Annotated in this window: 245 protein-coding genes, 1 tRNA gene and 4 pseudogenes (1 of these 250 cut by a window edge); 211 read left to right on the top strand and 39 right to left on the bottom strand. The window is 57.8% G+C overall.

All coding sequences use genetic code 11. The annotated features are described in order from the left end of the window. The 12 genes from BLV47_RS34785 to BLV47_RS34725 all read left to right on the top strand — a co-directional run. The coding region (locus BLV47_RS34785; RefSeq protein WP_279626615.1) for a VirB4 family type IV secretion system protein at positions 1–1,823 on the top strand (1,823 nt) is incomplete at its 5' end. After that, positions 1,813–2,190, top strand: coding sequence for a hypothetical protein (locus BLV47_RS34780; RefSeq protein ID WP_092320985.1), 378 nt, complete (start codon positions 1,813–1,815; stop codon positions 2,188–2,190). The genes BLV47_RS34785 and BLV47_RS34780, both read left to right, overlap by 11 nt. Then, positions 2,187–3,500: a hypothetical protein gene (locus BLV47_RS36030; RefSeq protein ID WP_143038401.1), complete on the top strand. Its 1,314-nt coding sequence runs from the start codon at positions 2,187–2,189 to the stop codon at positions 3,498–3,500. Before BLV47_RS34780 ends, BLV47_RS36030 begins: the two co-directional genes overlap by 4 nt. Before the next feature lie 13 nt (positions 3,501–3,513). Next, the gene (locus tag BLV47_RS34760; RefSeq protein ID WP_143038400.1) at positions 3,514–4,143 is read left to right on the top strand and encodes a hypothetical protein; all 630 of its coding nucleotides are present in this window, start codon (positions 3,514–3,516) and stop codon (positions 4,141–4,143) included. Beyond that, entirely contained in the window at positions 4,140–4,850 is a 711-nt protein-coding gene (locus tag BLV47_RS34755) for a lysozyme family protein (RefSeq protein WP_244169007.1), read from the top strand. The genes BLV47_RS34760 and BLV47_RS34755 overlap by 4 nt, the downstream gene beginning before the upstream one ends. Next, positions 4,825–5,616 (top strand): SEL1-like repeat protein, encoded by a 792-nt coding sequence (locus BLV47_RS34750; RefSeq protein ID WP_092320980.1) that lies wholly within the window; start codon positions 4,825–4,827, stop codon positions 5,614–5,616. The genes BLV47_RS34755 and BLV47_RS34750 overlap by 26 nt, the downstream gene beginning before the upstream one ends. Continuing rightward, the gene (locus tag BLV47_RS34745; protein WP_244169006.1) at positions 5,613–6,545 is read left to right on the top strand and encodes a hypothetical protein; all 933 of its coding nucleotides are present in this window, start codon (positions 5,613–5,615) and stop codon (positions 6,543–6,545) included. The genes BLV47_RS34750 and BLV47_RS34745 overlap by 4 nt, the downstream gene beginning before the upstream one ends. A gap of 2 nt (positions 6,546–6,547) precedes the next feature. Then, positions 6,548–7,999, top strand: a complete 1,452-nt coding sequence (locus BLV47_RS34740; RefSeq protein ID WP_092320979.1) for a hypothetical protein — start codon at positions 6,548–6,550, stop codon at positions 7,997–7,999. A gap of 2 nt (positions 8,000–8,001) precedes the next feature. After that, positions 8,002–10,086 carry a TrbL/VirB6 family protein gene (locus BLV47_RS36025; RefSeq protein ID WP_143038398.1) on the top strand — a complete coding sequence of 695 codons (2,085 nt, stop codon included), beginning with the start codon at positions 8,002–8,004 and terminating at the stop codon, positions 10,084–10,086. Between the two features lie 104 nt (positions 10,087–10,190). Beyond that, positions 10,191–11,096, top strand: a complete 906-nt coding sequence (locus BLV47_RS34735) for a hypothetical protein (protein WP_092320978.1) — start codon at positions 10,191–10,193, stop codon at positions 11,094–11,096. After that, entirely contained in the window at positions 11,089–11,643 is a 555-nt protein-coding gene (locus tag BLV47_RS34730) for a hypothetical protein (RefSeq protein ID WP_143038397.1), read from the top strand. The genes BLV47_RS34735 and BLV47_RS34730 overlap by 8 nt, the downstream gene beginning before the upstream one ends. Next, positions 11,643–12,152 carry a hypothetical protein gene (locus BLV47_RS34725; RefSeq protein ID WP_143038396.1) on the top strand — a complete coding sequence of 170 codons (510 nt, stop codon included), beginning with the start codon at positions 11,643–11,645 and terminating at the stop codon, positions 12,150–12,152. Before BLV47_RS34730 ends, BLV47_RS34725 begins: the two co-directional genes overlap by 1 nt. A gap of 283 nt (positions 12,153–12,435) precedes the next feature. On the opposite strand, the gene BLV47_RS34720 is transcribed toward BLV47_RS34725, so the two are convergent. From BLV47_RS34720 to BLV47_RS34710, 3 genes are read right to left on the bottom strand one after another with little or no spacing between them, the layout of a single operon-like run. Continuing rightward, positions 12,436–13,038, bottom strand: a complete 603-nt coding sequence (locus BLV47_RS34720; protein ID WP_143038395.1) for a hypothetical protein — start codon at positions 13,036–13,038, stop codon at positions 12,436–12,438. Between the two features lie 11 nt (positions 13,039–13,049). Then, entirely contained in the window at positions 13,050–14,108 is a 1,059-nt protein-coding gene (locus BLV47_RS34715; protein WP_092320974.1) for a ParM/StbA family protein, read from the bottom strand. A 14-nt stretch (positions 14,109–14,122) separates the two neighbouring features. Further along, the gene (locus tag BLV47_RS34710) at positions 14,123–15,220 is read right to left on the bottom strand and encodes a hypothetical protein (protein WP_092320973.1); all 1,098 of its coding nucleotides are present in this window, start codon (positions 15,218–15,220) and stop codon (positions 14,123–14,125) included. 378 nt (positions 15,221–15,598) lie between these two features. Between BLV47_RS34710 and BLV47_RS34705 the strand changes: the two genes are divergently transcribed. Both BLV47_RS34705 and BLV47_RS34695 read left to right on the top strand, forming a co-directional pair. Next, a complete protein-coding gene (locus tag BLV47_RS34705) occupies positions 15,599–16,042 on the top strand; it encodes a helix-turn-helix domain-containing protein (RefSeq protein ID WP_092320972.1) in 444 nt (147 codons plus the stop codon). An 802-nt stretch (positions 16,043–16,844) separates the two neighbouring features. After that, a complete protein-coding gene (locus BLV47_RS34695; RefSeq protein ID WP_143038274.1) occupies positions 16,845–18,116 on the top strand; it encodes an IS4-like element ISPa1635 family transposase in 1,272 nt (423 codons plus the stop codon). A gap of 224 nt (positions 18,117–18,340) precedes the next feature. Here the strand turns inward: BLV47_RS34695 and BLV47_RS36370 are convergent, their stop codons facing one another. Continuing rightward, positions 18,341–18,658 carry a hypothetical protein gene (locus BLV47_RS36370; RefSeq protein WP_167365758.1) on the bottom strand — a complete coding sequence of 106 codons (318 nt, stop codon included), beginning with the start codon at positions 18,656–18,658 and terminating at the stop codon, positions 18,341–18,343. Between the two features lie 301 nt (positions 18,659–18,959). Here BLV47_RS36370 and BLV47_RS34690 point away from each other — a divergent pair, with 301 nt between their 5' ends. The 8 genes from BLV47_RS34690 (at position 18,960) to BLV47_RS34655 (ending at position 26,067) form a co-directional block, all read left to right on the top strand. Further along, a complete protein-coding gene (locus BLV47_RS34690; protein WP_143038394.1) occupies positions 18,960–19,682 on the top strand; it encodes a helix-turn-helix domain-containing protein in 723 nt (240 codons plus the stop codon). Then, positions 19,679–20,320, top strand: coding sequence for a hypothetical protein (locus BLV47_RS34685; RefSeq protein WP_092320970.1), 642 nt, complete (start codon positions 19,679–19,681; stop codon positions 20,318–20,320). Before BLV47_RS34690 ends, BLV47_RS34685 begins: the two co-directional genes overlap by 4 nt. A gap of 203 nt (positions 20,321–20,523) precedes the next feature. Further along, entirely contained in the window at positions 20,524–22,209 is a 1,686-nt protein-coding gene (gene istA, locus BLV47_RS34680) for an IS21 family transposase (protein ID WP_062838241.1), read from the top strand. Next, complete coding sequence (istB, locus tag BLV47_RS34675) at positions 22,097–22,846, top strand: IS21-like element IS1474 family helper ATPase IstB (RefSeq protein WP_062838242.1); 750 nt, start codon at positions 22,097–22,099, stop codon at positions 22,844–22,846. Before istA (BLV47_RS34680) ends, istB (BLV47_RS34675) begins: the two co-directional genes overlap by 113 nt. A 250-nt stretch (positions 22,847–23,096) precedes the next feature. Beyond that, positions 23,097–23,705 (top strand): toprim domain-containing protein, encoded by a 609-nt coding sequence (locus BLV47_RS34670; RefSeq protein ID WP_092320969.1) that lies wholly within the window; start codon positions 23,097–23,099, stop codon positions 23,703–23,705. A 4-nt stretch (positions 23,706–23,709) separates the two neighbouring features. Further along, positions 23,710–24,021, top strand: coding sequence for a hypothetical protein (locus BLV47_RS34665; RefSeq protein ID WP_092320968.1), 312 nt, complete (start codon positions 23,710–23,712; stop codon positions 24,019–24,021). A 92-nt stretch (positions 24,022–24,113) separates the two neighbouring features. Next, complete coding sequence (locus tag BLV47_RS34660) at positions 24,114–24,818, top strand: hypothetical protein (protein ID WP_092320967.1); 705 nt, start codon at positions 24,114–24,116, stop codon at positions 24,816–24,818. Between the two features lie 16 nt (positions 24,819–24,834). Further along, positions 24,835–26,067 (top strand): hypothetical protein, encoded by a 1,233-nt coding sequence (locus BLV47_RS34655; RefSeq protein ID WP_092320966.1) that lies wholly within the window; start codon positions 24,835–24,837, stop codon positions 26,065–26,067. Between the two features lie 61 nt (positions 26,068–26,128). On the opposite strand, the gene BLV47_RS34650 is transcribed toward BLV47_RS34655, so the two are convergent. Then, complete coding sequence (locus BLV47_RS34650) at positions 26,129–27,583, bottom strand: sensor domain-containing diguanylate cyclase (protein ID WP_143038393.1); 1,455 nt, start codon at positions 27,581–27,583, stop codon at positions 26,129–26,131. Between the two features lie 422 nt (positions 27,584–28,005). Here BLV47_RS34650 and BLV47_RS34645 point away from each other — a divergent pair, with 422 nt between their 5' ends. From BLV47_RS34645 to BLV47_RS36020, 33 genes are all read left to right on the top strand, one after another. Further along, on the top strand, positions 28,006–29,184 hold the full coding sequence (locus BLV47_RS34645) for a hypothetical protein (protein WP_143038392.1): 1,179 nt from the start codon (positions 28,006–28,008) through the stop codon (positions 29,182–29,184). Positions 29,185–29,262: 78 nt separating this feature from the next. Next, on the top strand, positions 29,263–29,634 hold the full coding sequence (locus BLV47_RS34640; RefSeq protein WP_092320963.1) for a hypothetical protein: 372 nt from the start codon (positions 29,263–29,265) through the stop codon (positions 29,632–29,634). A gap of 58 nt (positions 29,635–29,692) precedes the next feature. After that, a complete protein-coding gene (locus tag BLV47_RS34635; protein ID WP_092320962.1) occupies positions 29,693–30,562 on the top strand; it encodes a hypothetical protein in 870 nt (289 codons plus the stop codon). A 225-nt stretch (positions 30,563–30,787) separates the two neighbouring features. Continuing rightward, the gene (locus BLV47_RS34630) at positions 30,788–31,069 is read left to right on the top strand and encodes a hypothetical protein (protein WP_092320961.1); all 282 of its coding nucleotides are present in this window, start codon (positions 30,788–30,790) and stop codon (positions 31,067–31,069) included. Positions 31,070–31,435: 366 nt separating this feature from the next. Then, the gene (locus BLV47_RS34625) at positions 31,436–31,681 is read left to right on the top strand and encodes a DUF1289 domain-containing protein (RefSeq protein ID WP_092320960.1); all 246 of its coding nucleotides are present in this window, start codon (positions 31,436–31,438) and stop codon (positions 31,679–31,681) included. An 18-nt stretch (positions 31,682–31,699) separates the two neighbouring features. Further along, positions 31,700–32,026, top strand: coding sequence for a hypothetical protein (locus BLV47_RS34620; protein ID WP_092320959.1), 327 nt, complete (start codon positions 31,700–31,702; stop codon positions 32,024–32,026). Between the two features lie 73 nt (positions 32,027–32,099). After that, positions 32,100–32,273: a hypothetical protein gene (locus BLV47_RS36365; protein WP_167365757.1), complete on the top strand. Its 174-nt coding sequence runs from the start codon at positions 32,100–32,102 to the stop codon at positions 32,271–32,273. A gap of 100 nt (positions 32,274–32,373) precedes the next feature. Further along, a complete protein-coding gene (locus tag BLV47_RS36445) occupies positions 32,374–32,925 on the top strand; it encodes a hypothetical protein (RefSeq protein ID WP_208605348.1) in 552 nt (183 codons plus the stop codon). Positions 32,926–32,950: 25 nt separating this feature from the next. Further along, entirely contained in the window at positions 32,951–33,712 is a 762-nt protein-coding gene (locus BLV47_RS34610) for a hypothetical protein (RefSeq protein WP_092320958.1), read from the top strand. Positions 33,713–33,826: 114 nt separating this feature from the next. Further along, positions 33,827–34,084, top strand: a complete 258-nt coding sequence (locus BLV47_RS34605) for a hypothetical protein (RefSeq protein WP_092320957.1) — start codon at positions 33,827–33,829, stop codon at positions 34,082–34,084. A 14-nt stretch (positions 34,085–34,098) separates the two neighbouring features. Then, complete coding sequence (locus BLV47_RS34600) at positions 34,099–34,341, top strand: hypothetical protein (protein WP_092320956.1); 243 nt, start codon at positions 34,099–34,101, stop codon at positions 34,339–34,341. A gap of 155 nt (positions 34,342–34,496) precedes the next feature. Next, the gene (locus BLV47_RS34595; protein WP_092320955.1) at positions 34,497–34,724 is read left to right on the top strand and encodes a hypothetical protein; all 228 of its coding nucleotides are present in this window, start codon (positions 34,497–34,499) and stop codon (positions 34,722–34,724) included. A gap of 41 nt (positions 34,725–34,765) precedes the next feature. After that, positions 34,766–34,999 carry a hypothetical protein gene (locus BLV47_RS34590; RefSeq protein WP_092320954.1) on the top strand — a complete coding sequence of 78 codons (234 nt, stop codon included), beginning with the start codon at positions 34,766–34,768 and terminating at the stop codon, positions 34,997–34,999. A 21-nt stretch (positions 35,000–35,020) separates the two neighbouring features. After that, positions 35,021–35,212, top strand: coding sequence for a hypothetical protein (locus BLV47_RS34585; protein WP_092320953.1), 192 nt, complete (start codon positions 35,021–35,023; stop codon positions 35,210–35,212). 10 nt (positions 35,213–35,222) lie between these two features. Continuing rightward, a complete protein-coding gene (locus tag BLV47_RS34580; protein ID WP_208605347.1) occupies positions 35,223–35,474 on the top strand; it encodes a hypothetical protein in 252 nt (83 codons plus the stop codon). Continuing rightward, entirely contained in the window at positions 35,471–36,346 is an 876-nt protein-coding gene (locus BLV47_RS34575) for a hypothetical protein (RefSeq protein WP_092320951.1), read from the top strand. Before BLV47_RS34580 ends, BLV47_RS34575 begins: the two co-directional genes overlap by 4 nt. A 69-nt stretch (positions 36,347–36,415) precedes the next feature. Further along, positions 36,416–36,757 carry a hypothetical protein gene (locus tag BLV47_RS34570; RefSeq protein ID WP_092320950.1) on the top strand — a complete coding sequence of 114 codons (342 nt, stop codon included), beginning with the start codon at positions 36,416–36,418 and terminating at the stop codon, positions 36,755–36,757. Positions 36,758–36,919: 162 nt separating this feature from the next. Further along, positions 36,920–37,336 (top strand): hypothetical protein, encoded by a 417-nt coding sequence (locus tag BLV47_RS34565; RefSeq protein WP_092320949.1) that lies wholly within the window; start codon positions 36,920–36,922, stop codon positions 37,334–37,336. Positions 37,337–37,346: 10 nt separating this feature from the next. Continuing rightward, entirely contained in the window at positions 37,347–37,664 is a 318-nt protein-coding gene (locus BLV47_RS34560; RefSeq protein WP_092320948.1) for a hypothetical protein, read from the top strand. 106 nt (positions 37,665–37,770) lie between these two features. Beyond that, on the top strand, positions 37,771–38,550 hold the full coding sequence (locus BLV47_RS34555) for a hypothetical protein (protein ID WP_143038391.1): 780 nt from the start codon (positions 37,771–37,773) through the stop codon (positions 38,548–38,550). A gap of 38 nt (positions 38,551–38,588) precedes the next feature. After that, positions 38,589–38,771 (top strand): hypothetical protein, encoded by a 183-nt coding sequence (locus tag BLV47_RS34550; protein WP_092320946.1) that lies wholly within the window; start codon positions 38,589–38,591, stop codon positions 38,769–38,771. Between the two features lie 8 nt (positions 38,772–38,779). Further along, complete coding sequence (locus BLV47_RS34545; RefSeq protein ID WP_092320945.1) at positions 38,780–39,019, top strand: sulfurtransferase TusA family protein; 240 nt, start codon at positions 38,780–38,782, stop codon at positions 39,017–39,019. A gap of 86 nt (positions 39,020–39,105) precedes the next feature. Further along, positions 39,106–40,125, top strand: a complete 1,020-nt coding sequence (gene yejK / locus BLV47_RS34540) for a nucleoid-associated protein YejK (protein ID WP_092320944.1) — start codon at positions 39,106–39,108, stop codon at positions 40,123–40,125. A 168-nt stretch (positions 40,126–40,293) separates the two neighbouring features. Beyond that, positions 40,294–40,938, top strand: coding sequence for a hypothetical protein (locus tag BLV47_RS34535; RefSeq protein ID WP_092320943.1), 645 nt, complete (start codon positions 40,294–40,296; stop codon positions 40,936–40,938). Between the two features lie 136 nt (positions 40,939–41,074). After that, entirely contained in the window at positions 41,075–41,341 is a 267-nt protein-coding gene (locus tag BLV47_RS34530) for a hypothetical protein (RefSeq protein ID WP_092320942.1), read from the top strand. Positions 41,342–41,428: 87 nt separating this feature from the next. Continuing rightward, entirely contained in the window at positions 41,429–41,929 is a 501-nt protein-coding gene (locus BLV47_RS34525; RefSeq protein WP_092320941.1) for a hypothetical protein, read from the top strand. A 121-nt stretch (positions 41,930–42,050) separates the two neighbouring features. Beyond that, a complete protein-coding gene (locus BLV47_RS34520) occupies positions 42,051–42,434 on the top strand; it encodes a hypothetical protein (RefSeq protein WP_143038390.1) in 384 nt (127 codons plus the stop codon). 61 nt (positions 42,435–42,495) lie between these two features. Beyond that, positions 42,496–42,741 carry a hypothetical protein gene (locus BLV47_RS34515; RefSeq protein ID WP_092320939.1) on the top strand — a complete coding sequence of 82 codons (246 nt, stop codon included), beginning with the start codon at positions 42,496–42,498 and terminating at the stop codon, positions 42,739–42,741. A gap of 10 nt (positions 42,742–42,751) precedes the next feature. Next, positions 42,752–43,258, top strand: coding sequence for a hypothetical protein (locus tag BLV47_RS34510; RefSeq protein WP_092320938.1), 507 nt, complete (start codon positions 42,752–42,754; stop codon positions 43,256–43,258). A 315-nt stretch (positions 43,259–43,573) separates the two neighbouring features. Continuing rightward, entirely contained in the window at positions 43,574–44,077 is a 504-nt protein-coding gene (locus BLV47_RS34500; RefSeq protein ID WP_092320937.1) for a hypothetical protein, read from the top strand. Between the two features lie 81 nt (positions 44,078–44,158). After that, positions 44,159–44,395, top strand: coding sequence for a hypothetical protein (locus BLV47_RS34495; protein ID WP_092320936.1), 237 nt, complete (start codon positions 44,159–44,161; stop codon positions 44,393–44,395). A 279-nt stretch (positions 44,396–44,674) separates the two neighbouring features. Further along, positions 44,675–45,022, top strand: a complete 348-nt coding sequence (locus BLV47_RS34490; RefSeq protein WP_092320935.1) for a hypothetical protein — start codon at positions 44,675–44,677, stop codon at positions 45,020–45,022. Next, positions 45,009–45,233 (top strand): hypothetical protein, encoded by a 225-nt coding sequence (locus tag BLV47_RS36020; protein WP_143038388.1) that lies wholly within the window; start codon positions 45,009–45,011, stop codon positions 45,231–45,233. Before BLV47_RS34490 ends, BLV47_RS36020 begins: the two co-directional genes overlap by 14 nt. Here the strand turns inward: BLV47_RS36020 and BLV47_RS34485 are convergent. Further along, positions 45,226–45,417, bottom strand: coding sequence for a hypothetical protein (locus BLV47_RS34485; RefSeq protein ID WP_092320934.1), 192 nt, complete (start codon positions 45,415–45,417; stop codon positions 45,226–45,228). The two genes, BLV47_RS36020 and BLV47_RS34485, sit on opposite strands and share 8 nt — an antisense overlap. Before the next feature lie 96 nt (positions 45,418–45,513). Here BLV47_RS34485 and BLV47_RS34480 point away from each other — a divergent pair, with 96 nt between their 5' ends. The 19 genes from BLV47_RS34480 to BLV47_RS34395 all read left to right on the top strand — a co-directional run bounded on the left by BLV47_RS34480 (position 45,514) and on the right by BLV47_RS34395 (position 56,889). Next, complete coding sequence (locus tag BLV47_RS34480; protein WP_092320933.1) at positions 45,514–45,789, top strand: hypothetical protein; 276 nt, start codon at positions 45,514–45,516, stop codon at positions 45,787–45,789. Positions 45,790–46,182: 393 nt separating this feature from the next. Beyond that, a complete protein-coding gene (locus BLV47_RS34475) occupies positions 46,183–46,632 on the top strand; it encodes a hypothetical protein (RefSeq protein ID WP_092320932.1) in 450 nt (149 codons plus the stop codon). A gap of 63 nt (positions 46,633–46,695) precedes the next feature. Further along, positions 46,696–46,971, top strand: coding sequence for a hypothetical protein (locus BLV47_RS34470; protein ID WP_092320931.1), 276 nt, complete (start codon positions 46,696–46,698; stop codon positions 46,969–46,971). 149 nt (positions 46,972–47,120) lie between these two features. Continuing rightward, positions 47,121–47,411: a hypothetical protein gene (locus BLV47_RS34465; protein ID WP_092320930.1), complete on the top strand. Its 291-nt coding sequence runs from the start codon at positions 47,121–47,123 to the stop codon at positions 47,409–47,411. Between the two features lie 30 nt (positions 47,412–47,441). Then, positions 47,442–47,518, top strand: a tRNA-Arg gene (locus tag BLV47_RS34460). A gap of 35 nt (positions 47,519–47,553) precedes the next feature. After that, a complete protein-coding gene (locus BLV47_RS34455; protein WP_092320929.1) occupies positions 47,554–48,141 on the top strand; it encodes a hypothetical protein in 588 nt (195 codons plus the stop codon). A 24-nt stretch (positions 48,142–48,165) separates the two neighbouring features. After that, entirely contained in the window at positions 48,166–48,513 is a 348-nt protein-coding gene (locus BLV47_RS34450; RefSeq protein ID WP_092320928.1) for a hypothetical protein, read from the top strand. A gap of 15 nt (positions 48,514–48,528) precedes the next feature. Continuing rightward, the gene (locus BLV47_RS34445) at positions 48,529–48,864 is read left to right on the top strand and encodes a hypothetical protein (RefSeq protein WP_167365756.1); all 336 of its coding nucleotides are present in this window, start codon (positions 48,529–48,531) and stop codon (positions 48,862–48,864) included. 26 nt (positions 48,865–48,890) lie between these two features. Continuing rightward, entirely contained in the window at positions 48,891–49,097 is a 207-nt protein-coding gene (locus BLV47_RS34440; protein ID WP_092320926.1) for a hypothetical protein, read from the top strand. Between the two features lie 16 nt (positions 49,098–49,113). Next, on the top strand, positions 49,114–49,365 hold the full coding sequence (locus BLV47_RS34435; protein ID WP_092320925.1) for a hypothetical protein: 252 nt from the start codon (positions 49,114–49,116) through the stop codon (positions 49,363–49,365). 296 nt (positions 49,366–49,661) lie between these two features. Beyond that, positions 49,662–51,347 carry an IS21 family transposase gene (gene istA / locus BLV47_RS34430; protein WP_062838241.1) on the top strand — a complete coding sequence of 562 codons (1,686 nt, stop codon included), beginning with the start codon at positions 49,662–49,664 and terminating at the stop codon, positions 51,345–51,347. Further along, the gene (gene istB, locus BLV47_RS34425; protein WP_062838242.1) at positions 51,235–51,984 is read left to right on the top strand and encodes an IS21-like element IS1474 family helper ATPase IstB; all 750 of its coding nucleotides are present in this window, start codon (positions 51,235–51,237) and stop codon (positions 51,982–51,984) included. Before istA (BLV47_RS34430) ends, istB (BLV47_RS34425) begins: the two co-directional genes overlap by 113 nt. A gap of 223 nt (positions 51,985–52,207) precedes the next feature. Continuing rightward, positions 52,208–53,329 carry a WGR domain-containing protein gene (locus BLV47_RS34420; RefSeq protein ID WP_092320924.1) on the top strand — a complete coding sequence of 374 codons (1,122 nt, stop codon included), beginning with the start codon at positions 52,208–52,210 and terminating at the stop codon, positions 53,327–53,329. Positions 53,330–53,906: 577 nt separating this feature from the next. Next, a complete protein-coding gene (locus BLV47_RS34415) occupies positions 53,907–54,188 on the top strand; it encodes a hypothetical protein (protein WP_143038387.1) in 282 nt (93 codons plus the stop codon). 11 nt (positions 54,189–54,199) lie between these two features. Continuing rightward, positions 54,200–54,355 carry a hypothetical protein gene (locus BLV47_RS36360; protein WP_167365755.1) on the top strand — a complete coding sequence of 52 codons (156 nt, stop codon included), beginning with the start codon at positions 54,200–54,202 and terminating at the stop codon, positions 54,353–54,355. A 47-nt stretch (positions 54,356–54,402) separates the two neighbouring features. After that, entirely contained in the window at positions 54,403–55,125 is a 723-nt protein-coding gene (locus tag BLV47_RS34410; protein ID WP_092320922.1) for a hypothetical protein, read from the top strand. A gap of 19 nt (positions 55,126–55,144) precedes the next feature. Beyond that, complete coding sequence (locus BLV47_RS34405; RefSeq protein WP_092320921.1) at positions 55,145–55,510, top strand: hypothetical protein; 366 nt, start codon at positions 55,145–55,147, stop codon at positions 55,508–55,510. 46 nt (positions 55,511–55,556) lie between these two features. Next, positions 55,557–56,180, top strand: coding sequence for a hypothetical protein (locus tag BLV47_RS34400; RefSeq protein WP_092320920.1), 624 nt, complete (start codon positions 55,557–55,559; stop codon positions 56,178–56,180). Further along, positions 56,125–56,889, top strand: coding sequence for a hypothetical protein (locus BLV47_RS34395; protein WP_092320919.1), 765 nt, complete (start codon positions 56,125–56,127; stop codon positions 56,887–56,889). The genes BLV47_RS34400 and BLV47_RS34395 overlap by 56 nt, the downstream gene beginning before the upstream one ends. A gap of 4 nt (positions 56,890–56,893) precedes the next feature. Here BLV47_RS34395 and BLV47_RS36355 read toward each other — a convergent pair whose 3' ends face one another. Next, positions 56,894–57,058 (bottom strand): hypothetical protein, encoded by a 165-nt coding sequence (locus BLV47_RS36355; protein ID WP_167365754.1) that lies wholly within the window; start codon positions 57,056–57,058, stop codon positions 56,894–56,896. Between the two features lie 108 nt (positions 57,059–57,166). Between BLV47_RS36355 and BLV47_RS34390 the strand changes: the two genes are divergently transcribed. The 28 genes from BLV47_RS34390 (at position 57,167) to BLV47_RS34255 (ending at position 70,416) form a co-directional block, all read left to right on the top strand. Then, positions 57,167–57,805, top strand: coding sequence for a hypothetical protein (locus BLV47_RS34390; RefSeq protein ID WP_092320918.1), 639 nt, complete (start codon positions 57,167–57,169; stop codon positions 57,803–57,805). A gap of 99 nt (positions 57,806–57,904) precedes the next feature. Next, positions 57,905–58,129, top strand: a complete 225-nt coding sequence (locus tag BLV47_RS34385) for a hypothetical protein (RefSeq protein ID WP_092320917.1) — start codon at positions 57,905–57,907, stop codon at positions 58,127–58,129. 14 nt (positions 58,130–58,143) lie between these two features. Further along, positions 58,144–58,383, top strand: coding sequence for a hypothetical protein (locus tag BLV47_RS34380; RefSeq protein WP_244169005.1), 240 nt, complete (start codon positions 58,144–58,146; stop codon positions 58,381–58,383). Positions 58,384–58,392: 9 nt separating this feature from the next. Further along, positions 58,393–58,590, top strand: coding sequence for a hypothetical protein (locus BLV47_RS36015; protein ID WP_143038386.1), 198 nt, complete (start codon positions 58,393–58,395; stop codon positions 58,588–58,590). Positions 58,591–58,603: 13 nt separating this feature from the next. After that, positions 58,604–59,050 carry a hypothetical protein gene (locus tag BLV47_RS36010; protein ID WP_167365753.1) on the top strand — a complete coding sequence of 149 codons (447 nt, stop codon included), beginning with the start codon at positions 58,604–58,606 and terminating at the stop codon, positions 59,048–59,050. Between the two features lie 42 nt (positions 59,051–59,092). Continuing rightward, positions 59,093–59,290: a hypothetical protein gene (locus BLV47_RS34370; protein WP_092320914.1), complete on the top strand. Its 198-nt coding sequence runs from the start codon at positions 59,093–59,095 to the stop codon at positions 59,288–59,290. A gap of 301 nt (positions 59,291–59,591) precedes the next feature. Further along, a complete protein-coding gene (locus BLV47_RS34365; RefSeq protein WP_092320913.1) occupies positions 59,592–59,927 on the top strand; it encodes a hypothetical protein in 336 nt (111 codons plus the stop codon). 182 nt (positions 59,928–60,109) lie between these two features. Then, a complete protein-coding gene (locus tag BLV47_RS34360; RefSeq protein ID WP_092320912.1) occupies positions 60,110–60,298 on the top strand; it encodes a hypothetical protein in 189 nt (62 codons plus the stop codon). Positions 60,299–60,304: 6 nt separating this feature from the next. Beyond that, a complete protein-coding gene (locus BLV47_RS34355; RefSeq protein WP_092320911.1) occupies positions 60,305–60,688 on the top strand; it encodes a hypothetical protein in 384 nt (127 codons plus the stop codon). A 19-nt stretch (positions 60,689–60,707) separates the two neighbouring features. Then, complete coding sequence (locus tag BLV47_RS34350; RefSeq protein WP_092320910.1) at positions 60,708–61,070, top strand: hypothetical protein; 363 nt, start codon at positions 60,708–60,710, stop codon at positions 61,068–61,070. 588 nt (positions 61,071–61,658) lie between these two features. Continuing rightward, positions 61,659–62,003 (top strand): hypothetical protein, encoded by a 345-nt coding sequence (locus tag BLV47_RS34340; protein WP_092320908.1) that lies wholly within the window; start codon positions 61,659–61,661, stop codon positions 62,001–62,003. A 23-nt stretch (positions 62,004–62,026) separates the two neighbouring features. After that, entirely contained in the window at positions 62,027–62,329 is a 303-nt protein-coding gene (locus BLV47_RS34335; RefSeq protein ID WP_092320907.1) for a hypothetical protein, read from the top strand. A gap of 65 nt (positions 62,330–62,394) precedes the next feature. Beyond that, positions 62,395–63,024: a hypothetical protein gene (locus BLV47_RS34330; RefSeq protein ID WP_092320906.1), complete on the top strand. Its 630-nt coding sequence runs from the start codon at positions 62,395–62,397 to the stop codon at positions 63,022–63,024. Positions 63,025–63,105: 81 nt separating this feature from the next. Beyond that, complete coding sequence (locus tag BLV47_RS34325; protein ID WP_092320905.1) at positions 63,106–63,600, top strand: hypothetical protein; 495 nt, start codon at positions 63,106–63,108, stop codon at positions 63,598–63,600. Between the two features lie 48 nt (positions 63,601–63,648). After that, positions 63,649–64,053 carry a hypothetical protein gene (locus BLV47_RS34320; RefSeq protein WP_143038384.1) on the top strand — a complete coding sequence of 135 codons (405 nt, stop codon included), beginning with the start codon at positions 63,649–63,651 and terminating at the stop codon, positions 64,051–64,053. A gap of 75 nt (positions 64,054–64,128) precedes the next feature. Then, complete coding sequence (locus tag BLV47_RS34315) at positions 64,129–64,509, top strand: hypothetical protein (RefSeq protein WP_092320903.1); 381 nt, start codon at positions 64,129–64,131, stop codon at positions 64,507–64,509. Further along, positions 64,509–65,123 carry a hypothetical protein gene (locus tag BLV47_RS34310; RefSeq protein ID WP_092320902.1) on the top strand — a complete coding sequence of 205 codons (615 nt, stop codon included), beginning with the start codon at positions 64,509–64,511 and terminating at the stop codon, positions 65,121–65,123. Before BLV47_RS34315 ends, BLV47_RS34310 begins: the two co-directional genes overlap by 1 nt. 43 nt (positions 65,124–65,166) lie before the next feature. Beyond that, positions 65,167–65,961 (top strand): hypothetical protein, encoded by a 795-nt coding sequence (locus tag BLV47_RS36665; protein ID WP_244169004.1) that lies wholly within the window; start codon positions 65,167–65,169, stop codon positions 65,959–65,961. A gap of 102 nt (positions 65,962–66,063) precedes the next feature. Then, complete coding sequence (locus BLV47_RS34300) at positions 66,064–66,264, top strand: hypothetical protein (protein ID WP_092320901.1); 201 nt, start codon at positions 66,064–66,066, stop codon at positions 66,262–66,264. Positions 66,265–66,426: 162 nt separating this feature from the next. Beyond that, positions 66,427–66,615, top strand: coding sequence for a hypothetical protein (locus BLV47_RS34295; RefSeq protein WP_092320900.1), 189 nt, complete (start codon positions 66,427–66,429; stop codon positions 66,613–66,615). A 245-nt stretch (positions 66,616–66,860) separates the two neighbouring features. Continuing rightward, complete coding sequence (locus BLV47_RS34285; RefSeq protein WP_092320898.1) at positions 66,861–67,283, top strand: hypothetical protein; 423 nt, start codon at positions 66,861–66,863, stop codon at positions 67,281–67,283. 15 nt (positions 67,284–67,298) lie between these two features. Continuing rightward, positions 67,299–67,637 (top strand): hypothetical protein, encoded by a 339-nt coding sequence (locus BLV47_RS34280; protein WP_092320897.1) that lies wholly within the window; start codon positions 67,299–67,301, stop codon positions 67,635–67,637. Positions 67,638–68,097: 460 nt separating this feature from the next. Then, positions 68,098–68,394 (top strand): hypothetical protein, encoded by a 297-nt coding sequence (locus BLV47_RS34275; RefSeq protein WP_092320896.1) that lies wholly within the window; start codon positions 68,098–68,100, stop codon positions 68,392–68,394. Between the two features lie 19 nt (positions 68,395–68,413). Further along, on the top strand, positions 68,414–68,740 hold the full coding sequence (locus BLV47_RS34270) for a hypothetical protein (RefSeq protein ID WP_092320895.1): 327 nt from the start codon (positions 68,414–68,416) through the stop codon (positions 68,738–68,740). A 14-nt stretch (positions 68,741–68,754) separates the two neighbouring features. Continuing rightward, positions 68,755–68,943 (top strand): hypothetical protein, encoded by a 189-nt coding sequence (locus tag BLV47_RS34265; RefSeq protein WP_092320894.1) that lies wholly within the window; start codon positions 68,755–68,757, stop codon positions 68,941–68,943. Between the two features lie 14 nt (positions 68,944–68,957). Then, the gene (locus tag BLV47_RS36350; protein WP_167365752.1) at positions 68,958–69,167 is read left to right on the top strand and encodes a hypothetical protein; all 210 of its coding nucleotides are present in this window, start codon (positions 68,958–68,960) and stop codon (positions 69,165–69,167) included. A 9-nt stretch (positions 69,168–69,176) separates the two neighbouring features. Continuing rightward, positions 69,177–69,374, top strand: a complete 198-nt coding sequence (locus tag BLV47_RS34260; RefSeq protein ID WP_092320893.1) for a hypothetical protein — start codon at positions 69,177–69,179, stop codon at positions 69,372–69,374. A gap of 460 nt (positions 69,375–69,834) precedes the next feature. Beyond that, positions 69,835–70,416, top strand: coding sequence for a hypothetical protein (locus BLV47_RS34255; RefSeq protein ID WP_092320892.1), 582 nt, complete (start codon positions 69,835–69,837; stop codon positions 70,414–70,416). Between the two features lie 37 nt (positions 70,417–70,453). Here the strand turns inward: BLV47_RS34255 and BLV47_RS34250 are convergent. After that, positions 70,454–70,948 (bottom strand): annotated as a pseudogene (locus BLV47_RS34250) (VWA domain-containing protein); the annotation flags it as partial. Between the two features lie 201 nt (positions 70,949–71,149). Between BLV47_RS34250 and istA (BLV47_RS34245) the strand changes: the two are divergent. Together istA (BLV47_RS34245) and istB (BLV47_RS34240) are read left to right on the top strand one after the other, a co-directional pair. Next, positions 71,150–72,835, top strand: coding sequence for an IS21 family transposase (gene istA / locus BLV47_RS34245; RefSeq protein ID WP_062838241.1), 1,686 nt, complete (start codon positions 71,150–71,152; stop codon positions 72,833–72,835). Then, entirely contained in the window at positions 72,723–73,472 is a 750-nt protein-coding gene (gene istB, locus BLV47_RS34240; protein WP_062838242.1) for an IS21-like element IS1474 family helper ATPase IstB, read from the top strand. The genes istA (BLV47_RS34245) and istB (BLV47_RS34240) overlap by 113 nt, the downstream gene beginning before the upstream one ends. Before the next feature lie 92 nt (positions 73,473–73,564). On the opposite strand, the pseudogene BLV47_RS34235 reads toward istB (BLV47_RS34240), so the two are convergent. Then, a pseudogene (locus BLV47_RS34235) lies at positions 73,565–74,332 on the bottom strand (TerD family protein); the annotation flags it as partial. 345 nt (positions 74,333–74,677) lie between these two features. On the opposite strand from BLV47_RS34235, the gene BLV47_RS34230 reads away from it, so the two are divergent. The 9 genes from BLV47_RS34230 (at position 74,678) to BLV47_RS34190 (ending at position 78,257) form a co-directional block, all read left to right on the top strand. Then, positions 74,678–75,232 (top strand): hypothetical protein, encoded by a 555-nt coding sequence (locus tag BLV47_RS34230; protein WP_092320889.1) that lies wholly within the window; start codon positions 74,678–74,680, stop codon positions 75,230–75,232. Next, entirely contained in the window at positions 75,229–75,747 is a 519-nt protein-coding gene (locus BLV47_RS34225; protein ID WP_092320888.1) for a hypothetical protein, read from the top strand. The genes BLV47_RS34230 and BLV47_RS34225 overlap by 4 nt, the downstream gene beginning before the upstream one ends. A 70-nt stretch (positions 75,748–75,817) precedes the next feature. Beyond that, positions 75,818–76,138, top strand: a complete 321-nt coding sequence (locus BLV47_RS34220; protein ID WP_143038383.1) for a hypothetical protein — start codon at positions 75,818–75,820, stop codon at positions 76,136–76,138. After that, positions 76,135–76,323, top strand: a complete 189-nt coding sequence (locus BLV47_RS34215) for a hypothetical protein (protein ID WP_092320886.1) — start codon at positions 76,135–76,137, stop codon at positions 76,321–76,323. Before BLV47_RS34220 ends, BLV47_RS34215 begins: the two co-directional genes overlap by 4 nt. Positions 76,324–76,430: 107 nt before the next feature. After that, the gene (locus BLV47_RS34210) at positions 76,431–76,814 is read left to right on the top strand and encodes a hypothetical protein (RefSeq protein WP_143038382.1); all 384 of its coding nucleotides are present in this window, start codon (positions 76,431–76,433) and stop codon (positions 76,812–76,814) included. Positions 76,815–76,909: 95 nt separating this feature from the next. Next, entirely contained in the window at positions 76,910–77,209 is a 300-nt protein-coding gene (locus BLV47_RS34205; RefSeq protein ID WP_092320884.1) for a hypothetical protein, read from the top strand. 3 nt (positions 77,210–77,212) lie between these two features. After that, entirely contained in the window at positions 77,213–77,536 is a 324-nt protein-coding gene (locus tag BLV47_RS34200) for a hypothetical protein (RefSeq protein ID WP_092320883.1), read from the top strand. A 33-nt stretch (positions 77,537–77,569) separates the two neighbouring features. Then, positions 77,570–78,022 carry an ADP-ribosyltransferase-containing protein gene (locus BLV47_RS34195; RefSeq protein WP_092320882.1) on the top strand — a complete coding sequence of 151 codons (453 nt, stop codon included), beginning with the start codon at positions 77,570–77,572 and terminating at the stop codon, positions 78,020–78,022. A 10-nt stretch (positions 78,023–78,032) separates the two neighbouring features. Continuing rightward, positions 78,033–78,257, top strand: coding sequence for a hypothetical protein (locus tag BLV47_RS34190; protein WP_092320881.1), 225 nt, complete (start codon positions 78,033–78,035; stop codon positions 78,255–78,257). 34 nt (positions 78,258–78,291) lie between these two features. Here the strand turns inward: BLV47_RS34190 and umuC are convergent, their stop codons facing one another. The 6 genes from umuC to BLV47_RS36005 all read right to left on the bottom strand — a co-directional run bounded on the left by umuC (position 78,292) and on the right by BLV47_RS36005 (position 81,530). Then, on the bottom strand, positions 78,292–79,569 hold the full coding sequence (umuC, locus tag BLV47_RS34185; protein WP_092320880.1) for a translesion error-prone DNA polymerase V subunit UmuC: 1,278 nt from the start codon (positions 79,567–79,569) through the stop codon (positions 78,292–78,294). Next, positions 79,569–80,000, bottom strand: coding sequence for a LexA family protein (locus BLV47_RS34180; protein ID WP_092320879.1), 432 nt, complete (start codon positions 79,998–80,000; stop codon positions 79,569–79,571). Before BLV47_RS34180 ends, umuC begins: the two co-directional genes overlap by 1 nt. A 159-nt stretch (positions 80,001–80,159) precedes the next feature. Next, complete coding sequence (locus BLV47_RS34175; RefSeq protein WP_092320878.1) at positions 80,160–80,360, bottom strand: hypothetical protein; 201 nt, start codon at positions 80,358–80,360, stop codon at positions 80,160–80,162. Positions 80,361–80,369: 9 nt separating this feature from the next. Next, positions 80,370–80,729, bottom strand: a complete 360-nt coding sequence (locus tag BLV47_RS34170; protein ID WP_143038381.1) for a hypothetical protein — start codon at positions 80,727–80,729, stop codon at positions 80,370–80,372. A gap of 14 nt (positions 80,730–80,743) precedes the next feature. Further along, complete coding sequence (locus BLV47_RS34165; RefSeq protein WP_167365751.1) at positions 80,744–81,046, bottom strand: hypothetical protein; 303 nt, start codon at positions 81,044–81,046, stop codon at positions 80,744–80,746. Positions 81,047–81,110: 64 nt separating this feature from the next. After that, positions 81,111–81,530, bottom strand: a complete 420-nt coding sequence (locus BLV47_RS36005; RefSeq protein WP_143038380.1) for a hypothetical protein — start codon at positions 81,528–81,530, stop codon at positions 81,111–81,113. Between the two features lie 219 nt (positions 81,531–81,749). On the opposite strand from BLV47_RS36005, the gene BLV47_RS34150 reads away from it, so the two are divergent. The 17 genes from BLV47_RS34150 to BLV47_RS34085 all read left to right on the top strand — a co-directional run bounded on the left by BLV47_RS34150 (position 81,750) and on the right by BLV47_RS34085 (position 90,233). Beyond that, positions 81,750–81,989: a hypothetical protein gene (locus BLV47_RS34150; RefSeq protein ID WP_092320874.1), complete on the top strand. Its 240-nt coding sequence runs from the start codon at positions 81,750–81,752 to the stop codon at positions 81,987–81,989. A gap of 26 nt (positions 81,990–82,015) precedes the next feature. Then, positions 82,016–82,963 carry a hypothetical protein gene (locus BLV47_RS34145; RefSeq protein ID WP_092320873.1) on the top strand — a complete coding sequence of 316 codons (948 nt, stop codon included), beginning with the start codon at positions 82,016–82,018 and terminating at the stop codon, positions 82,961–82,963. Between the two features lie 64 nt (positions 82,964–83,027). After that, complete coding sequence (locus tag BLV47_RS34140; RefSeq protein WP_092320872.1) at positions 83,028–83,423, top strand: hypothetical protein; 396 nt, start codon at positions 83,028–83,030, stop codon at positions 83,421–83,423. A 31-nt stretch (positions 83,424–83,454) separates the two neighbouring features. Further along, a complete protein-coding gene (locus BLV47_RS34135) occupies positions 83,455–84,183 on the top strand; it encodes a hypothetical protein (protein ID WP_092320871.1) in 729 nt (242 codons plus the stop codon). Next, complete coding sequence (locus tag BLV47_RS34130) at positions 84,180–85,073, top strand: hypothetical protein (RefSeq protein ID WP_244169003.1); 894 nt, start codon at positions 84,180–84,182, stop codon at positions 85,071–85,073. Before BLV47_RS34135 ends, BLV47_RS34130 begins: the two co-directional genes overlap by 4 nt. 72 nt (positions 85,074–85,145) lie before the next feature. Next, a complete protein-coding gene (locus tag BLV47_RS34125) occupies positions 85,146–85,349 on the top strand; it encodes a hypothetical protein (protein ID WP_092320870.1) in 204 nt (67 codons plus the stop codon). A gap of 8 nt (positions 85,350–85,357) precedes the next feature. Next, positions 85,358–85,921 (top strand): DUF262 domain-containing protein, encoded by a 564-nt coding sequence (locus BLV47_RS34120; RefSeq protein ID WP_092320869.1) that lies wholly within the window; start codon positions 85,358–85,360, stop codon positions 85,919–85,921. Continuing rightward, the gene (locus BLV47_RS34115) at positions 85,921–86,385 is read left to right on the top strand and encodes a hypothetical protein (RefSeq protein ID WP_143038379.1); all 465 of its coding nucleotides are present in this window, start codon (positions 85,921–85,923) and stop codon (positions 86,383–86,385) included. The genes BLV47_RS34120 and BLV47_RS34115 overlap by 1 nt, the downstream gene beginning before the upstream one ends. A gap of 251 nt (positions 86,386–86,636) precedes the next feature. Beyond that, positions 86,637–87,050, top strand: a complete 414-nt coding sequence (locus BLV47_RS34110) for a hypothetical protein (protein WP_092320867.1) — start codon at positions 86,637–86,639, stop codon at positions 87,048–87,050. Between the two features lie 12 nt (positions 87,051–87,062). Beyond that, on the top strand, positions 87,063–87,500 hold the full coding sequence (locus BLV47_RS34105; RefSeq protein WP_092320866.1) for a hypothetical protein: 438 nt from the start codon (positions 87,063–87,065) through the stop codon (positions 87,498–87,500). 152 nt (positions 87,501–87,652) lie between these two features. After that, positions 87,653–87,934, top strand: a complete 282-nt coding sequence (locus tag BLV47_RS36000) for a hypothetical protein (RefSeq protein ID WP_143038378.1) — start codon at positions 87,653–87,655, stop codon at positions 87,932–87,934. Between the two features lie 62 nt (positions 87,935–87,996). Continuing rightward, positions 87,997–88,617: a hypothetical protein gene (locus tag BLV47_RS34100; protein ID WP_092320865.1), complete on the top strand. Its 621-nt coding sequence runs from the start codon at positions 87,997–87,999 to the stop codon at positions 88,615–88,617. A 62-nt stretch (positions 88,618–88,679) separates the two neighbouring features. Next, positions 88,680–88,916 carry a hypothetical protein gene (locus BLV47_RS34095; protein WP_092320864.1) on the top strand — a complete coding sequence of 79 codons (237 nt, stop codon included), beginning with the start codon at positions 88,680–88,682 and terminating at the stop codon, positions 88,914–88,916. A gap of 71 nt (positions 88,917–88,987) precedes the next feature. Continuing rightward, positions 88,988–89,278: a hypothetical protein gene (locus BLV47_RS34090; RefSeq protein WP_092320863.1), complete on the top strand. Its 291-nt coding sequence runs from the start codon at positions 88,988–88,990 to the stop codon at positions 89,276–89,278. A 108-nt stretch (positions 89,279–89,386) separates the two neighbouring features. Beyond that, positions 89,387–89,617: a hypothetical protein gene (locus tag BLV47_RS35995; RefSeq protein WP_143038377.1), complete on the top strand. Its 231-nt coding sequence runs from the start codon at positions 89,387–89,389 to the stop codon at positions 89,615–89,617. A 14-nt stretch (positions 89,618–89,631) separates the two neighbouring features. After that, complete coding sequence (locus BLV47_RS35990) at positions 89,632–89,838, top strand: hypothetical protein (protein WP_143038376.1); 207 nt, start codon at positions 89,632–89,634, stop codon at positions 89,836–89,838. A 158-nt stretch (positions 89,839–89,996) separates the two neighbouring features. Then, entirely contained in the window at positions 89,997–90,233 is a 237-nt protein-coding gene (locus BLV47_RS34085; RefSeq protein ID WP_092320862.1) for a hypothetical protein, read from the top strand. 77 nt (positions 90,234–90,310) lie between these two features. Here the strand turns inward: BLV47_RS34085 and BLV47_RS34080 are convergent, their stop codons facing one another. The 6 genes from BLV47_RS34080 to BLV47_RS34055 form a co-directional block, all read right to left on the bottom strand. Continuing rightward, positions 90,311–90,847 carry a hypothetical protein gene (locus BLV47_RS34080; protein WP_092320861.1) on the bottom strand — a complete coding sequence of 179 codons (537 nt, stop codon included), beginning with the start codon at positions 90,845–90,847 and terminating at the stop codon, positions 90,311–90,313. A gap of 2 nt (positions 90,848–90,849) precedes the next feature. Next, entirely contained in the window at positions 90,850–91,683 is an 834-nt protein-coding gene (locus BLV47_RS34075) for an extracellular solute-binding protein (protein WP_341865643.1), read from the bottom strand. 102 nt (positions 91,684–91,785) lie between these two features. Then, the gene (locus BLV47_RS34070) at positions 91,786–92,001 is read right to left on the bottom strand and encodes a hypothetical protein (RefSeq protein ID WP_092320859.1); all 216 of its coding nucleotides are present in this window, start codon (positions 91,999–92,001) and stop codon (positions 91,786–91,788) included. 4 nt (positions 92,002–92,005) lie between these two features. Next, a complete protein-coding gene (locus BLV47_RS34065) occupies positions 92,006–92,242 on the bottom strand; it encodes a hypothetical protein (protein WP_143038375.1) in 237 nt (78 codons plus the stop codon). Positions 92,243–92,439: 197 nt separating this feature from the next. Then, complete coding sequence (locus BLV47_RS34060; RefSeq protein ID WP_092320999.1) at positions 92,440–92,658, bottom strand: hypothetical protein; 219 nt, start codon at positions 92,656–92,658, stop codon at positions 92,440–92,442. A 29-nt stretch (positions 92,659–92,687) separates the two neighbouring features. Then, a complete protein-coding gene (locus tag BLV47_RS34055) occupies positions 92,688–93,794 on the bottom strand; it encodes a methyltransferase domain-containing protein (RefSeq protein ID WP_143038374.1) in 1,107 nt (368 codons plus the stop codon). A 429-nt stretch (positions 93,795–94,223) separates the two neighbouring features. Between BLV47_RS34055 and BLV47_RS36440 the strand changes: the two are divergent. From BLV47_RS36440 to BLV47_RS34035, 4 genes and pseudogenes are all read left to right on the top strand, one after another. Continuing rightward, positions 94,224–94,490 (top strand): annotated as a pseudogene (locus BLV47_RS36440) (spermidine/putrescine ABC transporter substrate-binding protein PotF); the annotation flags it as partial. 100 nt (positions 94,491–94,590) lie between these two features. Beyond that, positions 94,591–94,803: a hypothetical protein gene (locus BLV47_RS34045; protein ID WP_092320856.1), complete on the top strand. Its 213-nt coding sequence runs from the start codon at positions 94,591–94,593 to the stop codon at positions 94,801–94,803. Between the two features lie 3 nt (positions 94,804–94,806). Next, positions 94,807–95,208 carry a hypothetical protein gene (locus BLV47_RS34040; protein ID WP_092320855.1) on the top strand — a complete coding sequence of 134 codons (402 nt, stop codon included), beginning with the start codon at positions 94,807–94,809 and terminating at the stop codon, positions 95,206–95,208. Positions 95,209–95,243: 35 nt separating this feature from the next. Continuing rightward, the gene (locus BLV47_RS34035) at positions 95,244–95,468 is read left to right on the top strand and encodes a hypothetical protein (RefSeq protein WP_092320854.1); all 225 of its coding nucleotides are present in this window, start codon (positions 95,244–95,246) and stop codon (positions 95,466–95,468) included. A gap of 54 nt (positions 95,469–95,522) precedes the next feature. Here BLV47_RS34035 and BLV47_RS34030 read toward each other — a convergent pair whose 3' ends face one another. Next, positions 95,523–95,762, bottom strand: coding sequence for a hypothetical protein (locus BLV47_RS34030; RefSeq protein ID WP_092320853.1), 240 nt, complete (start codon positions 95,760–95,762; stop codon positions 95,523–95,525). Between the two features lie 154 nt (positions 95,763–95,916). Between BLV47_RS34030 and BLV47_RS34025 the strand changes: the two genes are divergently transcribed. From BLV47_RS34025 to BLV47_RS33990, 7 genes are all read left to right on the top strand, one after another. Next, a complete protein-coding gene (locus BLV47_RS34025) occupies positions 95,917–96,618 on the top strand; it encodes a hypothetical protein (RefSeq protein ID WP_092320852.1) in 702 nt (233 codons plus the stop codon). A gap of 30 nt (positions 96,619–96,648) precedes the next feature. Then, positions 96,649–97,185, top strand: a complete 537-nt coding sequence (locus tag BLV47_RS34020; RefSeq protein WP_143038373.1) for a hypothetical protein — start codon at positions 96,649–96,651, stop codon at positions 97,183–97,185. Beyond that, positions 97,182–97,913, top strand: coding sequence for an HD domain-containing protein (locus BLV47_RS34015; RefSeq protein ID WP_092320850.1), 732 nt, complete (start codon positions 97,182–97,184; stop codon positions 97,911–97,913). Before BLV47_RS34020 ends, BLV47_RS34015 begins: the two co-directional genes overlap by 4 nt. 798 nt (positions 97,914–98,711) lie before the next feature. Next, positions 98,712–99,302, top strand: a complete 591-nt coding sequence (locus tag BLV47_RS34005) for a glutathione binding-like protein (RefSeq protein WP_092320848.1) — start codon at positions 98,712–98,714, stop codon at positions 99,300–99,302. Positions 99,303–99,357: 55 nt separating this feature from the next. Beyond that, complete coding sequence (locus BLV47_RS34000) at positions 99,358–99,918, top strand: hypothetical protein (RefSeq protein ID WP_092320847.1); 561 nt, start codon at positions 99,358–99,360, stop codon at positions 99,916–99,918. 24 nt (positions 99,919–99,942) lie between these two features. Then, positions 99,943–100,275 carry an OmpA family protein gene (locus BLV47_RS33995; protein WP_092320846.1) on the top strand — a complete coding sequence of 111 codons (333 nt, stop codon included), beginning with the start codon at positions 99,943–99,945 and terminating at the stop codon, positions 100,273–100,275. Position 100,276: 1 nt separating this feature from the next. Next, positions 100,277–100,627, top strand: coding sequence for a hypothetical protein (locus BLV47_RS33990; protein WP_092320845.1), 351 nt, complete (start codon positions 100,277–100,279; stop codon positions 100,625–100,627). Here the strand turns inward: BLV47_RS33990 and BLV47_RS33985 are convergent, their stop codons facing one another. Together BLV47_RS33985 and BLV47_RS33980 are read right to left on the bottom strand one after the other, a co-directional pair. Next, on the bottom strand, positions 100,628–101,299 hold the full coding sequence (locus BLV47_RS33985) for a YcbK family protein (RefSeq protein WP_092320844.1): 672 nt from the start codon (positions 101,297–101,299) through the stop codon (positions 100,628–100,630). Positions 101,300–101,387: 88 nt separating this feature from the next. Then, positions 101,388–101,759 carry a hypothetical protein gene (locus tag BLV47_RS33980; protein ID WP_092320843.1) on the bottom strand — a complete coding sequence of 124 codons (372 nt, stop codon included), beginning with the start codon at positions 101,757–101,759 and terminating at the stop codon, positions 101,388–101,390. A 145-nt stretch (positions 101,760–101,904) separates the two neighbouring features. On the opposite strand from BLV47_RS33980, the gene BLV47_RS33975 reads away from it, so the two are divergent. The 21 genes from BLV47_RS33975 (at position 101,905) to BLV47_RS33875 (ending at position 115,573) form a co-directional block, all read left to right on the top strand. Continuing rightward, a complete protein-coding gene (locus BLV47_RS33975; protein ID WP_092320842.1) occupies positions 101,905–102,288 on the top strand; it encodes a hypothetical protein in 384 nt (127 codons plus the stop codon). Positions 102,289–102,303: 15 nt separating this feature from the next. Then, positions 102,304–102,477: a hypothetical protein gene (locus BLV47_RS36345; protein WP_167365750.1), complete on the top strand. Its 174-nt coding sequence runs from the start codon at positions 102,304–102,306 to the stop codon at positions 102,475–102,477. Positions 102,478–102,785: 308 nt separating this feature from the next. Then, complete coding sequence (locus tag BLV47_RS33970; protein WP_092320841.1) at positions 102,786–102,986, top strand: hypothetical protein; 201 nt, start codon at positions 102,786–102,788, stop codon at positions 102,984–102,986. Positions 102,987–103,054: 68 nt separating this feature from the next. Beyond that, a complete protein-coding gene (locus tag BLV47_RS33965) occupies positions 103,055–103,564 on the top strand; it encodes a hypothetical protein (RefSeq protein ID WP_092320840.1) in 510 nt (169 codons plus the stop codon). Between the two features lie 158 nt (positions 103,565–103,722). Next, positions 103,723–104,049 carry a hypothetical protein gene (locus BLV47_RS33960; RefSeq protein ID WP_092320839.1) on the top strand — a complete coding sequence of 109 codons (327 nt, stop codon included), beginning with the start codon at positions 103,723–103,725 and terminating at the stop codon, positions 104,047–104,049. After that, entirely contained in the window at positions 104,049–104,255 is a 207-nt protein-coding gene (locus BLV47_RS33955; protein ID WP_092320838.1) for a hypothetical protein, read from the top strand. Before BLV47_RS33960 ends, BLV47_RS33955 begins: the two co-directional genes overlap by 1 nt. 92 nt (positions 104,256–104,347) lie before the next feature. After that, entirely contained in the window at positions 104,348–105,184 is an 837-nt protein-coding gene (locus BLV47_RS33950) for a hypothetical protein (RefSeq protein ID WP_092320837.1), read from the top strand. A 205-nt stretch (positions 105,185–105,389) separates the two neighbouring features. Further along, on the top strand, positions 105,390–106,820 hold the full coding sequence (locus BLV47_RS33945) for a class I SAM-dependent methyltransferase (RefSeq protein WP_092320836.1): 1,431 nt from the start codon (positions 105,390–105,392) through the stop codon (positions 106,818–106,820). Positions 106,821–106,888: 68 nt separating this feature from the next. Continuing rightward, positions 106,889–107,686 carry a class I SAM-dependent methyltransferase gene (locus BLV47_RS33940; protein WP_092320835.1) on the top strand — a complete coding sequence of 266 codons (798 nt, stop codon included), beginning with the start codon at positions 106,889–106,891 and terminating at the stop codon, positions 107,684–107,686. Positions 107,687–107,828: 142 nt separating this feature from the next. Beyond that, positions 107,829–108,251 (top strand): hypothetical protein, encoded by a 423-nt coding sequence (locus BLV47_RS33935; protein WP_143038372.1) that lies wholly within the window; start codon positions 107,829–107,831, stop codon positions 108,249–108,251. A 104-nt stretch (positions 108,252–108,355) separates the two neighbouring features. Beyond that, positions 108,356–108,793 (top strand): hypothetical protein, encoded by a 438-nt coding sequence (locus tag BLV47_RS33930; RefSeq protein WP_167365749.1) that lies wholly within the window; start codon positions 108,356–108,358, stop codon positions 108,791–108,793. A gap of 530 nt (positions 108,794–109,323) precedes the next feature. Then, a complete protein-coding gene (locus tag BLV47_RS33920; protein WP_092320831.1) occupies positions 109,324–109,842 on the top strand; it encodes a single-stranded DNA-binding protein in 519 nt (172 codons plus the stop codon). Positions 109,843–109,911: 69 nt separating this feature from the next. Then, positions 109,912–110,256, top strand: coding sequence for a hypothetical protein (locus BLV47_RS33915; protein ID WP_092320830.1), 345 nt, complete (start codon positions 109,912–109,914; stop codon positions 110,254–110,256). 66 nt (positions 110,257–110,322) lie between these two features. Further along, entirely contained in the window at positions 110,323–111,348 is a 1,026-nt protein-coding gene (locus BLV47_RS33910) for a COG3904 family protein (protein WP_143038371.1), read from the top strand. 148 nt (positions 111,349–111,496) lie between these two features. After that, complete coding sequence (locus tag BLV47_RS35985) at positions 111,497–112,060, top strand: hypothetical protein (protein WP_143038370.1); 564 nt, start codon at positions 111,497–111,499, stop codon at positions 112,058–112,060. Positions 112,061–112,389: 329 nt separating this feature from the next. Continuing rightward, positions 112,390–112,641 (top strand): YheU family protein, encoded by a 252-nt coding sequence (locus tag BLV47_RS33900; RefSeq protein WP_092320827.1) that lies wholly within the window; start codon positions 112,390–112,392, stop codon positions 112,639–112,641. Between the two features lie 3 nt (positions 112,642–112,644). Further along, the gene (locus BLV47_RS33895) at positions 112,645–113,040 is read left to right on the top strand and encodes a hypothetical protein (protein ID WP_092320826.1); all 396 of its coding nucleotides are present in this window, start codon (positions 112,645–112,647) and stop codon (positions 113,038–113,040) included. A gap of 69 nt (positions 113,041–113,109) precedes the next feature. Beyond that, positions 113,110–113,526: a hypothetical protein gene (locus BLV47_RS33890; protein WP_244169002.1), complete on the top strand. Its 417-nt coding sequence runs from the start codon at positions 113,110–113,112 to the stop codon at positions 113,524–113,526. Positions 113,527–113,612: 86 nt separating this feature from the next. Next, positions 113,613–114,797: a tetratricopeptide repeat protein gene (locus BLV47_RS33885; protein ID WP_167365748.1), complete on the top strand. Its 1,185-nt coding sequence runs from the start codon at positions 113,613–113,615 to the stop codon at positions 114,795–114,797. Positions 114,798–114,871: 74 nt separating this feature from the next. Continuing rightward, a complete protein-coding gene (locus BLV47_RS33880; protein WP_092320824.1) occupies positions 114,872–115,264 on the top strand; it encodes a hypothetical protein in 393 nt (130 codons plus the stop codon). Positions 115,265–115,273: 9 nt separating this feature from the next. After that, a complete protein-coding gene (locus tag BLV47_RS33875; RefSeq protein WP_092320823.1) occupies positions 115,274–115,573 on the top strand; it encodes a hypothetical protein in 300 nt (99 codons plus the stop codon). 594 nt (positions 115,574–116,167) lie between these two features. On the opposite strand, the gene BLV47_RS33860 is transcribed toward BLV47_RS33875, so the two are convergent. Continuing rightward, positions 116,168–116,563: a hypothetical protein gene (locus tag BLV47_RS33860; RefSeq protein WP_092320820.1), complete on the bottom strand. Its 396-nt coding sequence runs from the start codon at positions 116,561–116,563 to the stop codon at positions 116,168–116,170. Positions 116,564–116,756: 193 nt separating this feature from the next. Between BLV47_RS33860 and BLV47_RS33855 the strand changes: the two genes are divergently transcribed. The 10 genes and pseudogenes from BLV47_RS33855 (at position 116,757) to BLV47_RS33805 (ending at position 123,342) form a co-directional block, all read left to right on the top strand. After that, on the top strand, positions 116,757–117,137 hold the full coding sequence (locus BLV47_RS33855; protein ID WP_143038369.1) for a hypothetical protein: 381 nt from the start codon (positions 116,757–116,759) through the stop codon (positions 117,135–117,137). 62 nt (positions 117,138–117,199) lie between these two features. Next, entirely contained in the window at positions 117,200–117,580 is a 381-nt protein-coding gene (locus tag BLV47_RS33850) for a hypothetical protein (RefSeq protein WP_092320818.1), read from the top strand. Continuing rightward, a complete protein-coding gene (locus BLV47_RS33845) occupies positions 117,570–118,028 on the top strand; it encodes a hypothetical protein (protein ID WP_092320817.1) in 459 nt (152 codons plus the stop codon). Before BLV47_RS33850 ends, BLV47_RS33845 begins: the two co-directional genes overlap by 11 nt. A 308-nt stretch (positions 118,029–118,336) precedes the next feature. Continuing rightward, positions 118,337–119,191, top strand: a complete 855-nt coding sequence (locus BLV47_RS33835; RefSeq protein ID WP_092320815.1) for a recombination-associated protein RdgC — start codon at positions 118,337–118,339, stop codon at positions 119,189–119,191. Positions 119,192–119,348: 157 nt separating this feature from the next. After that, a complete protein-coding gene (istA, locus tag BLV47_RS33830) occupies positions 119,349–121,034 on the top strand; it encodes an IS21 family transposase (RefSeq protein ID WP_062838241.1) in 1,686 nt (561 codons plus the stop codon). Beyond that, positions 120,922–121,671, top strand: coding sequence for an IS21-like element IS1474 family helper ATPase IstB (istB, locus tag BLV47_RS33825; RefSeq protein WP_062838242.1), 750 nt, complete (start codon positions 120,922–120,924; stop codon positions 121,669–121,671). The genes istA (BLV47_RS33830) and istB (BLV47_RS33825) overlap by 113 nt, the downstream gene beginning before the upstream one ends. Positions 121,672–121,766: 95 nt before the next feature. Further along, positions 121,767–121,904: pseudogene (locus tag BLV47_RS37220) on the top strand (recombination-associated protein RdgC); the annotation flags it as partial. A 78-nt stretch (positions 121,905–121,982) separates the two neighbouring features. Beyond that, positions 121,983–122,231 carry a hypothetical protein gene (locus tag BLV47_RS33815; RefSeq protein WP_092320813.1) on the top strand — a complete coding sequence of 83 codons (249 nt, stop codon included), beginning with the start codon at positions 121,983–121,985 and terminating at the stop codon, positions 122,229–122,231. Next, positions 122,228–122,890, top strand: a complete 663-nt coding sequence (locus BLV47_RS33810) for a hypothetical protein (RefSeq protein ID WP_092320812.1) — start codon at positions 122,228–122,230, stop codon at positions 122,888–122,890. The genes BLV47_RS33815 and BLV47_RS33810 overlap by 4 nt, the downstream gene beginning before the upstream one ends. Then, on the top strand, positions 122,890–123,342 hold the full coding sequence (locus tag BLV47_RS33805) for a hypothetical protein (protein ID WP_092320811.1): 453 nt from the start codon (positions 122,890–122,892) through the stop codon (positions 123,340–123,342). The genes BLV47_RS33810 and BLV47_RS33805 overlap by 1 nt, the downstream gene beginning before the upstream one ends. 367 nt (positions 123,343–123,709) lie before the next feature. Here BLV47_RS33805 and csrA read toward each other — a convergent pair whose 3' ends face one another. Next, positions 123,710–123,889 (bottom strand): carbon storage regulator CsrA, encoded by a 180-nt coding sequence (gene csrA / locus BLV47_RS33800; RefSeq protein WP_092320810.1) that lies wholly within the window; start codon positions 123,887–123,889, stop codon positions 123,710–123,712. A 163-nt stretch (positions 123,890–124,052) separates the two neighbouring features. On the opposite strand from csrA, the gene BLV47_RS33795 reads away from it, so the two are divergent. Beyond that, on the top strand, positions 124,053–124,481 hold the full coding sequence (locus tag BLV47_RS33795; protein WP_143038368.1) for a hypothetical protein: 429 nt from the start codon (positions 124,053–124,055) through the stop codon (positions 124,479–124,481). Here BLV47_RS33795 and BLV47_RS33790 read toward each other — a convergent pair. Next, positions 124,462–124,800 carry a histone-like nucleoid-structuring protein, MvaT/MvaU family gene (locus tag BLV47_RS33790; protein WP_092320808.1) on the bottom strand — a complete coding sequence of 113 codons (339 nt, stop codon included), beginning with the start codon at positions 124,798–124,800 and terminating at the stop codon, positions 124,462–124,464. The genes BLV47_RS33795 and BLV47_RS33790 overlap by 20 nt on opposite strands. Positions 124,801–124,820: 20 nt before the next feature. Here BLV47_RS33790 and BLV47_RS33785 point away from each other — a divergent pair, with 20 nt between their 5' ends. The 3 genes from BLV47_RS33785 to BLV47_RS35980 all read left to right on the top strand — a co-directional run bounded on the left by BLV47_RS33785 (position 124,821) and on the right by BLV47_RS35980 (position 127,681). Continuing rightward, positions 124,821–126,059: a replication protein gene (locus tag BLV47_RS33785; protein WP_143038367.1), complete on the top strand. Its 1,239-nt coding sequence runs from the start codon at positions 124,821–124,823 to the stop codon at positions 126,057–126,059. 1,006 nt (positions 126,060–127,065) lie between these two features. Next, a complete protein-coding gene (locus tag BLV47_RS33780) occupies positions 127,066–127,443 on the top strand; it encodes a hypothetical protein (RefSeq protein WP_143038366.1) in 378 nt (125 codons plus the stop codon). After that, positions 127,421–127,681 carry a hypothetical protein gene (locus tag BLV47_RS35980; protein ID WP_143038365.1) on the top strand — a complete coding sequence of 87 codons (261 nt, stop codon included), beginning with the start codon at positions 127,421–127,423 and terminating at the stop codon, positions 127,679–127,681. Before BLV47_RS33780 ends, BLV47_RS35980 begins: the two co-directional genes overlap by 23 nt. A gap of 78 nt (positions 127,682–127,759) precedes the next feature. Here the strand turns inward: BLV47_RS35980 and istB (BLV47_RS33775) are convergent, their stop codons facing one another. From istB (BLV47_RS33775) to BLV47_RS33765, 3 genes are all read right to left on the bottom strand, one after another. Next, positions 127,760–128,509, bottom strand: a complete 750-nt coding sequence (gene istB / locus BLV47_RS33775) for an IS21-like element IS1474 family helper ATPase IstB (protein ID WP_062838242.1) — start codon at positions 128,507–128,509, stop codon at positions 127,760–127,762. Further along, a complete protein-coding gene (istA, locus tag BLV47_RS33770) occupies positions 128,397–130,082 on the bottom strand; it encodes an IS21 family transposase (protein WP_062838241.1) in 1,686 nt (561 codons plus the stop codon). The genes istB (BLV47_RS33775) and istA (BLV47_RS33770) overlap by 113 nt, the downstream gene beginning before the upstream one ends. Before the next feature lie 318 nt (positions 130,083–130,400). Next, positions 130,401–130,673 carry a hypothetical protein gene (locus BLV47_RS33765; RefSeq protein WP_244169001.1) on the bottom strand — a complete coding sequence of 91 codons (273 nt, stop codon included), beginning with the start codon at positions 130,671–130,673 and terminating at the stop codon, positions 130,401–130,403. Between the two features lie 554 nt (positions 130,674–131,227). Here BLV47_RS33765 and BLV47_RS33760 point away from each other — a divergent pair. From BLV47_RS33760 to BLV47_RS33710, 10 genes are all read left to right on the top strand, one after another. After that, positions 131,228–131,851 carry a hypothetical protein gene (locus BLV47_RS33760; protein ID WP_092320804.1) on the top strand — a complete coding sequence of 208 codons (624 nt, stop codon included), beginning with the start codon at positions 131,228–131,230 and terminating at the stop codon, positions 131,849–131,851. Next, positions 131,848–132,186, top strand: coding sequence for a hypothetical protein (locus tag BLV47_RS33755; RefSeq protein ID WP_092320803.1), 339 nt, complete (start codon positions 131,848–131,850; stop codon positions 132,184–132,186). The genes BLV47_RS33760 and BLV47_RS33755 overlap by 4 nt, the downstream gene beginning before the upstream one ends. A 7-nt stretch (positions 132,187–132,193) precedes the next feature. Further along, positions 132,194–132,658, top strand: a complete 465-nt coding sequence (locus BLV47_RS33750) for a hypothetical protein (protein ID WP_143038364.1) — start codon at positions 132,194–132,196, stop codon at positions 132,656–132,658. Between the two features lie 31 nt (positions 132,659–132,689). After that, on the top strand, positions 132,690–133,445 hold the full coding sequence (locus BLV47_RS33745; RefSeq protein ID WP_092320801.1) for a hypothetical protein: 756 nt from the start codon (positions 132,690–132,692) through the stop codon (positions 133,443–133,445). Positions 133,446–133,522: 77 nt separating this feature from the next. Then, positions 133,523–135,337: a PRTRC system ParB family protein gene (locus BLV47_RS33740; RefSeq protein WP_092320800.1), complete on the top strand. Its 1,815-nt coding sequence runs from the start codon at positions 133,523–133,525 to the stop codon at positions 135,335–135,337. A 32-nt stretch (positions 135,338–135,369) separates the two neighbouring features. Beyond that, positions 135,370–135,855, top strand: a complete 486-nt coding sequence (locus BLV47_RS33735) for a PRTRC system protein E (protein ID WP_092320799.1) — start codon at positions 135,370–135,372, stop codon at positions 135,853–135,855. Positions 135,856–135,864: 9 nt separating this feature from the next. Then, the gene (locus tag BLV47_RS33730) at positions 135,865–136,077 is read left to right on the top strand and encodes a PRTRC system protein C (protein ID WP_092320798.1); all 213 of its coding nucleotides are present in this window, start codon (positions 135,865–135,867) and stop codon (positions 136,075–136,077) included. Positions 136,078–136,188: 111 nt separating this feature from the next. After that, positions 136,189–137,571 (top strand): hypothetical protein, encoded by a 1,383-nt coding sequence (locus BLV47_RS33720; RefSeq protein ID WP_143038363.1) that lies wholly within the window; start codon positions 136,189–136,191, stop codon positions 137,569–137,571. After that, positions 137,568–138,287 carry a hypothetical protein gene (locus tag BLV47_RS33715; protein WP_092320795.1) on the top strand — a complete coding sequence of 240 codons (720 nt, stop codon included), beginning with the start codon at positions 137,568–137,570 and terminating at the stop codon, positions 138,285–138,287. The genes BLV47_RS33720 and BLV47_RS33715 overlap by 4 nt, the downstream gene beginning before the upstream one ends. Beyond that, positions 138,284–139,045 (top strand): PRTRC system ThiF family protein, encoded by a 762-nt coding sequence (locus BLV47_RS33710; RefSeq protein WP_092320794.1) that lies wholly within the window; start codon positions 138,284–138,286, stop codon positions 139,043–139,045. Before BLV47_RS33715 ends, BLV47_RS33710 begins: the two co-directional genes overlap by 4 nt. Here BLV47_RS33710 and BLV47_RS33705 read toward each other — a convergent pair. Further along, positions 139,042–139,371 (bottom strand): hypothetical protein, encoded by a 330-nt coding sequence (locus BLV47_RS33705; RefSeq protein ID WP_092320793.1) that lies wholly within the window; start codon positions 139,369–139,371, stop codon positions 139,042–139,044. The genes BLV47_RS33710 and BLV47_RS33705 overlap by 4 nt on opposite strands. Before the next feature lie 107 nt (positions 139,372–139,478). Between BLV47_RS33705 and BLV47_RS33700 the strand changes: the two genes are divergently transcribed. The 5 genes from BLV47_RS33700 (at position 139,479) to BLV47_RS33680 (ending at position 145,408) form a co-directional block, all read left to right on the top strand. After that, positions 139,479–140,864: a hypothetical protein gene (locus tag BLV47_RS33700; protein WP_092320792.1), complete on the top strand. Its 1,386-nt coding sequence runs from the start codon at positions 139,479–139,481 to the stop codon at positions 140,862–140,864. 9 nt (positions 140,865–140,873) lie between these two features. Then, positions 140,874–141,623, top strand: a complete 750-nt coding sequence (locus BLV47_RS33695; protein ID WP_092320791.1) for an SLOG family protein — start codon at positions 140,874–140,876, stop codon at positions 141,621–141,623. Continuing rightward, on the top strand, positions 141,614–142,579 hold the full coding sequence (locus BLV47_RS33690) for a hypothetical protein (RefSeq protein WP_092320790.1): 966 nt from the start codon (positions 141,614–141,616) through the stop codon (positions 142,577–142,579). Before BLV47_RS33695 ends, BLV47_RS33690 begins: the two co-directional genes overlap by 10 nt. 182 nt (positions 142,580–142,761) lie before the next feature. After that, positions 142,762–143,862, top strand: coding sequence for a DNA polymerase III subunit beta (dnaN, locus tag BLV47_RS33685; RefSeq protein ID WP_092320789.1), 1,101 nt, complete (start codon positions 142,762–142,764; stop codon positions 143,860–143,862). Between the two features lie 13 nt (positions 143,863–143,875). Further along, on the top strand, positions 143,876–145,408 hold the full coding sequence (locus tag BLV47_RS33680; RefSeq protein WP_092320788.1) for a sigma-70 family RNA polymerase sigma factor: 1,533 nt from the start codon (positions 143,876–143,878) through the stop codon (positions 145,406–145,408). A gap of 290 nt (positions 145,409–145,698) precedes the next feature. Here the strand turns inward: BLV47_RS33680 and BLV47_RS33675 are convergent, their stop codons facing one another. After that, positions 145,699–146,145 (bottom strand): hypothetical protein, encoded by a 447-nt coding sequence (locus BLV47_RS33675; RefSeq protein WP_092320787.1) that lies wholly within the window; start codon positions 146,143–146,145, stop codon positions 145,699–145,701. Positions 146,146–146,235: 90 nt separating this feature from the next. Here BLV47_RS33675 and BLV47_RS33670 point away from each other — a divergent pair, with 90 nt between their 5' ends. From BLV47_RS33670 to BLV47_RS33630, 9 genes are all read left to right on the top strand, one after another. Continuing rightward, a complete protein-coding gene (locus tag BLV47_RS33670) occupies positions 146,236–146,775 on the top strand; it encodes a hypothetical protein (RefSeq protein WP_092320786.1) in 540 nt (179 codons plus the stop codon). A 79-nt stretch (positions 146,776–146,854) separates the two neighbouring features. Then, positions 146,855–147,103 (top strand): twin-arginine translocation signal domain-containing protein, encoded by a 249-nt coding sequence (locus BLV47_RS33665; protein ID WP_092320785.1) that lies wholly within the window; start codon positions 146,855–146,857, stop codon positions 147,101–147,103. Positions 147,104–147,260: 157 nt separating this feature from the next. Beyond that, entirely contained in the window at positions 147,261–148,946 is a 1,686-nt protein-coding gene (gene istA / locus BLV47_RS33660) for an IS21 family transposase (protein WP_062838241.1), read from the top strand. Then, a complete protein-coding gene (gene istB, locus BLV47_RS33655) occupies positions 148,834–149,583 on the top strand; it encodes an IS21-like element IS1474 family helper ATPase IstB (protein ID WP_062838242.1) in 750 nt (249 codons plus the stop codon). The genes istA (BLV47_RS33660) and istB (BLV47_RS33655) overlap by 113 nt, the downstream gene beginning before the upstream one ends. After that, complete coding sequence (locus BLV47_RS33650; RefSeq protein ID WP_092320784.1) at positions 149,580–150,503, top strand: hypothetical protein; 924 nt, start codon at positions 149,580–149,582, stop codon at positions 150,501–150,503. The genes istB (BLV47_RS33655) and BLV47_RS33650 overlap by 4 nt, the downstream gene beginning before the upstream one ends. Positions 150,504–150,575: 72 nt before the next feature. Continuing rightward, on the top strand, positions 150,576–150,890 hold the full coding sequence (locus tag BLV47_RS33645; protein WP_092320783.1) for a hypothetical protein: 315 nt from the start codon (positions 150,576–150,578) through the stop codon (positions 150,888–150,890). Then, positions 150,887–151,987, top strand: a complete 1,101-nt coding sequence (gene recA / locus BLV47_RS33640) for a recombinase RecA (protein ID WP_092320782.1) — start codon at positions 150,887–150,889, stop codon at positions 151,985–151,987. Before BLV47_RS33645 ends, recA begins: the two co-directional genes overlap by 4 nt. Before the next feature lie 94 nt (positions 151,988–152,081). Continuing rightward, positions 152,082–152,345, top strand: a complete 264-nt coding sequence (locus BLV47_RS33635; protein WP_092320781.1) for a hypothetical protein — start codon at positions 152,082–152,084, stop codon at positions 152,343–152,345. A gap of 18 nt (positions 152,346–152,363) precedes the next feature. Then, positions 152,364–152,870, top strand: a complete 507-nt coding sequence (locus tag BLV47_RS33630; protein ID WP_167365747.1) for a hypothetical protein — start codon at positions 152,364–152,366, stop codon at positions 152,868–152,870. Between the two features lie 235 nt (positions 152,871–153,105). On the opposite strand, the gene BLV47_RS33620 is transcribed toward BLV47_RS33630, so the two are convergent. From BLV47_RS33620 to BLV47_RS33595, 6 genes are read right to left on the bottom strand one after another with little or no spacing between them, the layout of a single operon-like run. Further along, on the bottom strand, positions 153,106–154,050 hold the full coding sequence (locus BLV47_RS33620) for a chemotaxis protein CheB (RefSeq protein WP_092320778.1): 945 nt from the start codon (positions 154,048–154,050) through the stop codon (positions 153,106–153,108). Beyond that, positions 154,047–159,863 (bottom strand): response regulator, encoded by a 5,817-nt coding sequence (locus BLV47_RS33615; protein WP_167365746.1) that lies wholly within the window; start codon positions 159,861–159,863, stop codon positions 154,047–154,049. The genes BLV47_RS33620 and BLV47_RS33615 overlap by 4 nt, the downstream gene beginning before the upstream one ends. A 2-nt stretch (positions 159,864–159,865) precedes the next feature. Beyond that, positions 159,866–160,651, bottom strand: coding sequence for a CheR family methyltransferase (locus BLV47_RS33610; RefSeq protein ID WP_092320776.1), 786 nt, complete (start codon positions 160,649–160,651; stop codon positions 159,866–159,868). Next, a complete protein-coding gene (locus BLV47_RS33605; protein WP_092320775.1) occupies positions 160,651–162,645 on the bottom strand; it encodes a methyl-accepting chemotaxis protein in 1,995 nt (664 codons plus the stop codon). Before BLV47_RS33605 ends, BLV47_RS33610 begins: the two co-directional genes overlap by 1 nt. Positions 162,646–162,655: 10 nt before the next feature. Continuing rightward, a complete protein-coding gene (locus tag BLV47_RS33600; protein WP_092320774.1) occupies positions 162,656–163,135 on the bottom strand; it encodes a chemotaxis protein CheW in 480 nt (159 codons plus the stop codon). Next, entirely contained in the window at positions 163,128–163,520 is a 393-nt protein-coding gene (locus BLV47_RS33595) for a response regulator (protein ID WP_092320773.1), read from the bottom strand. The genes BLV47_RS33600 and BLV47_RS33595 overlap by 8 nt, the downstream gene beginning before the upstream one ends. 121 nt (positions 163,521–163,641) lie before the next feature. Here BLV47_RS33595 and BLV47_RS33590 point away from each other — a divergent pair, with 121 nt between their 5' ends. The 5 genes from BLV47_RS33590 to BLV47_RS33570 all read left to right on the top strand — a co-directional run bounded on the left by BLV47_RS33590 (position 163,642) and on the right by BLV47_RS33570 (position 169,301). Further along, the gene (locus BLV47_RS33590) at positions 163,642–164,304 is read left to right on the top strand and encodes a hypothetical protein (protein WP_092320772.1); all 663 of its coding nucleotides are present in this window, start codon (positions 163,642–163,644) and stop codon (positions 164,302–164,304) included. A gap of 79 nt (positions 164,305–164,383) precedes the next feature. Further along, complete coding sequence (locus tag BLV47_RS33585; protein WP_208605345.1) at positions 164,384–165,241, top strand: ParB/RepB/Spo0J family partition protein; 858 nt, start codon at positions 164,384–164,386, stop codon at positions 165,239–165,241. Between the two features lie 86 nt (positions 165,242–165,327). Continuing rightward, positions 165,328–166,914, top strand: a complete 1,587-nt coding sequence (locus BLV47_RS33580; RefSeq protein WP_143038362.1) for a hypothetical protein — start codon at positions 165,328–165,330, stop codon at positions 166,912–166,914. Positions 166,915–167,157: 243 nt separating this feature from the next. Further along, on the top strand, positions 167,158–168,081 hold the full coding sequence (locus tag BLV47_RS33575) for a ParA family protein (protein WP_092320770.1): 924 nt from the start codon (positions 167,158–167,160) through the stop codon (positions 168,079–168,081). Beyond that, the gene (locus BLV47_RS33570; protein WP_092320769.1) at positions 168,078–169,301 is read left to right on the top strand and encodes a ParB/RepB/Spo0J family partition protein; all 1,224 of its coding nucleotides are present in this window, start codon (positions 168,078–168,080) and stop codon (positions 169,299–169,301) included. Before BLV47_RS33575 ends, BLV47_RS33570 begins: the two co-directional genes overlap by 4 nt. 407 nt (positions 169,302–169,708) lie before the next feature. Here the strand turns inward: BLV47_RS33570 and BLV47_RS35975 are convergent, their stop codons facing one another. Continuing rightward, entirely contained in the window at positions 169,709–170,005 is a 297-nt protein-coding gene (locus tag BLV47_RS35975) for a hypothetical protein (protein ID WP_143038361.1), read from the bottom strand. Between the two features lie 112 nt (positions 170,006–170,117). On the opposite strand from BLV47_RS35975, the gene BLV47_RS36340 reads away from it, so the two are divergent. The 6 genes from BLV47_RS36340 to BLV47_RS33550 all read left to right on the top strand — a co-directional run. Continuing rightward, positions 170,118–170,270: a hypothetical protein gene (locus BLV47_RS36340; RefSeq protein WP_167365745.1), complete on the top strand. Its 153-nt coding sequence runs from the start codon at positions 170,118–170,120 to the stop codon at positions 170,268–170,270. 341 nt (positions 170,271–170,611) lie between these two features. Then, on the top strand, positions 170,612–171,811 hold the full coding sequence (locus BLV47_RS33565) for a DUF7146 domain-containing protein (RefSeq protein WP_092320768.1): 1,200 nt from the start codon (positions 170,612–170,614) through the stop codon (positions 171,809–171,811). A 463-nt stretch (positions 171,812–172,274) separates the two neighbouring features. Then, positions 172,275–172,421 (top strand): hypothetical protein, encoded by a 147-nt coding sequence (locus BLV47_RS36335; RefSeq protein ID WP_167365744.1) that lies wholly within the window; start codon positions 172,275–172,277, stop codon positions 172,419–172,421. A gap of 65 nt (positions 172,422–172,486) precedes the next feature. Next, positions 172,487–173,449, top strand: coding sequence for a PD-(D/E)XK nuclease family protein (locus BLV47_RS33560; RefSeq protein ID WP_092320767.1), 963 nt, complete (start codon positions 172,487–172,489; stop codon positions 173,447–173,449). 7 nt (positions 173,450–173,456) lie between these two features. Further along, complete coding sequence (locus tag BLV47_RS33555; RefSeq protein ID WP_092320766.1) at positions 173,457–173,762, top strand: hypothetical protein; 306 nt, start codon at positions 173,457–173,459, stop codon at positions 173,760–173,762. 11 nt (positions 173,763–173,773) lie between these two features. Beyond that, positions 173,774–173,816, top strand: partial view of a hypothetical protein gene (locus BLV47_RS33550; RefSeq protein WP_092320765.1) — the 5' end (the start) only. It continues 377 nt past the right edge of the window; only the first 43 of its 420 coding nucleotides appear in the window; it begins with the start codon at positions 173,774–173,776; the stop codon falls past the right edge of the window.

The raw sequence follows: 173,816 nt of genomic DNA, 5'->3' as shown, positions 1-173,816 counted from the left end.
TCCAGGCCGCGATGACTGGCATCGAGTGCGAATGCATTGTGACGGTGAACTGGAGCGTGCCAACGCGGGTTGCAGTAACTGGCAGGATTTGGACCCGCGGGAGACTGCTCGCCGCCAAAGAGTCATTACGTGTTGGCGATGCTGAAACCCGCGCAAAACAAACAGGCGACCTCGACAAGGTTAAGGGCAAGGTTTCCTCCGAAAACGTCAACAACCGCGAGCAGTTCTTCGACGTATCCCTTCATGTAAACCTCATGGGCTTCGAAAAGAAGATCATTGAGGATCAGGCCGCTCAACTTGCAAAGCTAATGTGGCGTATCGGACATGCCGAAACCACACGCGGCGATGCAGCGGTCAGAAACAGCCTGCCGCTGAATTACCGACCACAGAGCATGAAGCTCTTCCGTCGCGACACGCCACACCTGACAGAGAGCCTTGCGCACCTATGCCCGCTCTACCTTGAATACCAGGGCGTTGCCGATCCGGCGATCCTGATGAACAACAGAGCCGGTCAACCGATCTTCATTGACCTGTGGGGGCAGCAGGTAAACACCGCACACGGCCTAATCTGCGGTACGACTGGTTCCGGTAAGTCCTTTACCTTCAACAACCTGCTTATGGCCCTTCGGGTCAAATACAAGCCGAAAGTCTGGATCATCGACAAGGGCGATTCTTATGAATCGCTCTGCCTGGTACTGGATGGGAACTATGTCCGCCTGGCTACCGAGCCCTTCATTGAGCCGGTGACAGGACGACAGATCGATCCGATCTGCATCAACCCATTCTGGCTTCGACAGGAGGACGGCAAAAACGTAATGCCGTCTCTTGAAGACATGTTTTTCATCACGCGGATGCTCTGCATGATGATGAACTCTGGTGATGGCAGTTCGAAGACAGACAAGACTGTCCGCCAAGTCACTGTCTCTCTGGTGTACAACGCACTCCAAGCTTTCTTCACGGACTGGGTAGAGCGTCGCCCGAATGAAGAGCCTCGCTTCCGGGACTTCATCCCGTATCTGGCTCAAACCAACTTCCAAGAGCAGAAGGGTCAATCAATTGTCGATGCCCTGACCCTCTACTACGGGAATGGCCCCTTCGCGGCGATCTTCGACGGGTTCCTGCAAGTCGATTGGGAGAACGACTTCACCGTTCTCGAAACGCAACGAATGGCCAAATCGCCGGCCCTTGGTGTGGTTACCCTCGCCCTGTTCCGGCAGATCGACCTTTACTGCAAATTCCGCCTGAAGCGTGGCCGCAAGAAAATCGTAGCCGTCGACGAGGCATGGGCAACACTTTCCGACCCGACTGCCGCGGCGGCCCTTGCATCCTTCTATCGCGAACTGCGCCGTTACAACGCTGGTTGCTTGCTAATCAGTCAAACGGTCAAGGACTTCGTGAATCTGGTAAAGGCCGAGAGCGGCAACGGTGGGGACGCCCAAGAGGGCATCCTGGAAAACACCTCCCACTTCTTCCTGTTGGCATGCTCAGCATCTGACTATCGGATCGCGCGGGAGGAACTCTCGTTCACCGATGAAGAAGTGGCGCTGTGGCGCTCTCTGGCATCGCTGCCACCGATCTTCTCAGAAGTCTTCTACCGACTCCGCACGAGCCAGAACATCTTCTATTCAGGGGTATTCCGCCTCTTCTCTTCCCCGATGACGCTCTGGATCGCGAGCTCTCATCCAGACGACTACGCCATGCGCGAGAAGAAGACCGAAGAGCTGGTTGCCGAGCTTGGAATCCCATCCTCTATAGCCCGCCAGAGGGCGATCTCTGCGCTGGCCAAAACTCATCCCTTTGGAGCCCGATACCATGCCGAATAAAAAATGGATCGCCTTTACTGCGCTGGCCACTCTCGCGCTCGGCGGCTGCTCAAGCTATGAGCCTCGCGAAACCATTGTCGACGAAGAACCCAAGCCAGTCGTTGAGATGTACACCCCCAAGACAGAGCTTGAGCGACGCGCCTACGAAGAAGGCGTTACGCAAGTGCTGACCGACCTGAAAGGAAAGATGCGCGCTCGCGATCGCTTTACATGGGATGCCCCCATCGTGGAGTGCGGCGTGCAGATCCCCGCCCGCGTCCAAAACGGGATGTTGGTCCCCTCACATCAAGAATGCGTTCAGATAGCTCCAGGCCGCTGGACTGAAGAAGCACCCACTTACCTACCAGTGCTCGGAGAACAAAAGTGAGCGAAGAAAAAAACTCCCCCCTCGGCTCTCTGCTACAGAACGTACGCCAAGGGGTAAGCAATATGGTTGGCAACAATGGACGGCAAGAGCCTGTCATTAACGACAGGCCTGACGATCAGATCGATCCTGTTGTGGACGACGCAAATACCAGCGCCAACCAGAACCACCCCGTCGATGCAGACATCGATTCGCTTATCCAAGAGGACAATGATCAGCCTCAAGGCCAGACAACTACTCTGCGCGATCGCCTGGCTGCTCTATCTGGTAAGCAAAAGGCTCTGCTCGGTGCAGTGATCGTCGTCGGCGTGTTGGCGGCGAAGAACCAATTGGAAGCGCCCTCGGTAGCCCCTCAAGAACCTGCCTCCGCTCAAACTCAAGAAGAAGGTGACACTGGTTCGCAAGAGCAGACTGCTCTGCTTGAAGGCGAATTCAAATCGAATTCTGGTCTCGATTCGCCTGATGGCGGGTTCTCTGGCGGCGGTGATGCCGTAAACCAGGAGCCTCTGCAACTCGACCTCAATGAAGTCGCTGGCGAGACAGGCAACGCTGCAATCTCGACAGAGGTAGATCTGAATCCTCTCGACACGTTCACGCCGGGCGAGCCTAGCGCTCAATCTGTGCCTCCTGTCGCTGATCTACCTGCGGTTCTCCCAGAGCCAGGGCTCACACCGCCGCCAACTGATGCCCAGCCTGTCGATGCGTCGACGAAACCAGCAACAACAGCGGCTGAACCTGTCGCAGAGAACAAACCGACCCCACCCGCCGAGGCCCCGGTTGCCGGCAGCCCGTTTGAGGCCAATCAGGGTGACGCATTTGGCGAGGCCATTTTGGCTGGCGAAGAAAAACAGGGAGTGGATAGTAGTAACCCTGCGCCCCTGGGTCAGACGGAAATCAGTGCAGACGCCAAAAAGCTCGCTGAGCTTGAAGCGCTTGTGAAGGAACAAGCTGCTTCGATTGAGCAGTTGAAGTCGGATCTCGCTAAGGCACAAAAACCGGTTGCTACACAGCAGCAGGTATCTAAGCCGAAGCCCCATGTCCAACAAAAGCCACTGGTTGTCCAAAGCAGCAAGCCCAAGCAGGCACCTCGACCGAGAGTCTGCGTTAAGGCAGTTGCCCAGGCCGCACGAAATTGCTCGACCTGTGTTGCCCACGCCTTCGTTGTGAGCAACGGGACGGAAACGATGGTTGGCCATGGTGACAAGCTTGATGGATACAGGGTCTCAATTGTTGGCGACAGACTTGACCTCCAGGGACCTGAAGGTACAGAGCCGCACAAGTTCTGGTCCTCGCCGAAAGGCTGTAGCTACTAGCATCCTTGAGGCTGTGTCGCTGAAGGACGTTGAGTACCTTCAGCGCTTAGCCGACGAGATCAATAAGAAATACTTCAAGGGTCACGTCACTACGCCAGTGCGCTGGGGAATCCCCAGCGCCACTGAGCAGAATCCCCCCTCTCTCGATATTGCCTCACTCACTGATGAAGAGCGCGACTCACTCGTGAGGGCAATCACCTTCTACAACACAAACAAGTTTGAATCCGCGAAGTCGGAGCTTGCTCCACTTGTAGAGCGTGGCCAGAAAGAGGCAACCAAGCTCTACATGAAAGTGCTGAAACGGCTTCGTGACGATGCTTGGATTGACCTCGCCAGGCAGATCAATCGCGTCTGTACCGACACATTGTTTGTTGCCCCTGGCAGCACCGAAATTCAAGACGAGAATGGCGCAAGCATCCTGGTACACCCTTCCCTCTCGCGTTCAGCTGGTCTGGCTGCGCCACGGTACGTTCTGGGATACGTGTTGTTTCATGAACAACTGCATAGCTGGCTAGGAACCACCGCTGACCAGCCGCACCCTCCCACATTCAGGAAGATCGAAGCCACATTCCCGGATAGGGCAAAGGCCATTCGCTGGCTTGCGCTAAACAACTTCACGACGATCGAGGACTCATCTCAGTGAGGTTGATTACTGGTCTTCTGCTGGGTGCCTTCTGTCAGGCCGCAATTGCGTCTGTCTACGATCCGATCATCGATCGGCAAGCCCGTAATCATGGCGTCGACCCGTACGTTCTTCGCGCTATTGCCCAGCAAGAGTCGAACAAGAAGCCATGGACCTTCAATGCCGACGGCGAAGGCTTCCACTTCGAGAGCAAAGCAAAAGCAGTAAACGCCCTATGGAGTCTCACCAAGGCCCCGTGGCTGGTGAAGATCAGCCCTCCTGAAGGTGGCCGTGTTATTCGGCGATTCTTCCCGAGCAGGGCCAGCGCCACCGCGTTCCTTAATTCGTACCAGCGCGGCAGAAAGGTGATGAGCAAATCGATGCTCGCAGTCCGCCAGGACACAGGGAAGGAGGTTCGCCGCGGGGAAGCGCGCATCCGTCGGATCTGGCTACTGAATACAGACATTGGAATTGCGCAGATCAACTACCGCTATCACGGCCAAGGTAAGGCCTCGATCCAGAAATGGTTCGATCCGTCATTCAACCTTGGCTATGCGGCTAGGCACATCGCGAACCTGAAAAGGCAGTATCACGTTGGCGACGTAGAGGCTGCCGGCTATTACCACAGCAAAACTCCATCAGTCAGAAACAAATACCTCTCCAGCTTCAAGAGAAAGTATGAAAAGGAACGAAATTCAGCACTTGGCGATCGCGTTGCTGCTAACTAGCAGCATGCATGCCCTGGCAGCGGAAGAAGAACTGACATCCCAAGAAAAGGTTGGGATTGGCCTCATGCACGCCTTGAAGAATGAAAAGAAAGAGGCATGGGCCTATTTGCTCCCAGAGGCAAAAGACGGGAATGTCGATGCGATGTTTCATCTGGGGCAGTTGCTGATTAAGTCGCCTGAATATGAAGGCCACTTGAAGAAGGCAGCACAGTTCTTTGAGGCCGCCGCAAAACGTGGCCACAAGGGCGCTGCGGCGATGCTTGAAAATGTTCGACGACAACTGGCTGTTCAGGAAGGCGGTTCAGTGCCAACTATCGGGGGCAAATCAGCCCTGCCTACACCGGAAGATCGGGCGGCAGCTGAACGCTTCTACCGGGAATATCAGCAGAGAAATGCGCGGTTCAACAGCTTGGATGGGGACACGGAACCCAAAGTCGTTGTGAACGTGTTCGTAAGTGGCGAACTCGATTTCGCTGACCAGGTTGCCAGCATGGAGCCAGTCATCAAAGGCCGATACCCAGAAGCAGTCGGCTTCAAGTATTTCATGGTGCTTGACCAGCGGACGTGGAAGCCCGGCAAGAACAGTCCACCAGATAAAGAACCTAAGAATCTCATCGGATTCGAGCCCGACTGGAATGGCGAAAGTGCGGTGAAGATGGGCGTCAGAAGGACGCCATCCATCGTACTCACGACGACCGACGGAAAGAAAATTGCGGTAACTGGACCCAATCTGCTGAACACAGAGCTTGCGAGGATTATGGAATGAGCAGTGAAGCACCTAAGAAAATGAACCTTACATTCCTCGGCTCTAAAGCGGGATTGGCCGTTGCATTTGTTGCCGGCGGTCTTGTTATGAATGCCACAAGCGCTGTATCGAACGCAAAGTCGACACAAGACATGCTGAGCGATGCACTGGCCGATGCATTGCTTACCGTGAAAGAGCGGGAGGTGGAGAAGGAAGAACAGGAGCTGGCGAAGCTCCCGAACATCCTCGACTGCCAGAACATGAAATGGCTTGAGAACTGTTCAACCATCAACAAGCAGGCCAAGAAAAATCCGAATGCCCCAATGCGGATCACCAATGCTAAGGGGCTCGAATTCAATTTCCAGCCGGGCACGCCATCGGCAATGATCCGTCTCCAGTTGGAGCAAAGCCCTGAAGCCGCCGCTGCTGCTGTGAAGTATATGGATCAGACATGGGGGGAGTACAAGCAGTCTGCTTCGTTGTACCAGGTTGCCATGTGGGAGAACCAAGACCTTCAGAACATCAATGGTCTTGAAGCTGCCCAAGACGCGCAAAAGGCACTGAAGAATCTCGACACCAAGAACCTTAGCGTATCGATCTTCATTGAATCTACCTGCCCGGTGTGTGACAGATATCTAGGCGCTGTTGAGAAGCTTCAGAAGCGCTATCCGACATTGAGTATCAGGGTCTTTCAGCTCGACAACAATCAAGAGGCTTTCATCGCCAAGGTTGGTTCGCGTGGTTTGAGGGGCAGAATTCTTTCGCCATCAGAAGTAGCCAAAGTTCAGCAGCAAGGTATCCGCTCCTGGCCGGTGACATGGGTTGACCATTTGCCAACCAAGAAGCGCGAAACAATCCTCGGCAACAGAACACTAAACCAGGTTGAGACTCGCCTCCTGGCGATGACATACGCAGCTCGGGCAACCCAGATCGCAAAGGCGGAGAAGTAAGCATGAAACTGTCGAAGATTTCCTATGCGGTTATGGCCGCCCTTTCGATTACTTTTTCGGCTCACAGTTTCGCAGTTGAAATCGTCGATAAAGGGACGAGTTTGCCGAGTGAACGTGACACCGTAGATAGCAACGACGCTGACAGCCCTTGGTCCCGCCGGATGGAGGATGTCACAGGTCTGTTTGGTGTGAAGCTGAAAGGTAGCGCCACAAGCACTGGCGGCGGTCTCAATGCTAGCGATGGTTTCAATACCTTCCAGCCCTGGCAGCAAAGCTCCTTCGAAGCAGTGGGAGCATACGGGTCTACGCAAGTTGGTTTTGGCTGCGACGGCATGAACTTGGGGAGCATCATTGACGGCCAACTTGGCCAATACGCTGGGATGGTTGAAGAGTTCATAGCCCAGGCCCCTACTCTGGCAATCATGTACCTCGCCTACAGCCAGCCGGCAGTTAAATCGGTGATCGACGAATTGAACATGGTCGGTCAATTCGGGCTCGACCTCTCGAACATGACTTGTTCTGGCGTTCGTAACCTTGCGGACAGGTCGCACGAAGAGAAGATGCAAGCCGTAGCAGAAGCTGACTGTACGGCAAATGCTGGTTTCAAAGACCCTAAATGTATGGCTGGCGATGGTATTCAGGAATCACTGATTAGCGTCATGTCCAATGCAAAAAATACTGTCACTGCGCGGGCAAGTTCATTGATGGGAACTGTAAGTAGCGCAACAGGCGGGTTCATCAAGCCCCGAAGCGCCACAAGCGGCACAGGTGCCGGGGGAACAGGCACAGGAACTGGTGGGACGGGTACAGGAACTGGTGCGCCAGGCACGCCGACTGCCCTGCCTGGTAAAAGCTGTGTCGATGTTGACCCCGCAGATGGGACAACACCTTTGATACTCGGCGCATCTGAGATGAACTGTAAGGACATCAAAAAGTACGCCAAGCTTCTGCCAACCTTCATTATTCAGGATGACGGCTCTGAAGAAGTTAAACCGCGAGCTGTAAGCATCGAAAAGATGTCGAAGCAGATTACAGAAGAACACATGGGTTTGATGAAGGCAGTATATGAGTCCGACCCCAACACGTTCACTACAACTCCTGAATACAAAAATCTAGTCAATCGCGCTGACATTGTGATCAGCCGGGAAGAGCTACTTTTTATGAAGGAGCTAGCCCTGAAAAGCCCAGGGCAAGCACAACTCGCAATTCAACAGCTTTCAACTCTATCAATGCTGAAAGAATTGGAGATCATCGCAGCAAAGGTTGAAGCTGGTGTTTACTCTGGACTTGCGAACCAAGCAGACCAGCAATACCTCAGTGATAGAAAGGTGAACCAATACGGGAACTCCATTTCTTTGATGCGGAAAGAAATAGACCTGGTTCGAGCCAAAATTCAGGCAGACCGCGAGCGTTCAATGGCTCTGCAATCTATTGCCAACTCGATGGGTAAATAAGGATGGATGATCCAATTGCCAATCTAGGCCTCATTAAGGCCCTAGCCTCGCATTTCTTGGAGTTGACAGCCTTTTATATTGCTCAGTGGCTTCCATACCACACAGCACTGACGAACGCTGCGGCCAAGTTCGTATTTCCGGCTGGACTGGTCTGGTTCGCCTTCAATGCGGCAAAGCTTCCTACGGATAAAGGCAGGACCTTCCTTGGCGGGGCAGCTCTACTCGCCTTTATCGCAGTGCTGCTATCAGCCTCCAGCAGAGCAACCGCAGTGCTGCCCGGAGTAACCTTGCCAGCAAACGTGAAAATGGCGAACGGTTCTGTGTGGTCCTACGGAATCGGTGCCAGCGTTTATAAACTGTTTAAGTCGGCAATTGATTCGGCCGCCGGAAGTGATCAGGAATCACGTCAGGTTGGTCTTCTTGTGGCTTACGAAATGAATACGGCAAAGGTAGGTTCAATGTGGGCGGATACGCCACTTGAAGAACTATATATAACCTATGTTAATAATTGCACGCGAGCCGTAATGAACACCGCAACAACTGACTCCGATGTTAAGTTAATGGGTCACGTTGGTTTGCTTGGAGGGTCAGGCATAGGTTGGAAACAAAGCGATCTGGAGTTGCTAGAGGCATTTCAGGCAGGACGATCTCAGGCCTCCGACGAATTCTACGGAAAAGGGTCGACGGTTGGCGATAACTTCGTAGCAGACAAAATCCTGTTTGGATGGGTCGGCAGAAATGTTATTGCCGCTGGCTCTGGCGTAGGTGCCGCCTGGGAGGCATGGAATGTTTCAGACACTGTAAGTGAGGCAAAAGCAAAGTTGAAGGCAATTCCGCCCGAACTAGATCCATTTGATGATGTATCAAGGAAATATCCTCAAGGGTTTATGGTTCCGACAGAGCAATTCTGGCGAGCAAAGTTTAACGCGACTGCAACTGGCGATAAATATTTCAACGGCGCAACACATGACGGCGGCAAGTATCTTCAGCCAGAATTAGCTCAAGCCCCGAGTTCCGGCAATGCATCCAAAAATCATGCTTTCTACCCCAACACCTGCGAAGAAGCATTTGAGATAACCAACTTGGCAGTTGCTGAGTACCGCAAAGGCTGGGCGGCAAATCCCGAGCTTGCCAACCGCCCTGCTGAATATGCTGAAACTCGCGCACTGGAAGATCTCGCACTCCAGAACGATGCCATGCTGAAGCGTGCAGAAGCTTTGCGAACAAATGACGAGGCACAGGCTTTAAACTCGCAATCACAGCAAAGCGTACAAACTGGCTATCAAGAGACAATTGATGAAACGATGGATGCCATCATCACAATGGGCGAGAAGATATTCGAATTCTTGCTTCAGTATAAGATGCCATTCTTTCTAAGCTCTATGTCGATGCTATTGGCAGGCCTAATTACTACTTTGCCAATCTTCATTACAATGTCAGTTTTTTTGGGAACGAAAATACTCATTAGCTACGTGAAGCTCGTCGCTTTTGCATTTACCGTAGTCCTCATTAACGATGCTTTCCTCTCGATGGGCGCGGACCTGATTGCCAACACAAACCGTATGCAACTGGTCTACACGATCGGTAATATTCGTGATAATGGCGCGTTAGAAATTGCATCGGCAACAGTAAAGGTTGTAGTGCTTATCTCGATCACTGTGATTGAGGTGATCATCGCCAAAATGCTTATCTGGGATGACGTTAAGGGTATGAGCGGCTTCTCACCATCTGGTGGAGCAGGCGCTTCCTTTCTTGCGGCAGCTGGTGCAATTGGAGCTGTGATGAAATTTGCGGCACCGGCAGGACGGGCTGTTGGTGCCGCTAGCAAAATAGCATCTGGCTCAAAAGCAGCTTCTGGCGCAATGAGATACTCAGGAAATGCGGCTGGGGCGTCGTCAACAAGCGTGATCGGCACTATTCGTACCGCAGCAGCCCAGGCACCTCAACCCCAAAGGGGAGGTCGACCAGGTGCAGGCGGAAGCGCGAACCTTGTGCCGCCGAGACCAACCTCACCTGGTCCTTCAGCCAGCGGCCCTTCAGGGGGCGGTGGCGGAAGTCCAAGTGGGCCGGCAGGCGGGACTTCTTGACACATCTATACCCATCAGTAATAACAACGGGCCGTTCGCGGCCCGTTTGATTTTCTGGATTACCCCGTTACGTTGTACTTGGGTAACAAAATTAGGAACCGAAAATGAAGCGCTCAATTTTTGTGATCATGTCTCTGCTGACTCTTTCGGCCTGCGGATCTGCGGAAGACGAGAAGAGTTCTTACACCCATATTGACAAGCCTTACCCTGGCATCGAGTTCGTTCTACCTCACGAAGAATCCATTTCGATTTCATACAAAGGGGATGGTCTTTACGAAGAAACGACAGAGATGCACGTAGTAAACTTTGAAGCATCAGATGCGGACGGCTGGCAGGTGTATGTCACGGGCAACGTATGGTCTGATAAAGGCCGAAGCGGTTCGGTTGACCGTCAAGGTCGTTTCGCAGCCTTTTTCAAAGGCCTATCCGATGCTCGCAAGGTTGCAGGCATGGACTTCGAGATCAACTTTGTCCAAGTTGACTCGTTCCCGCGTCAGTTGAAGGAGCGCCATGCTGAAACTTCTGGTCTTGGCCTTAAACCGGACAGCAAGCTCGGTTGCATGGCCTTCTGGCAGAATTGCACTGACCGCTACATCGTGTCTCCTTACACTCGGTTCCCTTCGGATGGATTCCTGTCGCAGCAAGAATGGCTTAAACCATATCTGAAGCGTGTTGAAGACGACATCCATAACGGAGGGGACTCGGTTTACCTGGAGAGAATGGGTTTCAACGATGAGAATTCCGATTACTGGAACTCTGTTCCAATGAACGTATTCATCGTGAACCCTGATGGTGAGGTAGTAGATGCCATTGTTCCGCTTGCTTCCGGGCGACACATTTCACCTCGTGTGGTTATGACGATGATGGCATCGGCCCAAGGTGTTGAGATTGATCAGGAAGTTATCGCGCAGGTTCCTCAGATTGGTACCGTAATCTTGCCGACCGAATTCGGTGGCAGTTATGGCGAGATTTTTGCCGATGAACTAGCTGATCTGCTGCTTGGTGAATGACATGGTAGGTGAGCTTTACTTTGCTTCAAACGGCTCTATCTACCCGTCATACGTGCTCGATGCGACAGGGAATCTGATCCGCTGTACGAGTGAGGCGCTTCAGCCAGGGGCTCTAATCGGCGGCGCGTCTGAGGTGGTTGCTACAGCCGGCGAGATCGCCAACCCTTTTCCATGGTCACTGACCGTTGTTGCTGTGGAGAAGCGGTTGGCCTCACTGACCGACTTGAACCCCATGTTGGCGAAAGCGTATCCGGGGCTGAAAGTGCCGGTCTCGCCCTTTCCTTTCACCCCATGGGTGGAGTGTTCCGAATCTGAAGTTATGGTTTTGGAAGCCATTGATGTCATTGCCTCGTATGACGAGGCCAAAACGGCATCAGTGGGCGAGTACCTCAACACGCTCGGTATTTTCAGGATTCCCAGGATTGCCAAGTACAACCCTGCAATCCATGAGCCGGCCGAGGGAGCCATTCTCGGTGACGCGGTTGAAATACTTGCTGATGGTTGGTTCTCACACATGAAGATTTTCCGCAGGTCCGTAGTGAGGTGATGGAACGAGTTTCCACCCTCGGAATGCGTGCCAGCAGATACAAGGCGAAAAAAATGATCTACTCGTTTACCAAGAAGCCAGAATCCAAATCGATGGAAGATATTGATACCGACACCAGCTATCTCAACGAGCCCGATGCTTTTGAGGTCAACACCCATGTCCACAGCTGGCCTGCCGATCACAACCCCTTCCTCGATCGGATGGCCAAACAGCTGAAGCCAGGCTTTAGTGGTGCGCTCTGCGTTCAAGATTTTCTCTCCCTCGTATCCGCCGCAACGAAATCTGATGACAAGTCTGTCTTCACATTTCGCGTGACAGTAGATGCCAGCGACAAAGAAAAGCTCTCGATCAAGTTCGTGGTGGTGAGCGTAGCTAACACCACTATGGTGCCGCTTACCGCAGACAACGCGGGGTTCTTCACCTATGCAATGAACTGGATGGCCAAGCACCGGCCGAGCTTTGACCTCAGCGTTTGTGGTGCTGAGTTCTTCTGGGTCCACGTTGAGTGACAGGTGCAAGCGACCTGAATGTAGAGGCGTTCACCCGCCTCTGCTCCAAGCACCCAGGTAGACCTGTTGTTGGCCGTCTTGATCTCACGGAATTTGACCTCCGAGATTATGGGGCGGTTATTCCGCCATTGGTCACCGGCGTTGGTTCTTCAGCATTACCGGCGACTCTGAAGGCCTTTGAGGGATGGGGCAGCCAGGCTTGTATCGTCGGGCTGTGGGCGGAAGGCGACCTCTATTTCTGGATTGCCAAGCCGATCCAGTGAAGTCGCCGTTCCGGCAGAGCTCAAAAGTTAAAGTTCAAGCCAAGGCCGTTCAGCGGATCATCATCAGCCGTCAGCAAATCCCCAGCCGATGTCTCTGATGGTTCAGCAGGAACCGCCGTGATGAAGATTTCCTCGCTGAAGTTATCAACGGTCAATTGATCCGACCGCGCAGCAAGTTGTTCATTCTGTATTGCGCTGGCGGAAACGGAACCAACCTCAAGGGCCCCCATCGCATTGTTTGCTGCCTGAGCCGATGAGCCTTTTATCCGCTCGTGAATAATCGCTTCAACCTGGCCAGGGTCGTTCTCGCCGATCACGTAGAGCCGATTCAGTAAGTTGATCATCGCAACCCCCCTGAGCCCACGCCCAATCGAGTTGTAGGCATGGGCAAGCCGAGGGTATTGATGAGCATTTATCCGAATCTTGATCGGGACGATCTTTCCAAGGCCAGGATCAGGGGTCGTGTGCATGTCACTGAGCATGAGGGGATACCTCTCTACGAGGGCATCACCAACATGCAGCAGCAACTGATTCGCATGCCTTCCGCCATAGGTGTTACGGAGCTCAATGAGGGCATCATGCGTGCCCTCAATCAGAGCACCATTCACTTCCAATGGCTTCATATCCTGGGCCTTCAACTCTTAACGGCCTCTTGGGATTGCTTAGCAGCGACGATCTGCGTTTTCGCGTAGCGGTAGAAGCCCCGCACGATCGATAGAGACGGGTCGTCCGCCATGTAGATTTTCGTGTGGATGTGCTGCTTGAGGATATCTTTGCCAATGATCTTCATGCCGCCTCCCGCGACGATCATTCCTTCCAACAAGTCCGTAGTACCCCAGACGTTGTTGATTACCATCGGCAGGATCTGCTCAGCGAACTTCACACGCAGCGGCTTTGAAATCTCATAGATATCCAGGCGCTCGCCGCGGAATGGGATGTAACCCTGGCGCATCCAGGCATCCATGGTGTGCTCATTTGTCTGACGATCCAGCTTGAACTCAGCCGGGAGCTTGTTCGCTTTCTTGCCAATCTGACTGTTGAGCTGCTCTGGATTAGCCAACTGGGCCAGCAGCTCTTTGTGGAAATCAGATACGCCCTTAGAAAAGCCATACCGGTGGGTACTGCCTTTACCATCGACAATCTGACCGGCGTCCGTCGTGCCGTGACCGATATCGATGACCCCGAACTTACCCTTGGCGATAAGAGCTGGTGGGATCTGTTTGCCCTCTTCATCCAGCAGCTCTGGATCGAATAGCGGACCGGCGTACTGGAAAAGCACAACAACAGCGGCTGGCTGGAACCCCTCTTCTGTTGCCCAGGCGCGCAGACTTTTTTCGAACTCTGCCTTATGGCTCGCATAGAACTCAGTGGGGAGGCCGGTAACGATCAGCGGGTTCTTGATCCCAACATCGCGGAGCGCCTTTATGAATAGAACCCGAATCTCGTTCGACTTGTAGAAGGACGAGTCGGTGCTTCTGGAGCCAGCCCCTTCCTCTCTACAGTCCTCGCCGACCAGATACTGCTGACCATTCTTCAGCTTGAAGATGTCTCGGTTGAAGCCTTCCGCCCCCTTCGCTCCGTTAAACGTGGCCACCAGGGATGAATAACTCCCGTGACGACCATTACCTGCGATGTAGCTGGTGGTTCCGTTTCCGAGATCGATGGCTACGATTTGTTCCTGCTTGTATGACACGGTGTACCCCCTCTCTATGAACTCAGCCTGGTAAGCCTTTCTCTTAACTCACTCCATTCGGGGTGAATGTCCTGGAGACGCTTCTGTAGGCGATTGATCTTGGTTGTGTGCTTGCCCAGCTTGCAGTGGGCAAGCAGTTCCTCGGTGATCCACATTGAGCAAGCTCTCTTCCTAGCCTTGGCACGCTCTGCAAGAACCTCAGCCCTTTCTGGGGCACGCCCCAGGGCGGCCTTTAACTCCCTGGCAACCGCCTTCAGGATGAGATCCCGCTTGTAGTCCTCGATAGCCTTCGTTTGTCTCTTCCCAGTTTTCCTGTCGATATTCGTGACCACCCGGAAGTGGGGAAAGCTGGGACCCATTGGGTCTGAGACCTTGACCTCCGGCCTCAAAACGATGGTTCGCCATCGGATCGGCTGGCGATCGAAGTTGAATTCGAATGCGATTTCATTCGCCTGATCATCCAACTCCAGGTAGCGATCGATATTTTGCTTTGTGCTGGAAACCAATGCTTCCCAAAACGGGCCTACAGAGTTCGCCCACTGCTCAACTGGGTGCTTTGTTCGATCGACCTTGAACTTAAAGTCATGCGATGAAGACTTAATCTCCCTGACGACTCTGGCCTTTATCCGGTCGTACTCATCAAGAAGCGCCAAATACTGGACGGCCCTGTTCCGGCCAATTACAGCTCTCAGTCGCGCTCTGGCTTGTTCGTTGTTGAAGAGATTCCCCATGGAAACCTCCTTCGCACCCGTTTCACCTTCAGGCTCCATGAGGTAGACGGCGCTATGCGGGTTGCCTAGCCAGCCTTGCCATCTGAGACGCGCGCCGGACTTCCCAACACCTTGCTCGATAGCCTTTAGCTGCGCAGCCAAACCATCGACTCGCTGGGGCAGTTCAGAGACATAGGTGATCAACCCAAACAGGTACTCATCTCTTGTGCCCTTCGCCTCACCTAAGGCGCTGACATACTCGGCTTCAATATCCCAGCCGCTGCGGTACTTCCAAGGCCTAACATCACCAAAAAGTGCTTTATGGGCGTCTACGGTTTCATTTGGGGTGTCTGGACCCTCGCCGACCCTTACATCGCCTCTTATTCCCGGAATACCCGCCATATTCTTGCTTTTTCCCCTTAAATACCCTGTGCGACCCTCTACATCATCCAGTCAAACCAGAACTCGGGTATTCGGAAACTTCACACTTTGGGTATTTATACCCATCAATCCCCGCCCCCACCCTCTGCCACCCTTTGCACCCCACACGCACCCTCTGCCCCCCTATTCAATCGGCGAAATTCATCAGCGCCTAAACCATAGGTGTCATTAGGGTTTCACTTTCTCACTATGCCAGGCAGGAGGTATCATTTTGGCGTGCGGCGAGCGGTCTTTTTGTCCGCCACGAAAACAGAGTTCCAGAGATAAAACCCCGTCTAATGTAATTATACGCAGGTCATCCGTTTCTGGATTTACATGGCTTTATAGGCAGGGAATTGCATGGACAAGATCTATGGTACTGAGGCTGCGAGGATTCTCGGTGTCTCTCGCTCCACCATGCTTCGCATGGCAGATCAGAAGCGGCTACCGCCGGATGGCGTAGAAGATGACGGCACGCGTTATTGGCATAGGCAAACAATCCTAGACCACCTCGCCGGAAGACCGAAGCGATCTACCTACATCTTTCCGCGCACATCCCACTTGCATGGGCTGTGCCCCAATGAAAAGCGCTTCAGGTTGCTTGTGACAGGCACCGTTATCCCCTTGGACCTCGAAGCAAATACCGATGGCGCAGCACTCATTGAGGTTTGCCACGCAATCAGTGACAGGTCAGCAGCCGGCATAGGCTTGGACTTCGCCTTTATGGCCAGCCCATTTTTCCCAACGGTTGCACATTACGCTGCTGAGAACGGGACAAGCATCATCCTCGTTCCGTCGACGTGATGACATGCCCGCACGCTAAGGGCCAACACCTGCGTGAGCCGTAGTCATCTGAGCTTGCCAACCGTACTCATAACTCCGAGCCCTCATCCCCCACGTCCGCAACACCTTGCCTCTATCTGGCCGTAGGGCGCACCTGGTCACGCGACAATGTGGCCAGGCATAAGGACCCGGCACCAGGCCTCCACTACCGGTTCATTACCGCGGGCGAATATCGGCGCAACCCTATTGCGGCTCAATCACTCTGATCATTAGGTCGAGACGACACAGACCAATGGCAAGTGACTGCCGGCACATTCGCGCTGACCTAAGTGCGAATCAGATTCGGCAACCGATCGTCAGGAGGACTGGCAGCCTACTGCTGGTCATTCGGTAGTTTCTACGCGGGTAGATATGGCCGCCTGTTGGCAACGCAACTGCCCCATTCGGGATGGTTGCGCCACCTGGCACCGGACTCACGTTCCGGCCTGAGTGATGATCCTCAGACTTGAGGCCACAAAGACGGCGCTGGCTTGGATGGCGACCTTGGATATCCAAAGCCCTGCCGCGGCACTGTTGTACGCCGCCATCATGGACGCGACTGTACGAGTTGGATAACGATACAGCTCACGTGTTCGCCGCCGGCATCTCGCCAGCGAACAGGTAGTTGCTAAGGGTAAAGATGCGTAGCAAGGCCAGAGTCCAATGTCATCAACTTTGGAAGTTATCCATAAATATCATATAATTAGCGCTCAAATCAGTGCATGGGAGAAGCCCTTTTGACTACCTATACCGCATCGCTTGACACCGCCAGCCAAGCCCTGGTTTGAAAATTGTACAAAAAGTAACCAGTCCGCTCGATTGTCCCGCCTTCATCGCCGCCCACCGCCAGAATCCTCAAGACTTTACCCGCCGACGCCAGCTCACCTTCAAGAACCTCGTCCTGTTCCTGCTCAATCAGCCGCGCACGGCCCTGCAAACCGAACTCGATCAGTTCTATCGCGTACTCAATCAGGCGTCGACTGAGACGCAAATGGTCACTGCGCAGGCCTTCTGCAAAGCGCGCAAAAAGCTCAACCCCGAGGTATTTGAAAGTCTCAATCGCCTCCTGCAGCAACAAATTGACTGCTTCGGGCTGCGCCAGAAGTGGCGTGGGCTGAGGGTGCTCGCGGTGGATGGCTCGACCGTGCATTTACCCCTGGAGTCGACCATGGCGACCTTCTTTGGCAGTCACTCTGGCTTTCCCATGGCTCGCTTGTCCACACTCTACGAAGTCGCTGACGGTCAAACCCTGCATAGCCTGATCGTGCCCCTGACCGTCGGCGAGCGCGACTGTGCCCATCTGCACCTTGAGCACCTGCCGGCTGACAGCCTGACGCTGTTTGACCGTGGTTACCCTGGGCACTGGTTATTCGCGCTGTTCGAGCAGCACCGGCGACATTTCCTGATGCGCCTGCCCTGTGGCTATAACGCCCAGGTCAAAGCGTTTCTACACTCTGGCCAAGTTGAAGACACACAGCTTTTCGTGGCCAACCATCCTGAAGCACGTCTGTTCTGCTCCGAGGCTGGCGTTGATCCTGCCAACCAGATCGAGCTGAGACTGATCCGGGTCGAGTTGGCCAACGGCGAAAGCGAGGTATTGCTGACCTCGTTGCTGGATCGAGAAGCCTTTCCCGCTGAGGTGTTTGCCGAGCTTTACCACCGCCGCTGGGGCATCGAAACCGACTTCCGTCGCCTCAAACAAACCCTGACGCTGGACAACTTCAGCGGCCGCAGCGTGACCGCTGTAAAGCAGGACTTTCATGCCGCTCAACTGTTGAAGAACCTGGCGCTGTTGATGCAGCACCTGCTACAGCCAGTCATCGAACAGCGCCACAAAGGCCGCAAGCTGCGATGGAAAGTCAACTTCACCCAAGGCGTGTCACGGCTCAAAAATACCCTGGTCGAGCTGCTGGTGCGGCACTGTGCTCAGGGGCTGAGCAATGTGCTGGCCTTGATGGCTAAAAGCCTCAGTGCCGTACGCTCAGGCCGTAGCTTTGCGCGCCAACGCAAACGCGCAGCCAGCCGAGGTTGTGAGGGCTACAAACCGACGCGCTGAAGAAACACCACCGCCCAACCTCCGTGCAAAAAAAGCTGGCCACAAGCGGTCGGCATAGGCTCGTCCGGAGAACGAGAAATCTCGCCTAGACAGCTGGAACAGACGATGATCACATCACCGCCAGCCCAGTTAGACCGCCTGATTGAGCGGCAGAGGCCTGGTCATCGCCCGACGGCCATGGCGGCTGGCTGCTTCGGGGGGCTTGCCTTGGGCAGGGCTGCAGCTTAGGTTGATGACATTGGGCCAGAGTCAGCGCCGCGACTTTTGGCTGCATCTATGAATAGAGAGGCGAACAGCTTAACGCCTTCCTGTCCTAGCCCCCTGGCAGTGTTTAGGTGATCCGCCATCATGGCGGCGTTGTCGACGTGGTTACCCGCGCCAAAGTTATGGATCAGAACGAGATCCACCCTCTTGCCTTCCTTATATAGATAGAGGGCTAGATGAATCTTCCCCTCATACAGCATCACGGCGAACGCATGCATAGATGCGCTGTGCGCCCTGCTCATAGCTCTAGCCTTATCCAGAACCTGCTCGTTAAGCATCAAACCTCACCAGACCTAAAAATCGTTGGAATGATCCAATTCTAACGGTCGCTCACCTGGAACAAGCCTGATTTCACCGTTCACGCGCCCCTTTGTTTGCCGATTGACAAGGAATTGCTTCAAAGCGTGATCGACAGTGGTGTTTTGCGACCCCGTTTTGAGTTGAACGACAAAGATTGCCCGCCTAACATCCGCCCTGAAGTTGATGCGAGCCCGCAGGGCCGCAGAAATAACGGGGGGTGATGAGCTTCGGCCACGCCCCCTCTTACGAGAGCCAGCAGTGCTGGTAGAGGTGGTGAGGATGCGCAACCAACGCGACAGTTGGTTGGCAGGTCTCTCCAAGGACGAGTTTGCTTCGCTGCCCGCGTGGGAGTTCATAACCCACGAGGAATCGCGTCAGCAGTGGATAGCTGTAGTACGAACTAAGCTGACCACGCGGCACACCGACTCGGAGATCCTGTCATCCCTATATCTGGGACTGCACAACACAGTTACCAGAGCCATACAGCGCCACAAAGACTGCGCGCCTGATCGCCGTGGCAGCATTGTCATTGGCTCTGCTCTTGCGTACATCCGCAAGGAAGGCATTGCTGCGCTCTACAACGAGATCAAGGGGAGCACAGGTGTTACCACCATCTCCCTCGAAGCTCTGTGCGAAGAAGTACCTCGCTTTCATACCCTTGAAGGCAGCTACCTCTCAGCCAACAGCGACTACAACGAGTCCGTGCCGGTCACTCCGCAGTTCCTTGCCGAGGAACAGGCCGTGGCTGACCTCCTTTTCCAGGAGCGCCATCACCTCTGCGAGAACATCAAGCACCACCTCACACCACGTGAGGTTCAGGTCATGCGCCTTACTGTCATTGATCATCTGGACGCTGAAGATATCAGCGAGATTTTGCAGGTATCGAGAAGACAGGTTTGGAAGCTTCAGCGTGAATTGCGCCTGAAACTCTTAGACATCGCCAAGGCTACAGGCGTGCCTGAAAAGTCCTACCGTTCGTTCTCGGAACTGATGCGCGCATGAGTCAGTCAATCACCGACTACCTGAAGGACACTGCTTACCCTCGACTGGATGCAGTCGAGACTGGCCTGCTGGACCACCTCTCCCCTTCCAACCTTTCTGCTGGCGGGAACTATGTTCTTCTCTGCCCCCAGTGCGGTAAGCGAGAGGCCTACTACTACCCGACTCACAGCCATGTGAACTGCAACCGCAAGAACAAGTGCGGCGCGTCCACGTCTTTGTGGGACATCCTTGCAGCCTCTGGTCTGACTCCTGGGGAAATCGTCGCGCGGATCTGTGAGAAAGCTGGCGTGCCCGTGCCCGAGCGCCCCAACCGCCGTGCTCAAGGTAACCCTGCGGGGCAGGAAGGCTCTGAAGCCGCATACGTCCCCCAGATTTCGCCCGGCAAAGCCATCTTCACCGTCACGCAAGCGCTTGCGAAGAAGAACCCGCAAATGCTGCAAACCCTGAAGGAGTCTCGCGGCTTCTCTGATGAAGAAATGGCCCTGATGAAGCTTGGCGTCTACACAACGCCTCAGGAGGTTCTCGACGGACTTATGTCCCTCGGGATAACTCGTGAAACGGCCATCGCCAAAGGTTACATCGAGGTCGACAAGGAGAACCCGGACAAGCTCCTGAATGCGGATTTCGGAGCACCGTGACCGGCCGTTTCGGTTGATCGTGACCGGTCATTTCGCTAACGCGTGACCGCTCATTTCGGTAGCAACGTGACCGATTTTCCGCCTGTTCCGAAACAGGTGGTCACGGCTTACCGAAATCGCCGGTCACGACTTAGCGAAAGCCTTCCCCTTCGTTGCGCATGACCTGATGCGCCGCCATCCTCGACCGATTTCGGGAGAGGAAGATGGCGGCGCCGCGAGTAGCCATGCGAAACATCAAAGAATGTCTGCGCCTCAAGTTTGAGGCCGGCTTGTCCCACGAGAAGATTGCCCGTGCCTTGCAGCTGTCCAAGGGCGTGGTTAGCAAGTACATCGCGGCGGCGCGGGTGGCCGGGCTGGACTGGCCGGCGCTGGTGGCCATGGACGAGGCCGCGCTGGCGGCCGCCTTGTTTGCACCGACGTCGACGAACAAGCCGCGCGGTGAGCGAGTGCTGCCCGATGTGCTGAGCATCCACCGCGAGTTGCGACGCAAGGGCGTGACCTTGCAGCTGCTGTGGGAGGAATATCTCGCCGCGCATGCGGGCCAGCCGACCTACCGCTACACCCAGTTCGTCGAGCACTACCGGCGCTACGCCCAGACGCTCAAACGTTCGATGCGTCAGCTGCACCGTGCGGGCGAGAAGCTATTCATCGACTATGCCGGGCCGACGCTGCCGGTGGTCGACCCGGCCACCGGCGAAGTGCGCCGGGCGCACATCTTCGTCGCCGCCCTGGGCGCCTCGAATTACACCTATGCCTGCGCGACGCCAGGCGAAACCCAGGTGGACTGGCTGACCTCGCTGGGCCAGGCTCTGACCTACTTTGGCGGCGTGCCGGAAATGGTTGTGCCGGACAATCCGCGCGCCCTGGTCGCCCAGCCGGATCGCTACGAGCCGGGCCTGAACCGGGCCACGCTGGAGTGCGCGCGTCATTACCAGACGGTGATCCTGCCGGCACGGCCACGCAAGCCTCAGGACAAGGCCAAGGCCGAGGTGGCGGTGCAGGTGGTCGAGCGCTGGATCATGGCGCGGCTGCGCCATCGGCAGTTCTTCAGCCTGCATGCGCTTAACCAGGCCATCGCCGAGCTGCTGGAGGATCTGAATCGGCGCCCGTTCAAGCGGCTCGATGGCTGCCGGCGCGACTGGTTCGAGCGCCTGGATCGCCCGGCCTTGCGAGCGCTGCCGGTGCATCCCTACGAGGTCGCCACCTTCAAGCGCTGCAAGGTCAGCATCGACTACCACATCGAGGTCAATGGCAGCTTCTACAGCGTGCCCTCCGCCCTGGCCCGGCAGAACGTGGACGTGCGACTGACGGCACACACCCTGGAAGTGCTGCATGGCAACCGGCGGGTGGCCAGCCACCTGCTGCTGGGGCGACGCGGCGCTTACAGTACCCAGCGCGAGCACATGCCCGCGGCGCACCAGGCGCATCGCGAATGGACGCCACAACGCCTGCTCGACTGGGGCGCGCGGATCGGCCCCTACACGCGCCAACTGATCGATCACCAACTGACCCACAAGCCGCACCCGGAGATGGGCTACCGCGCCTGCCTCGGCCTGCTCTCGCTGGCCCGGCGCTATGGCAATGCACGCCTGGAAGCCGCTGCCGAACGTGCCGTACACCTGCGCGCCTTCACCGGGCGCAGCGTGCGCAACCTGCTCCAGCAAGGCCTGGATCAACAGCCGCTGCCCCAGCGTGCCGCCGAAACGACCTTACCCGGCGACCACGAGAACGTCCGTGGCGCCGACTACTACCAACCCCCGCAACAGGAGCTGTTCGATGATGCCGCAACACACCCTGAATCAACTGCACCAGCTACGCCTGGACGGCATGGCCCGCGCCCTGGAAGAGCAATGGACGCTGCCGGCCAGCCACAGCCTGAGCTTCGATGAACGCCTCGGCCTACTGCTCGACCGCGAACTGGCCTGGCGTGACAACCAGCGCCTGGTACGGCTGCGCAAGAAGGCCAAGCTCAAGTACGCCAACGCCTGCCTGGAAGATCTCGACCGCCGCACCGGACGCGCCCTGGACGAGCGTCTGATCGCCACCCTGGCCAGTGGCGACTGGATCCGCCAGCAGCACAACCTGCTGCTGACCGGCCCGACCGGTGCCGGCAAAACCTGGCTGGCCTGCGCCCTGGGCAACCAGGCCTGCCGCCAGGGCTATAGCACCCTGTACCTGCGCACCCCGCGCCTGCTGGAACAACTGCGCATCGCTCATGGCGACGGCAGCTTCGGCCGTACCCTGCAACAGCTGGCAAAGGTCGACGTCCTGGTGCTGGACGACTGGGCGCTAGCCCCGCTGGAGGAAGGAGCCCGGCATGACCTGCTGGAGGTGATCGACGACCGCGCTGGCAGCCGCTCCACCATCCTGACGAGCCAACTGCCCATCGAGCACTGGCACGGCTGGATCAACGACCCGACCCTGGCCGATGCCATCCTCGACCGCCTGGTGCACAACGCCTACCGACTGACGATGAAAGGCGAGTCGCTGCGCCGAAAAAAAGCCGAGGAACAAGCCGCATCGTGACCGATGCGATTACAATCCAGAACCCGCGCAACCGGGGTGGAAGCACCGGTCACGTATTAGCGAAACGCTCGGTCACGTTCACCGAAATCCGCACCTGAAAGGCACCTCAGGCCGGGTTGTTGGCTACTGGCCTCACCCCGACAAGGATGTACGAATCTGGGGGCGACTGCCCTCCGGGAGCGGCGACAGGTACAACCCAAAGTACCGCTTTGCCCCGACCATCTCAAAAGAGATCCCCTATCTCTTCCAGATGCGCAAGCCGACGATTCTCTGCGCTATCGAAGGGATGTTTGACGCATGGTCCCTGTCACTCATGGGTTTTTGGGTCGCCTGCGTCGGCGGCGATCGCATCATCGATGCCCAAGCTGCTTACTTTGCTGGCCAGAACGTCACCGAGCTGGCGTTCATCACTGACGGTGACACCGCCGGGTACGACGCAGCCGTTGCCACGATCCGCAACTGCGAGTCGCTAGGCATCGTCGTGAACATTGTGCCCCTTGGGGCCGGAATGGACGACCCGGATGCGCTGCGCCGCGCGGGCCGCGGCGAAGAAATGGTTCAGATGATCGAGCGCCGCATGAATAGCGGCGAATACCTCGCAAGGCTGGCAACCAGTTACGCCTCCGAAGACCCTCCAAACATCAGAGGCCTCCGCCGAATCAGTGCAGCAGCAAGTCAGTTGACGCCGGTTTCAATGCGCAAGTGGGTTGACTACAGGGGCTCTCTGTCAGTCCCGGTGCACAACGAGACCACCGCCCTGCGCATGCTCGCCAGCTTGTCCGAGGCTGGATTCGACTTCGAATCCGCCGCGAAGCGAGTAATGGAGCAGACCGGCTACGAATTCACCATGCAGGGATAAGGCAATGGCAGGCACCCAACACCAAGCTCCAGGCAAAAGCACCTTCTTCTGGATCGTGATCATCGTGATTTTTCTGTACGTGCTGAAGATCCACCTTCGGGAACCCCAGTACCGCCATGTGGAGGTCTGTTACCTGCCGCACAAGGTTGCGTCGTTGTTTTGGGTCGACCTGTGGGGCGCAATCATCCCAGATGACAACCGCTCCCTGCTGAAGCACGCACGCGATCTGGAGCATTTCTTCTTCAGCTGCACCAGCACAACCCGTAACTGGGACTTCCTTCGTTACGGTGAACAAACCAAAGGTGCCCAGCAGTAAGCGGGCACTCACCCCGAATCATGGATGAACCATAGGCTCGGGCATGCCCGGCTCTCGTTTTTCCGTTACACCACCCCAGAGAGGAACATGAGATGGCTGATAACACCACCGCCCAACCGGGGCGCACGAAAGAAATCCGTATTACCGGTGCCATGGTTGCATCGCTCGTTGGCATCGTCCCCCAGGTTTCGCGCCTTGAGGACAAGATGATCAACATGTCGATGTCGGCAGCGCCAGCAATGCGTGCGCGGGTGAATAACCTCACCGATCGCTTCCAGCGTGCGGTTCGCGCATTCGAGGATGAACTCAAATCGTTGAGCAAAGACGCCGAAGTGGACGGCCGGCGCAAAGATAGCCAGCGCCCGAATCAGCAAAAGCAGTCTGGCCAACGTAACGACTCTGCGCAGCAGGCCCAGCAGAAGGCCCAGCCTAAAGCCCAACCCAAAGCCGGTGATAACTCCCAGGCTAAAGGCCAGAGCCCCAAGGCCGAGCAAGGCAAGCAAAATGAACAGGGCAAACCGGCACAGGGCAAAGGCACCCAGCAAGGCTCTCAAGCCGCGCCTGTAGCCAAAGCACCGGCCCAGGCCCCCAAGAAAGCTGATAGCGGCAAGCCACAGAAGAAAGAAGCGGCCACGAAGCCGGCTGCCAGCGAAGTCCAGAAACCTCAGGTTGAGGTTGCTGAAACCACAACCGTGCAGCCGATCACTGCAATCGAGACTCCCACCCAGCCGGAAGTGGTGAAGCAGGAAGCCTCCAATACTTCCGCCAAACCAGCAGCGGCAGTCCCGCAACTCTGATAACAGTGAGCCAGTGATGAACTCCATTCGAAATCTGAAGGCCGCGGCGGCGCTTATGCCCGCATGGTCGCTTCCGCTTACTTTGGCGCTTGGGATTCTCGGGGCGTTTTTCTTCGCTCAAGACTCCCTCGCAGACAAGCCTCACCCTCTTGTGACTGCCGGGACTCTGTATGCCGTCATTGGCTCACTGATCCTTGCCGCGATAACCGTCTTCCAGTCGATCATCAGCGCCAAGCCTGGACTGCTGAAGTCATCGATGGAGGATGGTTTTATCCGCGGCTTGAACTTCGTGTGGTCGACCTCTTCCGTCGCTCTGGTTGTCTTTGTTTGCGCTGTGCCGGTTTACAGCGCACTCACGGCGGACATCAGCTACACCCTCACAGGTGTTGTTGCTGCCATGGTTCTCGGTGTCGCGTACTACTTCAGCAAGCCGCGCGCCGAACAAGAAACTGTGGTCGATCCCATTAGCGGCCTCCCGGCAACCCGCGCAGTAGCTCTGGCACCGGCCGGACTGGTCGAATCCCAACAGCAAAGGCCGGCCTTTCAGGTGTCGATGGCTGATCTGACAAGACTCATGATCCACCAAGCTGGCCGGCTGATCGCATACAAAGGCTCGAACTGTGTCTTCGAAGACTCGTTCAGTGCAGATTTGGATGTGAATGCTCGGACGGCAAAGATTTTCACTGAGATGAACCTGATCGCCACTCCCGAATTTCTGTACTGGCGTTTGCACATGCTGATGATGGGTTCCGCGGCCGAACATGCTCTGCGAAACACCACCAGCGAGGCCGCCCTGGACGATCTGGCGAACTTCGACGAACTCGCCTCCAGATTTATGCTGCTGAGCGATGGCAAGAACAGCTTCTACCGCCCGGCGAATGAAACTGAAGCTGCCATCAAGGCAACCAGGCTCGGCATGCTGCGCAAACAGATCTGGTCCCGCTGTGTCAGCGCATGCATTGCCAACAAAGCCGTCCTCCTGGACATGATCCGCCTGTTGCGAGGCCAGCACTGCTTGGCGTATGGCGACATAAAGCATCTGTTGGATCGCGTTGTAATGCCGCCTGACTTCCCGGTGGCTAGCTTTGACAGCGACGAGATGATGGAACGCGCCCTGCTGAAACTTAGCCACGACATCGAGCCTGAAGCCCCGGTGGCGCACGCTGGCGAAGTGGCATCTGACCTCCCGCAGGCGCAGCCGGCCAAACCTCAGGAGACTGCTGAGGTCCTGAACTTCGCCACCCGCTGAGTAGCAGCCAAAAAAGACCCGGCAATTGCCGGGTTTTTTATTGCCCAGATCAGGGTCCGGATTAAACCGATGGCTCTGCAATGATGACCTGGTTCCGGCCCGAATGCTTAGCCAAGTAGAGCGCCTCATCCGCCTGGCGGAACGCTTCATTGAGTCCGGAACTCAGGTCTGCAATCCCGCAACTGAAGGTGCACGAAAAGCCGCTGCCTTCAACCTCATGCTTGATCACCATGAAGCATTTGCGGATACGCTCCAGGACAACCCGCGCAGCCTCGGTCGTTGTGTCCGGGAGCAGCACCGCAAACTCTTCGCCGCCCATCCGGCCCACCGTATCGGTGTCTCGAAGGGATGCTGTAAGTACATCCGCCATCTTGATGAGCACCCGGTCCCCTACAGGATGGCCATAGGTGTCGTTCACGCTCTTAAAGTGATCGATGTCGATGATCGCGAGCGCCCCGCCCCGCTTCTCGGCGATGACTCGTTTGACTGATTCGACGGTTTGCCCGTGGTTCAAGAGCTGGGTCAACGGATCTCTGCGCATGCGCCTGTCGATCGCCTTGGCGCGGTTGATCATTGATGTGATGGCCTTGATGAATGCGCCCTCTTGCAAAGGCTTGAGGACAAAGCCATCTGCCCCGTGCGACAGGGCCAGCAACTGCTTCTCGCTGTCGGTCTCGCTGCTGAGGAAGATGATCGGCATCGTCATCTCCGGGTCTTGCCGGATGAGCGCTGCCAGGGTGTCCCCATTTACCACGGGCATGTGGTAATCCATCACGATCAAATCAGGTCCGAAGTTGCGGATTGCATCGAGGGTGTCTTCAGGAGCGTACACATGCTCGACCAGCAGGCCAGCTGCTCGCATGTAAGTGGTGGCCCGGTAAGCATCGGTCGGCGAATCGTCGATAAGCAGAACCTTGGAGCCAGCCAGCTTTGCTTCAGCGGTGATGGTCGTCAGCATGTCGCGAATCATCCGAGGGTCGTCGTCAGACCGGAATATGCGAACGCTGCCCAGCTGGGTTGCGCAAAGCCTCTGCTCGAAGGAAAGCGAGGCCTCTGTTGCCAGCACCACTGGTGGCCTTATCCCGCGCATCTCACGGATCTTCGAGAGGTAGGAATTGATCGCCCGGATAGCCACTTGGCTTTGAAGTACATCCGAACCGACAACCACCAAACTTGCGTCCAGATGTTCGGGCTTCTCGCTAGATGACAGCTCATCCAGGTCGCTCACCATGCAGATGTCGATCGACATTTGCGCGAGTGCAAGGCAGAGGTTCTTAGCCAGCTGACCATAGCCATCGGCAAAGAGCACCAGCGCTTTTCTATCTCCGTCGCCGTCTGAAGATCGGCGGCGAAGACTCGGCAAATCGTTGACCATCTTTGTTACCACCTCGATTTCGAGAGGCGTCAATGAATCGGACGCCGCGATGGATCTGTTCAGGGTCTGGATGATCCTGGTGTATGGGCATTCGCCGTCTACGCCGGCTATGTCTCTTGCTTCAAGAACGATGTGTCGCATTCCCTCAAGGGAAGAGAGGTTCGGCCTTGGCAAGACTTCCAGGAACCATGTGGTCCTGATTGCCTCCGCATATGCAGTTATCAATTTGCACTCCCTCCAATCCCCTAATAACTGCTCTCTAGTGGCCAAAAACTGCACATATTTGGAGCGACGCCCTCTTCCGAGCCGCGAATTCGTGACCTGAGTTCGGTATTGAACCGTTGGGGGCGTATCTGAGGGTTCGACTGCCGGCTTTCGGGGTTCGCGCGAATCCGCGGCCAATCTTCGGGTCTGAAGCGTTCAGGTCTTGGATTGGGCTGCGAATGCTCGCGGCTGAACATCGGCGGGGAATTGCGCCGGTACCGTATGTGCATCTCGGGCCGACCTGGTGGCACGTAGCAGGGCGGGCAAAATGTAGGCATGTTCAGTAAGTGGGCTCTCCCATGATCGAATTGATGCAGCACCTTCGCCGCCGCGACCTGTTTGGTCTGGTCAGCAAGGCGGTTCAAGGGGATGCGGTGGCTTCAGCAGGCCTTTGCGAGGCAGGGAGCTTTATCGCGTCGGCGGTGGAGGCCGGCTGGTTTGCACTGCCTGCCGGCCGGAACGGGGCATACAGCCGTTCCCAGCACTTCTGGATGGGGAGGCTGTTCGAGGCTGCTCCTTGGGTGGCTAGTGCGCGGGCCTTCGCCGAGACCCAAAGTGGCGTGCTCCGGGATCGCATCGGCGACATCGCCTTCCAGGCCCTCTGGAGTCACCCACAAGGGCTATCGAGCTTTAACCACCAGGCTAAGGCCTTGGCCGGCAAAACAGCCCGCATGCCTCTCGAATGGGCTTCAGGCGCGATCACTGTCGACCTTTTGGTTCAGTGCCTTGAGGACAACTATCGGTGTGCCGAAGCTCTCACACTCCAGATCACCCATCTCATGGATCACCGGACGCTTGAGCCCGGTACCGAACTGGGAGAGCGATTTGACGCCATGATCTCGGGCGGCATGCGTTACGACATCCCGAGGATGCTGACCAGCACACTCCGCCTGTATTTGGAAAATGAGGTTCGCCGGAAGATTTTCGAGGGCATCGACGGTGCTGGGTTCGTGGCTCTACTGGAAAGCCGTAAACGCGCCGCCCAACAGGTATCGGAAAGCGCCTGGCGCAACGTCTTCCGTGAGATCCAGTGGCTTGCCGGAATCTTGGAGGATCACGCCAATACGGAGCACCTGGGCACGATTAACCGCCGCCTGAAGCAGCATGCAGGCCCGGCGTACCGGCTTACCCGGCAAAGTCGCCCGCTTACCGACAAGGAATCACTCACACTCTCCCTGTCTGGCCACTATGTTGCGGGTCGGTACGTGGATATCGAGACGGTCTGGGCGTTCAAAAACTGGGTTTTGGCGCTGGCAGACATCCTGGAAGATTCGGAGCCGAACTTTGAGGCCTATATCAGCGCCGAGAAGGAAGCACTTGAGCGGCTCGATCTTGTGGGAGATAAGCCCTTGCCTACTCCGGAGGTTCGCCGGCGTCCCCTGGATGACTTTGACGAGGAAGAACTGATGCGCGGTCAGTCCGTGATAGCGCCTCTACCAATGGCCCCCGAGATTCATGGGGCACCCATGTCGGTTTGATACAGGCCTGCATCTGTTGGCACGCATTGCTCTAACTGAAGATGGCCTCACTTTCAGACATCAGCAGGAACCAACGCCATGACCAACGCACTGCCCCTCGACCTGATCGACCCGTCCACCTTCGAAGTGGATGTCACCCTTGAGATCTCCTGTGACGACGAGGACCAGATTCTCAGCCGTCCGGTCGGTGATGGCTTCACCTATCAGGAACTGGAGCAGTCTCATGTCCGCTTCAGTGGTGATGATGAATCGGCAGGCGCAGTCCCGGAGCACGCTGCAAGCGACATCCACAGTGCCAGCGGATACTGCCAGTCCGTTGAGTTGACCTTGAGTGCCAAGACCTTTGGCGGGGTTACTGTCCAGCTCGGATGCTTTGGCTCGGAGGATCAGGTAGAGAAGGCCAAGGCCGCTATCGCCCTGCCCGTAAACCTCCTGCTCGGGCAGAATTGAGGGTAAGCCCCACCACACTCCCGCAGAGCCGGTGTTAAATCGCGAAAGGATGCAACCAATGAACCGCCATGCTTCCCTGACAATCCCTCTGGTACTGGCATTCCTGCTCAGTGGCTGCGGTACCAATAGCCCCCTGAGTAGCATCGGAGACGGTGCAGCTGAGATGGCCGGTAAGGTCCTGTTGGGATTGCCGTCTGATGGTGAGGCATCCGGCCAGCGCAGCACCAGCACCAGCGCCCGCACCAATACCCGGAGTGCCGATCGCCCGATGGTCCGCACCCGGAGAGTGAGCCCCGGCAATCCCGGTGACCTGTACGCCGGCCAAGTTCGGACGGCGAATGGCGGCTATACCGTCATGCTCACACTCCTGGATGGCCGCTTCTCCCATGCCAGCTACCCGGACGTTGCGTGCGCTTCCAACCTGAAGGCAGTACGCAGCTACTACGGTGACTCCATGACGTTCGTCGAGCACGTCTACGAGGATGCGGAAGGCCAGTGCGTACCGTCTGAGCAGTTGGCCGTGAAGCCACAGCGCGATGGGAGTGTGCTGCTGCGCACGATCAGCGATGGCCAGGTCACCGGGGAGGGTTCATTGCGCCCTAGCGTAGTACCGGTACCCGATAACTTGGTTGGCGATTGGGAAGCAGAGTTGGGCGGCAAATATGGCGGCCCGCGCTCCACGATCTACGTTCGACTGGCCCAGGACGGCGAAAGCTTCACCGAGTTCGAGGACAACTACTGCTCCGGCCGCAGCCGGTTCGCCTTCATGACCAGTGGCAGCATGAGCCTTGCCGGGTTTCAGGAGCCCACAGAGTGTGACGATGGCGGCATGGTCAGCTATCAGCAGATCAACCGGAACATGCTGGAACGCCGGACCTACACCCCGGATGGGCGCGTAGCCAGCTCTGTACGCATGGCTCGCCGGTAAGCGTGTTTCACGAAGCCATATTGGGATGACACCCCTGACCTGATTGTTATCCTGATCATCCACTCAAGTGGTTCTGTGTAGAGCTGTACCTTTTCCCGCCTTCCCCCTTGGCGGGATTTTTTTGCCCGCAGGTTTTAGGCACGCGATATCGGAGCCTATCTCTGGGGGCAAATCATCAGACGCCAAGACGCCAATTGGCCGCAGGCCTGGACAGGAGGTTGATGGATGGAAAAGCAGACAGTGTTCTTCACCATGGTGCAGCACCCGATCAAAGGCTGGATGCGTGTCGGTAAGCCCTATCCCTCCCGTGCGGCAGCGAAAGAGTGGCTGCCCGTTGTGCGTGGGTCATGGCGAGGGTTTCGCGCCAAGGTAGCGCAGTGCACAGTGCGTTTTGAGGGCGGCAAGGTGAGCGAGAAGTCCAGGCAGATCCTCGACACCAAGTTCAACATGGATGTCGAGATCACCAAGAGCGGTACCGACTCCCTCGCTGCAACCCCTGCCCCGTAACCCCTATCGATGCCGAAGTTGGTTTGCGGACTGGCCTACGAAGCGCCCGCCCGCCTATCACTCACTCGTCACCGGTACCGCCTCAACGAACTCGTTCTCCGCGCGGCACCAGCCCAACAGCACGAAGCACAGCAAGAGCGGCCTTTCAGGGGAGTGTGGTGGTTTGCCGAGCGGCAGGCCTGGGCGATTGCGGGCTTTTCCTACGCCGCGAATTGGGGGCCGAACCTCGGGCTGGAAGCATGCCGGTTTCAGGGCATCACATGGGCCGTGAACGGGTGGTTTTCATGATGGGCATTTGACCTGCTGGCACGCATTCAGTGGACGCACAATGAACCCAAGTCGAAACGAACACCCACGGAGTCAACCATGAGCATCCTCGGTAACCGCAACCAGCCTGAAGCAAACCCCTGCGCTGGCCGCTGCACCCAGAGCGTGGGCGATTACGTGTGTGCCACCTGCGGCCGTACCGTCGAGGAAACCCGCGACTGGAATGCCCTCTCGGTTGAGGAACGTATCCGCATCAAGGCCCAAGCGAAGGCACGCCTGGCAGCCATCCGCAACGGTGCCCACCCGAGCGACAAAGCCCTGTTCACCAATGCCGCCATCGCCTAAGCGCAAGGAAGCCGCCGCATGAACCTCTACAGCCAAACCAGCGCCAGCACCCCTGCAATGCCCCTGGCTGCGCCTTCACTCGAAGCACTGGCCTTCTTCCGGGTTTCACCCGATCGCCCGTTCCAGGCCGGCTGGAAGGCGTATGGCGGCCATCGCATGTATGTCGGTGCCTTCGAGTCCGCGCTTGGGGACTGGATTCTGCTGGCGACGGACAAGGCCCACGAGGCGGCAGGCTTCGAAACCGTGGAAGAGTGTGAGCGAGCGATGGTTGAGGCCGGATTCTTGGGGCCGAACTCGCACCACATCGAGATTGGCCCGTTCAAAGGCCAGATGACCCTGTTCTGATCGGCCCGGTACCGAACACCTCGACAGCCGGCACAAGTCGGCACCGAACATAGACCCGCAAAGGACGACAGCCATGGCCATGAACACCGAGATCATCAGCAAGGGCCGCATCGCCAAGGTCACCGATGAGCAGCTCGACGAGCTCCGGGCACTTAAAGTGAGCTGGCTTGCCTACTGCCAAGCCCGCCTGACCCGCAGCCATGAAAGCTCGGTTGAACACCTGACGCGATTCCGCCGCGTGGCGTGATGGCTTCGCCCTTGATTGCCTGGCGTGCCGATCAGATCTGCTGGCACGCAAAGGCTCAGGGGAACATAAGCCCATCAACTCAACAGCTGGAGCTAACCCGATGAGCACTGCACAAAAGACTGACGCAACCCTGCTGGCCGCCCGCATCCAGGAAGCCGACAAACGCTTCAAGGCAGGCCATTTCGGCTACGGCTACCTCTCCGACGAGCCGTGGTTCGAGGAAGATGGCCTCCTGATCAAAGTGCTGCACGGCACGGCCTACGACAAGCCGGTCCTGCTGGAGGCCCGCGTAGGTTTCGTCAACGGCAGCGCCGAATTCGCCCACAGCCGGGTCATGAACGTCACCGAGGCGATCTCTGAAGACCCGAATTGGGAGCCCATGTTCACCCGCTGGCGTCATGGTGGCTGGTATGTCCACGGCATTTCCCACATCAGCGGTGGCTGCGGCTGCGTCAGCAACAACTACGAGGACGGCAAGTGGAGGGTCGTCTGCGACCCGCGTCGATCTGCCCTGCACGAAGAGGGTGACTTCACCTTCAAGACCCGCAATGAGGCCGCACACGCAGAGCGCGCCCTGATTCGTGATCAGGTACTGGAAATGCTCAAGCGCCGCACCAGCACCAGCACCGGCGCACTGGCAGCAGCCAGCTAACAGCGGCCATTCAGCGAGGGATGCCATGAGCACGAAGATTTACAACGGCCTGCGTCTGCGTAACTGCACGCTGGAGCAGGCACTGGCAAAGCTTCGGAGCATCCGCCCGGCATGCGTGGAGGCAGGCGCGAAAGCCATCGCCTCCGGCATTGCCACGCGCATGGCATTCGCCGCCGATCTGGCCGAGAATTACTGCCCTCTCAAGCCGGCGTCAGGTTCAAGCCCCTACATGCGAGCCCAAACGGACTTCTTCGCCGCCAAGGCAGAGGTGCTGGGCAAGAGCATCCGTAGCGTCGACTGGGACTGCACACTCTCCATCACCCTTATCCCTCACCAGGGCGACCTGCTCGCCCTGTACTTCATCGAGCGCGATTGCGGCTACATCGATTCGCTGCTCGATCTCGGGTTTGAACGCTACGGGTACCAGAATTCGACCGATCGCCCCGCCGAGGTTTCCCAAGAGGAATGGGACGCCAGGGAGTGTGATTGGGAGGCAGCCCTAGGCCGGTGCGCCCCATGCGAAGTTGGTTTCACCTACGACGTGGTGACATGGCATGACCTCGGGGCCGGCTTCTACTGCATAGACCGCATCAAGCAAGCACTCCCCTCCGCGAGGGCACGGGCGCTGGCGGTAGCCGTCGAACTCAGCGAACTGGAACTCGATTACAGCACCGAAGCCAAAGCCATGCGCCTCAGTGCCCTGGTAAGACATGTCGATGCCGAGGCGGCTAAGCGCGCAGACGGCATCCGGCTGGCCGAAGGCGTGTGCGAAGTACGGGACTGTTGAGCAACCAAGTTCGGCACCCAACCGAGCGGATGAAATAAACCCGCACCCTCTGCTGGCACGCATCCACCAGGGCGATGATGGCCTCACTTCGAAACAGCCAAGAGGCACACCGAAATGAGCGCAGACAAAACCACCAAGGCCAAGCCGAAAGCGTCCGTCACCCCGACCGGGAGTGACCTTGCCCTGCTGGACAAGCTCAAGCACTTACTCGGCTGCGATACCCGCGAGCTGGCCATGATGGCTGGCATGGTTGTGCGCAGCGATGAGCCGACCGTCGAGGCGCTGATCATGATGATGAACAACACCATCCTCGAATTGCGCCACGAGATTCTCCGGCTGAAGCCGATGCCCAACATGCGCCGCATGAAATAACAGGGGGAACACCGATGACCACTCAGAGCACCAGCACCAGCAACGCTAAAGCCATGGCCGATGCCCAGCGCCGCGCCGACAAAGCCCACCATGAGAAGCGCGTGAACTGGCTGATGGGCACGAACCCGGTCTATGCCTGCGGTACCAGGGTCGCGCCTTCCGACGTTGCCCAGATGCTGCGTCAAAGCCGTGAGTACCTGCGCAACCCTGCCGGCTCCACCATGAACCACTGCCAGTGCGAGCCGCGCTGCGCGTAGTCATCCAAGCAACCTGATTGGGGGCCGATGTTGGAGGGTGAAGCGAGTTGCTTCTGACCGGCCCCCTCGCGAGATTTTCTTTCACCCCATCTGCTGGCACGCATCCTCCAAGGCGATGATGGCCTCACTTCGAAACAACACACAGGAACACCGAGATGAGCGCAATCCAAGCCCAAGCACTGGTAACTGGCAATCAGAAGATGACTGATGCCCAGTGGAAGAAGGAAGCCACCCGCTTAAAGGGCGCTATCACCCGCGCCAAGTCGCGTGTGAGCACGCTGGTCACCCTCGCTGAGAAGATCGAGGCACGGGCCGCGCAGAAGGCGGCTGAGGAAGCCCTGCGCGAGCACAAGCTGAACTACCACGAGCTGGTGGCCGGCTAAGCCGTCATCCCCAACCATTACTCCGAAAGAAGGAAATAGAGATGTTCACGACTAATAAATGGATTGCCTTTTGGTTTTCCCTGCTGGTTCTGGATTTTTTCACTGCTGTTGCCACAGAGCCTTCGTCCATTTCTTCCGCGCTAAAGCTGGTCACGGTTTGGCTGACGGCTTGGTGCTTCATGTACGGGTTTCTTGAAGCTTTTCGTCCCCCTCAACAGCTGGGGAGCCAGGAGATCACTCCTGCTGGGCAAACGGTTCAACAGAAAGAATGCTGATCGGCTAAAGGACTCCACCCCATGATCAAGCGCCACTACTTCATCGCTGTGAAGCTCAAGGGCTCTGATGTCCACGCTTCGGGCGTTATCACCGTGCGCAGCTTTTTCAGGCCGTCTGCCGAGAGTGTGTTTGAAAACTCGAAGCGCAAGATCGCGGAGCAATGCGGTCTTCAGGTCGATGACTTTGTGTCCGTCGCATTCAATCGCATTTAGAGGAATCCCCGTGAGCGCCTACTTTGCCGCCTTCGTGAACCTGCCCGTCGTAGTCGACGAGCCCGGCGATTACGTCACCCGCTGCGGCGAGACCGTCACCGTCAGCAAGGCCTCCAGCCGTCATGACTTCGGCTGCGTTGGCACCTATGCCAATTGCGGTACCGAAGACCGCTGGCACAAGAGCGGTCGCCTGCAAGCCGGCCGCGAGAGCAATAACGACATCGTGAGCAAGGCTGAATCTACTCAGGAGCAAGCGCAATGAACTGGAAATGCCCGGAGTGTGGGTCGCTGGAGTTGACCGTAAGCGGCGTCTGCGAAGCCTACGTCAACCAACGCCCTGATGGTTCGCGCCCGAATCTCGTGCCTGTAGGTGGTATCGACTTCGACCTGACCTCGCTCATGACCTGCTGCAAGTGCTCCTACTGCGATGCAAGCGCCAGCTTCGTGTGCGAGGACAAGTTGCAACGCCCTATCCCACCGGGACTGGTTGACCTGAGCTTGCTGCCAATCAGCGTGGCCGGCATCAACGCGGGCCTGTTCTTCGACTCGACCGGAAACGTGCGGACTATCCAGCACGCACACTCGGAGGCCGAGATTCTGATCTCATTCTCCGGGGTGTCTGGCCAACGCTATCTGCGCGTTGCAGAGCGCAAGCCAGATGGTGCCGGCCCCAGCTACCTGACCGAGTATTACCCTTCGGCGAAGGACATCGAACCCCTTATCGGCTCTTCAGGGCAGGTAGAGGGTCTGATCGACCTGCCGGGCAAGCTGGCCATGCCGGACGCCATGAGAATCGCCATGGTTTACCACCGCGACGAAACCGATCTGCCCACCCGCCGCGAAGCCATTGCCTATGAAGCGATTGGCCTTTGCGCCGGCGTTGATCGTCGGACGTTCCCCACCTGCTCCCTGGACGCCACAGCAGACGAAGACGGTGCACTGCGCATCAAGCTCAAGGCCTATGTTGATCGCCCAACTCTGGTGAAGTGTTTCTACGAAAACTGGGTTTGGGTCGGCAACACCTACTACGACGACGAGGCACCGGATGGCGTGAACGACATCCGCGAGCTGGAGAGCTTCAAGCGCGCCCGCCAGTACGCTGAAAGCCTTGGCTACTTGGTTGAGTTCATCTAACCCGCCACCACCCCGGCAGCATGGCCCAGTCGCTTCAGGCTGGGCCATCCACACTCAGGAGATAGCTCGATGGTCAAATCATCCGTAAGCCGGGCCTACGCCAAGGCCGGCCTTCCGCTCTGGGTCACCCCGTGCGAGGCGCATCACCTGCTTCGCATCCGCAATTTCGCCGTCAATGTCGCAGACGAGTTGGCCGACTGGATTGCCCGGCGACTGAGCATGAACTTTGCCGCAGGGTTTCTGGGCCTGAAAGCAGTACCCGTCCGGGAAACGGATGTCGTGCGCCAGCTCCTGAAGATGGGGTACTGCCAGGCAAACGCCCAAGAGATCGGTGGCTTGATCTGCGAGCTTCAGCCAGGCCTCTACCAAAAGGGCTGCCAACGCCGGTCCATGGTCGACTTCCCCGCCTAGCCTGATTGCCTTCGCCGCCGGAGAGTGGGAGTGAAATCCCTTCTCCGGGGGGCGGCGCGTTCGAATCGGGGCTTTTCCTGCTCTCCCTCTGCTGGCACGCACCCGGTTGCTCGATGATGACCCCCATCAACGCAATTCAACCGGACCTCAGAGGACACCGACATGAGCCAGACAGCCACCACCGCCCGCAACGCCTTCCGCAATCATGAGATTCCCGGCTTGTGCCAGCGCTCCATCAATTCGACCACCAAGGCGATTGATGGCAGCTATGTCAGCTACAACCCCAGCTCCAGGGATTACGGCTGCCATACCACGGCGCTGGTGCTGGGTGGCCGCGTGTTCCTTATCCTCAATGGCGACCATCGCGAGGGTCTGTTTGGCGCTGTTGTTGAGGGTGGCATCGCCGCAGGGGCGGCCTACTTCATTGAGCGCATAGCTCAAGCGAATTCCCGCAGCGAGCATCACGAGATTACTGGTCAGTGCGCAGATATATTCGAACTCACTCCCACAGCCGTGCGGTGCATCGGTCAGGAGTTGGTTGATCGCATGACGCAAGCCGCCAACGCTATCCGTGATTGAGGGCCGAATCATGGTGATCATCAATCCGACCCCCAACGACACCCCTGAGAGCCTTGGCGTCCAGCCGGGCTGGTTCGTTCGCCACGGCAGCTGCTCGATCTGGTTCGAGGTCATCGATGTCGTTGCCGGCCGCTGGGTGACGTGTGTGGCGCGAGACCCGAAGAAAGGGACTGAAATGGTCTCCATCGGCAACTTCTTCTCCAGCATCACCGCATTCGCCACGGCATGCCCTGGTGGTAGCTGGATAGCCAAGGACCGGAAAAAGAGCTTCTACGACAAGTTCTACCCCGAGCTTGATCGCATCGTTCCCTACTCCCCGGCCGCCTAAGCGCGGCATCGCAACAAGACGATTTCACACCCCCTACTTGGCGGGCCTTAACCGGCCTGCCTCTGTACCCTATCAATCCATTTTTCAGGGACTCTGCACCGTGTTCATGCAGTTCATCCTCGGCGCTCAAGATGCAGAAATGCAGAAGATCGAGAACATTCTCCGGGCGTCTGGTCACGTAGTCAGGCACGCCATCCGTCACGGTAGACGGGTGCCGTCGAAATTCGCCTATGAGGCCCAGCGTCCGTCTGGCGCGGTCAAATGGGAGAGCCAGATCGTCTGGGTGGAGTGTGCCATTCCAGGCAAGCGCAAGAGCCATCACGTTAGCGTTGACCATCACCGTCATGGCGACTTCGGCTACGGCAAGGGGCCAGAAGAGTTCTACGAGGCATCGAGCATTGGCCAGGTGTGCAACCTCATTGGCTATGAGCCAACTGAGGACATCCTCTACACCGCTGCCGCCGATCATTGCCTTGGCGCGGCCTATGCCGGTTTGTGCCCGAACATTGACCCCGAACGTATGCGGGACTGGCGGGCCAACACGCATGCGGCCGTCCGCCAGCTGACGGTCGAGCAGTTTCACCAGGGCTTGGATAACACCATCGAAAGCCTGAAGAAGTGTTCGATGCTCAACATCGGCGGCCATGAGTTCATTGACGCCATGGACACCCAGCATGAGTGGGTTTCGGACGCGAGCGCCATCCTGGGCCGCAGCGTCATGTATGCCTACTTCGACAGGCGAGTGCGCCGCAACAAGGTCGGCGTACTCAACGGCAGCCCGGAAGCCCTTGCAGCGTGGATGGAGTGGGCCAAGACCCGCCCGTACCTCGAAGACATCTATGGCGACCCCGTGCGGGGCTTCGCCGGCGGCTATCTGGTCGGCTGAGAAAGGAATCAGAACTTTCAGCAATTTTGGAGCAAGAGATGCAGCAACAAGAGCAACACCAGCAACAGGCAAAGCAAATCGAGATCGGTGCCTTCACCGTGCGCCAGCACAACAAGGACTGCTACGCCGAGAAGGCCGGCACTATCGTCGGGCACTTCAGGCTGAACGAGTTCGACGAGGCCAACGTCCGTGCCTCGCTCATCATGCTCGGCATGATCTGAACCCGAACATGGCAGACCAATTTGACCATGACGTTGAACTCGATGCGCGGGGCATGGCCTGCCCTATCCCGCTGATTCAAACCAAGCTGATGCTGAACAGCATGCAGTCTGGCGAGGTCATCAAGGTCATCGCCACCGATGCCGGCACTGTCCGTGACTTCCAAACCCATTGCCGCCTGGCCGGGCATGAAGTCATCAAGCAGACCGAAGAAGGGCCGCTGATCCTGCACTGGATTCGCCGGGGATAAGCCCGCAAGGCGGCCAATTCCCCCCGTTACGATCACGATAGGCCAAGCGTGTTGGCCGACCTACTTACCAGCTCAAGGGAGTGTCTATGCCAGTCCGCAACGCCATCGTGCATCACATCGACAAGAAACCGGATGGCAGCCCAGCCGTCCTCCATACCCGATCTTCGCCCCTGGACGTATCTCAGGCAGTTGAGAACCTAGTTTCGGACCTCAACGAGAGCTACAACTCGCGGCAGAACAAGGGCTGGGGATTCTTCTTCCCCGAATCCGGCGCATACCCCTTCAGCGGTTGGCTCGGCAAATTCCTCGACGGCCAGGCAACCTTCGTTGACTTCACCACTCAGGCCGCTGAGCAGCTCACGAAGCTGATGGAAGAGTCGAACCTCACCGTGGGTGGCCATGTCCTGTTCGCCCACTACCAGCAGGGCATGACCGACTACCTCAGCATTGCCGTGCTGCAACAGAGCGAGGGCGTGACCGTTGGTGCCGATCTGGAAGTGAGCACCGCGCACCATCTCGACCTGTCCCATCTCAGCCTGGCCGCTCGCATCAACCTCAGCGAATGGCGCACCAACGAGAAGTCCAAGCAGTACATCTCCTACACGAAGTCCAAGGCCGGTGGAAAGCGCGGCTATGACTACTTCCGCGACTTCCTCGGTTGCCAGGAAGGTATCGATGGCCCGAGCGAGACGCGCACGTTGCTCAAGGCATTCTCTGACTTCATGGAGAAGGAAGACCTTCCCGAGCCCAGTGCACGCGAGAAAACCGGGGCCCTGCTCGATTACGCCACTGCACAGTCCAAGATCGGCCAGCCCATCAGCCTCGAAGCCCTCTCCGAGTTGATCGACGAAGATCGCCCGCGAGCCTTCTTCGAGCACATCCGCAACCTGGACTACGGTCTGTCGCCGGAGATCCCTGCCGATAAGCGAACCCTCAACCAGTTCCGCCGCTTTACCGGCCGGGCCGAGGGGCTGTCGATCAGCTTCGAATCCCATCTTCTGGGGTCGAAGATCGAGTACGACGAGGGCCGCGACGCCCTGATTATCAGGAGCGTTCCTCAGCAGCTCAAAGACCAGATCAAGCGGCAAAAGGAAAAGGCGAACTAAGCGCCGGAGGCCCGCCACAGAGCGGGCCTTTCACTTTCTGGGGTTGCGCGAATTGGAGGCTAAAGCTCGGGCTTGAAGTGTGAATGACCCATCGCTGCGACCTGCTGGCACGGGCTCAGCGAAGGGACACTGGCATCACCTTCACAACTGACCTGCATAGGTGCCGCAATGACTGTTCGACTTTTCTCCCTGCTCAATAGCGCCGACATCATCTACGTCGATAGCAAAGAGTCCGATGGTGTCCTGTTCGATGACAATTGCCTGCCCGGCCGTAAGGTACCGACTGCCCGCTTGCTGTTCGAAAACATGGATTACTACTTCCTCGACCAAGACGTTGAGCTGGTTGATGGCGAGTGTGTGGCCAATGCCGAAGACTGGGGGGGTGGCGATATTCTTGAGATCTGCCGCTTGCGCTTCGACATTACCAAGCCTTTGACCCTGGAGGACATCCTCCCGGCGTTCCAGAGCGGTACTCCCGAAGCAGGCACCGTCGCTGTTGAGCCGGCCGCTGAAGCCAAAGCCGCTTCTGCCGAGAACTGCGAACCGGTGGCAGCCCATGGCGATGCCCATCAGCCGATCCCACGTCACCACTTCATCGGAGAGGGTCGCCTCCCGTTCCTCATCATCGGTCGCGTACCGGAGGACGACGACGACACCGGTTACCTCGTGATGGCCGACGACGAAAGCCAGGCGCAGGCGATCTTCGTCGAGCAGCTGCATGCCGACTCGGGCATCGATACCGAGGCGCGCGTACGACTGATGGACAGCCGCCGACGGGATCACATCATCACCACCAGTCAGGGCCTGTTCTAAGCGCGGCCCAATCCGTTCCCGGCCCGTGTTCGGCACCGAAAGGACTTCATGCAGAAAGGCGCATGAGACCTGCTGGCACGGTCGGGATGGTCTGAAGCTATGGCTCGTAACAGCAAACAACCCCAAGGAGATCCACATGAACTCATTCGCTGCACGCCTGCTCGCCCCTCTGCTTCTGATGGTCGCCGCCCTGCTCGGTGGCATCTCGATTGGCCGCTTCGGTGAGGTGAGCCCGATGGTGGCGAACATCGCTATCACCCTGACGATCTGCCTCGCGCTGATCTCTGGTCTGCTGGCACCCAGCTCGTTCCGCCGTGCTGCCAAGGCGGTAAAGCCGGCTATTCAGGGCAATAACGGGCTCGCTCCGCTGGAAGGCATGCAAAGCCACCGGGCCAACGCATAGGCACGGGAAAAGGCGCGTGACCGATCTACTGGCACGCGCCGGGCGACACCAAACTGGCTCCAACATTCACAGCAAGGAAGACCCGAAATGCTCCGTACCATTCTCTTCACCCTTGGCTTGATCGCTGTTGGCTCGGCTTCTGTCATGGCTTGCCTGTTCAGCATGACCTTCAGCGGCTCCATCGAGCGCGGCATCACTGATGGGATGGCCTTCATATCCCTGACGCTGGCCATGCTCACCGGCTTTATGAGTGTGCTGGGCGAAGGCGAAAGCGCCCCTAGCCCGGCTTGGAAGCGTGCCCTCTCGGTCATGTCTGGCCTGCTGATGGCGGCCGTGTCGATTGGCCTGATCCAGTTCGCCACCAGCTACAGCGGCTCTATCGAGGACTTGATCGTCAATATCGCTGCCGGCCTTGCGCTGATGTTTGGTCTGGGTGCTGGCATTTCGGTTGGTGCTGGCCTGCTGGGTAGCCCGGTATCCCTTCCGGCCACGGATGAAGCTCGCTTCTACCCGACCCCGGCCCCGGTTGCTGAGCGCCTTGCCAAAGAACCTCAGGCGCTGGCGCTGAGCCCGGCTGACGCAGCCTGACCATCCCGGCCCCGTAGGAACGTCTTGCGGGGCTTTGTCACCAAATCACGGGGTTCAGCCCCGCTTTCTGCTTTCGAGGGTGAGCCGCATGTCGAGTCAGTCCAGAACCAAAGCCTCCCACTTGCCTGCCGAGCTTCGGGCATCGATCAACATGGTGTTGCAGGCACTGGATCGTGACGCCGCAGAGGGTCGCCCGGTGCGCGGGGAAATGGCTGCCGAACTTCGCAAAGCCCTGGACGGCGCAGCGACCACCCCGAGCGAGCTGAAAGAACTGCGCGAACACATCCTGCACATGCGGCGCGAGCTGACACGGGCTGATCGCAGTCCCCTGCCCCAGCGCCAGCGCCTCGCCGAGCGCGTTACCTCGCTGCTCGATGCTCTGAACCTTCTGGCCGCGCCAGCACCCGAAGACGGCGAGCTGCTCCAGGAATTCATCAGCAGCGGCGGCACCTGCTACATGCAGTGGCTTGAGGCGCAATTGAAGCTGGCGCGGGCCAACGCTTAGGATGGTGGCTCGCATGACCCTTACCCCCACACTCTCCACGCGCTAAGGAAGGCTGAAGGCTATGGCTATCCGTTTCTCCACCCTGCTGATCCTGGGCATGCTTTCGACGCCGATATTTGCCGCTGATGATGAGCGTCCGATCATTCAGACGGTTAATGCCCTGGAGCCTGACCAGTGCTCGGCGGACAATTACATCTACCAGGCCGGGGAGCAGTTCACCTTCGAGGATGGCATTACCCGCGTCTGCGTAGCGTCCATCCGTCACGGAGAGTGGGTCGCCGTGCCGAATACAGCACCAGCAAAGTAGGTTTCCCAGGATGAAGGCTCAGACGCTCACCAAGGCCATGCTCAAGGCAAACGCCTGCTTCTGGAAGGCAACCGTCGATACTGACCCGGATACGGGCAAGTCAACGGTCAAGATCGAAGAGTGGCGAGTCCGAAGCGTACTCAATCGACGCCCATCTGAGGGGCTGGAGCCGTTACCCACGGCCTTCTTCGTCAAGAAGGTGGATGGCAGTACCTGGGTGAAGCTCAGCCCCCGCACTGGCGACTACGGTTGGGCCTCCAATATCAGGGGAATCGACAAGGCCACCTGCCACCTTGGCTGCCCGTTACCCGATGGTATGGCCACCACAAAGTATCGAGCCTGTGAGCGGGCCAAGATCCTGCACCGCGAGAGCCGTGAGAGTCTGGCAAAATCCCTGATTAGGTTTGGGCATTCATCACCGGACGACGACCCCGAGTACATGGCCGAAGTGGCAAATGAGGTGGCAGCCCTTGATCGAGCAGCCGCGTACTGGAAGACCCGCGAAAAGGCGGTCTGATTCAATCCCGAAGTTGAGGCATCACCTGTGGCGCGATCCCTGTTTCCGAAACTGGCTGATGGCCGGTACATGGCCAAGTGCAAAGAGGCGACCCCTCTCGCTGCCGCACTCAATGGGCACGCTCAGGTCTGGCCGGAGGCGCTTGTCGTAGTGAAAGCAGGGGTGGCCGTCTTCTACAAGAACGGCACCAAGGTTTGGGAATGTAACCCCACCTATGCCCGTGGCAACTTCGAAATAAATCCCGCGACGTGACCTTCTGGCACGCGGTTGCTAGACGCAAAGTAGCGTCATCAACAACCACGCAGGATTTACGACATGACCACCCAGCGCCCCACCGTCGCCGTCACCCCCATCGAAAACGCCAATGGTGATCTGACCCACTGTGTCATCACCATCAATGGCATCAGCTACGACGCCCCCTTCACCGAAGGCCATGTATCGCTGCGCAATCGCATCGAAGAGGCCAGCGGCATTGAGCTGACCACCCCCGAAATCATGGCCGTCACTAATGCATCTCGCGCCCAGGTAGAGCGTGAGTCCGTGCGCCTGATGCAGTACCTCCAGGCTGCCCCCAGCGGCACCGTTGCTGAAACGGAGAAGAATTTGTTCTGGTGGCTGGATCGTAAGGGCGAGCTGGTATGGGCCGAGCAGGTGACTATTGGGGGCTCTATTGACGGTGTTTACTCTGGCCCGGTGACCGAGTTCGGCGAAATCGACACCGAAGAGCTGTATGCCGTTGCCGAGGGCATTCGTAACTGGCTGAAAGACCCGAAGCCGATCACCGCTGATACCGAATGGCTTTTCTCCATCGGCGAATAAGGTCGTTCCAGCCAACGCCGCGGCCTGGTTTAGGCCGTGGCATTACCCGCCCAACCCGTTCGCAGGTATCCCAGCGTGTTTATGACTACTGCCGTTCCCACTCACGACCGCCCTCTCGCTGCCCCCGGCCTCATCAGCTACCGCTACAAGGGTCGCTATGGCTGGGTGATGATCGGTGCCATTTCGGCTGACGACGCCCTCCAGCAGGCTCGCCGCAGCATCAGCGAGCCCCCGCGCTTGGAGAACCTTCAGGTGTGGAATGGGCAGAGCTATGAGCCTGTCATCGTGGAAGCGGGCGAAACCGAGCCCGCTCTCTGAGTTCACAGGCCGGCACCGAGGGAGCTCACCGTGCGCGAATGCGGGATTCTGTTCAGTAACGACCTTGGTGGTGGCCCAACTGACGATACGGGCTGCCAACTGCCATCGGGTCACGACGGCCCGCATGAGTTCAGCGACTTGGGCGGCAAAGTTTGGCAGTGGGAAACCGACTGGTCCTGCTGCTGTGAACACTGCCGTGACGACGAGAGTGACCAGTGCTCGTTCTATTGGCCCAAGAAGCCGGGCAATGCAGTTAAACCAAGTTGAGCGGGGATAAGGATGAAGCTCTATCACGGCACGTCAAAGGAGTTCCTTCAGGGCATCGAGGATGATGGGCTCGATGCTCCGTCTTACTGGGGAACGCGCGATCAGGCTCTCGAATATGCGGCCAGCTATGGCGAAAACGGTATTCTCCTGGTCGCCGATATCGATGAAGACGACCTCAAGGCCAGCATTTACGTCGCTCAGGCGATGTATGACGACAGCCAAATTGAGGTGATGCCGGACGAGGATGATCTCGCCTACTCCCTGGAATACTTGGGCGGCGTGACTTGCCACGTTACGGTGCATAACTTCGATGTCGAATTTCCGACCACAACGAGCGGTACCGACGATGAGCACACTTGAAGCGAAAACCGAGAAAGGCGTTGTTCTTCGCATAGTCCCCTATGCGGATGGCTCCTACCGCCTGGACTGTGACTGGAGTGAACGCGGCAAGCCCATCATCGAACTGCCCCGCTTCTATCGTTCCGAGCGCGGGGCCAAACAGGGCGCGGCCTTGATTACAGGTGAGCGCCTGACATGGGCACCGAAAGATGCTGCCCAGCAAGCTAATTGAACAAGGGGATCAGGATATGCCCAAGGTACTGCAAGTCCCAGAGCGCCGGATCGCGAAGGATGCCGGCAGCGAGAACATAGGTGCCGCCGGCGAGGCCGTGCGCTGCCCAGAGTGCCGCACCAAAGGCTGCGACTTTTGCGGCGGTACCGGATATCGACGGATCTGCCACAAGTTTGATTGCCATGAGCACGGCTGCTCGTTCGGCACATGCTCGGCAACCAAAGAGGAATTCCAGCGCGATGAAGCGCGCCGGAACGCCGGAAGCTGACGGGGACCCACTATGAGCATCGATCAAGCAGCACAGCCGACCTATGACTCCTATGGGCGGATGAATTACCACCCAGATTTCCACCCGAATCAAGGCGCTCCGTGGACGACCAAAGACCAGCAGTACCTGATCCAGTATTACGAGAAGCTCGGGCCAGAACAGGTGAGCCTCGAACTGGGCCGGACGATTCACACGGTGATGACCCGCGCCTATGAACTGCGCAAGCGCGGCGAAATGCCCAAGCCAGCGGTGAAAACCTACCACCGCCGCATGCGGATGACCGCCTGAAGCCCCACGGCTTGACTGATGTGAGGCCGGCGATCCGGGGGTGTGATTTGGGACGCCCCTTTTGACCAGGTAGAGCATTGATGCGGGGGTAGAATGCGGCCCGGTTGGTGGCATACCTCTCGGTGGCCATCTAGCTCTGGATGATTTCCGCGCCTGAGTTGGGCGGTAAATCATCCGGCTCTGAGCCCTGGGGTGCCCGATCCGTGTCGGCAAACCACCCGGTCACCCCAGGCTCTACCTTTCCACCTGCTTCAACCCTGTTGCCGCTATCGCGAACTGCAATTCGATTTCTCAAAGATCAATCGGGATCTGCTGGCACGCATTCACTGACCAGATCATAAGCCACATCGAGAGGCGACAACTCGCCACTGAGCGCATGAATCTGGAGCAAGCATGAACGTCGAGCGAATCAAAGCAGCAGTATCTGCCGGCCTGCCGGTGTGCTGGATGAACCACGCCTACAGCGTACTGCCCGACACTGGCGCGGCCAGCGGGTTTTCTGTGGTCTACGACGCTGGTGGCCGCAAAGAGAACCGCATCGGCCTCACTTGGTCCGATGGTGAAACCCTCAATGGCAATCCGGCTGACTTCTTCGTCGACTACCGGGTGCCGGCTCACGTTGTCGATGACGCCCTCGCTGAGCACACCGCCGAAAGCATCCTCAACCAAGAATGCCGCTTCGTGGCATTTCAGGTGGGTGATGATCGCTTCTGGGTGGCCGTGTTCAGCTACCTCGGCGGCCTGATCGGCAAAGAGGAAGCGGTCGAGCTGGCGGCAGACCTGCTCCGCGAAAAGGGTGTGCTTGCCGATGATGGCAAGGCAGTCCACTTCACTGTGGTTTAAGCCATAGATTCCGAACTCAATACCCTACGGCACCGCCGTGGGGCCACCAGCTGGAGGTGCAGGATGTTTTTGCTCAACACGAATGGCCACTACTTCGAAATCGACACAGCCAAAGTCCCTGTGACTCAGGAGAGCTTTCAAGGCTGCCGCTTCTTCGATGACGAGAAAACGCTGCTCGAAACCGTGTGCGCTGAATCCGATCTCGACCTCGAAGACATTGAAGGCACGACCTTCTATGTCACCGAGCGCAATGGCCAGCCGGTGGTCATTGATGATCGCGGCTTTGCCACGGCCATTGACGAGCCGGTCGAGGCTTACCTGTCCGAGTTCGCTCTCTAACTTCTGGCGTGATTGGCGGCTGATAGCCTGCCCCGTGCGCGCGTGCCCATTAGGACAGACTCACCTACTGGCACGCGCTGGGTGGGGCGAAGATGAGGCCATCAACAAGTAGCGCGGGCACTCGGCCCGGACGCAAGGAGAACCGCCCAATGATCGCCAATCACGAAGAACGCTATGCAGCAGTGGTCGCGGAAATGATCGCTGCCGGCCTGGTGGACCGTTCGGAGCTGCCCACCCTGGAAGCCCTTACCCAGACCATCAAGGACACCATGGAGGATGAGGCGCTCTCCTTCCCGGACTTCGAAAGCTTCTTTGCCTGGTGGGATGTCGTCACCGCCTATGACCAGATGGACGAGGAATCCTCCGCAGAGCGGCACAAGCCGGCTCTCGAAGTGGCTTTCGATCTGCTGGTTTCGCAGGGGTACTTTGAGTCGACCTGACGCGAGCCGTCGTTACAATCTGCGCATCAAGCACCCGTAGCTCAGTTGGATAGAGCATCCGCCTTCTAAGCGGATGGTCGCTGGTTCGAGTCCAGCCGGGTGCACCACTTTCCTACCCCAGAACCACCTCCCGAGACGCTGCATGAGCATTGAGCAAAGCGAAGCCCAGACGTTGGACATGAAGTTGCGTGCCGCTGGCATGCTCACGGTTGCCGAAATGCTGAATGGCGGCCCCTTGGATGCCTTCATCAAGCACGCCGGCGTCACGGACATTTCCAGTCTGCTCAAGTGGGCCGAAATGCGCCGGGCTGAACTGCTTCGCCAGATTGCCCTCTATGAGATCGGGGAGCGCGACAAGGGCGATGATCTCTATGAGTGGGTGCTCGCCCACTGTTCGGCCTTCACAGAGCTGCATATCAACCTGAAGGCAGGCCTCGCCAGCGCCAGCAATCTTGCCGCTGATGTCAGTTCGGCCTTGGACCACTTGAATCGAGTCGAGTCCAATCTTCGGGATCTGATCTCTCGGCATGAGGTGATCGTGCAGAGCACCAATCGCCTGATCGATAAGCTCACGACCGCCCGTGACAGCATGGCTCGACTGGCCAATCATGCCGGTGTCTCTGAGTATTCAGCCGTTCAGGTTGAGATCAAGGACATCGACGAAGCCCTTGCCCAGGCACGCCAAAGCTTGGCTTCACTTGATAGCGTCCCGACTGAAAGTGCCGCTTAACCGGCCAAAAAGGAAACCCCTGAAATGGTAAACGTACTGTCCCAGGTCATCACGGGGCTTCGCTCCGGGGTTAAAGAGCGCCATAAAGGCTTCCTGACTCTGCTCGCGATCTGTCTGGCCATGGTTCCCGCAATGCTGCTGGGAACAAGTCTGGTAGTTCACGAACCGCTCAACTGGGCCTTTATCGTTGGGGTGGGGCCAACCCTCTGGATTTCGATTGCTTTCAGCGCGTATTTGGCTGTTATCGCGTGCCTTCAGCAGTACCATCGCAGCCGTGGAGACCGCGTGAAGTTTGCGGCCCTGGCCATTCAGGTTGATGTAGTGGTTTCAGCAGGACTTTTCGCCCTAATTCTTGTCAACGTAGGCGGCTAGGGAATCATGGCCTCTATGACGCCCGATCAATTTACGGCTGTGCTGGAACGTGCGACCGGACGCGAGCTTGAAGCGCTTGATGAAGCGCATTGGCGTTACATCAGCATGATCGGTCTTGTCTCCAATGTGCTGCCCCCTGAAGTAGTAGCAACAGATCAAAGGTCGCACCCACACCTGATCAAGCAGGAAGATGGCCGACCAGTTTTCAACGACGAAGATTGCAAGGCATTCATGGCGGAGGTCACCGGGCTTTCTGCCGAATTTTGTGCGGCTTGGCGTGATCGAGATTTCTACGAGCTGCATGGTGAAACTGCCGAAGAAATGGCTGCACGGCAGCGCGCCGCAAGCTAAGCCTGGGAAATTCGAGGATATCCGTCATGAAAAAGAGACGCATGGTAGAGATTGAAGAAACCTTCTGCGATGTCTGCGGGGAACAGTGTGGCAACCACGTAATCCGGACTGACGCCGAGGGCAATGAGCAGCACGCCTGCCTGGACTACAACGAACAGCACTGCAAGCAGTGTGCTGCTGTGCTCGATGAGCGTCTGCTGGCTGCTGCAATTGCCAAGCGGCAGTCGGCATAGGTTCGAGGGAATCCCTGTGAGATACCACGCGCCCAGCAAGCAGTTCACTGTCTCACCGGATCAGCTCCAGAGTTGCGCCGCAAACCTGCTTTTTGCCATCAAGAAAATTCGCCAAGCCTCCGGCCTTCCGCTGGAAGTTAGCGAACGCCACGCCGCGATGACTGAGGCCTGCCACGCAGAGCAGGCTGTTCTCGACGCAGCACAAGCCATCGGTATCGACCTTGGGGCGACCCGCGCCGGGGCGCTTGATGTCCGAAGCGCCGGCTGACGCGGTGCCTTTACAGCCAGCCCTTCGGCCCCGCGAATTGGGGTCTGATATTTGGGGTTGATCTTCCTGGTTGCGGATTTCGGAGCACCGTGACCGGCCGTTTCGGTTGATCGTGACCGGTCATTTCGCTAACGCGTGACCGCTCATTTCGGTAGCAACGTGACCGATTTTCCGCCTGTTCCGAAACAGGTGGTCACGGCTTACCGAAATCGCCGGTCACGACTTAGCGAAAGCCTTCCCCTTCGTTGCGCATGACCTGATGCGCCGCCATCCTCGACCGATTTCGGGAGAGGAAGATGGCGGCGCCGCGAGTAGCCATGCGAAACATCAAAGAATGTCTGCGCCTCAAGTTTGAGGCCGGCTTGTCCCACGAGAAGATTGCCCGTGCCTTGCAGCTGTCCAAGGGCGTGGTTAGCAAGTACATCGCGGCGGCGCGGGTGGCCGGGCTGGACTGGCCGGCGCTGGTGGCCATGGACGAGGCCGCGCTGGCGGCCGCCTTGTTTGCACCGACGTCGACGAACAAGCCGCGCGGTGAGCGAGTGCTGCCCGATGTGCTGAGCATCCACCGCGAGTTGCGACGCAAGGGCGTGACCTTGCAGCTGCTGTGGGAGGAATATCTCGCCGCGCATGCGGGCCAGCCGACCTACCGCTACACCCAGTTCGTCGAGCACTACCGGCGCTACGCCCAGACGCTCAAACGTTCGATGCGTCAGCTGCACCGTGCGGGCGAGAAGCTATTCATCGACTATGCCGGGCCGACGCTGCCGGTGGTCGACCCGGCCACCGGCGAAGTGCGCCGGGCGCACATCTTCGTCGCCGCCCTGGGCGCCTCGAATTACACCTATGCCTGCGCGACGCCAGGCGAAACCCAGGTGGACTGGCTGACCTCGCTGGGCCAGGCTCTGACCTACTTTGGCGGCGTGCCGGAAATGGTTGTGCCGGACAATCCGCGCGCCCTGGTCGCCCAGCCGGATCGCTACGAGCCGGGCCTGAACCGGGCCACGCTGGAGTGCGCGCGTCATTACCAGACGGTGATCCTGCCGGCACGGCCACGCAAGCCTCAGGACAAGGCCAAGGCCGAGGTGGCGGTGCAGGTGGTCGAGCGCTGGATCATGGCGCGGCTGCGCCATCGGCAGTTCTTCAGCCTGCATGCGCTTAACCAGGCCATCGCCGAGCTGCTGGAGGATCTGAATCGGCGCCCGTTCAAGCGGCTCGATGGCTGCCGGCGCGACTGGTTCGAGCGCCTGGATCGCCCGGCCTTGCGAGCGCTGCCGGTGCATCCCTACGAGGTCGCCACCTTCAAGCGCTGCAAGGTCAGCATCGACTACCACATCGAGGTCAATGGCAGCTTCTACAGCGTGCCCTCCGCCCTGGCCCGGCAGAACGTGGACGTGCGACTGACGGCACACACCCTGGAAGTGCTGCATGGCAACCGGCGGGTGGCCAGCCACCTGCTGCTGGGGCGACGCGGCGCTTACAGTACCCAGCGCGAGCACATGCCCGCGGCGCACCAGGCGCATCGCGAATGGACGCCACAACGCCTGCTCGACTGGGGCGCGCGGATCGGCCCCTACACGCGCCAACTGATCGATCACCAACTGACCCACAAGCCGCACCCGGAGATGGGCTACCGCGCCTGCCTCGGCCTGCTCTCGCTGGCCCGGCGCTATGGCAATGCACGCCTGGAAGCCGCTGCCGAACGTGCCGTACACCTGCGCGCCTTCACCGGGCGCAGCGTGCGCAACCTGCTCCAGCAAGGCCTGGATCAACAGCCGCTGCCCCAGCGTGCCGCCGAAACGACCTTACCCGGCGACCACGAGAACGTCCGTGGCGCCGACTACTACCAACCCCCGCAACAGGAGCTGTTCGATGATGCCGCAACACACCCTGAATCAACTGCACCAGCTACGCCTGGACGGCATGGCCCGCGCCCTGGAAGAGCAATGGACGCTGCCGGCCAGCCACAGCCTGAGCTTCGATGAACGCCTCGGCCTACTGCTCGACCGCGAACTGGCCTGGCGTGACAACCAGCGCCTGGTACGGCTGCGCAAGAAGGCCAAGCTCAAGTACGCCAACGCCTGCCTGGAAGATCTCGACCGCCGCACCGGACGCGCCCTGGACGAGCGTCTGATCGCCACCCTGGCCAGTGGCGACTGGATCCGCCAGCAGCACAACCTGCTGCTGACCGGCCCGACCGGTGCCGGCAAAACCTGGCTGGCCTGCGCCCTGGGCAACCAGGCCTGCCGCCAGGGCTATAGCACCCTGTACCTGCGCACCCCGCGCCTGCTGGAACAACTGCGCATCGCTCATGGCGACGGCAGCTTCGGCCGTACCCTGCAACAGCTGGCAAAGGTCGACGTCCTGGTGCTGGACGACTGGGCGCTAGCCCCGCTGGAGGAAGGAGCCCGGCATGACCTGCTGGAGGTGATCGACGACCGCGCTGGCAGCCGCTCCACCATCCTGACGAGCCAACTGCCCATCGAGCACTGGCACGGCTGGATCAACGACCCGACCCTGGCCGATGCCATCCTCGACCGCCTGGTGCACAACGCCTACCGACTGACGATGAAAGGCGAGTCGCTGCGCCGAAAAAAAGCCGAGGAACAAGCCGCATCGTGACCGATGCGATTACAATCCAGAACCCGCGCAACCGGGGTGGAAGCACCGGTCACGTATTAGCGAAACGCTCGGTCACGTTCACCGAAATCCGCACCTGGTCACCCTGTCATTCGTCTCTGGAATTGCGGCCTGAACATCCCTCTGGCCCGGCATCTCCTGATCTACCGGCACGCACCTGCCACCTTGAAGATTGCCTCATCACCAACCAGCAAGAGGCATCACCATGTCGCAAGAACTGCGCACCCGCTTCACCTTCACCGAAGGCTCCAGTGACAAGGAGTACATCATTCAGCTTAAGGCCCGCGACGGCGGCTTCGTCCTCATCACCTATCACGGTCGCCGTGGCTCGACCCTGACCGAGACCCTGAAGACCAAAGCCCCCGTCGAGTACGATGTTGCCAAGAAGGCCTTCGATAAGGCCGTCAATGAACGTCTCGGCAAGCGCTATGTGCCTGATGGCGACCAAGGCGCGGCGATGGTGTCTGCCGGTCAGGAGCTGGTTCCCACCGGCCTGATCCCCCACCTGCTCAACGTGATGACTGAAGCCGAGCTTGAGCAAGCCATCGAGGATGATGGCTGGGTGTTGCAGGAAAAGCACAATGGCCACCGCCGCGGCTTTGCCCTGAACGAGTCGGCCATCATCAGCGCGAACCGCAAGGGCTTCTCGGTGGCCTACCCGAGCGAGGTGTCTGGCGATCTGGAGCGCTGCTGCGTCGATTTCCTCCCCCTGACCGTTGACGGCGAGCTGATCGGCACCCGCTATGTGGTGTTCGATGTCCGTGAAGTGCGTGGGCAGCGTGTTGAAGCGATGTCGCTCGAAACGCGCCTCGAACACATGGAGCAGCTGCGCGCTGCCCTGTCGGCAGGCGGGTCTAAGCATGTTGAGGTGGTTGTCAGCGCCTATACCCCTGAAGCCAAGCGCCAGCTCTTCGAGCGCGTCAAAGCCGAGAAAGGTGAAGGCGTCGTGGCCAAGAAGCGTGGAACCCCGTACACGCCCGGCAAACCGGCGTCTGGCGGTACTCACCTGAAGTTCCCGTTCCTCCAGTTCACCACTGCGATCGTTACCTCTCAGCACCCCACCAAGTCGAGCTTCGGTGTCAGCATGCTGGATGAACTGGGCAACCTCGTTTCTGTTGGCAACTGCACTGTGCCGGCCAACAAGAGCACCCCGGCCATCGGCAGCCTCGTGGAGATTCGCTACCTCTACGCGCACAAGGGCGGTTCTCTCTTCCAGCCGGTCTTTCAGGGTCAGCGTGACGACGTGAGCCGCGATGAATGCACGCTCGCGTCACTGCACTACAAGCCCGAAGCTGCCGAGGACAGCGACATGGACGTAGCCGCCTGACCAGTAAAGCCCGCGCCTCAGTGGCGCGGGCGCATCATGGGAGGTTTTGCCCGCAATTGCAGTCGGTTTGACCCCGAGATTGAGGGGTGATCCGGCCCCGCCGCATACTCCCTCCACCGGCCCGCCTTGTGCGGGCTTTGTCAGTACCAGGACACTGTTATCGTCCATGACTGAGGACTTTATGAAGGACACCGCTTTGCTTGTGATCGGCATCGGGGGTTTGGTAGCCGTAATGCTGGTTTGTGTTTGGGTAATCCGCCGAGAGCAGCGGAGAATCAAGCAGGAAGCCCGTGACGGCTGGGACGAGGCCGGCAAGAAACACTAGGCCGCTCGATGATCTCTGCTGGCACGCCCCGCCCGGCCTGATGATGAGTTTCCTCGCCGGGATTCGCCGGCGATCTCCCTCACCACCCAATCGAGGTAACCATTGTGGCGAAGATCGATGATTTCCACTGCAAGGGCTGTGACAAGTGGTACGACGTGTTCAAGAAAGGGGCGAAGAAGGGCTACTGCATGACGTGCAAGCCTCGCCCGCAGGTTGAGCCGAAACGTAAATAGTTTGAGGAACACCATTGTGGTGAATCAGATTGCGCTGAATCCCGGCGTCGAGCTGGCCGAGATTGACGGTATCACCAGCATTACCGTTGAGGGCGAGAAGATCAGAATCGTCTTTGCCGATGGCGTTGAAGCCAGCGTAGGGCGATCCGATTTGAACCCAAACAAGTTCGATATCTTTTTCCCCAATCCGAACCATGTACCCGGCGAAAACATGGCTGGGTCTTTCATGCTGCTGCTCACTGGTGACGCAGTAGTGAAACAAGTCAACGAACTGGCAGCAAAGGCAGCCAAGACGAACTAAGGGAATCCATCATGGATGTAATCGAGATGACCGCTGAGCAGATTCAAGATCGCCTGGATAAGTTGGAAATGTCACTGAAGGGCGACGAGACGGATGATGACACCCGCGCCGATATCCTGGACGAGATCGCCGAGCTTGAAGCCAAGCTCGAAGATCAGGCCGCCTAACTGGGAAACGTGAGGGAATCCACCGATGGCAATAAGGAGCTAGTTCTATGCCTGACTTCATCCCCGAACAAGCCCGAGTTATAGGCGGCGCATGGAATACATTCATCGCTAACCCGATGGTTTCCACAACTGGAGCTTATATCAAGGCCGGGGCGCTGATCGAACGAGAAGAGCTGGCGGCACAAAATACTTGCGGCTTGTACTACGAGATTTACGATGTTCGGGTTCTCGGGGCGCTGCGCGGTTTGCTGACTAAATTCTCACCTGAAGATCGAAAAGTGTTCGAGCAGGCAGCATCAGAACGAGGTCACCTCTTGGATGATGCGTCATACGCGGATGCGCAGAAAGCCTACGCAGAGTGCATGGCCGAAATCCAACAAGAGCAAGGCGCTAGCGATGACTGCCAAGATGACGAGCCTTTCTTCAACGATGACGATGCACTGCCTAACACCGACGAAGGTGCGTACTGGAGCAGCGAACTCGACGCGGCAGCAGCAAAGGAAGGATGGGGCCTGAGGGAGACTTTCGGAAGTCCCCACGGGGACTGGCAAGTCCTGATGATTGACGATGCGGCAGCCAGCTCTAAGAGGTTCGGTTTCGACGTGCCTCAACTGAATAGTGATGAGCAGGCATGGCTACTTGTTATGAGTGAGGCTGAACCGGTCCATCATGCTGTGATTGAGTTCATGGGCTTTAACAACCCAGAAATGCTTGAGCGTATGCGGGCTTTCCACGAGGCCAGCGGCAAGACCCTGCTGGCGCAGAATTGAGAACAGAGGACATCACGAAATGAACCAATTCATCTACGTGCTGCTTGCAGCAGCGGCCATGTACTTCGTGCTGGTCGTTATCCCTAAGACGACCATAGCGCTGATGTCCGCGAGCGTCAGCATTGGCGGGCTGAATGTGCCTGCCCTTCCCGGCATTCTATTTACCGGGCTGCTTGGCCTGATCGGCTGGGTGCTCTTCGATGCTTTCGGCATCCGGCTGGCTTCTGCTTTCGCCGTAATAGCAATCCAATCTTTGGCCTTCTACTCGATGGAAAGCGGGGAAGCATCGAGCGGTGGCGCTTTCATGTGGCTTATCAAGGCGTTCGTTCTCGGCGGCCTGTTCATGGCATCGCTCACCCTGCTGGCTACGCCCCCCACCATCTGACCAGGCAGCACCAGCACCTGCTGGCACGACCACCGATGAGTGATAGTTGTTCAATCAACTTTCGGAGGTCGTCATGCAGCAGGCTCAGCTAAACCTAGTTATCGGATCGGTCGCTTCCTTCCAGGCATCGTCCTTTATCCCTGCTGGCTTGGAGCGTGACGCGGTAGTTTCCCCTGCGGAATGCTCTCTCCTGGTCAGCGACATGGAGATCAGTGCATACCTCCGTCGCCTAATGACCTTCGAGCAGATGACGGCTGAGATCACCCGTATCTGTGACTTGGCCAAGGCGCGAGAAGAGTTCGGCGAGTGGGGACTCTTTGACTTCGATTCGCTCCAAACGGCCTACGCATGCATCGATAGCGGTTCGAGCAGCCTCGGCTGGCTCTACGGGCATGAGCGCCAGCGCCTCAATCAGCTGAAGATTGCCCTACCGACTTCGGGCGAGTCTGCTGCGGAGGCCCGAGAGCGGATTCAGGCCCGTATCGCAGCTCGCCGGCAGGCTCGCCTGGAGGCCGCGCACGAAGCGGTGTTTCACGCACCTGACTTGACGCGACAAACGAGCGGATGCGCCGCAGAATTGGCGGTTTATTCACTACCAGTCTGCGGGAGTCAACATGCCGCCGTCCCTGCCATCCACCATCCGCGTGCAATTCCAAGCGCGATCGGCTGACCTCGGGTTTGAGGTCACTGAGCGGGGTTGCGGCGACCTGCACACTCTGGCCGACCTTTGCCCCCACGGCCACCATGACGCGCATGACTCGGAGATCGTTCAGGTCACAGTATCCCGGCCTCAGCTGGCCTCCTGGCATGAATACCTGACCGAGAAGTACCCGGCAGGAGCCAGACACCAGCCGGCCGAAGTCCTCTGGCACATCGGCGACATCAGCCGGCTGCTGGTGCATCGCTGTGTGCCCGTCCGGCACCGGCACCTCTTCCTGAGACCTGGGAACGAGTTCGACAATTTCCTGAACCCGGATCAGTGCTCTGCCGGCGTAACGCCATTGGTCGTCTATCGCCCGACCAGCCAAACGAGCTCCGAATACGGGGCGCTGAAATGGCTTGGCGTAACCCCGAAGGTTGGCGTTGAGATTGGTGCTGGCGCACCGGTTGAGAAAGTGCTGCTGGCAGTGCGCTCGCCCTATCTCAGCGTCCCTGTGACTGGCCTGCGCGACCTGCACGCACTGAAGATTCCGGCGACTGTGGCTGGCATTACCGCGTGCGGCATCGTTGACGGTATGCCGCTGGCCATCGCCACCCAGGATGACTCGGCTGCTATGGTGATCGACGCCGCCAACGATGAACTGGCCGCCTGGCTGGAGTCGTGGCGGTTCTATGCCCCACGGGTTTCTCGGCAAGCGGACTCAGCTGCCGTCGCATGACCTATTACGCCAGCTTCTTCTGCCCCTTGAGGGTACGAAGCTGGCGTTCGGTTGCGCCCTGAAGTACGGCGCTGTAAACCCGCTTCTTCTCCCCCGCACTCGCATGGCGAATGAAGTCGGCAAAGCGGCTCGATGACCGCTCTGGTGCTGGCGCTGTTGTATCGGTCATGGTCATGCTGATCCAGAGCTGAAGCCCGGACTTTAGCCATTTTCGGATCTACTGGCACGCACTCCTGGGATTGAGACTGCACACAGCAGCTAACCCATAGGAGCGATCATGCAGGAAACCCAAATCGTCACCCGCGACCAGTACCTCAATGGCGAGTGCCTTCTCCAGTCCTTCCAGCCCCACGACATCAAGCGCAAGCGCATCAAGACCGCGCAGATCGAGTTCGCATCTGTGCTGTTCTTCGTTGGACTGTGGATGTGGCCGTTCGGGTATGAACATCTTTGCGCCTTTGCCAAATCAATTAGCACCCTCTCCTTGCCGGCAACCCAAGATGCTGCGTGCTTTGTGTTCTTCGCCGTCGCTCTTCGCTTTGCCTGGGAAAAGCTGACTCGCATTGCGAAAGAAGTGCGAAGCCATAGCAAGGCCCAGCTGGTACTGGCTGACATGCGCGGCTGGTTGACGATGCTCGCGCGCTCCGGTGCTGGTCTGCGCGTCAATCTGATCACTCATTCTGATTCCGGCCAGAACATGAGGCTTGAACTGTATGGGGTGAACAAAGACGGTCAGGCCGTGCTCTTGACCATGAACTCTCAAGGCTACAGCCGCAGCTACGACACCCTGTCTCATACCAAGCGCCCGGCCATCCTCAAGCGAATCCTGGACAACCACCCGCGTCTGCCGAAGGCAGTTGCCGAGCAGCTACTGGCCCTGCCGCCGGCGTCCACTGAGGTTTACCAAGAGTTGTGATGCACCTGCTGGCACGCGCAGCCTTGCCCGATCATAGCTGTGTGTTCGGGCAAGTCGCCCCATAGATACCCGGCCCAAAGCTGACCGAGGATGCCAAGAATGACCAATGCAAGCGCAAGCGTGTGCCAGAACTGCTGCTACTGGGTTTTAGAGCCCGAGAGCAAAACGCATCGTCACTGCGACTTCATCAACACCATCCAGGGCGAGCGCGTAGCTGGGACTTCCGGTTGCGCCATTGTCGTCGAGGTGAATGACGATTCCGGCTTGAGCGTCTTCATGCGTACCGGGCCTGACTTCAGCTGCCCCAACTTCAGCGCCAAATGACAGGGAGTACCAACGTGGCCGTTCGAGCGATCAGAACTCCTAAGACCCACCCCGATCACGAAACGATCGGGCGCACCTTCAAAGCGTGGGATGGGCACAAGTACGTCTGCGACTCCTGGGAAGAAAATCTCGGTTTCTGGATGACGCGAGTAGACGCCCCTGCCGAGCATCGAGCAGACCAGCATTCCGAGTTTCGTCGGAACGTCTCCGAAGCCGCCATCGGCCGTACCTTTCACCTGATCCACCAGCCCTAAGGTCTCCACATGGCAACGCAAGTGAAGATTCAAGACCGCGATCAATTGCTGGTGTGCGGCGTTCGTTACGAATGGAACCCGGTTTTCCACGGGTACTGGTCGGTTAATGGCCAGCCTCGTGAGTTGCAGCAGGCTGACCTCTCCGGCCTGGCAGAAGTGGCTGCCGGTGAATACGCACCAACTTCAACTCCGCAGATCGGACACTGAATACAGGGAGTCCATGATGACCATCGTTAATGCCGGGCACACCCACCCTCACGCCCATGACCAGTCCTGCCATTGCGTAGCCTGTCGACCACTGGAGCGCCCTTGCGGCTGCTTTGGGTGCCAACAACTGGTGCAGGCTCCGAACATGATGCCCACTGACATCGAGCGTCAGGGCTTGCAGCAGTTTCTCCAGTCGCTCACTCAGCAGGGCTGGCTCCCGCACGAGGTCATGCTCGATGGGGCGTGGCAGCACACCCCCAGCATTGAGCAGACCCTGGAGCACAGCAACCAATGCTCCAAACCGATTATCCGTGTGCTCAAGGACGGCGATAAGACGGGCGTCATTCGCTTTGCATGGGGTCGTGGTAACGCCGGTCTGATTGACGACCACTCGGCAAGCTACGGGCTCGGCCTCGCGATTGAGCAAGCCCGCAGCGCTTTGGCAGCACCAGCACCCTAAAGGTTGTCCCTGTCGCAACTCTCCAATAACCGAGGAACCCCGATGATCATCACTCTGCAAGCTGAGAACCCCGAGACTGGCGACAAGGCGAGCTATCAGATGGGAGCACGCAATTCCGCCGCTGCCCGCGATGCGTTCCGCCATTACCTTCGCGGGCGTGGCTGGACTGAAGCCCAAATCAGCGCCGCGAAAATTGAACAAGCACCTGTCGCGCTCGGGGCAGCCGCTGTTTGCGCGTAGCTGAAGCCAAATAACAAGAGAAGACCCAAGAGCGCGAAATCTGCTGCCTTGCAGGGCCATAGCAGACGTAGGAACCTCGGCGGTGCTGCGACATCGCTGCAAGGTGAGACCTCTTCGTCCCATCCTGAGGATGCCAATATCAGGACTCCAATTTAGGGCGGCCACATGGCTGCCCTTTTTCTTGCCTGAAAGCAGGTACTGCACAGAAATTCCCTGACCTCACCTACTGGCACGCACCCCGCGCGCAGAAACTGACTCCATCGAAAGCGGGCCTGACGCCCGCCGCTACTGGAGAGAGAATATGGATACTGCGGAAATGGAAGCGGCTCGACTGATCCAGGCTGGAGTTCGCCAAGTGTCGGCCAAGGAAATGCGCAGCGAGATTGAGGCCCTGGGCTATCGGATTGATCTGCGTAACCGTGCCGACTCTGTGGCTCGCTACGTTGATGGGCCGTTTACTGGTGTGTCCTACCCAGCCCGCCATTTTGATTCCCCCCGCGAGGCGGATACCGGGCTGAGCTTCTGCCATTTCCAGGCTCGCCGTGATGAGTGCTTCCAAAAGCTTCAGGCTCTTCGCGACGAAATCTTTTGCATCGTCAAAGACCGTAAAGGGGTGGCCCGGATTGGAACTTTCTAAGGTGGTAATTCGCATGTCACGCCGGACTCTGCGCTGTATCTTTGCCGCACGAGGCCAGCGGCAGGGTTGCAAAGGGAGGCGCAAAGCGCTTCCCTCTCGCCGGCTCCTGCGGGCTATCCGCGCCGCGCAAATCAATTCCCGGCTGGCAAATGCTCTCCGGGCTGGAGATTACGAGGTGAGACGTGAAGAACAGCCTTGATGCGTTCGTTGCAGAGGTTCAAGCCGACATCGAAGGGTTCGCGGCTGAATATCGGCGGCAGCATGCTCTCAATCCCGAGCAGTACCCGCTTGAACTAAGCGATGACAACTCTGGCCTGTGGATTGAGTTTTTTGTCGACTACATGACCCGAGATACCGGGGCTCAGGGATAGGTTGCTATGGCACTGATTACCAGTTTGGCGATAGAGGAAGCGGCCAGTATGGAGCTGGCAGACGGCGGGTGCTTTGGAGACAGCTTTTTCGGCTCCCAGGTGCTGGAAGCTGCCCGTGAGCTCCTGAGCCAGTCGGAGCAGCCCAAAGACCCCCTACCGCTCGGAGAGTTCTTCGAGCGCCGTGAGGATATGGGGAAAGGCCGTCTACGCCTGATTCTCGATGGTGACTCTGATGTCTCGATTGCCGTGATCAGCGATGAGGGCGAGATGGCCGATGTAGAGTTTTGCGTCCCGTTCTCAGGGGGCGGACGCTCCCCGAAGGTTCGTCAGGCGCTGCTTGATCTATGCCGGGCCATCCGCGACGAAAACCTTACCAACCCGATTCTGTAACCATTCGAGGGCGCTTCAAGTGGCGACAAAAACTACAGGCGCTGAGCTGAAGGCGTTCTACAACGACGACCAATACTGGCGTAAAACCCCGGACAGCGGCAGCGATGATGTCTGGCACGAAGACCTGGTACTGGTCGTCAACGGCGCAGAAGTAGACGACCACTTCTCGATCGAGGATGACCTGAAAAACGATGATCAAGTCACCATCGTTGACGGGTTCGTCACCTCCAATATCGCCGGCTTCAAGGAAGTCAGTTTCGAGTCGTTCTTCAAGGCCTGGCGCAAGAAGCAGAACACCGCCTACCTCTCGGTATCTGTGCCCAAGGAAAAACTGGAGGCCGTTCGAGCTGCAATCATCGCCGCTGGCGGCTCTGTCGCTTAGCTCTCAGGAAGGGTTTGCTATGGGAACTGGTCATAACGGTCACGCTGTGTGTCGGATCTGCGGAGCAGAGCTGCGCATGCTGACATTCGCCAAGCGGAACATGATGGGGCTTTGCCGCGCTTGGCGTAACCGGCACGAACCGGCGTGCTCCAAGAGGACTCCCGCTCAGCGCCGAAGCTGGGCCAAGAAGTACGCCGGAGCTGATTCCGTCGACAGCAGCATCACTGTTGACCTCGGGCATCCTGCCTTCCAGGACAGCGCCAGCGCCGACACCCAGTCTGGCGGGTAAATCTCGGCCCCAAAGTTGGTTCCCGTACGGGGACTACTCGCCGCCTTCTGGCACGCCGTCCCCTGGGCGAAGATGGCCTTGTGTAACCGGGACTCAACGGGAGTCCTGGAACGGACAGGCCTCAAGGGGGCGCGAATGCCGATCATCACCAAGAGCTTTTACGCCAAGGCAGCGCTTCTAACCCTGCGCCTCGGGCTTTTGCGGCTGTCTTACCTGTGCGCCCGCAAGGCCGGCTTCTTCGAGATGTAACGCCCAGCAGCATTGCTGCCGGCTACCACGGTCAGATACCTGGAGACCCCATGAACGCATTCGAGACATCCCTTTGGGCAGCGCGCAAAACTGCCCGCCAAGCCGCACTCAGCTTCGACGGCATCCTGTCTGACGCCTTCGTGATGCGCGCAGCAGTTGGCCATGCCTACGACGTTGAAGGGTATGCACCCGGCGAGTGGATTCGCACTGCCGAAGTGACCAAAACGGGCTCGCTGATCAACTATGACTTCATCGAGACGGCTGACGGCAAGCGGTACCTGATCCATAGGCATGAGTGCCCGGACGCAAAGCGCTCATTCGAGCACATTGGGAGAGTGATTGCGGTCAATTCCACTCTTTCGGGACAATCGCCGAGCCTGGCAGCCCAGGCATAACCACTCTCTCAAGGAGCCTCAGATTGGCCGTCATCATTTCCGACCTCGACGCCGAAATTAAGCAGCGAACCGGGGAGTTCCTTGCCTTCAGGCGGTTCCCTGATGGCCGGGCCGCCGCTGTGGTCCAGTTCGCCTTCACCTTCGCCATCATCGCGGATGTGACGGATGTTGGTTATACGCGCCGCTGGTGCTACTCGGATCGCATGCAGACCCTCTGCGCGTTCGAAGACTGGGACGACTACGAAGGCCGCCCCGAAGGCTGGCACCGTGAGGTTCACACCGGCCAGCGCCGGGATGATCAAGGCAACGATATAGGCGTGTGGTGATCTACTGGCACGCGCCTGCCACCGTGAAACTGTGCTCATCGGCAATAACTCAACAGGAGCACGCCATGAGCACCGAAACCTACTTTGAAGATTTGAACACCCTCTTCGCCCGCTGTGTTCAAGCAGGCATCGCCAGCGACATGCAGGTGCGTGTCGTTGTGACCGAGCAGGCGAGCCCCAAGATTGGCTTCCGTGTTGTCGTCCTGGTCGACTATCGCCCCAACAGCAAAGCGCGTTCTGAGGCTACCTACTACGCCGTCGCGGCGGTAGTCCTGTTCGAAGGCCTGCCCCGCCGATCGTATGCTGCCCACTGTGACGCCGCACGCCTGGCCAAGCCGCAATCGTTTGATCACCGTAAGCGTGATGCTGAAGCGCTCGCTGCCAAGTTTCTGATCGCAGACAGCCGGGCAGTCTGCGTGTTTCGTGATGAGCTGGTGCTGGAGCACCTTCGCCAGGCGGAGAACAACCGCTACGAGCCGTTCGATTCCGACGCAATCGACCAGCTGGCTTCAATGCCTGTCTTTGGTGGTCATCGTGATCTCCAAGCGGTGCATGGCCCGATCACCCCCGAAATGCTTCAGCGCCATATCGATGACTCGATCGCCAAGAACATGACCTGCGTTCGCCATTCGGCATTTGAGTCATGGGTGCAGGCGGGGCCGCACCCGTCCCGTCTCAACACAAGCGCGGCATAACCCGCGCCTCTGGCTCATGGCGGTAACCAGTGGATGCCGCCGTTACATTCCCAATTCAAGCATTCAGACCAAGGATTCACCGTGGAAGCATTCAAAGAGATCCCGAACGAGCAGATCATTGACTACCTGGTACAGCGCATCGGCCACATGGCCGCAGAGTACGACAACAACCTGTTCAATCTGATGCGCAAGTTTGCTCCTGAGCATTACGACGGCGGGCTGTGGGAGGTGCGTGAGTATCCGAATGGGGCATTCGCCTACGTCCTCCCGGAGGACACCATTGTTCCGCGTGTTCACTCCCTGAATCAGACACCCGTTTCGTGCTCGCTTGAAGCCCTGTCTGTGGCGGCGAACCTGTTCCAGCTCAGCTTCCTGGTAGAAGCCGCCGCTGAGCACAATGACTTCGAAATGGCCGAGCGATTCCGGCTCTACTACGACGCGCTTTACGATGTTGTCTTTGGTCGCCGCAACTTCATGGTCGAGAACAATGCTCCACGCAAACCGACTGAAGAAGAGCTCAACGCACCGCGCCTCTCCTTCCCAGAGTCGGACGCCATCAGTGCGCTGATCGACTAGGCCCAGGCAACGCAAATACACAGAACAATGCCCATTTGGCTTTCCTGAATGGGCATGCTGTGCAAGGATGAAATGGCAACCGCGCTGGATTTAAGTCTGCGCGGGCACCCTCGAAGCAAGATCACCACTCAGAGCCCTATGAGCAAACCGATAGACAAGAACGCCCTGCGCGACATGCTGGCCGGCGCAGTTGAAGAAAAACTTAAGCAAGACCCTGACGCCATCACCCTCTACGCTCCCGTAGCGCCCATTACACGCCGCCCCTGGCAAAGCAAAGCCACCCAATCCGAGCAGGCCTACCGAGAAGAGCTTGAACGCATCAAGCAGCAGGCCGTTCAAGGGGAAACATCGCCGGCAAAACCCCAGAGCATTGAGGACGAGTTCGCCGCTTTTGCTGAGCAGGCCAAGGAATACGCCAGTCGTCACAAGCGGCACGACCGGCCCAGCCGATAACCCACCAGGCACCTGCTGGCACGCGCCGGCGGCACGTCTAATAGACCCCATCGACTCAACCGATGGGGCTAACCAATGAACTCTCACGCCGATGTCCGCTGCCACTTCACCAAAGCGGCTGAAGGGATCGTCTACCTGAATCCCGAGCAGGAACTGCCATCATTCGATGACGTTCGGGCCGTGATTATCGAAATGCTCGACATCAACAAGGACAGCCCTGCCGGCTGCGCTGGCGTGCGTCAGCTTTTGGCCTACCCCGACTTCCCCGCCTTCTTCGCGCATGTGCGTAGCTACTTCCACTATGACGCGGAGGACACGGGGCACCAGGTCGAGTGCGACGAGCCCTTGTTCGAGGTCATGTTCAACGCTATGCGTGCGGAGCTTGGCCCTGCTGCCCGCACTGCGGCTGATTTGACGGCCGAAGTGCGCAGCTCAAACGATCTGGGGGCTCACTGATGAATATGTCACTTGAGCACGCCAAGGGCTGCGCGGCGACTACTGTTCTGGAAGCGCTGCTGTGCAAGGATAGCTATCGCGCCGCTGGCGTTTCCTTCACACATGCTGCGGGGATTACCTCCCTGCATCATCGCGGAGTGTGCATTCTCAGCTACAGCGGCGACTTCACGAGGGATCAGGTTGTTCAAGACCTGAGATTGCTCGCGAAAGCTCACCGGGACAGCATCCTGGAGATGGTGCTCACCTCCTTCAGGCAAATGGGGTTGCCGGACGAATATCTGATCAGCTTTAACTCTGATTCTGACCGCATCAACCATCGGCTGAACTGCGCGACACTCACGATTAGCAGCACCATGAATTACCTCCACATGGAGGCTGTTCAGACGATATTGACGGGCCATATTCGGGTTTTCTTCGACGCCCCGCAGATTCGCTATGCCTTCCATAGCGGCCAGCAATTCAGCCGAGGTCAGATCGACCTGCTGGGCAATCGCGGGATGCTTGCCGGCCGCAAGCATGATGACTACGCGCCGGCCATTGCTGACGCGCACAGCGCGATGATGCAGGCATTTGAGGCTCTGAACTCAAAGCAGCATCTGCTGGCACGGGCCTAATCCCCTGAAGATGAAGACCACTTCAACAAGGGAGATCCACAAGATGGCCAGCCAAGAATCCGCACGCATTAGCGCCCAGTTCGTTTCGGTTTGGGACGGCGGGCTCGAACTTGTTTCAGCCTGCTCCATAGACCCGCTGACCGGTGAGGTTGCGCAGGAGCCCGCCAGTTATCCCGATAATCTCGAACTGAATGTGTGCGAAGGTGAGGTGATTCGCCTCGGCGACGGAACTGAGTTTCCGGTGGTTGATGTCTCGGGCAGGCTCATCGTCGCGGACCTTGCAGCCCTTCAAAACCACACCCTGATCGCCAATGCTGCCGCCTATGACGATCTGGATGATTCGGCCCGCGCAATCCAGAACGCAATTGGGCAAGACGATGGCGGCCTTGCCGGCATGTTCTTCGCCGATTTCGAGGACATCGAAAGCCGCTGGCCAACTATGTCCCCCTCTGAGCGCCACCCCATCCTGAAGGACTACCTGGCCTTCGAGCTTCGGATCGCGCGGAACCTGTCCCAAGCTGCGGCACCGGTGAAAGCCAGTGTTCCTGCTGGTGCTGGCGCGACCCCGGTATCGCTTCAGGCTGCAAGACAGGTCGCCAATATCTACCGCCTGACGTTCTCAGCGCTTTGCCCCTCAGATGGCGAAGAGATCGAATACAAGCTGGAGATCAAGCGCCCGACCATTTTGATGGTGGAGCATCTGAAGGCCGAGATTGATTGCATCAAGACGGGCTACCAGGAGGACATTGCTGACTTTCTTATTGAGCGTTTCGGCGGCGAGCAGCGGATGGTGGCCACGCATCAGGGTGTCGAAATCGAGACCTACCGCAAGGCATAAGCAGCTTGCCTGGCGGGTAAAACCGCCAGCTTTTGCACCTACTGGCACGCGACCCGTGGCCTGAAGATGAACCCATCAAACACACAAAGGGAGCACATCTAAATGGCCAAGTCCGTTGAATACCGTGGTTTCGTTATCGCCAACCCCCGAGGCGGCCTGTCCAACTGGCAGTGCACTTTCACTGATAATGGCCAGCCCCGGACTCGCTTCGGCACTCTGGATGAGCTAAAAGCCGATTGTGACCTGGTGGCTGATGGGATCGGCCTGCCGCCCCGCGAGCATGGCCCGCACGGCACCTTCTAAAACAACACAGGCCGGCACATGGCAGCACCCAGCACAGCGTCAGGTGCGAGTTGGATTTTCATGAGTGGCCTGCTGGCCGCTGATTTAAGCACCATCATGGCCTTGCGTTTCCGGCGACCCGTGAGACGCTGAGCCCATAACGAACACCGAGGAAAACACGCCATGCAGACCATGTACGAAGACGGGTACTACTGGACGCATTCGACCTTCGGGCCTTCGGTGCGGGCTGCATGGCGAAAAGTCGAAATAAGGAATGGGGCTGTTGGCGTCATTGAGGCTGACCAGCCTGAACACTGGTTCGATCAGCCCTTCTTCTTCGCTGTGAACACCATGGTCGGCAAGGCCGACTGAACGGATAGGAAAACAGCGCAATGCACGCAAAGGGTGTGATCAGCGGATTCTCGCCGAAGGAACTGGCCCTGGAGATTCACCCTGGTGCGTACTGCAAGGTGAAGCACTCCGAGCATGTCTCTGGCTATGTGATCTATGACGCGGAAGGTCGCGCTCTGGCGTCTGCCGGGAGCGCTAAGCAGGCATGGCGAGACGCTATTTCAGTCGCTCCGTTCGCCACCAAACAGAGTTAAAGGAAATCACCTATGGCTACCCGCAGCGCAGCCTTGAAGTCTGCAATCAGCGAGCACTGGAAGGGTTTACCGGCAGGCGCAGCTGCCATTCAGATCATAAGCAGCATTGAGGCTCTGGAGGCACCTGCGGAGAAGTGGACCTTAACCGACATACTGGCATTGCTTGGCCCTACGGCCGAATTCAAAGATGCCTGTCAAGGACTAGCAATCCTGGTCCAAGCCGAGTACGCAATCTTCCGCTCGGCCGCCTTGTTTGTTGACGAGAAGATGCAGAGCCACCGCCTTTCAGTCGAAGACGTGCAGCGCGTGCTCGATCAAGACATGCTGGCGCACCCGGTGACTGGCGTTATGGTTACCAATGCCTCCGAGCACTTAGTAACGCTATTTGAGCTGATCCCCGGCGTTCTGGGGTTTGCGCAACCCCGCTCGCACTGATCAAGGAATCCCCGAATGAAACTGAAGACCTACACCCGCGCCGCGACTGTTTCCCTGTTCCTTGCCGTCGCCATTCTTGGTTATCAATTCGTAACCACGATGAAGGCGGTGGACAGCGCACGCGAGGACGCCATCCAGGCTTGGGCCTCAGCAAATCCTGATAGCGCGGAAACGGTGACTCGCTACAGAGAAATTTGCCAGGGTGGCCCCGTTGAACAACCCACCAACCAGGCCCCAGTTCGGCCTATCACGTTCGCTGAATGTGCAGCGCAGCTGGGCAACGACTCGCTGGCAGAGGTGATCGAGCACGCTGCTGATTCAGTCGTAGCTCCGGCCCCACTGCGCTGGCTTTGAGATCAAGGGAAACTCCAATGCAAGCATGTCAGCCTGAACCTGCATGGACTGAACAGCGTGACGGCTATACCCACACGCCTTCCGGCAACCGTGTTATCCCTTGCGGCCCATGCTCCTTCGCTGTGATGAAGGGCGGCAAGCAGGTTCGGTCGGAAAGTGGAAGGCTTCGTCGCTGGCATGATCTTGATAAGGCTCGCGCCTTTGTCGAGCAATCCCACTAATCAAGGAAGCTTACATGGCCACCTTAGACACGATTTTCTGCGGCGGAAGTTCTGATAGTCAGTGGCCACGAAAAGTCCACTTGCTCGATCCGCTTACCAATGGGGCTCGCTGTGGTCAGCACTTTCCACCCAGCGCCAATACCGACCATGGCGAGATCGAGCAGAGCAATTTTGTCGGTAACGACGCATGCAAGAAGTGCAGAAATCTTCTCGCCTCGGACAGTTAAGGGAAATCGCTAATGATCGACAACGCAGGCAAGACCCGAGTTATTCCAGAGCTGATCCGAGACGCGATGCGTGATGGACGTAAATTTTCCTCCGAACAGCGGCTTGAGGATGCCCTCTATCAAACCGTGCTGGAGGCTGAATTGCAGGTGCGTTCCCGTCGCTTCCTTCCCAAGCAGGCGATCAAGGCAGCACTGCGTAAAGCCATTGAGGAATCGAAGCGCCAGGGCTCTTGCGTTCTGGCGAATGGCGATAAGGTGCTTGTCACTCACATGACGGACGCCTTTGCCAATGCCCGTGGCTTCGTTTAACTGATCGAGGAAAACGACCATGAGCCTCCAAATCACCGCACGGATTGAGCGTCGTACCTGGTACGTGAACGGCCAGTACCGGGGCGATAAGTCGCAATTCATCCTCGATGCCGGCGAGACGGCGCGGGAACTGACCGGAGACTTTTACGGCGAATGGCAGGGAACCCGCCATTTCGACGGGGCGGCAATCGTTCAGGCAGATATGGATCGTGCCATTGAGGATCGACGCATGCTGCTGGAGAACCACCCTGACAGCCTGCTTGGCGATGCCTCTGGCTATCCCATCAAGCTCGGCGACTGGGGCGAATACCGCATCGTCACCACCGCCGTAGCCAACGCAAACTGATCGAGGAAACCACGATGAAGCCCGAATTGCACGACCTGGAGCAGCGCGCTTTGCGCAGCGCGGCCAAGGCCACATCGCTTGTCCGCAAGCTCGTAGCAAACTCGCCGCATGCGTCCCTGGAGGCGCTGGAGCAAGAAATTGCAGAGCTTCGGGTTGTTCGCACCGAGCTGGCCGACCGCACTGGTCGAAGCGCATTGGAATAGACAGGAAAACAGCCGTGAGAAAAATACTGGCTTTGCTGCTCGCCACTTTGGCAGGGGTTCTGGTGGTAGTGGTCGGCCTTGCGATATGGGATAGCTCAACCGCGTTCTGGCTGAAGCTTCCAAGCTGGGCTCCGATCCTGCCCATGGCTTGCTATGTAGGGGCTGTGATGTGGGTAACTTCCCGAGTGATTTTTGGTGTTCACCGCCGCGTTGCCGGCACTTAGGAAACCATCGTGAAACTGAAAATCCTGATCTTTCTAATCTCAATTATGCCAATTGTTCTTGGGGTTGCACTGCTCTACGGGCTTGAGCTGGCTCTGGGTTGGGAGGTAGTGAATAAGGGTATTGGTTTGCTTTTTAGTGCCTCCCTAATTGGCCTCGGCGTTACCATTTGCCTAATCGTGTATCGCCGCTATAAACCAGCTAAATAGTTAAGGGAAAACAACCATGGTGGCCACGGCAGCAAAATTATTTCAGGTGAGTATCGCCATTTTACTCGTAAGCATGATCGGACTGACTCTCCTTACGCTCATCGCAACAGATAAGTCCCACTCACGTACTGCATGCCTAAATTCTGCTTCGAGCTTGGAGGAATGCCCCGTACCAAGCGGTTGGGAGAAAATACTGCGGCGGATAGTTGGCTGATTGTTGAAGGAACACGGCCCATGACGCCCCCGAGACGCATCGTGATTACCCGGCACTGGAATGCCTGAAGTACCAGCACCTGCGCAAGCCGCAGCGACTGAACCAAGATGGCACGCTGATCGACTGATCAAGGAAAACTCAGCTCGCATTTATCGCTGTGTTCGCAAACCGTATTCGCAGATAGCGATAGGCCCTACACACATGATGTCGGCCTGTCTCTTTCAGACCCAAAGAAAAGGAATCCGCATGAAAGGATCACTCCGTAGCACCGCCCTCAGCCTGCTGTTTTGCATGCCGGTTATGGGCGTTGCGCAGAACCTCCCGCTCGCCATGATTGCTGAAGGCACCTACGAGGGCCAGGCTGCCATGTTCACGAGCATGCCCACCATGTTCAAGGCCACCGGCACCTTCAAGATAAAGCAGCAGACCGCGCTTTGCCCGGAGGCTTTGCAGTACCCCAAGCTTCGGGAAGAAGAATTCCTGACGCCATCCGATGCCATCGACTCCTATCTTCGCTCCCCAAACAAGGATGCTCAGGCGGCCGGCCGTGAAACGCTGAAAGGGCATTTGGAAATGGAGATCTGCCAAGCGCTCCAGCCCGGTGACACGATCGAGGTTGTTGCGGCCTTTTTGCCCATCACAGGTTGCCAGAAGGCCTGGATGCCCCCGGAGTATGTCCGCGAGGTACCGAATACGCCCTCCTACTCGTGCTTCTACATTCCGGCCGTAATGTCGGGCGGCAAGATGCACATGGTGCCTGGGATACATGTTGAGGGCTTTGATGAGTGGGCTGCCAAAGAGTGGCAGAAGCACAAAGTAACCCCCTGATGAACAAAGGCCCCAATGGGGCCTTTGTTTTAGCTGGTTAGGCGATGATGCCTTTTGCCTTGGCTTCCTTCAGCCACTGAGGGAATTCTTCCATCATCTTCCCGTACATGGCGTCTTCTGAGATCTCGTGCAGGTGCTGGAGCTCGAAGAAATTGCAGTTGTCGACTGCGCGCCCTGGTAGATCATCCAGCTTCTTGAAGATCCCGTAGTCCCGACCACCGATACCCACTATCTGCCAGAAGATCGGAAGCGAAGATGCACGCTTCATGGCTTCGGTAATCGCACGGTTCTCGTGTACGCCTCCATCGGAGATGAACAGGACATAGACCGGCGTCCGGTCACCGCTGCGCTCATAGTGGTCGATGACCATTTCCATGGCCCGCGGTTCATGGTTGATCCGAGAACCCAGCTCCCAATTTCGCCAACCACCATTATCGGCATCGATAAAATTCGCGTAGTTGTCAGCTGTAATGGTGCTGAGCTGTTGCGGATAGTTGCCAAACGCCCAGCAGTCGATCGCACCGTCATCGTTGCGGATTTCGGAGCACCGTGACCGGCCGTTTCGGTTGATCGTGACCGCTCATTTCGGTAGCAACGTGACCGATTCTCCGCCTGTTCCGAAACAGGTGGTCACGGCTTACCGAAATCGCCGGTCACGACTTAGCGAAAGCCTTCCCCTTCGTTGCGCATGACCTGATGCGCCGCCATCCTCGACCGATTTCGGGAGAGGAAGATGGCGGCGCCGCGAGTAGCCATGCGAAACATCAAAGAATGTCTGCGCCTCAAGTTTGAGGCCGGCTTGTCCCACGAGAAGATTGCCCGTGCCTTGCAGCTGTCCAAGGGCGTGGTTAGCAAGTACATCGCGGCGGCGCGGGTGGCCGGGCTGGACTGGCCGGCGCTGGTGGCCATGGACGAGGCCGCGCTGGCGGCCGCCTTGTTTGCACCGACGTCGACGAACAAGCCGCGCGGTGAGCGAGTGCTGCCCGATGTGCTGAGCATCCACCGCGAGTTGCGACGCAAGGGCGTGACCTTGCAGCTGCTGTGGGAGGAATATCTCGCCGCGCATGCGGGCCAGCCGACCTACCGCTACACCCAGTTCGTCGAGCACTACCGGCGCTACGCCCAGACGCTCAAACGTTCGATGCGTCAGCTGCACCGTGCGGGCGAGAAGCTATTCATCGACTATGCCGGGCCGACGCTGCCGGTGGTCGACCCGGCCACCGGCGAAGTGCGCCGGGCGCACATCTTCGTCGCCGCCCTGGGCGCCTCGAATTACACCTATGCCTGCGCGACGCCAGGCGAAACCCAGGTGGACTGGCTGACCTCGCTGGGCCAGGCTCTGACCTACTTTGGCGGCGTGCCGGAAATGGTTGTGCCGGACAATCCGCGCGCCCTGGTCGCCCAGCCGGATCGCTACGAGCCGGGCCTGAACCGGGCCACGCTGGAGTGCGCGCGTCATTACCAGACGGTGATCCTGCCGGCACGGCCACGCAAGCCTCAGGACAAGGCCAAGGCCGAGGTGGCGGTGCAGGTGGTCGAGCGCTGGATCATGGCGCGGCTGCGCCATCGGCAGTTCTTCAGCCTGCATGCGCTTAACCAGGCCATCGCCGAGCTGCTGGAGGATCTGAATCGGCGCCCGTTCAAGCGGCTCGATGGCTGCCGGCGCGACTGGTTCGAGCGCCTGGATCGCCCGGCCTTGCGAGCGCTGCCGGTGCATCCCTACGAGGTCGCCACCTTCAAGCGCTGCAAGGTCAGCATCGACTACCACATCGAGGTCAATGGCAGCTTCTACAGCGTGCCCTCCGCCCTGGCCCGGCAGAACGTGGACGTGCGACTGACGGCACACACCCTGGAAGTGCTGCATGGCAACCGGCGGGTGGCCAGCCACCTGCTGCTGGGGCGACGCGGCGCTTACAGTACCCAGCGCGAGCACATGCCCGCGGCGCACCAGGCGCATCGCGAATGGACGCCACAACGCCTGCTCGACTGGGGCGCGCGGATCGGCCCCTACACGCGCCAACTGATCGATCACCAACTGACCCACAAGCCGCACCCGGAGATGGGCTACCGCGCCTGCCTCGGCCTGCTCTCGCTGGCCCGGCGCTATGGCAATGCACGCCTGGAAGCCGCTGCCGAACGTGCCGTACACCTGCGCGCCTTCACCGGGCGCAGCGTGCGCAACCTGCTCCAGCAAGGCCTGGATCAACAGCCGCTGCCCCAGCGTGCCGCCGAAACGACCTTACCCGGCGACCACGAGAACGTCCGTGGCGCCGACTACTACCAACCCCCGCAACAGGAGCTGTTCGATGATGCCGCAACACACCCTGAATCAACTGCACCAGCTACGCCTGGACGGCATGGCCCGCGCCCTGGAAGAGCAATGGACGCTGCCGGCCAGCCACAGCCTGAGCTTCGATGAACGCCTCGGCCTACTGCTCGACCGCGAACTGGCCTGGCGTGACAACCAGCGCCTGGTACGGCTGCGCAAGAAGGCCAAGCTCAAGTACGCCAACGCCTGCCTGGAAGATCTCGACCGCCGCACCGGACGCGCCCTGGACGAGCGTCTGATCGCCACCCTGGCCAGTGGCGACTGGATCCGCCAGCAGCACAACCTGCTGCTGACCGGCCCGACCGGTGCCGGCAAAACCTGGCTGGCCTGCGCCCTGGGCAACCAGGCCTGCCGCCAGGGCTATAGCACCCTGTACCTGCGCACCCCGCGCCTGCTGGAACAACTGCGCATCGCTCATGGCGACGGCAGCTTCGGCCGTACCCTGCAACAGCTGGCAAAGGTCGACGTCCTGGTGCTGGACGACTGGGCGCTAGCCCCGCTGGAGGAAGGAGCCCGGCATGACCTGCTGGAGGTGATCGACGACCGCGCTGGCAGCCGCTCCACCATCCTGACGAGCCAACTGCCCATCGAGCACTGGCACGGCTGGATCAACGACCCGACCCTGGCCGATGCCATCCTCGACCGCCTGGTGCACAACGCCTACCGGCTGACGATGAAAGGCGAGTCGCTGCGCCGAAAAAAAGCCGAGGAACAAGCCGCATCGTGACCGATGCGATTACAATCCAGAACCCGCGCAACCGGGGTGGAAGCACCGGTCACGTATTAGCGAAACGCTCGGTCACGTTCACCGAAATCCGCATCATCGTCGAAGTGGAGAGCCAGGGGGAGCATTCGATTGACTACCTCCTGGACATGGCCGGCCCGGTACTGGCCGCTCATGCTTCCAGAGGCATCGAGCACAAGGGCGACTCTTGCCACGACATCGGTCAGCTTGGCCTTCTCCAGGCTGATTTGGGCTGTTTTAGCCAGACTGATTAGCGCTGGAGCCTTTTCAGCAACCTTCTTCTCAAGCGAGATTTTGCCGGATGCAGGCTGCGGCGCTGGCGCTGGGTTTTCCTCGGCTACCTCGCCGCCAAAGTGCCGAACGAGCGCATCGAGACCATCGTTGAAGCCTTGGAGGACGATATTCAGCCTCCATTCGCCGTTCTTTCGGTAGACCTCAGCCAACATGATTGCCTTTTCGGCAGCGAAGGTTTCACCGCCGAAGTTGCAGGTCGCCTTGACCGAGCCGCCCTCTTGCACAGTGAAGAAGCTCGGTTTGATGTCTCGCATAGCGCCAGCACCATCGATCGAGGCCGTAAGAACCAGCTTATCGATGCTGGCTGGTACTGCGCTCAAGTCCATGGAGAACTCAGCGTGGCCTACTTGGCGAATTGCACCGCAGGGGGACACCGGCTGATTGAAGAAAACCATATAGCGGTCATCCGACATCTTGCCTTGGGCGTCGATCCCGAAGCACGCCAGGTCAATCGTGTGCGGAGATGAGAGAGTGATCGCGACACTGATTTTGTTGGACGGAGCCAGAGAGGCAATAGAGACGCGCTGGCCTTGTTGGAGATTGGACATGGACGATCCTTGTATGAGCTTCGATGAATTATCACTGAGACGAACCGATTTTAACGCGACCGATCACAAGGCAAGGTATTTTGAATTCATGCCCCCTACTTGGCTTGCCGCTTAATTGCGATGCGGGATACTGACGGCCTTCCGACAGATCCAGCCAAAGGGGCTCAGTGTGACCCATCATGTTTTTACTGATCGCCAGAAGAAACTCATCCTGGACCGTTCTCTGCCGGATAGCACGATCGCGACTCGCCTCGGCATCTCCCCGCGTGAAGTGAAGCGCCAGCGTTCCCGTTTGCTCAGCGAACTACCAAGCGCCCAGGACATGGCAGCCCGAGCGTCAGCTTGATGATGCTTCTGCCTGACGGGACATCCCCGGCTGTTCTCCATGAACTGAGGGCACTGTTCCGCGCCTCCCCAGCCTTCTCGACGATTCAGGAAATGCAGGCCTTTGCCTCGGCAATTGGCAGCACCTGCCAGCTTGAAACATCCAACTGCCGCTCCGTCTCAGGTGTCATAGCCGGGAATTGTGTGGTGCTGGAGCGCACTCGGCAGTTTCTTGGGCCTATGTTTGGCGTTTATTGCCTTGGCCCAGATGGTTACCTCATGCCATTGCCTGGGGCCTTTTTCGCGACGAAGCAAGCCGCCCTGGAGTTCGCTGAGTCGGACTATTTCCCGCAGAGAAAGCTGGACCTGATCTCCAGCGGCGAGATCAACCTTCACGAGATGGGGGAAGAGAGGGTTCTCCAGCTGGCCGGCGGAGATACCAACTCCGATCTGTACAAGCAGCACCTGATATTCCAAGCCACCTTCATGCAGTGGCTTCATGCGCGCATCGAATCACCTGGTACCAGCACCAAAACAGACATCGCCCCTTCAAGAATCGAGCTTCTGACATCGTGAGCAATCAGCACAGACCTGCCTTTTCCCCGGATAAGGTCCAACCCTTCTTCCTGCTCGCGCTCGCCATTGCAGCCGTTGCCGTCGTCTACAGGCCGATGTCTCCGGGCATGTTCTTTGATGAAGCCTTGACCGCTACGCTCAACTCCCACGGCAAACCGCCTGCTGTTCCACCGGGAAAAACCTACTTCGTCCAGATTGAGCCGCTCACATCGGAGGGCAAAGAGTGCTCTGTGACCATGGGTACCGGAACGCTGGACGAGATCGTTGATGGTAAGGCCCTGGTCACGAAGAACTTCACCGGGCATGGCAGCTACTGCATTGACACCAAGGCTCACTGGAGCTTCACCGTATTGCTGAGCGGCGATAACCAGCGCTACACGGCTTATGCCCACCGCACCGACACGTACATTGGATCTGGCTGGAAATATGGCTACGGTGCGGATACTGCTGCCCCTCCCGTGGTCGACGCCTACCTAGCTCAAATCCCCAATATCGCCGGCGAAGGCAGGATGTAAGCTGCCTCTGCTGGCACGAACTGCATCGACCTACATTGCCTCCACTGATTACTCATCAACGGAGAGCAACATGAGCACGAATGTTCGACCGGCAATCACTGAGCGCGTAATGCTCAATGGCAAATTCCTGATCGGCGGCACCGAAGGCACCGGCCGCATCATCTTCAAGAACCTCAGCGGCGAGAATTTCCAACCTGGCCGTCCTGCTTTCTTCCAGACACACGGCCAGTACCTGGCCCAGATGCAACATGAGCTCGGCTGTGAGTTCGCTGAAGGCGATGTGATCACGCTTCACATTGCTGGTCAGGATCAGCAGGAGACCACGCTCACTGCCGAGCAGATTTCCGGCATCAATTCCGGGGCCCAGGCTGTTTGCGGAGGTGCCCAATGAAGGGGGGCTTGCAGTTTGAGTGGTGGCGCGGCGATGGTGCCGATGTTCCAGAAGAGCACAAGCCTGAACTCATCGCTGAGGCCCTGCGCCGGGCTTCGAGCATGATCAACGACGGGTATATCAGCGGCGAGCTGCACTGTGAAATTGAAGACGTGAACTATCGCGGGCACTGGGAATTCAAGTAAGTGCTACCCATGGAAATCCCCCAGCTCTGGGGGCTTTTTTGTTTGTGGCGGATCTGCTGGCACGGGGCATGGCGCTGATCATGACCCCATCTACACAGGAGATCGTCATGTCCCATCTCAGCGCAGAAGAACAGCAACTGGTTGCCACTCTCGAAGAAAACTTCCGCATTGCGAAAGAACCGACCAACCTGCTCAACACTGAATACCCGATGGTCGTTGAGTTCGGTGGCCGCAAGCGCTGCATGACGGCCTGGCGCAAGGTCACGCTGGGCAACCTCTACATCAAAGTCCTGTTCACGTCTCAGCTCGGGCCGTACTTCCAGGTGTACTCGGTTTCGCGCAAAACCGGCATCAAGCTTCATGGGGAAATCAACCTGTTTGCCCGCACGCCTGAAGTCCTGGATGAGTTGCTGCGCGAGTTCACTGACAAGTTTCCTGGGCACTTCAATGGTGATGCGGTTAGCGGTGCTGCTGAAGGTCAGGCGGCCTAAAGAGGCTACCTCCTGGCACGCGCCAAGGGCGTCAACAATGACGCCATCTGATCAAGTACAGCTGCATGGGCAGCTCCCCAGACAAGGAACATCAAATGTCCAACTCAATCCAGAAGCTCAAAGCAACAACCGTGAAGGGGTCTGTCGACCTGGTGAAGACCTGTTTCTCGCGCGGCGATCGATTCACTCGTTTCAACGATGGGTTCGTGCGTGTGTATCCGAAGCGCCCGGAGATCACGCCGGCGACCCTCGGCGACGTGCTCAGCGACTTCTTCCGCGAGGGCGGCCCGGATTACGGCTCGCCGTTCCTGGTGAACGTCGAATTCTACGAGCAGGCCATGCGAGACCTGGGCCACTCGCCTTCCGCCATCCTCGAACTGAACAAGGCTGCCTGACCCATGAACAATGCATCGATCATGATTCACCCGCGAACTTCTGCCCTGACCGGGCTCATCTCGGCATATGCCCAGGCCTGCGCCAGCGCTGACCTGTCGCATGCACCGTCCCGCGTCAATGTTCAGCGTTTCCTGCTGCCCAAGCTGAAGGCTCACCGTGCGGAGCTGCTCCAGGGCATCAATGCCGATCGTCGCTCGGCCAATCGTGCCTACGTGCCGAGTGTGATGGCGATCGTTTCCGAGGTGCGCGCGGTGATCAGTGATGTCAGCCGTCGACTGCGCGAAATTCACATCGCGGAGTCTGCTGGCACGCAGCTGACGGCCTGAGAATAAACACGTCGCCAAACAGGAGCATTCGCCATGTTCAATCTTCAAGCAACGCAAGAGTTCAAGGAATGGTTTCGCGAGAGCGCCGCTGTCACTGAAGCTGGTGCCCCGCTTGATCTGTTCCATGGCACCTATGCGCAGTATTCCGAGATCGCACCTTCCAAGCGTGGCCTGTTCGGTTCGGGGATCTATCTGACCCCTTATAGCGGCAACGCTCAGGAATATGGCGATATCGTCCTGAAGGTTCACGCATCGCTTCAAGCACCAGTCCGCGGCACCGCTGCGGAGATCCGTTCCATGCGCCTGGCCGGCGAGACTGATGCCGACTTCACTGCGCGCCTTCAGTTGTTCGGCTATGACGGAATCATCGTAGTGGACGCCTGCGGCTTCCCATACACCGTCGTGGCGTTCGCCAGCTCCCAGGTCAAGATCGCCAGCCAGAACATCTGGGCGGCTGACTTTGCCCGTGAACCCGTAATCCACTGAGGGCTGAACCATGAGCAGCAACAACGTACCCGGCATGGTTGCATTTGCACGCGTAGGCACGAGCCTGCTGAAGGTTTATGACCGTGGCGATGATATTGAGGCGGTCGTTGGTGACCGATCCCGCTGGTTTTCCAAGTGGTCAGCTGACCCTAAAGGGTCGATCACCAAAGCTGCGCACGCCATTGCTCGTGACTGCGGCATTCCGCTCCAGAACTCCGACCTGGTGCTGGTTTGACGCTGAGCCATGCCGTACTTAAGGGGCGTCACCGTTAGCGTGCCCTGGGCAAATCCTTCCAAGCGGTGGTGTACGCGGGGCTCAGCATCTCGCGTCGCATCGACCACTTCCCTGCTGAGGTATCTCGGGCCAGGCGGAGCGCACCCCGACCCTGCTTGGCATTGATGGCATCCATCACTCTCATCAGATCATCGCTGCCCTGACGCGGCTTCGGGGCGAATAGATCGCCCGTGACTGTCCCGCGTTCAACGAACTGAGTTAGGACCACCCCGGCCTTGGCGTAGGCCGGCCCGGCCCGGTAGAGGCTACGCAGGCCGGTCAGCGCCGCGTGCACTATGTCTCTGGTGTCGGATGTCGGGTAAGGCATAGCCATGATCCGGCTTGCGCCGTACTGCTCGCCGCCGGCGAAATGGCTGGTCCTGGCAAACACCTGGACGCAGTTGGCGAGGCTGTCCTGAGCCCGGAGCTTCCCAGCCGCCGTGCTGGCGAATGCGGTCACCGCCGATTCCATCTCTTCGAGAGCGAATACTTTCGACCCAAAAGATCGGGAACAAATTATCTGCTGCTTGCGTTCGGGGCTGCCATCGACGAAAGGAAAGCAGGGAAGGCCCTTTAGCTCGCGGGCCGTGCGCTCGACGTTCACGCTGAACTGCCGGCGAATGTGCTTGGGATCAGCCGTCGCGAGTTGCCAGGCAGTGTGAATGTTGAGGTCCGCCTTGAGCCTGGCGCTGAGCTGGCGGCCTATTCCCCAGACCTCTTCGACCGGCGCATAGCGCAATAGCTTCTCCTGCTTCACCGGGTCTCTCAGGTCGACGACGCAGCCGGTCTTGGCTTTCCATTTCTTCGCCGCCCAGTTGGCCAGTTTGGCGAGAGTCTTGGTTGGGCCTATACCGACCCCCACCGGCATGCCCAGCCGCCGCTGGATCTCATCTCGGGCATTTCTACCCCAGGCCTCCGGGTCAGGCACGCCAGTGAGATCCGACCAACATTCATCAATACTGTAGGGGACTATTTCTGCCGAAAGCTCTTCGAGAACTGCCATGATTCGGTTACTGATCGACTGGTACAGCGCGTAATTCGAGGAATAAATTTTGACCTCGTTTCTCGCGATCATGTCCTTCAGTTCGAACACCGGCTGCCCCATTTTCAGGCCAAGCGCCTTCGCCGCATCGTTGCGGCTCACGATGCTGCCATCGTTGTTGCTCGCGACGGCTACCGGCTTATCGCGGTACCAGGGTTCGAACAGGGTCTGGGCACTGCAATAGAACGAGTTGCAGTCGATGAGGGCTATAACCGGACGGTGGAGGCCCATCAGTCAAGCCCGTGCAGGACCCAGCGACACACCCCCCAGACTTCCAGTATCTCATCCTCGACCAGCACGATAGGTGCGTACCCCTCGTGCTCCGCTACCAGCATCGCCCTGCCCTGCCCGTCTACCTGAAGACGCTTAACGAGAAACTCAGCACCAACCACGGCAAGAACCACATTCCCCGGCTGCGCCTGCTTTGCCTTGTCCACGACCAGAACGTCACCGTCATGGATGCCCGCGCCCATCATGGAGTTGCCCCAGGCGCGAAAGAGGAAGATCGAGGACGTGGGAGTGATGCCGACCAGCTGATCGAGAGACAGGTCCGGCTCCTGGTAGTCGGCGGCCGGCGACGGAAACCCGCAGCTTGCCTGCCCGCCGAAAGGGAGGGGAATCGATTGGTCGGAGGCGAATTGGCCTATGAGATCTGCACGCATTGCTGACACTGTATACCTGTACAGTGTCAGTGTATCCCGCAGCCGGATTGGGATGCAAAGTTCAGCGGTTAATTTCTTCTGGGCGCAGTACCAGGCCGAGGCTAAACCCCGAAAGGTCAGCTCAATCGGCCTTGCCTGCCCGGCATGAGAGAGCCTGGGTTAGTCTTCATCGACCCGCAGTTCGAAGGGAGTCCCGTCATTCTCAAAGTGCCAAGACTCGCTGACAGGATAGCTTCCGTCGATATGGCTATCCGCAACCATCCGGCCCGCTGCGATCTGTAGGGCTTGCGCCTCGGTTTCAGCCTCAACCTTCGTCCAGCAAGAGACGGTCATGCGGCCCGCCACCATAAATTCAGGCATCTTGTTCTCCTAGTAGGTCCAGTATTCAACACTGCCTTTGCTGCCGCAGCGCTTCAAGCGCATGCCGGCGGCGCGGGATTCGGAGCAGCGTACCAAGTAGCTGATCCGCGAGTGAGTTGAGCGTTTGCGGCCGAACGTGTGCCGCGGAACGCGACGAATCTCGGCCTTGAGAGCAGCGCCAGCACGGGCTAGGTCACCCTCCATCATTTCCAGAGCCTCGAAGGCATCGCAGGCGTCGAAGATCAGGTCGAACTTCGCCAGCCAGCGCCAGCGGGTACCAATGCGAAACCCACTGCCCTCGATGTGCACCAGAAAGATTCTGGTGCCATCCAGGCTGAACGAGCTGCGCAAAACGGTCTCTGCTTTCACGTATAACTCCCGGCTTATGCAGCCAGATCAGGCAAAACATCAGAGCGATGATTGCGCAGGGCTTGGTTCGCCTTGAAGTATTCAAGGCAAGCATCAAAGCCTTGCCCCATCAGCTGCGCATACTGCTGCCGATGATCGCCATTGAGGATGTAGAACCGCTCCATCTGGCCGAGGACCAAGGCGGTCGTTTCATCCCCGTAAATGGCCAGATCGTGATCGTTGTGGCTCACGTAGAAGCCATTGCCATCGATCACCGAGTTGTAGATGTTCACTGGCACCAAGCCACCGTTACTCAAAGGCATCATTTCAATTCGCATCTCTGTGCTCCCTCGCTAGTTGATGGTTCGAATGGTGACGGCTTGTACTGCGTGCCAGTAGTCCTTAACCGACCGGATGCTGGTAGCAATCCTTGGCCCAGGCCTCAGCAATGCTCGATACCTGCTGGACGAAATCCGGCAGATCGCCGAAATGCTTGGCGAGCTTGTCGTAAACGCTGTTCAGGCCTTCTTCGACAACAATCGTTTCGAGGGCCACTTTGTTTTGTCGCTCAACTTCGGCAGCGACCTCTGCGGCAAGCTCGGCGGGCACCTCCAGGGAGCCCATGTCGGCGTTTGTGGTCGGTTCGTTGGAGCCGGCTCGGGTGAACATGGCCCACTCCGGAATCGCTTGCTTAGCGAGGGCCCAGAGCATGATTTCAGCTTCTCGCTCGGTCGCTACGCTCATCGAGCTGCAACTGTCTTCCGCTTCTGGTGCTTCCGAGATGTACACCGTGACTGCTACGGGCTTCTTCGTGGACTGCATGCTGCTCTCCTGGTGGTTGCTGGCTGATTCAGTGTGGGCATGATCGATGTACGCCTTGCGTGCCAACAGGTGGACTCACACGAATTCGGTTTGTGCCGGCGGCTCAAGCCGTTATCTTGACGAGGTACCGGGATTGATCCCAAACATCGGGGTTAGCCCATTCATCCGCATGCCCAGACTCAGCGGACGAGCTCACATCACATCCATCAAGGAAGTCCCATGTCGAAAAAACGACTGCACATCACCCAGGTCTACGCGCTGCCGGCTGACGAGGCCGCCAGAACCAAGTTCTTGGATGGGGTTAAATCCCTGGCCAGCGAATGCAAGGCCGAGTGGGTTGCCGGTTCAAGGCATGACGAGATGTCGTATCTGGAGATTATCGAGAAGGAGCTGGAAACTCATATCGGTGAGTCCGGCGTCGAAGGCCTGCGCCAGAAATTCGAGCGCAAAGACAAATAATCACATCTGCCTGCCGAGATTCAGCCATGAAGCGTATTGCTATTGCCCTTGCCGCCCTCTCCCTGGCCGGCTGTGATGCCATTTTCAACCCGGTCAACGACTACAAGCAGACCTGCTTTGGCAACTTCACCAACGAGTGTGAAGACATGCTGGTCGATGCGAACCTCTTCCTGATTGAGAAATTCATTGAGGACGTTGAGTCCAAGGAAGATGATCTGACCGCGCTATACGGTGCGGAGGGCTATGCATCGATCTTCAAGCTCACCGATTACCTCGTGGCCAAGCAGGAGGAACTGAGGCCGGGCTTCTTCGCCCGTAACTTCTTTGGTGAAGCCCAACCATTCCGCGGCCCTCGCAACGCGCTGATGAGTGGAGCGGAATTCCGAGCCATCGAGGAAGCTGTTGAAGAGCGCTTCGGCAAGAAGAACTCTGCACCGGTGGCGGAAGAAAGCGCACCAGATCCGGAGATCGCGCCTGAAGCGGAATATCAGGCCGAGCCGGAACCGGAACCGCAGCCTGTTGAAGAACCGGCAGATCCTTCGACTGCTGACGCTGGCGCGAGCACTCTGGAAGAGGCGATCGCCCAATACGTTGAACAGGACCCAGACCGAAATGGCGGGGCCGAATACCTCGATGCCCGCTCAACGATCGAGGCGGACTTCACCGGCGAGGGTATGCCTGACGTGGCGGTGCTCTACACCATTGAGGGGGCTGGCGGCTCCAATTCGTCCTTCCAGAAACTGGCCCTGTTCGAAGGCATGCCCGATGGTCGCTATCGGCCGCTGACTTCTACGATCCTACCCGGCTCGATTAGCGGGCTTCAGGTGGTCGTCGAAGATGGTCGTTCGTTCATGGGGGTTGCGACGCTCACCCATAGTCCTGATGACCCTGATTGCTGCCCATCGGTTGAGTCCCTGGTCAAATACCGTTTTGACGTTACCGGCGTGCTTGTATCGGTCACCCCTGAGCAATAGACGGTGCCTGTTGGCACGAGGCCTGTGCGGTTAGCATGGGCCTATCTACTGCTGGACTAAACAGATGAACCCCGATCCTTACAGCCTCAAAAAGCCTTGCGCAAACTGCCCCTTCAACAAAGTCGGGGCAATTGAGCTTATGCCTGGCCGAGTGGAAGGCATCATCAAGGATCTGGTGAACGGCACGGCCACCGGCTTCTCCTGCCATAAAACGGTCTACAAGAACCGTAGCTGCTCAAAGCGCGAGAAGGAAAACCACAAGCAATGCGCCGGCAGCCTGATCCTCCTTGAGAAGATGGGCCGTCAAACCCAGTTGATGCAGGTGATGGAGCGCCTCGGCCTTTACCACCCAGATGACCTCAAGCCCTACCATGATCAGGTTATCGATGTTCCAGAGCTGGTACTTGAGGGGCATTACCGAGTTAAGTCTGTCACGATAAAGCCAGCTACCCAGGACTGAACCTGGCCTGTCGGCACATCGGACTTCCAGGATGGATCGTTACCAGACTTTCAGACTCACTATCTCTTCAGGCGGGGTTGTCCCGCTTGAGGTCGCAAGACACGCGCCGAGAACCGTGCGCGTAAAGGTCGCTGACCCTGCCGCACTACAGCATGTGGCTACAGTCACGAGTACCGAAAAGGCTTCTCTGCCGGTCTATGAGGTCTACTTCGCGGATGGCGGATTTTATTCATCCGGCCTCATCAACGCACAAGCGAAGACCCCGATCTCGATTGACCCTTCCTGCGCCACTCCAACGATCAATATCGACATCTCTGGTGCTCCCGGCACTGAGGGGGTGAATCAGGCTCCTAATCCATCGATGGGCCCTATCCTGGCCGACTATCTGGCTTCAGGTGCTCTCATCATCAATGGCCTCCCTCACTATCGATCGTCCAACGCCCCATTTCTGCTGGTGTCGGAGAGGACCATTGAAAAGATACGCCTCAAGGTCATCACGCTGTCTGTGACGACTCGCTATCCCAGAGACGATGAAGAAGTCCCAATGGGCGGTTTCCCGTTGTTTGACATGGAGCAGGCCAAAGCCTTTCTCGGGCGGGAGGTTCAGCGCCGGCGGGAGGAATGTAAGGGCTCCTGGTTCGTCGATCACTGGGTCATCCCGAGCACCATCTCGATTCACTTCGATGGTCAGCACCATCACCAAGCCATGATGGATGCCTACCGAATCTCGGCAGCCGAATCCATGGTGCGCGCCGAGTGAATGCCATCGGCCATTCCCTGACAGAACCTCATCGGGTCTGCTGGCACGCTCTTTCCGCCGCCAAGCTGTGCTCCATCGTTTTTGGAGCACAACTCATGGAACAAGCCTCCCTTTTCCAAGCGGCTGCATTTGAGGGCTGGGATATTGCCTTTCACTCCGGCATGTCTGCCGAGCAAGACCTCTCGGCAGCTCTGACTGCCGGGCTCCCGGTAGGTGTGGTCGCTACACGAATTCCGCTGGGTAAACGGTTGTTCGGGCTTCCCCGTGCCTTGGACCAAGGATGCAAGGTTTTCGTCGACAGCGGCGCTTTCACCGCATTCACCAAGGGCGATTCAGTGGATTGGGGCCGGGTCTTCTCCGTGTACGAAGGACTGATCGACCGCACCGAGCGCCCAGAGAATCTAACCATCGTGGCTCCTGATGTCATCGGCAACCAAGAGGCCACCCTCGCCTGCTGGGATCGACACAAAGGCGTGATCACGGCCTGGATTGAGTGCGGGGCGAGGGTCGTGCTTCCGCTGCAATGCGGTGAACTGAGCGCGGGAGAACTGCTCAATCGCGGGATCGCAATTTTGGGCACCAACCGCTTCTGCGCGGGTATCCCCTCGAACCTGGCCGCGATGTCTGCGGAGGATTGCGCCACCCTCTCGCATCACGACTTTCACATTCTCGGGCGGGTCGAAATCAACCCGCAGCTCGCTGAGAAAATGCATCACCTGACATCGAACAACCCCACGGCGCATTTTTCATCAGACGCCACCTGGCTGCGCTCAAGGCTGGCCAAGATCGCCAGGACCAGGGGGGTAAAAGCTCACATGCTCGAATCAACTCGCACTGCGTCCATCCGTGAACTGCTCATGCAGGAAGGCTATCAGCAGCGTAGCGCATAAATTGCCGGAAGGGTCTCCTGGCACGCCCAGGAGGCCTGGAATATGGAGCCTCACTCAACAAGGAGTTCCACCATGTGCAGTCGTAAAGAAGTCAAGCGTGTTCTCGATGAAGCCATCAAATTAGGTTTCACCGTTGGCCGGGCAAGCAATGGCCACTACCGCTTTGATAAACCAGGCGTCCAGGCCGTTTTCTTCAGCAGCACCCCTGGCGACAATCGCGCCATCTTGAATGGCACCGCCAAGCTGCGTCGCGCAGCGAAGCTGGCTGCGGCGTGAGGCCCGGTATGATCGAGGCCAGCCTTCCCCAGCCGTTAATTCGTGGCCAGGCGCGTTCCACGCCCATCTGCTCGCTGTTTATGGGTACACCACTGGTCTGCACCGTCCCTGCTGAGCGACAACTGCTGAGGCTTGTATTGCCGCCATGGCAGCGCCCTGCCGTGTGGAGCGAACAGCAGCAGATCAGCTTCATCGAAGGCATATTCCTGGGCCTTGGTGCCGGGGTCTATGTTGTCAATGGGAGCGACTTCCACCAGGACGGCGGCGAGAAGTACATGTCCGGTTGGCTTATTGATGGTCAGCAGCGGATCACTGCTATTGCGCGCTTCATTCAGGGCGAAATTGCGGTATTCAACGGTATTCGCTACCAAGACCTCAGCCAGGCTCAGCGCTTCATTCGATTCGATAACGTGGTGTTCAACCGCTACGAGCTGGACTACCAGGGTGACGAGCAAGTCCTGAAGGATATCTATCGACGCCTGAATTTCGGTGGGACACCCCACACGAATGATGATCTGCTCAGGCTTGATGAGTCCGCCAGCGAACCTCTGATTGCCGGTCTGGCCCGCTGATGCCCTATTTCCATGGCAGCCCGGTGCGCGATTCCGCACCGGTATTTGGATCTGAGGGGAATACCACCCCAAGGATTACCCCTGGGCGACCCTTCTTCATCTGCGAGGACATGGAGTTCGCGGAGTTCTTTGCGCGCGGCGGGCTCGTTTCCGAAGTTCGACCTGATCTCACCCGGCTTGCCGATCTGCAAGATCCCGACCTTCTGGATCGCCTTCTGGGCGTTTTCAATGAGGATGCGGCCATAGTCGCAGGTCGGGGAGTTTGGGATGAAGACCTGGATGTGGATATCGCCGACAGCAGCTACTTCCTTCTCGAATCAGTGGATGTTTGCCAGGCGCTACTGGCCGAGGGTTTTACTTCAGCTCGGTGCATCGAGTGTGTCGAGCGCAAGGTCTACTCAATAGCGCTCTTGTGCCCAACGGCTGTGCTTGACGTAAAGCTGGTCAACTCCCCAATGCGGTGAGTTATTTCGATCCCCAAATGAGGTTGTGAGCGATGCCTGCTGATCAAGATTCTATAGCGCGTATCCGAAAGTTATCAGGCGCGTGATGGGCCTGAAGGTCGCCACGGCTGCGGGCCTAATTCGGTTCTGTGGGTCTATGTACTTGGCCGTGTGCCGTTGGCTTCTGCGGTCTTTACCATCCTCTACTGAGGTGTGTTGGCACGCACTGAGGGATGAGACGCTATCTCCAACCTAAACAGGAGATCCGCAACATGCAGCAGGCCTTAGCAGCGATCAAATCCCGAGTGACCGACAAACTTCCGTTTGATGTTGATCCGAGCTGGGTGGTGATGAATGCCCCTCGCCCGCTGGCCGGGCATCTGACCACTGACTCCGGGGAGTTTCTGACTGGCCGCTTCTACGCAGCCATTGACCCCGCTGACTCGATGGCCGCGGCGTATCTCGAAACCAACACCAAGCTCGATGCTTGCGTGGTGGTGATCGCCAGCAAGGCTGTTCAAGTGGAAATGGCCCTGGTCGGTTCCCGTTACGCTGACCGGTACCGGAATGAATTTACCGGCGACGACCTGTATAAGGCCGTAAGCCCAGACCGTCATCTACGCGACCTGCCTTTTTCGGAAATGCAGTCGCGGCTGATTCAGGCTAAAAGCCTGGCAACCAACTAAGCAGGAGAAACCATGTACAAGACCTACACAGGCTTTGCCATCGCCGTCATCGCGGCCGCCGTCCTAACCTTGGGGCTCATCATTACTCAGAAGGTTGGGTTCGCCAGTTCCTTCACTGACGGCATCGACGCCATGCGCGGGGCTGTTGGCGGGGTCCTCTTGCTCGCCGCCGCGTGGTACTACCAGTCGATGAATACCTACAAACCGGTCTTCCGCATTGGGGTGGTCTGGCCCTTTGCCCTAGCCATGGTGTGGGACAGTTTCTTCTCGGTACTGGAAGCGTGGGGCCGCAATACCCCTCACTCCATGGACGTACTGTTCGAGCGGCTGCCGGAGCTGGAATCGGCCTCCGACATGGCCTGGTACGCCAGTGACTGGATGTACGCGATCGTTCTGGTCGGGATCATCGTCGGCGGGTTCGCTTACAACCTCACCCGCGACGAATTCTAAGCGGCGTGAGATCCGCCACAGGGCCGGCACTGCCGGCCCTTTTTGTTTGCCTGGAATGACTGCCGCCATAGAAGGAAAACACCGCAATTCCCCCTACTGGCACTCAGTGGCTGGAGTGATCATTGTTCCATCAGCCACACAGAGAAGCAGCAATGAAAAACTCGCATCCAGCAGCACAGCCACTGACCTCCGATTCAACGCCGCTCCCCTTTTTCTACTTCAAAGATGGTGTTCTTCAGCTCTGCGAGCACCATGGCATGAGCATGCTGCCCGCGGACTGGGAAGGCCTGATCAGCGGCCCGAATGGGGTTAAAGACCTTTGGTACCTGGGAATGGAACTCGGCGAGCGTACCTTCAACAAGCTGCGCGCCACGACCAAAGAGGCCGCGATTGCCGAAATTCAGGCGCTGCTGGCAGTACCGGCCGCCGCATAAGCATTTTCACGCCACGGCATTACATGGTGCCGTGGCCCTCAATTCGTAATGGGAGATCCTGCATGTCCAGCACCGTAACTTTGCTTGAAGATTTCAACCCCGAGCTTGAGCTGCCAAGCCTTGAAGCGGCTGAGCAAATCATTGCCGATCGCCTCAAAGGCCTGGCTGTGCCCCGCACCTATGTCGTCATCCAGGGCGGCGAGACCATCAAGTTCCAGAGCACACGCCGCATCCTTGGCGACTTTGTGAAGCAGGTTAATGCCGGCCTGAAGTTCGACATGGCCACCGAGATCGACCGCGAGAGCTTTGACGCGACTGATGCCGTTTTGATGCTGACTCGGGCTGAGATCATCGAGCTGGGCGAGTGTGATGAGGCGGTAGATGCATTCGCCCGCGCATTCGTGTCCTGGGATGGTCCGTTCGCAGTTGAGTCGCTCGTGGACTCGATTGCAGAGTTCTTTGCCATCGACGACATCTCCGACCTGACGCAGGACCGCCTCGATGCTGCCGTAAAGGCACAAGGGGGCGGTGTCGAAGACTTCACCGTGACCCTGACGATTCAGGTGAGCGGTAAGCGCTTTAGCAACGTAGACCTCAATGAGTTCATCGGGGATCTGGACTACAGCGTGCGGAGCAACACTGCTGGGGTCATGGTCACCGCAACCGAGATGACTGACGCCTGATGTCGCGGCGCGTGGCGGTGTGCTCGTGCATCGCCACGCCTTCATAGGAGGAAAAGCCCGCAATGCCTAAGTTAAAGCTGTCTGCGGCGCAGCAGCGAGTGATGAACTGGCTCAGTCAGGGCTGGGGCGCTCGCGTTTCTCATGGCGCTGCCGTTGAGATCAATGGCGAGCGCGTCTGCAACGTCGACACCATGACGACGTTGACCCGCCTCGGTCTGGTTGAGCGGGAAAGTCGCGCCCCATATTGTGTGGCCACTGAGGAAGGCAAGAAGCTGAAGCCTGGCCACCAGCCAGATTGATTACGTCAGGCACCTTCCGGCACGCATTGCCTGGCCTGAAGATGGTCTCACTTTCAACGGAGACCACCACCATGAAGATCATCAATCTCGACTGCATTACCCTCGCTAACGAGTCGGCGCTGGCGGCGTGTTCTTCGCGCGACCTGCCGGAGTGGGTGAATTCCCGATCCGTCAAAGTGGGCGCAATGCTGGTTTCCCCGGTCAACGGCGACACCTATGTCGTCGACTTCAACAAGCAGGTAGCGGCCGTTTTCATTGCTGAAAAAGGCAGTGGCACCGATAAACGCCGGCAGTTCATCAAAGCGACGATCTACTTTGAGTCGCTGCCCGAGCAAGCGGATCTCCTTCGCGCTGCCGCTTAAGCGGAACCACCTTCGTGCCAGGGGCTGGATCATTCCTCCCCTGGTCTACGCCTGTTTAGAAGCCAAACATTGGCATTGGCATGTGAAAGCAAAGTTCAAGGGAATCCAATGAGTTACGCAAAGGCCATGAGACACTCCGTCCGCAAATCGCGGAAGCAGGCGAACAACCATTTTGGTTTTTCGACCCTTGGCACCAATGAGCGGCGTCGCAATCCAGTGCTAGGTTCCGCGTGGTTCGAGCCTGGTCAGGAGGAAGAGCGCGCTGCTTTTATTCGTGAGTGGCATGCGAAGACGGAAGAAATGCTGCGCCTGAACCCCAGTCTTCGGATCGTAGATTAAGCAAGGAATACACCATGGAATCGCAAGAGGCTTACGACCCAGATAATCCTTTTAAGGTCGGCAACTCCCTGTGCTGGCTTCATGGTGACAACTACCGTGTTGCCGAGGTGCTGGAAGTCGAGGCTGACAGGGTACGACTCTCGGGCATGACGGCTACTTACTGGCGAAGTAAGAAGTCTCTCCTGCCTCGCCTGGATAAAAGGCGATTGCCACGCAGATGAAGCGGGCTAACGACTTGAAGGAGGCCGAACTGCGCTCTCAAGGCGTGATTATTGAATCCCGCAGAGCTGACGAAGCTGAGGCATAGGAAAACACGCCATTCCCCTGCTTGAGCCTGGAGATATTAAGATCCACCGGACAGCCTAGCCGGGAGTCAGCTATGGGAGACAAGCGCAAATCAGATGCCCTGGACAGATGGGATGAATTGGCTAAGGCCGCTGTTGCTCGGGCCGTTCAAGAGAACAAAGACCTTGGCCTTGTGCCCAAGGAAAGGCGCACTGAATGGGTAGATGGCGTCCTTTGCAACATCGAGGGCGACAAGGTAACGCCAGTGCAGCCCTTAAAACCGCGCAAAAAAGGGGGCGATGAACCTGCAACGGTAGTTTTCAAATTCTAAGGACTATCAGGCTTACCGGACCCGAAATAAAGGCCCCAATTGGGGCCTTTATTTTGAGCAGCGGACTTAAGCGCGGATCAGTCGGCGACCTTGCGCAAGACCATCGTGGTACCGCAAATGCGGCCAGTCATTGTCCCATCAGGATTTGGGGCACCACTTACCTTCGGAGCAACGAGGTTTTTGGCGTAATCCCCGCCGAACCAGTCAAAGAAGCGCTCTTGGGTAATGTGGAACGCACCGCTGGGGTCCGTAAAACCGTCGAACTGGGTTGTGCCGCCATAAGTCTTGTTGTCATAGGTAGTCAGGGTGTAATGCCCTGTTCCCGTGAACTTCTGCGCTTCGAACGGTTTCACGTCGAAATCCCCTTGAGAGGCGTTTCGAAGTGTGCCGATGAGAGGGGCAATCGAGCTAACGTCCGGTCCAACTGGCTCGAACGTCATCCGCGCCACTGATGGAATCGACTTGAAGCCCGAATTTTGGGCGCAGATGTATTTGCCTTCCCAGGTACCGGCAACCGACGATCTGCCGACTTGAATGCCTTCCAAAGGTGAACCGGCGCAACCAGTGAGTAGCGCCGCAACGACGGTCAGTGAAAGCGCTTTACGAATAGTCATCATCACTTCCCGGTCTTGATCTTGGTCCAGGTGCGGGTGATCGTGCGCTGGATCTTGGCCGGCAGAATGTCGGAGACCCACAGACGATCGATGGTTTCCTGCGGCGGGTAAATGCCGGTGTTCGAGGTGATGCCCTTATCCACCAGCGGAGTCGCATCCCGGTTGGGGTTGGCGTAAGAAACGTAGTTGGAAATGGGCGCGATCACTTCAGGCTGAAGGATGTAGTTGATGAACAGGTAGGCGTTCTCGCGGTTTTTCGCGTCCGCCGGAATCGCCATCATGTCGAACCACAGCGTGGAGCCCTCTTTCGGGATGCTGTAGGCGATGGTGTATGGCTTCTTCGCTTCCTTCGCAGCCGCAGCGGCTTGCAGGATGTCACCGGAGTAGCCAACAGCTACGCAGATGTTCCCGTTGGCCAGATCGGTGATGTAGTTGCTGCCGTTAAAAGAACGGATGTGTTGGCGGACTTCACCGAGCTTGGCAGCGGCTTTCGAGTAATCGCCAGGCTTAGTGCTCTGCGATGGCAAACCGATGTAGTTCAGAACCAGAGGCAGAATCTCGGAGCCGGAATCCAGAAGGTTGATGCCGCACTTTGCCAGCTTCTCGGCATTCTCGGGCTTCAGGATCAGATCCAGCGAGTCGACCGGCGCATTTTCGCCAAGCACCTCTTTCACCTTCTCGGCGTTGTAGCCGATGCCGATCGTGCCCCAGAGATAAGGCACACCATGCTTGTTGCCCGGATCGAGCTTCTCCAGGGGCTTGAGCAGGCTTTGGTCCAGGTGCTTCAGGTTGGGCAGCTTGCTCTTGTCCAGCTCCGCGAACACGCCTGCTTGAATACATAGAGTGTTCGAGTGCCCATGACTATCTCCTTTGGATGTGATGGAGACAGTCTCACCGGGTGCCAGCCGTGCCAGTAGGTAGGTCCTGCCGGATGCTACTCAGTTGAACTTGGCGGGCTTGGCCTTACCGGCAGCCCGTTGCTGTTCGTAGAGTGCTTTGCGCTGCTGACTGCACTTGGTGTGATTGCGCTTCGTGCGCGCCCAGCCGCAGATGTCGCACAGCGGGGATAGGGTGGGGCGTTTTACCGAGGGAGCGGCCTGTGCCGGCGCTTCCGAGGTAAAGATCTGGTCCAAATCAAACTGCTGGTCAGTCACGGCTTCACTCCCGAATTTTCTTGGCGAATTGCTCGATGTCATCGCCAGTCAAGCGCTCAAAACTGTCGCCAATTTGCGAGCCGTCACCGGACACCCAATAGAACCTTGCATCATCCCCAAGCCCTGTCAGGCGAAGATCAAAGCGCTCCCCTCGAATGAGCACGGTGTGAACCGTGTACGAGCTCTCGGGTGTGCTGTTGACGATGCCTGCGAGCGAGTAGTTCTTGATTTCACGCTCCATTGGGCGATACCCAAGGTTCGCGAGGACGGGGAAAACCTCTATGACGGGTCGGTCAGCAACTGCGCGCATACTGGTCAATCCAAGTGCATATTTCGGAGCGAATACTCAGTCCAACAATCACTCTCTGCAATCCAAAGTGAGGTCGCGAAATACCTGTCAGCGGTTGAAGTGATGGGCCGATCCCAAAGGATCTGCCGTCACTGGTGATGTATATAGGGGGTTGTCTGAGATGGCAGGCTCAAACCCTTCTTCACCAGTGATGCACGGACAGACTGGGCCTTCTTCTTTGCTTTCTCGAAGCTCTCAGCCTGGATCAGATATACCTCGCACTGCGCGTAGTCCGGATCTGATGGGCGTCCGCCGCCGCTCCAATCGCCGGCCGGGAAGCGAACCACCGTCAAAGTCTTGATGTCCATTGCTGCAAACCTCTCGTCGTTAGTCTCTGTCATTGCTCATCATCGGCCTTGAAGATCGTCACGATCCGGGCGCTGACACCTGTTCGAACCGGCAGGGATGGGTCCATGAAGGTTCCGTCTGGGAGTCGCTCAGAAACGCCTCCAACCTCATCAAGCCAGTGGCGGAAGCTGGTGGCTTCGGCATCAGTGCCAAAGAACAGCCCCTCAGACGCAATGCCAACCAGCACGCCGCCCGGTTTGACCAGGGAATAAGCCTTCCGGATGTGCCGGGCATCGCTTCGCTTTCCAAACGGCGGATTCATCAGAACCGCGTCAGCGTAAGGGGCCGAGACCTCGAAGTCATCGAAATCGAATCCGACCAGAGAGTGCCCTTTCAGGGACAGGATATCCCGCAGCTCGCCACTGATCTCGATGACATCAACCTCAGCGCCAGCATCTCGGGCCGCGTCCGCGATGTTTCCGCACCCGGCAGACGGCTCCACCACCTTCATGCCTTGGCGGATCGCCGCGATCTCGACCATCCGGGCGCACACGGCAGCCGGAGTCGGGAAGAAGTCGATGCCTACTGATCGGCCCACCAGCTTGCGCATGGCGGCCTTCAGGGGGCACTCAGATTGGCGCTCTTCCCGGTGAATTATCAGCTCCTGGAGAGCCGCTTTAAGTTGGTCATCAGTCTCAATGCCGGCGCGCTTGAGTCGGTTCAAATGAGCGATTCGAGACACGTTATACCAGCCCAGCTCGTACTCAGCTTTCTCCTTTCCGAGCAGCTCGAACATCAGTTCAAGAGCCTGTCCGGTAATAGCCTCAGCTCCCGTAATTAGGGCGCGAAACCGCTCAGCCCCCTCCAGACCCTCGGTTACCGCGACGGCACGCTCCCATGAAGAGCCGCTCAAGCCCCAGCGAGGGCCGTGAATTCTGGCGAAGGAATTGATCGCTTCGGAGTTCAGCGTTCTGCCGGCCTGTCGGGCGTACGTCTCAACGCACCGCAATTCACTGATGAGCGACTCGATTGCTGCCTTAGACGAAAAGCCCATGAGGGCGTTAGCTTCTCCCGCCTCAATCGCCGCGGCGATGTTGATCATCGTTCTGCCGAGGGCGCGCTCTTCAAGGGCAGACTGCTCGGCGCTGCTGGCCATGGCTGCTCGCCGGCGAGTATTCGCAAGGCGGGGACGGGAAGCACTCACCTCTGCGCGGCCTACCAGGTCCTCTCCAATGCCGCGCAGCTTGACTGCCAGCTTCTGGCGATTCCTCAGGGTCGCAGCGCTTCGTGCTGGGCTCTGGGGAAGGTTGACCACTGAGCTAACCGCAACTGATAACGCGATAGGAGCCAGCACGGCTGGGCTGAGGTCAAAGCAAAATTGGTTTGGGCTAACAGCCTGGGCGCGGGACATAGGGTTTCCATCCAATATCTGAGATGGCCCATTCTCACCAGCGCCAGCGCGTGCCAGCAGACATAGGTTTGAAGCGCAAATGTTGGCTTGGGATGAGGCTCAGTCGCCGTTAAAGTAGACACCGAGCCACTGCACCATTGCAGCCCAGATATAGGCCCCCATCAGGAGAAATCGATGATCAACCGTCAGCCGCTGTCTGTCCTCGCGCTTGCATGCGCGCTTTTTTCGGGAGCCACTCAGGCTGCCGGCCAGTTGCACATCTACAACTGGAACGACTACATCGCCGAAGACACCATCGCGAATTTCGAGAAGAAATTCGATGTCAAGGTGACCTACGACCTGTTCGACAGCAACGAAGTTCTCGAAGGCAAGCTGCTCTCCGGTGCCAGTGGCTACGACATCGTGGTACCGACCGCTAACTTCCTGGGCAAGCAGGTTCGGCAACATCCGCCGGCCAGCCTGCATCCTCTTCAGCAATTCTTCCCATGAGTCATGGGAGCCGGAGAAGGTCTTTAAACACGAGGCCGGCAAGCACAACACCATGACGCGCCTGGTTGCCGCCATGTGCGGCCATCGCTATCCGACCAACTCGGCCAATGGTCACCACAAGGCCGGTGATCAAGTGTTCGTGATTGATACAGATCCGGGCGACTTCGAGCGGTTCTTCCATATCTCTCACACCGATGCCGGCTACATCTGCGCCGAGCTATCCCGCGATGAAGTTGATCAGCTGAACCTCGGATGGCTGGAGTAATCGATGAACACTCCTTCCAACTACAAAACCCTTGCCGGCCTGCTGCGCGCTACTGAGCGCGTGCTTCAGCTGCGCAAGAAAGGTATTACCCGCTTTTCTGGCCAGTCTGACGGGATGTGGTTGCATAACGCCCGGCATGTTGCAGAGCAGGCTTTTCAGGCTGGCAATGCGATTGTCGAGCTGATTCAAAAGTACAGCGTGTCTCGCCCTCAAGACCTTCAGTCACTCTGCGGTGATGGGCATGCTGTCTTTGGGGCTCCCCTCCCCCGGCGAGACTACATCGTCGGTGATACGGTTCCGGGGTTCGGGCATGTCGATGATGCGACGGAAACTCAGCTTTTCATCTCGGGCACCTGGTACCACCGAAGTGTGTTTGAATCGTCACAGCCCGCCGCTATTGGCTAGTTAAGTCCTCTCATCCTGGCAGACCCGGAAAAATCATGGCCAAAGATAAACTCTCGATCTGGACGGTGTATGAACGTCCCTTGGATCACCCGGAAAACTTCGTGGCTCGCCGCTGGGAGGTCACGCCGGAAATCACCCCGACTGGCGATGTGCTGCTGGCAGATGACCTGAACGCCCTACGGGAAATGCTTCCAGCAGGGCTTGTCCGACTGGAGCGCCAGCCTGCCGATGATCCGGTGATAGTTGAGACTTGGCTTTAGGTCGAAACACCTGCCCATGAAAAAGCCCGCATAAGCGGGCTTTTTGTTGATCGATCAGATCGACGCTGGTGCTGGGTGGGGCTCCTGTGCAGCAGCTTCCTCAATAGGTAGCCGCTGCGGCGGTTCGATCCACTGACAGACCACCTGCCCGGCCAACTCCTGGCAATTAGGCAAAACCACGATCACCTCCTTTTCAGGCGAAACGGGGCGAGTGTCTTCGCTCTTTGCCGGTTTGCCCGCGCATCCGGCGAGCCCGGTCAGCGCGAAAAACAGTACGGTTACGATCTTGTTCATGGTGATGCTCCTTGCGTTGATTTAGCGTCATGGTCACGCACTCCTGTGCGTGCCAGCAGACCCATGCAAAGCCACCATGCAATGATTCAAGCGACCTGTTGGCACGCGAGAACGCACACGATGATGACGGCTCAACATTCAGCCGGAGATTGTCATGGAAATCCGTATTTCGTTCGACTACAGAGAGGTTACCCCCGCTTCGAATGGTAAGCGCCACTCTGTAACAACCTACACGGATGGGCTGCTCATCAGCTCGATCCCCGAAGTGTCGTCCCAGGAAGCCCCGGTGGCACTCATCAAGACTGTGCAGGGCGAGCGCATTGAGTACCGGCACTTTGGAGGCCGCCTTTGGACGCCCGATGACTCGATAACTGCGCAGGCCGAGATTTCGACTAGCGCCCCGAAATCAAGCCTCGAAATCCTGTTCTCCCGGCAATTGCGCAGTGGTGGTCGCAATGAATGCATCAGTCAACTGAACGAGCTGATCTCGAATCTGATAGCCATCGACGGTCGGATGCACATCAAAGCTGATGAACCGTTCTACCACGTAATGACTTTCGGGCTTGGCGGTAACCATGGCTCAACGGCGCTGGTGGTGGGCAGCACCCCGCATGACGGCCAGAAGCCTACTTCGAGGCGGGCTCGCAGACGGCGACCGCTCGCCTTCAAAAGGACGAAGCACGGGCCCGCTTCCATCGTGACTGGTTCAGCCGTGCTCGCGGGCTGGAGAAGGCTGAAGATCGAACAACGGCACAGCGCCACTTCGATGAAGGCTATGCCGCCGTCCAGCCGGTACGGCGCACCCTGTATCTGTGCAATCGAGCAGCGCAGCAGGCGCTGCCTTACCCAAGACTGAGCAGAGGCATCTATGACTGACCTTCGGCGCTTGAAGCTGACCCGTATCGAGGGCACCGCCACCCTCTCGTGCGAGATTTCGCCCTGTTGTTTTATGTACCCGAACTACGGGCTTCAAATTGGCGTTTCGCTCAACGGCAGCCGCGAGGCCATCAAACACGGCAAGGTCTCCATGACATCTGCCACTGGTGCCGACGTACAGGCGCTCTTCGATTCGGTGAAACTCATCGAGTGCGGTGAATGCAAAGGCCCGGCATTTGACCCGGCAACGATCTCGACCAATGCCCGCGGCCTATGCCCTGCCTGCATGGAGAAGGTTTCATCCGCCGAGTTCGAAGAGGAAATGAAGCTGATCGAGGAACGCGAGAGAGTTGCTACCTCGCGCCGGCACGCTCATGCTCGGGCGCGCGGCTTCACCCACGAAGTCATCGCATGGCTTCATCCGGAATCTGGCGATGATGAAGCCGTCATCTTTCACACCAAGACAGACGCTAAGGATGAGATCGAGAAGATCCTTCGCAAGTATGGTTCTGTGGTCACGAGCGACTTTACGGTGACAAAGCTTTGAGCACTCGAAGTCTGGACGGCAGCGGGCTGGGGACGGTCAACGTCCCCATTGCTACAGCCATGCTGTCGCTATATCTGGGGAAAATCGTAGAGGCTCAATGCGTCGAGGATGTCAGCCTCATCATCCCCCACCTGAATCTCGCGCTGGATGGCATCGCGGGAGGGTTTGCCAACGCCCCCGCAGACGATGCAGACCCTTCTGTGCTGCGGGCTAGGGAGCGGTCAATCCTCGCCCATGGCGATGCTGGTCAATTCCGGGCAGGCTCTTGGTTGGCCTATGCCTCACACTGCGCAGAAGTCTGCGCCGTGCTCTCAACGGTTACTGACGATCCGGACGCCCTGAGCGCAGCCTGGCTGCATGACTCGAAGGAGGATACTGGGTTGAGCCGCGAGCGGCTGGCGCTTGGGCACGGAGATCAGGTTGCGAATCTCATCATGGCGGTGAGTGCGCCGGAGCCCCAAGGGTTCCTCTCCAGGGCGGATCGTAAGGCGCGGTTCAGGGAGCAGCTGGCCGCCGCATCGGCTCAAGCTCAATCGCTCAAGCTTGCCGATGTGATCAGCAATGCGCGAAACGTGCGGATCAATAACCCCAAGTTTGCGCAGACCTACCTGCTTGAGAAGCAACGCGATGTCCTCGCCCTAAGCAGGGGCAACCGCAGCCTGCGCAACGCAGCAGCGAAGCTGGTTTTAGCCGAGCTTAAAGCACTGCAATCTGCTGGCACGGCATAGCCTGTTCGAGCATTGGCGCACTCATTCGAGGTCACCATGCTCAAAAGCCTGTCATTGCCGAACATCTTCAGCTCTGCGCTCCCGTCGCTTGATGGAGGGATGGTCGCAGCAATGCTGCGCAGAGAACTGGCTCCGGCCCCAGCTGATGTGTTCCCTGGCGATGACTGGCTTGAGGCCTTCGCCGGTGCTGTCTCGCGGCGCGATGTCTTCTCCCTGAGGTTGTGCGCTCTCGCTCCCGAACTTGGGGTCCGATCTGTTCTATGGGGCACCCTGCGCCTTGACCGTCCTGAGGGCTCTGGCGATTGGGCATCCTGGACGGCACTTCTGCGCTGGGCAGGGATCGAGTCGGAGGCCGAGATTCAGGCGGGATTTGCTCGGGCCATCACTCAATTTGCAGATGCCCAAGATGTCTTCAACGACAACGGCAATGCGCTGTGTGGCTCAATAGCGGCGTTCCTCCTGGAAGGCCCGGCGAGCCTGAAGCGGACGGGTGGACGATGGGAGCTACATCGGCATGGAAGCCCCGAGTGCTCTCTGCGGGTTTCGTACGGGTGGTCTCCGGCCGTGCAGCTCGCAGACGCAATGCTGGCCGTTCAGGATAAGCGGGGCTACTTCCCAAGCTCCCGGCAGCCAACGCCAGGCGTCCGGGCCGAGCCTGGAGACTGGCATTTCCTGTAGGGCTGCTCACCTCCTAACTCTGGCGGCGAAGTTTTTTGGTTTTTCTTCTGTTGGGTCTGCTGGCACGCAAGGGCTCAGGTTGAAATACACCCATCACAACGCACCACTTGGAGAGCCAGCATGTCTATCGTCAACCAGATGTCGATCTTCGTTGAGCCGGGAAGCTACCAGTCCGAAATCATCCGCGCCGTTGTTGCACTGAAAGGCGCAGAGTGCCGCGTCGTTGAGGTGAGCACCCCGTCCGTACAGGCTCAGATTGCGAGCCTCACCCACTACTCGGAGCTTCCTCTGCTGGTGGATCGTGAGGTCACTCTGAACGGTCTGGACATGATTCTGGAGTTTCTGGACGACCGTTACCCGGCCCCGAGCCTCCTGCCGCATACCCCGGTCAGCCGCGCCAATGCGCGGATGACTCTGCGCCGCATCGAAACCGAAATGTTCGTGTCGCTGGCTCGTGCCACTGATGGCGATCAAGCGGCCAAGCGCGACCTTGAGGACACCCTTGAGGCGCTGGGCAATCTGTTCTTCAAGGCCAGCTTCCTGTGCTCTGAGTCCATGTCCATTGCTGATGTAGCGTTCACGGTATTTCTCAAGCGCTGCGCCGAGCAGAGCGTCAACACTCAGCGCAATCCGCTTCTCACCAAGTATTTCAACGCCATGTACCAGCAGCCCATGTTTGCCGAGCTGCGCGGCACTGCAAAGGCAGCCTAACAACCCAAGTCAGCAACCGCCGCTCCAGACGGGGCGGCCACGCTAGGAGTGATCTATGCAGTTCCAGATGGTGATTCGTGGTGAGATTTCTATGGGTGCAGCCAGTTCGGCTGGCTTGAGCCCCGAAGCTCTGACGGCAAATCTTCAGGCGATACTTGAGCTTGCCAAGCAAGAGGGGCTGTTCACGGGTGATACCGAGGCAGAGCTTGCCGCCTTGACCCACTCAATTGAAGTTGTCGAGAAGAACGATGGCCGCATTGATCTTGGCATCCCCGATGTCTACCAGGGCACTTATGGGTGGGGCTTCGTTGGGTGTGAGAGCGACGACTTCAAGACCGAGCTTGCGGCCCGAATTGCCGCATTGCAGCAAGTGAGCGCCGAGCTTGAGCCGCATATTGCCGTTGAGTACGACCAGCAGTATTCGGGTGGCGACTACGCAGGGGCCGGCGACGTGGTATTCCTGCCAACCAAGTTGCTTGACGCCCTGCCCGCGTCTGAAGGCGTAGATACGGTGCATGCTTGCTTTGCGCTGATCACTGGGCTGCCCGCCAGCTGCATCGTCACATACAGCCCGGACACCCTCTACACGCGCTCAGGCCGCTTCTATCGCCTGTGATCGGACTCTCCTGAAAGCGTGCCTATGGGCCTCAGCCGGATGTCCGAGGCGCTTCGCAACGCTCCAGGGCAGTCCGTTGAAGTGGTTGGCCACACCGACAATAGCGGCTCCGAAACCCTCAATCAGCTGCTCTCGCAAGCCCGTGCGGAAAGCGTTGCGGCCTTTTTGAGAGCCTCGGGCGTTCCTGCGAATGCAATCACTGCGACTGGGCGCAGCTACTTCTCACCGGTGGCTGGAAATGACACGCCCGAAGGCCGGGCAATGAATCGCCGGGTCGAAATTCGCATCGCAACCTCGGCGCTGACCCAGCACTCTGCAAACACTTACCCGATGGCTTCGGCCAATGGAGGCTTCTGACATGGCGGCTACTGCGACCAAGGCATACCGTGATCACACACTCGGCAATACCGCTGAGGCGGTTCTGAAAGCCTTCTACAGCCAGATCGGCAGTGGTGGATTGAAGCCCTTTGGCAGAGATGTGCATCAGGGGTTCGAGTTTTTTTTGCACCACGACGGCAAGCTATACAAGAAGGAGCCTGGCGTGATGATTCCGCTTACGGGTTCAGAGGAAAAGGAGTTGGTTGAAAACGTCTCGATGGGTGCCGTAGAGCTTTACCTGCGCCGCCCTACAGCCGGCCTGCCACCCTACCCTGTATCTGACAAGGTGCTGCTTCACGCCGCAACCGGCCAGCCAATTCCGCTGAACTGATCAGGCCGCAACATCCCAGGGGAGCGATTCTCCAGCGAATAGCTCCCCGTACCCCTCCAGATAGAACTTCGGCTCGGGCGAAAACAGATCCCCAACCCAAGACCTGAAGTTGCCCACGTCCACATGGACAAACTTCCGCCTCGGGTAGATGCCTACCCCGCCGACTCCAATGGCTTTGACCAAGCGCGAGAGTGCAGACACTTCGATGCCAGGGACAAAGATGTCCGCGGCCTTGCCCTGCATGTGGAGTGAGTTTGAAGCCGCGCCTTTCAGTGCTGCGTTGTGCTCCGGTGTTCGGTACCCAGAAGTGATGTGGATCACGTAGGGCTTTTTCTTGGCTATGAGGTAGCTCTGAATTATGTATAGCAAATCCAGCAGCTTCGGATCAATCCGCTTGGCCTTCTTGTACTCAACATCGCGAAGGATGTGGCACAGCGCGAGGTACTGCCGCTTCTGCCACCCTTTCCCCTTGCGGTAATAGCAAACCTTCACCGTCTCTTTGGTGGCTGGGCGATACAAGTGAAGCCACCGGTCCCGATCCAGGACAACGGCTCTCCAGTCACGACGGCGCTGCGTTTTTTGCGGGGCAGCAGAGGCATTCAGCGGGAGCGCCAGGGCTCCGGCTGTGCTGATCGCGCTTTTGATGAAGTTTCGACGCTGAAGATTGGCCATGGGCCGCCGGCCCCCGGCTTGAGATAGCCGTACTCTAGGGATGGCATTTTTCCGTGCAAGCCAAGTCGGCCATCTGAAAACCGAGTTTTCACGCCAGCTCGATGAGCGGGAACTCGCCGGCAAATTCCGCCCAGCTCTCATCCATCACCGAGATAATCCGGGTCGGCTCGATGACTTCCGCTACCGCCAGCTCAAAGGGCGCGTCGCTCTCAATCCGAAGCCCGGCTAGGTCTACTTCCAGGATGACAAGGCCATCTTCTTCAACGACATCCTCGAAGGCATCGCCAAGCCAGGTACTCAATGCTGTGTCGCAGGCCTCACGAGACGGAAAGAAGTAGACCCGCGGGCGGGATTCACCTGTTGCCCTCGATCTCTCCCCAATCTCGGGTTTGATCCCGCAGGACAGAATGGAATTGAGGTTTTCAGCACTGGTTACGTGAAGCCCTGTTTTCGGCTGCATGCCTGTTCCTGATGGTTCGCAGTAGATAGGGCAATTGTGTGGCCGCATCCTGCATGCCGGTAGATGCGCGGCTTTCGCGCCACTCATTGTCTACTGGCACGCATCAACTGCCTTGAGCATGGGTTACCCGATCAAGGAGAAGCCAATGTTCTCACCATCCCCAGCAAGACCAATTACCCCGCAAAACATCCAACTCGCCGACCCCAAAACCCGTGCCGAGGTGGCGCGCGAGTGGTGGTCGCATTGCACGCCGGAGTCGCAAGCTCAGCTGCTGAGCGATGAAAATTCCCAGGTGCGCGTTGAGGCGTGCTACAGCAAGCGTCAGGCTGATGTTTCTGCGCTTGTGGCTCGCGGCGTCATCACTGTCCAGGACATTCAGCAGCTGGATCGGCTTGGCCGGTTCACGGTCAGCGCCTATCACTGGGAACTGTGTGACGAGGTTGCGCAGGGAGCGTTGCTCGCTGACGCACATCACCAAGTGCGCAGCACAGCGCTGCTGTCCTCGATGAAAACCCCAAATCCGGCCTGAGCGAGGTAGAACGGTATGCGCTGCCCTGTTGCCCCAGAGCTTGTTCTGTATGTCGTCCAGCTGATTGAAGAAGGTGCTGACGACCCCATCCTTTTCGAGGCTTGGGCGGAAGATCGAGAGCACGCGGTTGAGCAGGCAGAAGACGCCTATCCCGGCTGCGAGGTGGTCAGTTCCGGGCTGGCGGCATAACCAGAATTCATTCTGGCTTCTTGCCTTGCCGCAGCGGGGAGCAACTGCTAGTTTTTGGTTGTTCCCTGCAAATCATCCCCGATGATTAGCACCGGCTTTACGTCTAAGGTCTTCTTAGGTGTACCGCCGGACCACCTTCAGCATGAACTCATGCTGTTAGTGGTCGACAAATCCCCCTTCATGTCTCTCATCCCTGAGATGACCTTCAACTTAAGCCCTTCAGGCCAAACTACGGCCTGTGGCTGTGTTTGGTCCCCATTTCACAGTCAGTCCTGCCAGGTATCCTGTCAGTCACTAAGGAGTTTCAGATGAAAAAGGTCAGCTTCATCGCCAAATTCATGATCGCAACAGCCATTGGTCTTCTCCTGATGGCCGAGCAGCGTGAAGTGGCAAACAAGCAAGCGAGCATTGCAAACTTTTGCGCCGAACCGTCTTCAGACGGCAAGTTGAAATTAGCTTGCATCTCGTATGGAGCCACGGACGCCAAACCGATGCCACCGCGCGGTTAGTCGTTTGAAATCAACCCGTTGGGTATTCCACCCAACGGGCAGGAATACCCTTTCCCGAGGATATTCCGATGTCAATTTCCCGTGACTTCTATGCTGAACAGGTATCGGTGATCAATGAGTTCTTCGTTGATCCTGAAACCGGCCTGACAACTGCTGACGGTCAAGAGTTCGCTGCCGAAGCTCAGGCTTTGCACGAACAGCTCCAGACCGTTTTTGCGGAGTTCGATTCTCAGGGGCTTGGGCTTACGCTCAAGAGCATACATGGCGATTCGTGGGTCATTATCCTGCCGGATGCTTCCAATCAAGGATGCTTCAGGCACCAGTCTTTCTCTAAGAGTGGCTGGACAGGACACATGACGACATTGACCGCTGAGGCCGCTGTACTCGATGCGTTCGAGTCCGGTTACCGCCTATTGGCTGATAGAAATACCCTAGACCGGCTTGCGGCAACGCAAGAGTGGGCGAAGGGTATCGAGCAGCTGGATCTGATCACCCGTCACAACAACGGGCTTATCAGTTGGCAGCAGTTCCATGAGGCAATGAACCAGGTTGCGGTTAAGTACGCTGAAGCTGCTTGATCTGGTCATTGACTGTTCGACGGTATCCGTCGACCAGTGGTGCACTACACAGAACCCCACTGCCTTATGGCGTGGGGTTTTGCTTTTTCAGCCCCCCAAACTACTGGCACGCGGGTCTGGCGCTGATGATGAGGCCATCTCACTTCGGAGCAGCCAGCATGATCACGCTTTACGCACGCCTAGAGCCGACTACGGACTCGTTCATCATCGCAGCAGGGGAAGGCCCGGTATATCGGCCAATACCGGCAGGGGCTTCGATCGAGTCGCTGATCAAGAAGGGGTTTTTCGGCAAGCTCGACACGGTGATCTACCGAGATGCCGAGTGTACTGAGCAGTTGTTCCGCCACAACTGCTTCAGCAGTTCCCGCCCGACTCGCAGAAGCAAGACCATCATGTACAACTGCTTCCGATACGCACTGGCCTGGCTTCCGCCGAAATTGGATATTCCTGTGGCCCCGCCAGCGCCGGTAAGGATTGCGGCGTGATGAGCATCCCCAATCCATCTCTCTACCAAATCTTCAGCTACGAGCGCGGCCCGGATAAGCAGCCCGAAATTCATGGCCGTACAGGCAGCTGGAAGGTGGCCAGTGATACTGCTGCTGATCTGGCTAAGGCAGGTATTCATGCCGCGGTAAAGAACACCGAGACGGGTAATGTGGTGCCATTCAGGCCGGCTGAAACGGAAACCTGAGCGCCATCGGCATTCGATGGTTCACGGGGGTCACTTCAAGCGTGCTTTGCAGTCACCCCCGTTATTCTGACCTGAACTACCCGGAGTCCCCCATGACCGAATTAGAGTGTGCTCCTGCCGACGATCTGCTCGCGAAGCGCTACCAGGCAATCGTAGCGTCGAGCGGTGGCTTGCCGAATCACCTTCAGGACAAATCTGCCCTGTTTCGCCGGTTGAAGGCCGGTTTGAAGGCTCTTGTTATCCCCCCACCCTGCTCTTTCAGTTACCCGTGGTACGAAGTGGTGGAGAGTGATACTCGGATCGAGCTTACTGACGAGCCTAGCGCTTGGCCGGAAGCTAAGGGCGATGGCCTGCCACCGATGCTCATAAACCAAACCTTGTGGGTTCAGCTTCCCCCTGCCGGCGATGGCTCTCTCCGGGTGACCAGCGGCGGGTGGGACAAACTCGGTTTTGCGTGGAAGGTATGGCGTGAGCGAGTACCGGCAAAGCAATCAGGGGCCGCGCTGTGCTGCCGGCATGATCCCCAAATAAAGAAAATCGAGACAGAACTTCAGCTTCGAAATGAGGCTGCTTGGCGAGTTGACCGCGACATTGATGAGATTCGCGCGATCTGCACGATCAGTTCCGAGGACGAGCGACACGAGTTTTTCTGTCGCGCTGTTGGCGGGGAGCGCAAGGATGATCGGATCATCCAGTTCATGGCAAAGAATCAGCAGGAGCGCGCTGAGACCAGGCTCAAGAAGCGTCGCGAGTCACACCTACCTGACTTGCCCACGGCAGAAGAACGGCAGCTTGAGATTGAGCGCGAGATGACCCTTCTCCTGGGCGACACATGGGAGCTTTCGGAAGGCCTGCTGGTGGCCGATTCTTGGTGGATTCAGCGCATCACCCCGGCCAAGCTCACCGCTGAGCACTACCTCGATATCTGACAGCTTCCCCATCTACCGGCACGCCTCTACCAGGCTGAATCTACGTGCATTCACTGGTAGAGGTTTGTATGAGTGCCGTAGAGCTAATCCCCGAGTCTGATGATTTCCTGGCTGAGATATCTGCGCCCGTTTCCTTCGATTTGATTTCGTCTCTGGTTGGTCAATACCAGCACCAGAAGAAGGAGATTGAGACGGTTGCGAGTTCATGGCTGCGCCAAAAAATGCCGGCACCCTCCGGTACTTCCTTGATGGGAATGAAGTTACCGGCAGCTTGGGCAGCACGTTCTCACTGAGTGGCGCGATCAACTCCCTGAACAGTGACTTCTGGGGGCGAGCCCTGGCCCTGACCGATATTCTGGAGTCCATGCCTGCCGAGCAGCGGCACGCCTGGTATGACCAGATAAAGGGCAATTCATGCCCTGACTTTGAAGAAGGAACCGTCCGCAGCACCCTGGCAACTCTTGCGGCCCAGCGAACTCAGTTCGTGGCGGATCGTGTTGATGCCATATTCCGGGCGCTGAGCCCTGACCACAAAACGAACCTGCCCTTCGGATTTTCCAAGCGTTTTATCATCGCCGGCATGCTGGACTCCTATGGCTATGTTGATAACCGTAAGGCTGACTACATCTCGGACCTGCGGCAGATCATTGCCAAGCTGACCAAGCGCGAAGTCAAACCTCACTCGCGCACCAACGGCGTGCTTAGCATCATTGCTGCTCGCTACCCTGGCCGGTGGGTGGACATTGATGGCTGGGCCCTGCGGGTCAAGCTGTACAAGCACGCGGGCACTGCGCACCTGGAAGTTCATCCTGATATCGCCTGGCGGCTGAACGAACTGCTGAGCACGAAGTATCCGCAGCACATCCCGTCCGAGATTAGGAAGCCAAGTGTCCGCAAGGTTGGTTCGAAGCCCATCCAGATGCTTCAACGGCCGCTGCCCTTCGAGGTACTGAATGCCCTGAGCGAAGCAAGACCGTCGAGAAAAGGTGGTGAAAATCTATACTGGCTGCCAAGCGCGGTAGACAAATTCACCGCGCAAGAAGCAGGCCGGGTACTGGCAGCCATCGGTGGCGTCTTCCAGAAAGGCGGCTTCTACCAGTTCGGTTACGACCCCAGCAGCGCGCTCGATCACATCATGCTCACCGGCTGCATCCCTGAGCACCGGTCGCACCAGTATTACCCAACCCCGCCCTCGATTGCCGTTCAGGCGGTTGAGTTCGCAGAGATCGAACCTTGGCACTCGGTACTGGAGCCCAGCGCTGGGCAAGGCGGCCTCGCCGATCACATTCCTGCTGAGATGACCACCTGCGTCGAGATCAGCGAGCTGCACGCCAAAGTCCTCCAGGCGAAGGGTTTTGCCAACGTCATCAATGCGGACTTCATCGAGTGGGCTGTTTCGGCTCCGAAGTTTGATCGCGTAGTGATGAACCCGCCTTTCTCCGATGGGCGCGCGGAGCACCACCTGGCTGTCGCGGCTTCACTGCTGAAGCCGGGCGGTGTGTTGGTGGCCATCCTGCCGGCTTCGTTCAAGACCCGAGATGTCCTTCCGGGCATGCAACTGGAGTGGGGGCCGATCATATGCAATGAGTTTGCAGGCACCAGTGTCTCGATCGTGATCCTCAAAGTAACTCGGTGATCACGAAGCCTTCTGGCACGCGAAGCATGCGCTGAGAATTTGCCCATCTTCAGAACGGAGCACTGCACATGAGCAACGTCGTCGCACTCTCACAGTATTTCACCCCTGCATGGGTTGCAGAGGCGCTGGTGCGCAAGCACTTTGCAGACCTTGGGTCGAATGACTTCGTGATTGAGCCCACCTGTGGGCCTGGCCGTTTCCTTGAGGCCATTCCGCAGCATGTGCCGGCAGTTGGGATCGAGATCGATCCGGAGCTCGCCGAGATGGCGCGTCAGCGCACCGGCCGGACCATCATCACCGGCGATATTCGTGATGTGTCGTTTCCAGAGCGCCCCACGGTTTTCATTGGCAATCCGCCGTTCAAAACCTCGCTCTTCGATGCGTTCCTGGACCGGGCAGCAAAGGCGATGGAGATGGGGGGACGGATTGGCATGATCTTGCCCACCTATTTCCTTCAAACCGCAAGCCGAGTCGCCCGCTACAACCAGACTTGGGCTCTCCAGCAGGAAATGATCCCCCGGAACATTTACCAAGGCCTGGAGAAACCCCTCTGCTTCTGCCTCTTCCGCAAGGACGAGCAGCGCCTGATGGTCGGCTTTAGCCTCTACCACGAGCAGGAATTCGTCAGTCAGCTCCCTGCTGAAGCTCAGGAGGCCTTGATTGCGGGCCGGGCCTCTTGGGCGACTCTGGTGCGCGAGGCCGTAGAGCAGCTCGGCGGTGTGGCTCATTTGTCTGAAATCTACGACTACGTTGCCGATCGACGCCCCACTCAGAACCCGAACTGGAAAGAGCAGATTCGCAAAGTCTGCCAGCTCAACGCTAAGCGTGTGGATCGAGGCCAGTACAGCTTCGACTTCGCGGCCTAATCGGCTCAAAGGGTAAGCCTGCTGGTAGCTGGGCTCGGATCAACAGCACAGCAATTGCGGGCTTTTCCTCGCATGAATCCGACTGCGCAGAATGGTTCTGCCAGACGACTTACAGACCAGCGCCCAGCGCAGGAGAAAAACAGTGACCAATAACCACGATCAAGCCCCAGGCCCGGCCATCCACGGCTGGCTCACAACCAATGACCACCATGAGCTTGCAGGCCACATAGCGTGTCTGCGCCAGTACGACGCAACCAGCTTCCCCCCGGAATTCGCAGAGCAGTTCCTCGGCCTCATTGAGAAGGTTGAGTCCGTCATTACGCGCGAAGCGGCCCTGAATGTCGTGCATGTCGACACCCTTGGGGGATCAAGAATCTTTGCCTTCGTTGGCCCCAAAGATTCTGCGCTCGAATATCCCGTGGCACGGGAGCATCTGAACACTCTCGGTGACCCGGACTTTGGCGAGGATCAGGAGGCCGATGCGGAAGAAAATGGCTTCATCGTCAAACTGGCTCCTAATGCAATCGGTGTGTTCGATGGCGTGAACCTGAGAGGTGGATCGTGATCCAGGAGGTCATTCAGCGGCTGGGAGCAGATATCGCGGCCGGCCTTCAGCCAGCGGAAACTGACTGTTTAGCTGTTCGGGAGCAGATCGCGGCATCTAAACCTATGTCGATCGCCGAGATTTACGAAGCGCTTTCGAAGGCTGGGTGCATGGACTTGGAGATCGCCAGAATCTGCGGCAGGACGCTGCGCAATGTGCGGACCCTTTCTGCTGTGTACCGGCAGGAAGGTATCCGTAATCTCGTTGCCGAAGGTCGGGTTTCAGTTTCGATGGCTTACCAGGCCATCGAGGACAGCGACCTGACCGGGCTATCGGCGCTCGCGACCTTGCAGGCTGGAATCGTTATGTCCCTCAAGAAGCGAGCGCAGCGCACAGGCCGGGCACCTTCAGGCGGGCAAGGCGCAGCATCAATCCTGCTGGGTGAAGAGCTGGCAACCCTCGGGATACCCAGCATTGGCAAGCAGGATGCTGGGGAACCACGCGCCGGACTGCATGGTGCCCTCTCACGGCTCGCCCAGGTACTGGTCAGGGCGGCGAGTTGAACTTCACGGCCCCACTTTGGCTTCGTGAATATGCCTGTCGCTGTGACAATGACAGGCACGACTTACGCGCTTTTGTGAACGTATGTAATGCCTGCCCAGGAACTCAAACTTCTGTTTCCCAGCAATATCCGGATTCGGATTGCGTCCGTTGATGATCATCAACGAGTGCACCGAGCCCTGTATCGCCTTGGCTGCGGATATTACAAAGGCCGGCCCAGGCTGGCCCCGATTACACCCCTCGATATCCCATGCGGCTTCGGCGTTTCAGTGAGCAGCAAGGGCGTCATGGCTGTTCAGATGCAGTCGGAAGAGTTCGAGGCTTTGGACAGCCATCGCGAACTCCCGGCCGAGTTCATCTTGCTCGCGGGCAGTTGCGAAGAGCTTGTGAAGCTAGTGTGGGGATCAACCGCCTGGTCGTTCATCGAAAGCAAAAACACGAGGCTGAGTATGGTGGCACGCACCGCCCCCGCGCAGCATAGGAAACATCACCCACGCACAGTTCGTGCATCACGGAAATAGAGGAAGGGTTCATGGCTCGGGGAGTAAACAAGGTCATTCTTATCGGCAACGTCGGCGGCGATCCGGAAACCCGCTATCTGCCCAATGGCAATGCGGTGACCAACATCACGCTGGCCACCACCGACAGCTGGAAGGACAAACAGACTGGTCAACAGCAGGACCGTACCGAGTGGCACCGCGTGGTGTTCTTCGGGAAGCTGGCCGAAATCGCTGGCGAGTACCTGAAGAAAGGCGGCCAGTGCTACATCGAAGGTCGCCTGCAAACCCGTGAGTGGGAGAAGGATGGCGTCAAGCGCTACACCACCGAAATCGTGGTGGACATGAATGGCACCCTGCAACTGCTCGGTGGTCGTGGTGGCAACTCCGGCGATGACGCACCCCGTGCCCAGCGCCCGCAGCGCGAACCGCAGCAAGCAGCTCCACGACAGCCAGCCCCTGCATCAGCGCAACCGGCACCGGATTACGACAGCTTCGATGACGACATCCCGTTTGCGGACCCCTACCGCGGCGCACGCTGCCTGATCCAGTAAGCACCATCACTTCTGCCTGGCGGCCTCTACTGTTCAAGGGGCCGCCGGCCAATTCAGCAGGGACTCATCATGTTCAAAAGTAAAATTTCTGCGCTGATCCTCATGGCTGCGCTCGTGTCGGGCTGCTCTGAGCCAACTACCGGTGCCTACGAGGCGACGATGGTTTCGCCGAACGGCCAGGCCCGCCTGATGGGGATCGCGATCTTCAAAGAGGATCAGATCGTCGCTGATGGACAGTCGGTGAAGGTTGATCGCTGGGTCGAGGAAGGCGAGGTTTTGACCGCTTTCGCTGCCGACGATTCGCAGATTTTCCAGATAGAGCGGACGGCTGAGGGTGAGTTCAAGCAGGCAATCCCAACGGGGACCCTCGTGTTCAAGAAGTACGAGCTGTCAACGTCCCCTACCACCTGGTAGCGCAACAGAACTGCGGCCTTTTCCTTCCATGAAATCCGCCTCTTGCGCCGGTAAAGAGTAGTCCCATTGATGCCCAAACTGTGTTCTCGACTTGCCCTTGCGATCATCGCCAACCTCGCCTGTCTGCCGGCGTTTGGTGATGTATCTGTTCGCGAGGCCAATAGCCGTACCGAGATTTTTGTCACCGGCGAGATCACGTCGGATACCAGGGACGAAATCGCGCAGATAACGCGATCGGTCAGAGGCCCTGCGGTAGTCTATTTCGACACCATCGGCGGTGACCTGCTCTCGGGGCTAGAGCTAGGCCGGATCATTCGCCGAAGTGGATTCGCAACTGATGTAGGCAGGGCAACAGGCTCCAGCGGGGTTGCTCCGGGCAAATGCCATAGCGTCTGCACGATGAGTTATGCCGGCGGCTACTTCCGCTACTTGCAACCCGGCTCCCAGCTGGGAGTTCACCGTTTTTACCGGAATGGCAGAACAGGCGCGAGCGACCTCGATGTCGGTCAAGTGATGTCGGCGGCAATTACTGGCTACCTGACGGAGATGGGCATTGATCTCGGCCTGTTCGAGGTCATGGTCAAAGCCGGCCGCGGCCAGATGATCATGCTCTCATCAGACCAGATTGCCCGATTTCGGATGGCAAACTTTGGGTTTCAACCGCCGTCTTGGGGCATTGAGGGAGCCAAAGGCATCGTCTACCTGAAGGGTGAGCAAGAAAGCTTCAATGGGCTCGGCAAGGTGCTGATGACGTGCGCGAAGGGCGGCCAAGTGAAGTTCTCAGCGCTCTTCAATGCCGGCGCTCGCAATTCAGCAATCATCGCCAGCAACAAGGGCAACTCACTTCGGACCAATGACCGTTTTCTTCCGGTCAACCAGCTCAGCCAGGCCCCCGTAATCAGTGGTGACTTTATTTTGGCGAGTTTCATCCCTGATCAGAATCTAATCTTCGAAATCCGCTCAGCAACGCATGTCGGTTTTGCCTTCCACGGTGATCAATCAAGCACCTTCCACGGGTTCCTGGTCGACAAGCGGGGTAACGAGGATATGGTGAGTAGCTTCATTCAGCATTGCCAAGGGGTCGGGCGATAGCAGGCTGTCGGAATCTTGGTATTGGCGTCCCAACTTGGCGGGTGGACGTGTATGATCCGCCGCTGTTCAAGCACTCACGGCAGAGTAGGCCGCTTGATCAGGATGCTTTCGATCATTTTTAGCTGGTGATTTTGAGTGCAGGCTTGTTATGGATAGTCGAATTGTTTCTGGCTTGATCGTCGGCGGAACCGCCCCTCAAGACTCCCAGGATTCCCCAATCGGTCCGGGCTACGAGATCCAAAATCCCGAGGTCGATCCGAGCTTTGAAGGTGTAGCCAGCAATCTACTGACCCTGAGGTCACTACCGGCTTTAGAGCGCTATGTCGCTAACTTCAGGGTTCAATTTGGAAGCGACGTTTTTCTCGACTACGAGCTGCTGATCGACAGTGATGTTTTGCGGCGGTTTGTTGATGGCGCTGAGCATGGCCATGGCGTGACATTGAATCCGCCTATCTACGGTCAATCCTTGCCAGCACAAGCGGAACTGTTTGCTCAGTCCCTTTCCTGCCCCTCTCCAGACTGCTCAACGATGGATTCATCGACCTTGACCTCTACACAAGCAGGTCCTACCTCTTCAAGGTCATGCTTGCAGCTGGAGAGCTTCTCCATGGCCACGGCGAGTACCTTGATGATTACATCGAGGTCAGTGATGAGACTGTCACAGCGTTCATTAACGCCTACTACCGGGACATCTTCTCCCCGCAACCCATGAGCTGGCCTAACCGTGTTGTGGCGGCCCTCAAAGAGGCATTTCCAGGCTACGATTTCCGGCCAGGCCCAGCGAGCTCGATGGTTTCCGCATTCACCCTTGGTTTCAGCGCTCCAATCAGGGAGCCATTTCAGAACAGCCTATTTGCGGCCCAAGTGCGACAAGGGCTGACAATGGCTAACCAAGTTTGAGCCTTCCGATCTAAGTCTCCCTTCCGCTTCTCTCCACCTGCTGGCACGCCCAGGAACGATTGAGTATTCGCTCATCGGCCTGAGGCGCAGCTGCGCCTGCTCGGTCTGAAAACCCGTCCATAGAACAGTGGTGATAAGGCAATGATCATCCCCTACGAGAAACTTGAGCCCGACACTCTGGTTGCCCTGATTGAGGACTTCGTTTCACGCAGCGACACCTGTAGTAGCGATGAAACGCCCATGTCCGTTCGTGTCGAACGAGTCCAGGTAGCCCTGCGTAAAGGTGAGGCCTTCATCTTCTTCGACCCGGAAATGCAGCAGCCGATCTTGGCACCCAGAAGCGAAATCCCGGCCTCCGTAATGAAGGCCCATCGATCTACCTTGGAGGACTGAACAATGAACTGCGGACTCAACCTCACCACGAACTGGGCCATCGACAGCAACAACACCACCCTTCAGGAGGTGTGGGCCGACTCCTGGAAGGAAGGCGGCGTAACAGTTCAGGTAGCGGTCAGCGGCAGCGTGCTATCGGTAACCTGCGCAAGCCGTGCTGAACCGACCAATTCGCACGACCTGCTCAAGTTTCAAACTGGCAACAACGATGACTGCTCCGCAGCAGAGCTTTGCCCTTCCGTTAGCGATTGCGGCGACTACCTCTATGTGAAGTCCCGAGACTTGGAAGTCCATGTAAAGCTTGAAGCTGAAGGGCTGGTGGTCGACATCTACGATGAGAACGATGAGTCTCTCGATACTGCGTCAATCCTCTACGGCGATATCCTTGAGGCCGCATAGGCATCCTGCTCAACTACTGGCACGCCGGCGAATCAATAGACTGGCGCTTATCAACAGGAGGTAAGCGCCATGAAATTCAATTCAAAGACCCTTTCCCAGATGCTCAAGAATCCCAGGTTGCTGATGGAATACCAGACAACCGGGCGCATTCCTGTCGAACTGGAAGCAAAAGCACCCCAGGGCCCGCTGATCGACCTTCTGGAGTCCATTTATCCACGCGAGCGAGCGCGCATCACTGCGGTAGTTGTCGGCGACGCTCTTGGCTACACCGGTGCCCGCCGCTTCCACAATGCGGCTCAAGCGCTTCAGTGGGCCAAGCCGCAGCACCCGCATAACGCGCCGGCCGAATCCTGGCGCAACAAGCGATTCAACAAGAAGCTGACCATCGATGACCTTGCCCTGTGCAGCATCATCCCCCCCGATATCATCTCCGGATGGTGGCAGCGCAACTCACACCTCCAGCACCTGCGGAAACCGACAGAGTAAGAGAGAGGTGTTTCACAGGTCTGCTTTGGCTTGGCAGACCTGCTCAATCTGCAATCCTATGGACATACCACCTTAGGACTTGCTCGATGTACCGCGCTCCGTTTCTTGTGGCCGCGATTGCAGCCGCTTTCACGTCTGGTTGTTCATCCCCATCCCAGAGCACCGGTAATCCATTTGATGAACGGATTGCCGCCCCTGAATCTGCGCACAGCAGAGATCAATACCCGTTGCAGCAGTCTGCATCTCGATCCACATCGGCGGTGATCCTTCCTGCATCAGGCCTCATTGCCGCCATGGAGCCTGTCGAAGCTGCTGAGCCTGCTGCCGTATATGCCGCAGCACCTCCTGCAACCCCGGTAATCCCACCCCACGCCCCTGCTCCTATCGAGCAGATGCTGCCAACCACTTCAACCTCGCCCCTTGAGTCAGCACAACTGGCCATGGCCGAGGCAAAACGTATTGGTGCGAACGGGGATCAGGCCGGAATGTTGGACCTGATGGAGCAGTCGGCTTACATGGGTAACTACGAGGCGCTCTATGAGCTGGCTCGGATCTATCAGAACGGCATCGGCGTGCCTAAGGATATGGCTCGGGCAATTGCCTACCTGACCACTGCTGATGGTTTTGGCCACGCCGAGTCATCGCGGGTGCTGGCGTGGAATTACCTTCTTGGGAATGGCGTCCCTCAAGACCGCGGATACGCAGTCTCGCTATTCGAAAAGGCAGCTGCTGGCAGTCTAAGGGCCAAGCGTGAGTACGGGCTTCTGCTAACAAACCAGCTTTCGCCTGGCCTCAGCGATCCGGCGAAAGGACTGGCGGTTCTGGACCAAGCGATGAGGGCCGGTGATGCTGAATCTGCATACAGGCTGGGGACTTATCTGGCTGAATCCGGAAAGGTTGCCGAGGGTGAAGCTGCCAAAGCCGAAGCCCTGAAGCTTGGTTTTGTGGTGCCTAATTCGGCTCCCAAATCTTCGGCTCCAATTCAGCTTGGGGCTCGATCTGAAGTCAACGCCGAGGCGCTGAAGCAGAAAGCGCTGGCAGGCGATAATGAAGCCATCTTCAACTACGCCAACGGCCTTCTCCTGGGCAAGTACCCATCGATAGAACCGGACTTCGATGCCTATTGCTGGTTCTCTGTTGCAAGCGACCGTGGTCACCAGCAGGCCCGCACAGAGCTTGGGGCTATTCAGGGTGTGCGCGTAGCGGCGGATGCCAAGTCGCCAGGAAAGCTGGACGCCTGCATAGCGGATCTTCACGCAGCGATTCGGTAGATCTGCTGGCACGCACTTCGTATGGCTCAAATACCTCCATCGCGAGGTCATTCCCTCGCACATGAGGATTAGACATGAGCCATATCGAAGAACACAAAGCCCCCCAATCCATTCACAGCGTATTTGGCCCGATCGCGAAGAGCATCGCCGTTGGCCAGCTGGTTCAGCTTGATGGCTGGCCACAGCAGGCCTGGGCTGAAGTCATTCAAGTGACGAATTCCGATGCCGCATCCGGTTCCCTGAAGATCGTTCGCTATTCCGCGGATGGCTCTTCCCGCTTCACTGAGGTGGTCCGACCTGACCAGGTGCGCGTCTGCGCTGGGAAGTTCGACATTCCACCGATGGACTTCATCAGTGGCTCGGTTGATCTCTGCGACGGAAAGCTCGGCATCGCCCGCCGGCGCTGGCCTGTGAAGATTTCTTCGGCTGCTTCGATCCCTGAATCCAGCCCTGAACGCTTGCACTGAGGAATTGCCATGGACATCAATCTTCAAGAGCTGCGCCTTAAGGCTGAAACGGCAGTAGCTGCGTATCTGGATGCAGCTGGTGAGCCGGCAAGCATCAGCTTGCGTAATGGGTTCTCTATCGAGATCGATCACAACGAGTCGACCCCGCATGAGCTGTCGGTTGTGGTTGCCAAAGAACACTCAGGCTATGTGCGTTCGCGCTTCGTGGGCGACGAGGTTAAAGCGGCGATCTACTGCGAGGACGAAACGGTCCTTGATCCAGTACAGGAAATTTCCGCTCTGTCGGATGATCTGCGAGGTGACGTATGAGCCAGTCCGAAGGAAATGCGGTCATTACCTTCCTTGACGTGCCACTGGGAACGGACCCAGAAGATGGGTGGATTGGCCCTAAGAGCTATCCGAGCCTCGGGCAAGCTTTGGACAGAGCGCTCATGTACGTGGGCCCTCGGATTGGTCTAAGAGACTGGTCGGGTATGGACGACTCTGAGAAGTCGGTCGTCTTGGCAGAATACTTCCTGAATGCGAACGATGATGATCGTGTGGCCGTACTGTGCGTAGAAGCACCCAACTTCGTGCTCCAGTGCGGCTGCATTCAACAGCTCATGTGCCGGCCGACATGTTGAAGAAGATCGTCCAGGCAGAGTTTTCTGCCTGGACGATTAACGGCTAGCGCTGCGCAAGTCGGCACGCTTTGCGGCTCGTGATCTCTTCCAGCGATGGCGGCTCATCAACAAAGACAAACTCGAAACCCTCCGGGGAACTGTAGACCTCTAAGTACCCCCAGCTGACATCGAGATCACCCTGGCCGGGAAGAGGTGGATTTGCCCACCACGGCTCCCTACTGATCAGCTCTCTCATCTTTGCTACCTCTGCCCAAGCTCTGGGCCTAATCCCCGCCTGCGGTTACTTCCCCTGCTGCTTCTTCCAGGCCTCGAACTCGGCCCACAGTGCAGCGTGCGCCTCATGCTCAGCCTTCAGTTTCGCATGTTCGGCGCGTTCCTCCGGGGACAGCACGGACTGGATCTTGGCATCGCCGGCGGCATCGATGGCGGCCATTTCCTCTGCCATCTTGGCCTGCACGTCGGCGGGCAGTTGAGCGATGTATTTGTTGGTGAGGTGGAAGCGATCGCGCTGCTGGTCGAAGCGGATGGTATTGATCGCAATCTCTTTCTCTTCGGAGAGATTCAGGCCATAGCTTTGCCAGGCCTCATTGGTGAATTCGTCCTTATCCAGGCCCTCGTGTGCAAAAGCGGCCGTGGGCAGCAAAAGCATTGCGGCGAGCAAGCAGTTCTTGATCATTATCGACTCCAGTTTGGGGGCTGAATTGCCGTCTCGAATTTACATCGCGACTCCATTACTCCCCAGCGAACAAGGGGTCACGAAACCATCTCTGCCTGAAGTTACGATTCACCTCACGGACCCAGCCATCTTCCGTTTATAATTCCGGTACGCCTTGTGCGTTTTCTGCTTCACAGCGCCTTGGAGTCACCAGTTGAGCCGTCCAACCAACAGAGCCGTTGCGGACACACTGCAACGATTGCTATCGCTCCCGCCCGCTCCCAAGGGTGGTCGTAAGCTTGCGCTCTGTGAAATGGGCCAGAATCAAGCTGAAGGGGCCCTGGACAACCCGCACCATATTCTTCGGGTCCTCCTGGAAGACATCGCCGAGATCATCTCAGAGGACATGCTCAACCACCTCTCCCCCGTCGACCTGGAGCAATTTTGCCTTCAGACCGCCCTGCGCGATGATTCCGGCTCTTCAATGCTGATTCGACTGATCGGGGCATTCATAGAGGCCTACGCGAACGAGCAGACATCTGATCAGGCCACCCTTCTTCTTCGGGAAATGGAAAAGCTCGCCAGAACACGTTAGATCTGCTGGCACGCACTTCACCGGGTTTCACTTCGCTCCATCTTCCAAAGGAGTGAACACCCATGAAACAAGCTCAACCTCAAATGTGCCTGGACTTCATGTCCTCGACGCCGTTCTTCACCGGGGTGAATTCCCCAGTTGCAGATCCACAAATCAAGAAACAGGAGATGTCCGGGATTGCTCCGGAGCTGGCGCTGTCCGAGATGGTTGTCGACGATCGTGTTCTGCGCCTCGGTAAAACGTCCTGGAAAAACCTGCTGGATACTGCCATCGCTACCGGTCACACAGAGCTTTACGAGTCCTCTCAAGGCGAGTTTGGCCTGCGTAAACCCGGTTTCCGTTTTGGCCCGATTGCACGCGTGCCGGAGATTGCCGTCCCTTACCTCCGTGAACGCCTGGCTGCACGCAAAGGGGTCCAAAAGAGCCGCCATCGTGGGCACTAACGTCGGGCTCCAAATTCTGGAGAGGATTGCGTCCGGCGCACTGGCAGGCTGCTCAATCGACGATGCGAAAGCGTTGACACGTGCGTGTGCTGAAGCGGTGAGTGACATTCTGGCAGGCCATGGGCTGGCGACTATCTCTCACGCAGACGTGGACGGCGGGACCTCGATTGAAGTTCTCTGCCAAGAAAAAGCTCAGGTCTACGAGGCGGTTGTAAGCGCAGCCCTGATGCAAGGAACGGGGCTTGTCACGCTCATCGCATTGCCAGATACAGGCTTCGAGACGATCAAAGCGGCCGCTGGCAAATTGGACGCACAGCTCCACCTGGTTGGCAGACGTTGGTATGCGTCGCTGAACGATACCTCGATCGAGGATCTGGTCAGCTACCTGCGTGCGCCGGCGGAGGAATTTCCGCGAGATCACTTCGTTGCTCTGCCCCTGGCAGCATGACGCTGAGAAAGAATTGGAGGTCCATCAGTGAGCGGAATACAGATACGGTACATCCGGAAAGGGCACTACCAGGTCACCAAGGGCGGTGTCGTCGCGGCAACGATCGAGAGGGTCGCCCCCATGGATCACGGCAACTGGCACAAATCTTGGCACTGGGCCTTGAAGCACCGCTCTGGCCGAATTGATCGGCACGCGACTCTGGCAGATGCCAAATGCGACGGACTCAAACTGTAGAGTTTCATCAGCCCGGCTTGAGTTGAAGAACGACGGGGCTTCGTTACCCTGTGGCAACACAGCAAGGAGGTCCCATGTTTTTCAATCAAGCCATCGCCTATCGCATCACCCAACAAATCGATCTCACCGCCGAAACTCTCGAAGCCGCACTTCAGCAGAAGCAGAGCCAAGAGCCCGACTCGCAAGTCCTCAGCACTTGCGGCTTTATGCCACCGGTTGGCAAAGGCCCTGACGCACCACTGGTCTTTTCTGCCGACGGTTACCACCTGATCTGCTTCCGGATGATCGAGCGCATCCTGCCAGGCTCGGTGGTACGTGATGAGCTCAAGGCCAAGGTTGAGGAAATTGAAACCTCTCAGCAGCGCAAGGTGTACAAAAAGGAGAAGGATCAGCTGAAGGATGAAATCATCCAGACACTGATGCCACGGGCATTCCTGCGCCGGTCCACCACGTATGCGGCCATTTCCCCTGCTGACGGGATCATCTTCGTCAACAAGGCATCCCCTCAGAAAGCTGAGGACCTGCTTTCTACTCTGCGCGAGTGCATCGGTTCGCTCCCAGTGCGCCCGGTGACCACCAAGATTGCCCCTTCGGCCAGCATGACTGATTGGGTTCGCACTGGTCAGTCACCGGCCGGTTTCACGGTGCTAACCGATGCCCGACTTCAAGACACCGGTGAAGACGGCGGCGCAATTCGCGCGACCAACCAAGACCTGACGCACGAGAACATCCAAAACCACATCAGCTCAGGCATGGTGGTTCACGAGCTCTCGCTGGCGTATGAGGACAAGCTGAAGCTTGTCATCGACGATCGACTGAAGATCAAGAAACTGCGCTTCGAAGACATCCTTCAAGAGCAGGTGCGGATTTCGGAGCACCGTGACCGGCCGTTTCGGTTGATCGTGACCGGTCATTTCGCTAACGCGTGACCGCTCATTTCGGTAGCAACGTGACCGATTTTCCGCCTGTTCCGAAACAGGTGGTCACGGCTTACCGAAATCGCCGGTCACGACTTAGCGAAAGCCTTCCCCTTCGTTGCGCATGACCTGATGCGCCGCCATCCTCGACCGATTTCGGGAGAGGAAGATGGCGGCGCCGCGAGTAGCCATGCGAAACATCAAAGAATGTCTGCGCCTCAAGTTTGAGGCCGGCTTGTCCCACGAGAAGATTGCCCGTGCCTTGCAGCTGTCCAAGGGCGTGGTTAGCAAGTACATCGCGGCGGCGCGGGTGGCCGGGCTGGACTGGCCGGCGCTGGTGGCCATGGACGAGGCCGCGCTGGCGGCCGCCTTGTTTGCACCGACGTCGACGAACAAGCCGCGCGGTGAGCGAGTGCTGCCCGATGTGCTGAGCATCCACCGCGAGTTGCGACGCAAGGGCGTGACCTTGCAGCTGCTGTGGGAGGAATATCTCGCCGCGCATGCGGGCCAGCCGACCTACCGCTACACCCAGTTCGTCGAGCACTACCGGCGCTACGCCCAGACGCTCAAACGTTCGATGCGTCAGCTGCACCGTGCGGGCGAGAAGCTATTCATCGACTATGCCGGGCCGACGCTGCCGGTGGTCGACCCGGCCACCGGCGAAGTGCGCCGGGCGCACATCTTCGTCGCCGCCCTGGGCGCCTCGAATTACACCTATGCCTGCGCGACGCCAGGCGAAACCCAGGTGGACTGGCTGACCTCGCTGGGCCAGGCTCTGACCTACTTTGGCGGCGTGCCGGAAATGGTTGTGCCGGACAATCCGCGCGCCCTGGTCGCCCAGCCGGATCGCTACGAGCCGGGCCTGAACCGGGCCACGCTGGAGTGCGCGCGTCATTACCAGACGGTGATCCTGCCGGCACGGCCACGCAAGCCTCAGGACAAGGCCAAGGCCGAGGTGGCGGTGCAGGTGGTCGAGCGCTGGATCATGGCGCGGCTGCGCCATCGGCAGTTCTTCAGCCTGCATGCGCTTAACCAGGCCATCGCCGAGCTGCTGGAGGATCTGAATCGGCGCCCGTTCAAGCGGCTCGATGGCTGCCGGCGCGACTGGTTCGAGCGCCTGGATCGCCCGGCCTTGCGAGCGCTGCCGGTGCATCCCTACGAGGTCGCCACCTTCAAGCGCTGCAAGGTCAGCATCGACTACCACATCGAGGTCAATGGCAGCTTCTACAGCGTGCCCTCCGCCCTGGCCCGGCAGAACGTGGACGTGCGACTGACGGCACACACCCTGGAAGTGCTGCATGGCAACCGGCGGGTGGCCAGCCACCTGCTGCTGGGGCGACGCGGCGCTTACAGTACCCAGCGCGAGCACATGCCCGCGGCGCACCAGGCGCATCGCGAATGGACGCCACAACGCCTGCTCGACTGGGGCGCGCGGATCGGCCCCTACACGCGCCAACTGATCGATCACCAACTGACCCACAAGCCGCACCCGGAGATGGGCTACCGCGCCTGCCTCGGCCTGCTCTCGCTGGCCCGGCGCTATGGCAATGCACGCCTGGAAGCCGCTGCCGAACGTGCCGTACACCTGCGCGCCTTCACCGGGCGCAGCGTGCGCAACCTGCTCCAGCAAGGCCTGGATCAACAGCCGCTGCCCCAGCGTGCCGCCGAAACGACCTTACCCGGCGACCACGAGAACGTCCGTGGCGCCGACTACTACCAACCCCCGCAACAGGAGCTGTTCGATGATGCCGCAACACACCCTGAATCAACTGCACCAGCTACGCCTGGACGGCATGGCCCGCGCCCTGGAAGAGCAATGGACGCTGCCGGCCAGCCACAGCCTGAGCTTCGATGAACGCCTCGGCCTACTGCTCGACCGCGAACTGGCCTGGCGTGACAACCAGCGCCTGGTACGGCTGCGCAAGAAGGCCAAGCTCAAGTACGCCAACGCCTGCCTGGAAGATCTCGACCGCCGCACCGGACGCGCCCTGGACGAGCGTCTGATCGCCACCCTGGCCAGTGGCGACTGGATCCGCCAGCAGCACAACCTGCTGCTGACCGGCCCGACCGGTGCCGGCAAAACCTGGCTGGCCTGCGCCCTGGGCAACCAGGCCTGCCGCCAGGGCTATAGCACCCTGTACCTGCGCACCCCGCGCCTGCTGGAACAACTGCGCATCGCTCATGGCGACGGCAGCTTCGGCCGTACCCTGCAACAGCTGGCAAAGGTCGACGTCCTGGTGCTGGACGACTGGGCGCTAGCCCCGCTGGAGGAAGGAGCCCGGCATGACCTGCTGGAGGTGATCGACGACCGCGCTGGCAGCCGCTCCACCATCCTGACGAGCCAACTGCCCATCGAGCACTGGCACGGCTGGATCAACGACCCGACCCTGGCCGATGCCATCCTCGACCGCCTGGTGCACAACGCCTACCGACTGACGATGAAAGGCGAGTCGCTGCGCCGAAAAAAAGCCGAGGAACAAGCCGCATCGTGACCGATGCGATTACAATCCAGAACCCGCGCAACCGGGGTGGAAGCACCGGTCACGTATTAGCGAAACGCTCGGTCACGTTCACCGAAATCCGCAAGCAGGCGAATCAAGACGGCGGTGATGATGCCGATGGTCAATTCGCAGCTTCACTCGTGTTGATGATGAAAACACTGCTGCAAGCGTTCCCAGCGCTTCTGACGGCGCTGGGGGGCGAGGAAGTCCCCCAGGGGATCTGAAGTAAAAAAGGAGCCGCCATAGTGCGGCTCCTTTGCTTAATGAGGTATTGATCGCAATGAACATGGGAGTGTCTTCGAGTGTTTAACCCGGCAGATTTCATTGACGCCACGGCAGGCCTCAACCTTCCGGACGACTACGACAAAAGCCCCCTGATTGAGCTGGTCAAGTCTGCACATGCGGCCGGGCTCGATGAGTCGGCTGACTCTTCCCAAGAGCAGATCCAGGCTCTGCTGAAAGCGCTACGGTCAATCATCAAGACCACAACAGATCCAGTAGCTAAAGCCGCGGCCATTCAGGCGGTAGCGCTTCACGAGGCGCTTGAATGATCAGAGAGCTACTCGACCTGAGCCAAAGCCTTCAGGCAGATGAAGTCGTTGAGCTAGCAGTCGCTGGAGGCTGGCCAGAGTGTGTTGACTCGATTCGTTCGGTGCACTCAGGCGATTCGAGGGAGAGCTATGCGATTGTCTCTTTCAATATCGATGGCAGAACCGGGGTCGTTGGCCTTCGCCATGGGGTGAACGGCATCGAGGTCGGGTGCAAGCTGGCATTTGGTTATCCCGCCGCCGGTCAGAACGATCTTGATGGTGATATCCAGTGGTATGCCATCCCGGACACCTATTCGCTGGTTGACCTTCAGCAGATTGCGCTCGGGACGATCACCTTCGAGGCCTTCCATGAGCTGACGAACCACTCTGCATTGCGCGACATGCGAGAGCCCAGAGCCAGGTTCCCATCCTCTTGCCTGATCATGCTCGCCGGAGCTCCCTCGCCCTTGCGCAAGGGGCTGCCGCAGCCCCCTGAGCACTACTTTGCACTGTGGACGCAGGTAAACGGTCGCGTCGCGATCACTGAGCTACCCCGGACATCAAGCCCGTTCAAGGCGGCAGAGTCTGCTCTTGAACTTGGTTTCGCGCCGACTATCTACCGCTGTACCTCCGGCGCAATGGTCGCCTTCAAAACAACTCCAGGAGGGGTTTTCCTCTGATGCGCCATCTGTTGAAACTGACATGTCTGCTTCTGGCTTGCGCCAGCTCTCCCTTTGCTACAGCGGGAGTTGATGTCCCGTTGAAGGCAAGCCTAACGGTCGACAAGGACGCAATCCTCTGCACCAGTAGCGAATCGCTGTTCCTGCTCTATGAGGGGGCTTACCTGGCCAGCAAATCAGGGGGGAAAGAAGCCTTCGAAGGCTACTTCAAGAACGCGGCCACAACCCTCGAAACAGCCGGCGTCTGCACGCTCAACACTGATGCACTACCGGTGGAAATTGTCGGCTTTGACGTGTTTACGAATGCGGCGAAGGCCAATGCGGGGCAGCGATTCTACGGGGCTTTCGAGCTACCGAAGAGTCGGCGTCTGGTTTATGTGAACGCCGATTCTGTTCCAGGGTTGATGGCTCAGATCTCTCAACTGGCCAAGTCAGCCAGTCAAAAACAGTAGGCAACTGCGAATCCCACCTCACTCGGAGGTGGGGGCTGCTTCTTCGCTTTGTTTGGCAGGAGGTGGATCAGCTCGCTCGACTGTGTGCCGAACGAGAGGCAGCCCATTGGGCTTCTGCTGAATCCTGTAGACGCTGACCTGGTACGTCTCCCCTCTCGGATAGCAGCGAGTCGCATCGCAGATGCTTGTCTGCTTCACGGCCTGCACGGCTTCATGCTTGCACTCAATTTCAGAGAAACCTGCCTCGCACTGGTAACCCTGCAAGGTTAGATCTCGAACTAGGGCTTTAACGGTTGGACTGGGGCTTTGAACCCAAGAGGTCATGCAGCCAGATAGCGCTGCCGACAGGACAAGCAGGGAGCACGCTTTACGCACGTTCACGCTTTTCCTTCTGGATGCGCTCATAGATCTCTTCCCGATGAACCTCGATTTCCTTCGGGCAATTCACGCCAATGCGGACTTGGTTACCTTGCACGCCCAGGACAGTCACCGTGATGTTGTCGCCGATCATCAGGGTTTCACCTATTCGACGTGTCAGAATTAGCATTTGAGGCTCCTTGGTCTGATTGCTGTTGGCCACACGATACAGGCTCTCAGTCGAACATCCAGCCAAGTTGCTGTCCCCAAGTGGTGTTTCGCGAGCCCACTTTGGCTTTGAGTTTTTCCCGTGCTGGGTAGACTCCGATCGACTCTTGATCGTTGCGGCCACTATGAAGAAACGACACTACATCCCCTTGACGATTTCAGTTGTACTGCTGGCCGGCCTGGCAGGCACTGTGTACCTATCAGATCGCGATCTATTCGTTGAGGATGCCGACGAAGCAAAGTCTGCCGTTGCCGCAGAATTTCTTGCTCAGCCTGATCTGTTCGATTTTGATTCGGCGTCTGCTCGGCTGGCGGCGAGTCGCATGGAGGGGGGGTATGGCGTTTGCGCTTCCGGAGTTGAAATCACTGCTGAGCAGTACGTTGAGCTCGCCGAGACAACTGCCAAGTACGCTGCCACTCCTGGAGTGAAGTTGGCTCTGAATAAGGCCCTCCAGGATGGCAGCATCAGCGACTGTGACTACCGGGTGCTTTTGACCCTAACGTCAGCCCTCAAAAAAGAGGGACAGAAACCGGCTATTGCAACCAACTCATGACCGCTTCCTGGCCCCACTTCGCCTTCCATTCTTTGATCTGGCCGTTATTGATGCTCTTAACGGTCACAACCTCGCCGGTGTGCGGGTTCTTGAATGTTTTTTCAGCGCGCACGCGGCGAGCCGGTGCCTGCTTCTCTTCGGTGCCGAAGATTTTGATGATGTCCTTAAGGGACCGCCCGTATTCACCCATCAGCCCGGTCAACTTGGCGTGGAACTCCGCTTCTTTTTTGAAGCTTTCAGAAGACATCAGCTTCTCTCGCTTCGAATTCAACTCACTGATCTGTTCATCGATTAGCTGCAATTCATGCAGTAGGGACATGATTAACTCCAGTAGCGACTATGAGTAGTTCAGATATGCAAATGGGATTTCCATCGCTGGCTGAAGATACTGACTTCAATAGTGGTGCTCAACAGCGCCGTGTAACAAAATCTCCAGTTGCTGCGCCGCGCAATAAGGCGCCTGACCAAGTAAAGCTCCCGCTCACGGAGATGTTTGAAAACTACCTATTGAGCGAGTCGGTACTGGCCGGCTACGGGAACTTGGTTGCCATCTATGATCTCCTTCCAAGATTCTATGGTTGGAAGAAGCGTACCGACTTTGGCGATGGTCTATGCACTGAGTTCACAGGGAGCATCAAAGGGAACCTATTCCACGTACAGATGACCGCCGCGGCGATCCAGAAGCGCATTAGGATCAAGGACGATTCTCATGGACAGCCTCTTGAGGAAGCCCAGGAAATCATTCCGATATCGACGCGCACGCGCACTGAAACGGTTTTGATGTATCCAGGAATGCGCGAGGAACTCGTTGAGGATGCTCTTCGAAAGTTTTCCGTTATCGGCAACGGCTTCGTTGATGGCAGCCAGCTAAGAGTTAGGTTCACGATCCGTGACCTAATGCAGGAGCTGGCCAGGAATGGCCATACGTATTCGTGCAACGAGATTAAAGAAGCCCTCGAAATTCTCAACAAGGCCCACCTGGCCATTAAGTATCAAGTTGACGGGGGTGTAATTGAGGAATCCTCAACGTACCTCCCCCACCTGTCTTTTGCGCATAAGCGCAAAGTTGTGGACGGCAATGACGTGTGTATTGCTCAACTCCACCCTCTAATCGTCGGTGGTATTCGGACCAACAGCTTCCGCATGTACTCATATGACACGTCGATGGCGGTCTCTTCCTCGCTTGCGCGCTACCTCCATAAGTACCTCAGCTTCAACTGGCTCAATGCTTCGCCCGATCACCCGTACACGCTTGGTCTGGTCGAGATCATGTCTGCGACCAGTCGAGGCCTACAGCCCCGCATGAATGACAACACCAGGTTCATGGAAAAGGCCCTTCAAGAGCTGATCGACAATGGGGCTCTTACCTCCTATGAGAAAGAAACCATTCAGGCACCCAAGTCGAAGCGGATTGTCGATGCACGCTACAAGGTGTGGCCGACGAATGAATTCGTCAGCGTGATCATCAAAGGGCACCATCAGGCAAAGGCCGGGGATGCCAAGAAGCAGCGCGCAGTGCTGACCAAGGGCAGCTCTCTCAGCCGCAGCAGCGGGCCTCGCGCAGCCATCACCTCCTGACTCAAAGCTCCCCTGAGCATTCTCCTATCCCTGGGGCGAGGCAATCTCGCCCCTCTCTCGCCGCCACCCCCAACAGCCAACTCACCGAACGCCAGCCGGCTGGCCGTCTTCGCTTGCCCGCCCATGCGATAAGGCCTCAAGTTCATGTGAGGTTTCGTCCGCAATGTGCTGACAACACTGCCTCCCCATAGAAGGTTTTGACCGCAATTACGCACAGGGCAGTGGATCAGGACAGACCACGCAATGGGAGGTTTTGCCCGCAATTGGCCGTAATCCTCGGCACCCTCATGGAAGGTTTTGACCGCAATTACGGCTTTGGGTGGTAGATAGCCTCACAGTGGTTATGTGAGGTTTCGCCCGCAATTGGCCGGACTCCCCTCACCTTATGGAAGGTTTTGACCGCAATTTAGAGGCTGGGAACTGGATCTGTGCAGACATCTTCATGCGAGGTATTGCCCGCAATTCCACGGAGACGACGCCATTTCATGGAAGGTTTTGATCGCAATTGGTGAGCCTTCGCTGGTAATGCCGAAGGCTCCCGGTTTCGTGTACGTCCCCTGGCCCAGCTCTCTCGATGGAAGGTTTTCACCGCATTCCTATAGAGGTAATGCCCGCTATCGTCGGTTATCCACAGATGGGGCTCGATCACCGGTGCTGACTGGAGCAGTTTCATGGAAGGAGATCATCGCTTTTCACAAACCTCATGGGAGGTAATCGCCGTCATTCCTGATGGCGATGGAAGGTATTGCCCGTTATGGGCCACCTATTGCGGACCACTGCCTGCGCCCATGGAAGGACTAGCCCGTTATTCTATGGAGGTAATGACCGCAAAAGAGTGTCTTTTTCACTTTGCTTTCAGACACTTAGCCCGGCTTCCTTTGCTCTTCCTTCTTCCTTAGTTTTTCCTAGCGGTATCTGTTGGCACGGGCCTGACACTGTTTCGATATCAACCGTCCAGGCTGGTATTGCTTGGTTGATGAATTTGCTTCTTGAAGGGGGACTGACAGTGGATCAACTGCTCGAACGGGCTCAAACCTGGGTGCGTGACTCGAAGCCAGACGCTGAAGAGGTTTTGCTCGCTCACAACAACCTAGCCAAACGTGTTCTTCGCGGAGCTGTACAGCATGAGGAATCGCACGCTGTTCTTGAGTTCTTGGCGGAAACCTTCATCGAGGCTGATGGGGACATGATGCTGCTGATGAGCGTAGAGCCAGAACTCGCTGAACCGGCCGCACTGGCTGTTGCTGCTTTCGACGCAGCGCCATTGGTCGCATACGACGATCAGGCCGGCTCGACAATGCTCACCGGTGACGAAAAGCGAAATGCATTCGACAAGCTGAAGTCGATGCTGGGAGTCCGTGATGTCGCTGCTGTCGGAAACTAAGACCTGGCTGTCAACGGAAAAGCCGGATCGCGAAGAAATCCTTCTCACGATCGACAACCTCTCCCATGAGTATGGGAGGGCATCTCCTGAGCGACGAGCTGAACTCAACAAGTGCATTGCTTTGCTCTGCGGCAAAGCTGGGCTTGATAGAGCATCGGTCAATCTGGAAGGCGATTCACCAGCACCGACACAAATGGAGCTCGATGCTTCCCCGCTGGGAGAATGCGGATTTCGGTGAACGTGACCGAGCGTTTCGCTAATACGTGACCGGTGCTTCCACCCCGGTTGCGCGGGTTCTGGATTGTAATCGCATCGGTCACGATGCGGCTTGTTCCTCGGCTTTTTTTCGGCGCAGCGACTCGCCTTTCATCGTCAGTCGGTAGGCGTTGTGCACCAGGCGGTCGAGGATGGCATCGGCCAGGGTCGGGTCGTTGATCCAGCCGTGCCAGTGCTCGATGGGCAGTTGGCTCGTCAGGATGGTGGAGCGGCTGCCAGCGCGGTCGTCGATCACCTCCAGCAGGTCATGCCGGGCTCCTTCCTCCAGCGGGGCTAGCGCCCAGTCGTCCAGCACCAGGACGTCGACCTTTGCCAGCTGTTGCAGGGTACGGCCGAAGCTGCCGTCGCCATGAGCGATGCGCAGTTGTTCCAGCAGGCGCGGGGTGCGCAGGTACAGGGTGCTATAGCCCTGGCGGCAGGCCTGGTTGCCCAGGGCGCAGGCCAGCCAGGTTTTGCCGGCACCGGTCGGGCCGGTCAGCAGCAGGTTGTGCTGCTGGCGGATCCAGTCGCCACTGGCCAGGGTGGCGATCAGACGCTCGTCCAGGGCGCGTCCGGTGCGGCGGTCGAGATCTTCCAGGCAGGCGTTGGCGTACTTGAGCTTGGCCTTCTTGCGCAGCCGTACCAGGCGCTGGTTGTCACGCCAGGCCAGTTCGCGGTCGAGCAGTAGGCCGAGGCGTTCATCGAAGCTCAGGCTGTGGCTGGCCGGCAGCGTCCATTGCTCTTCCAGGGCGCGGGCCATGCCGTCCAGGCGTAGCTGGTGCAGTTGATTCAGGGTGTGTTGCGGCATCATCGAACAGCTCCTGTTGCGGGGGTTGGTAGTAGTCGGCGCCACGGACGTTCTCGTGGTCGCCGGGTAAGGTCGTTTCGGCGGCACGCTGGGGCAGCGGCTGTTGATCCAGGCCTTGCTGGAGCAGGTTGCGCACGCTGCGCCCGGTGAAGGCGCGCAGGTGTACGGCACGTTCGGCAGCGGCTTCCAGGCGTGCATTGCCATAGCGCCGGGCCAGCGAGAGCAGGCCGAGGCAGGCGCGGTAGCCCATCTCCGGGTGCGGCTTGTGGGTCAGTTGGTGATCGATCAGTTGGCGCGTGTAGGGGCCGATCCGCGCGCCCCAGTCGAGCAGGCGTTGTGGCGTCCATTCGCGATGCGCCTGGTGCGCCGCGGGCATGTGCTCGCGCTGGGTACTGTAAGCGCCGCGTCGCCCCAGCAGCAGGTGGCTGGCCACCCGCCGGTTGCCATGCAGCACTTCCAGGGTGTGTGCCGTCAGTCGCACGTCCACGTTCTGCCGGGCCAGGGCGGAGGGCACGCTGTAGAAGCTGCCATTGACCTCGATGTGGTAGTCGATGCTGACCTTGCAGCGCTTGAAGGTGGCGACCTCGTAGGGATGCACCGGCAGCGCTCGCAAGGCCGGGCGATCCAGGCGCTCGAACCAGTCGCGCCGGCAGCCATCGAGCCGCTTGAACGGGCGCCGATTCAGATCCTCCAGCAGCTCGGCGATGGCCTGGTTAAGCGCATGCAGGCTGAAGAACTGCCGATGGCGCAGCCGCGCCATGATCCAGCGCTCGACCACCTGCACCGCCACCTCGGCCTTGGCCTTGTCCTGAGGCTTGCGTGGCCGTGCCGGCAGGATCACCGTCTGGTAATGACGCGCGCACTCCAGCGTGGCCCGGTTCAGGCCCGGCTCGTAGCGATCCGGCTGGGCGACCAGGGCGCGCGGATTGTCCGGCACAACCATTTCCGGCACGCCGCCAAAGTAGGTCAGAGCCTGGCCCAGCGAGGTCAGCCAGTCCACCTGGGTTTCGCCTGGCGTCGCGCAGGCATAGGTGTAATTCGAGGCGCCCAGGGCGGCGACGAAGATGTGCGCCCGGCGCACTTCGCCGGTGGCCGGGTCGACCACCGGCAGCGTCGGCCCGGCATAGTCGATGAATAGCTTCTCGCCCGCACGGTGCAGCTGACGCATCGAACGTTTGAGCGTCTGGGCGTAGCGCCGGTAGTGCTCGACGAACTGGGTGTAGCGGTAGGTCGGCTGGCCCGCATGCGCGGCGAGATATTCCTCCCACAGCAGCTGCAAGGTCACGCCCTTGCGTCGCAACTCGCGGTGGATGCTCAGCACATCGGGCAGCACTCGCTCACCGCGCGGCTTGTTCGTCGACGTCGGTGCAAACAAGGCGGCCGCCAGCGCGGCCTCGTCCATGGCCACCAGCGCCGGCCAGTCCAGCCCGGCCACCCGCGCCGCCGCGATGTACTTGCTAACCACGCCCTTGGACAGCTGCAAGGCACGGGCAATCTTCTCGTGGGACAAGCCGGCCTCAAACTTGAGGCGCAGACATTCTTTGATGTTTCGCATGGCTACTCGCGGCGCCGCCATCTTCCTCTCCCGAAATCGGTCGAGGATGGCGGCGCATCAGGTCATGCGCAACGAAGGGGAAGGCTTTCGCTAAGTCGTGACCGGCGATTTCGGTAAGCCGTGACCACCTGTTTCGGAACAGGCGGAAAATCGGTCACGTTGCTACCGAAATGAGCGGTCACGCGTTAGCGAAATGACCGGTCACGATCAACCGAAACGGCCGGTCACGGTGCTCCGAAATCCGCAGGGAGAACCGGCTTCTGAGTCATGTGAGGTATTGCCCGCAGCTGCAAAGGCGAGGATTTTTGCCGAGCTGAAGGATCGCCTGGCAAGGCCGTTTTAGGAGCGATCGCGCCCCTTTAGCCTTTCCGCTGGCAGGCTTGGCACGTAGGCCGAATCCACATAGATCTCTGCGTCGAACATCCGAACGACATCTTGGATTTCCGGGTCACGCAAGAGGTCGGCTAAAGGGGGGCAGTTGGCATTGATCTCGTGCCATGCCCTCTGCTTCATGGCTTTTGACAGACCGGATATCCGCGCCCACTTGTTTTCGTCTTCGACGATTGGGATCGCTTCCGTATCTGTCCAGTGTCTAATCGCTTGTTCGTCCACGAACCACCTCATGTCGTGTGCACATCATTCCCTGAAGAGGGTCGATGTCAAACGAAGGCGGGGTTTCGAAGATCACCCGTGTTTCACGCATGTCATTTGGCTGGCCGTGGCCCCCGTGCTCGTTAGAATCGGGAAATCTATGGGGGGTCTATGACAGTTGCGGCTCTAATCTACACATGCCCTGAAGCGGCATTCTCCGCCTACATGGCCCTGGAGGGGCTATGTGAGGCTGTTGTGATCCTTCAGCCAGGAAGTCATCCCGAGCAAAGCGTTCAAGCAGATGTGGTCTTCGTTGATGCCGCTGCGTTGAGTGCTCCTGGTGTAAGCCCGCTGTTGGGATGCTTCCCCCACGAAAATACCCGTTGGTGCGTTCTTACCTCTCCAGAGCGCCCCATGGTGTCAGTCGGCAACATGCCTACCAATAACTTCGCCACTGAATGCGGGCCTCTAACTTCAAGCATGGCGAGCAGTTACCTGTCTGCTCATAGCCAGAGCCAGCTGCCGTGATCCACCTACTCTCCATCCAATCACAATCACCCAGGAATATCCAAATCATGCGGAAAATGCTCTCCCCTATCGCCCTGGCTGTTCTCGTAACAACCGGCTGTGCCCAGAAGCCTGTCGTTGACTCGTACAGCTATGAGTCGCAAGTCCACTCGGGCACTGTCTTCGTTCACGACCTGTCCTACGGCGACAGTGACAAGTGCCCGAAGAAGTGGCGTGAAGCTGAGCAGGTTTTCAAGCATGGTCTTCCGCCGATGCTGGGGATGACGCTGAAGCTCAAGGTCGTTGCCCCTGATGCAAATGGCGTCGAACGTGAACTGCCGCTGCTGGTCAGCTCCGGCAATGGCAACCTCGTTTCGCTCAAGGACTATCAGGTCGATAAGGGCCTCGTGGTGAACTCCGAGGTCAACGGAGCTGTTGAACAGGGTGACTTGTTCACTTACCCGGAAGGCTACTTCATCCGTGCAGCCAAGCCTGAAGTCGACTCCAACGAGTTCAGCCTCTGCCTCGGCATTGATCGCATGCAGAAGTCGACCGAGACCGATGGCGGTGCTCCTGCCCTCGATCTTGATCGCCTGAATGTCCTCTTTGAGGCTGAGCGTGGCGAAGAAAAGACCTACGTGTTTGGCCGCAACTCGGACATCAAAGTTCGGGTTTCTGTCACTCCGAAATGACCATCCAGATCCTCTGCGAGCGAACGGCTGGGGCAGCTTTGAGTTGCCCCCTGTCGCAAGAAACAACTCAAGAGCTTGCGGGCTACATCGTTGGCTTCTATGAGTCGCTTTTTGCTGGTGCTGACCCCAGGTATCCAAGTTCAAAGCCTGAGTTCGTCTATCAAGTCCTCCGGGATGGCTATGCGCTCGCAGAGGTTCCCATCGACATGACATCTGAGGCATACGTCCTCAGCGATCAGATAGCACCGGCGCAAGACATCCAGGCGCTACACGAGCGTTTTCACGACAAGTTTGCCTGGAAGCTAATAACAACCACGTTTACCCAAATGGCCTGAGGTGTGTATGCGAGTAATTTTTGGCCTTTGCTTGAGTGCATTTGCACTGATGGCGAATGCTGCAACCATCGACGTATCTGTGATTGAGGGCAACCACGCGCCGCAAAAGTTTACCTTCGCCCTGAGCGACAGCCGCGAACATGTCGACCTGCGTAGCGACAACAGCTACACCGCGGCATTTCGAGATCCAGCCACCAAGAAGGACATTTGCCGCGACGGCGTGTTCCGCACTGGGCTACTTCTGACTCTTCGCCCCATTGAGGCGGCCGAGAAAAATGAAGCTCCACTGGAGATCGTCGGCATGGTGACCAATCTCAAGGGCCTGGTGCCGGGTGAGGCCCTATCTTGCGGGACGAACCATACGCCTGACCTGGAGACCACTGACTTCAGTGATACCGTGGTGCTCAAGAAAAACCGCACCAAATTTATCGTGATTGACACGAAGTACACCGTGCTCTTGACGCTGCGCTAGTTCCTGCCAATGGCCGGGGGGGGGTGATTGAATGTGGCAATACCTGAGAATCGATCACCTTCCCCCTGGCGCTCGCTGCACCTTCTGTGGCCGTGAGCTGCGCCGGGGTAAGGGCATCATCGTTGCTGACAGTTCCGGGCAAGAGCATTTCTCCGGCCCGGCCTGCGCCAAGGAGCATGTTGGCGAAGCTGAAGAGCGGATTCTGGACATCTCCCGCATCGCCCTCTGCGTTGTCGTCAAATCGAAGAAGGTCAAGTCGAAGGCTGCTGTACCTCCGGCGAGTTCGGTGCCGAACGTCGGCAACGAAAAACCTTCAACACCTCCCCTGCCTCCGCTCAACAAAGTCGAGACCTACGTTCGCCTGCGATGCGAGATGATGCCCGACTTCAAGCTTCACGCCTCCGCTGTGCTCAAGGAAGCGTTTGAGGTGCTCGAACGTGACGGGAAACTCCCTGAGCACTTGCTCCAGAGGATCAGCGGACTCATGCGGAATGCGGATCGGGATAACTCGATCTTCTCGGATGCCAACGTCCGTCGCTGCGTGGCTGTCCAATACTGGATATCCGTTGCCCTCGATCACACCAGGGAAGGCCGTCAAGATTTCCTGCGGGGGATTCAATCGGCACTCCATAGTCGGTGGTTGCTCACTCAGTCCCAAATATCGGGGCTGAACAGTTGGGGGCAAAAGCTGCGCTCTGAAGTGGATGACTTCCCCTTGCTGATGACGGATGCCTTTGACGGGGTGACCGTTCCTGACTTCATGCTGGGCAAGCGCAGCGTCAAGTAGATTATTCGGAGTGCCTCTGCTGGCACGCATCGGGATCGGTGAACCTGTGTCCAATTCAACACAGGAGCAATCCCACAATGACTGCCGCTACTACTGCTGTAGGTAACACTGAACTTCGTTTGCTGGTTGCCAAGCGCATTCGTCGCAACCCCGGCATCGACCCGCGCATCAGCCGCAATGCCACCAAATACAACTCGATTAAAGAGAGCATCGCGCAGCATGGCGTGCAGCAGGCAATCCTGGTGCGCCCGGTGTCGGGTGACGCGGAGCATGACTTCGAGGTTGTAGCTGGCAACACGCGCCACGCCGCAACCCTCGAAATCGGCGTGGAGCTTATCCCTGCCATGATTCGCCAAATGACCGATGCAGAGGCCCGAGTAGCTGCTGCTATCGAGAATATGCAGCGTGCCGATCTCACCCCGGTAGAAGAAGCCAAGCACGCGCAGATCGTTCTGGCGGATATGGGCAATGACCACGAAGCGGTGTGCAAGGCTTTGGACTGGTCGCGCACCAAGCTGAACAGCCGAATCCTCCTGTCCCACTGCAATGAGGACGTTGCAGAGGCGCTGGTGCAAGACCGCATCAAGATCGGCCACGCCGAACTGCTGGCCGGTGTCGCTCAGGATAAACAGTCGAGCATTCTGGAAAAGATCATCGAGCGCGGCATGTCTGTTATTGAGGCCCGTGACCGCCTCTTTGCTCTGAGCCGCGACCTCACCAAGGCCAAGTTCGATACCGCTGACTGCCAGAACTGCCCGAACAACTCGGCCACCAGTCGTGATCTGTTCGATACCTCGCTGGAAGGCTCGATGTGCCAGAACGCTTCCTGCTGGGATACGAAGGCCGCAGCCTTGATCGAGGTGAAGCTGATCGAAGCGCAGAATGAGTTCGGCGTGGTGCATACCGATCTGACCCTCCCGGCTGGTGCGTATGTGGCCCTTCAAGCGCAAGGTGCTGATGGCGTTGGCAGTGAGCAGATCAGTGCCTGCGTGGGCTGTGCGAACTATGGTGCGACGGTATCTACGGTGATCGGCAACGAAGGCGCTATCACTGGAGGGCTGTGCTTCAACAAGGAGTGCAACGCCGAGAAGAAAGCCGCATACAAGGAAAAGCTGGCGGCTGTTGCTGCTGCCTCCAAGGCGGAAACTGCTCCCCAGGAAAAGACCTCCGGTGCCGCCTCTTCGCAAGCAGCTCCTGCCGCACAAGCTCCGAAAGGTGCTTCTGCTGAAAAGCCGGATGCAGGGAAGGCTCAGGCTGCCGTGATGCGTAAAGGCATGCGCCGTCAGGCATTCACCCTCTACTCGGCAATGGGCATGCAAGCGGTCAAGCAGACCCCCACCTTGGGTCTGGCAATCGCCATCGTGAGCCTCTACTTCGACCTGCGGAAAGATGTGCCTGACGAGCTTGTGAAGCGATTCGATACCCAGCTTGGGGTTAAAAAACACCTGACCGCCGAGAATCGCAGTCAGATCGAGGTTGAACTGGCCAAGCGTTCGGTCGATGACCTGACCCTGCTGCTCCATAAGATGGCCAGTTGCACCGTCTACCGCCGAGACCTGTCTGACCAGTTCGAGAAGTCGGTGTCTGGCAGCCAGAGCCTTGCCTTCATCGAGTTTGCCGATCTGAACCCTAAGGGCTTTTTCAAAATGACTGCCGACTACCTCAAGACCCTGGTCAAGGCAGGTGTTGTCGAGGAATTGAAGCGTTCCGGCTTTGAAGCCAAGTACAAGGCTGAAAAGGGCGACAAGGCGTTCACTCAGCTCTGCGGCATGAAAAGCGACGAACTCATTACCGCTGTCATGGCCTTCACCGAGTTCGACTGGACTGGTTACGTCCCGGCTGCGCTGGAAATTTCCGCGCAGAAGTCTGCTGGCACGGCCAACTTGGCTTGAAACTGACCCCACTTCAAAAGGAGCAACAAGTTATGAGCAGTTCGATTTTTCAGTTGGTGTCGAATGCCTTCGCACAGACCACCAGCAAAGTCAGTTTCGAGATTCATGGTCAGGGCAACGGCAACGTCAAGGTCGTGCTGACGGCCAAGCTCGGGCCGGTGTCCGATAAGGCCAGCAAGGAGGAAAAAGCCCTCCACGCAGCAGTGGCCACCCCGCTGGTTGTCGTTGGCACCCCCGGCGACGTTGAGTCTGCCCTGCTCTCCCGGCTCGATGGGTTTGTGGAGCAGGTAAACATCGGTTCCGTCGCCCTGGAGCAGGTGCGCGAACTGGCAAGCAAGGCGGTGGCTGCTGCCACCAGCAAAGCGGCCAGCGCCCCCGCGAAATCGGCACAGAAAGCTCCGGTGGTTGATGAACCAGATGGTAGCGATGAAGAAGAGGGTGACGAGCCGGATGCGGTAGTGCCCCCAACCCCCGCCCCGGCTAATTCGCCTGTGCTCAAATCTTTCGACGACTTCTAAGGGGGCGTTATGACTGCTGTTGTTCTCACGCTGGCCCGAGTGTTCCGTTATGACGGCATTGATCTGCCTGACCCCGACCCGACCGCCAGTCCCGAAGAAGTCCTCGCCCACTACTCCCAGCAGTACCCCCGCCTCGCTGGCGGCAAGGTGATCGACCCCGTGGTCGAGGGTGACAAGCTGGTCTACGAGATGCGTGCGGGAGGCTTCGGTGACAAAGGCTGACGAAGCCCTCGCCGCACTGGAGCAATGGGCTGGCACTGGCCAGCCCTCTGCTCAAGCCAGCGAGCAGGAAGATCAGATTGAGCCCCTCACTACCGTCCAGAAGAATCAGCTATGGCAATTGTTGAGTTCGCCCGAAAAGCCCGCAGCTATCAGTTCCCAAGTGCCCCGCTAACAGCACTGAGCCTGCCCTGCATTGATGAAGCAATGCAGGAGGCCCATCGCACGCTGTTTGAGCGCAACTATGGGTATCTGGTGGAGCCGAAGCAACATGCGCGGTTCTGCCTGGACAGTTACCGTGCAGGCTTCCTGAGCGATAGCGATATCGCCAAATTTGGGCAGAGCCAGCGTCCGTTCTACCTGCACCAGATGACTCAGAAGGCTGTGGGCAGCATCGGTCAGCGATTCTCTATCGAGGGCGACGGTCTTTTTCAGGACAGGCTTCGCCTGGAAACCGTACTCACGAAGCGCGAGGTTGATAAGACTCTCACTGCCGAAGTTGCGCTTGGACTCGTAGCCGCAGGATTGCTCAAAGCAGATGACCTGCACCACTGGGTGTCTCAGGGCGCATACACCGCACCGCTGGTGGCTGAGGCGTGCTCAGAGGCATTGAAGTCGCTCTGCGCCGACATGAACCAGAGCGCGTACTTCACAGGCAATGAGCTGACTGTCGAGACTTACGAGCCCGTCTATTTCGATTTCAGTCTGGATGACGTTCCGCTCGACGAATTGCATGAGTTCTCTGTGTTGATGCAGAAAACTTTCGATGCGATCAGTGAGTTCATTTTCCCTCTGCACACACCGGCCTCGACCATCGGGAAAAACGCCTACTTCTGCGTTCCGGTCGATGATGCTGTTTCAGGCATGGAGTCTGTAACCAGCGATCTGAGCGTTGAAGGCATCAAGAAGTTCTTACAAGCCACTCCCACTCACCGCTGGCCCTTTGACCATGAGGTATTGGGTGTGTGCGAGGAAGATGATGGCGAAATTGACGAAGAGTCTCTTGATCGACTCGCTCTGTTGATCGCGCAGGGCGTAACAGCCAGGAATGACTACTCGTACACCCTCCAAGGCGATTCCGAAGAGGAAAAGATCGCAGAGGTGAAGGCTCTGCTGGGTCAGGCGCAAGAGCTATCGACCAGCACCAAGGTGACCGCAGCCGCTTATGCGGTTCTTGTTGAGCTGCTAAGTCTGGCGCTGGAGTACGGCGAGCAACCTACCTCGCACCTGCCGGAGTCGGGCGATACTGAGTGCGAAGGCTTCGGTTTCTTCGAGACAATCATGATTCGCATGGATGAATCGAGACTGTCTGGGCCGTACGGGGAGGCTTACAGCTACATTGATGCCGAGGTTAATGGGTGCGGTGTTCAGCCCCTCGTTTTCGAGTGTGACCGGGACGTTGTGGCACGCTCTCTGGTGCCGACAATAGTGGCCATGAAGCGGGTTTTCTCGCTACTCCAATCGCTGTCATCCACTGTTGAGGCTCTATCTCAATGATTAACGCTCAGACCTCCAGCATCGCAATGCTGGTTCACCAGCACTGCGAAACCAAGAACGTCGATATCACCACCCATCCCATCCTGCCGGTTGATGGCGGCCAGTTCACTCTGGGTGCTGGTCGCGCTATGACTCTCGCTGACAAGGATGCTCTGATCGCCATCCTTCTCAATGAGCAGCCTGAGCCTGAGTTCCTCGATGACTCGCTGCTCGTTTGTTCACGCTCGACCATTGTCTGGTATCGCAAGCCAGCCATCGTGGACATTCCGTTCCACGATGGCGTGGTCAAAGCTCCGATTCCGGGTCTGATCTTCATCGCGATGGCGGGCGAGAACCTGCGCTGCTTCGCCTTTAAGGGGCGCTCCCGCCCGACGCCTGAAACCCGTCTGTTCTACGCCCCATTCGGCAACGTCTACTCAGGCGGCACCTTCTGCACCGGCAATGCCCACGTTCCCGCGACCATCTTGCGGTCGAACATTCCGGCCTGGGAGAACTTCGTGCTGGGGGCAACCAACACCCATGCAGGCACTATTCACCCCGTGACCGAGGTGGATTCGATTGGTGCTCTGATGGGCTTCTACCAGTCCCTTGTAGCAGCCGGTAAGCAGCAGTTCCCCTCTGATCGTATGGTTTCCTACCGTACGCACAAGACCTATCAGCACCCTCATGGTGTCCACATCACGCTGGGCATGGTGCTCGGGGGAGCTGTGGAATGAGCGCCGTCCCCCTCATTAAGCAGAAGGTCGAGTTCAAACAACCCAAGTCCTGGCATGGCCGGGAGGTGCGGGTTGTCGTCATCGGTGCGGGCGGTAACGGTTCTGAGGTCATCGACTCTCTCGCGGCCTTCCACCACGCCATGATCTGCCTCGGCAGGTCTGGCGGCCTGCATGTGACGGTGATCGACGACTCCAAGGTTCGGGAGCCGAACCTAGTTCGCCAAAGGTTCTGGCCGTGCGACCTCGGGCAGTACAAGTCGGTTGTTCTGGCCAACCGCTACAACCTCCAGCTCGGCTTGTCCTGGGAAGGACTCCCATGCCGGTTCCCCTCTGTCGAAACCGAGGCGGCCATGAGCAAGGCGGACATTGTGATCTCGGCAGTCGATCTGCCTTCTGCCCGAGTTGCCATTGCCGACTACAAGGGAAGGCTCAAGCGTGATGCCATGTGGCTAGACCTTGGAAATGGCCATCGACACGGGCAAGCGGTCTTTGGTGCGCTGGCCCCGGCCATGAGGGCTGAATACCCCTGCGTCCTCGATGTGTATCCCGAGGTTCGTCATCTGCAAGATGACACGCGCAAGTCGTGTTCTACCGCAGAGGCACTCGCCAGTCAGGACTGCTTGGTAAATCGCACTATCACAACGGCAGGTTTGAGTGCCCTATGGGAAGTCTTGCGCTATGGTGCGACCGATAAGCACTGGATTGTGATCGACCTGAAAACAGGTATGCAGTCCGCCCACAGCTTCCCGCCGATCTAAGAATCGAACAGCCCCATCTGGCCGTTCAGTACGGGGCTGCCTTGCCCCGGCTGGCCTGCCAGGATGGCAAGGGCGTTGGTGATGTGGCCTTCGCGGGCAAACTTACGAACACAGCATGGGCAGATTTGCATCGCGTACAGGTTGGCGGTGTCTGCAAGGTCGAGGTGGCCGTGCGGCTCATGGCCGTGCAGCAGCGCCCCGCAGAGAGTCAGCTTCCGTTTGGATCTGAATTTCGGGCGCGAATGGTGAAGGTGTACTTCCCCTGCAACAAGGATCAGTGATGTCTTGCCATTGGGAGCAAATGTGAGTTGATTCGCCTGCTGCATCGACGACTAATTCTGCTGGTTTTTCGTGAGTATAACCCCCGAGCTTCGGGGTGGAAGCCAATGTGGGTGTCACAGAACCCCGTCCAGCATGACCGGAGCACTTTTGCATGAACCTGCACTTCTTTGATGTCCTCACTGCCGGTAAATCTCCAGCAGAAGGACAGGTGCTGCGCTTCCACGCGATCAACTACAGCGATGATGAAACGGTCAGCCAGCGGATGCTCTCCGTCCGCATGAGGGATGATGTTTACGTCCCCGCCAAGGACATTGACGCAACGCCTCTGGCGCTGATGGAGCTTGGCCAGGGGATATCGGAGTGTGAGTTCTCACGCGCCGTTGCGCCGGTATTCGAGTCGCCTGACACTCTGCACATCGGCATAGGCACGACATCAAAGCTCGAACCGTTCGTGCGTCACGCCCTCTATCGCAACCTGATACCCGCGCGGCTCTCCAGCAGCTCAGGTGGCAGGCATCTCGACCTGGACACTCTCTTTCGGGCTATCGCCATCCTGCGGCCCCAAGAGATGCCGGAGCCTTTCACTGCCGACCTCTCTTTGCTGAGTCGCCAATTTCGATCCTCAATGTGGGATGCGAATTGGGACTTGGATAATCGGGCGCTCAGGGTCAAGGAGCTTTTGGGTGCGGCCCAGGAGCGCTCGCCAAAGCTGATCGAGCACTGCATCGCCAGGTCATCCAGCTCAGCGATCAAGGACGCCCTTGGGCTCGACGCCGGAGAGGTGTCCGACCTTTCCTCCGTGGTGCCCTCAATCGTGATTCATCCAAGCATCATCACGCAGAGCGGCTACGGGCTTCTCTACCCGCTCGCCATCGATGTCACCTACCCGGACATTGCCTACATGGCCGACCTGGAGTGTGATCTCTCGGCCTTGGTTGACGACTCGGATGCAGGGCTCGAATCGCTACTACGCAAAGCCAGGGGGGACGGACTGCCTATCGTGAGGGTACCGCTCTCTCGGATTCCCTTTGTGGCCCCGCTCGGTGCCATTCGGCCTGATGACGCTAGGCGGCACAAGATCAATCTCGGTTTCGTCAAAGACAACATCGCCCGACTCAGAGCTGCAACTGGCCTGGCCGCCCGGCTGCGAGACGAGCCTATCCTCGAACTCTCTCCGCAACTCGCTGATGTTGACCACCGAATGTGGGCGGGGGATTTCTCCCGACATGACATGGAGGTGATGCGAGCCTTGCATGAAGAAGGTTTTGACCGCTGGATCGATATCGCGGCCGGCGCGCACGACCTTCGAGTCATGGATCTGGCTGTCCGGGTGCTCGCAAGAGAAGCTCCGAACCTGTTGCCGGAAGGGCAACGTGAGGGCTGGCGTGCTCATGTTGCGGCGAGACTGAATTCCACGACCCCAGGTTCGCTGGCGCAGGAGTTACAAGCATTTCAAAATGCGTCCTCAGAGTATCCCTCTGCTCCTGGTATCAGCTTCTTGCTCAGGCGCATTTCGGGGATAGCAGTTCGTGAATAGGATGCGCCCGTGGAAACTTTCGACCCGTACCAACCGCTTCCCTTCAAGGCTTATGGCTTGTTCGATGGGGTTCAAGTCGAGCAAGAAACTTGCGCGTCACTGATGCACTACGTCGAAGCTGAGAAGTTCCTTGGCGTCGACGAGCAGTACCGGAGATTCATTCTCTCCATCCAGGAGAAAGAAGACTTCATGCTCGAAACTGCCGGGGTTTCACAGGCCCGGCGTCGGCAAGACTGGTTCGACGTTCGCGAGCGGCTCATCAGAGCTGGGGCGTGGATGCAGCTGGTGCAGAACAAAGACGAGCTGTGTGATCGTCTTCTGGCAGGCGAGCTTGTCTGCAACCTCGGCCCTATCAACGATGCGATGGCCTCTATCAGGGAAAGACTGCTGAGTGATGATCCGCTCAGAAAAGTGCTCATCACCGGCGCGGTTGACTTCACTGACCAGGCCGCAGTCTTCGCGATGCTGGATTCGATCTTCGCCAGGAGACAGGCAGACGAGATCATCGTCACTGCCGAACTCGGCGTCGGTCGAATTGCTGCTCGATACGCTCACCAGCACTACATTCCGATTCGCGTAGTGGGCGACACCACGGAGAGTGATGAATCAGTGTTGGAGCTGGTGCTGACGCATGCCAGCCATGTCTTTGTTGCCACGCACCACGGACAGTCTTCGCCCTTTGCTGACACCTGCTTCGAGGCCGCAGCGGAGGCGGGCAAGTTCGCCCACAAAGTCCAACTTGAGTTGCTATGCGCCTAGCAGCATTGCTTTGTATCAGCGCGCTTGCCGCAGGCTGTGCGGTAAAGCGTGAAGAGCCCCAATGGCTGAAAGAGGTCAGCAAGGTTGAGTGCTCGGCAAGCGTGACACCCGAATGCATCAGCGTTCTGTCAAAGCAGCTCCTGGAGCAGTCAGAGCACTCCCCTTTCGCTTGGAGGGGAACCCTTTTCTTCGTTGCCGCATCTGAACTGCGAAATGTCCCGTGGCAGGCTCCGGCCGCATTTGAAGGTGCGGAGCGGAACGCCCTGTCAGCTTATGCGGATGCGATAAAGCAGATTCGCACAGGCACCCTTGATAAAGCGCTCCAGGCAGCCCTCAAGCTCGATGATCCAGAAGCAAAGTCCTTGGCCCTGTATTTCATCAGCATCAAGGGGTTGAGCCAGAACAGCGGAACGACAACTCCAGCCCTAGAAGAACTGGCGCGTATCGACCAAGACCTCTACAGAATGGCGATGACTTCACGATTGGAGTCGCTGCTCCATGCAGGCGACCTGGAAAGGGCTTATGCGCTGAGGAAGTACATCGTCCGGACAGCCAGCATGTCAGATCCGAATCTCGGGCCTGACCTGAATGACGTTGCCTTGGTGTACGCCCGAACAGGCATGCTCGCCGATCTGGGTGACTGGGTTCAGCGCCTCCCTGAGAAGATCGTCGACCTCAAGGTCGGTGACGAGGAAAAGCTGAGAACGGCAATGGTCAATGCTTCCCTCGGGAAGCCGCCCGGTGTGGCCGAGCTTGGCTCGATCAAGCGGCAGGAGACTCGCTTTACCGCTTATTTGGAACTCGCCAGGCTGTATCGCTTGCTGGGTAACGGCATCTATGAGAAGAAGGCGATTCAGGATGCGGCGCTCTATGGCCAGATGGCGTCTATGACCCTGGATCGGGCCATCGTGGTTGAGTACCTGAGCCTGATGCTTGTCGAGTCCAAGGCTCTCTGACATACCCACAGAAGCTGTGGATAAGTATGTGGAAAAGCTTGGCGCATTCCTCTCCCCTCCCCCCCTTGTCAGTGCCTTCAGCGAATTGGCTAAAATTTGAGCACCGCTGATTGATGGCGTCTACTGGCACGCGCCGCATGCCCTGAAACTGCTGACCATCTACTTAGGAAAGGTGGCCAGCAATGAAATTCAGCATCAACGCCTCTGTCTTCGCTTCTGTCCTGAAACAGTGTGCCCGTGTTGCATCCCGCAAGGGAGGTACCGCTGAAACCCACGTCCTTATTGGGGTTGAGGCTAATGAGCTGACTCTGATCGCGCAGAATGGCAGTCAGCAAATCATCCGCCGCGTCCGTACGTCCAGCCTGGTTGTTGAAGCTCAGGGGCATATCTGCGCGGCTGCTCAGAAGATGGAGCAGATCGTCTCGGCCATGCCCGGTGATCGAGATGTCAAGGTGTCCTTGAGCGACGAAAAGCTGGTTATTACGTGCGCTCGCTCACGCTTCAGCCTCGCCACGATGAATGTGGATAGTTTTCCGCTCATTAAGGTTTCCACCCCCGTTGCTGAGTTCAAAGTCAATGCAGCGAACCTACGCGACTCGGGGAAATCGGTGGCTGTGTGCTGTGCGCGGGAAGATGTTCGCCAATACCTCAACGGCATGCTGCTGGATGTCCGCGAGGGCACTCTTTACCTGGCTGCCAGTGACGGCCACCGCATGGGTGTATGCCGGATTGAAGGCGTTACCGGCAGCGACTCCCAGGCAATCATTCCCGTCGCGTCTGTTGATGATTTCCTGACCTTCACAACCGAGAGCGAGGCCTGCATCCGTCTCTATCCGAACCTCGCGGTCGTGGTATCGGACGCTGGTGAGTTCTACACGAAGCTGCTGGAGGGCAAATACCCGGACTACCAGCGGCTGCTCAAGAAGCCATCCAGCCCAAGCACTTTGAAAGCGAACCGCCCCGCCCTTCTCGCATCTGCTCAGCGGGTAGCGCTGATGGCCGATCAGCGAAGCTTCGGCATCAAGTTCAATCTCGGCCGCGAGATCACCTTGACCACCGCCGCTTCCGATATCGAGGGGAACGCTGCCTCTGAAGTCATCGAAGGGCAGTACATCGGCAGCGACATGGAAGTTGGTTTTTCCGCCCGTTACCTGACGGACATTCTAAAGACGGTCACCGCGGAAGAAGTGGAGATTGTTTTTGATGGGGCAACTGGTGGCACGCATCTGTCGCCAACAGACTGTGCTCAACAGTCGTTCGTACTGATGCCAATGCGTATCTAAGAAGGTAACCAAAATGTCCATTGCAGTGACCAGAACATCGAAGCGTAAGGTTCAGCTTGGCACTATTGCTGAGGCTGGTTTTGACATGCCTCCGCTGCCGGCCATGCCCGTTGATCCGGGGCATGGAGCGATCCTCTCCACCGAGGATCAGCATGCGCTCGGCTATCGCATCATGATCAGCCAGATTGGCCTCATGACCGCCATGTGCGCCCACACTGATGTGGTGTCGATGCTCCTGGCTGACGTGAAGGAAGTTTTGAGTAGCGGCGCTCCCGTGGGCCAGGCTTTGGCGTTGATCAAGGTCGGCTCCAAGTGGGTGCGCGCTGAAAGCATCCCGACCGATGAGTTCAAGGCGCTGGCGCTGCGCAAGATCAAGTCCATCGAGGAAGCACTTGCTGAGATTGCAGAATGCGAGAACGCGGTGAGCGATCTGTTCTCGATGGCCCTGCGTGATGAGCTTGCATCTCGGATGGCCGAAATCCTGCCGTACGACAAAATCCTCTTCAAAGCGGCTGACTGCTTCCGGGCACAGTGCCGCGATCTGGAAGTTGAGTGCCGCAAGCTTGTTGGCTTCCTGAGTTCTGAGCTGAAGCTACCGCGTCCTAAGGTCAAGGCGATGATCGGTGAGGCATGGGTCTCGGCCGGGCTGATCTCGACCGTAAACACCAGTGTTTATGAGGTGGCCCTTTACCCCGCCAAGGCCAAGAAGGCGCTCCGTGACAACCTGCTGAGCCATCAGCGTGCGATCCAGGAGATCGTTCGCCAGTCCTCTTCGTCTGCTGGCGACCTTCTCGCAGCCTGGTCGGCGTTCAATGCACAGGATCGCATCCTGAAGGGATCTGTCTCGCTGATGTATGAGCGTAACCGTTCCTTGGTCGAGGCCCTGGTAAAGCAATACCGCCATGTGGGTGATGAGTCCCAGATTCGTTCCGCCGGCGACATGGGCCTGCTGCGCGCGATCTACCGCTTCGCTCCCGAGATGGGCTACCGGTTCTCGACTATCGGTACCCAGTGGATCAAGCAGATGATTGTGCGCGAGCTCCAGCAGCAGGACCTGATTCGCCTCCCAGAAGGAAGCCAGGCCAACCTCTTCGCTATTCGAGCTGTGTTGAGCGAAAACCCCAACGCCTCGAAGGCGGAGATTGCTCAAATCACAGGTCTGAAGCCTGACGATGTTGCCAACCTGCTCTACTTCGTTGGCGGCACCGGTGGCATCTCTCTCGATGCCACGTTCCAGGATGCTGGATCTTCTGAGACCGAAGGCCTCCATGAAGTCCTCGCCGACAGCAACTCGCAGTTCGAGACCCACGTCGACGAAGAGGATTCAGCCGCATTTGTTGAGCGAGCTCTCAAGGAAACGCTCACTGGCCGCCACCTCGATATCGTCTGTGCGCAGTTCGGGATCGGCATGCCGGAGCAGAGCCTGAAGGAGATTGGCGCTCGACTGGGGATGAGCATGGAGCGTGTGCGCCAGGTGCGCGAAGAAGCCATCGTAAAACTGAAGTCCTCGAAATACTTCGACGACCTGATGACTCTGTGGGGTTGAGCTATGTCGCTGCCAATCGTTGGAACCGAAATGGAAATCTATGGTGTCCTGGGCGCTTTCATCTCTGCTGACATCTCAGCGTCGGGTGAAATTACGTTCACTGTCAGGGTTACCGAGGGTAATGCCAAAGTCATCGGGGCTCGCGCTGAGGCTGCTGGTGGATCTGCTGTGCACCTGAGCCCAACGATTCTTCAGGTCCCGGCCGTTGCTTGCATGAGCAAGTACCTGACCAACAGCATGGAGTCTGAAGGCTACCTGAAAGCTGAGATGTCTCAGTCGCTGCATAGCCTTCAGAGACTGCTTGCTCGGCGAATGAGGATGTCGGCCTGATTGCGCTGGCGGGGAGATGCATTGGGGTCGTTCAGGGCCAGCTCGGCAAATTCAACCATGCCCTCTAAGTCGCCGATGAAACCTAGTTTCTCGGCGATATTCAGCTGCTCTCTCACATGCTCTGAGTCCGGCACTACATCCTGACTTATCGCTTCAGCGACCACTTCTTCAGGCGAATCGTGGCTCTCGATATCCGGGCCCAGCTCTTCGCGCGCATAAGGCTCTCCATCCTCAAACTTTGGAGCCAGAACGATCTTCAACGCTGGCGAAACCAGAGCCTCGGCAGGCTCTTGTTCGTCATGGCTGGCTACGCTTGCCGGAGACGATGCATGCGAGTTCATCTTGTAAATCCAGGCGACAGCACCTGCGATAGCAAGCAGTCCGAAGCCTACAGCACTTAAATCCACGCGCACTCCTTAAAGCATTTATCGATGTCGCATGTTATGGCACGCGCGCCCTCACGGGAGAATTGGTGCCATCTGAACAAGGAGTCTGCCATGCCTAATCAATCCGAGTTGGAAATCATCCAGGTCCCTGTGAATCTGAATGGATCGCTTTCTGTTCGCGTGCCAAAGAACATGCACCGAGCAGAGGTTGAACGTCTTGCCATTGAACGCTTCAGCGCGACAATCGCAAAGCCATTCCATATCGGTGAAAACGCTGAATCTCACGCTCGCTTTGAGGGTGAGGCCTGGGGCGAGGTCGGGAACGCCAAGGTTGGGAATCTGGAGTTCGAAGTGCGGCACGATTCTAAGACTGGCGTTTCAGGGGCAATGGTCGCTCTTGCGCCTGCGCCGGGCAGCTTTGGAGCATCCTCTCTTCGGGCTCGTGTAACCGCCTATGTGTCCAGCAATGCTGTCTTTGTCACCGCGCGCTCCCCGCAGAACGATGACGAAAAGGTAATGGTGGCCATCCAGATCGTTGAAGGAGAGCTCACGGCATTCCTCATGGACCCCGAGAGCGCCAACGCAGAAGGCGAATCCAACTCTTCCGACGTGTACATGCGCTATCCAAACCTGGTCAGCCGGGTGAATTGATCCGCGAGAATGGACACCTCTGGCCCGTTATTAGTCATCAGCACTGATGCAGTGCAACCAGTAACGGGCAGAGGGCCGCATGGATTTCACACGCCGCAAATTTATGAAAATGACTGCCGCTGGGGCGGCGGCCATGTCTTTAGGGTTTGGGGTTAGAACTCCTGAGGCCCAAGCGTCCGCAGCCAGTATTGCGACTTTCCTGTCGATCGATCCGGTCACGCTGGCCTACAAGATATTTTCTTCCTGCTGCTACTACTGCATGCGGATTTCGGAGCACCGTGACCGGCCGTTTCGGTTGATCGTGACCGGTCATTTCGCTAACGCGTGACCGCTCATTTCGGTAGCAACGTGACCGATTTTCCGCCTGTTCCGAAACAGGTGGTCACGGCTTACCGAAATCGCCGGTCACGACTTAGCGAAAGCCTTCCCCTTCGTTGCGCATGACCTGATGCGCCGCCATCCTCGACCGATTTCGGGAGAGGAAGATGGCGGCGCCGCGAGTAGCCATGCGAAACATCAAAGAATGTCTGCGCCTCAAGTTTGAGGCCGGCTTGTCCCACGAGAAGATTGCCCGTGCCTTGCAGCTGTCCAAGGGCGTGGTTAGCAAGTACATCGCGGCGGCGCGGGTGGCCGGGCTGGACTGGCCGGCGCTGGTGGCCATGGACGAGGCCGCGCTGGCGGCCGCCTTGTTTGCACCGACGTCGACGAACAAGCCGCGCGGTGAGCGAGTGCTGCCCGATGTGCTGAGCATCCACCGCGAGTTGCGACGCAAGGGCGTGACCTTGCAGCTGCTGTGGGAGGAATATCTCGCCGCGCATGCGGGCCAGCCGACCTACCGCTACACCCAGTTCGTCGAGCACTACCGGCGCTACGCCCAGACGCTCAAACGTTCGATGCGTCAGCTGCACCGTGCGGGCGAGAAGCTATTCATCGACTATGCCGGGCCGACGCTGCCGGTGGTCGACCCGGCCACCGGCGAAGTGCGCCGGGCGCACATCTTCGTCGCCGCCCTGGGCGCCTCGAATTACACCTATGCCTGCGCGACGCCAGGCGAAACCCAGGTGGACTGGCTGACCTCGCTGGGCCAGGCTCTGACCTACTTTGGCGGCGTGCCGGAAATGGTTGTGCCGGACAATCCGCGCGCCCTGGTCGCCCAGCCGGATCGCTACGAGCCGGGCCTGAACCGGGCCACGCTGGAGTGCGCGCGTCATTACCAGACGGTGATCCTGCCGGCACGGCCACGCAAGCCTCAGGACAAGGCCAAGGCCGAGGTGGCGGTGCAGGTGGTCGAGCGCTGGATCATGGCGCGGCTGCGCCATCGGCAGTTCTTCAGCCTGCATGCGCTTAACCAGGCCATCGCCGAGCTGCTGGAGGATCTGAATCGGCGCCCGTTCAAGCGGCTCGATGGCTGCCGGCGCGACTGGTTCGAGCGCCTGGATCGCCCGGCCTTGCGAGCGCTGCCGGTGCATCCCTACGAGGTCGCCACCTTCAAGCGCTGCAAGGTCAGCATCGACTACCACATCGAGGTCAATGGCAGCTTCTACAGCGTGCCCTCCGCCCTGGCCCGGCAGAACGTGGACGTGCGACTGACGGCACACACCCTGGAAGTGCTGCATGGCAACCGGCGGGTGGCCAGCCACCTGCTGCTGGGGCGACGCGGCGCTTACAGTACCCAGCGCGAGCACATGCCCGCGGCGCACCAGGCGCATCGCGAATGGACGCCACAACGCCTGCTCGACTGGGGCGCGCGGATCGGCCCCTACACGCGCCAACTGATCGATCACCAACTGACCCACAAGCCGCACCCGGAGATGGGCTACCGCGCCTGCCTCGGCCTGCTCTCGCTGGCCCGGCGCTATGGCAATGCACGCCTGGAAGCCGCTGCCGAACGTGCCGTACACCTGCGCGCCTTCACCGGGCGCAGCGTGCGCAACCTGCTCCAGCAAGGCCTGGATCAACAGCCGCTGCCCCAGCGTGCCGCCGAAACGACCTTACCCGGCGACCACGAGAACGTCCGTGGCGCCGACTACTACCAACCCCCGCAACAGGAGCTGTTCGATGATGCCGCAACACACCCTGAATCAACTGCACCAGCTACGCCTGGACGGCATGGCCCGCGCCCTGGAAGAGCAATGGACGCTGCCGGCCAGCCACAGCCTGAGCTTCGATGAACGCCTCGGCCTACTGCTCGACCGCGAACTGGCCTGGCGTGACAACCAGCGCCTGGTACGGCTGCGCAAGAAGGCCAAGCTCAAGTACGCCAACGCCTGCCTGGAAGATCTCGACCGCCGCACCGGACGCGCCCTGGACGAGCGTCTGATCGCCACCCTGGCCAGTGGCGACTGGATCCGCCAGCAGCACAACCTGCTGCTGACCGGCCCGACCGGTGCCGGCAAAACCTGGCTGGCCTGCGCCCTGGGCAACCAGGCCTGCCGCCAGGGCTATAGCACCCTGTACCTGCGCACCCCGCGCCTGCTGGAACAACTGCGCATCGCTCATGGCGACGGCAGCTTCGGCCGTACCCTGCAACAGCTGGCAAAGGTCGACGTCCTGGTGCTGGACGACTGGGCGCTAGCCCCGCTGGAGGAAGGAGCCCGGCATGACCTGCTGGAGGTGATCGACGACCGCGCTGGCAGCCGCTCCACCATCCTGACGAGCCAACTGCCCATCGAGCACTGGCACGGCTGGATCAACGACCCGACCCTGGCCGATGCCATCCTCGACCGCCTGGTGCACAACGCCTACCGACTGACGATGAAAGGCGAGTCGCTGCGCCGAAAAAAAGCCGAGGAACAAGCCGCATCGTGACCGATGCGATTACAATCCAGAACCCGCGCAACCGGGGTGGAAGCACCGGTCACGTATTAGCGAAACGCTCGGTCACGTTCACCGAAATCCGCAACTGCACCGACAAGTTCATCGTCTCCCACTACCAGCCGGTCGCCTTGATTGAGGTGATCAAGGGTGGTGGTGATTCTGCGCTCGGAGTTGGCCTGGGGTCTTTGTTCAGCACCGGTGTCGATAACAACGACTACACGACGTTCGAGGCACGGATCTATGAGATTCCGTCCTGGGCTATTGCGATGGCTATGGCCTACCAGGACTGCAAGCTGTGTGGTGTAGACAAGGCGAAGACCGGGAACCCCAAACTGTCTTCCGCCACTTCGGTCTGCTCGGCTGCAACGGATCAGATCGTCAGCAAGGCGGTGTCTCAGTTCAATAAAGCAATGCCGGCCTGTATGCCCAAACTGCTCTACTCGACTGAGTTCGATCCCGCCTGGCGCACGGGTTGCCGGGACATGGCCCATACGTTCTTGTCCAACCCGATTACGTGCAATGAGCTCACTGGCAACATTTCGATGTTTGGCATGGAGCTGTGCATTGGGCCGAAGTGGGGGCCTCTCTATCCGCGGCAGATGGCAACTCAGAACGATTCAGCACCAATTGCGGCAGGCATCGCCGCCTACCGTGCGATTCACGTCTCGGCCTTCGCCCAGGGCTCGTTCCCGTTCAACGGTTCGCTGGCCATCGGGAAGCTTCAGCAGACAAGCCCAATGGTGACTGTTGGCTTTGGTGCCGGAAGCATGATGCTTGATACCCAGATGCGCGCTGGCCCTGTCGACCCGATGCATACCTACACCTTCGTCTGGTGGGTGCCAGTCACCTGCTGCAAGGATTACGAAGAAATCATGGGTATCTGCGACGGCTCATCTAGCTTCTGCGGCTGATTATTTTCGCCCACCTTCTGGCACGGGAAAGGCGGCCATACAGTTGTCCTCGTTCTAATGAGGACAACAAGCATGAGTACCGCTCACGTAATGACTTCTGCCCTTCTGAGACAGTTTGCAGTTAAGACCGGCAGTTCCATCGAGGTATCAACGAAGCTCGGCCCCCACACCCTGCTTCGCACCTCTTTCGATCAGGACGCATTTCCTGACGATAGTGAACTGCAAGCCTCTTTCCTGAAATCACTGATCGACGATGTGAAACCTGGCGCGCTGGACATCCTTGCCGGGAACGTAGCTCGTTGCCTTGAAGATCAGGCGACTGCCGTTAGAAAGGTTATTCAGGCGGAAAGTAAATCAGCCACCAACAATCAGCAGGTGAACAAATGAAAGATGCTTCCAACGGTGCAGAGCTCGCCGGCCGCGACAAGGCCCTCGCTCAGTGTTTGAGCCAGATCGAAAAGCAGTTCGGCAAGGGCGCGATCATGCGTATGGATTCGGCCTCGCTGACCCCCATCCCCGCCATCAGCACGGGCTCCCTGAAGCTTGACCTGGCCCTCGGCATTGGCGGTCTCCCGAAGGGTCGTATTGTCGAAATCTACGGCCCTGAGTCTTCGGGTAAGACCACCCTCACCCTTTCGGTTATCGCTCAGGCGCAAAAGGCTGGTGCTACCTGCGCTTTCGTCGATGCCGAGCATGCGTTGGATACCGGCTATGCGAGCAAACTGGGCGTCAACGTAGATGACCTGCTTGTGTCTCAGCCTGATACCGGCGAGCAGGCTCTGGAGATCACCGACATGCTGGTGCGCTCCAATGCGGTAGACGTAATCATCGTCGATTCCGTGGCAGCACTGGTGCCTAAAGCAGAGATCGAAGGCGACATGGGGGATGCTCACGTTGGGCTCCAGGCCAGACTTCTCAGCCAGGCGCTGCGCAAACTCACCGGCAACATCAAGAATGCGAACTGCCTGGTGATCTTCATCAACCAGATCCGCATGAAGATCGGTGTGATGTTCGGCAACCCGGAAACCACCACCGGTGGTAACGCCCTCAAGTTCTACGCCTCGGTGCGTCTGGATATTCGACGTACCGGCGCGGTCAAGGACGGCGACGAGGTGATCGGCAGCGAAACCCGCGTCAAAGTCGTGAAGAACAAGGTCGCCCCGCCGTTCCGTCAGGCCGAGACCGAGATCATCTACGGGCATGGCTTCAACTTCTTTGCAGAGTTGATCGATCTGGGTATCGAGCAGAATCTGGTTTCTAAGGCAGGTGCTTGGTACTCCTACGCCGGCAATAAGATCGGCCAGGGCAAGGCGAATGCGGCTGCATGGCTCAAGGAAAATCCCGAGGCCGCTCGCGAAATCGAGGATGCTGTGCGCGCAGCACACCAGCCTAAGGGCAAACCTCTGGATGCTGCCGATGCAGAGCCGCTGGAAGAAGTGGAAGAAGATTCGCCGGACCTGGCTCCTATGGGCGAAGAGGTCTAACTCTCCAGTAGTGGTTAGGGCGCAGCAATGCGCCCTTTTCATTTGGCCGGCGAATTGCCGAAGATAGAACACCCATCTGCGAACAAGGTGAATTATGGGCATCAAGCGAGTGCAGAAGCTGTATCTCTGGACAGTCGGAGATCCGAGTGTAGGTATTGCCGGCGAAAGCGCCGAGGTTTCTGCTCCGGGCTGGCTGGTCGAATCGGAGCAGTATGAGGCGGAGGACTTTAAGTCCGTTCTGGAGGATTTCCGCCAGAAAATCCAAGAGGCTTTTGAGGTTATTTGGAGCGGCGAGAAAGTCTTTGCCCGATACGACTTTGAGCTCCAAGAGGAAAATGCTCAGGGCCTGAGCCACTAACTTTTAGGGGACCACTTAATGCCATCCAATGAACGAATGGAATCGGTGCTGGTTTGCAATGGACAGGTCCAGATCAGTCATCATCTCGACGAGATCGATGCGCCTGTGTGGCCATTCATGAACGATCAAGCGGTAAAGGTTGGCGCGAAGACCGGCCACATCGACAACTATCGCTACGAGTTAGCTTGTGGTGGCGTCGTGGCCTTGTGGGACGGCAACCATCTCCATGCCCTCGCAGTGACTGTCAGGGATAGCATGAATCGCACGCGCTGCGTTCGTGTGCTCGCATCGCCTAAGGTGGAAGTGGTCACCGCCTGTGCTGTTGAGGCTGAGCCAAGCGATGATGTATTCGAGTCCGAATTTCAGTCATGGTGGGAAACTGAGGGGCAGTATGTTCGCGCGGGAGGCGGGGACTACGAGAAGTCATTTGCATACCAGGCGTGGAGGCATCTATACCCACGCATCCATGCAGCTTCAGGCGTGCAACCTCATACAGAGCAGGGGCGTAACGATGGCGCTCTATGACGAAATGCGAGTGGAATTGCAGGAGCTCGTTGACCTGGTGCAGCAAGACGAGCGCTATGCTTCTGCCGTTGCTCACGGAGCAATACATGCTGACCAGGAGACCGCTGAGACGCAACGCCGGCGTGCCACTCGGATAGTCGAGTTGAAGCGTCGATACGGACTGAGCTGATCGAGCTGTAAATTCCCCCCACAAAAAAAGCCGCATGATTGCGGCTTTTTCCTCTGGCAGTTGCCGTCAGTTCAGAAGCACAACTCCGAACCCATATGCCTCTGAAACCTTCCGGGCGAGCTCGCTCGGCGGGCCGCTGAACTGGACTGCGTTGGTCTCTCGTGCCGCGTCCGGCATGCTTGAAGAAGCGCAGGAAGCGTGGTCCTGGGCCATGATGCTTTTGACCTTGCCCTTCAAGTCCCGCACCGCTGCTGCGCCATCCTCGCCCATCCCAGTGAGGATCAGGATGTTCGTCCGTTCCTTGGAATACGCATGAACCGAGCGGATAGCCTGGTTGATGCTGGGGTGGAACTCTGGGGGGGTCACGTTCGGCTTGAACTCGATTATCGCGTTGGGCGAGATGTTTAGCGTTACGTCCCGAGGGATGAGGATTACCTTGCCCCCCACCACCTTTTGCCCGTGATAGCCGATCTCTACGTCCCAATCCTTGGCAGCCTCTTTAACCTGCCGCAGCAGCAGGCCAAATGCTGCTTCAGGCATGTGCTGAGCAATGAAGATGGCGATGTTCAGGCGGGGCAGGTTGGAGAAAAACTCCTTCAGCGCCAAAGGGCCACCGGAGCTAGATCCGATCACCAGCGTGTCTACCTTCGAAGCGGCGAATCTGTCGTTTGCCTGCTTGATCTCATCAGCAAGGTCAGGGGCCAGCTTCTTCATTTCTTCGATCATGCGATTTCGCCAGGCAATGCGTTGCTCCGGCGACATCGGATAGAGGTCCGTCTCATTGAACAGGCAGGGAGGCTCATTGCTATCCATCTGCTCATTCAAGTCTTCGGACTCCAGCAGTGATGGATCTGAGATGTCATAGATCATCAGGTGCTGGTTGGTGGTGCGAGCCAGACCTGATTCAACCTCGGGGATGCTAAACACCCGCACATTTGCAAGAACGGTGGAGAGTTCTTCTTGTATCAGTGTGGCCTGAACGCCACTGGCACTGACGATACCGACTTTCATGCTGCATCCTCATTGCGAATAAGGTCTGGCCGGCATTGGCTCACGGCCTTATCCATACCTGGGTAGTCGACAGGCTTGTTCAAGAACACGTTGACCCCGGCCTCAGCTGCCTGGGCCTCAAGCCCGGTTCTTGTGGTCAGCATGATGATCGGGATGTGGTCGAGTTCAGACATCTGGCGAAGACGGCGAGTCAGCCCAAAGCCATCCAGGCGGGGCATTTCAACGTCAACGGTGATGATCGAAGGCTCACGCTCAAGGGGCAGCATGTCCAAGGCGTCCTGGCCGTCACGCGCAGTGATCACCTCAAATCCACGAGCCTCGAAGTATTGGGTCAACTGCCGGCGATAGCTGGTGGCATCGTCGACCACAAACGCGAGCGGACGATTCTCGCGCTTGACCGCTCTGATCCTGTTTTGACGAACTCCGTAGCCCTTGCTCCCTTCCTTCAGGTTGATTCGGATCAGTTCCATCACGTCCAAAACGAAAATGGCTGTGCCGTCAGAGAGTTCCGTTTCGCCGATGAGACCGCGAACATTACTCAAGATCCCATCCAGCTCTCGGATGTGAATCTCAGGCATGGAATCAACCTTCTCGACCTCGATGGCAACCCGCGTCGAACCGTGGCGGCAGAGAAGGAGGGTCACAGGCTTGGCTGCATCAACACTTCCCTTGAGCTCAGGCATAGCGATCAGATCAGCCAGTGGGACCACGTTGTAAACCTCCCCCTCATGCGAGTAGGTGGCATGGCCATTCAGGCGCAGTTGCTCATCCAGGTCAGCACGCGCGCAGTACGCCACACTGGACATGGTGAAGGTCGGGATAGCAAACCACTGTCCACCGGTGTTGCAGATCATTGCCCTGTTCGATCCGATCGAGAACGGAAGAACCAGAGTGAAAGTGGTTCCCTGCCCAACCTTGGACTCGATCTGCAACATGCCGCCCATGGATTCGACGGCAGAGGCAACGATATCCATGCCCACGCCACGGCCCGAGATGTGACCAACACTGTTCGCGGTAGAAAACCCGTTGTGGGTGATCAGGCGAATGATTTCGCTATCCGTCAGCTCATCCTTAGCGGAGATGATCCCGATAGAGAGAGCCTTTTTACGCACGGCTTCCGGATCAATGCCTCGGCCATCGTCAGAGATAGTGACGATCATGTTCTTCGCCCGGCGGGCAACCGTGACGCGGATTAGACCTTCCGGATTCTTACCTGCTGCCGCTCTATCGGCTTCAACCTCAAGGCCATGGTCGATTGCGTTCCGAAGGATATGGAACAAGGGATCTTTGATCGCATCGAGGATCTTCTTGTCCAAGATGGTGTCGCCACCACCAAACTCAGTTCGTACTTTCTTCTTGAGCAGCTTCGAGGTGTTCTCAATGGTGCTGTTCAGGGCTGGCTTGATGTTGTTGAACGGTACAAGCCGGCTGTGGATGAGATCACGCTGGAGGCGGGAGATAAGGCGTCCCTGACTACGAATGGACTCCTGCATCACATCACCAGTTTCCATCACATACTGGAGGTCCTGGATGATTTGCTCGATGTTTTGCGCGGCATGGACTGCCATCGAAGAAATGTCATTGAAACGCTCAAGCTGCATATCAGCCGAAGCATTAGTGGTGCCTGTCATCCCGCCTGGCAGGTTGATGTAGCCACGAAGCATGTGGATGACTTGGTTTTGATGTAGATAGTGAGCCTCCATTTTCTCTCGGATGGAGATCAGGCCGATCGCAACCTCTTTCTGGAGGGCGCTTTGGCGATGCCGAGAAGCAGTAAGCTCGCTTGCCTGTTCAACTGCGGTTTCCAGAAGTCGCTGGTCAACCTTGATCTTCTCGGTGCTCACGACCCGTTGCGCGTCTAGGGCCTGGCCGTGGGCCTGCTGAGTCCGCTGCAAGAGAGATCGGACAGCTTGGGAAACCACTGGCATCAGCGGGGTTTCTTTACCGTCATCGAACGGAGCTTTACGGGAGCTGCGATGAACAAGCATCTCAGCCGCAACTGCATTGCCAGTGGCTGCGCTTGGCTTGTTCACGCTCTCCTTCCGGACAGGCTGCTCAGTCGCTGGCTTTTGCTCCGCCTTCTTCGGTTCAGTAACCGCAGTAGCTCGGGGTGCAATTTGAGCCTCGGCTTTCGGAGCAGCCACTACAGCAGGCTTAGCGACTGGCTCAGGGACCGGAACTGTGGCCTGTGGCTGGGCTTTGGGCTGCTCTACGGAATGTTTCTCTTCCGGGATATGGGCCTCACCTGTCGTCTGCCCTTCAGCCAGCGCAGCCATTTTCTCAGCGTGACGCTTGGCGGCTCCCTTGCCGCGGCTTCTGCGGCGGGTCTTCTTGCCTACCGTTGGCTCCATACCCACCGAGCTTTCTGCCCCGTGGTTATGGTCTTCATCATGCTCTTGCTCGCTGATCTGTGGCTCGCCCTGGTTCATGCTCAGCAGCTGAAGATTGATGTGATTCTTCTCGACAGCGCACTCAAGGCAGTTGATCAGGGCGTCCGGCCGACGAAGGCCGCGGTAAGCCCTGACGGCGGTGGATAGGCCGCCGATTTCCTGAAGCACAATCTCCACCAGGTCTATGCAATCTTGGTTGGCGGGGATGATATTCAAGCTGAGCGACTCGAACAGCGACTCCATCAAGTGAGTCACTTCCTGAATCTCGGTCAACTGCGCCATGGCAGCAGCACCCTTTAGGGTGTGCATCTGACGCTTAATCGTATGGATCAACTCACGGTTATCGAGATCGCTGAGCCATGCCTGGAAGTTGTCCTGTAGCTGCGGCAAACGCTCATCGGCCTCTTCGATGTAGAAGCTGGCCAGCTCTTGGTCGTATGTCGCTTCCATAACAGCGTGGGACTGGGTGGGGATCGGAGCCTGATATTCGGGCTCGACTTCCACTTGAGCCTCAACTTCAACCTCAACCTCAGCTTGTGGCTGCTCGGCGACAGTCTCTGTCACTTCATCAACCGTAACTGGCGCAACTGCATCGACCTCGACCTCGACCTCGATTGCTTCTGGCTCAACAGAGTCAACTTGATCAGTAGCGGTGGTTACTGGAGGATCTTCGGCCGGTACGGCTGGTACCGCGACCTCTTCATAAACTGCTTCCTCAGTGGTTCCGCAGATCGACTTCGCCATATCGATCCAGGCATCTTCAAGCTGGGTGGTTGCCTGCCACGGGAATGCAAGATGGAATTCCATGCACTCGTTCAGCAGTTCAATAATCTGCGCGCAATCGTGAGTCGTCAGCTCGACTTCAGAAGTCCGAATCTCGTTCAAGCGATTTTCGAGGACTGCGAACACGCGGTTGAGAGGCATGCACTGCGCAGAACCAGAGCATCCACGGAGCGTATGGACCAGCCGGCACGCATGGTCATCCAGCTTGGGGGCTTCTGAGGACAACATGGCAACCAGGCTGTCATGGTTCGCTTTGTACTCAGCCCGGTAGAGTTGCATCATGAATGCATCAGTGCCTTCGGGATATTCGACCTCTTCGCCTTCAGCCTCCTTCGCGAGGATCACCTCCGAACCTTCGACTTCTCGGATCTCTTGGGAATCAACAGGGGTGTCGATTTCGCTGACGCGATCCACCGATTCGTTCTGGTGTGCTTCAGGTTCAATTGGAGCGGCATCTTCAGTCGTCTCTACCTCTCGCCGGGCGGTGTCTACCATGTCGATCAGGCGGATGGCCACGTCTGCAACGAAGATTGCTGCTGCCCCTTTTGCTGCGTACTCATCGAAGCAGCGCAAGATCAATGCGGCAGATTCCTTCGCAGCTTCAACTGCTGCGTTCGTGTCGAACTCTTCGTCACGAGCAACGCTGTAGACCTCATTGGCAAAGTGGGCAATGGCCTTGCTCAACTTAGCCAGAGGCTCGACGCCTCGAATACGAGCTGCCATTGCAATACGGTCCGACGCCATGTGCAGTGTTTGCAGCTGGGCCTGATCCGTGAAGTTCGGCAGTTGCGCGAAGGCCTCGAAGACATGGCGCAGCTCTTGGATTTCAGGAAGCAGCGTGTCTTCATCATCTGCGGCGCTGGCGCTGACGTTTTCGAAAATGGTCAGCAGTTCTGACTGGGTAGGGGCTTCAACCTCGCCGACCTCGATACCGTTCTTCGACAGTGCCTGGATCGCCGAAGTAAGGATGCTCGGATCAGGTTCAAAGCCGGAATGGATGGACTCAAGGTAGAGCTCGACAGCCACCAGGGCCCGCGCAGCATTTTCGTAGGCTTCTGACTGGGACAGCGTTCCACCGTCAAGCATGCTGATCATCGAATGCGCGACACCCTTGAGGATCGCACCGACCTTGCTGGCACCTGCGAAGCTCGTAACAGATGCAACACTCAGTAGCTCTTCCAGCCCTTGGCGCAGCCCTTCCTGAGCGGTACCGCTGTCCACATGCAGGGCAATCGGGCGTCTTACGCTCACAAGCACCTTGAGCGATTCAGACACTATGCCGCTGATCACATCAGGAGCTACGCCCTCGATACCCAGCGCCCTGGTGGCTTCATTTTCGGCAAGGTTCTTGAGACGTGCATCGAGGTAGAGCAGGTCGGACTTCAGGGCTTCGACAACCTCAGTAGTCATGTCCGACATTTGCGAGTCTTCGCTCACACGGGTAGCGGCTGTACGAGCGATCGAAGCCAATTCTTCATCGTTGACCATGAAGAAGATATTCGCGAGATCCCGAATAGCCGTAAGGAAGCTGGCGATCTGAATGCCAAATACATCTTCTTTGGTCGCAGATACCGCCCTGCCGATTGCAGCCATTGCGTGCGAGAGTAGGGACTCAACTTCAAGGGCAACCGTCTGTGCGGTTGCTTCTGATGAGCGGTCAAGCTTGGCCTGTAGGGACTTCAGGCTATCGTTATCAACGCCAGTTGCGACGTTAAAACGGCCCAGGACTTCTTCACTTTCGTCAGTCTGCGTTTTCGCCAAGGACATGACGTACAGCAGCGACTTGAAACGCTCAACCCCAAGGGATTCTAGGGCCGCGCTTTCCCCTCCAAAACTGCCCTTCTGAATGGCAACAGACACAGTGCGCAGTTGAGAGACGGTGTTGTTGTTATGCCTCAGACTACCGGCAATGAGCAGGTCTACGAGCGCGCCAGCAGCCCACCAGTAACAGCCAATCTCCTGCGAGTTTGTCACCGTCTGTAGATCGGTCAGGATGCCTTTCATTTCACGGAGTGACTCTTTGCTCTGAGTCCCGATCCATGACCCGAATGCGGCCTGGAAGGGTTTTGCAGATGCTTCGAACACTCGGTCACGGTGGGCCGGGTCTACGGCCAAGTCCTTGAGAGGGGGATCGATGAAACTGAAGGCAAGGTTTGGCAACAGGCTCTCTTCAACAAGAAGAGGAACGCCACGGATCTCACGAATTTCGTTGATAGGCTTGGAAAGAATGCTTGGGCTGTCAGGTGCTCCAGAGATCACCATGCTCATGTAGTTAGGCAGCACCACCAGTCCAGACATCAATGCAAGCAGAGCCTTATCCTTCTGCTCATCATCAAGAATGCTTTCTTGGATATTGCTCGAAATCACATGCATTTCAGAGCTAAGTGCCGCCCCGCCCTTTGACCCGATCATCACCAAGGCGCTGTGGATGAGGTTAATTTCCTGACCGAGCACGCCGAGCTTTTCATTCGCCTCTTGCTGTTGCCGGTCAATCCAAGAAGGCTGAACGCCAGTTGGCGGCGACCTGAACACCTTCATCTTCTGGAAGTAGGTATCCAGAGCAACCTGTGCGCGACCGATCGCCTTTTCGATTGGCGGGCGGACCCAAGAAAGGTGGGCTTTATGCGTGGCACTGGTCATGGTCAATCCTTTCTGAAAACGGCTGCGTGCGTGTGAACAGTTCGAGTCATGCCTTTGCATTTCCATCCCGCATCTTCAGCGGGGCCGGCAATCAGATAGCCCCCCTTAGGGAGCTCCAGCGCCAGGCGGTTCAGGATGTGATGGCGAGTCTCGGCTCGGTAATAAATCAGCATGTTCTGAGTGATCACTACGTCAGGAGCACTCATGGCAATTGGCACATCTGACAGGATGTTGTGCACGTCGAACCTGACCATGTGGCGTATCCAACTATGGAATCGCGACCGGCCTTCGCCGACTTCTACTGCAACATCGTTGCTCAACTTCGGGTGTGACTGATAAATCCCCGCCCTGGCTGTTTCGATGCAGGGGGCTGAGATATCAATACCGAGGATGTCGAAGCTGGGATGCCCGTTTCGCAGAAGAGCCGCTGCAATGCTGTAAGGCTCTTCACCGGTGCTGCACCCCACTGAAAGGATCTTGGGGGTGGTCTTGCTTCGACAGAACTCGATGATCAATTCGATGGTTGGTGGGTGCCTGAAGAATCTGGTTTCGTGGTTTGTGGCCACATGCAGAATTTGAGACCACGTTTCGGCGTCAACCAGTCCGGCCTTCATCGCGGCAACCAATGTCTCGACGCATTCAAATCTTCCGCATGCGGAAGATTTGACCGCGAAGTGGAAAGCGTCCAAACGATCAGAGTTGATCTGGATGGAGAAACGCTCTTCGATCAGCGAAACCAGGTCATGGATCGCTTGGTCGGTTTCAGTCGCCGCGATGTGCAAGGTCATTACTTACCTTTGAGGAAGCCCTGAATGACCCGCTGAAGCTCTTGAGCGGAACGGTTCACGTTGGTGATTGCCTGTGCCGTTTGCTCAGAAGCTGCCGCGTTTTCAGCCGAGTAATTCAGAACGGTTTCCATGGTGTGGGATACCTCACTCGACTGAGCCATGAGTGATTGGGTGCGTTCAGTGACATCGCCTACAGACTCGCGGAGCGAAGTCGACATCTGGGAAATGTCCGAGAGGGCGGACTGCGCCTTAGCAGAACGATCCAGCAGGCCGTCGATTTCACGCTGCGAGCTATCAACGGCGTACTGTGTATCCCGAGCTGACTCGTGCATGTTCTTCAGCAGGATGTCGATCTCGCCGACCGCCTGCTTACACTGATGAGCAAGAACGGTGATCGCTTCAGCTGCTTTGTTCATCGCGTGGGCCACTTCGTCGTTGCCCTCGATCTGGTCTGCTACCAGGTGAGCGTTGAAGGCAACGAGGTCGCTGCGGTCGGCCACTTGGTTCACAACAGAAGAAACACGGCCCAGGGTCTGGAAGGACTCGATCATGTTCTTCGAGCGGTGTTGAATCGAGACGTTGTGGTCTGCAATCAGCAGAATCCCCTCGTGCACCTTGGCTACCGCATCCGAGCCGGCCCCGACCTTTGTCGATACTTCGTTGGCAACATTCAGGGTATGGCTGGTCACTTCCTGAATGACCTCGACGTAGCTACTCATGTCAGCAAACAGGCTGGAGATATGCTCCAGGGCACGCTGCTGCTCCTGTCGGTTACGCGAGACGTTTTGGGCAGTTACCAGCGTCTGCTCAGACGCAGCGGCCAGTCCGGAAATCGTCTGATCGGACTCCTGGATGATCTCCCGGATCTTGCCGAATACAAGGTTGAGCACCTTGGCAATCTCTTTGGTCGACTCCCGGTCATCGGTGACTTCGTGGTTGATGATGCCGCGACCGAATTCGTTGATGTCGTTCAGCAGGATCGACAGTTCCTTCGAGCGCTCTTTCTGAGAGCCGATGATCGAGTTCCCACGCGACTCAACAGCTTGGGCGCGGCTGGTAGCTGCGAAGTGGGCAAGCACAGACGTGAACAGCGCCATGAGGACGGCAAGACCACCCAAGGAGCCAACAATCAGTGGGGATACAACGTGGGTGTTTGGCAGAGCCTTGGCCGTTTCGACGAGCGACTGCGATGCGGCTTTGAAGCTATCGCGCTCAACCCAGATAGCACGGGCCAGGGGAATGTTTGCCTTGGCACCGGTGGCGCTATCAACCAGTTTGATGTTTAGGCGTTGAGCGGCTTGAGCGCCACGGTAAGCCTTGGTGAGAGAGTCGAACAGCTGCTTGTCTTGAGGCAGGTTTCGACCAATCGAGCTGATGGAGCCGAGGAAGCTACTGATGCCAGATTCCGCAGCGCGAAGCACATCGGCGTCAGCGCCATCACGGCCAAGGATGGAGGCTGCCTCTCGGAGGGACTCCACCGCTTCAGTCAGGACCTTCTCCTGGGAGTCGCTGGCCGGCAGAGTGCTCATCCGAGACAAGGATGCTTCTGCATCAGCCAGGGCAGCATCGATCGCCTGTTTCGTTTCGGTCTTTGCGCGCGTATAGGACTCGGTATTCCCTCGCGAGGACAGAATCTTGCCGAGGTTCGCGGAAATGGACTCCCAAGTACCACGCAGATTCGAGACCTGACTTTGGAGGGCGGCCGGCGCGGGCGAGATGCCATTTATGGGATCGCCATTCTGAATGCGCCCGAACGATTGCTCGACACTAGCCTCCAGCTTCTCCAGCTCGGAAAGCAGGTTGCTATCAGTAGCAGCTCGCTCGCTGAGATAGATCGCCTGAAGTGCAGCAGAGCGCAGCTCCGAGGACTCAGCCAGGTAATAGGCGTCAGCCTTTGCGCTCTTGTTGTACTCGTAGCCTGTCCAACCCGCACCGATGCTGGCTGCGATCATCAAGATAGCGGTGAGTGGTACGAGGGGGGTCGAATTAGACATCTGTTGCGCCTCAGTTAAGGTCAATTTTCTGGAGCTTTTCGTCGCTCACAAGCTGAAGGAGATCGATCAAGGCCCACACCTTGCCGCTACCCGAGACAACACCGGCCAATGAAGAACCAAGGCCTGGCGGGATTCGAAGATCACTCTGGGGAACGTCTTCCATGGTCCCGGTTGGGTAAATGCCAATCAGCTCATCGACGAGCAGCCCCACGTTGCCCACGCCCTTTGGGCCACGGACAACCAGGATCGGCTGATTGAGTACGTCGCCTCGGGACTGAATGTTCAGAAATCGGGCGATGTTGATGAACGGGATGAGTTCGTTGTGTAGCTTCGAGGCACCGAGTATCCAAGGCTTGGTTCCAGGAACCTGCACAAGGTTGGTCGGCACTTTCATCACCGCGGAAATAGACCGGCTTGGCGATAGGCACAGAGATTCGCCTATGCGGTAGCCAACGAGCTTGTAGCGCCCGTTCTTGAAATCGTCACTCATGGGCACCCTCTGCGATCTCAACCATGGACGCAAAGGCCTTACTGATGGTCTCACCGCTAAACGGCTTTGTCAGATACAGGTCCGCGCCAACAAGGAATCCCTTTTGCCTGTCGAATGCAGTCGTTGCGCTGGTCAACATGGCGATTGGTCGATTCCCGAATTCGGGGTTGGCCCTGAGAATGGATACAAGGCGCAGGCCATCCAGATTGGGCATGTCTACGTCGATGAAACATGCATCTGGTTCCTCGCGCCTAATGACTTCGAGGGCTTCAAAGCCATCCTGTGCCGTTACTACTTCCAGGCCGAGCGCAGACAGGAACTTTGCGCCGACCTTTCTCATAGCCGGGGCATCATCGACCATCAGCACCTTTTTAATTTTGCTCATGCGGGGCGGACTCCATTTGTTATTTAATAGCCGCGATGCACTGTCCAAATCCGGCCAACACCGGGGCTCAGAACCAAAATATTTCTGCCGTTACTGTGGTTCGAGCTAAGGAGTAATCGAGTTGAACAAGAAGCATCGGGCGGCCTTCGCTGCTGACCCCTCATTCCTGGCGCGCATCGCGCACACCAAATCCGGCACTAATGCAGCTTCTGTCGCAGCTGATCAGAAGCTCCCCAAGAGGGAGCCATCGAAAGCTGTCCTCAGGGCAAAGAAGGTTCAGGAAGCGAACAAGGATGGTCGCTACGATGCAGTAGTAAGCGATGAGTCTCTGGGTACGCTGACCTTCATTTTCAGCGGGGCAATGTTGCTCTCGCTGAACGTATCCCTACGGATGCATGACGCTAAGGCATCTGCCCTAAAAGACACATGGAAGAAGCGGGTACAGGCAGTCGTTCTGGAAAACCGTGCGCTCATTTACGCCTGGCAGCAGCGCTGCCGGTTCCCGCTGATTGTTGAAGAGGTCTATATCACCGCTGAATCAGCGCTGCTCGATACTGAGGCTGTAGCTGCGGCCTGTAAGCCGATCATCGACGCGCTGGTATTCAACCAGGTGGTTCCAGACGACAACTGTAAGTTCATCTGTCAGCCACTTGCATACACCGAGCGTGGCCCCTCCCCTGCCCTGCTGATCTCCTTCAAGCCATCTCCGAAGCCTTGGGGCTTCATTGATGATGCGTCAGTTGAATTGGCACGCGCTGCTGCCAAGCAACGGTCTGTCGACTAATCTGCTAATTACTGCTGGTATTTCTCATCTTTGGCGTTATGGTCTGTGTATCCGTTTCACGCCAAAGTGAGTGATACACGTGTATCCATCCGACGACGACCACAAGCATCTCGCATCCATCAAAACCTTCGGGATTGGCGAGGTTCCGCTGACCTTCCGGCGAATTGATGTTGACCAGCTGCATCGCGGGCCGTGGCAGTTCAGGCGAGATTTCTCTGATGCCTCGATTAACGAAATAGCATCAAGCCTTCTCAAGGCCGGAACAAACATCACCCCGCTGATCGTGACACCCCGCCTCGCAGGTGGCTGGTCCATTGTCTGCGGCGAGCGGCGCTGGAGAGGTGCGCAGAAGGCACAGCTTCATGAACTGAACTGCCTGGTGGCCAACTACACCGAGGAACAGGCCAGCTTCGTCTCCATCGTCGATAACATTCAACGAGAGCAGTTTAATCCCATCGAGGAAGCTAACGCTCTAAAGGCGTGGGAAGAGAAGGGGCTTACTCATGATGAGATTGCCGAGTCGATTGGCAAGTCTCGTGGCTATGTCTCGAACTATATCCGCCTGGTCGGCTTGGATATTCAGGTCAGGGACCATCTCATCTCCGGAAAGCTGTCAGCTTCCCACGGCCGGTTGCTCTGTTCCGTTGAGTCGAACATGGTTCAACGCCAACTGGCATCCGCGGCAGTACGAGGGCAGTGGTCTTACAAGAGGCTCCAGCAGAAGATCAATGAAGTCCTCAATAAGCCAAAGCCTGTAGCTGATCTCGGCAGCGGTGACCCAGACGTTGACCGTCTTGCCCGGATCATAAGTGAGCACACTGGTTATACATGCATCATCAAGAAGACCCCATCCGGTTGGCAGGCAGGATTCGCTATGACCAACAATGAGCAGTTCGCCGGCCTGCTGGAAAGAATGGGTATTGATGTAGAGCTCTAACTGGTTGCCTTAAATAGGCCACCTAAGTCGCGTTATTAGTGAATTGTGTGTGTGCCGTAAGTCTGGCCTCGATCTGAAGGATTATGATGAAGACTCCCTATCTACTCACTGTGCTGGCCGCTTCGATAGCCCTATCCGGCTGTTCAACTGGCAAGAAGCCGGCTGAGTTGGCGTTGGAGCCCCAGTCTCAGTACGACCAGCGTTATCAGGATGGTCTCGCCCCTCAGCGTTACACAGAGGCGCAAATTCTCTATCAACGCCAGATGAATGAATTCCAAGGCCAGATTGATACCTTGGAAAAGCAGCGGCGGGCATTGGAGCAGGGCCTTGCCAACGCAGCCTACGAGAATGACTTGAGCCCGGCTCCAGCTTCTTCGTCCGAAGCGGCGCGTGTTGGTGAGTTCCAGGACGCCTCGCGTAAGACTCAGGCCAAAATCGCAAAGGCTGATTCTGAGCTTGCTGTTCGGAAAGCACTGCTTGAAAACGAGCGTGATGCAGAGCTTTTGGATGCACAGCGCAAAGCCACTGAGAAACTTGCCGCAATTGAAACCGAGTATTCGTCACTGGTCTCATCCGCAGAGAAATCGACCCGTGACCTGATTGATTCGAGAAGTCGGCAAGAGGAAGAGCTTCAACGCGCGACGCAGAAGCTTCGCTCTCAGGAGAACGAGATTCTCGAAAGTCAGCGCTTCCAACTCGCTGTTGAGAACGCCACAAAGGTGACCAATGCACGCGGAACGATGGCTTCTGCTGAGCAAGAACTGGTTTCCACCAAGGCTCGTTTCGAAACTGAGATCGCCAATCTTGAACAGCAGCTCGCCTCTCTTAGGGCGCGTGCATCTCAGGAGATTGCGCTCAAAGAGGCTCAGGTGGCGACCGCGAAGACTGAAGTTGATCGACTGGTTTCAGTTGGTGAAATGCTGAAGCAGCAGAAGGTCCAGTCAGCCGAACCAAGCCTCGCGAAGAGTGAGGAATTCAACAGGTTTGTGCGCGAGCAGGAATCCCGCCTGGCGGAACAGAAGAATGAGATCGAGGCGCGAAAGCAAGCTCGCATCGCGGAAGTTAAGAATGGACTCGCTGCTGAGCAAAACCTGATTACCAGCCGAGCTCGAACCAAGTTGGCCGGCATCGAAAGTGTTGCGACCATTGAGAAGTCCTCAGTCGTCGCACCGGTCATCACGGGGCGTCGTGTTTATGCGGATGAGAGCGTTCGCCCTTCAGCACCGACTGCCCCTGCCCCAGTTGCCCAATCGGCTGCAAAACCTCTGGCTTCCGCGGTAGCGTCGAAGCCCGTGACCATCACCACGTTCAAACCCAAACTTGAGCCTGCAATCGAACCTGGCCGTGAGCCGCAGGATGTCGTTATTGCTGGCGGCACTACCAATGCAGTTGCATCTGCCGGAGCCCCTGTTGTCGAGCAGGTGAAAACTCGTGAGGTCTTTGATGTTCTCTACACCTACACCGACAAGCCCAGCTGGGAGAAATTCCAACTCTATCTGAAGGCCTATGGTGTTAATGACTTCCTGGCCTCCCGGAACTCGAAGAAGGGTGAGTGGTACATCTACGCTGGTCGCTACTACGACGAAGCTTCCGCCGCGCGAAAGGTTCTGGAGCTGAACATGAAGACATCCACCAACCACGCAAAGGTAATCCGGAAAGAGATTCCACGCTGATCCACCATGGTTGAAAGGGCGCATTTAGCGCCCTTTTTTTTCGCCTAACATTGTCCAGATCATCGCCCCGCTCTCAGCCGGCAATTCAAATCTTCCGCATGCGGAAGATTTTGGAAAGTGACAGGCAAGCACCTGTATCGCGCAATGCGGGGTTATTTTCATATTTCATGCCGCCATGCGCCCCATTTGACTTGAACCCGTCGCCATGCCGGTTATAGTGATGCCCATCAACTAGGAGGATTTATGGGCAGCAAACGACGCGCAGGACCCGCCGACATCATCACCATCACCAATGAGAAAGGTGGCGTTGGCAAGACAACCATTTCGGTGAACCTCGCCTTCTACCTTGCGCAGCAAGGTTACAAGGTGCTCGGCATTGATCTCGACGGCCAGGGCAACTTCAGCTCTCGCTTTGTACCGATCGCTGAGCGCGTTGGCGGTCTTCGTTCTTGCCATCTGTATATGGAAGAAATGCCCAAGTACGAGCCACTCCATTCGCCGAGCGGAGTTGACTTGATCTATTCGCTGGACGGCGACGTTGATCTTCACTCGATCGAACAGAGCGATCTGAGCGTGCTGACTGCATTCGCCGGCAACATCGCAAACCTCTGCGATGACTATGACGTGATCATCATCGACAACCCGCCAACCAGCGGCATCAAGATGACTGGTTCCATCTTCGTAGCGGACCACATCTTTGTTCCCGTTGAACTTGCTGCGTTCGCGGTGAATGGCGTTCTCAGCCTGCTTGATAGCTTTGCACGCATCTCCCGTGCTACAGGCAAAGAGATCAAGCCAACGGGGTTTATCTGCAACAAGCTGAATACCCGTGTCGACGCCCACAAGTCGTCACTCGCGGCTCTCCGTAAGGAGGTGGGCCCCCTGATCATGCGCAACGCGATGTCGAACCGCGGCGCGGTAGATACAGCTGTTACGCAAGGTGTTGCTGTCTGGGATCTCAAGAACAGCGGTGCAGCCCGAGTGGCAGGTAATGAGATGCTGCTGCTGTTGGAAGAGATCGCCGCACTGATCGGCTTTGATGTGGAGAAGTGGGCCACCTCTGCCGAAGACTCGCCGGCAGAAAAACGCCCTGCCAAACAGAAAAGCGCCCCCCAAAAGAAGACGCTGAAAAAGCCGCAGAGTAACAAGAAGGAGAAGGCCAAATGAGCGAAGCATCCCCGAAGAAAGAGTTTGCTTTGGCTGGTCTTAAGTCCCTAGCAGGAAATCTTGCCAAGCTGGATCAGGTCGCTACTGAGGGACGAGTCCTTGAGCTGGACCCTTCCCAAGTTGTCCCGTCCCTTCAGGTGCGTACCAGCTTCATTGAGATCGAAGAACTGGCTGACTCGATCAAGCAAGGAGGCCAGCATACGCCCATTACTGTTGGCCCTATGGATACCGACACTGGGAAGTATCCGCTGCTTATGGGCGAGCGGCGCTGGCGCGCTGTTCAGTTGATACCTGGTCTCAAGATCCGCTGCATCGTCGATGCAAGCCAACGCTCTGCTGCTGACCTCATCAAGGCACAGGTGACCGAGAACGAACAGCGTAATGGGCTTCTCCCCCACGAGGTCGGGATTGCCATTCAGCGGTATAAGGAAGCTCGCCTGGCGGACGGGGTGAAACTTACTTACCCGCAGATCGCAACTGAATGGAGCAAGCCACTCCACTACATCAACGTACACGCGGGGTTGACCGATCTGCCGGAGTGCATCCTCTCGCTGATCACCAACAACATTACTCGTGACTCGGAGATGCTTTTTTCGCTGAAGACGCTCCACAAGCTGGAGCCAGAAACCTGCGAGAAATTCATCGCCGAAGCCAAAGACCAGCCGGACCTGCTCACACGTGCAACCGCCCGTAACATGGCCCGCGAAGCGAAAGCCCGTGCCACCCAGCAAGAGAACGGAGGCAATGCAACTGGCGGACTGAATGGGAACGCTGGCGCTGAGAAACAGTCTGGCGCATCCGGGTTTGCCAGTACACAGGCTGCCTCGACCGCAGCGCCCAGCTCGAACTCAGGGGCTGGGGAAGAGCAGGGCAGTGCTGGTGCTGAAGCAGTCGCTGCCGGCCAGGTTGACGTTGGTGGTACTGGTCGATCGGCCGAGCCCAGCAAGGGCTCCGAGTCCGGACAGGCTCAAGGTGCACCCCAGGAGAAGTCGCGCCCGAAGTCGGTAACCCGCGATATCGATGCCAACCGCATTGTCATCGCAGTAAACATCGTTCGCGAGGAAACCACCAAGGGGCTTCTGTTGGTCAACAAGGTTGTCGATGGACAGCCCGGCAAGTGCGTTGTCGAGATCACGAAGCAGGGCAAACAGACCGAGCTGATCGTCGATACCGACTGCATTGAAATCGTAACCATGGCTGAACTCGCTGCTATTGAGTGAATGAATCAGCCGTACTGAAAAGGGCAGCCTAGGCTGCCCTTTTTTCTTCCGCATGCGGAAGAAATCATCCCCGTATCCTTCCCCGAAAATCGTATTGTTCACCCGTGAATCAACCGGCTGAAATCTTCCGCATGCGGAAGAAATCCCAGCAAACCCAATCCGGCGGCCCGTCTGAAAATCTTAGAAATCTTGGGCGTTTGCGCTTGAATTGGGAGGGCACTCTTATCTAGTCTCTACACCGTACTTCCGTGATTCCGTAGTTTTGAGATCTCTCAAAGCGACAGATCACACCCCAGGATCGATCGCGAACTCGCTGGTCTTTTTTGGGTGTTGGATTTCGGGTTGTTCTACTTCTCGCTGTCCGACGACCGTCTTACTAGATGCACGCCTGCCCCTGCATGCTGCATTTAGAGTTTTTCCCGATTCTCTACTTGCTGGCATTGCTGGTTTGTAGGTTCGGTTCGATCGTTTGGCTTCGCCTTGCGATCAATCTCTGTCTCTTCTGGCTTCGCCACTTGAGATTGAGCACGCTCTTTAACAGTCAGTCTCTCAGATTGTTTCTGTTGTTTTGAACAGTTGTCTGTGACTTTGCGTTTGGATGTTTTCACATCGATTCGCCATTTCCATGACGGTTGCTGCTTAGGTGTGGTGATCGTTGAACTTGGTTTTGGTGTTTGATGTGAGTCCCTTGGCACTCTATTCATTCGCTATTACCAGTCGCACGACACCCGTTTTTTGCAATTGAAATCCTGAGACCATTTGGTGTTCACAATCACCAAATGGGGGATTGTGGGCGCTTCATACGGAGAACCCGCAATGTCCAAAATGAACTACGCAATTGTCTTCGGCTTGATCGCTGCTGCTGCTCTCTTCTTCCTTCCGGGAAAAGATGATGCGCAACAAACAGTGAACAAGGCTAACGAGTCACGCTGTGCTGCCTTCGCCGCCGCTGGCTTGGATGAGTGCTAATCGTTTTGGCCCAATGACTGATGTCTTGGGCACCCTAGTTACGCTTCCGCAAGGCGTAAGTAGAGTGCCCAAGGCGAAAAGAACCGAAAGCCCGAGCCTAACCGGCTCGGGTTTTTTTTTGCCAAATCTTCGGCAAAACGACCTTGAATCTGGGCGGGTGCGGCGCTAGGTTGAACGTGATCTTTCAACCTAGCCGTATGCCGCGTCTTGCTGCTGCTGCCAGGTGAAGATTCCAGATGACAGCTCTCTGTCCTGGAGTTCTTTCAAAAATCAACTTGCACGACCCTATGGGATAAGCCAATCCCATCGGGATATGGCTGTTCCTTCTCGGAGAAATAGCTATGTCTCGAAAACCACTGAAAGAAGAGGTTGAGGATCTCGTACAGTCGAATGGTGGTTGGTTGAGCGTGATTCCACGTTTCACCACAGCCTTTGACCATGGGATTCGTAACCTGGGCAAACCGGTTGATTGCCCGTTCCCTAGTCGCCACAAGCGTTCTGGTGGAATTGGTGATTTCCGGTTTAGTGAAAAACTGGAGCACGAAGGCCGGGCCATCTGCACTTGTTTGCCTGATGGAGCTGGACCTGTTGATTTGCTCATCGAGGACGGCGCGATCGGAACCGATTTCGTCACCGTGATGCGCAATATCCGTGACTCACTCACTGGCGTTAAAACCTTAGCCAAGCGCGAGGCCCCCGTGGTTTCGCGCGCACCTGAGGTTCCAGATGAAGACAAAGTGCGTTGGGCAACGGAGAAGCTAAAGCGAATAGCCAAGGATTTGCTGCCGCTGAACCACCCTGATGCGAAGGTCGGAAGATGGTATTTCAAGCGCCGTGGTATCCCTCTCAACGCGATGATTGGAGACGTAAAGTTCCATCCGGGGCTTGAGTATTTCAACACCGTGAATGAGAAGGGAGAGAAGCGGAAGGTACTGGTCGGTCGCTTCCCTGCGATCGTATCGGCATTTCGTGGCAAGGATGGTCGTTTGGTGAATCTGCATAAGATTTACCTGACCGATGACGGTAAGAAGCTCGATTCCGTCAGCAAGCCGAAGAAAATTGACACCCCCTTACCGGGGTTCAAGGGTAGTTCCATGCGCGTCGCTAGCGTCCCAGGTTGTCGGACTCTGCATCTGACCGAAGGCGTTGAGAAGGCATGGGCTATCCATCTGGCGACAGGTGAGACCAGCCGAGCCGCGAACTCGTGTTCAACGCTCGCCTCAGTGGATGTGAATCCGTCTGAGTTTGACCGAGTAGTGATCTGGTCCGATAACGACCCGAGAAACGAAAAGACAGGCAAGGATGGGGTAGGGCAGACCTATGCTTATCGGCTCTTCATGGAGCTGCTGAGCAAAGGGTTTGAGGTGACGTTCATGTTACCGATCGTCGACCATAGCGAGGCAGCCAAGGGGCCTGACTGGGAAGATCTGATCGTGTCGCATGGCGTTCTCGAAATGCCGACTGAACAGCGCGTCCCATTCCTGCGAACCCTCGCGGAAGAAGGTGGCATTGTTCAGATGTGGAAGTGCAAGGCAGCTTAAAGAAAACCCTCATGCGCGTGATTGCGCATGGGGGTTTTTGCTTGACGGGGGAGGGGGCATCGTATTGAATAAAACCGTCCCACTAGCCACCTCTCCGTTTTCGAAGAGATGAGCTAATCCGGCCTACAACTGAGAACTCTCAGTGGTTTGTCGGAGTGCAAAGCAAGCTGCGCAACTGCGTGATTGCTGAGCACAGACATCGCAAAACCAACTTCGGCCATCCTGAAGCACCTGCTTCTGATCGGCCACACCTAGAGACACCAGGCTAGTCCATGTCGCATGTAGACTGGCTTTACCAGGAACGTGTGTCTCTCGCTCAAGCCCTCATGGCCCTCTATCGACACCTCTCGTTTGATAGCGCTTTGACGTACCTGAGCAACCACAAGGCATTCGCCTGAACCCCTGCATGGGATTGAATCGTTTAACGACCATCCCTGATGCAGCAGGGTTGTGTGGAGGTTTTATGGAAGTGCAACTGCTCGAAGCTCCGGAACCGTTTGTCAAAGCAACCGGCCAGGAGTTTGATCGTGAACGCTCTGCGTTTCTCGAAGGTCTCAAGGAAATCGTCCTGACGGATGATGACCCAGCGGACGAAGAAGCACCTTTCTAACCAAATCCCCCCTACAGGGCACAACGATGCCCTAGGGTAGTCGTGCGTGCCCAAAGGAGACACGCATGACAGCATTTATGAATCTGCACGACTTCTTACCCTTGGGGCCTGTACCCGAGGATGAGGACATTTCGCTCAGCCCTTCGATGATCAACACTGCCCAAGTGTGTATGCGCTTGGTCGGCTACAAACGTGCAAAGCTTTCCAGCGTCAGCGTTCCACAGAACCTGGTGTTTGGTAGTGCGTTGCATTGGGTGATCGAGGGTTACCTCAAGGGTTTCATCAATCCGAGCCCTGAGGAAATGGCGGAAAGGTTTGGCCAAAAGTTTGAGGCGCTTCGTGTTGGTCGGCTAATCGCCATGGCCAAAACGAAGACGACTGAGATTCAAGAGGTCATCGGACGTAAGCTTGCGATGGGTTTCCCGTCGTACTTCGAGAACCTCGGCATCCGGCCGGTGGTGATTGAAGGTAACTTCAAGCTGAAGATCGGACCGCGCGAGTACATCAACATGGTCATCGACTTTGTTGGTGTGTGCGAGCGCCCTATCTACGGCCCCGATGAAGAGTTGTTAGCCGATGTTGGTGATACGGTGATCCTCGATTGGAAAACCGCCTCCATGTCTGCTGGCGACTTGTTTGTGCAGTATGGATACCAGCTGACCTACTACTGGCTTGCGGTAACGCTTGCTTGTGATCGGCTGGGCATCAAACCGCCAAAGCTGTGCGGGTACGCGGAAGGCTTCAAGCCCAACGTGTCGAAGCTGAACAGCACCTCTCTGAATAACGCAGTTTGGAAACCCATTCACTGGGCTAAACGTCGTCAATCAGACCTTGATGAAGCAGTCGCATATGCGCTGGTCGTTGCGAAACGGCTACGTGCTGGCGAGTTCCACCGCGCGCCACACATGGGATACAACTCCCCTTGCGATACCGCTACTGGAAAGTGCGATATGGCTGGGATCTGCCTAGACGGGAGCCTAGCTGGCTACAAAAACCCGAAAGGTTTCAACCTGGCAGTTCTCGTGTGAGGTGTGTATGGAGTTCATCGATTGGATACAGGTCCGCTATTCATCACCAGTCGCGGTAATCAGTCTTCTGACTTGGTTCATCGCCTGGTGGGGTGCAGACCTACTCTCAAAAGCTAAATCCCCATTCAAGGCTCATGTGCTCTTCACGATCAGCAACCTGCTGCTCATCGGAGTGCATGCTCAGGCCGGCCAATGGGAACTGATGTTGATGGCTCTGACGTTTCTCAAAACGTCAGTCACCGGATGCATTCATCACCGTCCTACAAAACCACTCGCTGGGTCCATCACCCAGCAGGGGGAGGGCTCTGCGTAAAGGAGAGCCCTATGCAAACGAAACAAGAGCAGGAAGCCAAAGCATTTGCCGAGG

It is taken from the genome of Pseudomonas saponiphila (assembly GCF_900105185.1).
Classification (GTDB): domain Bacteria; phylum Pseudomonadota; class Gammaproteobacteria; order Pseudomonadales; family Pseudomonadaceae; genus Aquipseudomonas; species Aquipseudomonas saponiphila.
Note: the sequence above shows the minus strand (reverse complement) of the source record. Positions and strands in the feature narration are given on the sequence as shown.

Coding starts and splice junctions, on each gene's coding strand:
- BLV47_RS34780 (WP_092320985.1), top strand. CDS start 1,813: ATGCCGAATAAAAAATGGATCGCCTTTACTGCGCTGGCCACTCTCGCG.
- BLV47_RS34745 (WP_244169006.1), top strand. CDS start 5,613: ATGAGCAGTGAAGCACCTAAGAAAATGAACCTTACATTCCTCGGCTCT.
- BLV47_RS34740 (WP_092320979.1), top strand. CDS start 6,548: ATGAAACTGTCGAAGATTTCCTATGCGGTTATGGCCGCCCTTTCGATT.
- BLV47_RS36025 (WP_143038398.1), top strand. CDS start 8,002: ATGGATGATCCAATTGCCAATCTAGGCCTCATTAAGGCCCTAGCCTCG.
- BLV47_RS34735 (WP_092320978.1), top strand. CDS start 10,191: ATGAAGCGCTCAATTTTTGTGATCATGTCTCTGCTGACTCTTTCGGCC.
- BLV47_RS34725 (WP_143038396.1), top strand. CDS start 11,643: ATGGAACGAGTTTCCACCCTCGGAATGCGTGCCAGCAGATACAAGGCG.
- BLV47_RS34720 (WP_143038395.1), bottom strand. CDS start 13,038: ATGAAGCCATTGGAAGTGAATGGTGCTCTGATTGAGGGCACGCATGAT.
- BLV47_RS34710 (WP_092320973.1), bottom strand. CDS start 15,220: ATGGCGGGTATTCCGGGAATAAGAGGCGATGTAAGGGTCGGCGAGGGT.
- BLV47_RS34705 (WP_092320972.1), top strand. CDS start 15,599: ATGGACAAGATCTATGGTACTGAGGCTGCGAGGATTCTCGGTGTCTCT.
- BLV47_RS36370 (WP_167365758.1), bottom strand. CDS start 18,658: ATGCTTAACGAGCAGGTTCTGGATAAGGCTAGAGCTATGAGCAGGGCG.
- BLV47_RS34690 (WP_143038394.1), top strand. CDS start 18,960: ATGCGCAACCAACGCGACAGTTGGTTGGCAGGTCTCTCCAAGGACGAG.
- BLV47_RS34685 (WP_092320970.1), top strand. CDS start 19,679: ATGAGTCAGTCAATCACCGACTACCTGAAGGACACTGCTTACCCTCGA.
- istA (WP_062838241.1), top strand. CDS start 20,524: ATGGCGGCGCCGCGAGTAGCCATGCGAAACATCAAAGAATGTCTGCGC.
- istB (WP_062838242.1), top strand. CDS start 22,097: ATGATGCCGCAACACACCCTGAATCAACTGCACCAGCTACGCCTGGAC.
- BLV47_RS34670 (WP_092320969.1), top strand. CDS start 23,097: ATGCGCAAGCCGACGATTCTCTGCGCTATCGAAGGGATGTTTGACGCA.
- BLV47_RS34665 (WP_092320968.1), top strand. CDS start 23,710: ATGGCAGGCACCCAACACCAAGCTCCAGGCAAAAGCACCTTCTTCTGG.
- BLV47_RS34660 (WP_092320967.1), top strand. CDS start 24,114: ATGGCTGATAACACCACCGCCCAACCGGGGCGCACGAAAGAAATCCGT.
- BLV47_RS34655 (WP_092320966.1), top strand. CDS start 24,835: ATGAACTCCATTCGAAATCTGAAGGCCGCGGCGGCGCTTATGCCCGCA.
- BLV47_RS34650 (WP_143038393.1), bottom strand. CDS start 27,583: ATGCGACACATCGTTCTTGAAGCAAGAGACATAGCCGGCGTAGACGGC.
- BLV47_RS34645 (WP_143038392.1), top strand. CDS start 28,006: ATGATCGAATTGATGCAGCACCTTCGCCGCCGCGACCTGTTTGGTCTG.
- BLV47_RS34640 (WP_092320963.1), top strand. CDS start 29,263: ATGACCAACGCACTGCCCCTCGACCTGATCGACCCGTCCACCTTCGAA.
- BLV47_RS34635 (WP_092320962.1), top strand. CDS start 29,693: ATGAACCGCCATGCTTCCCTGACAATCCCTCTGGTACTGGCATTCCTG.
- BLV47_RS34630 (WP_092320961.1), top strand. CDS start 30,788: ATGGAAAAGCAGACAGTGTTCTTCACCATGGTGCAGCACCCGATCAAA.
- BLV47_RS34625 (WP_092320960.1), top strand. CDS start 31,436: ATGAGCATCCTCGGTAACCGCAACCAGCCTGAAGCAAACCCCTGCGCT.
- BLV47_RS34620 (WP_092320959.1), top strand. CDS start 31,700: ATGAACCTCTACAGCCAAACCAGCGCCAGCACCCCTGCAATGCCCCTG.
- BLV47_RS36365 (WP_167365757.1), top strand. CDS start 32,100: ATGGCCATGAACACCGAGATCATCAGCAAGGGCCGCATCGCCAAGGTC.
- BLV47_RS36445 (WP_208605348.1), top strand. CDS start 32,374: ATGAGCACTGCACAAAAGACTGACGCAACCCTGCTGGCCGCCCGCATC.
- BLV47_RS34610 (WP_092320958.1), top strand. CDS start 32,951: ATGAGCACGAAGATTTACAACGGCCTGCGTCTGCGTAACTGCACGCTG.
- BLV47_RS34605 (WP_092320957.1), top strand. CDS start 33,827: ATGAGCGCAGACAAAACCACCAAGGCCAAGCCGAAAGCGTCCGTCACC.
- BLV47_RS34600 (WP_092320956.1), top strand. CDS start 34,099: ATGACCACTCAGAGCACCAGCACCAGCAACGCTAAAGCCATGGCCGAT.
- BLV47_RS34595 (WP_092320955.1), top strand. CDS start 34,497: ATGAGCGCAATCCAAGCCCAAGCACTGGTAACTGGCAATCAGAAGATG.
- BLV47_RS34590 (WP_092320954.1), top strand. CDS start 34,766: ATGTTCACGACTAATAAATGGATTGCCTTTTGGTTTTCCCTGCTGGTT.
- BLV47_RS34585 (WP_092320953.1), top strand. CDS start 35,021: ATGATCAAGCGCCACTACTTCATCGCTGTGAAGCTCAAGGGCTCTGAT.
- BLV47_RS34575 (WP_092320951.1), top strand. CDS start 35,471: ATGAACTGGAAATGCCCGGAGTGTGGGTCGCTGGAGTTGACCGTAAGC.
- BLV47_RS34570 (WP_092320950.1), top strand. CDS start 36,416: ATGGTCAAATCATCCGTAAGCCGGGCCTACGCCAAGGCCGGCCTTCCG.
- BLV47_RS34565 (WP_092320949.1), top strand. CDS start 36,920: ATGAGCCAGACAGCCACCACCGCCCGCAACGCCTTCCGCAATCATGAG.
- BLV47_RS34560 (WP_092320948.1), top strand. CDS start 37,347: ATGGTGATCATCAATCCGACCCCCAACGACACCCCTGAGAGCCTTGGC.
- BLV47_RS34555 (WP_143038391.1), top strand. CDS start 37,771: ATGCAGTTCATCCTCGGCGCTCAAGATGCAGAAATGCAGAAGATCGAG.
- BLV47_RS34550 (WP_092320946.1), top strand. CDS start 38,589: ATGCAGCAACAAGAGCAACACCAGCAACAGGCAAAGCAAATCGAGATC.
- BLV47_RS34545 (WP_092320945.1), top strand. CDS start 38,780: ATGGCAGACCAATTTGACCATGACGTTGAACTCGATGCGCGGGGCATG.
- yejK (WP_092320944.1), top strand. CDS start 39,106: ATGCCAGTCCGCAACGCCATCGTGCATCACATCGACAAGAAACCGGAT.
- BLV47_RS34535 (WP_092320943.1), top strand. CDS start 40,294: ATGACTGTTCGACTTTTCTCCCTGCTCAATAGCGCCGACATCATCTAC.
- BLV47_RS34530 (WP_092320942.1), top strand. CDS start 41,075: ATGAACTCATTCGCTGCACGCCTGCTCGCCCCTCTGCTTCTGATGGTC.
- BLV47_RS34525 (WP_092320941.1), top strand. CDS start 41,429: ATGCTCCGTACCATTCTCTTCACCCTTGGCTTGATCGCTGTTGGCTCG.
- BLV47_RS34515 (WP_092320939.1), top strand. CDS start 42,496: ATGGCTATCCGTTTCTCCACCCTGCTGATCCTGGGCATGCTTTCGACG.
- BLV47_RS34510 (WP_092320938.1), top strand. CDS start 42,752: ATGAAGGCTCAGACGCTCACCAAGGCCATGCTCAAGGCAAACGCCTGC.
- BLV47_RS34500 (WP_092320937.1), top strand. CDS start 43,574: ATGACCACCCAGCGCCCCACCGTCGCCGTCACCCCCATCGAAAACGCC.
- BLV47_RS34495 (WP_092320936.1), top strand. CDS start 44,159: ATGACTACTGCCGTTCCCACTCACGACCGCCCTCTCGCTGCCCCCGGC.
- BLV47_RS34490 (WP_092320935.1), top strand. CDS start 44,675: ATGAAGCTCTATCACGGCACGTCAAAGGAGTTCCTTCAGGGCATCGAG.
- BLV47_RS36020 (WP_143038388.1), top strand. CDS start 45,009: ATGAGCACACTTGAAGCGAAAACCGAGAAAGGCGTTGTTCTTCGCATA.
- BLV47_RS34485 (WP_092320934.1), bottom strand. CDS start 45,417: ATGGCAATCAAACTTGTGGCAGATCCGTCGATATCCGGTACCGCCGCA.
- BLV47_RS34480 (WP_092320933.1), top strand. CDS start 45,514: ATGAGCATCGATCAAGCAGCACAGCCGACCTATGACTCCTATGGGCGG.
- BLV47_RS34475 (WP_092320932.1), top strand. CDS start 46,183: ATGAACGTCGAGCGAATCAAAGCAGCAGTATCTGCCGGCCTGCCGGTG.
- BLV47_RS34470 (WP_092320931.1), top strand. CDS start 46,696: ATGTTTTTGCTCAACACGAATGGCCACTACTTCGAAATCGACACAGCC.
- BLV47_RS34465 (WP_092320930.1), top strand. CDS start 47,121: ATGATCGCCAATCACGAAGAACGCTATGCAGCAGTGGTCGCGGAAATG.
- BLV47_RS34455 (WP_092320929.1), top strand. CDS start 47,554: ATGAGCATTGAGCAAAGCGAAGCCCAGACGTTGGACATGAAGTTGCGT.
- BLV47_RS34450 (WP_092320928.1), top strand. CDS start 48,166: ATGGTAAACGTACTGTCCCAGGTCATCACGGGGCTTCGCTCCGGGGTT.
- BLV47_RS34445 (WP_167365756.1), top strand. CDS start 48,529: ATGACGCCCGATCAATTTACGGCTGTGCTGGAACGTGCGACCGGACGC.
- BLV47_RS34440 (WP_092320926.1), top strand. CDS start 48,891: ATGAAAAAGAGACGCATGGTAGAGATTGAAGAAACCTTCTGCGATGTC.
- istA (WP_062838241.1), top strand. CDS start 49,662: ATGGCGGCGCCGCGAGTAGCCATGCGAAACATCAAAGAATGTCTGCGC.
- istB (WP_062838242.1), top strand. CDS start 51,235: ATGATGCCGCAACACACCCTGAATCAACTGCACCAGCTACGCCTGGAC.
- BLV47_RS34420 (WP_092320924.1), top strand. CDS start 52,208: ATGTCGCAAGAACTGCGCACCCGCTTCACCTTCACCGAAGGCTCCAGT.
- BLV47_RS36360 (WP_167365755.1), top strand. CDS start 54,200: ATGGATGTAATCGAGATGACCGCTGAGCAGATTCAAGATCGCCTGGAT.
- BLV47_RS34410 (WP_092320922.1), top strand. CDS start 54,403: ATGCCTGACTTCATCCCCGAACAAGCCCGAGTTATAGGCGGCGCATGG.
- BLV47_RS34405 (WP_092320921.1), top strand. CDS start 55,145: ATGAACCAATTCATCTACGTGCTGCTTGCAGCAGCGGCCATGTACTTC.
- BLV47_RS34395 (WP_092320919.1), top strand. CDS start 56,125: ATGCCGCCGTCCCTGCCATCCACCATCCGCGTGCAATTCCAAGCGCGA.
- BLV47_RS36355 (WP_167365754.1), bottom strand. CDS start 57,058: ATGACCGATACAACAGCGCCAGCACCAGAGCGGTCATCGAGCCGCTTT.
- BLV47_RS34390 (WP_092320918.1), top strand. CDS start 57,167: ATGCAGGAAACCCAAATCGTCACCCGCGACCAGTACCTCAATGGCGAG.
- BLV47_RS34385 (WP_092320917.1), top strand. CDS start 57,905: ATGACCAATGCAAGCGCAAGCGTGTGCCAGAACTGCTGCTACTGGGTT.
- BLV47_RS36015 (WP_143038386.1), top strand. CDS start 58,393: ATGGCAACGCAAGTGAAGATTCAAGACCGCGATCAATTGCTGGTGTGC.
- BLV47_RS36010 (WP_167365753.1), top strand. CDS start 58,604: ATGATGACCATCGTTAATGCCGGGCACACCCACCCTCACGCCCATGAC.
- BLV47_RS34370 (WP_092320914.1), top strand. CDS start 59,093: ATGATCATCACTCTGCAAGCTGAGAACCCCGAGACTGGCGACAAGGCG.
- BLV47_RS34365 (WP_092320913.1), top strand. CDS start 59,592: ATGGATACTGCGGAAATGGAAGCGGCTCGACTGATCCAGGCTGGAGTT.
- BLV47_RS34355 (WP_092320911.1), top strand. CDS start 60,305: ATGGCACTGATTACCAGTTTGGCGATAGAGGAAGCGGCCAGTATGGAG.
- BLV47_RS34340 (WP_092320908.1), top strand. CDS start 61,659: ATGAACGCATTCGAGACATCCCTTTGGGCAGCGCGCAAAACTGCCCGC.
- BLV47_RS34330 (WP_092320906.1), top strand. CDS start 62,395: ATGAGCACCGAAACCTACTTTGAAGATTTGAACACCCTCTTCGCCCGC.
- BLV47_RS34320 (WP_143038384.1), top strand. CDS start 63,649: ATGGGCATGCTGTGCAAGGATGAAATGGCAACCGCGCTGGATTTAAGT.
- BLV47_RS34315 (WP_092320903.1), top strand. CDS start 64,129: ATGAACTCTCACGCCGATGTCCGCTGCCACTTCACCAAAGCGGCTGAA.
- BLV47_RS34310 (WP_092320902.1), top strand. CDS start 64,509: ATGAATATGTCACTTGAGCACGCCAAGGGCTGCGCGGCGACTACTGTT.
- BLV47_RS36665 (WP_244169004.1), top strand. CDS start 65,167: ATGGCCAGCCAAGAATCCGCACGCATTAGCGCCCAGTTCGTTTCGGTT.
- BLV47_RS34300 (WP_092320901.1), top strand. CDS start 66,064: ATGGCCAAGTCCGTTGAATACCGTGGTTTCGTTATCGCCAACCCCCGA.
- BLV47_RS34295 (WP_092320900.1), top strand. CDS start 66,427: ATGCAGACCATGTACGAAGACGGGTACTACTGGACGCATTCGACCTTC.
- BLV47_RS34285 (WP_092320898.1), top strand. CDS start 66,861: ATGGCTACCCGCAGCGCAGCCTTGAAGTCTGCAATCAGCGAGCACTGG.
- BLV47_RS34280 (WP_092320897.1), top strand. CDS start 67,299: ATGAAACTGAAGACCTACACCCGCGCCGCGACTGTTTCCCTGTTCCTT.
- BLV47_RS34275 (WP_092320896.1), top strand. CDS start 68,098: ATGATCGACAACGCAGGCAAGACCCGAGTTATTCCAGAGCTGATCCGA.
- BLV47_RS34270 (WP_092320895.1), top strand. CDS start 68,414: ATGAGCCTCCAAATCACCGCACGGATTGAGCGTCGTACCTGGTACGTG.
- BLV47_RS34265 (WP_092320894.1), top strand. CDS start 68,755: ATGAAGCCCGAATTGCACGACCTGGAGCAGCGCGCTTTGCGCAGCGCG.
- BLV47_RS34255 (WP_092320892.1), top strand. CDS start 69,835: ATGAAAGGATCACTCCGTAGCACCGCCCTCAGCCTGCTGTTTTGCATG.
- istA (WP_062838241.1), top strand. CDS start 71,150: ATGGCGGCGCCGCGAGTAGCCATGCGAAACATCAAAGAATGTCTGCGC.
- istB (WP_062838242.1), top strand. CDS start 72,723: ATGATGCCGCAACACACCCTGAATCAACTGCACCAGCTACGCCTGGAC.
- BLV47_RS34230 (WP_092320889.1), top strand. CDS start 74,678: ATGATGCTTCTGCCTGACGGGACATCCCCGGCTGTTCTCCATGAACTG.
- BLV47_RS34220 (WP_143038383.1), top strand. CDS start 75,818: ATGAGCACGAATGTTCGACCGGCAATCACTGAGCGCGTAATGCTCAAT.
- BLV47_RS34215 (WP_092320886.1), top strand. CDS start 76,135: ATGAAGGGGGGCTTGCAGTTTGAGTGGTGGCGCGGCGATGGTGCCGAT.
- BLV47_RS34210 (WP_143038382.1), top strand. CDS start 76,431: ATGTCCCATCTCAGCGCAGAAGAACAGCAACTGGTTGCCACTCTCGAA.
- BLV47_RS34205 (WP_092320884.1), top strand. CDS start 76,910: ATGTCCAACTCAATCCAGAAGCTCAAAGCAACAACCGTGAAGGGGTCT.
- BLV47_RS34200 (WP_092320883.1), top strand. CDS start 77,213: ATGAACAATGCATCGATCATGATTCACCCGCGAACTTCTGCCCTGACC.
- BLV47_RS34195 (WP_092320882.1), top strand. CDS start 77,570: ATGTTCAATCTTCAAGCAACGCAAGAGTTCAAGGAATGGTTTCGCGAG.
- BLV47_RS34190 (WP_092320881.1), top strand. CDS start 78,033: ATGAGCAGCAACAACGTACCCGGCATGGTTGCATTTGCACGCGTAGGC.
- umuC (WP_092320880.1), bottom strand. CDS start 79,569: ATGGGCCTCCACCGTCCGGTTATAGCCCTCATCGACTGCAACTCGTTC.
- BLV47_RS34180 (WP_092320879.1), bottom strand. CDS start 80,000: ATGCGTGCAGATCTCATAGGCCAATTCGCCTCCGACCAATCGATTCCC.
- BLV47_RS34175 (WP_092320878.1), bottom strand. CDS start 80,360: ATGCCTGAATTTATGGTGGCGGGCCGCATGACCGTCTCTTGCTGGACG.
- BLV47_RS34165 (WP_167365751.1), bottom strand. CDS start 81,046: ATGCGAATTGAAATGATGCCTTTGAGTAACGGTGGCTTGGTGCCAGTG.
- BLV47_RS36005 (WP_143038380.1), bottom strand. CDS start 81,530: ATGCAGTCCACGAAGAAGCCCGTAGCAGTCACGGTGTACATCTCGGAA.
- BLV47_RS34150 (WP_092320874.1), top strand. CDS start 81,750: ATGTCGAAAAAACGACTGCACATCACCCAGGTCTACGCGCTGCCGGCT.
- BLV47_RS34145 (WP_092320873.1), top strand. CDS start 82,016: ATGAAGCGTATTGCTATTGCCCTTGCCGCCCTCTCCCTGGCCGGCTGT.
- BLV47_RS34140 (WP_092320872.1), top strand. CDS start 83,028: ATGAACCCCGATCCTTACAGCCTCAAAAAGCCTTGCGCAAACTGCCCC.
- BLV47_RS34135 (WP_092320871.1), top strand. CDS start 83,455: ATGGATCGTTACCAGACTTTCAGACTCACTATCTCTTCAGGCGGGGTT.
- BLV47_RS34125 (WP_092320870.1), top strand. CDS start 85,146: ATGTGCAGTCGTAAAGAAGTCAAGCGTGTTCTCGATGAAGCCATCAAA.
- BLV47_RS34120 (WP_092320869.1), top strand. CDS start 85,358: ATGATCGAGGCCAGCCTTCCCCAGCCGTTAATTCGTGGCCAGGCGCGT.
- BLV47_RS34115 (WP_143038379.1), top strand. CDS start 85,921: ATGCCCTATTTCCATGGCAGCCCGGTGCGCGATTCCGCACCGGTATTT.
- BLV47_RS34110 (WP_092320867.1), top strand. CDS start 86,637: ATGCAGCAGGCCTTAGCAGCGATCAAATCCCGAGTGACCGACAAACTT.
- BLV47_RS34105 (WP_092320866.1), top strand. CDS start 87,063: ATGTACAAGACCTACACAGGCTTTGCCATCGCCGTCATCGCGGCCGCC.
- BLV47_RS36000 (WP_143038378.1), top strand. CDS start 87,653: ATGAAAAACTCGCATCCAGCAGCACAGCCACTGACCTCCGATTCAACG.
- BLV47_RS34100 (WP_092320865.1), top strand. CDS start 87,997: ATGTCCAGCACCGTAACTTTGCTTGAAGATTTCAACCCCGAGCTTGAG.
- BLV47_RS34095 (WP_092320864.1), top strand. CDS start 88,680: ATGCCTAAGTTAAAGCTGTCTGCGGCGCAGCAGCGAGTGATGAACTGG.
- BLV47_RS34090 (WP_092320863.1), top strand. CDS start 88,988: ATGAAGATCATCAATCTCGACTGCATTACCCTCGCTAACGAGTCGGCG.
- BLV47_RS35995 (WP_143038377.1), top strand. CDS start 89,387: ATGAGTTACGCAAAGGCCATGAGACACTCCGTCCGCAAATCGCGGAAG.
- BLV47_RS35990 (WP_143038376.1), top strand. CDS start 89,632: ATGGAATCGCAAGAGGCTTACGACCCAGATAATCCTTTTAAGGTCGGC.
- BLV47_RS34085 (WP_092320862.1), top strand. CDS start 89,997: ATGGGAGACAAGCGCAAATCAGATGCCCTGGACAGATGGGATGAATTG.
- BLV47_RS34080 (WP_092320861.1), bottom strand. CDS start 90,847: ATGACTATTCGTAAAGCGCTTTCACTGACCGTCGTTGCGGCGCTACTC.
- BLV47_RS34065 (WP_143038375.1), bottom strand. CDS start 92,242: ATGGAGCGTGAAATCAAGAACTACTCGCTCGCAGGCATCGTCAACAGC.
- BLV47_RS34060 (WP_092320999.1), bottom strand. CDS start 92,658: ATGGACATCAAGACTTTGACGGTGGTTCGCTTCCCGGCCGGCGATTGG.
- BLV47_RS34055 (WP_143038374.1), bottom strand. CDS start 93,794: ATGGCCAGCAGCGCCGAGCAGTCTGCCCTTGAAGAGCGCGCCCTCGGC.
- BLV47_RS34045 (WP_092320856.1), top strand. CDS start 94,591: ATGACGCGCCTGGTTGCCGCCATGTGCGGCCATCGCTATCCGACCAAC.
- BLV47_RS34040 (WP_092320855.1), top strand. CDS start 94,807: ATGAACACTCCTTCCAACTACAAAACCCTTGCCGGCCTGCTGCGCGCT.
- BLV47_RS34035 (WP_092320854.1), top strand. CDS start 95,244: ATGGCCAAAGATAAACTCTCGATCTGGACGGTGTATGAACGTCCCTTG.
- BLV47_RS34030 (WP_092320853.1), bottom strand. CDS start 95,762: ATGAACAAGATCGTAACCGTACTGTTTTTCGCGCTGACCGGGCTCGCC.
- BLV47_RS34025 (WP_092320852.1), top strand. CDS start 95,917: ATGGAAATCCGTATTTCGTTCGACTACAGAGAGGTTACCCCCGCTTCG.
- BLV47_RS34005 (WP_092320848.1), top strand. CDS start 98,712: ATGTCTATCGTCAACCAGATGTCGATCTTCGTTGAGCCGGGAAGCTAC.
- BLV47_RS34000 (WP_092320847.1), top strand. CDS start 99,358: ATGCAGTTCCAGATGGTGATTCGTGGTGAGATTTCTATGGGTGCAGCC.
- BLV47_RS33995 (WP_092320846.1), top strand. CDS start 99,943: ATGGGCCTCAGCCGGATGTCCGAGGCGCTTCGCAACGCTCCAGGGCAG.
- BLV47_RS33990 (WP_092320845.1), top strand. CDS start 100,277: ATGGCGGCTACTGCGACCAAGGCATACCGTGATCACACACTCGGCAAT.
- BLV47_RS33985 (WP_092320844.1), bottom strand. CDS start 101,299: ATGGCCAATCTTCAGCGTCGAAACTTCATCAAAAGCGCGATCAGCACA.
- BLV47_RS33980 (WP_092320843.1), bottom strand. CDS start 101,759: ATGCAGCCGAAAACAGGGCTTCACGTAACCAGTGCTGAAAACCTCAAT.
- BLV47_RS33975 (WP_092320842.1), top strand. CDS start 101,905: ATGTTCTCACCATCCCCAGCAAGACCAATTACCCCGCAAAACATCCAA.
- BLV47_RS36345 (WP_167365750.1), top strand. CDS start 102,304: ATGCGCTGCCCTGTTGCCCCAGAGCTTGTTCTGTATGTCGTCCAGCTG.
- BLV47_RS33970 (WP_092320841.1), top strand. CDS start 102,786: ATGAAAAAGGTCAGCTTCATCGCCAAATTCATGATCGCAACAGCCATT.
- BLV47_RS33965 (WP_092320840.1), top strand. CDS start 103,055: ATGTCAATTTCCCGTGACTTCTATGCTGAACAGGTATCGGTGATCAAT.
- BLV47_RS33960 (WP_092320839.1), top strand. CDS start 103,723: ATGATCACGCTTTACGCACGCCTAGAGCCGACTACGGACTCGTTCATC.
- BLV47_RS33955 (WP_092320838.1), top strand. CDS start 104,049: ATGAGCATCCCCAATCCATCTCTCTACCAAATCTTCAGCTACGAGCGC.
- BLV47_RS33950 (WP_092320837.1), top strand. CDS start 104,348: ATGACCGAATTAGAGTGTGCTCCTGCCGACGATCTGCTCGCGAAGCGC.
- BLV47_RS33945 (WP_092320836.1), top strand. CDS start 105,390: ATGGCTGCGCCAAAAAATGCCGGCACCCTCCGGTACTTCCTTGATGGG.
- BLV47_RS33940 (WP_092320835.1), top strand. CDS start 106,889: ATGAGCAACGTCGTCGCACTCTCACAGTATTTCACCCCTGCATGGGTT.
- BLV47_RS33930 (WP_167365749.1), top strand. CDS start 108,356: ATGTCGATCGCCGAGATTTACGAAGCGCTTTCGAAGGCTGGGTGCATG.
- BLV47_RS33920 (WP_092320831.1), top strand. CDS start 109,324: ATGGCTCGGGGAGTAAACAAGGTCATTCTTATCGGCAACGTCGGCGGC.
- BLV47_RS33915 (WP_092320830.1), top strand. CDS start 109,912: ATGTTCAAAAGTAAAATTTCTGCGCTGATCCTCATGGCTGCGCTCGTG.
- BLV47_RS35985 (WP_143038370.1), top strand. CDS start 111,497: ATGGATAGTCGAATTGTTTCTGGCTTGATCGTCGGCGGAACCGCCCCT.
- BLV47_RS33900 (WP_092320827.1), top strand. CDS start 112,390: ATGATCATCCCCTACGAGAAACTTGAGCCCGACACTCTGGTTGCCCTG.
- BLV47_RS33895 (WP_092320826.1), top strand. CDS start 112,645: ATGAACTGCGGACTCAACCTCACCACGAACTGGGCCATCGACAGCAAC.
- BLV47_RS33890 (WP_244169002.1), top strand. CDS start 113,110: ATGAAATTCAATTCAAAGACCCTTTCCCAGATGCTCAAGAATCCCAGG.
- BLV47_RS33885 (WP_167365748.1), top strand. CDS start 113,613: ATGTACCGCGCTCCGTTTCTTGTGGCCGCGATTGCAGCCGCTTTCACG.
- BLV47_RS33880 (WP_092320824.1), top strand. CDS start 114,872: ATGAGCCATATCGAAGAACACAAAGCCCCCCAATCCATTCACAGCGTA.
- BLV47_RS33875 (WP_092320823.1), top strand. CDS start 115,274: ATGGACATCAATCTTCAAGAGCTGCGCCTTAAGGCTGAAACGGCAGTA.
- BLV47_RS33860 (WP_092320820.1), bottom strand. CDS start 116,563: ATGATCAAGAACTGCTTGCTCGCCGCAATGCTTTTGCTGCCCACGGCC.
- BLV47_RS33850 (WP_092320818.1), top strand. CDS start 117,200: ATGAAACAAGCTCAACCTCAAATGTGCCTGGACTTCATGTCCTCGACG.
- BLV47_RS33835 (WP_092320815.1), top strand. CDS start 118,337: ATGTTTTTCAATCAAGCCATCGCCTATCGCATCACCCAACAAATCGAT.
- istA (WP_062838241.1), top strand. CDS start 119,349: ATGGCGGCGCCGCGAGTAGCCATGCGAAACATCAAAGAATGTCTGCGC.
- istB (WP_062838242.1), top strand. CDS start 120,922: ATGATGCCGCAACACACCCTGAATCAACTGCACCAGCTACGCCTGGAC.
- BLV47_RS33810 (WP_092320812.1), top strand. CDS start 122,228: ATGATCAGAGAGCTACTCGACCTGAGCCAAAGCCTTCAGGCAGATGAA.
- BLV47_RS33805 (WP_092320811.1), top strand. CDS start 122,890: ATGCGCCATCTGTTGAAACTGACATGTCTGCTTCTGGCTTGCGCCAGC.
- csrA (WP_092320810.1), bottom strand. CDS start 123,889: ATGCTAATTCTGACACGTCGAATAGGTGAAACCCTGATGATCGGCGAC.
- BLV47_RS33795 (WP_143038368.1), top strand. CDS start 124,053: ATGAAGAAACGACACTACATCCCCTTGACGATTTCAGTTGTACTGCTG.
- BLV47_RS33790 (WP_092320808.1), bottom strand. CDS start 124,800: ATGTCCCTACTGCATGAATTGCAGCTAATCGATGAACAGATCAGTGAG.
- BLV47_RS33785 (WP_143038367.1), top strand. CDS start 124,821: ATGAGTAGTTCAGATATGCAAATGGGATTTCCATCGCTGGCTGAAGAT.
- BLV47_RS35980 (WP_143038365.1), top strand. CDS start 127,421: ATGTCGCTGCTGTCGGAAACTAAGACCTGGCTGTCAACGGAAAAGCCG.
- istB (WP_062838242.1), bottom strand. CDS start 128,509: ATGATGCCGCAACACACCCTGAATCAACTGCACCAGCTACGCCTGGAC.
- istA (WP_062838241.1), bottom strand. CDS start 130,082: ATGGCGGCGCCGCGAGTAGCCATGCGAAACATCAAAGAATGTCTGCGC.
- BLV47_RS33760 (WP_092320804.1), top strand. CDS start 131,228: ATGCGGAAAATGCTCTCCCCTATCGCCCTGGCTGTTCTCGTAACAACC.
- BLV47_RS33755 (WP_092320803.1), top strand. CDS start 131,848: ATGACCATCCAGATCCTCTGCGAGCGAACGGCTGGGGCAGCTTTGAGT.
- BLV47_RS33750 (WP_143038364.1), top strand. CDS start 132,194: ATGCGAGTAATTTTTGGCCTTTGCTTGAGTGCATTTGCACTGATGGCG.
- BLV47_RS33745 (WP_092320801.1), top strand. CDS start 132,690: ATGTGGCAATACCTGAGAATCGATCACCTTCCCCCTGGCGCTCGCTGC.
- BLV47_RS33740 (WP_092320800.1), top strand. CDS start 133,523: ATGACTGCCGCTACTACTGCTGTAGGTAACACTGAACTTCGTTTGCTG.
- BLV47_RS33735 (WP_092320799.1), top strand. CDS start 135,370: ATGAGCAGTTCGATTTTTCAGTTGGTGTCGAATGCCTTCGCACAGACC.
- BLV47_RS33730 (WP_092320798.1), top strand. CDS start 135,865: ATGACTGCTGTTGTTCTCACGCTGGCCCGAGTGTTCCGTTATGACGGC.
- BLV47_RS33720 (WP_143038363.1), top strand. CDS start 136,189: ATGGCAATTGTTGAGTTCGCCCGAAAAGCCCGCAGCTATCAGTTCCCA.
- BLV47_RS33715 (WP_092320795.1), top strand. CDS start 137,568: ATGATTAACGCTCAGACCTCCAGCATCGCAATGCTGGTTCACCAGCAC.
- BLV47_RS33710 (WP_092320794.1), top strand. CDS start 138,284: ATGAGCGCCGTCCCCCTCATTAAGCAGAAGGTCGAGTTCAAACAACCC.
- BLV47_RS33705 (WP_092320793.1), bottom strand. CDS start 139,371: ATGCAGCAGGCGAATCAACTCACATTTGCTCCCAATGGCAAGACATCA.
- BLV47_RS33700 (WP_092320792.1), top strand. CDS start 139,479: ATGAACCTGCACTTCTTTGATGTCCTCACTGCCGGTAAATCTCCAGCA.
- BLV47_RS33690 (WP_092320790.1), top strand. CDS start 141,614: ATGCGCCTAGCAGCATTGCTTTGTATCAGCGCGCTTGCCGCAGGCTGT.
- dnaN (WP_092320789.1), top strand. CDS start 142,762: ATGAAATTCAGCATCAACGCCTCTGTCTTCGCTTCTGTCCTGAAACAG.
- BLV47_RS33680 (WP_092320788.1), top strand. CDS start 143,876: ATGTCCATTGCAGTGACCAGAACATCGAAGCGTAAGGTTCAGCTTGGC.
- BLV47_RS33670 (WP_092320786.1), top strand. CDS start 146,236: ATGCCTAATCAATCCGAGTTGGAAATCATCCAGGTCCCTGTGAATCTG.
- BLV47_RS33665 (WP_092320785.1), top strand. CDS start 146,855: ATGGATTTCACACGCCGCAAATTTATGAAAATGACTGCCGCTGGGGCG.
- istA (WP_062838241.1), top strand. CDS start 147,261: ATGGCGGCGCCGCGAGTAGCCATGCGAAACATCAAAGAATGTCTGCGC.
- istB (WP_062838242.1), top strand. CDS start 148,834: ATGATGCCGCAACACACCCTGAATCAACTGCACCAGCTACGCCTGGAC.
- BLV47_RS33645 (WP_092320783.1), top strand. CDS start 150,576: ATGAGTACCGCTCACGTAATGACTTCTGCCCTTCTGAGACAGTTTGCA.
- recA (WP_092320782.1), top strand. CDS start 150,887: ATGAAAGATGCTTCCAACGGTGCAGAGCTCGCCGGCCGCGACAAGGCC.
- BLV47_RS33635 (WP_092320781.1), top strand. CDS start 152,082: ATGGGCATCAAGCGAGTGCAGAAGCTGTATCTCTGGACAGTCGGAGAT.
- BLV47_RS33630 (WP_167365747.1), top strand. CDS start 152,364: ATGCCATCCAATGAACGAATGGAATCGGTGCTGGTTTGCAATGGACAG.
- BLV47_RS33620 (WP_092320778.1), bottom strand. CDS start 154,050: ATGAAAGTCGGTATCGTCAGTGCCAGTGGCGTTCAGGCCACACTGATA.
- BLV47_RS33615 (WP_167365746.1), bottom strand. CDS start 159,863: ATGACCAGTGCCACGCATAAAGCCCACCTTTCTTGGGTCCGCCCGCCA.
- BLV47_RS33610 (WP_092320776.1), bottom strand. CDS start 160,651: ATGACCTTGCACATCGCGGCGACTGAAACCGACCAAGCGATCCATGAC.
- BLV47_RS33605 (WP_092320775.1), bottom strand. CDS start 162,645: ATGTCTAATTCGACCCCCCTCGTACCACTCACCGCTATCTTGATGATC.
- BLV47_RS33600 (WP_092320774.1), bottom strand. CDS start 163,135: ATGAGTGACGATTTCAAGAACGGGCGCTACAAGCTCGTTGGCTACCGC.
- BLV47_RS33595 (WP_092320773.1), bottom strand. CDS start 163,520: ATGAGCAAAATTAAAAAGGTGCTGATGGTCGATGATGCCCCGGCTATG.
- BLV47_RS33580 (WP_143038362.1), top strand. CDS start 165,328: ATGAAGACTCCCTATCTACTCACTGTGCTGGCCGCTTCGATAGCCCTA.
- BLV47_RS33575 (WP_092320770.1), top strand. CDS start 167,158: ATGGGCAGCAAACGACGCGCAGGACCCGCCGACATCATCACCATCACC.
- BLV47_RS33570 (WP_092320769.1), top strand. CDS start 168,078: ATGAGCGAAGCATCCCCGAAGAAAGAGTTTGCTTTGGCTGGTCTTAAG.
- BLV47_RS35975 (WP_143038361.1), bottom strand. CDS start 170,005: ATGAATAGAGTGCCAAGGGACTCACATCAAACACCAAAACCAAGTTCA.
- BLV47_RS36340 (WP_167365745.1), top strand. CDS start 170,118: ATGTCCAAAATGAACTACGCAATTGTCTTCGGCTTGATCGCTGCTGCT.
- BLV47_RS33565 (WP_092320768.1), top strand. CDS start 170,612: ATGTCTCGAAAACCACTGAAAGAAGAGGTTGAGGATCTCGTACAGTCG.
- BLV47_RS36335 (WP_167365744.1), top strand. CDS start 172,275: ATGGAAGTGCAACTGCTCGAAGCTCCGGAACCGTTTGTCAAAGCAACC.
- BLV47_RS33560 (WP_092320767.1), top strand. CDS start 172,487: ATGACAGCATTTATGAATCTGCACGACTTCTTACCCTTGGGGCCTGTA.
- BLV47_RS33555 (WP_092320766.1), top strand. CDS start 173,457: ATGGAGTTCATCGATTGGATACAGGTCCGCTATTCATCACCAGTCGCG.